Here is a 176,754-nt window from a genome sequence, read left to right as displayed (position 1 = left end):
AGCGGGTCATCGGGGAGATCAACCGCACCGACCCCGATGTGATCTTCCTGGCCGAGGCGTTCACCCGCCCGGCGATGATGCACACCCTGGCCCAGATCGGCTTCCAGCAGTCCTACACCTACTTCACCTGGCGCAACTCCAAAGAGGAGCTGACCGAGTACCTGACGGAGCTGTCGGGTGAGGCCGCCTCCTACATGCGGCCCAACTTCTTCCCCAACACCCCCGACATCCTGCACGCCTACCTCCAGCACGGCGGCCGTCCCGCCTTCGAGGTCCGGGCCGTGCTCGCCGCGACGCTGTCACCGTCCTGGGGCATCTACTCCGGCTACGAACTGTGCGAGAACACCCCGCTGCGCGAGGGCAGCGAGGAGTACCTCGACTCGGAGAAGTACCAGCTCACGCGCCGCGACTGGGCCGCCGCCGAACGCGAGGGCCGCACCATCGCCCCGCTGCTCACCCGCCTCAACACCGTCCGGCGGGAGAACCCCGCCCTCCAGCAGCTGCGCGACCTCCACTTCCACCACGCCGACCAGGAGGCGGTGATCGCCTACTCGAAGCGGAAGGGTTCGAACACGGTTCTGGTGGTCGCCAACCTCGACCCCCACCACACCCAGGAGGCCACGGTCTCGTTGGACATGCCGCAACTCGGCCTGGACCGGCACGAGTCGGTGCCGGTGCGCGACGAGCTCACCGGCGAGACCTACCACTGGGGCAGGGCCAACTATGTGCGCCTCGACCCGGGCCACCGGCCCGCGCACGTCTTCACGGTCCTGCGACCGTCCACCCCGGAGATCGGAGGGTCACCCACAACATGATCGTCAACGAACCCGTTCCGGACACCTTCGAGGACACTCCTGCCAGGGACCGTGACCCGGAGTGGTTCAAGCGCGCCGTCTTCTACGAGGTGCTCGTCCGCTCCTTCCAGGACAGCAACGGCGACGGCGTCGGCGACCTCAAGGGCCTGACCGCGAAGCTGGACTACCTCCAGTGGCTCGGCGTGGACTGCCTGTGGCTGCCGCCGTTCTTCAAGTCCCCCCTGCGCGACGGCGGCTACGACGTCTCCGACTACACGGCCGTGCTGCCGGAGTTCGGCGACCTCGCGGACTTCGTGGAGTTCGTCGACGCCGCCCACCAGCGCGGCATGCGCGTGATCATCGACTTCGTCATGAACCACACCAGCGACCAGCACCCCTGGTTCCAGGAGTCGCGCAAGGACCCCGACGGGCCCTATGGCGACTACTACGTGTGGGCGGACGACGACAAGCAGTTCCAGGACGCGCGGATCATCTTCGTCGACACCGAGGCCTCCAACTGGACCTACGACCCGGTGCGCAAGCAGTACTACTGGCACCGGTTCTTCTCCCACCAGCCGGACCTCAACTACGAGAACCCGGCCGTGCAGGAGGAGATGATCTCCGCCCTGAAGTTCTGGCTGGACCTGGGCATCGACGGGTTCCGGCTGGACGCGGTGCCGTACCTGTACCAGCAGGAGGGCACGAACTGCGAGAACCTGCCGGAGACGCACGACTTCCTGAAGCGGGTGCGCAAGGAGATCGACGCGCAGTACCCGGACACGGTGCTGCTGGCGGAGGCCAACCAGTGGCCCGAGGACGTCGTCGACTACTTCGGCGACTACCCGAGCGGCGGCGACGAGTGCCACATGGCGTTCCACTTCCCGGTCATGCCACGCATCTTCATGGCGGTACGGCGGGAATCGCGCTACCCGGTCTCCGAGATCCTGGCCAAGACCCCGGCGATCCCGTCGAACTGCCAGTGGGGCATCTTCCTGCGCAACCACGACGAGCTGACGCTCGAGATGGTCACGGACGAAGAGCGCGACTACATGTGGGCCGAGTACGCCAAGGATCCCCGCATGCGCGCCAACATCGGCATCCGCCGCAGGCTCGCTCCCCTGCTGGACAACGACCGCAACCAGATCGAGCTGTTCACGGCCCTGCTGCTGTCGCTGCCGGGTTCGCCGATCCTGTACTACGGCGACGAGATCGGCATGGGCGACAACATCTGGCTCGGTGACCGGGACGCGGTGCGCACGCCGATGCAGTGGACACCCGACCGCAACGCGGGGTTCTCCTCGTGCGACCCGGGACGGCTGTTCCTGCCCACGATCATGGACCCGGTCTACGGCTACCAGGTCACGAGCGTCGAGGCGTCGATGGCCTCGCCGTCCTCGCTGCTGCACTGGACCCGCCGCATGATCGAGATCCGCAAGCAGAACCCGGCCTTCGGGCTCGGCTCGTACACCGAGCTGCCGTCGACGAACCCGGCGGTGCTGGCGTTCCTGCGCGAGGCCCCCGTTTCTGGGGACGGAGGGGACGACCTGGTGCTGTGCGTGAACAACTTCTCGCGGTTCGCGCAGCCCACGGAGCTGGATCTGAGCGCCTTCGAGGGGCGGCACCCGGTGGAGCTGTTCGGCGGGGTGCGCTTCCCCGCCATCGGCGAGCTGCCGTACCTGCTGACCCTCGGGGGCCACGGGTTCTACTGGTTCAGGCTCCGCAGGGAGACCATGTGAGGCCTGAGAGGGCCTGTTGAGGCCTGACCCGCGGGGCGGGCCTCAAACCCCGGCGGCGGGGCGTTTCCTCCGCCCCGCCCGGGGCACGCATCAGTAACACCCCGCCCACCCGCGTGAGCCGGAGGGGCGCCGTCCGGGGCCGGCCGCAGGCACCCGGAGGCGCACCATGAATGGGTGAAAGGACGCGACGCCATGTCGGAAGCCGTCACACGCACCGTCACCACCCCGCCCGGCCTCCTCGCCTCCCTCGACCCGTTGCTGCGGGAGTGGCTGCCGCGGCAGCGGTGGTTCGCGGGCAAGGGGCGGCCGGTCACCGGGTTCACGCTGGTCGAGGCCACCGAGCTGCTCCCGGCCACATCCAAGCTGGGCCTGTACCACCTGCTCGTCCGCGCCCATCAGCCCGCCGTGCCGTCCCACGGTGCGCCCGGCCACCCCGGTGACTGCTACCAGCTGCTGATAGGCGTGCGCGAGGCGCTGCCGCCTCGGCTGGCGCCCGCGCTCATCGGACACGTGCCGACGGGGCCGCTGGCCGGCCGGACGGTCTACGACGCCCTGCACGACACCAGGCCGTCCGAGCTGCTCCTGGAGGCGCTGCGCACCCGGGCCCGGGTCGGCAGGCTCCGCTTCGAACGGGACCCCGGCCAGGACATCCGCTCCGGTCTCGTGCCGCGCGTGGTGACCGCCGAGCAGTCCAACTCGTCGATCGTCTATGGAGATACGTTCATCCTGAAGCTGCTTCGCCGGATCGTGCCCGGGGTCAACCCCGATCTGGAACTGCCGCTCGCGCTGGCCCGCGAGGGCTGCCCCCGGGTGCCCGCTCCGGCGGCCTGGCTGGTCGCGGACATCTCCCCCACGGCGGACCCGGTCGTCCCGTCGGGTTCGGCGGACCCGGCGGGCCAGCCGTACGTCCTCGGGGTGCTGCAGCCGTTCCTGCAGGGCGCCTCCGACGGCTGGGAGCTGGCGCTGCGCGAGCTGGCCAAAGGCGAGGACTTCGGCGCCGCTGCGCGGGCACTGGGGCGGGCCACCGCCGAGGTGCACACCGCGCTGGCCCGGGCGTTGCCGACCGTCACGCTCGGTCACATGCAGCTCCAGCGCATGGTCGACGGCATGATCGAGCGGCTGGACGCGGCCGTCCAGGCGGTGGCCGCACTGCGGCCGTACGCCGACGGGCTGCGCTCCGCGTTCACGGCGCTGGGCGATCTGGCCGCCGAGGGCCGCACCTGGACCGCGCAGCGGGTGCACGGCGATCTGCATCTCGGGCAGTGCCTGCGTTCGCCGTCCGGCGAGTGGCGGCTGATCGACTTCGAAGGCGAGCCGGCCCGGCCGCTGGCCGAGCGGCGCATGCCGCAGCCGGCCGTGCGGGACGTCGCCGGCATGCTGCGGTCCTTCGACTACGCGGCGCGTTCGGTCGATCCGCCCCAGCCGGACTGGGCCGAAACCTGCCGCTCGGCGTACTGCGCCGGCTACGCGGAGGCATCCGGCCGCGATCCGCGCACCGACCCGGTGCTGCTGCGCGCCTACGAGACCGACAAGGCGATCTACGAGGTGGTGTACGAGGCCCGGCACCGCCCCGACTGGCTGCCTGTGCCGCTGGCCGCCATAGACCGGCTCGCCTCGACCGGCCACCTGACCTGACCGACCACCCCTCGCCCTGGAGGCTCCGCCCGTGACCCCCCGCCCTGAGTCCAGCGGTTCGCGCCCCAAGGGGACCGCCGGGGAGAAGATCCCCGAGCAGCCTACGGCCGCCCAGCAGAAGAGCGCCACGAAGAAGACGGCGGTGCCCAGACAGGCAGCGGCGAAGAAGGCGGCCCCCGCGAAGGCGACCGCCAAGAAGGCCGCCGCCGCGAAGACCACCGTCGGCAAGACGGTGGCCAAGAAGGCGGCGACGAAGAAGGCCGCGGCCGAGAAGACGGCGGTCGAGCAGCCCGCGGCAGGTACGGCGACGGCGAAGAAGACCGCCGGGAAGAAGTCGGCCGCCAAGAAGTCGGCCGCGAAGAAGGCCACGACGGTCAGGGCGACGGCGGCCAAGACCACTGCCGTGAAGGCCGCGGCCTCGAAGTCCACGGCCGCGGAAACCGTCGCCGGCAAGGCGGCGGCCGCGAAGGCGCCCGCGGCGAGGACCACCGCGAAGAAGGCCCCGGCCAAGAAGGCCGGCACCACCGAACGCGCCGCCGCCACGAGAACGGCCGCCGAGGCCGTCGCGAAGAAGGCCACCCCCGCCAAGGTCTCCGCCAAGAAGGCCACCGCCAAGAAGACCGCCCCCGCCACGAGCACGGTCGCCAAGAGCCCCGCGAAGAAGACCACCGCCGGCAAGGCGCCCGCGGGCGAGGCCGTCGCGAAGAAGAGCGCGGTCAAGAAGGCCCCGGCCCGAAAAGCCCCTGCTCGGAAGGGTCCCGCCGGGCAGGCCCCGGCCGGGGACGCCGGTTCCGCCCAGGTCGTTCAGCCGGAGATGGAGGTCGCCGTCTCGCCCGCCGTCGACGCGGTGGACCGGGAGCGGCTGCTCGCCGGCACGCACCACGCCCCGCACTCCGTGCTCGGCGCGCACCCCGTGCCCGGCGGCATCGCCTTCCGGGCGTTCCGTCCGTACGCCCTGTCGGTGGCCGTCGTCTCCGGGGAACTGCGGGCCGAGCTGCACAACGACGGGGAGGGGTTCTTCTCGGGGCTGCTGCCGCTGAGGGAGGTTCCGGCCTACCGGCTGGTCGTGGAGTACGAGGGGACGGTCCTGGAGACCGAGGACGCGTACCGCTTCCTGCCCACGCTGGGCGACCTCGACCTGCACCTGATCGGCGAGGGCCGGCACGAGGAGCTGTGGACGGCGCTGGGCGCCCACCCGACGACCCACGAGGGCGTGACCGGCACCCGGTTCGCGGTGTGGGCGCCGAACGCGCGCGGTGTGCGCGTGACCGGCACCTTCAACTTCTGGGACGGCACCGGGCACGTCATGCGGTCGCTGGGCTCGTCCGGGGTGTGGGAGCTGTTCCTGCCGGACGTCGGCGAGGGCGAGCTGTACAAGTTCGAGATCACGCGCCCCGACGGCTCGAAGACGCAGCGCGCCGACCCGCTGGCCCGCCGCACGGAGGTGCCGCCCGCGACCTCGTCGGTCATCACCTCCTCGGAGTACGAGTGGGGCGACGCCGAGTGGCTGGCCCGGCGCGCCGAGGCCCCGGCGCACGAGGCGCCGTTCTCGGTCTACGAGATCCACCTGCCGTCCTGGCGGCCCGGGTTGACGTACCGCCAACTCGCCGAGCAGCTCCCGGGATACGTGAAGAACCTGGGCTTCACGCACGTCGAGCTGATGCCGGTCGCGGAGCATCCGTTCGGCGGCTCCTGGGGCTATCAGGTGACCGGCTTCTACGCGCCGACGGCCCGGCTGGGCACGCCGGACGACTTCCGGTACCTGGTCGACTCGCTGCACCGGGCCGGCATCGGCGTCCTCATGGACTGGGTGCCCGCGCACTTCCCGCGCGACGACTGGGCGCTGGCCGAGTTCGACGGCAGGCCCCTGTACGAGCACGAGGATCCGCTGCGGGCCGCACACCCCGACTGGGGCACGCTGGAGTTCGACTTCGGCCGCAACGAGGTGCGCAACTTCCTCGTGGCCAACGCCGTGTACTGGTGCGAGGAGTTCCACATCGACGGGCTGCGCGTGGACGCCGTCGCCTCGATGCTCTACCTGGACTACTCGCGTGAGCCGGGCCAGTGGACGCCCAACGAGCACGGCGGGCGGGAGAACCTGGACGCGGTGGCGTTCCTCCAGGAGATGAACGCCACGGTCTACCGCAGGGTGCCCGGCGTGGTCACCGTCGCCGAGGAGTCCACCGCCTGGGACGGTGTCACCCGCGCCACCCACCACAAGGGCCCGAGCGGCTTCGGCGGGCTGGGTTTCGGGCTGAAGTGGAACATGGGCTGGATGCACGACTCGTTGCAGTACATGAGTCACGAGCCGGTGCACCGCAAGTACCACCACGGCGAGATGACCTTCTCGATGGTGTACGCGTACAGCGAGAACTACGTGCTGCCGATCTCCCACGACGAGGTCGTGCACGGCAAGCGGTCCCTGGTGTCGAAGATGCCGGGCGACTGGTGGCAGCAGCGCGCCGGGGTGCGGTCCTACCTCGGCTTCATGTGGGCTCATCCCGGCAAGCAACTGCTCTTCATGGGGCAGGAGTTCGCGCAGGGAGCCGAGTGGTCGGAGGCGCACGGACCGGACTGGTGGCTGCTGGACCCGGGGTACGGGGCGGAGCCCGACCACCGGGGTGTGCGGGACCTGGTCCGCGACCTGAACACCGTCTACCGGGCGACCCCGGCGCTGTGGCGGCTGGACACGGACCCGGCCGGTTTCGAGTGGATCGTCGGGGACGCCGCCGACGACAACGTCCTCGCGTTCCTGCGACTGGATCCGGAAGGCGCCCCGGTGCTGGCCGTGTCCAACTTCGCGCCGGTCACCCGCCAGGACTACCGCCTGGGCGTTCCCGACAACGTCCCCGCCTGGCACGAGGCGCTCAACACCGACGCGGCCCGCTACGGCGGCAGCGACGTCATCAACCCCGATCCGGTCAAGCCCGAACCCCAGTCCTGGCACGGCCGCCCGGCCAGTATCCGCCTGACCCTGCCGCCCCTGGCGACGGTGTGGCTGCGGCCGGCTTAGGAGGCCGGCCGGCGACAGCCGCAGCCTGTGACACGGCTGTGGCCGGAGGAGTGGCCTCCGCCATAGCCCGCACGGTGGGATGCTGGTGGGGTGGCGGCATGGATGCCGCCGCGCTCACCTCGCAGGTCCCGCCGTGCTGATGGGTCCACTCTCGGCGGCCTGTGCCGTCGGCGCGCTCATCGCGGGGCTGGGGGTCGTCGCCATGGCGTTTCCCGGGCGGCCCGAGCCGTGGCCGAACCACCTGATGCGCCGCGCGGGGGCGACGGCCGCGTGGGCGGCGGCGGCCGTGTACTCGCTGGGCCTCTTCGGCGTGCTGGCGTCGCAGCACGCGTTCGGTGACGGGGCGGACTCGATCCCGGCCCCGGCCTGCCGCGACGGCTTCGGCGAGGCCACGCGAGAGGGGCTGAACCATCACCGGTCCTCGTACCTGCCGCTGCGCTTCGACTGCGTCCGCGACGACGGCTCCGTCTACTCCAGCGACTCCGACTACGGCTGGATGAACGCGACGAGCGCCGTACTCGCCCTGGCCGCCGCCCTGCTCTTCATCGGCGCGGGCTACGCGACCGAGCTGCGCGCCCGAAAGGCCGCGGCGGCGTCATGACGCTGCTCCCGGTGTTCGCCGGGCTCGTGGTCGGGTGGTCGCACCACGGGGCTGCCGGCGCATCCGCTGCCGCCGTTGCGGGGGAGAACGACCCATCCCGTTCCCGCCGCCCTGCGGCGTCGAGGTCGCTCCTGCGGCAGGCAGGCCCCGTACCCGGGCCGGGGTACGGGGCCGCTTCGCTACGCGAAGGCGTTCGCCAGGGGCTTCGGCAGGTCGCCGGTGTGGAGCACGCCCAGCCGCTGGGTGGCCCGGGTCAGCGCCACGTACAGATCGCTGGTGCCGTACCGGCCGGGTTCGACCACGAGGACGGAGTCGAACTCCAGGCCCTTGGCCTGGCGCGGGTCGAGCAGGACCACCGTCTGGGTGAGGTCGGGTTCGGCGCCCGCCGTCACACCGTCCAGCCGGGCCGCCAGGGAGCGGTGGAGGTCGCGCGGCGCGATCACCGCGAGCCTGCCTTCGGCCGGGGTGAGCTCCCCGACCGCCTTGGCGACCGCGCCCGGAAGGTCGTCGGTGGCGCGCGCCCAGGGCAGTACGCCCGTGGAGCGGACCGAGCTGGGCGGCTCGAACTCCGGGTGCTCGGCGCGCACCACGGCCGCCGCGACGTCCATGATCTCGGCCGGGGTGCGGTAGTTGACGCCCAGCCGGGTGTGCTCCCAGCGGTCCTCGACGTACGGGGAGAGGATGCCCGACCAGGAGCCGACGCCGGCCGCCTCCGCCGTCTGGGCCGGGTCGCCGACCAGGGTCATCGAGCGGGTCGGGCTGCGCCGCATCAGCAGCCGCCACGCCATCGGCGACAGTTCCTGCGCCTCGTCGACGATGATGTGCCCGAACGCCCAGGTGCGGTCGGCGGCGGCGCGTTCGGCGGCGCTGCGGTGGTCGTCCTCCTCGTGCCGCTCGGCGAACCGCTCGGCGTCGATGATGTCGTGCGCGGACAGCACCTCGGAGCCCTCGGGGTCGCCCTCCTCCTTGTCCTCGAACTCGTAGGTCCGGGACGCGTAGGACACCTCCAGCACGCCCTGCGCGTAGGCGATCTGCTCCTGCCGCTCGCGTGCGGCGCGCTCCCGGGCCAGCCGGTCGTCGTCGCCGAGGAGTTCGGCGGCCTCGTCGAGCAGCGGCACGTCCGCGACCGTCCAGCGCCGGGTCACCGGGCGGCGTACGGCCTCGGCGTCCTCGGCGGACAGGAACTCCTCGGGCGCGGCGAGGAAGTCGGCGACGAGCCGCTGCGGGGTGAGCACCGGCCACAGCTGGTCGATCGCGGACCAGACGTCGGGGTTCTCGGCGAGGTCGTCGCGGATCTGGGTGATGTCGCTGGGGTCGAGCAGGCTGGACCCGTCGAAGGGGTCGGTGCCGATCCGCTCGGCGTACAGGTCGGTCAGGGCGTTGAGGATGTGGCCCTCGAAGTGCTCGCGGGCGGCGTTGTGCGGCAGCTTGGCGGCGCGGGTGCGCTCGCGGGCGACGCCGACCAGACCGTCGTCGAGCATGAGGACCTCGCGGTCGTGCTCGATGGCGATCACCGGGTCGGGCAGCGCCTGCCGGCCGCGGACGACCTCGGCGAGGACGTCGGCCATGTCGGCCCGGCCCTTCACCGCCGCGGCCTCGGGCGTGTCGGTCGCGCTCGCCTTCACCCCGGGGAACAGCTCGCCCACGGTCGCGAGGAGCACACCGGTCTCGCCGAGGGAGGGCAGCACCTCTCCGATGTAGCCGAGGAACGCCGGGTTGGGCCCGACGATCAGCACGGCGCGTTTGGCGAGCAGTTCCCGGTGCTCGTACAGCAGGTAGGCGGCGCGGTGCAGGGCGACCGCCGTCTTGCCGGTGCCCGGGCCGCCCTCCACGACCATGACGCCGCGGTGCGGGGCGCGGATGATGCGGTCCTGGTCGGCCTGGATGGTCTGCACGATGTCGCTCATGCGGCCGGTGCGCGCGGAGTTGAGGGCGGCGAGCAGCACGGCGTCGCCCGTCGGGTCCTCGTGGCCGGTGCGGGTCGCGTCGCCGAGGTCGAGGATCTCGTCGTGCAGATGGGTGACCCGGCGGCCGTCGGTGGCGATGTGCCGCCGGCGCCTGAGGCCCATCGGGGTGTGGCCGGTGGCCAGGTAGAAGGGGCGGGCCACGTCGGCACGCCAGTCGATGAGGACGGGCGTGCGCTCCGCGTCGTCGGCGCGCAGGCCGATGCGGCCGATGCGATGGGTGACGCCCGAGGTGAGGTCGATCCGGCCGAAGCACAGGGAGCCGTCCACCGCGTTCAGCGCGGCGAGCAGCCCGGAGCGCTCGGCCACGAGGATGTCCCGCTCGAGTCTGGCCTGCATGGGGGTGTTGCCCTGCGCGAGCGCGTCCGTGACGGAGGTCTCGGCGTCGCCGCGCAGCGCGTCCACGCGCGCGTACAACCCGTCGATGAATTCCTGTTCCTGTCGCAATTCATCGTCCGGAAATTCGGTGTTTGACAATTCCGCTCCCGCCCGGATATACTGTGCTCACTGAACTTCACTGTGACTTCTAAGGACTTCAATCCGCTTGAAGTCACGAACGAACAAATATACGCAGGAAAATCCCCCGAACGCAATTGCTCGGGGGATTTTCCTGTATCCGGCGCCGTCGACCAGGTCTGCCCCACCCCGCGCCAGGCCGCGATCGCCCGCCGCGTTTGGGCGCACCCGCCGCTGTGTGATGACCTCGACGGTCGAGGTGTACGAGTCGAGGACTCCCCCGCCCTCGTGCGCGAGGAGGCCGTCGACCCGGCCACCGTCACCGTCGACCTCGAACTCCCCTGACTCGGCAGCCACGGCGGACCTGCAGCCCACCACGTGACGGGGCATGGGCCGCCGTGTCCACGAAGCCCGCCTGCCCCGAGGCGAACGGCGGGACTTCGTGGACACGATGGGCACGCTGGGCACGCTGGGCACGGCCTAGCGTGCCCCGGCGGACTCCAGTTCCTTGTTCTCCTCCGCAGGCTCCTCCAGCGTCTTCTCCTTGCCCGGCAGGAGCAGCGCCACCACCACCGTGCCGATGCCCAGGATCACGGCCCCGATCAGGCTGGTGTGGGCGACCGCGTCGGAGAACGAGGATCCGACCGCGTCGGCCATCTGCCGGGCGCCGCCGCCGAGTTGCTCGGCCTGGGCGCGGAGCCGCTCGGCCTGCTGGGGGTCGCCGGTGTGCGCGGCCTGCTCGGCGAGCTGCCGGGCCTTGTCGCCGATGCCCTGGGCGACGGCGTACCCGGCCCCGACGGAGTCCTGGGCGGTGGACAGGGAGGAGGCGGGGAGCTTGCTGCCGGCCGTGGCGTCCGAGAGGTGGCCGGAGTACGACGTCGCCAGCAGCGAGCCCAGGATGGCGATGCCCAGCGAACCGCCGAGCTCCAGCGACGTGTCGTTCACCGCGCCGCCGACGCCCAGCTCCGACTCCGGGAACGCCCCCATGATCGCGTCCGTGCAGGGCGAGAGCGCGAGTCCGATCGAGAGGCCGAGGACGACCAGGGGCGCGACGAAGTCGCCGTACGACGAACCGGAGTCGACCTGGGTGAGCAGCGCCAGGGCCGCCGTGCCGCCGACCATGCCGGCCGTGACGGTCCACTTCATACCGACGCGGGGCGTGAGGAAGCCGGTGAGGGCCGCCCCGACGAACACCGCGCCCGCCAGCGGCAGCATGCGCAGGCCCGTGTCCAGGGCGTCGTAGCCGAGGACGAACTGGAGGTGCTGCGTCAGGTAGTAGAAGGCGCCGAAGACCGCCAGGAAGAACAGGGCGACGGCGAGGTTGGAGCCGGCGAAGCCGCGGTTCGTGAAGCGGCGGACGTCGAGCAGCGGACGCGGGTGGCGCAGCTCCCAGAGGACGAACGCGACGAGCGCGGCTCCGGCGACGACCGCCGCCGTGACGGCCTTGACGCCCCACCCGAAGTGCGGCCCCTCGATGATCATGTAGACCAGTGCGGCGATCCACACCACCGACAGCAGTCCGCCGCCGTAGTCGATGCGCCCGCGGTCCGCGGCCTTGGACGGCGGTACGAGGACGAAGGCGCCGAGGATGGCGAGGATCGCGATGGGGACGTTGATGAGGAACGTCGAGGACCAGCCGTGGTCCGCCAGCAGCGCGCCGGCGACGAGCGGTCCGGCCGCGATGGCGAGGCCGGCCGTGGCGGTCCACAGGGTGATGGCCTTGGCCCGTTCGGCACGCGGGAAGGTCGAGGCGAGCAGGGACAGCGTGGCGGGCATGATCATCGCGGCGCCGGCGCCCATCACGGCCCGGGCGGCGATGACCGTCGTGGAGCTGTCGGCGAGGTACCCGAAGACGGAGCCGCCCGCGAACACGACCAGCCCGAGGACGAGCGCGCCCCGGCGGCTGTACTTGTCGCCTATCGCGCCGAGCAGCAGCATCAGCGCGGCGTAGGGGACGGTGTAGCCGTCGATCACCCACTGCAGGTCGGCGCTGTTCAGGCCGAGGTCCGCGGTCATGTCGGGCGCGGCGACGGTGAGGGCGGTGTTGGCCATCACGATGATCAGCAGGCTGAGGCAGAGCACGAGGAGCGCCCACCAGCGGCGTGCGTAGGGGCGGTCCATCCTCTCGGTCGGTTCGTTCATGACGAGTCGCATGGCAGGGGTTGCCTTCCCGGCTTGAGTTGCACATGGCTGTGCATTTACACAACGATGTGCAATCTACGCCGTTGCACATCACTGTGCAACTCGATCCGGGAGGGGCACAATGACGTCCATGACCACGGGTACCAGCCGCGCCGACGCCAACCGCCGCCGCATCCTCGACGTCGCCCTCGCCGAGCTGCTGCGCGACCCCGACGCGTCCATGGACCAGATCGCACGGGCCGCGGGCGTCGTACGGCGGACGGTGTACGGGCACTTCCCGAGCCGCGAGGCGCTGATCAGCACGCTCGTCGACGAGGCCGTGGAGGCGCTGTCGGCCGCGCACGCGGCGGGCCGCGAGAACGTACGGGACCCGGCGGAGGCGGTCGCACGCTCGGTGCTGTCGGTATGGGCGATCGCCGACCGCTACCGGCTGCTGGTCGCGCTCGCCCAGCGCACCGTCACCATGCAGGGCATCCGGGAGCGGCTCGCCCCGGTCCGCCAGGAGAGCATCGGGCTGCTGCAGCGCGGTCTGGACGAGGACGTCTTCAGCTCACCGCTGCCGGCTCCGGCCCTGGCGTACGTGCACGAGCAGATGCTCTTCGCGGTGATGGAGGCGGTGAACGACGGCCTGCTGGCAGCGCAAGAGGCGGGCCGCTGCGCCGCGGTCACCGTACTGACCGCGGCGGGCGTGCCCGCCTCGAAGGCCACCGAGCTGGTGGCGAAGCTGAACGCTTGATCCGTCTGTGCGCTGTGAACCGGGCGGCTGAGCGACGGGGGGACACCCAGCCGCCCGGATTCCATGGGGAGCGGCGCGGCCTCAGGCCTTCGCCAGCTCCTTCTCGCCGCCATGCTCGGGAACCTCGACGTGGTCCTCGGACGGGCCGTCGTGGCCGTCGTGACCGTCGTCCAGCAGGGTCTTCTCGTCGAAGGGCAGCTGACCGGCGAGGACCTGGTTCACGCGGTCCTTGTCGATCTCCTTGGTCCACGTGCCGATCAGCACCGTGGCGACGGCGTTGCCCGCGAAGTTGGTCAGGGCACGGGCCTCGCTCATGAAGCGGTCGATACCGACGATGAGGCCGATGCCGTCCACCAGGGCCGGCTTGTGCGACTGCAGGCCACCGGCCAGGGTCGCGAGGCCGGCGCCGGTGACACCGGCGGCACCCTTGGAGGCGACCAGCAGGAAGAGCAGCAGCGGGATCTGCTCACCGATCGACATCGGCGTGCCCATGGCGTCGGCGATGAACAGCGAGGCCATGGTCATGTAGATCATGGTGCCGTCGAGGTTGAAGGAGTAGCCGGTCGGGACGGTGATGCCGACCACCGGCTTGCTGACGCCCAGGTGCTCCATCTTCGCGATGAGCCGCGGCAGCGCGGACTCGGACGAGGACGTGGACAGGATCAGCAGGAACTCCCGGCCCAGGTACTTGAACAGCGTGAAGATGTTCAGGCCGGAGATGGCGCGCAGCAGGGCGCCCAGCACGATGAAGACGAAGAGGAAACAGGTCACGTAGAAGCCGAGCATCAGCACGGCGAGGCTCTTGAGCGCTTCCAGGCCCGCGGAGCCGGTGACGGCGGCGATGGCGCCGAAGGCACCGATCGGGGCGGCCCACATGACCATCGCGAGGATGCGGAAGACGAGCCGCTGGATGTGCTCGATGCCGCGCAGGATCGGCTGGCCGGCCGAACCCATGCCCTGCAGGGCGAAGCCCGCGAGGAGCGCGATCAGCAGGGTCTGGAGCACCGACTCGTTGGTGAAGGCCGACACGATCGTGGTCGGGATGATGCCGAGCAGGAACTCCGTGGTGTTCTTCGCCTCGGCGTCGATCTGCGCGTGACCGGCGTCCTTGACCGCGTCGGTCACCGCTAGGCCGGTGCCCGGCTCCAGGATGTTGCCGACGACCAGGCCGATGCCCAGCGCGACCAGCGACATCACCATGAAGTAACTCAGGGCGATACCGCCCACGGCACCGACCTTGGCGGCCTTCCGTACCGAGCCGATGCCCAGCACGATCGTGCAGAAGATGATCGGCGAGATCATCATCTTGATCAGGGCCACGAACCCCGTGCCGATCGGCTTCAGCCCTTGCGCGAATTCCGGTGCGGCCAGACCCACCGCGATACCGGCGGCGACCGCGATGATCACCGCGATGTAGAGGTAGTGCGTGCGGTCCCGCTTGGGTTTGCGTGCGGCAGGTGCCGTATCGGCTGCGCTGGTCACGGCGGCCCTCCTTGACGACGTCGTCGGCATCACCGGCGTGCGGCTCACGTCCGGAAAAGACTCCGGGAGGCCCGGGAAACGCGGAGCGGGGCTCCCGGAGATGCGTTATGGGGAATGCCGTGACTATGTCCTGCTCTGTGAGCGCGGTCACCCTTCCGTTCATTTAGTTCACAATCAGCCACGGTGCAGACTGACGGCATGCGCCTCACCGTCCCCGGACCCCGCAGCCTGGCTGGCCAGCTCTTCGCCATGCAGGCCGTCCTGATAGCGGTCGTCGTGGCCGGATACGCGCTGTTCACCTACGTCAGCGACCGCAGCCAGGCCGAGGAGGCCGCGGCGCGCCAGGCCAGGGCGGTGGCGCGCTCGGTGGCCGATTCCCCGTCCGTGCTGGCCGCGGCCCGCGCCGACGACCCGACCGCCGAGCTCCAGCCGTACGCGCTGAAGGTGATGCGGGACACCGAGGTCGACTTCATCACGATCATGGATCCCCGGGGCATCCGCTGGACGCACCCCGACCCCCGGCAGATCGGCCAGACCTTCCAGGGGCACACCGAGCGGGCCCTGAAGGGCCAGACCTTCACCGAGACCTACACCGGCACGCTCGGCCCGTCCGTCCGCGCCGTCACCCCGATCCAGGACGGCAGCAGGGTGGTCGGGCTGGTCAGCGCGGGGATCCGGGTCGAGCAGATCACCCAGCGGGTCCAGGACCAGCTGACGGCCCTGCTCGGCGTCGCGGCCGGCGCGCTGGTGCTGGGTGCGGTCGGCACGTACATCGTCAACGCCCGGCTGCGCCGCCACACCCACGGCATGAACGCGACCGAGCTCAGCCGGATGCACGACTACCATCAGGCCGCCCTGCACGCCGTGCGCGAGGGGCTGCTGATGCTGGACGGGCAGTACCGTGTGGCGCTGATCAACGACGGGGGCCGGGAGTTGCTCGGCGTGGCCGGGGACGTGGTGGGCAGGTCGGTGGCGGAGCTGGGGCTGCCGGCCCCGCTGACGGGTGCCCTGCTCGCCTCGGAGCCCCGGGTCGACGAGGTGCATCTGACGGCGTCCCGGGTCCTGGTGATCAACACCTCGCCGGTGTCGGGCGGTGAGCGGCGCGGTACGGTCGTCACCCTGCGCGATGTCACCGAACTCCAATCGCTGATGGGCGAGTTGGACTCCGAGCGGGGTTTCACACAGGCTCTGCGCTCACAGGCGCACGAGGCGGCGAACCGGCTGCACACGGTCGTCTCGCTGATCGAGCTGGGCCGGGCGGAGGAAGCGGTGGAGTTCGCGACGGCCGAGCTGGAGCTGGCGCAGGCGCTGACCGACCAGGTCGTGGCGGCGGTGAGCGAGCCGGTGCTGGCGGCGCTGCTGCTGGGCAAGACGGCCCAGGCCAACGAGCGGGGCGTGGAGCTGATGGTGTCGGAGGACAGCAGCCTGGACGACGGCCTGCTGCCCGAGACCCTGCCGGCGCGGGACCTGGTGACCATCCTCGGCAACCTGATCGACAACGCCGTGGACGCGGCGCAGGGCAGCGCCCGGGCGCGGGTGACGGTGACCGCGTACACCAGGAACTCCGGCGACGCCCCGGAGCTGGTGCTACGGGTGTCGGACACGGGCCCGGGCGTGGACCCCGAGCACGCCGAGGCGGTCTTCCAGCGCGGCTTCTCGACGAAACCGGCCGGCCCGGGCGGCCGCGGTCTCGGGCTGGCGCTGGTCCGGCAGGCGGCCCAGCGGCACGAGGGCTCCCTGACGGTGACGGAGGCCGACGGGGGCGGGGCGGAGTTCGAGGTACGGCTGCCGTTGCGGGAGCCGGAATCGGTGGCCGGGGGCGTGCCCTCCGGGGCCCCGGCGGCCAGAGCCGCTGGAGGCGACGCATGACGAGCAGCGAGAAGGACATCCGCGTCCTGGTCGTGGAGGACGATCCGGTCGCCGCCGACGCGCACGTCCTGTACGTCGGGCGGGTACCGGGATTCGTGGCCGTGGGCAAGGCGCACACGGGCGCGGAGGCCCGCCGGGCCCTGGAACGCACCCCGGTGGACCTCCTCCTGCTCGACCTGCACCTGCCGGACGTGCACGGCCTGCAACTGGCCCGGTCCCTCAGGACGGCCGGCCATCACGCGGACGTCATAGCGGTGACGTCGGCCCGCGACCTGGCCGTCGTACGCGAGGGCGTCTCGCTCGGGGTCGTGCAGTACGTCCTGAAGCCGTTCACCTTCGCGACCCTGCGCGACCGCCTCGTGCGCTACGCCGAGTTCCACGCGGCGGTCGGCGAGGCGAGCGGCCAGGACGAGGTGGACCGGGCGCTCGCGGCCCTGCGCGCACCGGGCCCGGCCGCGCTGCCCAAGGGCCTGAGCGCACCGACGCTGGAGCGGGTGACGGTCGCCCTGCGCGACAGCGCGGAGGGCCTCACGGCCGCCGGCGTCGCGGAATCCGTGGGCATCTCCCGTATCACGGCCCGGCGTTACCTGGAGCATCTGGTCGACGCGGGCCGCGCGGCACGCCGCCCGCAGTACGGCACCGTGGGGCGCCCGGAGTTGCAGTACCGCTGGGTCACGGGCCAGTGACGGTTCATCAGCCGCCGATCAGACCCCCGCACACGCATTGATAGCCCGCCGCCCCGGAGGAGGCTTCGCCCTGGGAGGCGCGGTCAAGGGCTGAACCCCACGATCACCGAGGCCAGGTGGGCCCGCAGCCCGGCGGAACGGGGTGCCGCTGCTGCCCGTCCGCCAGCAGCGCCGCCACCGGCACGTCGAGGTGCTGCCCCAGCAGGTCCAGCTGCGCCGACTCGACGCCGTCACCGTGTGCACCGTGGTCCGCAGGTCCAACGTCTGCGCACCCCGCCCGCCCGCGTCCCGCTTGCCGAACCGCTCCCCGAAACGCCGGCCCGGAACGACTCAACCCCCTCCAGCCTCCGCACCCGCGTCGGCTCGATCAGCAGCATCACCCGGCGCTCGCCGGGCAGCAGCCACGGGTACCGGTCCTCACCGAGGTACTTCCGCGCCAGCCGGTCCATCGCCCGCTCCGCGACCTCCCTCTCCACGAACCGCACGCCTTCCCCCGGATCTCAACGCGGTCGTACGGGTGCGCGGGGTCGTGGTGCGACAGCGAAACGTACGGATTGCGCCGCAGGTTCTCCTCCTTCACCCGCCCCATCGAGGTGTCGACCATGACGTACTCCCCTTCGATGTCCGCCCACATGGGCGACACCTGGGGTGCCCCGTCCACCCCCACCGTCGCGAGATGCCAGAAGTTCGGCGCGAGGAGACGCTCGCGAATATGCCCGTTGAGCTTGCCGTACACGTGAGTCACTGCCTTTCCGGGCCCGTGATCATCGGCCCCGGCGCCATCCTCGCCCCGCCCGCGCCGCCGTCGGCAGACGATCTTCAGCCCCGGTCGAACCCGCCGGTAGCCGTAGGTTCGTACAATCCGTGATCCTGGCCGAACAGACCGTAGTCAGCCCACTCCCGCAGTCCTAGCTTGTGGGCCGTGCGCCGACCTTCAGCCCGACCGAGCCAGCCCCCGCCCCCTCCTCCACCCCGGTCCGCCCCCACGGCCCCGCCCTTCAACGCCCCCGCCGCCCGCAGGCTGCGCGCGGCCCTCGGCATGGCCCCCGAGCACGTCGCCTACGGCATGCGCGTCTCGTACGGGCACCCCCACGTCACCCCGGACCACGTGGTCGCATGGGAACGCGGAGCAGCCGCCCCGACCAACTCCGAACTCACCGCGCTCGCGGGTGTGCTCTGGTGCTCGCCCGCCGAACTCATCGGCAGGCCGCGCACCCTGCGCGAACACCGCATCGCCCGCTGCCTCGCCCCGGAGGACGTGGCCCGCGCCGTGGGGCACGACGTGCTCGCGTATCTGCGCATGGAGGAGACCGACTCCTGGCGCGGCACGGACCGCCAGTCCGCCGCCCTGGCCGATCTGCTCGGGCTCGGCCTGCCCGACTTCGTCACGGTCACGGGCCGCGACGGCAGACTCGGCGATCTGCTGCGCAGCGCCGCCACCACCCGCTGGCAGGCCTACGTCCGCCCCGTGGCCAAACTCGTGCCCCTGGACCGGCGGTTCCTGGAGGACGCCCTGCAGGGCCTGCACGAGGACTACCAGGGGCACATGGCTGCCACCCTGAGCTGGGGCGGTGGCAGCGGTGACGCGGGCGGCGCCGGCCGGGACTTCCTCGACCGGATCGTGGAGCACTTCTGGACGAAACTCCAGGACGACACCGACCTGGAGGCCGGCTAGAGGTCCGACCCCCGCAAGCCTCTGGAAGTCCCTAGAAGACCGACTCGGCCTCGTCCATACGGTCCTTCGGCACCGTCTTCAGCTCGGTCACGGCCTCCGCGAGGGGGACCATCACGATGTCCGTCCCGCGCAGGGCGGTCATCCTGCCGAACTGCTCCTGGTGCGCCGCCTCCACCGCGTGCCAGCCGAACCGCGTGGCGAGCACCCGGTCGTAGGCGGTCGGGACACCACCGCGCTGGACATGGCCGAGGATGACCGGCTTGGCCTCCTTGCCGAGGCGCCGCTCCAGCTCGTGGGCGAGGGCGGTGCCGATGCCCTGGAAGCGCTCGTGGCCGAACTTGTCTATGGCGCCCTTGACATAGTCCATGGAGCCGTCGGCGGGGTGGGCGCCCTCGGCGACGCAGACCACCGCGAACTTCTTGCCGCGGGAGAACCGCTCCTCGACCATCTTCACGAGGTCGGCCGGGTCGAACGGCCGCTCCGGCAGGCAGATGCCGTGCGCGCCGGCCGCCATGCCGGACTCCAGGGCGATCCAGCCGGCGTGCCGGCCCATGACCTCCACGACCATCACCCGCTGGTGGGACTCGGCGGTGGTCTTCAGCCGGTCCATCGCCTCGGTGGCGACGCCCACGGCGGTGTCGAAGCCGAAGGTGCGGTCCGTGGAGGAGATGTCGTTGTCGATCGTCTTCGGGACACCCACGACGGGCAGGCCGGCGTCGCTCAGCATGCGCGCGGCCGTCAGCGTGCCCTCGCCGCCGATCGGGATCAGCGCGTCGATGCCGAACTCGTGGATCATGTCGGAGGCGTTCTCGCAGGCCTCGCGCAGCCGGTCGCGCTCCAGCCGGGACGAGCCGAGGATGGTGCCGCCGCGGGCCAGGATGCCGCTGACGGACTCCAGGTCGAGGTTGCGGAAGCGGCCGTCCAGCAGGCCCGCGTAGCCGTCCTCGAAGCCGATGACCTCGTCGCCGTAGTTGTCGACCGCCCGGTGCACGACCGACCGGATCACGGCGTTCAGGCCGGGGCAGTCGCCGCCTGCGGTGAGAACTCCGATACGCATCGTGCTGTGTCTCCTGCTCGCTGTTGACACCGGTGAGCCAATGCCGATTGTTTCACGCTCCACAGCCCGCCGTGGAACCCCTGGCCTGACGGGCGCCTTATCTAGCGACAGAGGTATTGTCAAGAGGGTTCTGCTCACCTCGGCGGGCGATTTTTGTGCCCCTGACTGGAAAGCAGTGGGGGTGAGGCCTGCCCCCCGATCGAGACGAAACGGAGAGCGCGCGTGACCCGCAGCGTGTACGTGACCGGCATCGACCGCGGCGACGGACGCCAGGTCGTCGAACTGGGGGTCATGGAGCTCCTCACCCGGCAGGTCGACCGGGTCGGTGTGTTCCGTCCCCTGGTCCACGACGGACCCGACCGCCTCTTCGAGCTGCTGCGTGCCCGCTACCGGCTCACCCAGGACCCGGCGACCGTCTACGGCATGGACTACCACGAGGCGTCCGCCCTCCAGGCCGAGGCCGGCACCGACGAGCTGGCGTCCACCCTCGTCGACCGCTTCCACCTGGTCGCGCGGGACTACGACGTCGTCCTGGTCCTCGGCACCGACTACGCCGACACGCAGCTGCCGGACGAGCTGTCGCTCAACGCCCGGCTGGCGAACGAGTTCGGCGCGTCCGTGATCCCGGTCGTCGGCGGCCGCAAGCAGACCGTGGAGGCCGTGCTCGCCGAGACGCGCAACGCCTACCGCGCCTACGACACCCTGGGCTGCGACGTCCTGGCCATGGTCGCCAACCGGGTGGCCCGCGACGACCGCGACGAGATCGCCGGCCAGCTCGACTCCCGGCTGCCCGTGCCCTGTTACGTCCTGCCCGACGAGCCCGCGCTGTCCGCGCCGACCGTCTCGCAGATCGGCCACGCCCTCGGCGCCAAGGTGGTGCTGGGCGACGACTCCGGGCTCGCCCGGGACGTGCTCGGCTTCGTCTTCGGCGGCGCCATGCTGCCGAACTTCCTGGGCGCCCTGACCCCGGGCTGCCTCGTGGTCACCCCGGGCGACCGCGCCGACCTGGTCGTCGGCTCGCTCGCCGCGCACAGCGCCGGCACCCCGCCGATAGCGGGTGTGCTGCTCACCCTGGACGAGGTGCCCGGCGACCACATCCTCACCCTCGCCGACCGCCTCGCCCCCGGCACCCCGGTGCTGTCGGTGGCCGGCACCAGCTTCCCCACCGCCGAGCAGCTGTTCTCCCTGGAGGGCAAGCTGAACGCGGCCACCCCGCGCAAGGCCGAGCGGGCCCTCGGCCTGTTCGAGCGCTACGCCGACACCGTCGACCTCGCGCGCCGCGTCTCCGCGCCGAGCAGCGACCGCGTCACGCCGATGATGTTCGAGCACAAGCTGCTGGAGCAGGCCCGCTCCGACCTGCGCCGGGTCGTCCTGCCCGAGGGCACGGAGGAGCGGGTGCTGCACGCGGCCGAGGTGCTGCTGCGCCGGGGCGTGTGCGAACTGACGCTGCTCGGCCCGGTCGACCTGATCCGCAAGAAGGCCGCCGATCTCGGCGTCGACCTCGGCGAGTCCCAGCTGATCGACCCGGCCGCCTCCGAACTGCGCGACGGCTTCGCCGAGAAGTACGCGGACCTGCGCGCCCACCGGGGCGTCACCGTGGAGCTGGCGTACGACGTCGTCTCCGATGTGAACTACTTCGGCACGCTGATGGTCCAGGAGGGCCTCGCCGACGGCATGGTGTCGGGCTCGGTGCACTCCACGGCCGCGACCATCCGCCCGGCGTTCGAGATCATCAAGACCAAGCCGGACGCCGACATCGTCTCGTCCGTCTTCTTCATGTGCCTGGCCGACAAGGTCCTCGTCTACGGCGACTGCGCGGTCAACCCGGACCCGAACGCCGAGCAGCTCGCCGACATCGCCATCCAGTCGGCGACCACGGCCGAGCAGTTCGGCGTGGAGCCGCGGATCGCGATGCTGTCGTACTCCACCGGCACCTCCGGTTCCGGCGCCGACGTCGACAAGGTCCGCGAGGCCACCGAGCTGGTGCGCGCGCGCCGGCCCGACCTCAAGATCGAGGGCCCGATCCAGTACGACGCCGCGGTGGAGCCGTCGGTCGCGGCGACCAAGCTGCCCGGCTCCGAGGTCGCCGGGCAGGCGAGCGTGCTGATCTTCCCCGACCTGAACACCGGCAACAACACCTACAAGGCCGTGCAGCGCTCGGCCGGCGCGATCGCGGTCGGTCCCGTGCTGCAGGGTCTGCGCAAGCCGGTCAACGACCTGTCCCGGGGCGCCCTGGTCTCCGACATCGTGAACACCGTCGCGATCACCGCGATCCAGGCCCAGATGCCCGCCCCGTACCCGAGCGAGAAGGCGACCGCCCAGTGAGCCCCACCCGTGTCCTCGTCCTCAACTCCGGCTCCTCGTCGGTGAAGTACCAGCTGCTCGACATGCGCGACAGCAGCCGGCTCGCGGTGGGCCTGGTCGAGCGCATCGGGGAGCAGACGTCCCGGCTGAAGCACACCCCGGCCGGCGGCGAGAGCCGGGAGCGAAGCGGGGCGATCGCCGACCACGACGCCGCCCTGAAGGCCGTCGCCGAGGAGCTCGCCAGGGACGGCCTGGGACTGGACTCGCCCGAACTGGCCGCGCTCGGGCACCGGGTGGTGCACGGCGGGAAGTTCTTCACCGAGCCGACCGTCATCGACGACGCCGTGCTCGCCGAGATCGAGCGGCTCATCCCGGTGGCCCCGCTGCACAACCCGGCCAACCTCACCGGCATCCGCACCGCCCAGGCGCTGCGCCCGGACCTGCCGCAGGTCGCCGTCTTCGACACGGCGTTCCACACGACGATGCCGGAGTCGGCCGCCCGCTACGCGATCGACGTCAAGACCGCCGACGAGCACCGCATCCGGCGCTACGGCTTCCACGGCACCTCGCACGCCTATGTCTCCCGGGCCACCGCCGAGCTGCTGGGCAAGGACCCGTCCGAGACGAACGTGATCGTGCTGCACCTGGGCAACGGGGCGTCCGCGTCGGCCGTGCGGGGCGGCCGCTGCGTGGACACCTCCATGGGGCTGACGCCTTTGGAGGGGCTCGTGATGGGTACGCGCTCGGGAGACATGGACCCGGCCGTCATCTTCCATTTGATGCGTGTTGGTGGAATGTCCGCCGACGAGATCGACACTCTTCTCAACAAGAAGAGCGGTCTGATCGGTCTGTGCGGTGACAACGACATGAGGGAGATCCGCCGCCGTGTCGAAGAGGGCGACGAGCAGGCGGAGCTGGCGTTCGACATCTACATTCACCGGCTGAAGAAGTACATCGGCGCCTATTACGCCGTACTCGGGCGGGTGGACGCGGTCGCCTTCACGGCCGGTGTCGGCGAGAACGCGGCTCCCGTGCGGGCGGCCGCCCTGGCGGGGCTGGAGGAGCTGGGCCTGACGGTGGACGGCGAGCGCAACGCCGTACGCGGCGAGGAGGCGCGGCTGATCTCGCCCGAGGGCGCCCGGGTCGCGGTGGCGGTGGTACCCACTGACGAGGAATTGGAGATCGCGACACAGACCTACGCGCTGGTAATTGGTCCGGGGAATCACACCTGAGCGGCATCCCGCCCTTTTGTATTTTCCGCCAGACGGAATATTCCGTTGCGAAACAAACCGATAGGATCGCCCCCATGCGCCGTTCGAAAATCGTCTGTACTCTCGGCCCTGCGGTCGACTCCCACGATCAGCTTGTCGCGTTGATCGAAGCCGGCATGAACGTGGCCCGCTTCAACTTCAGCCACGGCAGCCACGCCGAGCACCAGGGCCGGTACGACCGGGTCCGTGCCGCCGCCAAGGAGACCGGCCGGGCCATCGGTGTCCTCGCCGACCTCCAGGGCCCGAAGATCCGTCTGGAGACCTTCGCCGAGGGTCCCGTCGAGCTGGTGCGCGGTGACGAGTTCACCATCACCACCGAAGACGTCCCGGGCGACAAGGCGATCTGCGGGACGACCTACAAGGGTCTGCCCGGTGATGTCACCAAGGGCGACCAGGTCCTCATCAACGACGGCAACGTCGAGCTGAAGGTCACCGAGGTCGAGGGCCCCAGGGTCAAGACGATCGTCATCGAGGGCGGCGTCATCTCCGACCACAAGGGCATCAACCTGCCCGGCGCGGCCGTCAACGTGCCCGCCCTGTCCGAGAAGGACATCGAGGACCTCCGCTTCGCCCTCCGGATGGGCTGCGACCTGGTCGCGCTGTCCTTCGTCCGGGACGCCAAGGACGTCCAGGACGTGCACCGCATCATGGACGAGGAGGGCCGCCGCGTCCCCGTCATCGCCAAGGTGGAGAAGCCGCAGGCGGTGCAGAACATGGAGGACGTCGTGATGGCGTTCGACGGTGTGATGGTCGCCCGCGGTGACCTGGCCGTCGAGTACCCGCTCGAGAAGGTCCCCATGGTGCAGAAGCGCCTGATCGAGCTGTGCCGGCGCAACGCCAAGCCGGTGATCGTGGCGACCCAGATGATGGAGTCGATGATCACCAACTCCCGTCCGACCCGCGCCGAGGCCTCCGACGTGGCCAACGCGATCCTGGACGGCGCCGACGCGGTCATGCTGTCCGCCGAGTCGAGCGTGGGGGCGTACCCGATCGAGACCGTGAAGACGATGTCGAAGATCGTCGCCGCGGCCGAGCAGGAGCTGATGTCCAAGGGCCTGCAGCCGCTGGTTCCGGGCAAGAAGCCGCGCACGCAGGGCGGTTCGGTGGCCCGGGCCGCGTGCGAGATCGCCGACTTCCTCGGCGGCCGGGGCCTGGTGGCCTTCACGCAGTCCGGCGACACCGCCCGCCGTCTCTCGCGCTACCGCGCGGTGCAGCCGATCATCGCCTTCACCACCGACGAGGGCACCCGCAACCAGATGGCGCTGAGCTGGGGCGTGGAGCCGTACGTGGTGCCGTTCGTGAACAGCACCGACGAGATGGTCGACCTGGTCGAGCAGGAACTGGTGAAGCTGAACCGCTTCAACGACGGCGACATCGTGGTCATCACCGCCGGTTCGCCCCCCGGCGTGCCCGGCACCACCAACATGGTGCGGGTCCACCACCTGGGCGAGGCCAAGGGCTGATCCGTCAGGGGCCGTGAAGGCCCCTGAAAGGCACCGAGGGCGCCTCCTGGATTCCCAGGGGGGCGCCCTCGGTGTGTGCGGCTCCCGAACGGGCTCTGAGGGGCGCTCAGCCGGTGACGAAGTTGTGCAGCCCCGGCACGTGCAGGGTTCCGCCGAACTGGCCGGCCTGCTGGACCCTCACGTTGGTGAAGTAGATCAGCGGGATGTTCAGCGGCGGCGGGTGCTCCGGGTCGAACGTGATCGGTATCAGCCCGAGCAGGTTGCCGGAGATGCTCTCCGTGTACATCACGGTGTCGCCGTCGCGGATCGTGGACGTCGAGCCCTTGGCCGCCTGCACGTGGTAGGTCTTGCCGGACTGCTTGTCCTGGACGGTCTGGTGCAGGTCGCCGATGTCGGTGCCGCCGGATATGACGTACTTCAGCACCTTCTTGACGGTGCCGTTGGCGGTCCGCACCTCGACGACGCCCTTATAGTCAGCGCCCTTCAGCGTCAGCGAGCTGGCGTTGAGGAACCACGGGTCGTCCGGCAGCGGCACCTTGTTGTCGACGCCGCCCTCGGCGTCGGTGGCGGCCGGGCAGTCGTCGGCGTCCGTGGTGGCGCTCGGGGAGGGGCTGGGCGAGGCGGTGGCCTCCTTCGCCTTCTCCGTCGCGTCCTCGGCCGCCTTCTCGACGGCCTTGGTGGTGTCCTCCACCGTCTTGCCGGTGTCCTTCACCGTGTCGGACGCCTTGTCGGTGGTGTCCTTGACGGTGTCCTCGACCGTGCCGGTGGCCTTCTCGGCCGTGTCCTGCGTACCGGAGGCGTCCTCGGCCGGCTTCTCGGTGCTCTGCGACGCCGAGGCGGACGGGGTCGGGCTGGGGCTCGCCGCGTCCTTGCTCCCGCCGTCGAAGATGCCGCCGATCGCGTCGCCGATGTCCTCCAGGATGTTGCCGTCGCTCTCGGACGGCGAGGGGGACGGGGTAGCGGCCGCGTCGTCGCCGCCGGTGGCGGGCGCGCTCGTGGACGGGGTCGGCTTCGGCTCGGCCTCGTCATCGGAACCTGAATCCGACGAAGAGGAACCGCCGTTGTTCGCCTCCGTGCCACCCGAGGGGGACGGCTTCGGGGCGGTGTCGCCCTGGTCGTCCTTCTCGTCGGTCGCGCCGTCGCTCGCCGAGGGGGACGGCGTGGGCGAGGCGGATGCGTCTCCCTTGGCGTCCTTGTCGGAGTCCTCCAGGGCCGCGACACAGTCCTTGTACTCGTCGGCCGTCAGGCTCTTGGAGGTCGGCGCCGCCGGGGTGTCGCTGTCGGCTATGGCGAGCGTCGACGTGAAGCCCATGCCCATGAGCACCGCCGTCGGCATCGCGGCCATGGCTATCGCCTTGCCGGCCGGCCTGTTGAACCTGGTGAACAGCGGCTTCTTGGGTGCCGCGTGGCGCGGCCCGGTTCTCACACGGGACGCCTCCACATCAGCCCCGTGGGTCACCTCGTCAGCCGGCACTGTGCCTCCCGTTCGCCCCGTTGGCCGGGTTCGTTCCTGACAGATCGTTCGGCTCGTCCACCCCGTCCACGGGCCGCAGCACCGCGGTGTCGTGGTCCGTGGCCTCGGGAGCCCCGCCCGTGCCGGTGCTGGCCATCGCGGCGGACTGTTCCGCGTGACGTGCGCCCGGCGCCCAGGCCACGGCCATCGCCCCGCCCACGAGGGCGAAGAGGAAACCGATGAGGAAGCCGCCGAGGTTGGACACGGGAATGGACACCAGTGCCAGCAGGATCGCCGCGACTCCCGCGAAGACGCGGACATGCTTCTGGAACCAGAGGCTCACGCCCAGTACGACGAGCAGCACGCCGATGATCAGGGACCCGGCACCCGCGGTGGTCGCCATCGCCAGCGTCAGGTGACCGAGCTGGAGGTTCGCGTACGGGAAGTAGGCGATGGGCAGTCCACTGATGAGGACGAACAGCCCGGCCCAGAACGGCCGCTCACCCCGCCAGGCGCGGAACTGCTGCCTCCGGACGGTGAACTGGCCGGTGGCGGCAGGAGTCTCGGCGCTCATGGAAAAACAGCTCCCTGGTACAGCGTTGCTGTGGTGGTGATGTGGGCCCCGCGTGATGGCGCGGCCGGAAGGTGGACGGGCGGGGGCGCCACCGGCTCCCCCGCCCGTCATCGAGTGCTTAGTAGCACTCCTTGACACCCGTCGACAGCGACATCTTCAGGCCGCTGAGCTTGAAGGTTCCGGCGGTGGTCGCCCACGCCGTCTGCTTCACGTCGGTCAGGGTCGCCCTGTCGGCCTGCTGGGCGAAGCCGTACGGGTTCGCCGTCTCGCCCTTCCTCATGGCCGGACCCTTGTTGGCGTCCTTGGCGGCCACACCGATGTCGATGTTCTCGAACGTCGCGTCGGCGCTGAGGTCGGCGACGTCGATGTAGAGGTTCTGGGCCTCCACCGGCTTCGCACCCTGACCCGCACGCAGGATCAGGCTGACGTTTCCGAGCACCGGAATGTTCGGGGTGACGACCGACTGGCACAGGTTCTTGATCGTCGCCTGCTTGAACGACGAGACGGCGACCGGGTGAACGGCCTTCTTGCCGTCCATCGTGTATCCCTCGTCGAGGGCGCCGTACTGCGAGAAGCCCTCACCGACGAGCTGGTCGGTCGTGACCTTGAACGACTGACCCGAGACACTGAACGACGCGGCGAGAGCGCCCTGCGCGAGGGCGACACCTATCGCAGCCGTGGCGGCGACGCTGGGCACCATCACCACAGCGAACCGCTTCCATCTGGTCCCGCCACGCACCTGGGACTCCATATTTCCTCCTTCTCGGACGTACATCTCCTGCCCTGACTCGCCCCGATTGGCGGCTCAGCCGGGCAGGGATGGGAGAAGTGCTACGTCCTCGGGAAGGAGAGCGCCTGCACTCGGCGGCGCAACTGCGCCCGAATCACCGGCGATCACCCCCGAGCGACAACCACTGGTCGCGCCTGACACGCATCACGCACAACCCTGCTGGACAGGCTTCGCCGGAAGGGCGAAGACCCCCCTGTCCAAGAGCCGGCGCCACTGCCGCCGGCTCTGCTCGGTGGGGACCCAGGTTGTCCCGCGACCCAACCGGCTGCCGGGGTACGGGAATGGACCGAGCGTGGCCGATCGTGGTGCATTCTCGCCGCCCGCACAAGGGGGTTCGTTACTCGCTAGTAACGGCCGGATAACCGAACAACGACCCATCGGTCTCGGTCGGCCACACAGGGTGCTGTCGAGAGGCGGCACAAAGCTGTTGATCGATGGACAGAATCCGACAGATCAACGCCGACGGCTTACTCGCAGTAACAGCGGCCGCGATTACCAAGTTTTGGTAAAGCGCGGCCGCAGTGACCCCCTGAGGGCGAACTTTTCACGCGAGCACCACAAGCCCGCGCGTTTAATGACTGGTCAGAACAGGGCGCGTGCCAGGGCCCTGCGCGCCGCGATCACGCGGGGATCGTCGGGCCCGACGACCTCGAACAGCTCCACCAGCCGCATCCGCACGGTGTCCCGGTCGTCACCCACCGTGCGCCGCACGGTCTCGATGAGCCGGCCGAAGGCGTCCTCCACATGGCCGCCCACCAGATCCAGGTCGGCGGCGGCGATCTGCGCCTGCACGTCGGCCGGCTTGTCGGCCGCGTCCCGGCGCACCTGCTGCGGGTCGACGCCCTGCACCCGCTGGAGCAACTCGGCCTGCGCGAGACCCAGTTTGGCCTCCTCGTTACCCGGGTCGTCGTTCAGGACGTTCTTGTACGCCTGGACGGCACCGGACAGGTCGCCCGAGTCCAGCGCCTGCACGGCGGCCTCGAGGAGCCCGTCGTGCGGACCGGCCGGCCGCTCGGCTGCCGCCGCCGGGGCGCCGCCCGGCACGGCCTCGGGATCGACGGTGAGACCGGTCAGACCGAAGCGCTGCTCGCCGACCTGCACCAGCTGGTCCAGGGTCTGGCGGATCTGCGCCTCGCCCGCCGCCCCCTGGAAGAGCGGCAGCGCCTGCCCCGCGACGACCGCGAACACCGCGGGGATTCCCTGGATGCCGAACTGCTGCATCAGCATCTGGTTGGCGTCGACATCGACCTTGGCGAGCAGGAAACGGCCGTTGTACTCGACGGCCAGCCGCTCCAGGACCGGGCTGAGCTGCTTGCAGGGCTCACACCACTCGGCCCAGAAGTCGATGACGACGGGCACTTCGGCGGAACGCTGCAGGACGTCCCTCTCGAACCCCGCCTCGTCGACGTCGATGACGAGATCGGCCGGGGAGATCGCCCCCGCCCCGCCCTCCCGGGCTGCTTGCGCGCGCGCCTGCTCCGCCTTCGCCTTGGCCTCCTGGGCCGCCTTCACCGCGGCGAGGTCGACGACTCCGCTCATGGACATGTTCCGTGGCTGCATGCGCCTATCCTCCCCCGTTCTGCGCGCGCGTGTGAAAAACGGTGTGAAAGCCGGGCCGGTCCGTGCCCTTCGGCGCCGGGTCCCCACCCCACGCCGGGTGTGTCAAGGCCCGTGTACGTCCATCACGGGCTTTCGCTACGAGTCGTAGCGTAATGCCCCGCCGGGGCGCCGGGACACCACCCCCCGGTGATCTCCCTCACGGCCGCACAGGAACCGCCGGTTTATGGTCATCAGATGCAGAGCCGCAGCCCAGCCAGCCGCACCGGGCGCCCGCGCAGCGCCACGGCGGACGCCGCGATCCTGGCCGCGACGCGTGAGGCTCTCGTGGAACTGGGCTGGTCCAAGCTCACCCTGGGAGACGTCGCGACGCGGGCCGGGGTTGCGAAAACGACGCTGTACCGCCGCTGGGCGGGCAAGAACGAACTGGTCGTCGACGCCGTCGCGGAACTCTTCGACGCGCTGGAACTCCCCGACCGCGGCTCCCTGGCCGCCGACATCGAGGGTGTGGTCCTGCAGTTCGCCACGATCCTGGCTCTCCCGGAGGCGAAGAGCGGCCTGATGGCGGTGGTGGCGGAAGCCACCCGCGACGACGCCCTGCGGGAGCGCATCCGGGCATCGGTCGTCGACCGCCAGAAGCGCCTGGTCCTGGAGGGCCGCGCGCGGGCCCAGGCCCGGGGTGAACTGCCCGCGGAGCCGGACCCCGGCTCGTCCGCCCGCACGGTGGACCTGATCTTCGACATGGTGGCGGGTGCGGTGGTCCACCGCACCCTGGTGAGCGCGGAACCGGCGGACGAGGAATGGGTCCGCGGCTTCACCAGGGTGCTGCTGCACGGGTTGAGCGATTAGGGCCCGCCGGATGGACCGGGCCGCGGGTCAGAAGCCTGCCGGCTCCGTGTAGACCCCCCACTCGTCCCGCAGCACGTTGCAGATCTCGCCGAGTGTGGCCTCCGCCCGTACCGCGTCCAGCATCGGCTCGATCATGTTGGCGCCGCTGCGGGCGGCGGCCAGCATGGCGTCGAGCGCGGTGCGCACCGCGGCGTCGTCACGGGCCGCCTTGCGCCCGCCCAGCGTCCGGACCTGCTCGCGCTCCACCTCGTGGCTGACCCGCAGGATCTCCAGGTCCCCGGTGACCGACCCGTCGTGACAGTTCACGCCGACGACCCGCTTGTCGCCCTTCTCGAGGGCCCGCTGGTACCGGAACGCCGACTCGGCGATCTCCCCGGTGAACCAGCCGTCCTCGATCCCGCGCAGGATCCCGGAGGTGATCGGGCCGATGGGGTGCTGCCCGTCGGGGTGCGCCCGCAGCCCGCGCTCCTTGATCTGCTCGAAGATCTTCTCCGCGTCCGCCTCGATCCGGTCGGTCAGCTGCTCGATGTACCAGGAACCGCCCAGCGGGTCGGCCACGTTGGCGACGCCGGTCTCCTCCATCAGCACCTGCTGGGTGCGCAGCGCGATCTCCGCCGCCTGCTCGCTCGGCAGGGCGAGGGTCTCGTCGAGGGCGTTGGTGTGCAGCGAGTTCGTCCCGCCGAGCACGGCCGCCAGCGCCTCCACGGCCGTCCGTACGACGTTGTTGTACGGCTGCTGCGCGGTGAGGGAGACCCCCGCGGTCTGCGTGTGGAAGCGGAGCCACTGGGCCTTCTCGGACTTCGCGCCGTAGACGTCGCGCATCCAGCGGGCCCAGATGCGCCGGGCCGCGCGGAATTTGGCGATCTCCTCGAAGAAGTCGACGTGCGCGTCGAAGAAGAAGGACAGGCCGGGGGCGAAGACGTCCACGTCCAGCCCGCGCGACAGTCCCAGCTCGACGTACCCGAAGCCGTCCGCCAGCGTGTAGGCCAGCTCCTGCGCGGCCGTCGCCCCGGCCTCGCGGATGTGGTAGCCGGAGACGGACAGCGGCTTGTACGCGGGGATGCCGGCCGCGCAGTGCTCCATGAGGTCGCCGATGAGCCGCAGGTGCGGCTCGGGCTGGAAGAGCCACTCCTTCTGGGCGATGTACTCCTTGAAGATGTCCGTCTGGAGCGTGCCGTTGAGGACGGACGGGTCGACGCCCTGCCGTTCGGCGGCGACCAGGTACATGCAGAAGACGGGGACGGCCGGGCCGCTGATGGTCATCGACGTCGTGACGTCGCCCAGCGGGATGTCCTTGAACAGGACCTCCATGTCGGCCGCCGAGTCGATGGCGACGCCGCAGTGCCCGACCTCGCCGAGCGAGCGCGGGTCGTCGGAGTCGCGGCCCATGAGCGTCGGCATGTCGAAGGCGACGGAGAGCCCGCCTCCGCCGTTGCCGAGGATCGTCTTGTAGCGCTCGTTGGTCTGCTCGGCGTTGCCGAATCCGGCGAACTGCCGGATGGTCCACGTCCGCCCTCGGTAGCCGGTCGCGTACAGGCCCCGGGTGAAGGGGTATTCCCCGGGCCAGCCGATCCGGTCGAACCCGTCGTAGGTGTCACCGGGCCGCGGCCCGTACACCGGCTCCACGGGGTCGCCGGAGAGCGTGGTGAAGTCGGCCTCGCGCTTGCGTGCGGCGTCGTACCGGGCCTGCCAGCGGCGGCGGCCCTCCTCGATGGCGTCAGCGTCCATACCGTCGAATTTACTTGGACGTCCTAGTAAATGTCGATGGCTGACGGGAGTGACCTGGCGAACGGGTGAGAACGACCGCCGCACGCACGCGTGCGGCGGCCCCGGAACGCGCCCAGGCCGCTCCTAGGCCTTGACGGGCGCGGGCGCGTCCTCGGCGAGCTTGCCCTCCAGCTCATGGCTGATCCTGCGCTCCACGAAGAACGCGGCCGTGGGGATCGTGCCGGCCAGCAGCACCCACAGCTGCTTCTTGACCGGCCACTTCGCCTTGGAGCCGAGGTCGAAGGCGAAAATCAGGTACACGACGTACAACCAGCCGTGCGCGATGCTGACCACCTGCGTGAAGTCAGCCGCGCCGCCCAGATCGAGGACGTACTTGCCGATCATGCCGAGGGTCAGCGCGACGAGCAGCACACCGGTGACGTAGGCCATGACCCGGTAGCGGGTCAGCACGCTCTTCTTCATGCCGTCGAGCGTAACGACCCGTTCCGGGGGATCTCGCCCCGGGTCACTCCTCCTCGAAGTCACCCGCCCAGACGCGCAGCGGCCGCAGCATCGCGAAGATCTCCGCGCACTCCTCGGCGTCGTACGTCCCGAGCCCGAAGTCCATCGCCATCAGGTCGCGGGTGGCCGACTCGACGACCTCGCGGCCCTTGTCGGTGATGCTGGCGAGGGTGCCGCGGCCGTCGTTCGGGTTGGGCCGCTTGGCGACCAGACCCGACTTCACCAGCCGGTCCACGGTGTTCGTCACGGACGTGGGGTGCACCATGAGCCGCTCACCGATCTTGGACATCGGCAGCTCGCCGGACTTGGAGAAGGTGAGCAGCACCAGCGCCTCGTAGCGCGCGAACGTCAGCCCGTACGGCCTGACCACCGCGTCGACCTCGCCCAGCAGGATCTGCTGGGCGCGCATGATCGAGGTGATCGCGGCCATGGACGGCACGTTTCCCCAGCGCTGCTTCCAGCGTTCGTCGGCGCGCGCGATCGGATCGAAGGAGAGACTGAGCGGCTTCGGCACGAACCCGACCTTACCGGCCGGTCACATGGCGGTCAGCCTTGTCTCGCCCTTCGGGCGGGCCACCACGGGGGCGCCGCGTCGGGGCCGCTCCCGTCAGCTACTCGGCGAGGTGCCGCTCCACCGTCTCCACCTTGGACGTGAGGCCGTCCGTCACGCCGGGGCGGATGTCCGCCTTGAGGACGAGGGAGACCCGGGGAGCCCGGCGCTCGACCGCGGCGACCGCGCGCCGGACGACGTCCATGACCTCGTCCCACTCTCCTTCGACGGACGTGAACATCGCGTCGGTGCGGTTCGGCAACCCCGACTCGCGCACCACCCGCACGGCGTCGGCGACGTACTCCCCCACGTCCTCACCGACGCCGAGCGGCGTCACGGAAAAGGCGACGATCACGCGCCCACCACGCCTTCCTTGCGGGCACGGGACGCGATGACCGCGTCCTCGGCCTCACGCCGCAGCATGCGCTCGGCGAAGAACCCACCGGCCGGCAGCACCGAGAGGACGAAGTACAGCGCGGCGGTCTTCAGCGACCACTTCGCCCGGTTCCACGCGTCGGCCCAGAAGATGACGTACAGGACGAAGAGCGCACCGTGCACCGCGCCCATCACCGGCACGGCGTTGAAGTCCGTGGTCCGCTTCAGCACCGAGCAGACCAGCAGGAGGAGGAAGGAGATCGCCTCGGGGGCCGAGACCAGGCGGAGGCGGCGGATGGCGGTGGCGGTCTTGAGGTCCACGGGTCACCTTCGGTGGGAGAGGAACAGTTTGTGAACACGCGCACAAGCGTCCCGCCCATTGTGGCAAACCGCCTCGGCACCCGGCCCCCAGGGGTGCGGTCAGGGGCGTTCTCCACCCACGGGCCCTGTCCCAGGGGCCCGGCCTGCGGCTACCTTCCAGTCGTGGCGATGTTCCGACTTCAGAGCAGCAAGGTGCTCGCCGTCGACATGACCGGGGATGCCGTGAAGGCGAAGAACGGCTCGATGGTCGCGTACGACGGTGAGATGGCCTTCAAGAAGCTCAGCGGCGGCGGCGAGGGCATCCGGGGCATGGTGACCCGGCGGCTGACCGGTGAGCAGATGACGTTGATGGAGGTGAAGGGGCGCGGGACCTGCTGGTTCGCGGACCGCGCCTCCGAGATCAACCTGGTCAGCATCCAGGGCGACAAGCTGTACGTCGAGTCGAGCAACCTGCTCGCGACCGACGGCGGACTGCGCACGGGCACGGAGTTCACGGGCCTGCGCGGCGCCTCGCAGGGCAACGGGCTGTTCACGACGACCGTCGAGGGCCACGGCCAGGCGGCGATCATGTCGGACGGCCCGGCGGTGGTGCTGCGGGTGAGCGCGCAGTACCCGCTGACCGTCGACCCGGGGGCGTACGTGGCGCACCAGGGGAGTCTGCGGCAGTCCTTCCAGTCCGGCGTGACGTTCCGCACGCTGCTCGGGGAGGGCGGCGGCGAGGCCTTCCAGATGCGGTTCGAGGGGGACGGGCTGGTGTACGTGCAGCCGAGCGAGCGGAACACGATCGCGGGAGACGTGTGAGATGGCCTTCCGGGAGATCAACGGGAAGATGGTCGAGGCGACGGTCGCGCCGGGGCAGCGGCTGTTCAGTCAGCGCGGCGCGATGCTCGCGTACAAGGGCGAGGTGTCGTTCACGCCCAACATGGCGGGCGGCCAGGGCGGGGTCATGTCGATGGTCGGCCGCCGGGTGGCGAACGAGGACACGCCGCTGATGTCCGTCGAGGGCAGCGGCACGGTCCTCTTCGGGCACGGTGGGCACCACATCCAGGTGATCCGGCTGACCGGCGACACGCTGTACGTGGAGGCGGACCGCCTCCTGGCCTTCGAGGGCACACTCCAGCAGGGCACGGTGTTCCTGGGCGCGCAGGGCGGCGTCATGGGCATGGTGCGGGGCCAGGTCAGCGGCCAGGGGCTGTTCACGACGACGCTGCAGGGCCACGGGGCCGTCGCGGTCATGGCGCACGGCGGCGTCATCGAGATCCCGATCAGCCCGCAGCGGCCGGTCCATGTGGACCCGCAGGCCTACGTCGCCCACCACGGCGACGTCCGCAACAAGCTGTCCACGGCGCTCGGCTGGCGGGACATGGTGGGCCGCGGCTCGGGCGAGGCCTTCCAGCTGGAGCTCAGCGGAAGCGGTGCGGTGTACGTCCAGGCGTCGGAGGAGAAGCTGTGAGCACCTACGGAACCCCGGGCGCCGGCCCCGTGGTCCTCGACCCGGCGACGCTGCCGGCGGACGACAACGTCAACGCGTACACCTTCTGTGTGGAGCTCAGGGGGAGCCAGTGGTTCCTGCAGAAGGGGAAGATGATCGCCTACTACGGGTCGATCGATTTCAACGGCGTCGGACACGGCCGGCTGGACCGTCTCGTCCGCACGTCGTTCCATTCGCCACTGCACGCGAGTGACTGGGTCGTGGCGGAGGGCTCGGGCAAGATGCTCCTCGCCGACCGGGCCTTCGACGTCAATTCGTACGACCTCGAGGACGGCAACCTGACCATTCGCTCCGGCAATCTGCTTGCTTTTCAGCCAACTCTGTCACTGAAGCAATCAATCGTGCCGGGTTTTCTGACGCTCATCGGAACCGGAAAGTTCGTGGCCGCGTCGAACGGACCGGTGGTGTTCATGGAACCCCCGATCAGGGTCGACCCCCAGGCCCTGGTCGGCTGGGCCGACTGCCCCTCTCCGTGCCACCACTACGACCACGGGTACATGACCGGCGTCATGGGCGGTCTACGTGCGCTGACGGGCCTGGGCGGGGCCTCCGGCGAGGAGCACCAGTTCGAGTTCGTGGGCGCCGGGACGGTGCTGCTCCAGTCGTCCGAGACCCTGATGGCCGAGCAGGCCACGGGGACCGTTCCGCACCAGGCCGGCGTGCCCGGCGGCGGGGCGCACAGCCCCCAGACGGGACAGTCCGGCGTACCGCGCCTTCCCGGACAGCTGGGAGACCTCCAGCGTCGCTTCGGGCTGTGAGCGGTAGTCTGCGGAGTGTGACATCGAACGTCTGCGCACTGCTGTTCGCCAGGCGGGCGCGGTCACACGCCACCCCTCACTAGTTCGCCTTTCAACATTTTAGGTAGACTTCATTCATGGAGACCGAGACGGCCACCCGCTGGCTGACCGATGCGGAGCAGTGCGCTTGGCGCACCCACCTGGAGGTCAACAGGCTGTTGACGTACCAGCTCGAGAAGGACCTGCAGCCGTTCGGCCTGACAATGAACGACTACGAGATCCTGGTGAATCTCTCCGAGTCCGAGGGCCAGAGGATGCGGATGAGCGACCTCGCTTCCGCCACCCTCCAGTCCAAGAGCCGCCTCTCACACCAGATCACGCGCATGGAGAACGCGAACCTGGTCCGACGGGAGAACTGCGAGTCGGACCGCCGGGGGCTCTACGCGGTCCTGACCGACCACGGGATGACGACGATGCAGAAGGTCGCGCCCCACCATGTGGCATCCGTGCGCAGGCACTTCATCGACCTGCTGTCCCCCGAGGCCCTGACCGAGCTCGACAAGGCCCTCAAGCCCATCGCGGAGCACCTGCGCGGCCAGCGCGGGCGCCCGTAACCGCAGCGCCCTACCGCGGTCCCCACCGGACGAGCGGCAGGCGGAGTTCGAACAGGGCTCCGCCTGCGGGCCCCCGTCCGGCCGTGAGCGTGCCGCCGTGCCGGACGGCCACGTCGCGGGCGATGGCGAGCCCCAACCCGGCTCCGCCGTCGTCGCGGCTGCGGGCCGCGTCCAGCCGGACGAACCGTTCGAAGATCCGCTCCCGGTCGTCCTCGGGCACCCCGTCACCGTCGTCGGCCACCCCGACCACGGCCCGGTCGCCCTCGCGCCGCACGTTCACGGTCACGGCCGACCGGGCGTGCCTCTGGGCGTTGTCGAGCAGATTGGCGAGCACCCTCCCCAACTGCCCCCGCGACCCGGCCACCTCCACCGGCTCCGCGTCCACGGTCACACCCGTCCGCCCCTCGGCCGCCTCCCGGGCCAGCCCGGCGAGGTCGACCCGCGCGTCGCCCAGCCGCTCCCCCGCGTCCAGCCGAGCGAGCAGCAGCAGGTCGGCGGCCAGCCGCTGAAGCCGGACGGTGTCCTCCAGGGCCCCGGCCAGATCCAGCAGCTCGGGATGCGCGGCGGCCACCTCCAGCTGCGTCCGCAGCGAGGCGATGGGGCTGCGCAGCTCATGGGAGGCGTCGGCGACGAACCGCCGCTGCCGCTCCACGGACGTCTCCAGCGCCGCGAGCGTCTCGTTGGTGGTGCTGGCGAGCCGGGCGATCTCGTCGTGCGTGTCCGGCTCCGGAACGCGCCGCGCGAGGTCCTCGGACTGGGTGATCGCGGCCATCTCGCGCCGGATCCCCTCCACGGGCCGCAGGGCCCGCCGGGTGACCAGCCAGGTCACGGCGGCGACGACACCGAGCAGCAGCGGGAACCCGATCAGCATCACCGTCAGCGCGGTCCGTACGGCCCCGTGTTCGGCGGCCAGCGGGGAACCGGCATAGACCTTGAGGTGTCCCCGGTGGTGGGTCTCCACCTCGACGGCGGCGAACCGGTAGTCCTCCGCGTCCCCGTCGATGGTCGCCGACCCGTTGCTGAAGACGCTCTCCCCCGAGATCTCACCGGCTTCGAGGGGCTCGCCCGCGTCGTCGGAGTCGTCATCGTCATCCCCGGTGGGCTTCACCGCCGGCCGCGGCTTCACCTGCCCGCTGCCGGTCCCGCTGATCTTCTCCAGATCCTCACTGGCCGCGACCAGCCGCCCGTGCTCGTCCAGGACCTGCACGGGCCCGTCGTCGCCGTCCAGCCCCGAGAGCTTGTCGTACGGCGTCCCGGCGGCGAGCTCGGAGGCGACCGTGCGCGCGGAGCGCTCCGCCTGGGTACCGGCCTCGCCGATCAGGTTGGACCGCAGCGACAGCAGCACGGCGGCCCCGGCGGCGACGAGCGCCACCGCGACGACCAGCGTCGCCCCCAGCGTGGCCCGCGCCCGCACGGACCCGAACAGCCGCCTCACGGCGACGTCTCCAGCCGGTAGCCGGCCCCGCGCACGGTCCGGATCAGTCCCGCCCGCAGCTTCCGCCGCAGCGTACTGACGTACACCTCGACGATGTTCGGATCGCCCTCGTACGCGAAGTCCCAGACGTGCTCCAGGATCTCGGACTTGGACACCACCTCGCCGGCCCTCCGCACGAGGTGCTCCAGCACGGAGAACTCCTTGGCGGTGAGGGTGATCTCCTCCTCGCCCAGGAACACCCGCCGGGCCGCGGTGTCCACCTTCAGCTCCCCGTGCACATGCACGGGCGAGGCCCCCGCGCCCTGCCCGCGCCGCCGCAGCAGCGCCTTGACCCGGGCGACGAGCACGACGTACGAGAACGGCTTGGTCAGATAGTCGTCCGCACCGGTGTCGAGCCCCTCGGCCTCGTCGTACTCGCCGTCCTTGGCGGTCAGCATCAGGATCGGCACCTCGTGCCCGGCGGCGCGCAGGGCCGCGCAGACCCGGTAGCCGTTGAGGCCGGGCAGCATGATGTCGAGGATGACCAGGTCGTACGCGCCCTCCGAGGCCTGGTACAGCCCCTCCCGTCCGTCGTGGACGACGTCCACGGCGTACCCCTCGGCCGTCAGGCCCCTGGCGAGCGACAGGGCCAGCCGCTTCTCGTCCTCCACGATCAACAGGCGCATGGGTAAAGAGTGGCAAAGGCAACCTGAAGATCCCTTCAGGGGGCTTCAGGTTCCTCTCAGCCTCCGTCGGCCAGAGTCGAAGACGCCGAAAACGAAACGACTCGGGAGGAATCCGCATGAAGCGCAACATCGTGATCGCCGCTGTGACCGCCGCCGCGCTGATCGGAGGCGGGACGGCCACGGCACTCGCGACCACGGGAGACGACCAGGGCTCGGCGCGGCAGGCGGCCACCACCCAGCTGTCGAACGACGACGTCCGGGACGACGACGGCGAGCGGGACGACGACGCCGAGAAGACGCTGTCGGCGGACGTGACGGCGCCCGAGGCGATCGCCTCCGCGCTGAAGCACACGTCGGGCACGGTGGTCTCCGCCGAGCTGGACGACGAGGACGACGGCGGCAAGGTCGTCTGGACGGTCGACGTCCTGTCGGGCGACAACACCTGGCACAGCGTGAGCGTCGACCCGGCCAACGGCAAGGTCCTCGGCTCGCACACCGACGACGAGGACGGCACGGCGCAGGTGCGGGCGGCGCTGAAGGGCTCGTCGGTGACGGCCGAGGAGGCGGCGAAGGCTGCCGCCGGCAAGGGCGTGGTGACGTCCGTGGACCTCGACGACGACGGCAAGAACAAGTCCTGGGAGGCCGAGACCCGCAAGTCCGGCGGCGCCGAGCAGGACTGGAAGATCGACCTCACCTCGGGCAAGGTCACGGCGGACCGCGCCGACGCGCGGGACGACGACGCGGACGACGCCGACGACCAGGACTGATCAGCAGCTGCCCCTCTTCCCGGCCCCGGCGTCCCGACACGGACGCCGGGGCCGGGTGGGTCCGCGACCCGGCGTCTTGGGGTGCCGCTGGGGCCGGGTGGGTCCGCGACCCGGCGTCTTGGAGTGCCGCTGCGTCGGTGCTGGGAGGGACGGGTGGGTCCGCAGCCCGGCGTAGCGGGGTGCCGCTGAGGCCGGGTGGGTCCGCGACCCGGCGTCTTGGAGTGCCGCTGCGTCGGTGCTGGGAGGGACGGGTGGGTCCGCGACCCGGCGTCGAGTGGTGCCGCTGAGGCCGGGTGGGTCCGCGCCCGGGCGTCGAGTGGTGCCGCTGCGTCGGTGCTGAGGCCGGGTGGGTCCGCAGCCCGGCGTAGCGGGGTGCCGCTGAGCGCTCCCGCACCCGCGTACGGCGAGAAGGGGCCGTGTCGGGGGGTGTCCGCCCGCAGCGGTTGGCGCGTCAACGGAGAGTCAGTCGGTGTGGCACCCCATCGCGCCGTTCCGAGGACGGACACCCCCCGGCGCGGCCCCGACCCACACCCCACGCGAACGCGAAGCGCACGCGCACCCCCACCCACCGCCAGGCGAGGAGGCCGAAGCCCTCTCAGCCCTCCGTCAACCCGGCCACCAGCTCGTCAGCCGCCCGATAGGGGTCCAGTTCGCCCGCGATGATCCGCTCCGCCAGCGCCCCGAGGCGCCGGTCCCCGTGCAGGTCCCCGATCCGCTCCCGCAGCGCCGTCACCGCGATCGTCTCGACCTCCCGCGACGCCCGGGACAGGCGCCGCTCCGCGAGCACACCCCGCTCCTCCATCCAGGCCCGGTGCTTCTCCAGCGCCTCGACGACCTCGTCGACACCCTCGCCCCGCGCGGCGACCGTCTTCACGATCGGCGGACGCCAGTCACCCGGCCCCCGGGACTCCCCCAGCCCCAGCATGTGGTTCAGCTCGCGAGCCGTCGCGTCCGCCCCGTCCCGGTCCGCCTTGTTCACGACGTACACGTCACCGATCTCCAGGATCCCGGCCTTGGCCGCCTGGATCCCGTCCCCCATCCCCGGCGCGAGCAGCACCACGGACGTGTCCGCCTGCGAGGCGATCTCCACCTCCGACTGCCCCACGCCCACCGTCTCGACCAGGATCACGTCACAGCCGGCGGCATCCAGGACCCGGATGGCCTGCGGGGCAGCCCACGCCAGCCCGCCCAGATGCCCGCGCGTGGCCATCGACCTGATGTACACGCCCGGGTCGGACGCGTGGTCCGACATCCGCACCCGGTCCCCGAGCAGCGCACCGCCGGAGAACGGGGACGACGGGTCGACGGCGAGCACGCCGACCCGCTTGTCCTGCTTGCGGTACGCGGAGACCAGCGCCGAGGTCGACGTCGACTTGCCGACCCCGGGCGACCCGGTCAGTCCCACCACGTACGCCCCGCCCGTCAGCGGCGCCAGCGCCGCCATGACCTCCCGCAGCTGCGGGGACGCCCCCTCCACCAGGGAGATCAGCCGGGCCACGGCCCGCGGCCGGCCTTCCCTGGCCTGGGCCACCAGGGTGGAGACGTCCTGCATCACAGCTCCGTTCAGATAAGGGACGTACCGAGAAGGGACGTACCGGGACTCAGGCCTTGGGCACGCGCACGATCAGCGCGTCGCCCTGCCCACCACCACCGCACAGCGCGGCCGCACCCACGCCACCGCCACGCCGCTTCAGCTCCAGCGCGAGATGCAGCACGAGACGCGCACCGGACATCCCGATCGGGTGACCCAGGGCAATCGCACCACCGTTGACATTCACCTTTTCGGTGGACACCCCGAGGTCCTTCATGGACTGCACGGCCACGGCGGCGAACGCCTCGTTGATCTCGATGAGGTCGAGGTCCGAGACCTCCAGGCCCTCCTTCTTCAGCGCGTGCAGGATCGCGTTGGACGGCTGCGACTGCAGCGAGTTGTCCGGCCCGGCCACGTTCCCGTGCGAGCCGATCTCGGCGATCCACTCCAGGCCGAGCTCCTGCGCCTTGGCCTTGCTCATCACGACGACGGCGGCGGCACCGTCGGAGATCTGCGAGGCGGAACCGGCCGTGATCGTGCCGTCCTTGGCGAACGCCGGACGCAGCTTGCCCAGGGACTCCGCGGTCGTGTCACCGCGGATCCCCTCGTCCTTGCTGAACAGCACCGGGTCGCCCTTGCGCTGCGGGATCTCGACGGGCGTGATCTCGGCCTCGAACAGGCCGTTCTTCTGTGCCGCCGCGGCCCGCTGGTGCGACAGCGCGGCGATCTCGTCCTGCTCGGGCCGCGCGATGCCCAGGCGGGTGTTGTGCTTCTCCGTGGACTCGCCCATGGCGACGCCGTCGAAGGAGTCGGTCAGACCGTCGTACGCCATGGCGTCGATCATCTCGACGGCGCCGTACTTGTAGCCCTCACGGGACTTCGGCAGCAGGTGCGGCGCGTTGGTCATGGACTCCTGGCCACCGGCGACGACCACGTCGAACTCACCCGCACGGATGAGCTGGTCGGCGAGCGCGATGGCGTCGAGGCCCGACAGACACACCTTGTTGATGGTCAGCGCCGGCACGTTCATCGGGATGCCGGCCTTGACCGCGGCCTGGCGGGCCGGGATCTGCCCCGCCCCGGCCTGGAGCACCTGGCCCATGATCACGTACTGCACCTGGTCGCCGCCGATCCCCGCACGGTCGAGCGCGGCCTTGATCGCGAAGCCGCCGAGGTCGGCTCCGGAGAAGGACTTGAGTGAACCGAGCAACCGGCCCATGGGCGTACGCGCGCCCGCGACGATCACCGAGCTGTTCGCTTCGGAAGTTCCAGAAGACATGAGCTGCGATCCCCTTACCGGCTGCACAGCCGAGGAGTGAACGAGGGTTTACTTCGAATGTACTGAGTGGCACTCCGTGCCGTCATCGGGCCGTCGGTGTGATCGCGCGCACGTTGCGTAACCACCTCGGGGGCGCTGCACTGAATCCATGCTGACGCGAATCGACCACATCGGAATCGCCTGTTTCGACCTCGACAAGACCGTCGAGTTCTACCGTGCCACCTACGGCTTCGAGGTGTTCCACTCCGAGGTCAACGAGGAGCAGGGCGTGCGCGAGGCCATGCTCAAGATCAACGAAACGTCCGACGGCGGCGCCTCGTACCTGCAGCTCCTGGAACCGACCCGGGAGGACTCCACCGTCGCGAAGTGGCTGGCCAAGAACGGTGAGGGCGTCCACCACATCGCTTTCGGTACGGCAGATGTCGACGGTGACGCCGAGGAGATCAAGGGCAAGGGCGTACGCGTGCTGTACGAAGAGCCGCGAGTCGGTTCCATGGGGTCACGGATCACCTTCCTGCACCCCAAGGACTGTCATGGCGTACTGACAGAACTGGTCACTTCGGCGCCTGTTGAGTCACCTGAGCACTGACTCTCGTACATAGGGGCCGGTAGGGTTGGGGGCGGTCGCCGCTCAGTCCAGGGTGACCGCGGTCCCGCCGTGCGACGGCAGGACCACCGGGGTCCGGGTTTCGGGGGACGAGCGTCGGGGCAGCAGCCTCTGCTCCGCCGATGATCTGACACCATTCCCCGGGGGCCCCGTTCGGCGGATGGACGGAGCTCGTTCGGAAAGAGTTGCGACCAGGGGACGGATGGGACCGCGCAGTGCGGGGCTACGAGAGCCAGGAGCGAGAGCCGGCGGCTGACGTCGACCACCTCTCTCGGTTCGAAGCCGAGATGAAGCGGCTGAAGACCGAACGGGAAAAGGCGATCCAGCACGCCGAGGACCTCGGCTACCAGGTCGAGGTGCTGCGCGCCAAGTTGCACGAGGCGCGGCGCACCATCATGTCCCGGCCCTCCTTCGAGGGGGGCGACATCGGCTGGCAGGCCGAGCAGTTGCTGCGCAATGCGCAGATGCAGGCCGACCAGATCCGCGCGGACGCCGACCGGGAGCTGAGCGAGGCCCGGGCCCAGACTCAGCGGATCCTCCAGGAGCACGCCGAGCAGGCGGCCCGGCTCCAGGCCGAGCTGCACCAGGAGGCGGTGACCCGCCGCCAGCAGCTGGACCAGGAGCTGTCCGAGCGCCGCCAGACGGTCGAGTCGCACGTCAACGAGAACGTGGCGTGGGCCGAGCAGCTGCGGGCCCGCACCGAGCAGCAGGCTCGCCGGCTGCTCGAGGAGTCCCGGGCCGAGGCCGAGCAGGCCATGTCCACCGCCCGCGCGGAGGCCGAACGGCTCGCGACGGAGGCCAGGCAGCGGCTGACGAGCGCGGCCGAGGAGGCCCGGGCGGAGGCCGAGCAGATCCTGCGCCGTGCCCGCACGGACGCCGAGCGCCTGCTCAACGCCGCCTCCACGCAGGCCCAGGAGGCCACCGACCACGCAGAGCAGCTGCGGGCGTCGACCGTCACCGAGTCGGAGTCCGCGCGCCGCGAGGCCCAGGAGCTGAGCAAGGCCGCCGAGCAGCGGATGGCCGAGGCCGAGGAGGCGCTGCGCAAGGCGCAGGCCGAGTCGGAGAAGCTGGTCGGGCAGGCCGAGGAGGCCGCCGCCAAGGCCCTGGCGAGCGCGGAGTCCGCGAACGAGACGCGGACGCGCACCGCCAAGGAGCAGGTCGCCCGGCTGGTCGAGGAGGCCTCCAAGGAGGCCGAGAACACCAAGTCCGAGGCCGAGCAGATCGTCGCGGACGCCAGGGCCGAGGCCGAGAAGATCGTCGCGGAGGCCTCCGAGAGGGCCCGCACGCTCACCGCCGAGGAGACCGCGACCCAGCTGTCCAAGGCGGCCAGGACCGCCGAGGAGGTCCTCGACAAGGCGTCGGAGGACGCCAAGAAGACCACCAGGGCCGCGGCCGAGGAGGCCGAGCGGATCCGCTCGGAGGCCGAGGCCGAGGCGGACCGGCTGCGGGCCGAGGCGCACGACATCGCCGAGCAGCTCAAGGGCGCGGCGAAGGACGACACCAAGGAGTACCGCGCCAAGACGGTCGAGCTGCAGGAGGAGGCCCGCCGGCTGCGCGGCGAGGCCGAGCAGCTGCGGGCGGACGCGGTCGACGAGGGCGAGAAGATCCGCGCCGAGGCCCGCAAGGAGGCCGTGGCGCAGATCGAGGAGGCGGCGAAGTCCGCCGAGGAGCTGCTCGCCAAGGCCAAGGCGGACGCGGACGAGCTGCGTACGACGGCCCAGGCGGACAGCGAGAAGGTCCGCACCGAGGCCATCGAGCGGGCGACGACCCTGCGCCGGCAGGCCGAGGAGACCCTTCAGCGCACCCGGCAGGAGGCCGAGCGGCACCGCGAGGAGGTCGTCGAGCAGGCCGAGGCGCTCAAGGAGGACGCCGAGCGCGCGGCGCGGGAACTGCACGAGGAGACCGAGCGGGTCATAGAGGCCCGTCGGGCGGAGGCCGCCGAGGAGCTGACGCGGCTCCAGCGGGAGGCCGAGGAGCGGCTGACGGCCGCCGAGCAGGCGCTGTCGGACGCCCGTGAGGAGGCCGCGCGGCTCCGTCGCGAGGCCGCCGAGGAGAACGAGCGGCTGCGCGCCGAGGCCGCGGAGCGGATCCGTACGCTCCAGCAGCAGGCCGAGGCGGAGGCCGAGCGACTGCGCGACGAGGCCGCGTCGGACGCGTCCGCGTCGCGCGCCGAGGGCGAGGCCGTCGCCGTACGGCTGCGCTCGGAGGCGGCGAACGAGGCCGAGCGGCTGAAGTCGGAGGCGCAGGAGAGCGCCGACCGGATGCGCGCGGAGGCGCAGGCCGCTGCCGAGCGGCTCGCCACGGAGGCCTCGGAGACGCTGGCCGCCGCCCAGGAGGAGGCCAACCGGCGCCGCCGCGAGGCCGAGGAACTCCTCGGCAGCGCCCGGCAGGAGGCCGACCAGGAGCGCGAGCGGGCCCGCGAGCAGAGCGAGGAGCTGCTGGCCTCGGCGCGCAAGCGCGTGGAGGACGCGCAGACCGAGGCCGTACGGCTGGTCGAGGAGGCCGACCGGCGCGCCACGGAGATGGTGTCGGCGGCCGAGCAGCACGCCCAGCAGGTCCGGGACTCCGTCGCGGGGCTGCACGAGCAGGCCCAGGAGGAGATCTCCGGCCTGCGCAGCGCCGCCGAGCACGCGGCGGACCGTACGCGCCGGGAGGCCCAGGAGGAGGCGGACCGGGTCCGCTCCGACGCCTACGCCGAGCGGGAGCGGGCGAGCGAGGACGCGGGCCGGCTGCGGCGCGAGGCGCACGAGGAGACCGAGGCGGCCAAGGCGCTCGCCGAGCGGACGATGTCCGAGGCGATCTCGGAGGCGGAGCGGATCCGCACGGACGTCGCCGAGCACGCCCAGCGGGTGCGCACGGAGGCGTCGGACGCGATCGCCGAGGCCGAGCAGGCCGCCTCGCGCACCCGGGCGGACGCCCGGGAGGACGCCAACCGCATCCGGTCGGACGCGGCGACGCAGGCGGACACCCTCATCACCGAGGCACGCAACGAGGCGGAGCGGCTCACGACGGAGACGGTCCAGGAGACCGACCGGCTGCGCATGGACACGGTCGCCGAGGCCGAGCGGGTCCGTACGGAGGCAATCTCCGAGGCCGAGCGGGTCCGCTCCGAGGCGGCCACGGAGGCCGAGCGGGTGCGCGCGGAGTCGGTCGCCAAGGCCGAGCAGCTGGTCGGGGAGGCCACGGGCGAGGCGGAGCGACTGCGGGCCGAGGCCGCCGAGACGGTCGGTTCGGCGCAGCAGCACGCGGAGCGGGTCCGCACCGAGGCCGCGCGCGTCAAGACCGACGCGGAGGCGGAGGCGGAGCGGCTCGTCAGCACCGCGCGCGAGGAGGCCGACCGCACGCTGGACGAGGCCCGCAAGGACGCCAACAAGCGGCGCTCCGAGGCGGCCGAGCAGGTCGACAAGCTCATCACGGAGACCACGGCCGAGGCGGACAAGCTGCTGACCGAGGCGCAGCAGCAGGCGCACAAGACCACCGCGGAGGCCGAGTCGCAGGCCGACACGATGGTCGGCGCGGCCCGCACCGAGGCCGACCGGCTGGTGTCCGAGGCGACGGTCGAGGGCAACTCCCTGGTGGAAAAGGCCCGTACGGACGCCGACGAGCTGCTGGTCGGCGCGCGCCGGGACGCCACGCAGATAAGGGAGCGTGCCGAGGAGCTGCGCGACCGCATCACCTCGGAGATCGAGGAGCTGCACGAGCGGGCCCGCCGGGAGTCGGCCGAGACGATGAAGTCGGCGGGCGACCGCTGCGACGCGCTCGTCAAGGCGGCCGAGGAGCAGCTGGCCAAGGCGCAGGCGAAGGCCAAGGAGATCGTCTCGGAGGCCAACTCCGAGGCGGGCAAGGTCCGTATCGCCGCGGTGAAGAAGGCGGAGGGGCTGCTCAAGGAAGCCGAGCAGAAGAAGTCCACGCTGGTCCGGGAGGCCGAGGAGCTCAAGGCCGAGGCGATCCGCGAGGCCAAGCGCACGGTCGAGGAGGGCAAGCGCGAGTTGGAGGTCCTGGTCCGTCGCCGCGAGGACATCAACGCCGAGATCTCCCGTGTCCAGGACGTCCTGGAGGCGTTGGAGTCCTTCGAGGCCCCCTCCGCGGGCAAGGACAACGGAGTCAAGGCCGGCGCGACGGTCGGCGCACCCCGTTCGGGTGGCAAGAGCTCGGAAAGCTAGCGAAACGGGGCGAATCCGGTGTGTGCTGGGGTCTTTGGCCAAGTCTTTGGCAAGCAGTCCCGGGGACAGCCACTCAAAAGGGGTGTCATTTTCCAGATCAAACGCGCATCCGCTCGATGACACACCGTTTCGGCCCCTAGGATTCCCCTATCACCTCACCGGTCTCATTCGACAGGAACCCCATGAGCGACACTTCCCCCTACGGCTTCGAGCTTGTGCGGCGTGGGTACGACCGCGCTCAGGTGGACGAACGTATCTCCAAGCTCGTCTCCGACCGTGACAGCGCTCTCGCCCGCATCACCGCTCTGGAAAAGCGCATCGAGGAGCTCCACCTCGAGACGCAGAACGCCCAGGCCCAGATCACCGACGCCGAGCCGTCGTACGCGGGTCTCGGCGCGCGCGTGGAGAAGATCCTCCGCCTCGCCGAGGAAGAGGCGAAGGACCTGCGCGAGGAGGCCCGGCGCGCGGCCGAGCAGCACCGCGAGCTCGCCGAGTCGGCGGCCCAGCAGGTGCGCAACGACGCCGAGTCGTACTCGGCGGAGCGCAAGGCGAAGGCCGAGGACGAGGGCCTGCGGATCGTCGAGAAGGCCAAGAGTGACGCCTCCCAGCTGCGTACCGAGGCGCAGAAGGACGCGCAGTCCAAGCGCGAGGAGGCGGACGCCCTCTTCGAGGAGACCCGCGCGAAGGCCGCGCAGGCCGCCGCCGACTTCGAGACGAACCTCGCCAAGCGCCGCGAGCAGTCCGAGCGCGACCTGGCCTCCCGTCAGGCCAAGGCCGAGAAGCGTCTGGCCGAGATCGAGCACCGCGCCGAGCAGCTGCGCCTGGAGGCCGAGAAGCTGCGCACGGACGCCGAGCGCCGCGCCCGTCAGACGGTGGAGACGGCCCAGCGCCAGGCCGAGGACATCGTGGCCGACGCCAACGCCAAGGCCGACCGCATCCGTTCGGAATCCGAGCGGGAGCTCGCGGCTCTCACCAACCGCCGCGACAGCATCAACGCCCAGCTGACGAACGTCCGCGAGATGCTCGCGACGCTCACGGGCGCCGCGGTGGCCGCCGCCGGCACGCCGGCCGAGGACGAGCCCATCTCCCGTGGGGTCCCGGCCCAGCAGTCCAGGTAACACCGGGGCATACGGAGTCTGAACCTCCGCAAAGCCCTCTGCCGCTCGGGTGGCAGAGGGCTTTGCCACGCTCTAGCGTGGCGGCATGATTGAGCTCGAGGGGCTGACGAAGCGGTACGGCGAGAAGGTGGCGGTCAACAACCTGTCCTTCACCGTCAGACCGGGCATCGTCACCGGCTTCCTCGGGCCGAACGGCGCGGGCAAGTCGACGACCATGCGGATGATCCTCGGTCTCGACCATCCGACCGCCGGTGACGTCCGTATCGACGGCAAGCACTACACGCAGCTCAAGGACCCGCTGACGTACATCGGGGCCCTGCTGGAGGCCAAGGCCTGGCACGGCGGGCGCACCGCCTACAACCACCTGCTGTGCCTCGCCCAGAGCAACGGCATTCCGCGCGGCCGGGTGGGGGACGTACTGGAGACGGTCGGTCTCACCGCCGTCGCGAAGAAGAAGACCAAGGGCTTCTCGATGGGCATGGGGCAGCGGCTCGGCATCGCGGCCGCGCTGCTCGGCGATCCGCGGATCCTGATGTTCGACGAGCCGGTCAACGGCCTCGACCCCGAGGGCATCCACTGGATCCGCACCCTGATGAAGTCGCTCGCCTCGCAGGGCCGGACCGTGTTCGTCTCCTCCCACCTGATGAGCGAGATGGCCCTGACGGCCGACCACCTCGTCGTCATCGGGCAGGGGCGGCTCCTCGCGGACACCTCCATGGCGGATTTCATCGACCGCAACTCACGTTCGTACGTCCGGGTCCGAAGCCCGCAGCGGGAGCGGCTGCTCGATGTGCTGCACCAGGCCGGGATCGTGGCCGTGGAGAGCGGCGACGGGGTGCTGGAGGTGGACGGCGGCAAGGCCGAGCAGATCGGTGAGCTGGCCGCGCAACACCGGATCACGCTGCACGAGCTGAGTCCGCAACAGGCCTCGCTGGAGGAGGCGTTCATGCGGCTGACGGCGGAGTCGGTGGAGTACCACGCACACAGCGGGACGAGCGCGACGAGCCCCGAGCCACCGCGGCAGCAGTGGGGCGACGGCTGGAAGAGGGGCTGAGGCATGGCGGTGACACAGGTCGTACGGTCGGAGTGGACCAAGATCCGGTCGGTGGCGTCCACGATGTGGACGCTCTCGCTGGTGGTGGTCGTGACGGTCGCTCTCGGCATGCTGATCTCGGCGCTGTCGAAGAGCGAGTTCGATTCGATGAACGCGCAGGACCGGGCAGAGTTCGACCCGACGTTCATCAGCTTCGCGGGGATGAGTCTCGGTCAGCTCGCGATGATCGTCTTCGGTGTGCTGGTCGTGTCGAACGAGTACAGCACCGGCATGATCCGCACCTCGCTGGCCGCGGTGCCGCAGCGCGGCTCCTTCCTCTTCAGCAAGATCGCGGTCGCCACTGGGCTGGCCCTGCTGGTCGGTCTCGTCACCAGCTTCGCCGCCTTCTTCCTGGGGCAGGCGATGCTGGGCTCGCACCGGGCGGAGATCGGCGACCCGGGGGTGCTGCGGGCCGTGCTCGGCGGGGGCCTCTACATGGCGCTGATCGCGATGTTCTCCATGGGCGTCGCCGCGATGCTGCGCTCGCCGATGCTGTCGCTGGGCATCCTGATGCCGTTCTTCTTCCTGATCTCCAACATCCTGGGCAACGTCGACGCGACGAAGAAGGTCGGCCGGTTTCTTCCCGACCAGGCCGGCAGCAAGATCATGCAGGTGGTCACGCCGATCGACGACGACACCCCGTACGGACCGTGGGGCGGCCTCGGGATCATGGGGCTGTGGGTGCTGGCCGCGCTGATCGGCGGCTATGTGCTGCTGAAGAAGCGCGACGCCTAGGAGGACCACGGACGCGCGACGCCCAGGGGGACCACGGACGCGGCCGACCTTTTACGTCCTCTTGGAAGGAACCGTCAGCGCCTCGATATCCTCCTAACCCTTACGGGGGCGTGTGCCCCGCTGTCCTGAACCTTGCGATGGGTGCGGAGCATGATCGAAGCAGTCGGCCTGACGAAGCGCTACGGCGACAAGACCGCTGTGTACAACCTTTCCTTCCAGGTGCGGCCCGGAGCCGTAACCGGCTTCCTCGGGCCGAACGGCTCGGGCAAGTCGACGACGATGCGCATGATCCTCGGCCTGGACAATCCGACGTCCGGGCAGGTGACGATCGGGGGCTATCCGTACCGCAGGCTGCCCAACGCCGCCCGCCAGGTCGGCGCCCTGCTGGACGCCAAGGCGGTGCACGGCGGCCGCTCGGCCCGCAACCACCTGCTGTCCCTCGCCCAGCTGTCGGGCATCCCGGCCCGGCGGGTGGACGAGGTGCTCGGGGTCGTCGGTCTGCAGGAGGTGGCCAGGAAGCGGTCCAAGGGCTTCTCCCTCGGCATGGGGCAGCGGCTCGGCATCGCCGCGGCGCTGCTCGGCGACCCGCAGGTGCTGCTGTTCGACGAGCCGGTCAACGGCCTCGACCCCGAGGGCATCCTCTGGGTCCGCAACCTGATGAAGGCGCTGGCGGCGGAGGGCCGCACGGTCTTCGTCTCCTCCCACCTGATGAGCGAGATGGCGCTGACCGCCGACCACCTCATCGTCATCGGGCGCGGTCAGCTGCTCTCCGACATGAGCGTGACCGACTTCATCTCGGCGAACTCCGCGGACTTCGCGCGCGTGCGCACGCCCGACACCGAGCCACAGCAGCGCGAGAAGCTGTCGGCCGCGCTCACCGAGTCGGGCGGGCACGTGCTGCCCGAGCAGGACGGCGGGCTGCGCGTGACGGGGCTGCCCCTGCCACGCATCAGCGACATCGCGCACGACCACGGCGTACGGCTCTGGGAGCTGTCGCCGCACCAGGCCTCCCTGGAGGAGGCGTACATGCGGATGACACAGGGCGCCGTCGACTACCGCTCGACGATCGACCAGAAGGAAGGCCTCCAGCAGCCGCTGCCGCCCGGCGCGCAGCCGCCGATGCCGGTGCCCGGACAGGGCCAGCCGGGCTGGTACGCCCCGCCGCCGCCCCAGCAGGACGGCGGGCCGTACCAGACTGTGCCGCAGGGGGCACCCGGCGGCGCTCCGGGCCAGGCTCCGGCGGGCCCGCACGGCGCCCCGGGGGCCCACGGCGCGCCCGGCGCTCCCAGTGCCACTCCGAGCGCCCCTGGCGCCCCCGGCGCGGGAACGCCCAACCCGTACGCCCAGCCCGCGCCCCAAGCGCCGCAGGGCGCCGCCCAGCCCGCGCCACAGCCCTCCGCCGGCCAGGCCGCTCCGGCGCCCGCCGCGCCCGCGCCGCAGGCGCCCGCGGCCCCCGCCGCACAGCCCACCGCCCCGACCTCCGACCTGACCAAGCCCGAGGACGCCCGATGAGCAGCCCCCAGCCCCAGATGCCGCAGGCCGCGCCCGCCTGGCAGGCGGCTCCCGGTTCCGCCCCGCACCCCGGCGGCCCCGGCTACACCTCGCCGATCCCGATCGTGCGCACGCACCTCGGGAACGCCATCGCCTCCGAGTGGACGAAGATCAGGTCGGTGCGCTCCACGATGTGGACGCTCGGGGTGTTCGTCCTGCTCGTCGTCGGCATCGGTCTGCTGACCGGCATCGTGGTGTCGAGCTCCTCCTCGGACCTGTCCGGCGAGAACGCGCTGTCCCTCGGCTTCTTCGGTCTGCTGCTCGGCAGCATGTGCATCATCACGCTCGGCGTGCTGACCACGGCCTCGGAGTACGGCACGGGCATGATCCGCACCACGATGGTCGCGTGCCCGAGCCGCGGACGCGTGCTGGCGGCGAAGGCAGTCGTGTTCTTCCTGGTCGCGTTCGTGGTGACGCTGGTGGCCGCCTCCCTCGTCGCGTTCCTGCACGTGGCCATGCTCGAGGGCAACGGCGCCAAGGAACCCTCGGGCGGCGAGTGGTTGAAGAGCACGGTCGGCATCTCGCTCTACATCGCGCTGCTCGGCCTGCTCTCGCTCCTCATCGGCTCGATCATCCGGCACTCGGCCGGCGCCATCACCATCATGATCGGCGCCGTGCTGGCCCCGCTGGTGATCGCGCTGTTCATGTTCTCGGAGTCGCTGCAGGGCGTGCGCGACGCCCTGTTCGAGTACTCGATCCCGAGCCAGCTGAGCGTCTTCTACGCCAACTCCCTCAACACGGCGAGCCAGTCCGGTCCGTCCGGCTGGGACCCGCTGTGGATCATCCTCGGCGCCACGGCCGTCGCGTTCGCCGGCGCCTTCGCGCTGCAGGAGAAGCGGGACGTCTGAGTCCGGTCAGAACTTCGGCGCGTTACGGGACCGCTGCACCCCCGGGGTGCGGCGGTCCCGCGCGTTCCAGCAGGCCTTGTGCCAGTGTCTGCGGTCGTCGACGCCCGTGTGCTCGGCCCAGGCCACCACGTGCGGCACCCCGTCCGGGATCAGTTGGTCGCAGCCGGGGCAGCGGTACGACTTTCCCTGAGCGCTCGCGCCGGCCACGTGCCGCACGCTCCAGTTCTCACCCTGCCAGTTCTCCGAGGACTGCCAGCCGCCGTAGCGGCCGGGACGGTCGTCCTCGACGCTCCGGCCGGACTCAGCGGCGCCCTTGGGTCGGTTGCGACGCGGGGACACGGGACACCTCTCGGGGCTATACAGGAAGCACGGGCCGCGTCCAGCCTACGCGGCGCGCACAGGGGTTCTGGGCTCACGACGGTTGACTGCGCACAGGCGTGTAGGGACGAGTGTCCGTGTTGTGGCGCGTGCGGACCCCTGGGCGGGAACGCGAGTTCTTCTGTCGAATGTGTGACCTTCTGCCCGTGGTGGTCGTTGGGACGTGCTGAGGGATCGGCGGGTCAGCGCTGGGCAGGGGTGAGGGGATTGAGTGGGCGGCGGGAGGTTGGGACGCCGTTCGTGGTGCCCGGCCCTTGCGGGGTTGCGGTCCGGGACCGGCTCAAGCACCTGACTGCCGAGGACGAGAATGTGCTGCGTCTGGTCGGTGACCATCTGGGCGGGCTGGCTTGCCTGGACCTGAAGATGCGGTGCGCGGCCGGGCTGGAGCATGACACTGAGCAGTGGGCCGAACGTAAGCGGGCTCTGACACAGGCGTCCTCTTCGCGGTGGGCCGGGTCGGTCACGAAGGCCACCCACGATCAGTGGGCGCTGGCCCGACGCAGCCAGCCGGCACACATCCAGAGCCTTCAGGCGGGGGTGCGCACGATCGCGCGCCGGCTGTCCCTCCCAGTCGGTGAGGCGGGCAGCAAGCGGGCTCCCGGCGGCTACCGCAGCAAGCGGGAGTGGTTCGCCGAGACGCGCCGCCTGCACGTGTTCACCGACCGGCTCCAGGCGGCCCGGGCGGACTGGGCGGCCGGGCGCGTGCATGTGGTGCGCGGCGGGAAGCGGCTGCACCTCGCGATCGCGATCGAAGACCTCGACTTCACCGCCGAGACCACCCGCGAGAAGCACGGCTGCCGCACCAAGTTCCGCAACCTCATCTCCGGCGTGCCCACCTCCAGGCTGCGAGCCCGGCTGATGTCGATGTCGGCCGATCTCGGCATCACCGTCATCGCCGTCGACCCTGCCTACACCTCCAAGTGGGGCGCCCAGTACTGGCAGAAGCCTCTTACCACCCACAACCGCACGACCACTGGCCACGACGCGGCAGCCGTGGCGATCGGCAGGCGCGCCCTGGGACACCCGATCCGGCTGGGGCACCTCACAGGCCCTTAAGGGGTCCTTTCACTATGAGCGTCCGATCAGGGCGCGTGGTCTGGTGCCGTGCGTCGCAAGGCGCCGGGAAGCCCTCGTAGCGGAGCTACTAGGGCTTTTCGGCAACGCGGCGAGGTGCGGTGCCAGACCACGCGACCCGGACGGGCATAGTGAAAGGACCCCTAAGAACGGTACGCGTACGGAACCAATCGCCATATGTCCCTCGCGGGCGCGGCGGGCTCACCCCGGATGCTCTCCCCCGGGCTCCTGGCGGAACGCCTCATTCTGCAGACAATCCGCAAAATGCTCCGCCCGGCCGTGTCCTCGGCACGTGTCGGACGGTTATGCGCTGTGGGGGAGCTCCGTGTCGGAGCCAAGGAAGCAGGAAAGCAATGCGCGTTGGAAGTTTCGTGTTGGCGGCCCAGTTCCCCGGTCAGGGCGAGGGAGAGGCGCTGCACCGCGCGGTCCGCTCGGCCGAGGTGGCCGAGGAGGCCGGGCTCGACACGGTCTGGCTGGCCGAGCACCACTTCGTGCCGTACGGCACGTGCCCGTCGGCCATCACCCTGGCCGCCCTCATGCTGGGCCGCACCCGCCGCATCCGGGTCGGCACGGCGGTCAGTGTGCTGCCCACCGTCCATCCCGTGGCCCTCGGCGAGCAGACCGCGCTGCTGCACCACACGAGCGGCGGCCGTTTCACGCTCGGCGTCGGGCGCGGCGGCCCCTGGGTCGACCTGGAGGTGTTCGGCGCGGGTCTGGAGGCGTACGAGAAGGGGTTCCCGGAGTCCCTGGAGCTTCTGGTGCGGTGGCTGCGCGAGTCGTCCGTGGCGGCCGACGGGGAGCGCTTCCGTTTCCGTGAAGTCCCGGTGGTGCCGCGGCCGTCGGAGGCCCTGACGGATGCCGCGGGGCCCGAGGTCGTCGTGGCCTGCACCTCGCCCGCGAGCGTGCGGCTCGCCGCCGAGCGGGGCCTGCCGATGCTGCTCGGGATGCACGTGGGGGACGAGGAGAAGGCCGAGATGGTCGCGCTGTGGCGGCAGCACGCGCGGGCCAGCGGCCGGTCGCCGGAGGAGATCCTGGGCGCGTCCCATGTCTCGGCCGGCGTCTGCCAGATCGCGGACCGGCGTGTCGACGCGGCGGAGACGCTGATGAAGGCGATGCCGGGCTGGTTGAAGCAGGGCCTGGAGGCGCATGTCACGGTCGACGGGCGCACGCGCCGGATGCGCGACCCGCTGGCGTACACCGAACTGCTCTGCGGGCTGCACCCGGTGGGCACTCCACGGCTGTGCGCGGACCGGCTGGCGGCGACCAGCGAGCGGACGGGCATCTCCCGCTTCGCGCTGCTCGTCGAGGGCTCAGGGGACCTGGCGGCGACCGAGGAGAACGTGCGGCGGCTGGGCGCCGAGGTACTCCCCCAACTCGTCTGAGAGCGTCGTGGATTCCTGGGGCTTGCCGCTCCGGTACAGAACTGCACCTCCCGCGTACGGAGCGGCAAGCAGTGGCGCCGCGTCAGCAGTCCCTGAACTCGGGTGACTGGTTCAGCACCTGACTGCGGACCGAGGTGAAGCGGTCCAGCTTCTCGTCGACCGAGGAGTCAAGCGGGAACACGGCCACCCGGTGGCAGTTCTGGAAGGCCAGGCGCACACCGAAGTGCCGTTGCAGCGCGCCGCGTATCGCGTCACTCGCAAGCGCACGCAGCAGCTGACCGCGTGCCTGCTCGTCCGGCGGGGGCGTCTGGTTGTCGGCGAACGCGCCGCCGTCCACCTTCAGCTGGGCCACCAGTGAGCTGATCATCTCCCACGCGTAAGGCAGGGAGGTCCGGACGCAGTCGACGAATTCCGCTTCGTCGACCTCGCCTCGCTCGGCCTGTTCGAGTAGGGCCGGTGAGACGTCGAGCGACATGAGTTCTCCTCTCGCACCCCCGGCGAGCAGGGGTTGCCGGACAGATAAGGGGGTTCGCGATACCGAACACGCTGCGTACACGCACCGCGACCTCCCGTTCATACGGTAAGCAGCGTACGGTGACCGCACCAGGAAAGTGCGCAGATGAGACACTCCCGCTGAGCACACCATGCACACAATCGGCCATTACCGAACACGTGTTTTCCAGGGCGAATCGCGTGGACAGGTGCCCGTCGAGTAGCGTTGCCGACCATGCGTCTCGTCATTGCCCGCTGCTCCGTGGACTACGCCGGGCGGCTCACCGCCCACCTTCCCTCGGCCCCGCGCCTGATCCTGGTGAAGGCGGACGGCAGCGTCTCGATCCACGCCGACGACCGGGCCTACAAGCCTCTGAACTGGATGTCGCCGCCCTGCACGTTGAAGGAGGGCACCGGCGAGGAGGAGGGCGTCTGGACCGTCGTCAACAAGGCGGGCGAGAAGCTCATCATCACGATGGAGGAAGTCCTCCACGACTCCTCGCACGAATTGGGCGTCGATCCCGGCCTGATCAAGGACGGCGTGGAAGCGCACCTCCAGGAGCTGCTCGCCGACCGCATCGAGACACTCGGCGACGGCTACACGCTGATCCGCCGCGAGTACCCGACGGCCATCGGGCCGGTCGACATCCTGTGCCGGGACGCCGACGGCGCGACCGTCGCGGTGGAGATCAAGCGGCGCGGTGAGATCGACGGCGTGGAGCAGCTCACGCGCTATCTGGAGCTGCTGAACCGCGATCCCCATCTCGCCCCGGTGCGCGGTGTCTTCGCGGCCCAGGAGATCAAGCCCCAGGCCCGCGTCCTCGCGACCGACCGCGGCATCGGCTGCCAGGTCCTCGACTACGACGCGCTGCGGGGCATCGAGGACGACAAACTGCGGCTGTTCTGACTTCCCTACGACGAACAGGGCCGGGTCCGCGGAACGGACCCGGCCCTGTTGGTGTGCACGGGTGTCAGATCACCGTCTCCGGGCCGCTCGGCGTGCCGGTGCTACTCTGCGGCGCGCTCGCCGAGGTGCTCGTGGAAGCGCTGGGCGCCGGGCCGCTGGCCGAGTCGGAGGTGGACGGGCTGGTCGTCGGCGGCTCCGAGGTGGGCGGCTCGGAGGTCGGCGGCTGCGAGGTCGGCGGCTGGGACGTCGGCGGCTGCGACGTCGGCGGCTTGGAGGTCGGCGGCTTCGACGTCGCCGGCGGCTTGGACGTGGGCGGCTTCGAGGACGTCGGCGGCTTCGACGGCGAGGCCGAATCTGTCGGGTCCTGCGAACCGCTCGGCGAGTCCGTCGGCGTCGGGTCGTCCGACGTGCCGAGTGTGCCGTCGGGGCCCGGGTCCGTCGGGCGCGGGGCCGGCTCGCCGTTGTCACCGTCGTCGTTCGCCGGCCGGTCGGCGCCGAGGCTGCCGTCGTTGATGTCCTGGCTGGCCGAAGGGTTGACGCCGACCTGGTCGGACGGCGGGTTCGCGTCGTTGTCGGAGGTCGCGCCGAGCGTCACCACCGTGCCCAGGACGGCCACGAGCAGGGCACCGGCGCCGGCGGCCACGAGGTTGCGCCGGGCGAGGCCCTTGAGGCCGCCGCGGGCCCCCCGCGAGGGCGCGGGCGAGCTGCGGTGGGTGACCAGGGTCGGGGAGGGCGGCTTCTGGAGTGTCGGGAACGCCGCCGGAACACCGCCGGGCGGGGACGCCGACTCCTCGTCACGGGTGTCGGGCACCTCCTCCCCCGCGGTCGGCCCGAGCCCGATGGGTGTGCCCGAGCGGTCGGCGACCAGGGCGAGGGCGCGGCGGCCGGCGACGGTGCCGCGCTTGTCGGCTAGGGCGCCGCGCAGGCCGATGGAGGCCTCCAGCTCGGCACGGGCCCGGTCGAGCCGGCCCTCGCACAGGGCGAGGACGCCGAGCTCGTGGTGGAAGTAGGCCTCTTCGCCGACGTCCCCGGCGAGCCGTGCGGCCTCGGCGCCGGAGCGCAGGGCGCGCTCCCAGGCGCTCCAGTGCAGTCCGGCGGCGAACGCGGGGGCGGCGGTGCGGGCCAGGTGCACGGCCGCGCTCTCCTCGCCCTCGGCGGGCGGCCGGGTGGCGGGTCCGAGGAGGGCCAGGGCGGCGAGGACGGCGTCGGCCTCGGCGCACACCCGCTCGGGGGTGACCGAGGGGTGCCCGGCCCACCAGGAGTAGTGCTGGGCGGCGCTGCGGGCGCCCGCCTCGGCCTCGTCGGCGTATCCGGCGGCCTCCAGCTGGGCCGGGACGCCGGCCGCGAGGCGGTAGCGGGAGCCGACCGGGGAGACCAGGCCGCAGGCGGCCAGTTCACCGAGTGCGGCGTCCGCGTGGGTGTCGCCGACCAGGGCCGGCAGATGCGCCTGGTGCGGGACCTCGCCGCCGAGGGCGACGGCGAACCGCAGGGTGGCGCGGGCGGAGGCGCTCAGCCGGGAGGCGAGCAGCGGCGCGGGCGCGGCGGCCTCGCCGAGCGCGGGCAGCGGCACGTCGTCGCCGAGGTCGTAGGCCTCGGCGGGGTCGGCCGGGGGCGCGTCCGCGAAGACGCCGAACGCGTCGACGGCGCCGGTGCCGGTGCGCAGCCGGTCGCGCTGCCGGAGCAGGGCACCGGCCTGGACGAAGCGGAGCGGCAGGCCCTCGGACTCGAACCAGAGGTCGCCCGCCCAGTTGGACTCGTCCTCGGTGAGGGTCCGGCCGACGGCGTGTTCCAGCAGGTCGAGGCCGGCGGCGCGCTCCAGTCCGCCGAGGAGGACCTCCTCGACGCCGGCGCCGGCGGAGGGGGCGGGCACGTCCGGGGTGGCGCCGAGCAGGAAGGCGCACTCGGGGGTGGCCTCCAGCAGCTCGTCGAGCGCGGCGCCGCCGAACTCCAGGTCGTCGAGGACGACGACCGCGCCGATCTCCCGCACATGGGTGAGCAGCTCGTCCCGGTCCGGGCGGTGCAGGGGTGCGCTGTACACCGCGTGGAACAGGTCGTACAGCAGGTCGCCGGAGGTGCGTCCGAAGCCGTTGAGGCGGACGACGCCGTCGGGGGCGAGGTCGGAGCAGTCCTCGGCGACCAGGTCGAGCAGACGGGTGCGGCCGGAGCCGGGCGCGCCGGTGAGGCGGGTGGAGCGGCCGCGCGCGAGCAGGCGCACCAGGCGCTCGCGTTCGTCCTGGCGGGCCAGCAGCGGCAGGGCCGGCAGCCCGGGGCCGGGCGGAACGGGCGGGCGGGCCGCGCGCTCGGCCTCAGCACGTTCGGCCGCGGTGAGCTTGACGGGCCGGGCGGGCCGTTCGGTGGGCGGGCAGGCCTCTATCTCGCTGCCGTCGACGGGGTTGACGGTCAGCAGGAAGTCGCCGGAGACGAGCTGCACGGTGCGGGCGAGCGCCGGCGCGTGCTGCGCGAAGTCGGGTGTGAGGGATTCCCTGGGAGGGCGCTGGCGCGGCGCAGGGCCGTCACCGTCGTGGCCGTACTCCTCGGGTCCCTGGTTGTCAGGATCCATAGGTCAAGCCCCCCAAAAGCGTGTGTGTGCTTGGAAAAGCCCCTCCCGGCCTTGCTGCACACCGCGCTGTCGCTTCTGGTCCGGTCCCGCTCGAAGGGTGTCAAGGCAGCGGGCAGCCGAACCCTAAACCTTCGCACAGTATCTACGACAGTCCGGGGTACCGCGCCGTCCGTAACGTCACGGTCTCGTGAGGATTGTGCGCGTCGCACGATTCGACGACGTGCGTCCGGGTCTCCCCGGTCGCCCGGCTCACACCCGCGGGGGGCGTCACACGCGGGGAAGGGTCTCCACCCCGATGCCGCCCTCGATCGCCAGGATCCGGTGCAGGCGGGTGGCCACCAGCAGGCGTTGCATCTGCGGGGGTACTCCGCGCAGCACCAGGCGCCGGCCGCAGCGGCCGGCCCGCCGGTGGGCTCCCATGATCACGCCCAGTCCGGTGGCGTCCCAGGAGTCCAGTTCGGACAGGTCCAGCACCAGGTCTCCGACTCCGTCGTCGACGGCCGAGTGCAGGACCGTACGGGCGTCCGCCGCGCTCCGGACGTCGAGGCGGCCCCCGACGACCAGCTCGGCGTGGTCGCCCCTGATGTACATATGCGCTCCCCGTGCGTGCGAATCGTGCTCCGCGTTCTGATGTGGGTGATGCAACCTCTGACTGTGTGGAGGTGTCAGAGGTTGCATCCTGTGAGCGAACCGATACCGAATTCACCCTGGCGTGTGATGGGCCCGGGGCATGTGCGGTTTCAGTGCTTGTAGAAGCCCTGCCCGCTCTTGCGTCCGATGTCACCGGCGTCAACCATCCGGCGCATCGACTCGGGGGCCGCGAACTTCTCGTCCTGGGACTCGGTGTAGATGTTGTTCGTGGCGTGCAGCAGGATGTCGACGCCCGTCAGGTCCGCCGTCGCCAGCGGGCCCATGGCGTGACCGAAGCCCAGCTTGCAGGCGAGGTCGATGTCCTCGGCGCTCGCCACGCCCGACTCCTGCAGCTTCGCGGCCTCGACGACCAGGGCGCAGATGAGGCGGGTCGTCACGAAGCCGGCGACGTCGCGGTTGACGACGATGCAGGTCTTGCCGACCGACTCGGCGAACTCCCGGGCCGTGGCGAGGGTTTCGTCGCTGGTCTTGTAACCGCGGACGAGTTCGCACAGCTGCATCATCGGCACCGGCGAGAAGAAATGCGTGCCGACGACCCGCTCCGGGCGCTCCGTCGCCGCCGCGATCTTGGTGATCGGGATGGCGGAGGTGTTGGAGGCGAGGACCGCGTCGTCCTTCACGATCTTGTCGAGCGCGCGGAAGATCTCGTGCTTGACCTCGAGCTTCTCGAAGACGGCCTCGACGACGACGTCCGCGTCGGCCGCGGCGTCCAGGTCGGTGGTCGCGGTGATGCGGGCCAGGGCGGCGTCGGCGTCGTGCGCCTCCAGCTTGCCCTTGGCGACGAACTTGTCGTACGACGCCTTGATGCCGTCGGTGCCCCGCGTCAGTGCCTCGTCGGTGACGTCCCGCAGGACCACCTCCCAGCCCGCCTGTGCGGAGACCTGGGCGATGCCGGATCCCATGAGGCCGGCTCCGATGACGGCGAGCTTCCGTGCCACTGTGCGACTCCCCTGACGCGCTGCTTATGTCTGCTTCTCGGGCGGACACTAGCGCTCGTGAGGCGGCGTGCGCCTGACTTAGTAATGCGTTTCACGTCTCATGGAGTGAGACTCGTGTCACGTCCCACATGACGGACTTGGCGATCCTCCCATCGGCCGAAGCCGAGAGGATTCCGACCTCAGCGGTCGGAGCGCTAATTCCTTGCGGTTTTGCGCTGGTTGGCGCTTCACAGACCGGCTGGCGCCGAGGTCTCCACGCCCTGTGACCCGTATGCCCGCGGGCCAGTACGTTCTTCGCGCCGACCGTGTCGGCGTGCTCTCGGTGACCGTAGGAGGTGCAGACGAACTTGGCTTGGCTCTCGCGGTTGTCCGGATGCACATATCCACCGGCAGGGCAGGTTGTTGAACTGAGAGCAGGGTTCACAGTGCGTACCGCAGTGCCTGTATGACGGGCGCGGTTGCGGACTGCCAGTTCGAAGGAGTGCCAGCCCTTGTCGAGGATCGCGCGATTCAGTCCTGCCTTCTGCCCGACATGCGATCCCGGCTCGGCTGAGGTCCCTCTGGCGGTAGCGGTCATGCCGGCTGCGTTGAGGTCCTCGAGAACGATGAGGCCATTGCCGTCTACGACGTGGCGGGCCGTCTGCGCGTGGAAGTCCCGGCGGCGGTCGCGGACCCTTCGCAACATGACCCGTATCCTCTCCCGACACGCTTTTCGGCGGTTCGATCCCTTCTTGGTGCGGGCGTGCTGTTGCTGCAGCCTTCCGGTATCGCTGGGCCTCGCCAGGGGTGATGAAACTCCTGCCGAAGAACCGGCCGTCGCTGGTCGCGGCCAGCACCGACACTCCGCGGTCAATACCCACTCGCCCCCTCCAGGACACGGGTGCGAATCAGGTGCGCTTGTGCGAGACAAAAGGTGAGGGCGTGCGTCCATGACACGAACGTCTAGATTGGCCACATGGTCAATCTGACGCGCATCTACACGAGGACCGGCGACCAGGGCACCACCGCCCTCGGCGACATGAGCCGGGTCGCCAAGACCGACCTGCGGATCTCCGCGTACGCCGACGCCAACGAGGCGAACGCGGCGATCGGCACGGCCATCGCGCTGGGCGGCCTGGACGAGGAGATCGTCACGGTCCTCACCCGCGTCCAGAACGACCTCTTCGACGTGGGCGCGGACCTGTCGACGCCGGTGGTGGAGAACCCGGAGTTCCCGCCCCTGCGGGTCGAGCAGTTCTACATCGACAAGCTGGAGGCGGACTGCGACCGCTTCAACGAGCAGCTGGAGAAGCTCCGCTCCTTCATCCTCCCCGGCGGCACCCCCGGCGCGGCCCTGCTCCACCAGGCCTGCACGGTCGTACGCCGGGCCGAACGCTCGACGTGGGCGGCGCTGGAGGTGCACGCCGAGGTGATGAACCCCCTGACGGCGACCTACCTCAACCGCCTGTCCGACCTCCTGTTCATCCTCGCGAGGACGGCGAACAAGGAGGTCGGGGACGTGCTGTGGGTGCCGGGCGGGGAGCGGTAGAAGCGCCCGAGAAGGGGCGCGGGGCTGATTCGATATGCGGCTCCGCCGCGTGGGCGCGACCAGCCACCACGGGCCCGCGGTCGAGATACCGGCCCTAACTCTGCGCCCTCTGCTTCTCCACCGTCACACCGGTCTTCCCGGTCTTCCCGGTCTTCCCGGTCTTCCCGGTCTTCCCGGCGGGAGCCTTCCGCGGCCAGATCGCATAGCTCAGCGCGATCAGGCCGTGGATCCCGGCCGTGCGCCAGGCCACATAGCGCCAGCTTTCCAGGGAGGTCACGCGGCTCGGGTCGTCCACGTACAAGATCGCGAGCTGGAGGAGCACGGTCGCGACGGCGGCGCCCACCAGCGTGCCCAGCCAGACCTTGCCCTCGTGGCGCGCCCGGGCCATGCCGTAGCGCGGGGGCTTCGGCGGGGGCGGGGCGCCGCCCAGCCGGTGGGCCGCGTGGCCGTCGAGCCACTTCACGGTGCGGTGGCCGTGTCCGACGGTGTAGCCGATGTACAGCGCGGCCAGGCCGTGCGCCCAGTTCGGCTCGGCGCCGTTCTTCAGGTCCAGCGCGGTGGCGACCAGCAGGACGACCTCCAGCAGCGGCTCGCACAACAGCAGCACCAGGCCGGTGCGCGGCATCTTCAGCAGATAGCGGGTGGCCAGCCCGGCGGCCAGCAGCACCCAGAAGCCGATCTCGCAGGCGGCGATCAAGGCGACGATCACGGTTCGCTCCTCTCGGTCACCCCTCCAGGCTCCCGGTCGGCGCGGCCCGGATCGTCGTCGCCACAGACGAACCCGCGGTACATCGAAAGATGCAGTCGGGGACCCTACGCGGGGATCACGCGATGCGGGTGGCGGCCGTGTTGGATGGTGACATGGCCGTACGACTCCCCCGCCCACGCCGTTTCGACGTGTACATCGCCCTGGGCAGTCTGCTCGGCGGGCTGCTGCTGTGGGCGCTCGGTCTGGCCACCCGCCCGCACACCGAGGTGTACGTGCTGCTGCCCGGCCGCTGGCCGGTGCTGCTGCCGCTGTTCGTCATGGCCGGCTGCGAGCTGCTGCGGCGAAGCGCCCCGCGCACCGCCCTGCTGATCGGCACCGCCGCGATCGTCCTGGACGTCCTCACCCAGGGCAACCTGGTCACGATCCTGATGTACACGGACCTGATGTACGCGGCCGTCCTGTACGGCCCGCCCGTCTCGGCGCACCGCATCCCGCGGATCACCGGGCTGCTCACCGTGGCCGGAGCCGTCGTGCCGTTCGCGGTCTGGCGCGAGCCCGAGGCGCTGCTGATCGGCGTGGTCACCGGCCTGGTCGCCTTCGGTCCCGCATCGACAGGACTGATCGTGCGCAACCACCGCGAGGCCGCCGACGCGGCCCGGCTGCGCGCCGAACAGACCGCGCTGCTCGCCGAGATGGACCGCACCCAGGCCGTCACCGCCGAACGGGCCCGGATGGCGCGCGAGCTGCACGACATGGTCGCCAACCACCTGTCCGCGATCGCCATCCATTCCACCGCCGCCCTCTCCCTGGAGGATCCGAAGACCTCCCAGGAGGCGCTGGTGGTCATCCGTGAGAACAGCGTGGCGGGGCTCGCGGAGATGCGGCGGCTGATCGGGATCCTCCGGGACGACAGCGGCGACACCGAGCCCGTGGCCGCACCCACCCTCGACGGACTGGGCGCGCTGGTCGACAACGCGCGCACCAACGGCCTGGACGTGATCCTCGAAGCCGGACAGGGCAAGGTTCCGGCGCCGGTCGAGCTCGCTGCCTACCGCATCGTCCAGGAGTCCCTGACGAACGCCCTCAAGCACGCCGGCCCCGGCCGCGTCGCGGTGTGCCTCGGCCGCCGCGACGGCGTGCTGACCGTCCGGATCACCAGTCCCTACGGCAACCGGGACGGGCCGAGCGCCCCCGGCTCGGGGGCCGGTCTCGTCGGCATGCGGGAGCGCGCCGCGCTGCTCGACGGCACCTTCGAGGCGGGCCTCGAGGACTCGCCCGACGGCAAGATCTGGGCCGTACGCGCCACCCTCCCCGTGCACGACACCGTCGAAGGAGACACCGCATGAGCTCGCCCGTCCGGGTCCTCGTCGCCGAGGACCAGTCCGCCGTCCGCGCCGGCCTGGTCCTGATCCTGGGCAGCGCGCCCGACATCGAGGTGGTCGGCGAGGCCGCGGACGGCGAGCAGGCGGTGGAGCTGGCCCGGGAGCTGCGGCCGGACCTGGTGCTGATGGACGTTCAGATGCCGCGCCTGGACGGGGTGTCGGCGACCCGCCAGGTCGTCGCGCAGCGCCTTGCCGACGTGCTGGTGCTGACCACCTTCGACCTCGACGAGTACGTCTTCGGGGCGCTGCGGGCGGGCGCGTCGGGCTTCCTGCTGAAGAACACCGAGGCGAGGGAGCTGCTGGAGGCGGTGCGGACGGTCGCGCGCGGGGAGGGGCTGATCGCCCCGGCGGTCACGCGGCGGCTGATCGCGGAGTTCGCCGCGAAGCCGGCCCGCGAGCCGGCGGCTGATCCGGCTGTGCTGGACCGGCTCACCCGGCGCGAACGCGAGGTGCTGGCCTGCCTGGGCGAGGGCCTGTCCAACGCGGGCATCGCGGAGCGGCTGGACATGGCCGAGGCGACGGTGAAGACGCATGTCAGCCGGTTGCTGGGGAAGCTGGAGCTGCGCAGTCGCGTGCAAGCGGCGGTGCTGGCTCAGGAGTTGGGGATCTGAACCGATCCCAGGGCGTGGTGGTCCAGACCTATTGACCGATGGTCCAGACCTTTCTATTCTCACCGCACCATGTGTGGCGTGAGGCTCAGTCACGCCCCCCACAACTCCATCAAGGAGGCGCAGCATGCGCTTCAGACACAGAGCCGCGGCAGGGTTCGCGACCCTGTTGCTCCCGCTGGCGGGCCTCGTCGGCCTGGCGAGCCCGGCCCAGGCCGCGACGTCCGCCACCGCTTCCTACGCCAAGACCCAGGACTGGGGCTCCGGCTTCGAGGGCAAGTGGACGGTGAAGAACACCGGCACCACGGCCCTCAGTTCCTGGACCGTCGAGTGGGACTTCCCCTCCGGTACCTCCGTCACCTCCGCCTGGGACGCCGACGTCACCTCCTCCGGCACCCACTGGACCGCGAAGAACAAGTCCTGGAACGGCACTCTCGCCCCCGGCGCCTCCATCTCCTTCGGCTTCAACGGCAGCGGCACCGGCTCCCCCGCGAACTGCAAGCTCAACGGCGGCAGTTGTGACGGCGGCACCACGGAACCCGGCGACAGCGCACCGAGCGCCCCGGGCACCCCGACCGCCTCGGACATCACCAACACCTCGGTGAAGCTGTCCTGGTCCGCCGCCACCGACGACAAGGGCGTCAAGAACTACGACGTCCTGCGCGACGGCACCAAGGTCGCCACAGTGACGGGCACCTCGTACACCAACACCGGCCTCACCGCCGGCACCGACTACTCCTACTCCGTCCAGGCCCGTGACACCGCCGACCAGACCGGCCCGGTCAGCGGCGCCGTCCGGGTCCGCACCACCGGCGGCACCACCGAGCCGCCCACCGGCGACAAGGTCAAGCTCGGCTACTTCACCGAGTGGGGCGTCTACGGCCGCAACTACCACGTCAAGAACCTGGTGACCTCCGGCACGGCGTCGAAGATCACCCACATCAACTACGCCTTCGGCAACGTCAAGAACGGGCAGTGCACCGTCGACGACACCTACGCCGCCTACGACAAGGCCTACACGGCCGACCAGTCCGTCAGCGGCACCGCGGACACCTGGGACCAGCCGCTGCGCGGCAACTTCAACCAGCTGCGCCAGCTGAAGGCCAAGTACCCGCACATCAAGGTGCTGTACTCCTTCGGCGGCTGGACCTACTCCGGCGGCTTCGGCCAGGCCGCTGCCAACGCCGCCGCGTTCGCCAAGTCCTGCAAGGCCGTCGTGGAGGACCCGCGCTGGGCCGACGTCTTCGACGGCATCGACATCGACTGGGAGTACCCGAACGCCTGCGGTCTGAGCTGCGACACCTCCGGCCCCGCCGCCTTCAAGAACCTGATGTCGGCACTGCGCACCGAGTTCGGCCCGAACTACCTGGTCACCGCGGCCATCACCGCCGACGGCTCCTCCGGCGGCAAGATCGACGCGGCCGACTACGGCGGCGCCGCCCAGCACCTCGACTGGTACAACGTGATGACGTACGACTACTTCGGCGCCTTCGACAAGGACGGCCCGACCGCCCCGCACTCCCCCCTCACGGCCTACCCCGGGATCCCGCAGGAGGGCTTCAACTCGGCCGACGCGATCGCCAAGCTGAAGGCGAAGGGCGTCCCCGCGAAGAAGCTGCTGCTCGGTATCGGCTTCTACGGCCGCGGCTGGACCGGCGTCACCCAGTCCGCCCCGGGCGGATCGGCGACCGGCGCGGCGCCGGGCACGTACGAGGCGGGCATCGAGGACTACAAGGTCCTGAAGAACTCCTGCCCGGCCACCGGCACCATCGCCGGCACGGCGTACGCGCACTGCGGCAGCAACTGGTGGTCGTACGACACTCCGTCGACCACGGCCGGAAAGATGAGCTGGGCCAAGAACCAGGGTCTGGGCGGCGCGTTCTTCTGGGAGTTCAGCGGAGACACCGCGAACGGAGAGCTGGCGAACGCCATCGACAGCGGCCTGAAGTAGGCCGGATCAAAGGAAGGTTCGAAGGGTCGTAGACCCTAGGCCACATTGACGCGCTGACCGGGCGGGGCTGCCTCAAGCCACGCGAGGAACCCGGTCAGCGCGTCTTCGCTCATCGCGAGCTCGAGACGCGTGCCCCGGTGCAGACAGGCCAGGATCACATGGTCGGAGAGCAGCGCCAGCTCCTCCTCGCCCTCCGGGACGCGGCGGCCGGCGACCTCGATCGCGGAACGCTCCAGGACGCGGCGCGGGCGCGGCGAGTACGAGAAGACGCGATACCACTCGACCCGGTCGCCGTTGTAGCGGGCCACCCCGTACGCCCAGCCCTTGCCGTTGGTGTCACCCTCGGCAGGGGCGTCCCAGCGCAGGCTGGCGTCGAACGTGCCGCCCGATCGCTGGATCAGCCTGCGGCGCAGGCCGAAGACGAACAGGGCCACCACCACGAGGGCCACCACGATTCCGCACACAGCCAGAGCGAGGACCATCGACACCGACCTCCTCGTCTCCTAGGTAACGGAACGTAAAAATCACCCACATCCGCCTCAGCCGCGACTGGGTCCGGATCTCTCCGGTACCCAGCCGCGGCTGAGTGACGTCATCACACGGCGGGCGGGATCAGCGCGCCGCCGTGGCAGCCCGCAGACGGACGTCCGCGCGGCGCTGGGCGTCCGCGTCGTCCTCCGCCTTCGCGCGCTCGAGCTCCTGCTCCGCGCGCTGGACATCGATCTCGTCCGACAGCTCGGCGACCTCCGCCAGGAGCGAGAGCTTGTCGTCCGCGAACGAGATGAATCCGCCGTGCACAGCGGCGACGACCGTCCCGCCCTCGCTCGTACGGATGGTCACCGGGCCCGACTCCAGCACACCGAGCAGCGGCTGGTGACCGGGCATGACGCCGATGTCGCCGGACGTGGTGCGCGCGACGACCAAGGTGGCCTGGCCGGACCAGACCTCACGGTCGGCCGCGACCAACGCGACGTGCAGCTCAGCAGCCAAGGGTGGCTCCTCGGGTCACCACCCGGCGGGAGTGCCGGGTGTTGGTTACAAGTCTAGTAGGCGTGACAGAGGGGGCGGGACGAACCCCGCCCCCTCCGACGAGCACGGGGCTCAGGAGACGCCGAGCTCCTTGGCGTTGTTCTTCAGGTCCTCGAGACCACCGCACATGAAGAACGCCTGCTCCGGGAAGTGGTCGTACTCGCCGTCGCAGATCGCGTTGAACGCGGCGATCGACTCGTCCAGCGGCACGTCCGAACCGTCCACACCCGTGAACTGCTTGGCGGCGTGCGTGTTCTGGGACAGGAAGCGCTCCACGCGACGGGCACGGTGGACGACGAGCTTGTCCTCCTCGCCGAGCTCGTCGATACCGAGGATCGCGATGATGTCCTGCAGGTCCTTGTACTTCTGCAGGATGTTCTTCACGCGCATCGCGGCGTTGTAGTGCTCCGCCGAGATGTACCGCGGGTCGAGGATGCGGGACGTCGAGTCCAGCGGGTCCACGGCCGGGTAGATGCCCTTCTCGGAGATCGGACGGGAGAGAACCGTCGTCGCGTCGAGGTGGGCGAAGGTGGTGGCCGGGGCCGGGTCGGTCAGGTCGTCCGCGGGGACGTAGATCGCCTGCATCGAGGTGATCGAGTGACCACGGGTCGAGGTGATGCGCTCCTGGAGGGTGCCCATCTCGTCGGCCAGGTTCGGCTGGTAGCCCACTGCGGAGGGCATACGGCCGAGCAGGGTCGACACCTCGGAACCGGCCTGGGTGAAGCGGAAGATGTTGTCGATGAAGAACAGCACGTCCTGCTTCTGGACGTCACGGAAGTACTCCGCCATCGTCAGGCCGGCCAGGGCCACGCGCAGACGGGTGCCCGGGGGCTCGTCCATCTGGCCGAAGACCAGGGCGGTCTTGTCCAGAACGCCGGACTCTTCCATCTCCGCGATGAGGTCGTTGCCCTCGCGGGTGCGCTCACCGACGCCCGCGAAGACGGAGACGCCCTCGTGGAGGTTGGCGACACGCATGATCATTTCCTGGATCAGCACGGTCTTGCCGACACCGGCACCACCGAACAGACCGATCTTGCCGCCCTTGACGTACGGGGTGAGCAGGTCGACGACCTTCAGACCCGTCTCGAACATCTCGGTCTTCGACTCAAGCTGGTCGAACGCGGGGGCCTTGCGGTGGATGGACCAGCGCTCGCCCTCGTGGACCTCGTCGCTGTTCAGCACCTCACCGAGGGTGTTGAACACCTTGCCCTTGGTGAAGTCGCCGACGGGGACGGTGATGCCCGCGCCGGTGTCGGTCACCGGGGCCTGGCGGACCAGACCGTCGGTGGGCTGCATGGAGATGGCGCGGACCAGGCCGTCACCCAGGTGCTGGGCGACCTCCAGGGTCAGCGTCTTCTTCTCGCCCGCGAGCGCCGGGTCGGCGACCTCGACGTGCAGGGCGTTGTAGATCTCGGGCATCGCGTCGACGGGGAACTCCACGTCGACGACCGGGCCGATGACCCGCGCGACGCGGCCCGTCGCCGTGGCCGTCTCAACAGTGGTGGTCATTTATCGGTCACTCCCCGCGGTCGCGTCGGCCAGGGCACTGGCGCCACCGACGATCTCGCTGATTTCCTGGGTGATTTCGGCCTGGCGGGCCTGGTTGGCAAGCCGGGTGAGCGTCTCGATGAGCTCTCCGGCGTTGTCGGTGGCCGACTTCATCGCGCGCCGCGTGGCGGCGTGCTTGGAGGCGGCCGACTGGAGCAGCGCGTTGTAGATGCGGCTCTCGACGTAGCGCGGCAGCAGGGCGTCGAGGACGTCCTCCGCCGAGGGCTCGAAGTCGAACAGCGGGAGGATCTCGCCCTTGGCGGGCTTCGCCTCCTCGGCGACCTCGTTGAGGCTGAGCGGCAGCAGCCGGGCCTCGATCGCCGTCTGCGTCATCATCGACACGAACTCGGTGTAGACGATGTGGAGCTCGTCCACGCCGCCCTCGGCCGTCTCCGTCTCGATCGCCTCGATCAGCGGGGCCGCGACCTTCTTGGCGTCCGCGTACGACGGCTCGTCGGTGAAGCCCGTGAACGACTCCGCGATCTTGCGCTCGCGGAAGTTGTAGTGGGCGACACCTCGGCGGCCGACGATGTAGCTGACGACCTCCTTGCCCTCGGCCTCCAGCTTCGCCGTGAGCCTCTCCGCGGCCTTGATGGCGTTGGAGTTGAAGGCGCCGGCCAGCCCGCGGTCGCTCGTGAGGAGCAGGACCGCGGCGCGGGTCGGGTTCTCCGGCTCAGTCGTGAGCGGGTGCTTGGTGTTGGATCCGCCGGCGACCGCCGTGACCGCCCGGGTGAGCTCGGTCGCGTACGGGGTGGAGGCCGCCACCTTGCGCTGCGCCTTGACGACGCGCGAGGCGGCGATCATCTCCATCGCCTTGGTGATCTTCTTGGTCGCGGTGACGGATCGGATGCGACGCTTGTAGACCCGGAGCTGGGCTCCCATGAGTCAGGTCCCTTCCGTCGTCACTTACCGGCAGCCGGGGTGTCCTCGCCGAGCAGCTTGCCGTCGGCGGTCTCGAACTGCTTCTTGAACTCCACGATGGCGTCGGCGACAGCCTGGAGCGTGTCGTCGGACATCTTGCCGCCCTCGCGGATGGAGGTCATCAGGCCCTGCTCCTTGCGGTGCAGGTACTCCAGCAGCTCCTTTTCGAAGCGCCGGATGTCGACGACGGGGACGTCGTCCATCTTGCCGGTGGTGCCGGCCCAGACGGAGACGACCTGGTCCTCGGTGGCCATCGGCTGGTACTGCGCCTGCTTCAGCAGCTCGACCATGCGCTGACCGCGCTCCAGCTGCGCCTTGGACGCGGCGTCCAGGTCGGAACCGAAGGCGGCGAACGCCTCCAGCTCACGGAACTGGGCGAGGTCCACGCGCAGACGGCCGGAGACCTGCTTCATCGCCTTGTGCTGGGCGGAACCACCGACGCGGGAGACGGAGATACCGACGTTCAGCGCGGGGCGCTGACCGGCGTTGAACAGGTCCGACTCCAGGAAGCACTGGCCGTCGGTGATGGAGATGACGTTGGTCGGGATGAAGGCCGAGACGTCGTTGGCCTTGGTCTCGACGATCGGCAGACCGGTCATCGAGCCGGCACCCATCTCGTCGGAGAGCTTGGCGCAGCGCTCCAGCAGACGGGAGTGCAGGTAGAAGACGTCACCCGGGTAGGCCTCACGGCCCGGCGGGCGGCGCAGCAGCAGCGACACGGCGCGGTAGGCGTCGGCCTGCTTCGACAGGTCGTCGAAGATGATCAGGACGTGCTTGCCCTGGTACATCCAGTGCTGGCCGATGGCCGAACCGGTGTACGGCGCCAGGTACTTGAAGCCGGCCGGGTCGGACGCCGGGGCGGCGACGATGGTCGTGTACTCCAGCGCGCCGGCCTCCTCCAGAGCGCCGCGCACGCCGGCGATCGTGGAGCCCTTCTGGCCGATGGCGACGTAGATGCAGCGGACCTGCTTGTTCGGGTCGCCCGTGCGCCAGTTGTCGCGCTGGTTGATGATGGTGTCGACGGCCAGGGCGGTCTTGCCGGTCTGGCGGTCACCGATGATCAGCTGACGCTGGCCACGGCCGATCGGGGTCATCGCGTCGACGGCCTTGTAGCCCGTCTCCATCGGCTCGTGCACCGACTTGCGGACCATGACGCCCGGGGCCTGCAGCTCCAGGGCGCGACGGTCTTCGGTCTCGATCTCGCCGAGGCCGTCGATCGGGTTGCCGAGGGGGTCCACCACGCGGCCGAGGTAGCCCTCGCCCACCGCGACGGAGAGAACCTCACCGGTACGGGAGACCGGCTGACCCTCCTCGATGCCGCTGAACTCGCCGAGGACGACGCAGCCGATCTCGCGCTCCTCGAGGTTGAGGGCGAGACCGAGGCTGCCGTCCTCGAACTTCAGCAGCTCGTTGGCCATGACCGAGGGCAGACCCTCGACCTTCGCGATACCGTCGCCGGCGAAGGTGACCGTACCGACCTCCTCGCGCGAGGCCGCGTCCGGCTTGTACGCCTGGACGAAGTTCTCCAGCGCGTCCCGGATCTCCTCCGGCCGGATCGTGAGCTCCGCCATCTGGGTTCCCTGCTCTCCTTGTTGGGCCCGAAGTTTCACTTTGGGGGTCTGGGGGCGACCCCCAGGATTCTTCTGCACGGCCCAACGAGGGCCGTCGTAAGTACGTACTGCCTATTGAGTTGCTGCTCAGCCGGCGAGCCGGCGGCCGGCGTCCTCGATGCGGTCCGCGAGGGAGCCGTTGATGACCTCGTCACCGACCTGCACCCGGATACCGCCGAGGACCTCGGGGTCCACGTCCAGGTTGAGGTGCATCCGGCGGCCGTAGAGCTTCGCGAGGGCGTCGCCCAGACGCTGCTTCTGCGGGTCGCTCAGCGGTACCGCCGAGGTCACGATGGCGACCATGCGGTCCCGGCGCTCGGCGGCGAGCTTGGACAGGGACTCCAGTCCCGTCTCCAGGCTACGTCCCCGCGGCGCGGTCACAAGGCGTGTGACCAGACGCTCGGTGGCCGACTGCGCCCGGCCGCCGAGCAGGCTGCGCAGCAGCTCGCCCTTGGCCGAGGTGGTGGCCTTGCGGTCGGTCAGCGCGGCACGCAGCTCGGTGCTGCCGGAGACGATCCGGCCGAACCGGAACAGCTCGTCCTCGACGTCGTCGAGCTTGCCGGCCTGCTGCGCGGCGGTGAGGTCGGCGGTGTCGGCCAGCACCTCCAGCGCGTCCACCAGGTCGCGGGACTGCGACCAGCGGGAGCGCACCATGCCGGCCACCAGGTCGGCGGCGGGGCCGCTGACCTGGGTGCCGAGCAGACGCTGGGCCAGCTCGGCCTTCGCCTCCGCGGCCTGCGCCGGGTCGGTGAGGACCCGACGCAGCGACACCTCGCGGTCGAGCAGCGCGGTGACGGCGGCCAGCTCGTCGGCGAGCGAAGCCGCGTTCACGGACGTCGAGTCCGTCAGCGCGTCCAGACGCTCACGTGCGGCTGCCAGGGCCTCGCGGCTCGCTCCGTTCATCGCCCGGCCTCGGCCTTCTCCTCGAGCTCGTCGAGGAACCGGTCGATCACGCGGCTCTGACGGGCGTGGTCCTCGAGGGACTCCCCGACGAGCTTGCCGGCCAGGTCGGTGGCGAGCTTGCCGACGTCCTGGCGCAGCGCGGAAGCGGCGGCCTTGCGGTCGGCCTCGATCTGGGAGTGGCCGGCGGCGACGATCTCCTCGCGCTGACGCTGGCCCTCGGCCCGCATCTCGGCGATGAGCGTGGCACCCTGCTCCTGCGCCTCCTGGCGCAGGCGCGCGGCCTCGTGCCGGGCCTCGGCGAGCTGTGCCTTGTACTGCTCAAGGACGCTCTGGGCCTCGACCTTCATGGTCTCGGCCTCTTCGATACCGCCTTCGATCGCCGCGCGGCGCTCCTCCAGAACCTTGTTGATGTTCGGAAGCAGCTTCTTCCAGAAGAAGAAGAACACGATGGCGAAGGCGATGGTGCCGATGAGCAGCTCGGGGCCCGGAGGGATAAGCGGGTTCTGCTTCTCCTCGGCCGCCAGCTGCACCAGGTTGGCGATCACATCAGTGCCTTCCGTTGAAAGGTTTCGATCGTCCCGAACGTCTCTTAGTAGACGAACGGCATGACGATGCCGATGAGGGCGAGCGCCTCACAGAACGCGAAACCGAGGATCTGGTTGGCACGGATCAGACCGGCCGCCTCGGGCTGGCGGGCCAGGGCCTGGGTGCCGTTGCCGAAGATGATGCCGACGCCGACGCCGGGGCCGATGGCGGCAAGGCCGTAACCGATGGAGCCGAGGTTGCCTTCGACGGCGGCGAGGGTCTCAAGGGCAGCCATGCTGAATCTTCCTTCTCTTTCAGGACCGATGGGGGTTGGCCACCGGACGTTCTGGGGGCTGAGAGTGGTGGGGGCTCAGTGATGCTCGGCGAGAGCGCCCTGGACGTACGTGCAGGCGAGGAGTACGAAGACGTACGCCTGGACGGCCTGCACGAAAAGCTCGAAGACGATCATGACCGTGGCCATGACGAAGGAGACACCGGCCGCCGGGATCATCCAGCTGTTCAGCAGGTACCAGGACGCGACGGTGAACATGACCAGCATCAGGTGGCCGGCGAACATGTTGGCGAACAGTCGCACCGCGTGCGTGAACGGGCGGACGAGCAGGTTCGAGAAGAACTCGATGACCATCACGAGCGGCAGCACCGGGCCGAGCGACTTGTCGTAGCCGGTGACGTTCTTGAAGAACCCGACGAAGCCGTGGCGCTTGAAGGTCAGTCCGACCCACGTCACGTACACCACCGCGGCCAGGACGGCCGGGTAGGCGATGATCGACGACACCGGGAACTGCGCGAGCGGGATCACGGACCAGATGTTCATGATCCAGATGAAGAAGAACAGCGAGACCATCAGGGGGACGTACTTCTCGCCCTCCTTCTTGCCGAGGGTCTCGTAGACGATGCCGCGGCGGACGAAGTCGTAACCGGCCTCGCCGACCATCTGCAGCTTGCCCGGCACCACCTTGGCCTTGCCGAAGGCCGCCCAGAAGAAGCCGATGACAACGATGGTGGTGATGATGGCGAGCAGCATCACCTTGTTGAACTCGTACCCCCCGACGGTGCCAATCGGCTTGAAGAGGAACGAGTGCAGGCCCGGAGCCGGAAAACCACACCCGTTGTCGGACATGATCCGACAGCTCCAGTCAAAGGCGAGCTGGGTCTGGTCAGCACTCACCACGGGCTCCTTCGGCGTGACGCATGGGTACGGCAACCTCGTTGTGTCGGCGCGGCACGGAGCCGCGGTTCGGCACGGGACTGGTGTTACGGATGTGGGGGCGGCTGGGGGGCATCTCGCCTCGCGATGGAGCAGGCGTCAGCTCAGATGCCCGCGCCCGCGATGCCGCAGTTGGCACCGGACGATAGCAGGAGATCTCATGCCTCTTTATCCCGGCCCTATCCCTCACGATGAGTGCCCCGACTTTTCGGGCTTCTCGCCCTTCGTCGAATCGGGCTCAACGTAAAGGATCTTGGCCTTCATGTGGGCACGCGTCTGTGCGGCGATCCAGGCGAGGGTGCCGACAACGAGCGTGATGGCAAAGGCCTTGGGGTTGAACAGCGTCGTGTTCTTGAACGCGGCGACGAAGATGAACAGCAGCAGAATCTGCGCCGCGTAGAGCATGAGGCCCATCGCCTGGAACAGGTGCGGAAGCGATTTGGCAGTGCGCTGCAAGACATAGAGGCCGATCCCCATGAAGAGGATCACAATGAGTGTCGCGACGACCGCCCCGATCGCTCCCTTGCCACCGGCGACCACACCACTGACGACGGCGGCAACAGCACCGACGGCGGCCGTGGGCACGGCAGCCTGGGCCAGGATCCGGGCGTCATTGGACGGCATGGCGGCAACTCCGCTTTCGCAGGGGGCAGGGGTGTCGTCATGGACGAGCGTAGTCCCGGGCTGAGTGGAGACCTCACACCAATGGACCGTCGCACTGCGGTCCTTCGGCTCTATCCGGGGGGTTCTCGTGAACCGTATCACAAACTATTTGATGCAGTCTTTACCTGGAGGTGTGCGGACTGTCACACATGAGAGTGAACCTGCGCGTCTGAGCGCAAACAGCGCCGACATGTCTGGTATTGGGTGCTTCGCACACCCATAGCAACCCCACGACTTGGCAATGCTCTAGTCAGATTCTTACCTTGTCCCCGCCTTGCGCCGGTCGGCCAGACGCGAACGGGGTCCGAGGGCGGTCGCCCCGTTGACGCCGACGACCCCGGACACCACGGGCGTGCGGTTCTCGGCCCCGGCCGCGGCGGGCTGGTCCGCCGTCGACGCCGGGGTGGAGGCCTCGGGTGAGAGGGCCGCGACCGCGCCGCCGCGGCGCCGGTAGCGCGGCGGCACGAAGCGCTCCATCCAGCGCGGGGCGCGCGGCGTGAAGCGCGGCAGCAGAAGCAGGAGCAGCCCGATCGCGCTCAGGAACACCACACCCAGCACGATCCACATGGACGCCGAGTTGACCGAGTAGGCGAGCGCGCCGAAGGCGATCAGCGCCGACCAGAAGTACATGATCAGCACCGCGCGGCTGTGCGAGTGGCCGATCTCCAGCAACCGGTGGTGCAGGTGGCCGCGGTCGGCGGCGAACGGGGACTGGCCGCGCCAGGTCCGGCGCACGATCGCCAGGATCAGGTCGGCGGCCGGCACCGCGATGATCGTCAGCGGCAGCAGCAGCGGGATGTAGACGGGAACCGTCTGGTGCACGGCCTCCTTCTCGGACCCCACGTACAGGTTGAGCGCGTCCGGGTCGACCTGACCCGTGACGGAGATCGCGCCGGCGGCCAGGACCAGCCCGATCAGCATCGAGCCCGAGTCGCCCATGAAGATCCGCGCCGGGTGCATGTTGTGTGGCAGGAAGCCCAGGCACATGCCCATCAGGATCGCCGAGAAGAGGGTGGCCGGGGCGGCGGCCTCGATGCCGTACGAGTACCAGATGCGGTAGGCGTAGAGGAAGAACGCCGTGGCCGCGATGCAGACCATGCCCGCCGCGAGGCCGTCCAGGCCGTCGACGAAGTTGACCGCGTTGATGGTGATGACGACCAGCGCGACCGTGAGCAGGGTGCCCTGCCACTGGGTGAGCGCGACCGAGCCGACGCCCGGGATGGGCAGCCACAGGATCGTCAGACCCTGCACGACCATCACGCCCGCGGCGATCATCTGGCCGCCCAGCTTGATCAGGGCGTCGATCTCGAACTTGTCGTCCAGCACCCCGATCAGCCAGATCAGGGCCGCTCCGGACAGCAGCGCCCGGGGTTCGTTCGACGTCTCGAAGACCTGGTTGAGGTTGGTCAGGTGGTCGGCGACCAGCAGGCCCGCGCACAGGCCGAAGAACATCGCGATACCGCCGAGGCGCGGAGTGGGCTCCCGGTGCACGTCACGTGCCCGGATCTCCGGCATCGCTCCGGCCACGATCGCGAACTTCCGTACCGGCGCTGTCAGCAGATACGTCACCGCGGCCGTGATGCAGAGCGTCAGGAGGTATTCACGCACGGGCTTCCCCACAGGTCTCGCTGGCCATCTCAGCCCCACACCCTAGCGATGCGCGCATATGAGTGAGGACTTCCGGGTAGCGACGATGGTTGCACGAGTGGCTGTGCACCCTGACGCGCTTACCCCGACTCAAGCGGGATACGGCGGAAATCCACCGGCCAGCTCCCGCACATCTTCACGGGCTCTCGAGGTCTCTGTCACGCCCCGCAGCACCCCGGTGAGGAGCTCGGCGATGCGGACCATCTCCGCCTCGCCCATGCCCTGTGTGGTGATCGCGGCCGTGCCGAGCCTGAGTCCCCGGGCATCGCCGTGCGGCAGCGCACAACAGTCCATGACCAGGCCCGCCGCGGCCAGACGGCCCCGGGCTGTGCGTCCGTCGACGCCGAGCGGCGCCGGGTCGGCGGTGATCAGATGGGTGTCCGTGCCGCCCGTGGTGACGACCATGCCCGCCGCGGCCAGCCGGGCCGCCAGCACCCGCGCATTCGCCACCACCTGATGGGCGTACGCGGCGAACGCCGGTGTCGCCGCCTCCCCGAACGCGACCGCCTTGGCGGCGATGGTGTGCATCTGCGCACCACCCTGTGTGAAAGGAAACACGGCCCGGTCGACCCGCTCGGCCAGCTCCGCGCGGCACAGGATCATGCCGCCGCGCGGGCCCCGCAGCACCTTGTGGGTGGTCCCGCAGACGATGTCCGCGTACGGCACCGGATTCGGGGCCGCTCCCCCGGCGACGAGGCCGAGGGGGTGCGCGGCGTCCGCGATGAGGTACGCGCCCACCTCGTCGGCGACCTCGCGGAAGAACGCGTAGTCGATGTGCCGGGGGTAGGCGATCGAGCCGCACACGATCGCCTTGGGCCGGCGCGTGCGGGCCAGCGTGCGCACCTGCTCGTGGTCGATGAACCCGGACTCGGCCTCCACACCGTATCCGACGAAGTCGAACCAGCGGCCGGAGAAGTTGGCGGGCGAGCCGTGCGTGAGGTGGCCGCCGTAGGGCAGGCCGAGGGCGAGGACGGTGTCGCCGGGGCGGAGCAGGGCGGCGTAGGCGGCGAGCACCGCCGAAGAGCCCGAGTGGGACTGGACGTTGGCGTGGTCGGCGCCGAACAGGGCCGTGGCCCGGTCGACCGCGATGCGCTCGGCGACGTCGGCGAGCTCGCAGCCGCCGTGGTGCCGTGCCCCCGGGTAGCCCTCGGCGTACTTGTTGGCGAGGGGGGACCCGAGCGCGGCCAGTACGGCCGGGGACGTGAAGTTCTCGGCGGCGATCAGCTGAAGCGTCGTCGACTGCCGCTCCCGCTCCCCGAGCAGGATGTCGGCGAGCTCTGGGTCCTGGCGGCGCAGGACGTCGGCCTCGATGGCAGGGGTGACCGTCATGGTGGGCTCCGGGCGTCGACGGTGACACGTACGACCAATGTAGGCCCGGGGCCTCAGGAGCGCTCGGCTGTTACGTCTTTGCGGGGACGCCCGTGAGGGCAGTGACGACCGGATCGAGTGCCTGGTGTATCTCGTCCCCGATGGAACGGAAGAACGTCAGGGGCGCGCCGTAGGGGTCGTAGACCTCGTCCGCCTCGGCGGTGGGCGCGAGCAGCCACCCGCGTAGAGCGGCCGCGGCACGGACCAGCGCACGCGCGCGGAAGACCACGCCCTCCTCCAGGGGTGGCAGGGTCGCCGGGTCGATGGCCTTGACCAGGCGGGTGAACTCCTTCAGCGTGAAGGTGCGCAGGCCCGCCGAGTGCCCCATGGAAATGACCTGCGCCCGGTGGTCCCGGGTGGCGGTCAGCACCAGGTCGGCGCGGATCACGTGCTCGTCGAGGAGCTCGCGCCCGGTGAAGCCGGAGGCGTCCGCGCCGAAGTCGGCCAGGACGGTCTCGGCGTGGGATTCCATGGGCGCGCCCTCGTGGCCCCAGGTGCCGGCGCTCTCCACGATCAGCCCGCCGCCCAGGATCCCGAGCCGCTCCCGCACGGCATGGCGGGTCAGCCGCTCGGTGATGGGCGAGCGGCACACGTTGCCGGTGCTGACGTGGAGGATGCGGAAGCTGTCGCGCGGAAGTCCCACGAAGGTCGTCGTGATCTCCGCCGCGCTTTCCCCGTTGCCTATGCCACGCCCCGATCCAGGGGCCGTCAATTCGCCACCTCGAGGTCGGGTACGACCTTTCGCAGCTCGTCCGCCGAGATGGCACCCGCGCGCAGCAGCAGCGGCACCTCACGGGTCACGTCGACGATCGACGACGGCACGATGCCGGGGGTCGGGCCCCCGTCGAGGTAGACGGAGACGGAGTCGCCGAGCATCTCCTGCGCGGCGTCGCAGTCCTCCGGCGCCGGGTGGCCGGTCAGGTTGGCGGAGGAGACGGCCATGGGACCGACCTCGGTGAGCAGCTCGATGGCGACCGGGTGCAGCGGCATGCGCACGGCGACCGTGCCACGGGTGTCCCCGAGGTCCCACTGGAGGGACGGCTGGTGGCGGGCGACGAGCGTCAGCGCACCCGGCCAGAAGGCGTCGACCAGCTCCCAGGCCAGCTCGGAGAAGTCCGTGACCAGGCCGTGCAGCGTGTTCGGGGAGCCGATGAGGACGGGGGTGGGCATGTTGCGGCCCCGGCCCTTGGCGTCCAGCAGGTCGGCGACCGCCTCCGAGGAGAACGCGTCGGCGCCGATGCCGTACACCGTGTCCGTCGGCAGCACCACGAGCTCGCCACGGCGGACGGCGGACGCTGCCTCGCGCAGACCGGTCACACGGTCGGTCGCGTCGTTGGTGTCGTATCGCCGTGCCATCTTTAACTGGCCTCCTCGTACACGTGCTGCTGGGATGGAGTCCGCGAAGAGCGCGGGGTGCCCGGTGTGCTCACGGCAGCGCCTTGCGGGCCGTGGCGAAGCGCGGGCGGTTGTTGAGGTCCGGGTGGTCGGCCGCGTCGGCCCAGCCCCGCTCCTCGGTGAAGATCCACGGCACCTGGCCGCCCTGGGTGTCCGCGTGCTCGACGACGACCACACCGCCCGGGCGCAGCAGCCGGTGTGCGGTGCGTTCCAGGCCGCGGATGAGGTCCAGGCCGTCCTCGCCGGAGAAGAGGGCCATGTCGGGGTCGTAGTCCCGCGCCTCGGGGGCGACGTACTCCCACTCCGTGAGCGGGATGTACGGCGGGTTGGTGATGACCAGGTCGACCTGGCCGTCCAGGTCGGGGAAGGCGGTGAGGGCGTTGCCCTGCCGCAGGTCGACCCTGGACCCCTCGACGTTCTTGCGGGTCCATCGCAGGGCGTCCTCGGACAGTTCCACGGCGTGCACGCGCGAGCGCGGCACCTCCTGGGCGAGGGCCAGCGCGATGGCGCCGGAGCCGGTGCACAGGTCGACGATGCACGGCTCGACGACGTCCATGGCCCGTACGGCGTCTATGGCCCAGCCGACCACGGACTCCGTCTCGGGCCGGGGCACGAACACGCCGGGCCCGACCTGGAGTTCCAGGTAGCGGAAGTAGGCGCGCCCGGTGATGTGCTGGAGCGGTTCGCGGGCCTCGCGGCGGGCGATGACCTCCCAGTAGCGGGCGTCGAAGTCGGAGTCCTTGACGGAGTGCAGCTCGCCGCGCTTGACGCCGTGCACGAACGCGGCGAGCTCCTCCGCGTCGGTACGCGGCGAGGGCACGCCGGCGTCGGCGAGCCGCTGGGTGGCCTGGGCCACCTCCGCGAGCAGCAGGTTCACGCAAGTCCTCCGTATTACTCGTACGTGATCACTCGTACGTGCTCGTGCCTGCCCTACGCGGCCGCCAGCTTCGCCGCGGAGTCCGCGTCGACGCAGGCCTGGATCACCGCGTCGAGGTCGCCGTCCAGGACCTGGTCCAGGTTGTACGCCTTGAAGCCGACGCGGTGGTCCGAGAGGCGGTTCTCCGGGAAGTTGTACGTGCGGATCTTCTCGGAGCGGTCGACGGTGCGGACCTGGCTGCGGCGGGCGTCGGCGGCCTCCCGCTCCGCTTCCTCCTGCGCCGCTGCGAGCAGCCTGGAGCGCAGGATACGCAGTGCCTGCTCCTTGTTCTGCAGCTGGCTCTTCTCGTTCTGGCAGGAGGCGACGACTCCGGTGGGAAGGTGCGTGATGCGCACGGCGGAGTCGGTGGTGTTGACGGACTGTCCGCCGGGCCCGGAGGACCGGTAGACGTCGATGCGGAGGTCGTTCGGGTTGATCTCGACGTCGACCTCCTCGGCCTCGGGCGTGACGAGCACACCGGCCGCGGAGGTGTGGATACGGCCCTGGGACTCCGTCGCGGGCACGCGCTGCACGCGGTGCACGCCGCCCTCGTACTTCAGCCGCGCCCAGACGCCCTGGCCGGGCTCGGTGGCCCCCTGGCCGCCCTTGGTCTTCACGGCGACCTGAACGTCCTTGTAGCCGCCCAGCTCGGACTCGGTGGCGTCGATGATCTCGGTCTTCCAGCCGACGCGCTCGGCGTAGCGCAGGTACATGCGCAGCAGGTCGCCGGCGAACAGCGCCGACTCGTCGCCGCCCGCGCCCGCCTTGATCTCGAGGATGACGTCCTTGTCGTCGCTGGGGTCGCGCGGGACGAGCAGCAGGCGCAGCTTCTCCGTGAGCTCCTCGCGCGCCTTCTCCAGCTCCTTGACCTCGGCGGCGAAGTCGGGGTCGTCGGCGGCCAGTTCGCGCGCGGTCCCGATGTCGTCGCCCGTCTGCGTCCAGGAGCGGTAGGTGGCGACGATGGGGGTGAGCTCGGCGTAACGCTTGTTCAGCTTGCGCGCGTTGGCCTGGTCGGCGTGGACCGACGGGTCGGCGAGCTTCTTTTCCAGGTCGGCGTGCTCGGCGACGAGTTCCTCGACGGCCTCGAACATCTTGGGCTCCTGTGTACGGACGGGGGTGAAGGGCGGGCGACCAAAAACGCCGGTCCCGGCGCGCCCGGTGAGGGGCGCGGCCGTGGACCGGCGCTAGGGCCTGCCCGGCGGATCAGGTCGGTGGAAAGCCGCCGTACCTGTCAGTGCCGGTGAGCGGGGCCTGGTGCGTGCAGCTGCAAGACGGAGGAAGGAGCCGACGCGGAGCGTCGGCGACTGACGACAACGCCGCAGATGTGCGTGCCAGGCCCCGCGTCTCCGACAGGATCCGCCGGGCAGGCCCTAGGAGGCTCGCTACTTCTTGGAGCCGGCGGCCTTGCCGAAGCGGGCCTCGAAGCGGGCCACACGGCCACCGGTGTCGAGGATCTTCTGCTTGCCCGTGTAGAACGGGTGGCACTCGGAGCAGACATCGGCGCGGATGGTGCCGGACTCGATGGTGCTGCGGGTGGTGAACGACGCGCCACAGGTGCAGCTGACCTGCGTCTCGACGTACTCGGGGTGGATGTCGCGCTTCAAGGTGTCTCCTAGGTTCGGGAGGGCGCCGGGTCGCTGACGCGGGGTGCGCGAGCGTGAACCGGAGCCGACGTACCAGTCTGCCAGGACTGGGGCCTACTCCCAAAACCGGGGGTTGTTGTGATCTATTCCCCGCGGGCCGGCCGCGCCCCTCACGGGGCGGTCACGACCCCCTTGGCCTCACCCGTCGCCGATCCCGACGTCGCCGACTTCGGGATCGGCCTGTCGTTCTCCAGGGCCTTCCAGATCTGGTCGGCCTTCTTCTTCTGGAGGAGGACGCGGTTGGGGTCGGCCGGGTCGTAGGCCACCGGCATCGTGATCATGTGCATGTTGGACGGGCTGATGCCCTTGAGTCCGTTCGCGAAGGACGCGAGCTTGTTGACCGAGCCGAGGTCGGAGTCGGCCGTCACCGTCTTGGTCGCGGTCTCCGCGAGGTCGAGCAGCTTCTTCGGGTTCGAGAAGACGCCGACGTCCTTGATCTGGTTGACCAGGGCCTTGATGAAGGCCTGCTGGAGCTGGATGCGGCCCAGGTCGGAGCCGTCGCCGACGCCGTGTCTGGTGCGGACCAGGCCGAGGGCCTGCTTGCCGTCGAGCGTGTGGGTGCCGGCCTTCAGCTTCAGGTGGCTGTCGGGGTCGTCGATGCTCTTGGTCGTGGTGATCTCGACGCCGCCGAGGTCGTCGATGAGCTTCTGGAAGCCCGCGAAGTCGACCTCGAGGTAGTGGTCCATGCGCAGGTCGGTGATCGACTCGACGGTCTTCACGGCGCAGGCGGCCCCGCCGGTGGAGTACGCGGAGTTGAACATCGCGTTCTGCGCGGCGGGGTGCTCGTTGCCCTGGGTGTCCGTGCAGGCGGGCCGGTCGATGAGGGTGTCGCGCGGGATGGAGACCACGCTGGCCTTCTGGTGGCCCTTGTAGATGTGCACGATCATCGCCGTGTCGGAGCGGGCGCTGCCGTCGTCGGTGCCGCCGCCGAGCTTCTTGTTGCTGCCGGCGCGGGTGTCCGAGCCGAGGACGAGGATGTTCTCCGAGCCGTTGTCGGCCTTCTTGGGCCGGTCCGTGCCGAGGGCCTGGTCGATGTCGACGCTCTTGAGGTTGCCGTTGAGCTTGAAGTACAGGTACCCGGCGCCGGCGCCGCCCACCACGACGATGCCCGCGGCGGTCCAGGCCGTGATCATCAAGCCCTTGCGTCGCCGCTGGGGCTTGCGGCGCTTGCCCTTGCCGCGGTGACGTGCTCCGTCGGTGCCGGTATCGCCCGGTATACCCGGACCCGGTGTGCTCTCGGCAGACATGTACTCCTCAGCTCTTCTACGGTCGGCTACCCCCTGCGGTCAGTGCCAGGCGTGGTCGGAGAAGACCCTTCCTCGCACCATCGTCGCCCCACCTGGTCTGACGGGGAAACCCGGGAAAGGGTTGCACGACGGACTGTGCCCACCGCGTGCGGCGGTGGGCACAGTGCGTGGTCGTCACAGCGGGGTGAGCCTCGCTCACCTGCGGTTTCAGCCGAAGATGTCGTACTGCTTGAAATCGGTGCCTACGGACTTCCTTGTGGCAAAGATCTCGCTCGTCCCCTTGCCGGTGCCCGCGTACAGGTAGAGCGTGCCGCCGGGGGTGCGGGCCAGGAAGTCGGCCCTGCCGTCGCCGGTGACGTCACCGGGCGCGTCGAAGGCGTTGTAGCCGTCCCACGTGCGCACCTTGACCCGGGCCGAGAAGGCGCCCGAGCCGGCCTTGCCGGTGCCCTTGTAGAGGTAGAGGTGGCTGCCCGACGTGCTGCGGGCGATCAGGTCGGTCTTGCCGTCCCCGTTGAAGTCGCCCTTGCCGCGCACGGAGTTGTACTGGTTCCAGCCGGAGCCGACCTTCACGCGGGACGCGAAGGTGCCGTTGCCCCTGCCCGGGTAGATCCACAGGACGCCCGCGGAGTCGACCGAGAGCAGGTCGGGCAGGTAGTCGCCGGTGACGTCACCGGGGGTGACGATCCGGGTGCGGGTCTTCCAGTTGTCGGCGATCTGCTTGGTGGTGCCCGTACGGCCGGATGCCCAGAAGACGTCGCCGTCACCGCTGCGCCGGTAGACGAGGTCCTGGTAGCCGTCGCGGTCGAGGTCCGTCTGCAGGACGACGTTCACGCCGTTCCAGTTGCCCCAGGACTGGCGGGCGGCGAACGACGTGCCCGTGGAGTCCTTGGAGTAGCCGGTCTTGGTGGAGGCGTTGCGCACCCACAGGTCGGCCTTGCTGTCGCCGCTGAGGTTGGCGTCGTCGACGCGCGGGTAGGCGGCGCCGACGTACGTGCTGACCTTGCTGAAGACGCTGTAGGCGCCCTTGGCGACGCAGTCGGTGACGCCCCAGGACACGACGCCGACGATCCGGTTGTTGACGACCAGGGGGCCGCCGGAGTCGCCGTTGCACGCGGAGACGGTGCCGGCGTCGCTGCCGGTCGCCGGCTTGCCCGCGCAGACCATGTGGCCCTTGACGAAGTCCCTGCCGTACGCGCCGGAGCAGGTCGTGTCGGACTGCATGGGCAGCATGGCGGTCTTCAGCGTCTCGGAGATGTCGTCGCTGGTGGAGCTGGTGCGGCCCCAGCCGTAGACCTTGGCGCTGACCCCGGCCTTGTACGACGCGGTGTCACCGGACGTCGCCATCCGGATCGGCGTGGCCTTGACCGCTGTGTCGAGCGTCAGTACCGCGATGTCGTTGTCGATGGTCGTCGGGTTGTACGACGAGTGGTTCCACTGCCGCCACACCGCCGTCGCGGTACCGCCGTGCAGGTCGGTGCCGTGGTCCGAGGGCAGCTGGGTGGCACCGGTGACGACGGCGCCGTTGGCCTTCCAGTTGTAGCCCTTGACGCAGTGCGCGGCGGTGAGGATCTTCGTCGGCGTCACCACGGCGCCGCCGCAGAAGAAGCCGATGTCGTCGCCGGTGCCGGCGGTGCCCCGGTCGTCGTAGTAGTGGAGCTGCGCCATCCACGGGACCGTGCTGATGGTGGTCTCGTTGCCGCCGATGACCTTCGGGTCGATGCTGCCGGCGACGGTGCCCGCGGTGAGCGCGGTCTTGCTCGTCTTGCCGGCGACGTCGTCACCGGCCATGGCGCCCGCGACGCGCTTCTCCAGCTCGGCGGACGACGGCGAGTCGGCGGCGGGCCTGACCTTCGGTTCCGGCAGCGCGGGAGCCGCACCGGCGGAGGTCGTCAGCAGCGCGCCGGCCATGGCGGCGGCGACACCGGCCGCGGCGACGGGCAGTGCCATGCGTATCCGGCGTCTGTGCCGACCGCCCCCGGGCATGGGTGTACCCACGAATGTCCCCCCTCGGGATCACAAGTTCGAAGAGAGCGTGATCCTACCCGCACAGGAACACCACAGAGGGCCGCCCCCGGTTCGGGGAACGGCCCTCTTGTGCAGTCCGCACCGGGTCGACTGCGGTCCTTACTGGGTCGACCTGCCTCAGTCGCCGTTGCCCGGCGTCGGGGTGGTCTTCTGGATCTGCATCAGGAACTCGGCGTTCGACTTCGTCTGCTTCATCTTGTCGAGAAGCAGCTCCACCGCCTGCTGCTGGTCGAGCGCGTGCAGCACCCGGCGCAGCTTCCAGACGATCCCGAGCTCATCGGGGGCGAGCAGGATCTCTTCCTTACGGGTACCGGACGCGTCGACGTCCACCGCCGGGAAGATGCGCTTGTCGGCGAGCTTGCGGTCGAGCTTCAGCTCGGCGTTGCCGGTGCCCTTGAACTCCTCGAAGATCACCTCGTCCATGCGGGACCCGGTGTCCACCAGGGCGGTGGCGAGGATCGTCAGCGAGCCGCCGTCCTCGATGTTGCGGGCCGCACCGAAGAAGCGCTTCGGCGGGTAGAGCGCCGTCGAGTCGACACCACCGGACAGGATGCGGCCGGAGGCCGGGGCGGCGAGGTTGTACGCGCGGCCCAGACGGGTGATCGAGTCGAGCAGGACGACCACGTCGTGGCCCAGCTCCACCAGGCGCTTGGCGCGCTCGATGGCCAGCTCGGCGACGGTGGTGTGGTCCTCGGCCGGGCGGTCGAAGGTCGAGGAGATGACCTCGCCCTTCACCGACCGCTGCATGTCGGTGACCTCTTCCGGACGCTCGTCGACGAGGACGACCATCAGGTGGCACTCGGGGTTGTTGTGGGTGATCGCGTTGGCGATCGCCTGCATGATCATGGTCTTGCCGGTCTTCGGCGGGGCCACGATCAGACCACGCTGGCCCTTGCCGATCGGCGCGACGAGGTCGATGATGCGGGTGGTGAGGACGCCCGGGTCCGTCTCCAGACGGAGCCGGTCCTGCGGGTACAGGGGCGTCAGCTTGTTGAACTCCGGCCGCCCGCGGCCCGATTCGGGCGCCATGCCGTTGACGGAGTCGAGCCGTACCAGCGCGTTGAACTTCTCGCGCCGCTCGCCGTCCTTGGGCTGACGCACGGCACCGGTGACGTGGTCGCCCTTGCGCAGGCCGTTCTTGCGGACCTGGGCGAGGGAGACGTACACGTCGTTCGGGCCGGGCAGGTAGCCCGACGTGCGGATGAACGCGTAGTTGTCGAGGATGTCCAGGATGCCCGCGACGGGGATCAGGACGTCGTCCTCGTTGATCTGCGGCTCGGAGGCGATGTCGTCGCGGCCGCGACGGCCCCGGCGGTCGCGGTAGCGCCCGCGACGGCCACGACGCCCGCCCTCGAAGTCGTCGTCGTCCTGCTGCTGACCACGGTCCTGACGGCCGCCGCCGCCCTGGCCCTGCTGCTGGCCGCGCTGGCCGCCGCCCTGCTGGTCGTCACCCTTGCCACCGCGGCGGTCGCGGTCCCGGCCACCTCGGTCACCACGGTCACCGCGGTCACCACGGTCACCGCGGTCACCGCGGTCACGGCGGTCGCGACGACGGCCCTCGCCGCCGTCACCGGCGTCGGACTTGGCGTCGTTGCCCTGGGACTGCTGCTGCGACTGCACGGGCGTCTCGGCCTTGGTGTCGTTCTTCGCCTCGGCGACGATGGTCTCCGCGGCAGCGGAAGCCGGGGCTCCGGCTTCGGCGGTGGCCCGGCGACGACGGCGCTCGGGCGCCTCGTCCCCCCCGTCGCGGGAGGGGTCGCCGGCCGGCTGGCCGGGGATCTCGATCTGCTGCTGGGCCACGGCCTTGTCGGCCTTGTCCGCGGGGGCCTGGGAGGCCTCCTTCGCGTCCGCCTGCTTGTCCGCCTTCTCGGCGTTGTCGCCCGTACGGGTCCGCGAGGTGGCGCGGCGCTTGGGCTTGGTCTCGGCGGGCGCGTCGGCCTTCGCGGCCGGAGCGGCGCCGCCGGACGCCTGTGCCTCCTTGATGACCTCGATCAGCTGGCTCTTGCGCATACGCGCGGTGCCCCTGATGCCGAGGCCGGATGCGACCTGCTGCAGTTCGGCCAGCACCATGCCCTCGAGGCCGGTACCGCGGCGCCGCCGGGAGCCGGCACCGGTGGCAGGCGCGGAGGCGTCCGTGGCGGGCGCGGCAGCGGTCTCCTCGACACGTGCGCCCATCAGATCGGTGGTGTCGCTCACGAAGGGTCCTTCCCTGGAGCGGACGTCGGCCTGTCTGGCTCGGCGACCGGTTGTGCTGTCCGACTTCGGTCCGTGTGGTGTGAACCGTGCCGGGGCGGTGGTCCGCCTAAACGGCGGAGGAATCTGGTGATGGCGCTTCCTTGAGCCGTGGCACCCAGTGTCAGTGTCACGCGGCGTGGTCGCACCGGTTCCGGAGCATGCCCTGCGCCCCGCTCAGTGCCCTTGTACGGCGTACGGTCCGACGTACAGAACACAGTGCGGCTTGGGGGGCTCCCGGAAGAATGTCTGTCCCGGACGGGGACACAAGGCACCTCGCCATGGTGGGGTCGGGTGCAGACTTGAGGTTAACACTACCGGATCCAACAAACATTCCCCCTCTCGAAATCCGGCAACCGCGTCGTTTCAGATGTCACCGGAGGCGGCGAGCGGCAGCACGCTCGCGCCCTGCTGATCGAGGCGCAGCCGGTTCGCGGCCCATTCCGCGCCCGCCAGGGCCTCGACCTTGTCCGCGGTCTCCGCGTCGGCCAGGGCCATCACCGTGGGCCCGGCCCCGGAGATCACCGCGGGGATGCCGTCGCCCCGCAGCCGTTCCACCAGTGCCGCGCTCTCGGGCATGGCCGGTGCGCGGTACTCCTGGTGCAGACGGTCCTCGGTGGCGGGCAGCAGCAGTTCGGGGCGGCGTGTCATGGCTTCGACGAGCAGGGCGGCCCGGCCCGCGTTGGTGGCTGCGTCGACGTGCGGAACGGTGCGCGGGAGCAGGCCGCGCGCCGTCTCGGTCAGGACCGGCTTCCCGGGGACGAAAACCACCGAAACGATGGAATCGGCGGGGTCCATCCTGATCGCGCGGGCGGCGCCGGCCTCCATCCAGGACAGCGTGAACCCGCCGAGCAGGCATGCCGCGACGTTGTCGGGGTGGCCCTCGATCTCGGTGGCGAGCTCCAGCAGCGCCGTGTCGTCGAGCTTGGCGTCGGCTCCTATGGTGACGGCGCGGGCGGCGACGATCCCGGCGCAGATGGCGGCCGAGGAGGAGCCGAGGCCCCGGCCGTGCGGAATGCGGTTGGCGCAGACGATTTCCAGACCGCGCGGCTGTCCGCCCAGCAGGTCGAAGGCGGTGCGCAGGGAACGTACGAGAAGGTGTTGCTCGTCGCGCGGGAGCGTCTCGCTTCCCTCACCCGCGATGTCGATGTGCAGCCCGGAGTCGGCCACCCGGACGACCACGTCGTCGTACAAGCCCAGCGCGAGGCCGAGGGCGTCGAAGCCCGGGCCGAGGTTGGCGCTGGTGGCGGGGACGCGCACCCGGACGGCGGCGGCGCGGAACGCTGGACCGGCCATCGCTCGATGACTCTCCTTGAGCTGCGGTGATTGTCGAATGACGTTCAGGGGACATTCGATGGCGTACGAGAACCCAGCGGGCCGCTGCCGGCCGCGATGGCCGGCCGCTGTCCCGGCCGCGGAGACGGCGCGGCACCGCGCTCCGTGCGGAGGCATATGCGGCGGGCGGGTTCAGTACAGCCTATCGAAGGAAGGTTCTGTGGCGACATAGGGCGCACAGGAGGCGCACGATGCGTGTCGTAAGCCCCCTGTGCACCCCCCGTGGGGAACGCCCCAGGGCAAGCGCCGTCTCGCGCCGGACCGTGTCCGGCGGTGCACCGGCGCTCGGTGCGTCGCCGCAGGTCAGGCCAGGCCGAGGCGCTCCGCGGCGGCGGCCGCGTCGACGGGCACGGTGACCGGCTGCGGGGCACCGGCGACGGCCCAGTCGGGGTCCTTCAGCCCGTTGCCGGTGACGGTGCACACGATCCGCTGCCCCGGGTCGACCTTGCCCTGCTCGGCGGCCTTCAGCAGACCGGCGACGGACGCGGCGGACGCCGGCTCGACGAAGACGCCCTCCTGCGACGCCAACAGCCGGTAGGCGCGCAGGATCTCACGGTCCGTCACCTCGTCGATGGAGCCACCCGACTCGTCCCGCGCGGCGAGCGCGTACTGCCAGGAGGCCGGGTTGCCGATGCGGATGGCCGTGGCGATGGTCGAGGGGTCCTTGACGACCTCGCCGCGCACGATCGGGGCGCTGCCGGAGGCCTGGAAGCCCCACATCCGCGGCTTGCGGGTCGCCACGCCGTCGGCGGCGTACTCCGTGTAGCCCTTCCAATAGGCCGTGATGTTGCCCGCGTTGCCGACCGGCAGGACGTGGATGTCGGGCGCGTCGCCGAGCATGTCCACGATCTCGAAGGCCGCCGTCTTCTGACCCTCGATACGTACCGGGTTGACCGAATTGACCAGCGACACGGGGTAGTTGTCACTCAGGCCGCGCGCGAGGGTGAGGCAGTCGTCGAAGTTGCCGTCGACCTGGAGGATCTTCGCGCCGTGCACGAGGGCCTGGCCCATCTTGCCGAGCGCGATCTTGCCCTGCGGCACGAGCACGGCGCACACCATCCCGGCCCGCACGGCGTACGCGGCGGCGGAGGCCGACGTGTTGCCGGTGGAGGCGCAGATGACGGCCTTCGCGCCCTCCTCCTTGGCCCGGGTGATGGCCATGGTCATGCCGCGGTCCTTGAAGGACCCGGTCGGGTTCGCGCCCTCCACCTTGAGGTGGACCTCGCAGCCCGTGCGCTCGGAGAGCACCTGCGCGGGCACGAGGGGCGTACCGCCCTCGCGGAGCGTCACGACCGGCGTGCTGTCGGAGACGGGCAGCCGGTCCCGGTACTCCTCGATGATTCCGCGCCACTGGTGGGTCATTGCTGGTTACTCTCCTTCAACCCGCATGATGCTGGCGACACCACGCACGGTGTCGAGCTTGCGCAACGCCTCGACGGTCCCGGTGAGGGCCGCGTCGGACGCACGGTGCGTGACGACGACGAGGGAGGCCTCGCCGTCCTTCCCCGACTGGCGAACCGTATCGATCGAGACTCCGTGCTCGGCGAAGACGGTCGCGACCTGGGCGAGAACACCCGGTTTGTCGGCCACGTCGAGGCTGATGTGGTACCGCGTGACGACATCGCCCATCGGGGACACCGGCAGCGCGGCGTAGGCGGAATCGCCTGGTCCGGTGGCGCCGCCGATCCGGTTGCGGCAGACGGCGACGAGGTCGCCGAGCACGGCGGAGGCGGTGGGGGAACCGCCCGCTCCGGGGCCGTAGAACATGAGCTGCCCGGCGGCGTCGGACTCGACGAACACGGCGTTGTAGGCGCCGCGGACGGAGGCCAGCGGGTGGCTCAGCGGGATCATGGCCGGGTGCACGCGCGCGGTGACGGACGCCCCGTCCTCGGCCCGCTCACAGATGGCGAGCAGTTTGATGGTGCAGCCCATCTCCTTCGCGGAGGCGAAGTCGGCCGCGGTCACCTCGGTCATGCCCTCGCGGTAGACGTCGTCGAGGCGCACGCGCGTGTGGAAGGCGATGCCGGCGAGGATCGCGGCCTTGGCGGCGGCGTCGAAGCCCTCGACGTCGGCGGTCGGGTCGGCCTCCGCGTACCCCAGGGCGGTGGCCTCGTCGAGGGCCTCCTGGTAGCCGGCGCCGGTGGAGTCCATCTTGTCGAGGATGAAGTTCGTCGTGCCGTTGACGATGCCCATCACCCGGTTGATCTTGTCGCCGGCGAGGGACTCGCGCAGCGGCCGCAGCAGCGGGATGGCACCGGCGACGGCGGCCTCGTAGTAGAGGTCCTTGCCGTGCTGCTCGGCGACGGCGTGCAGGGCCGCCCCGTCCTGGGCGAGCAGTGCCTTGTTGGCGGAGACGACGGAGGCGCCGTGCTCGAAGGCGGTGGTGATGAGGCTGCGCGCGGGCTCGATACCGCCGATGACCTCGACCACCACGTCGATGTCGCCGCGTTTGACGAGGGCGGTGGCGTCGGTGGTGACGAGGCCGGGGGCGATGCCCTCGCGCACCCGGTCGGGGCGGCGTACGGCCACCCCCGCGAGCTCCACCGGGGCCCCGATCCGGGCCGTGAGGTCGTCGGCGTGCGTCGTCATGATGCGCGCCACCTCTGAGCCGACCACTCCACAGCCCAGCAGCGCCACCTTCAGCGGACGCGTACGCATCATCCGACCTCGTTTCCTCTTTACCGTCTACGGTGGAACCAGTCTCACTCACCGGACGGGAGTTTCTGCCCCCGGTCCGGATCGTGAGACGTCTATTTCATTTTCGCGGGGGCGGCAGACAGGAGATCTTCCGCCACCCGCTTGCTTCGGCTTTCGGCCTTCTGCCGTTCAGCCGACGTCGAGACGCAGCAGGTCCTCCTCCGTCTCGCGGCGGACGATCACCCGCGCCTCACCGCCGTCGACGGCGACGACCGGCGGGCGGAGCACGTGGTTGTAGTTGCTGGCCATCGACCGGCAGTACGCGCCGGTGGCCGGTACGGCGATGAGGTCACCCGGTGCCAGGTCGGACGGCAGGAAGGCGTCCTTGACCACGATGTCCCCGCTCTCGCAGTGCTTGCCGACGACACGGGCGAGCATGGGCGCGGCGTCTGAGGTGCGCGAGACCAGCGCGACGCTGTATTCCGCGTCGTACAGCGCGGTGCGGATGTTGTCCGACATGCCGCCGTCGACCGAGACGTACGTCCGCAGCCCGTCGAGGGGCTTGATGGTGCCGACCTCGTAGAGCGTGAAGGCGGTCGGGCCTACGATGGCGCGCCCCGGCTCGACGGAGATGCGCGGCGTGCGCAGCTTGGCGGCCTCGCACTCCCGCGTGACGATCTCGGTGAGCGCCTTGGCGATCTCGTGCGGCTCGCGGGGGTCGTCGTCGCTGGTGTACGCGATGCCGAGCCCGCCGCCGAGGTCGATCTCGGGCAGCTCGACACCGTGCTCGTCGCGGATGTCCTTCAGCAGCCCGACCACCCGGTGGGCGGCGACCTCGAAGCCGGACATGTCGAAGATCTGCGACCCGATGTGGCTGTGGATGCCGACCAGCTCGAGCCCGTCGAGCTGCAGCGCCCGGCGTACGGCCTCGGCGGCCTGCCCGCCGGCCAGCGGGATGCCGAACTTCTGGTCCTCGTGGGCCGTGGCGATGAACTCGTGGGTGTGGGCCTCGACGCCGACGGTGATGCGGATGAGGACCTTCTGCCGCGTGCCGAGGCTCTGCGCGATGTGGGCGACGCGGACGATCTCCTGGAAGGAGTCGAGGACGATGTGCCCGACTCCGGCCTCGACGGCCCGGGTGATCTCGTCGACCGACTTGTTGTTGCCGTGGAAGGCGATGCGGTCGGCGGGCATGCCGGCGGAGAGGGCGGTGGCCAGCTCGCCGCCCGAGCAGACGTCGACGTTCAGCCCCTCCTCGTCCAGCCAGCGCACCACGGCGCGGGAGAGGAACGCCTTGCCGGCGTAGAACACGTCGGCTTCGGCCCCGAAGGCGGTACGCCAGGCACGCGCGCGGGCCCGGAAGTCCGCCTCATCCAGGACGTAGGCGGGGGTGCCGTACTCCTCGGCGAGCCGGGTGACGGGGATGCCGCCGACGGTCACGACTCCGTGCTCGTCACGCGTCACCGTCCGGGCCCACACCTTGGGGTCCAGCGCGTTGAGGTCGGCGGGCGGGGCGGAGTAGTGGCCCTCGGGGAGGACATCGGCGTGACGGGGCCCGGCGGGGTGGGCGGAACGGCTCATGATCTGTTCGTGTCTCTCAGAGGTGGTCGGGAGCGTCGATGCCGAGCAGGGACAGGCCGCCGGCCAGCACCGTCCCGGCGGCTTCGGCGAGCGCGAGCCGGGCACGGTGGGCGGCCGAGGGTTTCTCCTCACCGAGGGGCAGCACGGCGGGGAGCAGGGGCATCGCGGCATCGGCGACGGCGATGAGGTGCCGGGCCAGGCGGTCGGGGGTGTGATGCGTGGCCGTGGCGGCGAGGACGCGGGGGTGGTCGCCGATCAGGGCGGTCAGCGCGTCGGCTTCGCTCACGGGACCGGGCTCGGGGTGGAAGCCGAGGTCGGCGGCGTTGCGCAGGAGGGCCCGGGTACGGGCGTGGGCGTACCGGACGCGGAAGAGGGGGTTGCCCTCCCGCTGGACGAGGTGGTCGCCGGGGATCCGGGGCCGGTCGTGGGCGGCGGGGTGCAGCAGCGCCCAGCGGGCGGCGTCCCGGCCGAGGGGCAGGGGGTCGGCGGGAGCGGGGACGGGGGCGATACGGACGTAGGTGTCGGCGATGCGCGGCCCCCGGGGGGTGACGTCCGCCCCGAGCACGGACGCCCACTCCGGGGCGGGCCGCCCCTCGCACTCCGTCCGGACGATGTGCCCCTGGCTGCGCACCACCCGGCTCACGGCGTCCGCGACCACGACGGCACGCACCTCTGCCGGGCACGAGATCCCGACGGCGGTCCCGCTGAAGCCGGTCGTCGCGTGCCCGTAGCGCGACCCGCGTCGCAGGACCTCCTCGACGAGGTCGGCGGAGGCGGTGCCGCGCAGGCTGAAGTTGAGGAAGCCGGGCCCGGTGACGACGACATCGGCGAACCGCTGCTCGTCGAGGAGCCGGGCACGCAGGATCTCGGCGACACGCTGCGGCGGCTGCCCGGCCGCGGCGGCCAGCTGGAGGGCGACGTTCGTGGCGTAGTCGCCACACCCGCCCGGCCCCGGCGGAGTGACCACGGCCCGCTCAGGAACGGTCACGCTCAGCTCTCCCTCGTCGACAGCGCGGCGCACGGCGTGCAGCACGGTGCGGGAGAGCTCGACGGGGGTCACGGGACAAGCGTATGGGAGGAAGGGGGTGGGTATGCGAGCCGGTTTCCGTACGGTCCGGGATGTGGACGGGGGTGGCTTGCCCGGGGATATGGTCGCGGTCGGCGTCGTGGCACGTGTTGGGGGCGGGCTGGGCCGGGAAGCGGACGGGGGGTGGCTTGCCCGGGGTACGGTCGTGGCCCGCGACGCCTGTTGAGGGCGGGCTGGTCCGGGAAGCGGAAAGGGCGACCGCCGAGGGCGCGCTGCTGCAAGGGACCGGTACACGGGTCACTCCCCCGTGACTACGGCCACGGCTCACTCCCCCGTGACTACGGCCACGGCCACGGACGGGCTACGGGCTACGGGCTACGGGCTACGGGCTACGGGCTACGGGCTACGGGCTACGGGCTACGGGCTACGGGCTACGGGCTACGGGCTACGGCAGACTACGGCTACGGCACGGCGGGTTGATCCACTTCCTTCACCGGGGCGGCATCACCACCGGCGTCGGGGCTGCCACCGCGCTCCCGGCCCCCGCCTCGCGCCCGCTCGACCAACTGGCCCACCATCCGCACCAGTTCGGCTGGCTCGAAGGGCTTGGAGAGGAAGGCGTCGACGCCCACTTCGAGCCCGGCCTCGATCTCGGGATGACCGCAGGCGCTGACGATGGCCAGGGGCATGTCGCGGGTACGGGGATCGGCCCGCAGCCGGGCGGCGGTATTGAGCCCGTCCAGCCGCGGCATGACGACGTCGAGGGTCACCACATCGGGCCGCACCTGATGAACGACATCAAGACACTCGGCACCATCGGCCGCGGTCACGACCTCCAGCCCCTCCAGCTCGAGGTTGACCCTGATCAACTGCCGGATGACCTTGTTGTCGTCCACAACAAGCACCCGGCCCGACACGCCTGGCACAACTCGAGAGTAGGTCGACCCCGGCCATCGCGTCCCGGTTTTCCCCACTTCCACCCCGCACGAACGACTCACATCCCCGCCCCCGACAGCAGAAACCCGTTCATGACCACACCGAGGGAGCTGGTAGTGTTCTACCCGTCGCCGCGAGCAACGCGACGAACACGCCCCCGTAGCTCAGGGGATAGAGCAACGGCCTCCGGAGCCGTGTGCGCAGGTTCGAATCCTGCCGGGGGCACCTTGCATAAGGTGCCCAAAGACCCCGCCATCAGCGCTTTAGCTGGGACGGGGTCTTCGTGTGTGTGCAAGTGGGTGCGGCCCGGAGCGGCTGTATGTCAGGGGCCGTGGACTATTCGTGGACTGGCGGCCGACGACAACGTCCAGGTCAGCGGGCATTTCCTCACGTCATGGTCCGAGCTTCCACGAGCGACCGCTGCACGTCACCCACCAGGCCCCGGAGACGCCCGGGCTGCACGCCCTCATGTTCCATCCACGCGTCGAGGCGAGGACGCAGGTGCCGCGCCATGCCCAGCCCGTGGCGACGCAGCACCGAGCGATTGATCGAGGTCTCTGCCTGCACCTCTCTTCGGAGATCATCGGTCCAGCCCTGCGCCCGGTCGTCCTCTCCCAGAGGAGCCTTGAGAGTGGCCACCGCTTCATCGAGCACAGCGAGCAGGTCCATGGGCCCTCCGAACTCCACAACGCAGACGCACAGCAACAGGGAACAGGCCAGAACGCCGAAGGCCCCACCCGCTCATTAAGGGGTCCTTTCACTATGAGCGTCCGATCAGGGCGCGTGGTCTGGTGCCGTGCGTCGCAAGGCGCCGGGAAGCCCTCGTAGCGGAGCTACTAGGGCTTTTCGGCAACGCGGCGAGGTGCGGTGCCAGACCGCGCGACCCGGACGGGCATAGTGAAAGGACCCCTAAGCAGGTGGGAGCACAGTACCTTCGGCCGAGCTCAGTCAGTTCTCTATTTCCTCCTGGTCATCGCCCTCCCCGAGGAGCTCCGCGATCCGGCGGTTGGCCACGTCCTGGCGCCCGTCGAGGCACTTCGCGTACCGGCTCAACAGCACTTCGACACTGTTGCCCGCGCGTTCCGCCACCTCGGTGGGGTCGACGCCGGCGTTGAGCCACGAGGAGAGCGCGGCGTGCCTCAGGTCGTACGGTCGAGCGGCCAGCGGCGAGGCCACCTGTTCCGGCGTGAGCGCCAGGTGCCGGGCCTCGTCCCAGACGCGCCAGTACGTAGTGGAGGCGACCACTCCCCCGCGTTCGTTGGCGAACAGCCGCCCGTCCTTGGCGGTGCCGAACTCCTCGATGTGGGCGAGGAGCATGCGGACGAGGCGAGGTGGGATCGGGACGATGCGGGTTTCATTCGTGGGGCGATTCTTGAGGCCGCGGTCGTCGTGAACCTCCCCGGTCCCGGTCCAGCGCTTCCCGACGGTCGGGCGGGTCTTCTCCAGGATCAGCGAACCCCACCCGGTCTCCGGCAGCGTGCAGTCCGGACGACGCAGCGCCACAGCTTCCGCCGGCCGAAGCCCACCGAAGTACATGCAGGCGAAGAGCGCGACCAGGCGCCGCCCACGGGCTCTGCGGTAGCCGCCGACGTAAGAGACTGCGGCCAGGAGTTCGCGTGCCTGCCGAGGGTTCACCACGACCCGGCGGTCGACTTCCTTGGTCACCTTCGGAGGCTTCCACTTCACGAGCGTGACCGGGTTCTCCGGAAGCTCCCCCAGTTCGACCGCGTAGGCAAGGGCGTTGAAGAGGACCGCGCGCTTGCGCCGTACCGTCTCTGCGGCCGCTGGAGTGCCCGACAGCTTGAGCTTGAGCGAGTCGAGGACGCGGCGGATATCTGCCGGATTCTTGATCGTCGCCAATGGCAGCGAAGCCTTGGCCACCCAGCGAAGAGCGTTCGCGATGTCGACCGGCGGAGCTTCCTCGTCCGAGGCTTGGACGACGAAAGCCCAGCCCCGCAGCGCACGGCGCAAGACGTCGTCAGCAGGCCGCCCAGGCCGATCACCCAGCAGTTGAGTCGTGACGAGCGTCATCGTCTCGTTCAAGCTGTCGCGGGAGTTCGGAGCCGCGTGCGGCCACTTCATGGCGACGTACGCCCGTGCGAAGTCGTACCAGGTACGGGACGCTTTGACGGGTGCCATCGAGTCCGGCAGGCCGGTTTCCGTGTCGAATGCCTCGCCCTTCTGCGCAGCCCGAAGAAGCTTGGCGCGGAAGTTGTCGGCGAGTGCCTTCGTCCGGAACGTCTCGGAGAACGGCGGGGCATCGCCGACCTTCCATCGCACGTCGTACGACGGCGTCCTGTACGGCCGCTTGCGGATGCCCCACACCCTGACGTCATGCGACTTCACGCCGCCTCCGCGAGCCCGTGGAGCCAGGCGTTGAAGTCGCTGCGCCAGACGCGGAGCTCACCGTTCGGAAGCTTGATCGCTTCCGGAGCCTGACCCAGCTCGCGCCAGCGGTAGAAGGTTCGGCGGGACACTCCGCCGAGCTCGGCGAGGATCTGCGGGACAGTCATCAGTTCGTCCCGTCGGCGGTCCATGTCGGTTCTCCTTCCGTTCCGGGGGCGGGTTCAAGGGATGCGGCAAGCCAGGCTTCGGCGTCGGACAAGCCGGTTCCGGCGAAGACCCAGTGCGCGAGGACGAGCGTGGTTTCTCCGTCCTGGGGAGCGGCCGTGGCGGTTTGGGCGCGGCGCCATTCGGCGCGGGCGTTGCGGAGGGCGCCGAGGGTGGTGGAGTAGCGGCGGGACTTGGTGGAGAAGTGGCCGCGGAAGCCGAGCGTGTGGGCCCAGGCGCGTAAGCGGAGGTGTTCGAGGTCCTTGCGGGCGCCGAGGGTCCAGGCGGTGCGGATCATGCGGCGGGCGTGGTCGGTGATCCGGGCCTGTGCCAGTTCGGCGAGGAAGCGGATCGGCCGGTCCAGGGTGCCGGTCGCTGTCTCGGCTCCTTTGGTGGCGTACTTGGCGATGTACGCGGCTACGGCCCGTTCGGTGAGCTCCTGGCCGCCGTCGAAGTCGGCGGAGCGGATGGTGCGTACGTCGAGTTGGTGGCCGAAGGTGAAGGTGTGGGCGCGGCCGTCGACGTTGGGCCCGTTGACGTGGGTGGCGGTGGCGGCGGCATGGATGGCGTCGGTCAGCAGCTCGGCGGAGGCCCAGGCGGGAGGGGCCGTGTCGCCGCCCTCCGGGCCGTCGAGGCGGATGACTGCGTGGAAGTGGACGGCGCCCCGCTTCTGGTACTCGGCGACCTTGGCGAAGGAGACGCGTGCGTGATGCCGGAATGCTCGTTGGGTGAGTCCGGCGCGCTTGGCGATCTCACGGCGCAGGTAGATCGAGAAGCGCCGCCAGAGGGCTCCGGCGTGTGCGTTCCAGAGCACGGCCGCCTCGTAGTCGTATGCGTCCGGGTCGACGGGCGTGCCGAGGGCCGGGTCTGTGTCGTCGTGCCGGGTACCGCAGCGGCAGGGCCGCCCGCTGGAGGGGCGGTTGTGGACGGGGCCGAAGCTCGGTGCGGTGAGGGTGGCGAAGACGCGTGGGTGTGTGCCGACCTGTTCGGCGGTGCCTTTGCCGCCACGGAGTCCGGCGGTGATCAGGTGGAAGGTGTCTCGGCGGTAGACCTCCGCGCAGGCCGCGCAGCGGGTGGCACGGCGGTTGTTGCAGCGGACGAGGAGACTTCCGGCGGGCAGGTAGGACGAGTCGAGGTGGTGGAGGACGCGCCCGATCTCTCCGGTCGTCCGGTCGACCGCGTACTCCGTGCGGTGGCCGTCGAGGCGCACGGGGTTCGTGCACCCACCCAGGCCGGAGAGTTGGCGGGCCAACTCGGGCATGGTGCCGAGGGAGGCCAGCATGGAGAGTTCCGCCAGCGGGGGCGGAGTCTGCCGGGTGATGATGGGTCTTCCTTTCGGCTGTTTCGGCGGTTGGGAGGGACGGCCCCGGGGCGGCGGGATGCTTGGCGGCGTTTGCCGCCCCGGCGGCCGGTCAGCGCGTGTTAGCGCCGGTGATGAGGGAGCGCAGGACCACGGCAGCGATGGCCACGGACACCGCCGAGACGGCGACCGCCGCCAGGAGCGCGGTGAGGACGACGCCGACGACGACCACGGCGGCGACCGCACCGGCGCCGACCCCCACGAACGGGGCGACCGAGCGGCCGGCGGAGGGAGCCGGGGCGTGGTCCTGCGGGATGTGGGTGGTGATGCTCGGGACGTGCGGGGTGTCGGGCAGTTTGGGGCGGAACATCGCGGGACTCCTTGTCGGTCGGGGTGTCATTCGTGGGTGCCGTTGACGACGTCGACCCCGGAGCGGGTGCCGGACTCGATGGCCGGGGCGAGGATGGTGTGCGAGAGCCAGAAGCCGAACAGTGCGATCACGACGGCGACCCAGAGGCGGACACCGAGGAACTTGATCGCGGCCCAGGCGATGACACCCAGGACGAAGACGAGCGGCAGCGAGACGGTCACGGGAACTCCTCAGCGGACGCGGCAGCGGTGAGTGCGCGCGGCCAGCTCGGCGGCGGCGCGGCTGTCGTAGTCAGTGGCGAAGCCGCACCGCGGAGCCGTGCAGGCGGCGGTGTGCTTCTCACGGCCCCGGCCGTCGTAGTAGGTGCCGACCTGGACGGGGCCGATGCGGACGACGCGGCGGAAACGGCGGTTGGCGGACATCAGGGGATCTCCTTGTCGGTCTCGCCGGTGAAGTCGGTGACGTGGTCGGCCAGCCAGCGCAAGATCTCGTCGCCCTCGTAGGTGTCGGCGGCGAGGATCACCGGTTCGGCGATCAGCACGGCTTCGGTGAGGCGGTTCTGTCGGGTCAGCTCGGCGGCGCGCTTGAGCGCGCGGAGCGTGGACGGGCGCAAGGGGGAAAGTCCTCCGGGTCAGGTGAGTTGGGTGGTGATGGCTTCGGCGAGCGGCATGGGCACACCGAGCCGGGCGCGAAGGGTCGAGGTGTCGATGTCGGTCCCGGTCCGGGCGCGGTGTTCGTCGGCGACCTTGCGGGCCAGGGTGACGAGCGCGGGCGGTACCGGCGACGGAGGCGGCGGCGCCGACTCCGGTGCGGAGGGTGGCAGTTCGGGGGTAGCCGTGGGCGGCACGATGTCTGTGGCGGTCGTTTCCGGCGCCTGTGACGTCGAAGGTGGTTCCGGTGCCGTCGCCGGGTCTGTGCCTGGATGCGCTGCTCCGTGAGCGAGCAGCGTGCCGCCGAGGAAGGCGACCGCGGGCCATCCGGCGACGAGGATGCGGAGCCAGGCCGGTACGTCCTCCAGGTCGAGCAGACCGGCGGTGGCGACGTTGGCGCCGAGGGACGCTGTCAGCGCGACGACGAACCAGCACCACCCGGCCGTCTTCGACTCACCGGAGCGCAGACGCCGCCAGGCCGCGACCAACAGCAGGTCGACAGAGACCGGATAGGCCCAGGCCTTCCAGCCGTCCTGTCCGGCAGCGAGCGCCAGGTCATGCAGGTGAGCGAAGGACAGCGCGGCGGCGATCACCGCTTGAACGAGCACGGCGTCCACACGGACGGGCAGGGCGCGCACGGCCACTCCTTCCAGTTCCGGGCATGGGTGGGGTAGGGACTTGGCGCGGGACGGCCGCGCCGACCGTGGGAGCGGGTTGGCTACTCGGTGATCGGCTGAGGAGTGGCCAGGGGGCCGGACCCCTTCACCGGCATGGGCGGGACGTGGGGCCGGAACGGCGCGAGCGCCGGAACGTCCGGGGCGAGGTGCGCAGTCTCGCGGCAGGTGGCCGCAGCGTCGGCGAGGGACAGGTGAGGGGTGCGGATGCGGGACCAGCCGCCGGACGTGTCGCCGACGACGGCGAGGCCGGGCAACTCGGCGGCGATGGCGCAGGAGGCCAGGACAGCCTCAGGGGCGATGTCACCGAGCGCCATCTTCGCGGACGCTTCGTCGTTCACCCGATGGCAGACCCGGCCGGTGAGCTGTGCCCGGAGCATGGTCGCTCCCTTGCCCAATTCGGCCCCGAAGCGCTGCCCGCAGACCTCCAGGTAGATGCCGGCCGCGCGGCCGAGCTGGGCGAGCCGGATGAGCTGGGTGACCATCTCGTCCCGCCGCTCCTCCTCCTTCCTCGTGGCGACGAGGAAGAGTTCTGCCACTTCGTCGACGAACAGCACGATGGGAGCCGGGCGTTCGTCCTCCGGCAGGCCCCAGACGTCCGAGGTGATCAGCTCATCCGGGGTGCCAGGTGCGATGCCCTGCCGCGCTTTGATCAGGTCGTATCGGTCCTCCATTTCCTTGACAAGCACGGGCAGCATCTCGGCCGCCTGCTCTGGATCGGTCGCCAGCGCCGAGAGCCGGGGAGCGAACGGCGCCAGCTCCACCCCGCGCTTGCAGTCGATCCCGACCAGGACCACCGGCTGAGCGGCCAGCCCGGCAAGCAGGTTCCGCAGGAACATGGACTTGCCGGACAACGTGGCGCCGAGCACGAGTTCGTGGGGTACGGCCCGGTAGTCCCGTACGAAGGCGGTTGCGTCCTCCCGCAGAGCCACTGGCACGCGGAGCGGACCGGCGTCGGTCCGACGGGGCATCCGCACCTTCCGCAGGACGTCGAAGCCGACGAGCCGCAGTTCCACGACACCGGGCTTGACATCCCGCACGTACACGGCGTGAACACCCCAGGCGTGCCGGAGCCGTTCGGCCGAGGCCGCTACGTCCGCCGGTTCCTGGCCCGGAGCCAGCCGCAGCCGGAGCCGCAGACCGGTCGAGGTGGGCCGGACCATGCCCCGGCGAGGAGGCACCGGCCGGACCTCACGGCGAGTCGTGGCCTTGACGGCCATGGCCCGCCACCGGGGCGGCTCAACCGTCAGGCCGCACGCGTCCATGGTGGAGGTGTACGAGGCCAGGAGCCGGGCCACCGAGACGGGCAGCCCGACAGTGGACCAGTAGGCCGCCGGATGGGCCTGCCGGGCGTAGGCCGCGCCGCCTATCGCAGCGAGCGACCCGCCCAGCTCGGCCCACGTCACCAGGTCGGTCACGACGATCAGCCCGCCTGCTCCATCGGGAAGGCGCCAGGAGTAACGGCGGTCGCCCGGTAGGCGATGCCGTGCCGCTGCTGCCCGTTGAACACGCTCTCCCACGGCCGGGCGATGAGCCCCGGCAGAGATACCGGGGCCCCGACGGTCAGGCCATCCGTCACGCCGCTCTCGGGGACGGTGACCTTGATCAGCGACGACTCACCCTCGTCGACGTAGACGACGCCGACCGTCATCAGCGCCTCACCACTCACGGCGTCCTTGGCGATCTCACCGGTCTGCCGGTCGCGCACCTTCGGCGCCGGCGCTTCGGTGAGCAGGATCGTGGCGGCCGAGGCGTCAATACGGATCACACGCACAGAGATTTCTCCTTCTCGATCAACCAACTCGCCACCTGACAAGTTGACTTAGCAAGCTCGAAGCTACGGATGCCAGGTTGACTTGTCAAGTGACATCGCGGTGGTCAGCGAGCGGCCTTGGAGCCCCCAGCGCACCATGGAGTCAGCAGCAAGGGAGGGCGTGACATGAGCAAGAAGCACCGCGCTCCAGAACCGCAATCATGGGGCCCTCGCACTCCACAAGGGGCAGCACCGCCGCCGGGCACCTGGCCGGAACCGCCCCAAGACTCACCCTCAACTCAGCCTCCAGGGCAGGGCAGTGCGGCACCCCCGCCGAGGAAGCGACACCGTGTCTTCCTGTGGGTCTTCCTCGCAGTGCAGCTCTTGTTCCTGGCCTGGGTCATAGCGGGCGCCACTGGCGCCAGCGGCACGCCCGAAGAATGCCGCGGCCTGACGGGGGACGACCTAGACCTGTGCAACGACGCGAACGACGTCGGTACCACGATCGGGGTGGGCTTGCTGATCGGGCTCTGGTGGCCGCGGACTTCATCCTGGCCCTGACATACGTGATCTACCGGCTTGCCAGCCGCCAGCCTCGGAGCTGAGGCCCGTTCACCCGTCAGCCGAGGCGGTAAGTGCCTTCAAGTTCCTGTCGGTCAGCAGGAAGCAGCACGTCAGAAACCTGCAACGCCTGCCCTGACGCGTCGCACGCGATGACCAGGACGCTCAGCACGGGTACGCCGTCCGGCAGGCCCAAGAGGCCAGCTTCACCCGCCTCAGGGAGCCGAGCTGAGACCCGTTCCGTGACATGGTCGAACCGGATCTTCTTCCTCGCCTCCAGGTGCTCGCGCACACTGCCAGTGAGGACTTCCGCGCTCGCCAGCTCAGTGTCCTCTACCAAGCCGGCGGGGAAGTACGACGAGACGAGCTCAACCGCTTCGCCTTCCTCCTCAACGAGGAAGCGACGCATGAGAACTTTGGCGTTCTTCGGCAAGCCGAGCGCTGAGGCAACTCGCACCGGGACAACGACTTCAGCGACTTCCACGAGGCGTCCCGAGGTCTGGGACTCGTCGCGCTGCAGAGCCTCTCGCCCCCGCCTGTCCTTCTGCTCGACCACTTCCGGCCGGTCCCGGACGATCGTGCCGTACCCCTGGCGGGACTCCAGCCAGCCATCACGCTTCAGCAGTTCCAGCGCCCGCACGACGGTGGGGCGGGACATCCCGAAGGACTGCACCAGCTGGTTCTCACTGGGCACCCGAGTGCCAGGCGGGTACGTGCCGTCCTCGATGCGACGCTGGATCGTCTGTGCGAGGCGCACGTACTTCGGTGGCTCCACTTCATACGCCATGAACGCCGCCTGTCGGGATTGGCCAAGTCAACTGGTCAACCAGACTAGCGAATCTTCGATTGTCAAAGTAGAAGCGGAGCGAACTCTTACCTTCCGGGCCAGGCATCGGCCACCACGAAGGAGACGACGGTTCCGCCGAAGCGGCTCGGTGCGGCGTGCCACGACTCGGCCAGCGAATCAACCAGGAGCAGTCCGCGCCCGTGGGAGTCGCTGGCGTCGGGATGCCTCAGCCGCACGTTCGCCGGAAAGCCGGGGTTGTGCACGTCGACCCGGAGCGAGGTCCCCTCACGGAACCACTCGACCCGTACGAGCCAGGGGTCGTCCGACCGGCCGTAAGCGATGGCGTTGGTCACCAGCTCCGAGATCATCAGCGCACAGTCGTCGACGGAGCAGGCCGGGTTGTACGGGGCGATGAACTTACGGAACCAGCGCCGAGCCCGCGGCACAGACTCAGCGACAGGGTGCAAGGTCATCGCACCGAGACGCGGCGAGTCGTCAGACGGGTAGCGGTCGATCATGTAGGCCATCAGGTGCTCACTTCCTGCCGCTACCGTCGCAGTCGAGGCAGCGCCGCTTCGATGTGGCACGGGTGCGATCGGCGGCGGTGGCAAGCGCCAGGGTCGTTCGTGATCCGACACGCTTCCAGCCGCGTCCCCGGCAACCCCGGCAAGGTAAGTGCGTGCCCTGATCCGGCCGCTGACTCGTCACACCGCGCCTCCTCCCAGTGAAGTGGCCTTAGCCACTTTCTGGATAGTGGCATTAGCCACTTGGCTGACGCAAGCGATTCGCTGCAACTGGCCCCCTCAGGTGAGGGGGTAGCCCTGCTCGAACGCCCAGCGATGCGGCGGGTAGGTGGCTTCAGCGAACTCCAGCGGCCGGTCCTGGAGGTCGAAGACGACGTGGTGCACGATCAGCACGGCGGAGCCGGCAGCAAGTTGAAGGTCCTCGGCCTCTTCCTCAGTCGCCGCACGCGCACACATGCGATCTTCCGCGTAACTCCCCTGCCGTCCGGTCAGGTTCTCGACATACAGCAGCGTCCCCTCTTGGATCCGCTCCGGCTCCAGAAGCTTCGGCGCACGCTGACCGACATCCGGAGCGAACCACGAGGTGGAGAGCGTGATCGGCCCGTCCTGGTTGTTGGTCACCCGCCGCCGGTGCACCGCCCGGCGATCCTTGACCAGGCCCAGCGCTTCAGCCACATGGTCCGGCGCCTCCAGCCAACCGGCAGAGGTGATCACGGCGTACTCGCCCGGCGTGTAGATCTTCCCGGTCTGCCGAGCGCGCCCGTACAACTCACGAGCCCGCCGGTTGACTTCGAGGCTCCGCACGTACGTGCCCGACCCCTGACGCTTCTCGACAAGCCTTTGATGACTCAGCGCCTCCAACGACCGCGCGGCCGTGGGCCGGGAGACCTTCCAGTCCGCCGCCAACTGCCGTTCGGACGGCACCTCGTCACCCGGTCGCAGGTCACCCCGAAGAATCTGATCACGGATGTAGTGCGCGATCTGGAGATACTTCGGCTGAGCCTCCTCGATCTGCGGCATCAGTCCTCCTCACCCAAGGCGAGCCCCAGGCGAGTAGTCGGGCACCCCGCTACCGAGCTGAGGCCTGCTTCTCGATAAAAGTGGCTATGGCCTCTAGCCACTATAGGGTGAGTGGTCAACCCCCTACCCCGTAGGCTGATCCGCATGACGCGGTTGATCGTCGCAGCAGGAGGAGGGGGCGACGCAGTCGCCGCCGCAATGATTCACGCCGCCCTCTACGGCGACGAGGACCAGGCGGTGATCCTCACGTACGCATGGGACCGCCTCTTGGTCGACCCAGTACCGGGCCCCCGAGGACCAGACAACTTCTCCGGTCTCCTGCCCCTCACCCCAGCAGTCCGGGCAGTGCCGGCCGAGGCCCGTCCGATCGCTCCGGCGGGTTCGACTCTCCCCCGACTTGCAGCAGAGCTCCCGCACACGCTCGCGCTGATCGATCCCCGCCACGGGGTCGAGGGCATCACCCGCCAACTCGAAGAGCTGGTCGACCAATTGTCACCAGAGTCGATCGACCTCCTGGACGTTGGTGGCGACATCCTCGCCCGCGGCGACGAGCCAACGCTGAAGAGCCCACTCGCCGACGCCGTCACACTCGCCGCGTGCTGCCAGGTGAACGCTCCCGTCCGCCTGTTGGTGGCGGGCCCCGCCCTCGATGGCGAACTCCCTCTCGACGAACTGCGCGGCATGCTCGGTCCGCTAATCCACACCCTCACAGCGAAGGACGTCGAACCGATCAGCTCGGTCCTGGAGTGGCATCCCTCCGAGGCAACCGGGATGCTGGCGGCGACAGCCCGAGGCGTACGCGGCACCTGCGAAATGCGAGACGCCGGCCTCCCGGTCCCTCTCACCGACGAAGGCCCGACAGTCCATGAGGTCGACCTGGACGAAGCACTGACCCGCAACCAGTTGGCCCGAGCCATCCTGACGACCGCCGCCTTGGACGAGGTCGAGGCACACAGCCGCGAAATCTGCGGCTACTCGGAGATCGACTACGAGCGCAACAAGGCCGCGTGGCTCAAGGACCAGCTACCGGCGCAGCTCGATCCAGCGGCCGCACTGTCTCAGCTCGACCAGTTCGAAGCCGAAGCCCGGGGCCGCGGGGTTACCCACACGACGTTCCGCCGTATCACTGAGGCCCTAAGCCTCAACGGCTCCTTGCGCGAGGACCTGCGCCAACTGCTCATTCACAGCCGACCAGAGCAGTACGACGCGCCCCTGTGGCGCATCACAGCCACTACTGAGTAACAACCTTCTTCACGGGTTCAAGGCGGCTCGCTCCGCTCACCGCGCGCGGCCCGGCCCCCGGCCGGGCCTGCGCTCCTGTCTCCGCCCCGCTCCAGCCCGGCCGGCGCCCGTGCCGCGCTCATGGCAATCCGCCGCCTGCAGCCAGAGGGAGGTTGCGGCCGCTGACCGCGCAGGCAGCAAAATCTAACGGACAGTAACGCTTGAAACCTCTTCAACGTCAATGCTGGAAATAGCCCCAGCCGAATGACTGCTTTGCACCCAGGCTCGACATCCTACCAAGAGCGGGATTTCCTTCACATCTCCATCACCTGTCGACTCAGTATCCACTTCGACATCAATATCGACGAGACTGAGAATCGCATCATCGACCTGGTAGGACTTGATCTTCTTGACGTCCTTGACCTCAGCATCAAGAGAGAATCCTGCACTGCCATAGAATTCTTCAGAAATTCTGTGCGGCAGACCAGTTTCGAACAAGGCTTCAAGAAACATGTTCTTCACTGCGGAAACGCTACCAATCGAGGGAGTGTTCTGCGATTTACTTGAGAGCTTGTCTAGCAGAGAATCGAGATTCCTGTGATAGATGACCTCAACGCCTCGCGCTTTGCAGTCTTCTAGCAGGTCGGGATGCAGCAAGTTCGCATTAGCCGTGTCCGCGAAGTCAGCTCTATTGTCCGAGACAAAGTGGACAGGCGCTCCATTAGCTACAGCTACTTCCAGAGCGCTCAGCCAGATTGCACTGTCTCTGGCCCCTTTACCGTCCCGGGCCGGGCGCCTCCTAGCAGCTTCACGCTTCAGTGCTGCAACTGCTTGAACCCCGCCCAGCGGAATTACCTCGAAGGCGGCTTCTAGTTCATCTCTCCAGGATGAAGCAATTTCCGACAAATCAGGAATATAGATGGGCTCCAACTCCATCAATTTAGAAGCCTGATTAAAGGCCTCCTGTAGCTTCTGAATCGCCTCCGCCACTAGGCTCTTCCTGATGTTGACGGATTCCTCTAGCACAACCTCAGAAATACACACCCGTAGGTCATTATGAGAAGCGACCTTAAGAACCGCCGACATTAAGACGTTCCGGATCGAGCCCTGCCGAGGGAGAACGTTAGTGTCCAGAAAAATCAATGCCCTCACCGCGATTCAGGGAGTCGACTGACGATTTCCGAGGCCAATCCTTCAAAAAGAGACAAAGTATCGCGAGCGCGGGTGAACTGTGACCCTCGCGCTTCAGTACCGCTCAATTCAAAAACGGCGCTTTGGGATTTCTGGGCCATAGGGATCAAGCTAGACAGGTTTCGTACCTCTCCGATCTGCGCATTCTGCGTAGGAATCGGCACTCCAGCCCTCTTCAGCGGCTCGACCACGCCATTCTGATACTCCTGAGGAATTCGATCAATCCATTGCTTATAGGCCGCAGCAGGCACCTGTCGATAAGTGGTAAATTGCTGACTAATATACCCGAGGGGAGAGGGTTCACCTGTCGGCAACTCGAAGTCGAATTCCAACTCTCGACGCTGCGCCGAGCCCCTAGCAGCGCGCCATTCTTCCACCCACAGTGACGTGCTCTTCCCAACGCTAGGAAGGGCAGTGATTGAAAATAGATCGGGAGCCATAGGAATGACGAAACCATCGGAAGCCAGCAGAGCCGTCCGATTCAGCGCCCCAACATTTGGACCGAGATCAGCCAAGACGTAATCTGCAGATACCTGCGCGCCTAGAGTCACGGCAATTCGATGGATCGTCGTGCTTACTCGAAATCCGCCTGCATTTCCCGCGAGAGCCTCCGTCCAACCTTGTGGGCAAATCTCCTCGAACTCACTCAGCCGAATGTCACCTGGAAGGATCCACGCATTGTCACGAATCTTCTGAGGATCAACTGTACGAAGCTCACCAGACCGATCTACTACGGGCTTCAAGCAACTCCAAATTGTCTTACCATCATTCCAGGCTGCCAGGATAAGCTCAGGATCAAGAGCCGCTGCGGTCAAATTTGCCTGAGCGTCAAGGTCCAGAAATAGAACCCTCTTCCCCTCCTGTGCAAGGGCGATACCAATATTGTAGACGAGAGTCGTCTTCCCGACGCCGCCCTTGTGATTAAAGAACGAGATGATCTCCATTTAGCGATTCACCGACTTTCTTGATTCTCCGGCAATTATGAGCTATTTCCGGTAGCGCGGCTGCACCCTTCGGAACAAACCTCAAGGTGATCCTCGTGCACCCAACGGGGGTTTCGCAACCGTTTCGGCAAGGTTGGGAAGTGTTCAAGTGTCTTCCCCAACCCCTCTTAAGATGGACCGCGCTGTCTCATGTATCCCGTACTCAACGGAGCGCATAGAAGAACTGGCGCGCGTGCTGTCGTTGAAGCCGGCTAGGCAGCGCACGGCGACTGGTCGCGGAGAAACCGTTCGGGAAGGAAAGGCCCAGGTCTCTCGTGACGCGGGCCGGCCACCGCGTCTGCTCTGACCGACGACAAACCGGTAACGTGGCCGAGGCCGGTGGGAGTACAGCGAAACACACGCGCGCCTGGTCGGCCGAGGCACCCGCCGTCGTGGCTGACTTTCGTCGGCTGGGGTCCGTGCCACTGCCGTGCCAGATGCAGCGGTCAGCCACGGTCAACGAGAGTATCTAACAGTCCAGTTGCTGAGCATCTCACCAGGCATCGAAGCCGCAGGTCACCGGCTCGACGTACCAGCCTCTCTCCTAAGGCGGTGCTCGTAGCCTTTGGTCCGTTGCTGTACAGCAACGAGGTCGATCAGCGCCGGCCGACCACGGCCACGGCTGGACGCCTGACCAGCCCGGCAGACCTCAGTGACCGTCACGCCCGTAGCGCCGGAGAGGGGGTGCTTCGTGGCTGGGGCGGTCGGCTCCACGGCTTTAGGCAGCCGCTGAGGCGCGAGCCTCGAAGATCATGGCCCCAACGTGGTGCTCCACCGGGGCAGGTCCACAGACTGCCCGACGCGGCGGAAGCTTACGGGGCCATGATCACTCACGCCAAAGCAGCTCCATCGAAGCCGTTCCACCGCCCTTGGAGGCCCGTCCAAACTGTGTTATGGGAGCACGCGAAGCTGATCATCAATCGGCACAGTCGATGGAGGAAGAGTCGTGATGAGAAGCTCGTCAGCGGCACGCTTCCCTACCTTGCCGGCTGCCGAGTACCGCGTGCTCACCAGCCTCTTAGTGATTCGCCAGCATCGCACTCCAAGATTCACCCGGTCAGATTCCGATGGGTTCATGCGATCACGCGCATACAGCCATGGGCTTTCTGTAAGCGACGGGTGGTTGTCGTAGCTCAGTAGCCACCGGAACTGTGCTCTATTTCTGAGGTAATGAGCGAGGCTGAGATGCAGAAAATCGGCACTATTTCCTGTCCCCTCGTCCAATTGACCACCGTACCCACCTCTCGGATCGAAAGAAGTCCGGTACAGCAACGACGACTTATCGACGTACGGCGGATCAAGGTAGGCGATCACCCGCGACGGAAGCAGCTGAGGATATCGCTCCGGTACATCATCTAGCGTACGCCTCCAGTCTTTCCGCCAAACATCGACAAGGCGTCCGACATCGTACAGATGACCAACGTACCTGATACGTTCAGTGAGAGCATCCGGATTCCACCGGCATCCGATAGGATATTTGCTCTCCTGCGCGCGACCTCCGATAGGCCCAGCTTTTCCGTGCAGGATTCCAGAGAAAGTGGTTCGATTGAGGAAAAGGCATTGCATCGCCGCCGCTAGGCGACGGTCACGCGGCGCCAAGTCGGCCGGCGGACTCCAATTCCTCCAGTAGTCCCATCGCTCGACAGCCGTAGAGCCCCCGCGCCGCACGAAGCGATTCCACTCGTCATGCATGCGGTCAACCAGCCGCTCTGTGTCCTCGGCTGCAACTTGCCAAAAGGCGGTGACGAGCGGATCAGCGTCGGCGAGCAAGATCCGGTCGACAGTGCCGTCACCGATCATGCGCAGCGAAGCCGAGGCCCCTCCAGCAAAGGGTTCCACGAGCAGATTGATCTCAGGCACCTCACGCGACTGCTTGGCGGACGTGATCACCCGCGTGATCACAGGAGCAAGTGCTGACTTAGCGCCTGGGTACCGGAGAGGAGATTGGTAGCGCCCCCGCGCAAGGTCGTGAGCCACTGTGGCCAAGCCCGCGGAAATCGCCTTTTCATGACCATTGATCGCGTCGCCCGTACCCAAGAGCGCAGCAGTTCGTGCCAGTTCATCGGTTGGAGTGGCCACGATCGGCTCTGTCAGGGTGGTCATGCTCGTATTCTGCCTGATACAGCTGAGACTTGGTACATGCAACCTACTTCTTGAAGTAGGTCGGTGGCTGCACCGCCTGCATGTCGAGCTTGAGACCCGGAATGTTCTGCTGAGCCATCATAGTCAGTACAGAACGACCGACCCCAAGCGGGAGCGCTGCCGCAGAGTGCGCCAACGCCACCGGAATCACCGCATGTTGGTACATACGGGTCCGCAACGAGTCGAGCACCTCGCAGATCAGACGGATCGTCGGGAACGCGCTCCATCCCTCGACATCGCTGCTGCCGTCATAAGGACTCAGACCAGCTGCCGCCGGCACCGTGATCACCAAAGGATCACCTGCCTGGGTGCGGTAGATAAATCTCCGCCCGTAGAACTCATCCACGCCGTAGTGGTTATTTGCTGAACGGCCCGAAATCCGATTGATATAGTCGTTGGTCAGACGCATCACGTGGCCGACAGGGATCCACTCGCAGATCTGCTCTGCATGTTCTACGAATGCCCCGCTCTTCTCGATTCCGACCATTAGCGGAGCAACTAGATCCTGAGCTGCACACCAACTGGCGAGATCTCCAAGATGTTCCACGAAGCGGCGCTTGAGCGGTGCCAGCGGGCCATGCAATGCGAGGGGCCCATCAGTGACAAAGAGCGTATGCCGCAGCACCTCAGGAGCTGAGTCGGCAAAGAAGTTCAGATAGCACAACGTCATCAGCCGCTCAGCCACGCTCATCACGCGGCCCATGGGCGTGAAATTCGAGCCTTCGACATTGTACTCTTCGTGCGTACGAAGGGCGTCAGCGAGGTACAGAACCCCACCACACGCCGGGCAGTTTCCCCCACTGGCAGCTACGGTGAGCTGCACCCCGTTCGTTGCGGATGCGCCGCAGTTGGGGCACACGCGAAGTGGGATTCGATCCGCACGGGCCGCTCGTGTTCCGTATAGGGCGAGCAGACCGTCCGCCAGAGTCATCGTAGTACTGGAGTCAAACCGCGAGCTCATGAGGAAGGCGTTGAGCTCACTTCTCCATGTATCAACTCCAGTCATCCCAGGCCGAACAAGTTGCGACCCTGGTAGTGCGACGTCGAAAGCGTACTCTGTCTGTGATTTCCGAACAGCCCGTGGATCGATGTAGCGTTCAATAGCCAGGGCTCGAAAAGCGTCGAGCTGTACCATTGAACCGGCTACCCTCAGATAGCCGACTTTCACCGTCGGGTGGTCACGCGTGGCCTCAACCTCAGTGTCTGATCCATCTACGGTGATCGAAAAATCGATGTCTCCCGGGTCACCCACACGAGGTAGATCCCCCAGAGGAATGCACAGACTTTCGATCTCGTCTTTGCTGTTAGGCCTAGAACTCGTTATCTGCCACCGCTGCAGAGCGGCCTTTACCGCTTCATTTCGAACGGTGTCTACATGACCGAGACGAGAAGCCTTCTCCCCAGAGTAGGGCATGACTCACCCGTCACTTTCTGCCGAGGAGATAGAGCCAAGGCCGGCAGCCTTGCGAGCCTCGTTAACCATCGAATGGTCAAACTTGGCGATCTGTGCGGGGACGATATACTTACCTGAGTAGGCTTTCATGCGGACAAAGCCTACGTCTTCCGCCCGGATGATACTCGGGGCCCACACCTTGAAGTCGTAGTAGTGGGAGAGCTCGCGAGTTTCGTGATCCGAGTTCAAATGCGCAACTAGCCAATTAGATGTGTTGGACAAGATGCGCTTATCGACAGACGTGACCTCTTGAGTGGCGTAAATCAGCCCCATTTTATACTTAGCCGCTTCCTTCGAGAGCCGCACCCAAGGATCATCGGCCACGTCCCGCCCACCACGCTCGAACAGGTTGTGTGCTTCCTCTACAACGATCTGCATTTCCAGCGGATCTGCATCCTCCCGGAATCGTTCTCCCGCCTTGTTGAGCAGGTGCGTGACAATCCTTTCCGACATGACCTTGGCGACAAGTTCGTTGCCACTTGACAGATCAACGATCGACAGCCGGCCTGCGACCATATCCTGCCAAAGCAGCTCCGCTACATCGCCAGTCGACTCCGGCCCATGAAATGGCCGGATCGTCCTGATGGCCGACGTGACACCCGTGTATTCATAGACCCCGAAGATGTCAGGGAATCGCGAGTTTTCGTCATGCCACTTCGGGAAGTCGGCAGATCGCTTACCCACCCAGTTAGCAAGAGAGAGGGCGCCGGCAGGCGAGTTGATTGTGTACTTTCCTCGACCCGCCGACGTAATCGCGGTCGGGTGTTCTTTCAGGAAAGCATCCGCCTTGTCATCAGGCAAAGCGATCTTAAGCGGCGTGAAACGAGTAGCCGTGAAGCCACATTTGGCAAGTAGCCCGTAAAAAGCTACTAGCGACCAGCCCCAACGGTTATGGGCACTGAAATCTTGACGGTCTGGTTCAGTCAGGTCCGCCGAGCGGAAGCTCTTAGCGTAGTTTGTATTTACCTGGGCGGTTGCATCGCTTACGAGGCTCCATGCAGCCTCCAGGACCTCGCGATCATAGAAGTTGAGCCGGAGAGTCTTCTCACGTGAATCAGTTGCGTCCGGCTCGACCTTGTAGATCCTTACGGTGCTGTCATCATCGCCCAACAGACGCAGTCCTGTCCCGTCCTGCCGGTTGACGTTTGCATACTCGCCTTGCGGGTCGAAGATGAGTTGCCCAATTGAACGCTCATGCTCCGAGGCGTATCGATGAACTGCCGTCACAAGAGTCTTGATGGTGTTGGACTTACCGGTCCTGGTCATACCGAACACGGCAGTCTTGCGTCCGACGAAGTCCGAAACATCGATGCGAACGTCTGCCTGGTCAGTACCGGCAATCAGCGCCTTGCGCCGCGTTGCAGCGAATCGCACCTTCCCGATGGCAAGCGAGTCGCGTTCATCTGCGGCAGCCGGGTATGAAGCAAGCCACGACAGAACATCTGTCGAGGGCAAGAACACCTGATACCGAGCAGAGACGACGACATTATCGATGTCGGCGCCGTACTCAACCCGCGCGTCCCGTGCGTCGGTTTCGGTGTAGAAGGTGCCCAGAACTTCGCAGTCGAAAGCCGACTGCTGGAGCTCGTTCCTGGTCAGAACGTCTGTCACGTCATCAAAGTCAACCCCCGACGCGCCGGCATCGCGCACAACAGCGAGTCGAGTCTGGATGAGCTCAGACTCGTTCGGGAGCGGCGCGGTCCCTCGCACGCGGAGCAAAATGATCTCTTGATCTTCGAGGATGAACCCTGCCTCTGTGCTGTCCCCAGCTACGGCAAGCAGAAAGCCACCTCGAGGGACGCCGCCAGCCTCATGCTTCTTGAAGTCGTCCGTGAGGACGATGGCCGAGTCGTAGTCGAGCCGGAAAATCCCGCCCACCGGCTTGCAGCCCTGGTTGATCAGCGCCGTGAGAGGCTTCCTGAGCTCCGTCGAGTTCTGAACCTTCGCCGCGATCCCTGTCACGCGGTCCCTCCCTGATCCCCCCGCGCACGAGCGCGATGCTATGTCCGACATCCCCGGCAAGCGCTACAGATCGCACTGCTGGCCAGTGCAAGCAGTTTCGGTCTCGGTGACTATGTATGTGGCAACTTCAGTCCAACTGGCCGAAATTGATCGTTTGGCTTGGAGTGCACCTCCGTCCCTCACCCATCCCCAGTTCGCCTGGCTCGGTGAAGACGCCGGCGTGAGAGGCATTGCAGCCACTGCCGTCCGCTGCTCAGTCAGCGCGGCTGGCAACCTCGTGGACCACTTGTGGACTAGCTCCGGCGCACGTCCCGATGCCAAGCCAGTGACCAGCACGTTCGCTCTGTACAGACAGGGCCTCCGGAGCCGTGTGCGCAGGTTCGAATCCTGCCGGGGGCACTCGCCGAGTCACTTGCGAAGTCTCGTAGCTGGCCAGGGCGGATGCCGACATGAAGAGGGCGGGAGTCAGTTCTACTGACTCCCGCCCTCTTGCTTGCGTTCCTGGTATAGGCGGCGCCCCCACCCCTCACCTGCTCGTCGGGCTCTCGAACGGGACGAAGACATCGCCCTTTCGCATCACGCACAGCGCCCAGATGATGAAGCCCGAGATGGGGTCACGGTTCAAGGAACGGCGACAGACCAGACCGGATAGTAGGGCAGGGAAAGGAAGTTCGAGAGGATGACGAGGCCCGCGATGCCGACGCCCAGGGCGCGGGCCCAGGTCGATGCCATGAGCAGGCCGAAGCTGACGATGAAGGCGAGTACGCCCAGGGCCAGGTGGCTCCAGCCCCAGGCGGTGAGGTTGAACTCAAAGACGTAGTTCCGTGTCGAGACGAGGATGTCGTCGTCTGCGATCTCCGCGATGCCGCGCATGATGTCGAGAATGCCGCCGATCATGAGCATGATGGGCGCGAAATCGGTCACGCCGGTGGCCCCTTCCCGCAGGGGCGTACGGGCGCTTCCCGGGTGCGTGGTGGTCATGCCGGTCTCCTCGTTGCCATCGTTCCCATCGCTTTCCATCTCGTCCGGTGAGGATGGCCGCTCGCCGGGCCCTGCCGTTCTCGGCATGCCCACGGCAAGACGCGGTGGGCTTCACCCGGGACGGGTGAAGCGGGAGAGTGGAGAAAATGCCACTTTCGCCCCATGCGCACCATTGTTCTACCGTAGAGAGAAACGACGCTGCTCACCCCCTCAGCGATCATCGAGGTGACGGTCATGACGGAGACCACTCAGCGCAAGAACACAGCGGGCAGGCAGGACGGGGCGACATCGCAGGGCGGGAAGGGTGCTCCCGGCACCCGTGGGAACACCACCATCGCGGACACGGTCGTCGCGAAGATCGCGGGCATGGCGGCCCGGGAGATTCCCGAGGTGTACACCCTCGGCGGAGGAATGACCAGGGCCTTCGGGGCTGTGCGTCAGCGGGTGCCGGGCGGGGGCAGCGGGGTCACCCAGGGGGTGAAGGTCGAGGTCGGCGAACGCCAGGCCGCGGTCGATCTCGACGTGGTCGTCGAGTACGGCGCCGCCATCGCCGACACCGCCGCGGACATCCGGACCAACGTCATCAACGCGGTGGAGCGGATGACCGGCCTGGAGGTCGTGGAAGTCAACATCGCCGTTGGCGACGTCCATCTCCCGGACGAGGAGGAGGACGAGTCCGAGCAGCAGGAGGGCAGGCGGGTGGCCTGACCCGAGGGCTACTTGCTTCAGCTGGTCTCAGCCCTGAGGCTGCGGGCAGCGTGCGGTGTGTCCTCCGTCCTCCCCCTGGGGTGGGCGGAGGACACCTCGACGAGTGCCGGCGCCTCCCGCGGTCCAGCCGGTCCGTGGCAGTGCCGGGCTTCCCAACCCACCGTGTCAGGCCGAGCGACCCACCGTGTCAGGCCGAGCGCTTGCGCGACGTCGGCTTCTTCGCCGGCGTCTTCTTCGCGGTGCTCTTCGACGCCGTCTTCTTGGCAGTCCCCTGACCCTGACCCGACTTCGACGTCGACTTCTTCGCCGCCGTCGTCTTCTTGGCCGCCGTCTTCTTCGCCGTGGACGTCGACTTCTTGCCGCCGGTCTGCTTGGGGGCCGCCCGGGCCGTCTTGCGCTGCGGGAGCGACTTGACCTCGGCGTGCGCGGCGTCCTCGCCCCGGGACTCGCGGGCTGCGCGGACGCTGCTCTCCAGGGCCGCCATCAGGTCCAGGACCTTGCCGCCCGTGGCCGGTTCCGGGGACTGGGGCAGGGCCTCGCCGGCGGCCTTCGCGGCGATGACCTCCTCCACGGCCTCGCGGTACTCGTCGTGCAGATCCTCCAGCTCGACCTCGCCCAGGGTGTCCATCAGCGCGTCCGCCAGGTCCAGTTCCTGGTCGCGGACGGTCACGTCGGTGTCGGGGGCCAGGCCCTCGGGGGCCCGGACCTCGTCCGGCCACAGCAGGCCGTGCATGGCGATGGCCTCGCCGACGACCCTGAGCATGCCCAGGCGTTCCCTGCCGCGCAGGGCGAACTTGGCGATCGCCACCTTGTTGCTGCGCTTCAGCGCCTCGCGCAGCAGGGTGTACGGCTTCGCCGCGGGGGCGCCGCTCGCCTGAAGGTAGTACGCGGCGTCCATCTGGAGCGGGTCGATCCGGTCGGCCGGGACGAAGGCGACGATCTCGATCGTCTTGGCGGTCGGGATCGGCAGGCTCGACAGGTCCTCCTCGGTGATCGGGATGATCGTGCCGTCCGCGTCCTCGTAGCCCTTGCCGATCTCCCCCTGGGTGACCTCCCGGTCCTCCAGTTCGCAGAACTTGCGGTAACGGATGCGGCCGCCGTCCTCGGTGTGGATCTGGCGGAAGGAGATCGAGTGGCTCTCGGTGGCATTCACCAGCTTGATCGGAATGCTGACCAGGCCGAACGAGATGGCGCCGTTCCATATGGATCTCACGTGCAGCACCCTTCCGGTCACGCTCGGGAGTGTTCGTCACGGTTTGCGTGTGATTCTTATCGTATGGCGCCTATCACAGTGGTGGAGGGGAGACGGCTCGCTCTCAGCAATCTGGAGAAGGTGCTGTATCCCGCCACCGGCTTCACCAAGGGCGAGGTGCTGCACTACTACGCGACCGTCGCCGAGGTCCTGTTGCCCCATCTGCGTGATCGGGCGGTGTCCTTCCTGCGGTATCCGGACGGGCCGGAGGGGCAGGTGTTCTTCACGAAGAACGTGCCGCCGGGTACGCCCGACTGGGTCACCACCGCCGAGGTGCCACGGGTCGAGGGGCCCTCACGGATGGTCCTGGTGCAGGATCTGCCGAGCCTGATGTGGTCGGCGAACCTCGTGACCGAGTTCCACACCCACCAGTGGCTCGTCGACACTCCGGACGAGGCCGACCGGATCGTGTTCGACCTCGATCCCGGGGCGCCGGCGAACATCGTGCAGTGCTGCGAGGTCGCGCTGTGGTTGCGGGAGCGGCTCGCGCGCGACGGCCTCGAGACCTACGCCAAGACCTCCGGCTCGAAGGGGCTGCATCTGCTCGCCGCCGTGCGCGGGGCGTCCTCGGAGCGGGTCTCCGAGTACGCCAAGGCACTCGCCGTCGAAGCCGAGAAGGCCCTGCCCCGGCTCGCGCTCCACCGGATGACCAGGAGCCTGCGTCCGGGGAAGGTCTTCGTCGACTGGAGCCAGAACGCCGCCCGCAAGACGACGGCAGCCCCGTACACCCTCCGGGCCCGCCCGGAACCGACCGTATCGGCCCCGGTGACCTGGGACGAGATCGAGGAGTGCCGCGCACCCGGCCGGCTGGACTTCCAAGCCGTCGACATCGCCCCGAGGATCGACGACTACGGCGACCTGCTCGCTCCGCTACTGGACACGGAGGCGGCCGGACCGCTGCCGTAGCCCGACCGCATCCCTAGCCCGACCGCTTCCCCAGCCCGACCGCATCCCTAGCCCGACCGCATCCTCAACCCGACCGCATCCCTAGCCCGACCGCTTCCCCAGCCCGACCGCATCCCTAGCCCGACCGCATCCTCAACCCGACCGCTTCCCTAGCCCGACCGCTTCCCCAGCCCGACCGCTTCCCTAGCCCGACAGCCGGCGGTTTCGCGACGGGCGTCGCAGGATGCGCGTGCCGTGTCCCGCCCGGCCGACCCCTGCAGTCAGGTGCCGTGTCCCGCCCGGCAATCCTCACCCAGCCATCCCGCCCAGCCATCCCCGGCCCGCACCCCTCACACCCGCGCCCATGTGCTCCGGTCGCGGGCCATCGCGTGCAGCGCCTCCACGTCCGCCGGTTTCAGGACGCCGCCCCGCTGGGACAGGCCCTCCACCTCCGTGGCCGTCAGGACCTGGACCTGTCTGGGGGCCGTGGGGATCGAAACCGCCGCCGGGTCCACCAGGGCGAGGACCGGGCGGACCTCCGCGGTCAGGGCGTAGGAGGCGCGGTCGGCGTCGGAGCGGACACGGCGCAGGAGGGGGTACGGGTCGCGGCGGCCGAGGGCGATCACGGGGTCGGTGATGCGGACGCGCTGCCTGCGGGCGTGGAGGGTGTGCACGGCGTAAAGGCCGCCGGGGCCGATCAGCAGGTGGTGGATGCGGTCGCCGCCGGGGAGCGGCACGGAGTGCAGGGCGTGCCAGCCCGCGCCGTCGAGGCGGTCCAGGGCGTCGCCGACCGTCTGCTCGGCCGCCAGGGCCCGGCGGCGCGGGTCGGGGCGGATCCGGTGCGTGGGGCCGGGGTCGCGGTCGAGGGCGACGAGGAGGGCCTCGCCGGGGCGGTTGGGGGCCAGGTCGTCGTCGGGGTGGAGGGCGAGGCGGGACAGTTCGCCGGGGGTCGGCACCGGGGGCGGCCCCACCGTCACGGGGCCGGTGAGGAAGGGCCCGAGCGCCCGCAGGACGTCGTCCTCGCGGTCCTGGCCGAGCAGGTTCACGCGGGCCGCCTCACGGTCGTACCAGGCGATGTTCCTGCCGTCCGGGAGGCAGACGTAGAGCCGCTCCCGGCCGTGCCGCCAGGTCGGTATGACGCGCAGTCCGTTCATGCACCATCACCCCAGTCCATGGGAACAGGCGGGGTGCTGCGGGGGCAAGAACCCGGCTACCTTTGAGAGGAGTTGGGCCTGCCCTTGGACCCTCGGGCGGCCATGGTGGGGAGGCGCCGTTGCGTACCCGCAGTAAACCCGACGTACCCGCTCCGGAGAGTCCGTGGAGCGAGGTCGTCCCCGGGCTCTGGATGGGCGGTCACGAGTACACGGGGGCCTTGGGGCACCTGGAGTTCGCCGTCGTGCGGAACGAGTTCGATCTCGTGCAGACGCTGCTGCGGCTGCCGGGGCACGGGCCCGATCCGGGCGTCCGGCACCAAGTGTGGCCGATCCCCGACGGGCCGCTGGACGGGACGCAGCTCGCCGGGGTGATCCGGCTGGCCGAGGCCGCGTGCGAGGCGCTGGGCGAGGGCCGCAGGGTCCTGGTCCGCTGTTACCACGGGTACAACCGCTCCGGTCTCGTCGTCGCGCACGCGCTGATGCGCCAGGGCCGCTCCGCCGAGGAGGCGATCCGGCTGATCCGGGCGCGCCGCTCACCCTGGGCGCTGCACAACGACCTGTTCGTCGACTACCTGCGGGCCGGGCTGGTCACGGCACGGCTGCTCGAGGAGCTCGCCGAGTAGCGCGGCACAGGTACGGCTGTGCACGTACGGCCGCCCTCTCGCGCAAATGGGACTTCCCTGCGAATAAGGTGTACGCGGCCGACAGGTGCACGCCGCCGACGGCCGCGTGCACCGTGTGCCCGCGTGTGATCACCATGAAACGCCAGGAGTGCAGTGCCCCTCAGCCGCCCCCGACAGGCCGCCCGTCGCCTCGTCGCCGTCGCCCTCCTGCTGGCCGCCGCCGCGGGCTGCAGGAACGCCGGCGGGCTGGAGGGCGCGGGGTCGACCTCGACGGCCGAGGCTCCGGCCCGGCTCTGGCCGGAGCTGACACCCGCCTCCAGCCCGGCCTTCGAGATCGGCGAGGTGAACACCGAGGTGATCAAGGGGGTGAAAGTCCCCGGCGACGACATCCGCCGGGTGAACCCGGTCGCCATCGTCCGGGCCGAGATCGCCCGGAACCCGGGTGACTACGACGGCGCCAAGGCCCCCTACCGCGACACGAAGCGCGAGATGGCCGACTGCGCGAAGGGCCCGGGGCACGGGAAGTGCCCGGTGCTGACGCCGTACTACCGGGATCTGACCGGCGACGGGCACGACGACCTGACGCTGGGCTTCCCGCTGCTGCCCGGGAAGACGACCGCGGTCCGCGTGTACACCGTCGAGAAGCACCGGCTGGTGCAGGTGATGGGGTGGGAGGACGCGCTGAGCGGGGTCGAGCTGGCCGGGCGTTCCCTGGTGATCCGCTCGCCGTCGGAGGTCGCGGGCTACGAGTACCGCCTGCAGTGGACCTGGGACCGGGACCAGCGGGCCATGCTCCTCACCCATGACGAGATGCTGCGCACCGGCCCGCGCCGGCACGCCCGGCACCCGTCGGCCTCCTCCCCATCCCCGACCGGAACCCCGTCCGTCTCCCCCTCGGCGAGTGGCGGATGAGACCGGTCCTCCCCCAGTGGTCCGGGACGCTGGCCGTGAAGGCAGCCGTCTTCATCGCGGTGATGTGCTGCGCGCTGGCGGCCCTGCTCGGCGTCCTGGTGCATGTGCAGGTGACGAACCAGACCGTCGACCAGGCCCGTGACCAGGCGTTGCAGCGGCTGACGCAGGCGACGGAGCGGTACGAGGCCGGGGACACCCTGTGGCGGGGCGCCGGGGTGGACCCGCCGGAGCTGCCGCGGGAGCTGCGGGACCTGGCGGTGGCCGGCGACCGCGGCACGATGGTCGCCGACCGCGCTGGAGGCCCCACCATGTGGGCGGCGGGTCCGGTCGACGGCCAGCGGGCACTTGCCGTCGCGGTCGACTACTCCCAGCAGGCCCGCACGATCGAGGGTCTCGACCGGGCGATCCTGTGGTCGTCGGGCCTGGCGATCGGGGCGACGCTGCTGGTCGGCGCGTTCGCGGTGACGCGGGTGACGCGGCGGCTGCACACCACGGCGCTGGTGGCCCGGCGGATCAGCGCGGGCGATCTCGACGCGCGCGTGAACGACCCCCGCACGGGCCCGCGCACCAGGGCCGGCCCGCCGGACGAGGTGGCCGCGGTCGCCGCCGCCCTGGACTCCATGGCAGCCTCGCTCCAGGGCAAGCTGCTCGCCGAGCAGCGGTTCACGGCGGATGTCGCGCATGAGCTGCGCACGCCGCTGACCGGGCTGCACGCGGCGGCCGAACTGCTTCCACCGGGCCGTCCGACGGAGCTGGTCCGGGACCGGGTGGCGGCGCTGCGCACCCTCACCGAGGACCTGCTGGAGATCTCCCGGCTGGACACCGGCCGGGAGCGGGTGGAGCTGGACACCGAGCAACTCGGGCCGCTGGCCGAGCGGGCGGTGCGGGCGGCGGGGAGCGACACGGAGGTCAGGGTCGTACGGGACGTGTCCGTGGAGACGGACCGGCGGCGGCTGGAGCGGGTGCTGGGCAATCTCGTGGCGAACGCGCACAAGCACGGACGGGCGCCGGTGGTACTGACCGTGGACGGCCCGGTGGTGACCGTTCGCGACCACGGGGACGGGTTCCCGGAGTACCTCGTCGCGCACGGGCCGCAGCGGTTCCGGACGGAGGGCGGTACGCGCGGACACGGGCTGGGGCTGACCATCGCGCGGGGGCAGGCCGAGGTGCTGGGGGCACGGCTGGAGTTCGCGAACGCGCCGGACGGCGGGGCGGTGGCCACGCTGGAACTCGCGGCGCAGTGAGCGCCCGGGCCGCGTCCTCCTATGGCCCAGCGTGAAGGGCGGCACCCTCTGGGCGCTCCTAATGTGGCGATTAGTCAGCTTCGGCATCTTGGCCCCGCATGGAGGTAACCCCCATGTCCCTGCGCACCCGTCTCTCCATAGCCACCGTCGCCGGGCTCCTCGCCGCGGCGGCCACCATCACGCCCGCCGCCGCCGCGCACGACGACTGGGACTCGAGCGGTGGGAACGGCACCAGCCGCCAGGACCCGAACGGCGGGAACGGCGGGAACGGCGGGAACGGCGGGAACGGCGGCAACGGCGGGAACAGCGGCAACGGCAACCAAGGCCAGAACGGCTGGAACGCCGGCTCCGGCGGCAACGGCGGCGGCAACGGCAACCAGGACCCGAACAGCTGGAACGGCGGCAACAACAGCCCCAACGACTCGGGCCTCTACCGCGGCGTCGTCACGGCGAACACCCTGGCGCTGCGCAGCGCCCCCCACCGCGGTTCGCAGATCATCCGGTACGCCCACCGGGGCGACGAGGTCAGGATCTTCTGCAAGACGGGCGGCGAGACCGTACAGGGCAATCCGCTCTGGTACCTGCTGACGGACGGCACCTGGGCCTGGGGCGCGGCCCGGTACATCGACAACATCGGCCCCGCCCCACGCTGGTGCTGACACTCCGCCACTCAAAGGCACACAAGACAGTTGCTTTGGGTAGGTTCCGGACATGAGCAAGGCCGGAATCACCGTGGCGACGGCGGACCCGCCCGCGCCCGCCGTCCGCCGCCTCCCCCGGCGCCGGGGCATCGAACTCGCCCTCATCGTGCTGGCCGTCCTGCTGTCGGTGTACGGCTACTGCGCCGTGGGCCTCGCCCGGCACGGAGCACTGCCGCCCGGCGCCGCCGGCTACGGCGCCGGACTCGGTGTCCTGGCGCTGCTGGCCCATCTGGCGGTACGCCTGCGGGCCCCGTACGCCGACCCCCTGCTCCTGCCCATCGGGGTGCTGCTGAACGGGCTGGGGCTGGTGCTGATCTACCGGCTCGACCTGGAGACCCCGGGCGACCGGGCGGCACCGGCCCAGTTGGTGTGGTCGACGCTGGGCGTGGCGCTGTTCATCCTGGTCGTCCTGCTGCTGCGCGATCACCGAATTCTCCAGCGCTACACGTACGTCTGCGTGGTCGCGGCGCTGATCCTGCTCACGCTGCCGATCCTGTTCCCGGCGGTGAACGGGGCCCGCATCTGGATCCGGATCGCCGGGTTCTCCATCCAGCCGGGCGAGTTCGCGAAGGTGCTGCTGGCGGTGTTCTTCGCCGCGTACCTGGCGGCGAACCGCAACGCCCTCGCGTACACCGGCCGCCGCATCTGGAAGCTCCAGTTCCCCACCGGTCGGGTCCTCGGGCCGATCGTCGCCGTCTGGCTGGTGAGCGTCGGCGTGCTGGTCCTGGAGCGCGACCTCGGCACGTCGCTGCTGTTCTTCGGCCTGTTCGTGGTCCTCCTCTACGTCGCCACCGGCCGCACCGGCTGGATCGCGGTCGGCCTGCTGCTGGCCGCGCTGGGCGCGGTCGCCGTCGGCCGGCTGGAGCCGCACGTGCACAGCAGGATCGAGACCTGGCTGCACCCTTTCGCCTCCATCGAAGCGGGCGAGGGCGCGAACCAGCTCGCCCAGTCGCTGTTCGCGTTCGCGGAGGGCGGCATGCTCGGCACGGGTCTCGGGCTCGGCCACTCCGTCCTCATCGGCTTCGCCGTGAAGTCGGACTTCATCCTGGCCACCGCGGGCGAGGAACTCGGCCTGGCCGGCATCGCCGCCGTCTTCCTCCTCTACGGCCTGCTGGTGGAGCGCGGCTTTCGGGCGGGCCTCGCGCAGCGCGAGCCCTTCGGCCGGCTGCTCGCGGTCGGCCTGGCCTCGCTGGTGGCGCTCCAGGTGTTCGTGATCGCGGGCGGGGTGACCGGGCTGATCCCGCTGACCGGCATGGCGATGCCGTTCCTCGCGCAGGGCGGCTCGTCGGTGGTCGCCAACTGGGCGATCGTGGCGCTGCTGGTGCGCGTGAGCGACTCGGCCCGGCGCAGTTACGACGGGCAGGACGCCCGGTGACCCGGCACATCCGGCACGCCGGGTACTTCTGCGCCCTGCTGCTGGTGGCGCTGCTGCTGAACGCCGCCCGGGTCCAGGTCGTCCAGGCCCCGTCGTACGACCGGAACCCGGGCAACCGGCGCCCCGACATCACCCGCTACGAGCAGCCCCGCGGGGACATCCTGGTCGGCGGGCGGCCCGTCACCGGCTCCCGGGACACCCGCGAGCACCTGCGCTATGAACGGACCTACACGGACGGCCCGATGTACGCCCCGGTCACCGGCTTCGCCTCCCAGCTGTACGGGACGACGCTCCTGGAGAACAGCGAGGACGGCGTGCTGTCGGGCGCGGATCCGATGCTCGCGCCGTTCCCGCTGTGGAACGACTTCACGCGGGCGCGCAACGCCGGCGGAGACGTCGTCACGACGCTCCACCCCGCCGCCCAGGAGGCCGCGTACGAGGGACTCGCGGGCCACAAGGGGGCGGTGGCGGCGCTGGAGCCGTCGACCGGCCGCATCCTGGCCCTGGTGTCCGCCCCGTCCTACGACCCCCAGCCGCTGTCGGGCAACGGCTCGGCGGCGGCCCGGGCCTGGTCGCGGCTCACCGCCGACAAGGACCGCCCGATGCTCAACCGGGCGGTGCGGCAGACGTATCCACCGGGCTCGACCTTCAAGGTCGTCACGGCGGCCGCCGCGCTGGACGCCGGTGTGGTCACCGACCTCGAGGCGCCGACCGACACCCCCGACCCCTATCGCCTGCCGGGGACGCGCACCCGCCTGACGAACGCGTCGAAGGGCTGCGCGAACGCCTCCGTCCGGGAGGCCTTCACCTTCTCCTGCAACACGGTGTTCGCCAAGCTCGGTGTGGAGGTGGGTGCGGCGGACATGACGGCCACGGCGCACGCCCTCGGCTTCGACAACGGAGAGCTGAGGATCCCCTTCCCGGTGGCCCGGTCCACCTTCGACACCAGCCTGGACCAGGCGCAGCTGGCCCTGTCGTCGATCGGCCAGTACAACACCCGCGCCACACCGCTGCAGATGGCGATGGTCGCGGCGGCGGTGGCCAACGGCGGCCAGGTGCGGGACCCCTACCTGGTGGCGCGCACGACCCGGCCGGGCGGCAGCACCCTGGCGACGGCCGGCTCGCGGGCCGTGCGCCAGGCGATGTACCCGTCCACGGCCGTCCGGCTGCGGGCGATGATGCGGGACGTGGTCGAGAACGGCACCGGCAGCAACGCCGCCATCCGCGGCGCCATGGTCGGTGGCAAGACGGGCACCGCCCAGCACGGCCTCGGCAACTCCGGTACGCCGTACGCCTGGTTCGTCTCCTGGGCACAGGGCGATCGCGACCTGGCTCCGCGGGTGGCCGTCGCGGTCGTCGTGGAGGACGCGGAGACGAACCGCAGGCACATCAGCGGGGGCGGTGACGCGGCGCCGATCGCCCGGGCGGTGATGGAGGCGGTGCTGAAGTCCCCTGAGCAGCCGTCCGGTTGACGCGATCGGGCATGACCGCCCGCTTGCTGAGACGGGCCTACCGGGACCGGGGACGCCCGACCTACCGTTCGGTTCATGACTGAGCCCGCGTACGAACTCGCCCAGGTCAACCTCGGCCGTCTCAAGGCCCCTCTGGAATCCCCGCAGTTGAAGGGCTTCGTCGACAACCTCGACCCGGTGAACGCGGACGCGGACGGGGCCGACGGTTTCGTCTGGCGCCTCCAGGGCGAGGGCGGCGACGGCGCCACGGACGTGCCCGTCTTCGGCGACTCCTGGCTGATCATCAACATGTCGGTGTGGCGCGACACGAACGCCCTGACCGCGTACATGTACCAGGGGCGGCACCGGGAGATGCTCGCCCGCCGCCGTGAGTGGTTCGAACGCGTCCAGGAGGCCATGGTCGCCCTCTGGTGGGTCCCGGCCGGACACCGCCCCACGGTCGCCGAGGCGGAGTCCCGCGTGCTGCATCTGCGCACGCACGGCCCGACACCGTACGCCTTCACCCTGCGGACCTCGTTCCCGCCCCAGGGGGCGACACCGTTGCTCGGCGAGGTGCCACAGGGCCTGGGCTGCGCACTCTGACGGCCTCTCAGCCAGCCGCCCGACCTGCGTCGATCGCCCCCGTCACCTCCGCCACCCGCGCCTGCTCCTCCGCCGCGAAGCGCTCGGCGTCGAGCTTCTCGGCGATCTCCTCGTCCTCGGACATCAGCAGGTCGAGGCCGGCGTCACCCATCTCCAGGACACCCATGTCGACATAGGCCTGCTGGAGGCGCTTGCCCCACAGGCCGATGTCCTTGACGCAGGGGACGACGCGGCTGAACAGCAGCTTGCGGAACAGGGTGAGGAACTCGGACTGCTCGCTGTACGCCTCCGCCTCGGCCTTCGGGATGCCGAAGTTCTCCAGCACCTCCACGCCCCGCAGCCGGTCGCGCATGAGGTAACAGCCCTCGATGACGAACTCCTCGCGCTCGCGGAGCTCGGCGTCGGTGAGCTGCTTGTAGTAGTCCCTGAGCGCCATCCGCCCGAAGGCCACGTGCCGGGCCTCGTCCTGCATGACGTACGCGAGGATCTGCTTGGGCAGGGGCTTGTCCGTCGTGTCCCTGATCATGCCGAAGGCGGCGAGCGCGAGGCCCTCGATCAGCACCTGCATGCCCAGGTACGGCATGTCCCAGCGGGCGTCGCGCAGCGTGTCGTCCAGCAGGGACTGGAGGTTGTCGTTGATCGGGTAGAGCATCCCGATCTTCTCGTGCAGGAAACGGCCGTAGATCTCGGCGTGCCGGGCCTCGTCCATGGTCTGGGTCGCCGAGTAGAACTTCGCGTCCAGATCGGGGACGGACTCGACGATCCGCGCGGCACAGATCATCGCGCCCTGCTCGCCGTGCAGGAACTGACTGAACTGCCAGGAGGCGTAGTGCTTGCGCAGCTCGCCCTTGTCCTTCTCCGTCAGCTTCGCCCAGTGCCTGGTCCCGTAGAGGGACATCGCCTCGTCCGGGGTGCCGAGCGGATCGTACGGATCCACCTCCAGCTCCCAGTCGATCCGCTTCTGACCGTCCCACTGCTTGTCCTTGCCCTTCTGATAGAGGGCCAGGAGGCGGTCGCGTCCGTCGTCGTACTCCCAGGTGAAACGGGCCGCGCCGCTCGTCGGCACCTGTCGTAGGGGCTCTTCCGGTTCCATCGCGTACAGGTCGAAGGTCGGCATGCCCGCAGGCTCACACGAGGTAGACACCGGGTCAACAAGTAGCGCGCGGGGGATTGACGAGCTTGCTGACAGGTAGTCTCATAAGAGGAACAGTGACGTGTGCACAACGAGGTGGGCAGCCATGACGACCCTGACGGAAGCCGACGCGCTCGACGGCCTGCGCGATGCCCTCGGCCTGCTCAAGGACCGGGAGCAGGTGGCCCAACGGCTGCTCGACTCCTCTGCCAAGCACTCCTTCGATCCGGACAAGGAGCTGGACTGGGACGCGCCCTTCGAGGAGGGCAAGTGGTTCTGGCCCCCGGAGCTGGTGTCGCTCTACGACACCCCGCTCTGGAAGCGCATGGGCGAGGAACAGCGCATCCTGCTCTCCCAGCACGAGGCCGCGGCCCTGGCCTCCCTGGGCATCTGGTTCGAGATCATCCTGATGCAGCTGCTGGTCCGGCACATCTACGACAAGGCGGCGACGAGCGCCCATGTGCGCTACGCGCTCACGGAGATCGAGGACGAGTGCCGCCATTCCAGGATGTTCGCCCGCCTGATCTCCCACGGCGACACGCCCTGGTACCCGGTCAGCCGAGCGCACCAGCACCTGGGCCGCCTGTTCAAGACCATATCCACGACCCCTGGTTCCTTCACGGCCACGCTGCTGGGCGAGGAGGTCCTCGACTGGATGCAGCGCCTGACGTTCCCCGACGAGCGTGTCCAGACCCTGGTCCGCGGTGTCACCCGTATCCACGTCGTGGAGGAGGCACGCCACGTCCGCTACGCCCGTGAGGAACTCCGCCGCCAGATGGTGACGGCCCCCAAGTGGTCCCAGGAGTTCACCCGCGTCACCTCCGGCGAGTTCGCCCGCGTCTTCTCGGTGGCCTTCGTGAACCCGGACGTCTACCCCAACGTGGGCCTGGACAAGCGGGAGGCGCTCGCCCAGGTCCGCGCGAGCGGCCACCGCCGCGAGGTCATGCAGAACGGCTCGAAGCGACTGACCGACTTCCTCGACGACATCGGCGTGCTCCGAGGCGTCGGACGCCGTCTGTGGAAGTCGTCCGGGCTGCTGGCGTAGAGGCCCCGGCTCCGTCATGTCCATGCAGGGTGACCACTGTCCTTCACGACGCAGTCACCCTCCGTGGCCCTGAAGGAGATCAGCACCGCATGTCCCCCCACACCACCCGCCTCGTTCTTCGCCAAAGCCCCGGCCGACCCGAGCGTCTGCGCCCTGCGGATGGCCGACGGCGGCGTCCTCGCCCTGTTTCCGGCCGCCCACAAGCAGGAATCCCTGCTCAAGGAGGCCTACCGCTCCAACGTGTCCCTCGTGCCCGGCAAGGAGCAGTCCGCGTTCGGCGCCACCAGGGCCCCCTGATCACCGACATGTCCGAGGGCCAGGGCATGGCCGAACGGACCCCGAAGGCCACGCGGATCACAGCCGTCGACTTCCGGCACGTGGACGCGCGTTGGGCGCTCCCGCACCCGCGTACGGCGAGAAGGGGCCGTGTCGGGGAGGGTGTCCGCCCGCAGCGGTTGGCGCGTCAACGGACAGTGAGTCGGTGTGGCACCCCATCGCGCCGTTCCAAGGACGGACACCCCCCCGGCGCGGCCCCGACCCACACCCCACGCGAAGGCGAAAAGCACGCGCACCCCCACCCGGAGGTCAGGTGGCGCAAACGCGCGCCCTCACCACCCCCCGCCCCCGCCACCGCTACGCAGCCCCCCGGCCCCCCGATTACGCTGCGAGGCATGACACCAGCCGCCCCCACCCCCGCCTACCGGCGACTCAGCGTCGAGGAACGCCGCAGTCAGCTGCTCACCTCCGCGCTGAACCTCTTCGCCCACCGCGCCCCGGAGGAGGTGTCCCTCGACGACGTGGCGGAGGCGGCCGGAGTCTCGCGCCCCCTGGTGTACCGGTACTTCCCGGGCGGCAAGCAACAGCTCTACGAGGCCGCCCTGCGCTCCGCCGCCGACGAGCTCCAGCACTGCTTCGACGAACCCCGCGAGGGCCCCCTCCTCCCCCGCCTGTCCCGCGCCCTCGACCGCTACCTCACCTTCGTCGACGAGCACGACACCGGCTTCAGCGCCCTCCTCCAGGGCGGCAGCGTCGTGGAGACGTCGCGCACCACCGCCATCGTCGACGGAGTCCGCCGCGTCGCCGCCGAGCACATCCTCAGCCACCTGGGCGTCACCGGCCCCGGCCCGCGCCTGCGCATGACGGTCCGCATGTGGATCACCGCCGTGGAGGCGTCGTCGCTCATCTGGCTCGACGAGGACAAGCAGCCGCCCGCCGAGGAACTCCGCGACTGGCTCGTCGAGCAGTTCGTGGCGATGCTGACGGTGACAGCCCGCCGCGACCCGCAGACCGACGCCCTGGTCCTGGCGCTCGCCGAGGATGTCTGACACTGATCCCGTGAAGAGCGAAGAGACCCCCTTCGAGGGCGGCCCCATGGACGGCAGGGTCCTGCCCGTCCTCCTCGGCATCACCGGCCACCCGCCCAAGACGTACCGCATCCCCGTCCCGGACCCCGACGGCGGACCGGACACCGTGCTCGTCTACCGCCGCGTCCCCCGGGGCCCGGGCAAGGCCGGCCTGACCAACCGCTGGAAGTACGAGTACGCTCCGGAGGGCGTCCCGCCCCGCCGGCTCAACTGGCCGTGGTCGAAGCCAGACGCCACGCCGCCCGGCAAGCCGGACGACGCCGACGGGTGACCCCGTTGCGCCGAACCGCGCACACCCACCGCGCGCACCGCACGCACACGCCTGATCCTCACGTTGTCCGGCGGCACCACGCCGCCCCCGCAACGGAGGTGATGGCATGTCAGGAAGGCTTCTGCGTCTGGTCTGCATCGCGGCGACGGCGGCCGGAACCGTCCTGGCACCAGTCCCGGCCAGGGCAGTCCCCGAGCCGGACACGGCACAGCACGACATGGAGGAGCGCGACACAGAAGAGCACGGCATCGCCGCACTCCTGACCGATCTTCAGAAGTTGTACAGGAAGACCGAAGAGGCCACGGAGGCCTACAACGGCACCGAGGAGAAGCTCATGGAGCAGCGGGCCGAGACCGACCGCCTGGACCGCGCCCTCGCCCGCGCCCGGCTCTCCCTGCACGACAGCCGGGGCGCGGCCGGCCGGCTGGCCCGGCAGCAGTACCAGAGCAGCAGCGACATCTCCCCGTACGTACGTCTGCTCCTGGCCCGCGACCCGCAGCACGCGATCGAGCAGGGCCATGTGATCGGCCGGCTCGCCCAGGAACGGGCCGACACCATCGGCCGGCTGGCCGGCAACGAACGCAAGGCCCGCGAACTGGCCCGCAAGGCCCGCACGGCCCTCGACCGGCAGCTCGCCCTCACCGAGCGGCGCAAGAAGGAACGGGACGAGGTCCGCGCCCGCCTCCACGATGTCGAGGAACTGCTCGCCTCCCTGAGCAGCCAGCAGCTCACCGACCTGGCCGAGTTCGAGGAGAAGGGCATCGCGAAGGCGCAGAAGGAGTTCATGGCGTCGGGCGCACTGGGCGACGAAGTCAACGAGGACGACGCCGACGGGGCCGAAGTCGACGAGGACGTCAAGGACGAAGACACCGAGGACAACGGCAAGAACAAGGGCGACCGCGAAAGCCCCACCCCCTCCGCCGAGGGCCGCCGCGCCGTGCTCTACGCCGTGCGGCAGCTCGGCAAGCCGTACGAGTGGGGCGCCGAGGGCCCGAGGACGTACGACAGCTCGGGCCTGACCTCTCAGGCCTGGGCCGAGGCCGGGACGCCCCTCCCCCGGACCAGCGAGGAGCAGTGGAAGCGGCTGGAGCGGATCCCCCTGGACGAGCTGCGCCCGGGCGACCTGGTCGTGTACTTCCCGAAGGCCACGCACGTCGCGCTGTACCTCGGGGACGGCATGGTCGTCCAGGCTCCCCGGCCGGGCGCGAAGGTGAAGGTGTCACCGATCGCGGCCAACCCGGTCCTCGGTGCCGTACGACCGGACCCGGGCGGGGAGCCCCTGCGGCGTTACGAGCCGCCGAAGCTCCCCGAGGGCGCCACGAAGGGGTCGGACGAGGGCTACGAAGGAGGGGGCTACGCGGCGCCCGCTCCGGACACCTCGGCCAGGTAGGCCCCGGTCTTGTCCGGGTCGTAGAAGAAGTTCTCGAAGTCGGACGGGTCGTTGAAGCCGTTGGCGAAGCGGTCGGCGACCGGCTGGAGCTCACCGGCGGCGCCGATGAGGTTCAGGATGTGCTCCGGCGGCGGCGCGAGCATCGCGTTGGTCCACTTGGTGACGTGCTGGGCGGTGTTCCAGTAGCGGTCGAAGGTCGCCCGCATCCACTCCTCGTCGAACGGCTTGTCGCCGTGCTCGGTGATCGAGGAGAGGTAGGCGGCGGCGCACTTGGACGCCGAGTTGGAGCCCTGCCCGGTGATCGGGTCGTTCGCGACGACGACGTCCGCCACGCCCAGCACGAGCCCGCCGCCGGGGAGGCGGCCGATCGGGTTGCGGACGGTGGGTGCGTAGCGCCCGGCCAGCGTGCCGCCGGCGTCGGTCAGTTCGACCTTGGTGGCCCGCGCGTACTCCCAGGGGACGTACCGCTCCATGAGTTCCAGGGTCAGGGAGAGGTGCTCCGCGGGGTCCTTGACGCCGTTGAAGGCGTCGAGCGGGCCGCCGGGTATGCCCTCCCAGAACAGGATGTCGGCGCGGCCGGAGGTGGTCAGGGTCGGCATGACGAACAGCTCCCCGACACCCGGCACCAGGTTGCAGCGGACCGCTTCGGTGCCGGGGTGCTCGGGGCGCGGGCCCAGGCCGTGGACGTACGCCACGGCCAGCGCGCGCTGCGGCTCGCTGTACGGGGAGCGCTCGGCGTCGCGGCCGAACATCTGGACCAGCTCGCCCTTGCCGGCCGCGACGAGCACCAGGTCGTAGGTGCGGGAGAAGTAGTCGAGGTCGCCGACGGCCGCGCCGTGGATGACGAGCTGCCCGCCGCGCTGGGCGAACGTCTCCATCCAGCCGGCCATCTTCACGCGCTGGTCGACGGACTGCGCGTAACCGTCGAGCCGGCCCAGCCAGTCGATGGCGCGGGCGGAGGGGCCTTCGGCCCAGGAGCCGGGGGCGGCGACCGAGACGCCGAGTCCTTCGATCTTCGGGGCCTGGGACTCCCAGAAGTTCAGCTGGAGATCGCGCTCGTGCTGCAGGGCCGTGTGGAACATGCACTGCGTCGACATGACCCGGCCGGTGCGGATCTCGTCCGCCGTCCGGTTGGACATCAGGGTGACCTCGTAGCCCTGTGACTGGAGGCCGAGGGCGATCTGGAGCCCGGACTGACCGGCTCCGACGACGAGTATCTTCCGCATGCGGGCTGTCCTCTACTCGGGGGTTTCGTCGAGCGCGTGGCCCACGAGGGCCAGGAGGGTCTCGATCACGGAGATCCGGCGACGCGCGTCCATGATCATGACAGGTATGTGTTGCGGGATGGTCAAGGCCTCCCGCACGTCCTCCGGCTCGAACAGCTCGCTGCCCTCGAAGTGGTTGACGGCGACCACGTACGGCAGTCCGGAGCTCTCGAAGTAGTCCAGGACGGGGAAGCAGTCCTTCAGACGGCGGGTGTCGGCGAGGACGACGGCGCCGATCGCGCCGCGCACGATGTCGTCCCACATGAACCAGAACCGCTGCTGGCCGGGCGTGCCGAAGAGGTAGAGCACCAGGTCGTCGTCGAGCGTGATGCGCCCGAAGTCCATGGCGACCGTGGTGGTGGTCTTGCCCGGCGTGGCGGTGAGATCGTCGGTCGCCTCGCTCGCCTCGGTCATCAGCGCCTCGGTCTGCAGGGGCGTGATCTCCGAAACGGAGGTGACCAGCGTGGTCTTGCCCACGCCGAAGCCGCCCGCCACCACGATCTTCGTGGCTATGGGGGCCCGGGTGCGGTCCGTCTCCCAGGCGTGCATGCCGTCGTCCGGCTGGACGAACGGGGAGGAACCAGAGACGCCGCGAGCGGCGTCAGAGACGACGGAGTCCACTCAGCACCCTTTCCAGCAGAGCCCGGTCCGGGCGGCCCGTGCCATGGCCGGTGCCCGTTCCGTACACACGGATTTTTCCCTGGTCCGCGAGATCGCTCAGGAGCACGCGGACCACGCCGAGCGGCATTTTCAGCAGCGCGGCGATCTCGGCCACCGTACGCATCCGGCGGCACAGTTCGACGATGGCCCTCAGCTCCGGCATGACGCGGGTGGAGAGGTGGCCGTTCGTCAGTTCCTTGCGCTCCTCCGGGGCGTCGAGCGCGGCCGTGCTCGCCACGAACGTCTCCACGAGGAGGACGTGGCCGAAGCGGGTGCGGCCGCCGGTGAGCGAATAGGGGCGGACCCGGGCGGGTTTGCGGTCGCCGCCGCGGACCGGGAGGTGATGCTTCGGCGTGCTGCTCATCGGGCACTCCCCGTCGTCTGGGAATCCTCCAGGGACTTACGGAGCTCGCTGCGGAGTTCCGGCGTCAGGACGTGACCGGCGCGGCCGACGAACAGGGCCATGTGGTACGCCACCACGCTCATGTCGCAGTCCGCGGAGCCGTGGACGCCGAGCAGCGAACCGTCGCTGATCGACATCACGAACAGGCTGCCCTCGTCCATGGCGATCATGGTGTGCCGGACCCCGCCGAAGTCCATCAGCTTGGCGGCGCCGACGGTGAGACTGCCGATGCCGGAGACGATGGTGGCCAGGTCGGCGGCCGAGCCGCGCGGGCCGGTCTTCCGGGTCCCGCGGGCCTGAAGGGCCTCCCTCGCTTGCTTGTTACGGTCGTCGTCGGAAGAGAGCAGGAGCAGTCCGTCGGACGAGACGACCGCGACCGAGAGGATGCCGGGGACCTCCTCGACGAGGTTGGTCAGCAGCCAGTGCAGGTTGCGGGCCTCACTGCTCAGTCCGATCAGTCCGAAGGTACTGGGAGCGGTCAACTGCTTGCCTCCTCGACTGTTCCCCCCGTGGATTCTTCGGATCCAGCTGGTCGTGCTGTGCCGGTGGCCGGCCGCTGGTGCGAGGCCGTCCCGTCGGCGATCTCCGCCTCCACGTCGCGGTAGCCGGCCTGGGCGCCCTGGCGGAATCCGCCGAGTCGGCGGCGCAGGGCGTCGGCGTCGACGGAGCCGCTGCGCTGGCGCGGAGCGGCGGTCGGTGCGGTGATCTTCGGAGTGCGCTTGGGGAGGCCCTTGTCGGTGACCCGGTCCTCCTCCTCGTCGGGCGCCCGCTCGTGCTCGCGGCGGTCCCGCTCGCCCGCGTCCGGGGCGCCCGTACGGGTCATGTCTCCGGCCACGGCCGACCCGTGCGGCCCGGCCTCGGAGCCCGCGGCGTCGGACCCGGCCGGGTCCGGTCCCTCCGGCTGCGCCGGAATCCACAGCTCCATGGTGGTTTCCGCGGGGGATTCCAACGGGGCGGCGTGCGTGGCGTGGCCGGCGGGGCCATGCGGGTCGGCGGGCGCGGCCGGACCGGCGGGCATCGCCGATTCGGCGTCAGCGGGCCCGACCGAGTCGGCGTGCGTCGCCGGGGCAGCGAAGGCGCCCGTGCCGGCGGGGGCATGCGGGTCGGCGGGCGCGGCCGGACCGGCGGGCATCGCCGATTCGGCGTCAGCGGGCCCGACCGAGTCGGCGTGCGTCGCCGGGGCAGCGAAGGCGCCCGTGCCGGCGGGGGCATGCGGGTCGGCGGGCGCGGCCGGACCGGCGGGCATCGCCGATTCGGCGTCAGCGGGCGTCGCCGAGTCGGCGTCTTTGAGCGGGTCGGCAGACGGCGCCGGGTCGGCCGGCGCAGGCTGTCCGGCGGGCGCGGCCGGTTGGTCGGCGGGCGCTGCCCCCGGGCCGGAGGGCGTTCCGGGATCGGACTCGGTGGTGTCCGCCGCCTCACCCTGCCGTACCGCCACCGCCTTCTCCGCCAGGGCCACCAGCGGGTCGTCGCCGGTCGCGCGGCCGGGCAGGACGTTGGAGTTGGCCTCGGCGTCGGCGCCCGGGAAGGAGTGAGAGTGGGCCGTGCCGGCGAGGGGGCCGGAGGCCGGGACGGCGGCGGGCGGGGCGGCGGCGAACAGCGGGCGCGGCAGGACGACGACCGCCGCGACACCGCCCTGCTTCTGCTCGCGCAGCTGGACGCGCACACCGTGGCGGTGGGCGAGCCGGGCGACGACGTACAGGCCGAGGCCGAGACCGTCCTCGCCCTCCTGGTCGTAGGGCGCCTCCGGGTCGAAGTCGGCCAGGCGGGAGTTGAGGCGCTCCAGCCGGTCCTCGGTCATGCCGATGCCCTCGTCCTGGACGGAGAGCATGACCTCGCCGTTCTCCAGCAGCCAGCCGGAGATCTCGACGGGCAGGTCGGGTGGGGAGAACGAGGTGGCGTTCTCCATGAGTTCGGCCAGCAGGTGGGAGAGGTCGTCCGCGGCGAACCCGGCGATGTGCGCGTGCGGCGGCAGCGCGGCGATCCGGACCCGCTCGTACCGCTCGATCTCGCTGACCGCGGCACGGACGACGTCCACCAGCGGCACCGGCCCGGCGGCGTGCTGGACGTGCTCGGTCCCGGCGAGGACCAGCAGGTTCTCGCTGTGCCGGCGCATGACCGTCGCGAAGTGGTCGAGCTTGAACAGCGTGGCGAGCCGGTCCGGGTCCTGCTCGCGCTCCTCCAGGTTCTCGATGACGGCGAGCTGCCGCTCGACGAGACCCAGGGTGCGCAGGGCGAGGTTGACGAACGTCCCGCCGATGGCCGTGCGCAGCCGCTCCAGCTGGGCGGCGGACTCGGCGAGTTCACCGCGCAGTTCCTCGCGCGCGTCGGCCATCTTCTGGCGCTGGCCGACCAGGTGCTTGCGGTCGGACTCCAGCGTGGTGATCCGCTCGGTGAGGGCGGCGGCGTGCGCGTGCAGGGCGTTGACGGAGCGGACGGCCTGGGCGAACTCGTCGTTGCGGCCGGTGAACTTCACCGGCTCCTCGGCCGCCGGGTCCTCGGCCTCGGCGAGGCGCTTGGACCCCAGGCGCAGGACCGCGAGCGGGCGGGTGAGGCTGCGGGCCATGCCCGTGGCGACGCCGACGGCGAGCAGCATGAGGGCGCCGAGGACGGCGATGCGGATCTCCAGCGCGGTGACGTCGTCGTCGCGCAGCGCCTCGAGGTCTTTGGTGCGCCGGTCGTAGAGGGCCGACTCCACGCCGCGCATCAGGTCGACGCGGGCGGAGAGCGCCGCGTCCAGCTTCTTGGGGCTGGCGGTGAGATCGCTGCGGGAGAGCGTCGGCTGGTCGGTCAGGGTGGCGAGGTACTTGTCGGCGGAGTTGACCTCGGTGCCGGTGACCGTGGAGTCGAAGGAGGCGCGGGCCGGCTTGGGCGCGGTGCCGCGGAAGTCGGCGAGCGCCGCGTCGGAGCGCAGCCGGGCCTGCTGGGCGGCGGCGCTGAGGGCGTCGCGCTGCCGGGTGTCGGCGTCCGAGGAGGTGGAGGTCTCGGTCGGCAGGCCGGTGACGGGGTCGATGACCGTCCCGGTGCTGCGCGGCACGCTGAGCGCGGCGAGCAGCAGCCCGCGGGCCGCGGCGGCCTGCTGGACGGCCGAGTCCAGCTCGGCCAGGGCGTATCCGCCCTCGCCCGCGCGCGGCGGCGTCTGCTGCGCCAGCTGCTCGGCGACGCCGTGGAGTTCGGTGATGGCGGTGGAGTACGCCTGGTGCGCTTCGAGGGCGCTGCTCTTGCCGGTGAGCGCCGCCCGGCGCACGGCCGCTATGCCGTCGAGGTCCGAGCGGAGCGAGGCGGGCGTGTCGGTGTCGGCCCTCAGTTCCTCCACCTGCCGGTCCACGCGGGCGCTGCGCTGCTCGGAGGGCGCCTTGGACTTGGGGCGCCCGGCCGCGATGTAGGAGGTGACGTCGTCACGCTCGTCTGCGAGGGAGTGCGCGAGGGTGAGGGCGTCCTGCGTCTGCTCCGCGAGCGTCACCAGTTCCTGGGAGTCGTGGAGTTGCCCGGAGGCCGCGAGGACGGACGGCGTGCCCGCACCGGCGATGGCCGCGGCGACCACGGCCACGGCCACGATCAGCCGGTTCCGCACGTGTGTGGGGCGGCCCTTGCCGGCGGACGGCGTCGGCTCGGCGCCCTGAACGGGGGCCTTCTGCTTGCCTGTGCGACGAGGCCGCGTCTTCTGCACCGGTGCTCGCATTCCTGACTCGTGAACCCTTGGGCCCGGGTGACGCTCCGTCAATTGGCGCGTACTCCCGGTACACTTCCCGACCCTCCCAGCGCCGGTGGTCAGCGCACGCGCATCACCTGACCCGCCACCCGAAGGAGTGAACCCCGGACAGGAGTTGAGGGGCAAGTTCCGCAAGTCCTGCCAGCGGCCTTGCGCGGCACGCCGGTTGGACGACGGCGACGGCCGGTGGCAGTATTCGCCACCGCACCTTCCCGGAACAAATCATTCCATCCCAAACCTGGCGCCTGACCTGCACGGCTGCGCCGGTTCGGCCACCATTGCCGGTCTTTTGCGGACGTTGTGAAGGGGTCGTGCAGACTGGCCGGATGCGTACTGAACTCGCCTCGGAGCCGGGAGACGCCGACCAGCCCAACGAGGACTTCGCCAGTGTCGGACTACCGGCCTCGGGACAGGGCGGTTCGGTCGTCGTCCTGGACGGGGTCACGCCACCGAAGACCGGGACGGGCTGTCTGCATTCCGTCCCCTGGTTCACGGCGCGCCTCGGTGGAGCACTGACCGAACTGACCGTTTCACTCCCGGATGTTCCCCTGGTCGACGCCTTGTCCCGTGCCATCGCGCGTACCTCCGAGGCGCACGCCGCAACCTGTGACCTTTCTCACCCTCGAACGCCCCAGGCCACGGTGGTCGCGGCCCGCTGGAATCCGGACACGGTGGAGTACCTGGTCCTGTCGGACTCGGCTCTTCTGCTGGAGTCCCCGGACGGCGTGGTGACCCCCGTCCTCGACGACCGGCTGACCCTGCTCCCCCGCTCGGCGCTGGCGACGGACGCGCAGGTGGACGCCACGCTCCGGAACATGGAGGGCGGCTTCTTCACGGCGGCGGCAGATCCCTCGGTGGCGGCCCGGGCGGTGACCGGGACGGTGCCCCGCGGTCAGGTCCGCGCCCTGGCCGCGCTGACGGACGGCGCGACCCGCTGGGTCGAGCGGTTCGAGGAGGGCGACTGGACGGACTGCTTCCATCTGATCCGCAAGGAGGGCCCCCAGGCACTGGTGGACCGCGTCCGGACGCTGGAGAGGTCGGACGCCGCGGTGACCTTCCTGGGCCGCAGCAAGCGTCACGACGACGCGACGGCCGTGTTCGCCGAGTTCTAGGGCCAACGCCGTTCAACTGAACGGCCGAGTTCTAGGGCCAACGCCGTTCAACTGAACGGCGTTGTTCCAGGGCCTGATCCGAACGACAGGCCCTGGGCCCTCCTGGACGCTCGCCCGGCCTACTTCTCCATGCCGCGGTTGAGCTGGTTCAGCAGCCGGGCCAGTTCCGTGACCTCGCGGGAGTCCCAGTCGGCCAGGCGGCCGGCGTAGCGGGCGCGGCGGGCCTCCCGGACCCGGCGGACGCGGTCGTGCCCCTCCTGGGTGAGGGCGACGAGCCAGGCGCGTCCGTCGGCGGGGTCGGGCTCGCGCCCGACCAGCCCGAGTTCCTCCAGGGCGCGCAGCTGGCGGGACATCGTTGCCTTGCCGACCCCGATGTAGGCGGCGAGCTCGGTGGCCCGCTGCTTCCCGCACTCGTCCAGCCGGACGAGCAGGCCGTACGCGGACGACTCCAGGTCGGGGTGGACCTCTCGGGCCATCTCGCCCTGGCTGGCCCGGGCACGCCGCAGCAGCACGGTCAGCTCGCGTTCCAGCGCCAGGAAGGCAGGCTGGTCCACACCGCTTGCGACCAGACCGGCGTCCCGGTCTCCGTCGTCGTTGCCGCCCTCGTGCACGTCAGCCCCTGCCTCGGTCATCGCCCGGTCGTGAGAGTCCCGGTACCTGGATTTTCCGCCACCTGCCGTATTCAGCGCAGTTCGGCAAGTATTCCGCAGGTCAGGGCATCCGTGTCCACAGGGCCACCACACGGTGAAGGCCCGGGCCTCCCTCACGGGAACCCGGGCCTTCCCTGCCCGGTCACGTCCTCCCCCGGTGCCTAAGGCCTGGGACGTGCCCCCATCGCCGCGACCGGAACCTCCGGCGCCGCCCCGTTGGCCGCGGGCGCGAGCGCCAGCTCCAGGACCTGGCGGACGTCGGTGACGGCGTGGACGTCGAGCTTGTCCAGCACCTCCGCCGGGACGTCGTCCAGGTCGGGCTCGTTGCGCTTGGGGATGATCACCGTGGTGACACCGGCCCGGTGCGCGGCGAGCAGCTTCTGCTTCACACCGCCGATCGGAAGGACCCGCCCGGTGAGCGAGACCTCGCCGGTCATCGCCACGTCGGTGCGGACGAGCCGGCCGGAGAGCAGGGACGCGAGGGCGGTGGTCATCGTGATGCCGGCGCTCGGGCCGTCCTTGGGGACCGCGCCCGCCGGGAAGTGGATGTGCACGCCCCGGTCCTTGAGGTCGCCCACCGGCAGCTCCAGCTCGGCGCCGCGGGAGCGCAGGAAGCTCAGCGCGATCTGCGCGGACTCCTTCATCACGTCGCCCAGCTGACCGGTCAGGGTCAGACCGGCCGCGCCCGTCTCCGGGTCGGCCAGCGACGCCTCGACGAACAGCACGTCACCGCCGGCCCCGGTCACCGCGAGCCCGGTCGCCACGCCCGGCACGGACGTCCGCCGCTCGGCCGGGTCCTGGGCGGACTCGGGCACGTGGTGCGGTCGGCCGATCAGGTCGCGCAAATCCTCCTCCCGGATGGTGAACGGCAGCTTCCGCTCGCCCAGTTCGTGCTGGGCGGCGACCTTGCGCAGCAGTCGTGCGACGGACCGCTCCAGGGTGCGCACGCCCGCCTCGCGCGTGTACTCACCGGCGAGCTTGCGCAGCGCGCTCTCGTCGACGGTCACCTCGTCCTTGTCGAGTCCGGCCCGCTCCAGCTGGCGCGGGAGCAGGTGGTCACGGGCGATGACGACCTTCTCGTCCTCGGTGTAGCCGTCCAGGCGGACGATCTCCATCCGGTCGGCCAGCGCCTCCGGGATCGCCTCCAGCACATTGGCGGTCGCGAGGAAGACGACGTCCGACAGGTCCAGCTCGACTTCCAGGTAGTGGTCCCGGAAGGTGTGGTTCTGCGCGGGGTCGAGGACTTCGAGGAGGGCGGCGGCCGGGTCGCCCCGGAAGTCCGAGCCCACCTTGTCGATCTCGTCGAGCAGCACGACCGGGTTCATCGACCCGGCCTCCTTGATGGCCCGGACGACCCGGCCCGGCAGGGCGCCGACGTACGTGCGCCGGTGGCCGCGGATCTCGGCCTCGTCGCGGACGCCGCCGAGGGCGACGCGCACGAACTTGCGGCCCATGGCGTGGGCGACGGACTCGCCGAGGCTGGTCTTGCCGACGCCGGGCGGCCCGACGAGCGCGAGCACGGCACCGCCCCCTCGTCGCCCACCACCACCCTCAGCCGAGGCGCTTCGCGCCGTCCCTCGGCCGAGCCGCCCGCCGACCACGCCGAGGCCCCGGTCGTCACGCCGCTTGCGCACCGCCAGGTACTCGGTGATCCGCTCCTTCACGTCCTCCAGACCGGAGTGCTCGGCGTCCAGGACCGCCTTGGCGCCCCGGATGTCGTACGCGTCCTCGGTGCGCTCGTTCCACGGCATCTCCAGGACCGTGTCGAGCCAGGTGCGGATCCAGGAGCCCTCCGGGGACTGGTCGGAGGACCGCTCCAGCTTGTCGACCTCCTTGAGCGCGGCCTCGCGGACCTTCTCGGGCAGGTCGGCGGCCTCCACGCGGGAGCGGTAGTCGTCGGAATCCTCGCCCTCCTGCTCGCCGCCCAGCTCGCGCAACTCCTTGCGGACGGCTTCCAGCTGACGCCGCAGCAGGAACTCGCGCTGCTGCTTGTCGACGCCCTCCTGGACGTCCTTGGCGATGGACTCGGCCACGTCCTGCTCGGCGAGGTGGTCGCGCAGCTGCTGGGTGGCGAGCTTCAGCCGGGCCACCGGGTCGGCGGTCTCCAGCAGTTCGACCTTCTGGTCGGTGGTCAGGAACGGCGAGTATCCGGAGTTGTCGGCGAGCGCCGAGACGTCGTCGATGGCCTGCACCCGGTCGACGACCTGCCAGGCGCCGCGCTTGCGCAGCCAGGCGGTGGCAAGGGCCTTGTACTCCTTGACCAGTTCGGCGAGATGACCGGGATAGGTGTCTCCCCTGTTCGAACGAAGCTGAGAACTCGGGGAAGGCTCCGGCACGGTCTCGTCGACGCGGGTCCCCTCGACCCAGAGGGCGGCGCCGGGACCGGTGGTCCCCGCGCCGATGCGCACCCGGCTCCGGCCGCGGATCAGGGCGCCCGGGTCGCCGTCGGCCAGCCGGCCGACCTGCTCGACGGTGCCGAGGACACCGGTGTTCGCGTAGGTCCCGTCGATGCGTGGCACCAGGAGTACCCGGGGCTTTCCGGGTGTTGTCCGGGCAGCGGCCTGAGCGGCCTCCACCGCGGCACGGACCTCGGAATCGCTCAGGTCCAGCGGGACCACCATGCCGGGCAGCACGACCTCGCCGTCAAGCGGCAGCACGGGCAGGGTGAGCGGTGTGGACGTCGAAGCCATGATCTCCCCTTCGGCAGTCAAGTTGAGCTATGCCGACTCAATGCTTGAGCGGGTCCGGATGTTCCCCACCCGCTGTTCGCTGTCAGCGATCACTCATGACAACGGGAGCGGGAGGACGCGTAAGCTCCGGAATGTAAGAGCCACTAAGGCATATCAGCCGTTACAGGGGGCGGGCGTGGACGAGACCGTGCAGGCATGGGTGAACGGGTGGGTCGTGTCTCGCGGGGCAGCTCCTCCCCTGGCCGAGCCGTGGGGCTGGACCATCGACATGGGGACGTACGGGCACGTCACGCGACATGTGTTCGGCGCGACGGACGGGGGTCTCGACGAGACGACCGTCCGCAAGGTGGCCGGGGCGGTGACCGGGCAGGGCGTGTGGCTGAAGGCGTTCCGGGATCCGTCGGTGGTCGCCGGCTGGCTGGACGACGGCTGGTGGATCGACCCCGAGCCCGGCTTCCTCATGAGGGTCCCGCTGGCGCCGGACGTCACTCCGGCCGCTCCCGAGGGCTACCGGCTGCGCGAGTGGTCGCGCGGCGGGGTGACCCGCGTGATGGTGGCCGCGCCGGACGGATCCCTGGCGGCACGCGGCCAGATCGCCCCGACGGGCGGGACCGCCGTCGTCGACCAGGTCGAGACGGCCCCCGGCCATCGCCGCAAGGGTCTGGGCAGCGTCGTCGTGCGGACGCTGCAGAACGCCGCCGTCCGCCAGGGGGCGCGGACCGGCGTCCTGGCCGGCACTCCCGCGGGGCGAGGGCTCTACGAGACTCTCGGCTGGGAGGTCGTGGCCCTGCTGACCAGCGCGAAGCACGGCCCGCCGGCCTCCCCGCGGACCTGAGGGGCCCGGCGGTCAGACCCCGGCCGGGCGAGGGCGGGCCGCATACGAGCGCCGGACCACCGGCCAGGTCGCGAGGCCGATGCCCAGGGCGATGAGGTGCCCCCAGTTCGTCATCGGGTCGGCGAAGGCGAGCAGATCCTGGAGCAGCATCCATCCGAATCCGGCCAGCAGGGGCAGGCGCAGCCACAGCGGCAGCAGACCGGCCAGGGCGCCGATGCCGGCGGCGACACCGAAGCTGACGCCGTAGTCGAGGCGGTGCAGGGAACTGTCGGGAAGGTGCCCGGCCAGCACCGCGAGCCCCACGGGCACCTCGGTCGCGAGGGTGGCGAGGACATGTCCGAGCAGGAAGACCCCGGCGGTGCGCAGGCCTCCGATCCGCCGTTCCAGCGCGGTCAGCACGAGCACGAAGGCGATGGCGAACGGCGAGGTCACCCCGCCCGCGACCCACAGCGCGCTGCCGATCAGCACCAGCTCCGGCGTGCGCACCAGGTGCGCCATGTCCGTACTGGAGCCCTGGAGCAGGGCGTGCACCAGGGCCGGGTCCGCGTGCGCGACGATCAGCGAGGTGAGGCAGAGGAGCGTCGCGTAGCCGAAGGTGAACGGCGTGCCCGTGGGGGTGGGAAGCAGCAGCCAGGGGCGGAGCGCCCGGGAACGGGGCACTGCCGCCGGAGCGGGCTCCCCTCCTACCCCGACCGCCGTCCCCTGCGGGCCCCGCTGGCGCGGCATCCCGTCGAGCAGCCCCGACACGCCGGGGAAGGGCGCGCCCGGCGGCGTGGGTGTGGCCGGCTCGCGGGGCGGCACGGTGCGTTCCAAAACGGGCACTCCTTCCCTCATGTCCCAGCCTTCGCTCCCGACACCGCGCTGTCTGTGACCTGCGCCACACGGAAGCCGATTCACAGCAACCCGAAAGCCCCGTCCTGCGTCCCCCCTCGGGCCCTCGGCGAACTGACGGGCGCCACTTCTTCCCCTCCTGCCAGGATGCCCCCATGCCTAGCTCGTACGACATTCCCGAGGTCCTGGACCGTCGCGAGGGCCCGCACGGTGAGGTGGTGCTGCGGCGGCACGGCGACCGGCTGGAGATCATCGCCAACGGCTGTTTCCTGATGGACACCTCCGACGGCCGCTCAGAGCGTTTGCTGGTCGACGCCGCGCTGGACGCCCTGGCCGGCCGGGACCACCCCCACGTCCTGATCGGCGGACTCGGCGTCGGCTTCTCCCTCGCGCACGCCGCGGCGGACCCGCGCTGGGGACGGATCACGGTGGTGGAACGCGAGCACGCGATCGTCGAATGGCATCGCGACGGCCCGCTCTCCGCGCTCTCCGCGCAGGCTCTGGCGGACCCCCGCGCGGAAATCGTCGAGGCCGATCTCGTCGCACACGTCAATGAGACATCCGACACGTACGACGCCCTGTGCCTCGACATCGACAACGGACCCGACTGGACCGTCACGGAGGGCAACGGAAATCTCTACCGGGAAGCCGGACTGGCAAGCTGTGCACGGGTGTTGAGACCTGGTGGAGTTCTCGCCGTCTGGTCCGCACAACCGTCACCGGAATTCGAAGAAACCTTGCGGAATGCCGGGTTCCAGCGGGTGCGTACCGAAGAGATCCCGGTTGCCCGGGGCGTTCCGGACGTCGTACACCTCGGCATCCGCCCTGGATAGCAAAGGCGTGCTGACTCCCCGTACGCTGCTCCTCTGACGCCGATCATTCAAGCGTCAATCGCAACCATGCGCAGGCATAGCCAGTCAGAAGGAATCACCCCACTGATTCCGGGAAAGCACACCCCAGGGGCGGGCGATGGAGCAGACACAGACCTCCCACAACGGTTCGGCGACGGCTACTCCGGGCGCACAGCGCCGGGTCCTGGTGGTCGAGGACGACGCGACGATCGTGGACGCCATCGCGACCCGCCTGCGGGCCGAGGGATTCCTCGTGCAAACGGCGGGTGACGGTCCTGCCGCGGTCGACACGGCCGAGGCGTGGCAGCCCGACCTGCTGATCCTCGACATCATGCTGCCCGGCTTCGACGGCCTGGAGGTCTGCCGGCGCGTGCAGGCCGCCCGCCCGGTGCCGGTGATGATGCTCACCGCGCGCGACGACGAGACCGACATGCTGGTCGGGCTCGGCGTCGGTGCCGACGACTACATGACCAAGCCCTTCTCGATGCGGGAGCTGGCGGCGCGCGTGCACGTCCTGCTGCGCCGGGTGGAGCGGGCCGCCATCGCGGCGGCCACCCCCCGTTCCGGCATCCTGCGCCTCGGCGAGCTGGAGATCGACCACGCGCAGCGCCGGGTCCGGGTGCGCAGCGAGGACGTTCACCTGACGCCCACCGAGTTCGACCTCCTGGTGTGCCTGGCGAACACCCCGCGTGCGGTGCTCTCCCGTGAGCAGCTGCTCGCCGAGGTCTGGGACTGGGCGGACGCCTCCGGCACCCGCACGGTCGACAGCCACATCAAGGCGCTCCGCCGGAAGATCGGCGCCGAGCGGATCCGCACGGTGCACGGCGTCGGTTACGCCCTGGAGACCCCGACGCCATGAGCGGTGGGCCGGCCGGACGGAGAATCCCCGGGGAGCCGGATCCCTGGGGCGGGGTGAGCCCGTTCTCGATCAAGACCAAGCTGGGCGCGCTCGTCGTCATCTCGGTGCTGATCACCACTGGCCTGTCGGTGATCGCGGTGCACACCAAGACGGAGCTGCGCTTCATCACGGTCTTCTCGATGATCGCCACCCTTCTCATTACGCAGTTCGTGGCCCATTCACTCACCGCACCGCTGGACGAGATGACCGCGGTGGCCCGCTCCATCTCCCAGGGCGACTACACCCGCCGTACGCGGGAGAACCGCCGTGACGAGCTGGGCGACCTGGCCGTGACGATCAACGCCATGGCCGACGAGCTGGAGGCCCAGGACAGCCAGCGCAAGGAACTCGTGGCGAATGTCTCGCACGAGCTGCGCACGCCCATCGCGGGCCTGCGCGCGGTGCTGGAGAACATCGTCGACGGCGTCACACAGGCCGACCCTGAGACCATGCGCACGGCGCTGAAGCAGACCGAGCGCCTCGGGCGGCTGGTGGAGACGCTGCTGGACCTGTCCCGCCTGGACAACGGCGTCGTACCGCTGAAACAGCAGCGGTTCGAGGTGTGGCCGTATCTGTCCGGCGTGCTGAAGGAGGCCAACATGGTCGCCTCCGTGCGCGCGGGCATCGCGACCGGCTCGGGCAGTCACACCCGTACCGACGTCCATCTGCACCTCGACGTCCATCCGCCGGAGTTGACCGCGCACGCCGACCCGGAGCGCATCCACCAGGTCGTCGCCAATCTCATCGACAACGCGGTCAAGCACAGCCCCCCGCACGGCCGGGTGACGGTCAAGGCGCGGCGCGGCGCCCTGCCGGAGTCGCTGGAGCTGGAGGTCCTGGACGAGGGACCCGGCATTCCGAAGTCCGAGTGGCACCGCGTCTTCGAGCGGTTCAACCGCGGCAGCGCCAAGCGGCCGCAGGGGCCGGGCAGCGACGGGGGTACGGGACTCGGCCTGGCGATCGCCCGCTGGGCGGTGGACCTGCACGGGGGCCGCATCGGAGTGGCCGAATCCGAGCGGGGTTGCCGGATTCTTGTCACTCTTCCGGGACTGTCATCTCTGCCAAGTTGACGTAAAGTTCGAAGCGGAGCCACAAGATCCACGGGCGTCCGCACTGACGGACACGTGTGATCAGGCACAGGCCCGCGCCATCGGCGCCCGGGGCCCTGCCCCGCTCATCCCTCCTGAAGCGGAACCACGCTTGTTTCCCGCCATTTCAAGCCCCGAAACACAGTTCAAGATGTGACTTGCACGACGTTGCACCGGCCCGACCTGACCTTCCCCGTCCAGGGGGCGTAGCCTTGATTCCCGCTGTCCATCATCTTGTGAAGCGGAAGAGGGCGGTTGCCGCCGTGTCGCCACAGTCCCCCAGTAACTCGAGCATCTCGACCGACACCGACCAAGCGGGGAAGAACCCTGCCGCGTCGTTCGGTGCCAACGAGTGGCTCGTCGACGAGATCTATCAGCAGTACCTCCAGGACCCGAATTCGGTAGACCGAGCCTGGTGGGACTTCTTCGCCGACTACAAGCCAGGGGCGGCCGCCGCCTCGGCTCCGGCGGGTACCGCGGCCGCGGGGGCCGCGGGGACCACCACCGCTCAGGCGGCCGCTCAGGCCGCTCCCGCCCAGGCCCCCGCCCCGGCGGCCGACAAGCCCGCCGCCGCGCCGGCTCCCGCCCCGGCTCCGGCCCAGGCGAAGCCCGCCGCACAGGCACCGGCCCAGGCCCCCGCTCCGGCGCAGGCCGCCCCGGCCGCGAAGCCCGCCGCCAAGCCCGCCGCCAAGCCGGCCGCCGCGAAGAAGGCCGAGCCCGCCGGTGAGGCCCCCTCGGGCCCCGAGCAGGTCGTCCTGCGCGGCCCCGCCGCCGCGGTCGCGAAGAACATGAACGCCTCCCTGGAGGTGCCCACGGCCACGTCCGTGCGCGCGGTCCCGGTGAAGCTGCTCTTCGACAACCGCATCGTCATCAACAACCACCTGAAGCGCGCCCGGGGCGGGAAGATCTCCTTCACGCACCTGATCGGCTACGCCATGGTGCAGGCCATCAAGGCCATGCCGTCGATGAACCACTCCTTCGCTGAGAAGGACGGCAAGCCGACCCTGGTCAAGCCGGAGCACGTCAACTTCGGCCTCGCGATCGACCTGGTCAAGCCCAACGGCGACCGCCAGCTCGTGGTCGCGGGCATCAAGAAGGCCGAGACGCTGAACTTCTTCGAGTTCTGGCAGGCCTACGAGGACATCGTCCGCCGCGCCCGCGACGGCAAGCTGGGCATGGACGACTTCACCGGTGTGACGGTCTCCCTGACCAACCCCGGCGGCCTCGGCACCGTGCACTCCGTGCCGCGCCTGATGCCCGGCCAGTCGGTGATCATGGGCGTCGGTTCCATGGACTACCCGGCCGAGTTCCAGGGCACCTCCCAGGACACGCTGAACAAGCTCGGCATCTCGAAGGTCATGACCCTCACGTCGACCTACGACCACCGGGTCATCCAGGGCGCCGCCTCCGGCGAGTTCCTGCGGATCGTCGCGAACCTCCTCCTCGGTGAGAACGGCTTCTACGACGACGTCTTCGAGGCGCTGCGCATCCCCTACGAGCCGGTCCGCTGGCTCAAGGACATCGACGCGTCGCACGACGACGACGTCACGAAGGCCGCCCGCGTCTTCGAGCTGATCCACTCCTACCGGGTCCGCGGCCACGTCATGGCCGACACCGACCCGCTGGAGTACCAGCAGCGCAAGCACCCCGACCTGGACATCACCGAGCACGGCCTCACGCTCTGGGACCTGGAGCGCGAGTTCGCCGTCGGCGGCTTCGCCGGCAAGTCGATGATGAAGCTGCGCGACATCCTCGGCGTCCTGCGCGACTCGTACTGCCGCACCACCGGCATCGAGTTCATGCACATCCAGGACCCGAAGCAGCGCAAGTGGATCCAGGACCGCGTGGAGCGCCCGCACACCAAGCCGGAGCGCGAGGAGCAGCTGCGCATCCTGCGCCGGCTGAACGCGGCGGAAGCCTTCGAGACCTTCCTGCAGACGAAGTACGTCGGCCAGAAGCGCTTCTCCCTGGAGGGCGGCGAGTCCGTCATCCCGCTGCTGGACGCGGTGCTGGACTCGGCCGCCGAGTCCCGCCTGGACGAGGTCGTCATCGGCATGGCCCACCGCGGCCGCCTGAACGTCCTCGCCAACATCGTCGGCAAGTCGTACGCGCAGATCTTCCGCGAGTTCGAGGGCAACCTCGACCCGAAGTCGATGCACGGCTCCGGCGACGTGAAGTACCACCTGGGCGCCGAGGGCACCTTCACCGGTCTCGACGGCGAGCAGATCGCGGTCTCCCTGGTCGCGAACCCCTCGCACCTGGAGGCGGTGGACCCGGTCCTGGAGGGCGTCTCGCGCGCCAAGCAGGACATCATCAACAAGGGCGGCACGGACTTCACCGTCCTGCCGGTGGCGATCCACGGCGACGCGGCCTTCGCGGGCCAGGGCGTGGTGGCCGAGACCCTGAACATGTCGCAGCTGCGCGGCTACCGCACCGGCGGCACGGTCCACATCGTCATCAACAACCAGGTCGGCTTCACCGCGGCCCCCGAATCCTCGCGTTCCTCCATGTACGCGACGGACGTGGCCCGCATGATCGAGGCCCCGATCTTCCATGTGAACGGCGACGACCCGGAGGCCGTGGTCCGTGTGGCCCGTCTGGCCTTCGAGTTCCGCCAGGCGTTCAACAAGGACGTGGTGATCGACCTCATCTGCTACCGCCGCCGCGGTCACAACGAGTCGGACAACCCGGCCTTCACCCAGCCGCTGATGTACGACCTGATCGACAAGAAGCGCTCGGTGCGCAAGCTCTACACCGAGTCCCTCATCGGTCGCGGCGACATCACCCTGGAAGAGGCCGAGCAGGCGCTGCAGGACTACCAGGGCCAGCTGGAGAAGGTCTTCACGGAGGTCCGTGAGGCCACGTCCCAGCCGGGCGCGGTCGAGTCCACGGACCCGCAGGCCGAGTTCCCGGTCGCCGTGAACACCGCGGTGACCACGGAGGTCGTCAAGCGGATCGCCGAGTCCCAGGTCAACATCCCCGACCACATCACCGTCCACCCGCGTCTGCTGCCGCAGCTGCAGCGCCGGGCGTCGATGGTCGAGGACGGCACCATCGACTGGGGCATGGGCGAGACCCTCGCGGTCGGCTCCCTCCTGCTGGAGGGCGTCCCGGTCCGCCTGGCCGGCCAGGACTCGCAGCGCGGTACGTTCGGCCAGCGCCACGCGGTCATCATCGACCGCAGCACCGGCGAGGAGTACACGCCGCTGCAGTACCTCTCCGAGGACCAGGCGCGGCTCAACGTCTACAACTCCCTCCTCTCCGAGTACGCGGCGATGGGCTTCGAGTACGGCTACTCGCTGGCCCGCCCCGAGGCGCTCGTGATGTGGGAGGCGCAGTTCGGCGACTTCGTCAACGGCGCGCAGACGGTCGTGGACGAGTTCATCTCGTCGGCCGAGCAGAAGTGGGCGCAGACCTCCGGTGTCGTCCTGCTCCTGCCGCACGGCTACGAGGGCCAGGGCCCGGACCACTCCTCGGCCCGCCCGGAGCGCTTCCTCCAGATGTGCGCGCAGAACAACATGACGGTCGCCATGCCGACGTCGCCGTCGAACTACTTCCACCTCCTGCGGTGGCAGGTGCACAACCCGCACCACAAGCCGCTGGTGGTCTTCACGCCGAAGTCGATGCTGCGCCTGAAGGCCGCGGCGGCCAAGGCGGAGGAGTTCACGACGGGCCAGTTCCAGCCGGTCATCGGCGACACGACGGTGGACGCGGCCGCGGTCAAGAAGGTCGTCTTCTGCGCCGGCAAGGTCTACTACGACCTCGAGGCGGAGCGTCAGAAGCGCGGCGTGACGGACACGGCGATCATCCGCATCGAGCGCCTGTACCCGCTGCCGGGTACCGAGCTCCAGGCGGAGATCAAGAAGTACCCGAACGCCGAGAAGTACCTGTGGGCCCAGGAGGAGCCGGCGAACCAGGGTGCCTGGCCGTTCATCGCGCTCAACCTGATCGACCACCTGGACCTGGCGGTCGGCGCGGACGTCCCGCACGGCGAGCGACTGCGGCGCATCTCCCGCCCGCACGGTTCGTCCCCGGCGGTGGGTTCCGCGAAGCGGCACCAGGCGGAGCAGGAGCAGCTGGTGCGTGAGGTGTTCGAGGCGTAAGTCGCCCTCGCGCGTCCTGTACGGCCGGGCCGCATCCCCACTATCGGGGGTGCGGCCCGGCCGTTTGCGCGCACTTATCCTTGGGGGCATGTACTTCACGGACCGTGGCATCGAGGAACTGGAGAAGCGGCGCGGCGAGGAGGAAGTCACCTTCGAGTGGCTCGCCGAACAGCTGCGGACGTTCGTCGATCTCAATCCCGACTTCGAGGTACCGGTGGAGCGGCTGGCCACGTGGCTGGCGCGGTTGGACGACGAGGACGATGAGTAGGGGTCGCGTCGGCGTCGGTTGCCCCGCGCGGCGACGAGCCGACGACGCGGTGTCGCCGGTCGTCCCAACGGCGACGTATAGGCGCCGCGGTGCCGTCGACCGTCCCACACGGCGAGGAGTAGAGGACGCGGCCCCGCCCGCCGCCCCACAAGGCGACAAGCACAGGACACGGCCCCGCCCGGCCGCCCCACAAGGCGACGAGCAGGGGACGCGTCGCCGCCCGCCGTCCCCCGCGCCGGACGGTGTCAGTCGCGGGGGTGCGTGAGGGCGTAGGTCAGCCCCAGTGCGCCGTGCGCGAGGAGCAGGGCTCCGGCCGTGGCCCAGCCGCCACCCCGCCGCCGCAGGCCCTGTACCAGGAGCGGCAGGCCCGCCGCCACCTGTGCCAAGGCCAGGGCGCGGGCCCTGGGGCCGCCCGTCCAGGGCATCCAGGGGCCGAGTCGGCTGTGGTCCTCGGTGTCGCGTTCGGCGACCGCCCCGCGCCAGCCCGGCCACTCGACGGGCAGGCTGTCCGGCCGTCCGGCGGCGGCCTCCAGGAGGCGGTCGGCGGGTTCGCCCGGGGCGAGTTCGGCGGGCAGGGCGACACCCACGCCCGTGAGGACCGCGAGCAGGCCGCGCAGGCGGGCGCGTGCGTCGGCCGCCGAGTCGGGTGTGGACAGCCGGTCGAGAGCCTGCACCTCCAGGACGGGGTCGAGGCCCAGGCGGGCGGCGAACGCGCGCATCGCCTCGTCCTCCCCCACCGGGACGCCGCTCGCGAGCCACACGAATCCGACCGGGCGGCGGAAGCCGGACGCGAAGATGAATCCCGCGTGGTCGGGGTCCCACCACAGGGCGAGGACAGGCCAGGGCGCGCCGACGGCGAGGGCCGTGGTCCAGCCCGTGACCACCCGGTCGACGGGCTCGGCGCCGTCCCGCCAGGGCCTGCCCTCAGGGACGAGAACGCTCCATTCGTCGCCCGCGCGCGTGAGCCGCATCGGTTCGCGCAACAGGTGGGCGACGGGGGCGACGGATGCGGGCGCCGCCCGGCACAGCAGCAGCGCCCCAGACGCGGGACCGGTGCGGTCAGCTTCCGTCGGCATGCTCACACGCTAGGGCGAATCACCTGATTCTGAGTACTTTTATCCGCCTACTCACCCCCAGAACGGGTGTCTTGACTTTCCCGGACCGCGATATATCGTGAATACGAGAGGACGCGATATGGCGCGTCGAAGCGGGGAGGTCTGCACCATGTCCGAGTGGTCCGTCACGGAACCGAGCAAGCTCACCTTCGACGAGCCCGTGAGCGATCTGCACGTACGCCTCGTCAACGGAACGGTGAACGTGGTGGGCACCGACGAAGGTTCCGCCCGCCTGGAGATCTCCGAGATCGAGGGGCCACCCCTGGTGGTGACCCAGCAGGACGGCGTCCTGACGGTGGCCTACGAGGACCTGCCCTGGAAGGGCTTCCTCAAGTGGCTGGACCACAAGGGCTGGCGCCGCAGCGCGGTGGTCTCCCTGACCGTCCCGGCCGGCACCCGCGTGGAGGTGGGCGTGGTCGGCGCGGCCGCCGTGGTCTCCGGGATCCAGGGCCCGGCGGTGGTGAAGGGCGTCACCGGCGACACGACGCTCGTGGGCCTCTCCGGCCCGGTCCGCGCCGACACGGTCTCCGGCAGCCTGGAGGCCCAGGACGTGACCGGCGACCTGCGGTTCAACTCGGTCTCCGGCGACCTCACGGTGGTCGAGGGCTCCGGGCCGTCCGTGCGGGCGGATTCGGTCAGCGGCTCGATGATCGTCGACCTCGACCCGAACGGCCCGACGGACGTCCGGCTGACCAGCGTCTCGGGTGAGATCGCGATCCGGCTGCCGTACCCGGCGGACGCGGAGGTCGAGGCCAACACGGCGAGCGGCTCCGTCTCCAACGCCTTCGACGGCCTGCGGGTGCACGGCCAGTGGGGTGCCCACAAGATCACGGGCCGCCTCGGCGCGGGCACCGGCAAACTGCGGGCCACCACCGTCTCCGGCTCGATCGCCCTGCTGCGCCGCCCGACCCGAGAGGACGACCCCGATGAGCGAGAGGACGTCCCGCCCGCCGCCGGCGGCGCGTCGGCAGCCCCGGGGAGCGACCCCCAGGGCGGCTCGGGAGACAATTCCGTCTCCGGCCCGGGCGATGACCCCACCACCACCTCGGCCGACGGCACGACCGACAAGAAGGTGCTCTGACATGCCCCCCGTCTTCGCCCACGGCCGCCTCCGCCTCTACCTGCTGAAGCTGCTGGACGAGGCCCCCCGCCACGGCTACGAGGTGATCCGCCTCCTCGAGGAGCGCTTCCAGGGGCTGTACGCACCATCGGCGGGCACGGTCTACCCGCGCCTGGCCAAGCTGGAGGCCGAGGGCCTGGTCACCCACACCACCGAGGGCGGCCGCAAGGTCTACTCGATCACGGACGCGGGCCGCGCCGAGCTGGCCGACCGCAGCGGCGAGCTGGCCGACCTGGAGCTGGAGATCCGGGAGTCGGTCGCGGAACTGGCCGCGGAGATCCAGGCCGACGTGCGTGGAGCAGCCGGCGACCTGCGCCGCGAGATGCGCGCCGCGGCGACCGAGGCCCGCCGGGGCACCGGCACCAGGGCCGACGGCACGACAGGCACCCCGTACGGCGACTTCTCGCAGTACGGCGACAAGGAGGCCTGGCGCATCGCCAAGGAGGAGATGCGCCGCGCCCGGCAGGAGTGGAAGGAGCAGGCCCGGCGCGCCAAGGACGAGAGCCGTCGCGCCCGCGAGGACGCCCAGCGTGCCCGCCGCCAGGCGAAAGAGGCCCAGGAGCAGGCCCGGGTCCAGGCCCAGGAGCAGGTGCAGCGCATCACCCGCCGCGTCCAGGAGCAGGTGCAGGACCACTTCGCCCGCGGCGACTGGCCGACGGGCCTGCGCGAGGGCTTGACCGAACTGGTCAAGGAGGTGGGCGAGTTCGGCAAGGACTACGGCAAGGACTTCGGCAAGGACCTCGGCTTCGACTGGACCGGCACCGGCAGGCCCGCCCCCGAGCCGGCACCCTCAGAGCCCCCGGAGGGCTTCCCAGCCGCCTACGAACCGGCCTGGGCGCACGAGGACGCCGCAGACTCCACCGGCGACCCGGCCCGCGACCTGGACCGTCTGCTCGACCGCTTCCGGGACGACATCCGTGACGCGGCCCGCGACCACGGCGTCACCCCCGACCAGCTGCGCGACGCCCGCCGCCACCTGTCGACGGCGGCGGCCCAGATAGGAGCACTGCTGCGCACGCAGAAGAAGTAGACGCCCACAGGGGCCTCGGCCCTGCCCTTCACCCGGCCTTGGCCTCGCCACCACTGCCGTACAGCACCCGCACCAGGGACTCGTGCGTCACCCCGTGGTCGGCGAGGACCTCGGCCGGCACACCGGGGCACAGGGTCAGGGCCAGCAGGATGTGCTCGTCCCCGATGTGACGGTCCCGCTGGGCGAGGGCGACCCTCAGGGAGCGCTCCAGCACGTCCTTGGCCCCCCCGGCCGAAGGAGGTGCGCCCCGACCACCACCGCTTGTCCTTCCGGTCACCGGCCAGGGCGCCGACCCCGTGTGCCTCCTCCACGCGGGCGACGATCTCCTCCACGTCGATCCCCAGCCCGGCGAGCGCATCGGTCTCGGCCTGCGTCAGCCCGGCCCGCCGCCGCGCCTCACGCAGCGCCTCGCGCACGGACTCCCGTCCCTCACCGAGCCCGAGAGCGGCGAGCGCGAAGGACCCACGACTGCCCTCCCTGTCCAGCAGAGCCCGCAGCAGGTGCTCAGGCTCCACGCACCCCCCGCCTCCACCGCCCCCCTCCACATGCGCGTAAGCGCTCTTCACCACACCCCGGGCGTCTTTGGTGAACCGCTCGAGCATCAATGCCTCCCGTACTTCTTGTGCACGGCCTGCCTGCTCACACCGAGTTCGGTGGCGATCTCCTGCCACGACCAGCCCTGATTGCGCGCATTGCGCACTTGTACGGCTTCCAACTGCTCCAGCAGCCGACGCAGCGCGGCGACGGCCCGTAGGCCGACCCGTGGGTCACGGTCACCCGCACGCTCGGCCAGATCGGTCGCTTCGGTCATACCGTCAACCTACGTTGACACATGGCCCGCGTCAACCACAGTTGACACACGAAAACGGCCGGCCCACCCCGGACCGACCGTCAGCGCACCTCGAGCAAGCTCAGGGATTCGTCAGCACGACCTTCCCGAACTGCTCACCCGAAGCCAGCCGTTCGAAGCCCTCTCGCGCCCGGTCCATCGGCATGACCTCGTCGATGACGGGCCGCACCCCGGTGGTGGCACAGAACGCGAGCAGGTCCTCCAGCTCGTCCTTGGTGCCCATCGTGGACCCGACGACCTTGAGCTCCAGGAAGAAGATCCGGGTCAGCTCCGCGTGGGAGGGCCGGTCGCCACTGGTGGCACCGGAGATGACCAGCGTGCCGCCCGGCTTGAGCGACTTCACGGAATGGGACCAGGTGGCGGCCCCGACGGTCTCGATCACGGCGTCGACCCGCTGCGGCAGCCGCGCCCCGGACTCCAGGGCCTCGACGGCCCCGAGCTCCAGGGCACGCTTCCGCTTGGCCTCGTCCCGGCTGGTGGCGAAGACCCGGAGCCCCGCGGCCTTTCCCAGCACGATGGCCGCCGTGGCGACACCACCACCGGCACCCTGCACCAGCACGGAGTCCCCGGGCCGTACCCCCGCGTTGGTGAACAGCATCCGGTACGCGGTCAGCCACGCCGTGGGCAGACAAGCCGCTTCCGCGAAGGAGAGTTCCTTGGGCTTGGGCAGGATGTTCCAGGTCGGCACGGCGACGCGCTCGGCGAAGGTGCCCTGGTAGCGCTCGGTGAGGATGGACCGGGGTTCCTTCGGGCCGACCCCGTGCCCGCTCTGTCCGATCACGGAGTGCAGGACGACTTCGTTGCCGTCCTCGTCGACGCCGGCGGCGTCACAGCCGAGGATCATCGGCAGCTTGTCCTCTGCGAGGCCCACGCCCCGCAGGGACCAGAGGTCGTGGTGGTTGAGGGAGGCGGCCTTGACCGTGACGGTACTCCAGCCGGGACGGGCCTCGGGAGCGGGACGCTCTCCCAACTCCAGGCCGGACAGCGGCTGGTCGCGGTCGATTCGGACGGCGTAGACAGCGAACATGACCTTGACGATAGGTTCCCCGAGGAACCGAAGGAACCATCCACCCCTGTGAGACACGCCCTCTTGCCAGGTGGGCGCCGGTGTTGCTGAGGCCCGCCTGAGCCGCACGCCTGCGACGTTGGGCGGGACGCTCCCGCACCCGCGTACGGCGAGAAGGGGCCGTGTCGGGGGGTGTCCGCCCGCAGCGGTTGGCGCGTCAACGCCAGTCAGTCGGTATCGAGGTCCATCGCGCCGTTCCGAGGACGGACACCCCCCGGCGCGGCCCCGACCCCCACCCAGCGGTCAGGCGAAGACGCGCACCCCCACAGCCCGCAGCATGCAGACGCACCACCCGAACAGCCCCACCCGAACGCAAAAATGTGGCCCCGCCGGATCCGGCGGGGCCACATCACACCAATGCCGGCACCGACGTCAGCGCCGCGCCACACCCTCGGCCCGAGCAGCCGCCGCCACCGCGGCCGTGACCGCCGGCGCGACCCGCTCGTCGAACGGCGACGGAATGACGTAGTCGGCGGCGAGATCGTCCCCGACCACGGCGGCCAGCGCCTCCGCGGCGGCCAGCTTCATCCCCTCGGTGATCCGGGAGGCCCGCACCTGCAGCGCCCCCGCGAAGATCCCGGGGAACGCCAGCACGTTGTTGATCTGGTTCGGGAAGTCCGACCGCCCGGTCGCGACGACCGCCGCGTACTTGTGCGCGACCTCGGGATGCACCTCGGGGTTCGGGTTCGCCATGGCGAAGACGAACGCGCCCTTGGCCATCGTCGCCACCGCGGACTCCGCGACCGTGCCACCGGAGACGCCGATGAACACATCGGCCCCCTCCAGCGCCGCTTCCAGCGACCCGGTGATCCCGGCCTTGTTCGTGAACCCGGCCAGCTCCTGCTTCACCGCAGTGAGGTCGTCCCGGTCCGCCGACACGACACCCTTGCGGTCGGCCACCGCGACATCCCCGATCCCGGCCTCGACCAGCATCTTGGCGATGGCGACACCCGCCGCACCGGCGCCGGAGATGACGGCCCGCAGCTCCCCCAGCGCCCGCCCGCTCAGCCGCGCGGCGTTCCGCAGGGCGGCTAGCGTCACCACGGCCGTTCCGTGCTGGTCGTCATGGAAGACCGGGATGTCCAGCCGCTCCTGGAGCCTGCGCTCGACCTCGAAGCACCGGGGCGCCGAGATGTCCTCCAGGTTGACGCCGCCGAACGACGGCGCGAGCCGCACCACGGTCTCGACGATCTCGTCGACGTCCGTGCAGGCCAGGGCGATCGGAACCGCGTCCACGCCACCGAACTGCTTGAAAAGAATCGCCTTGCCCTCCATCACCGGGAGGGAGGCCTCGGGCCCGATGTCACCAAGGCCCAGCACGGCCGTACCGTCCGTCACGACGGCCACGACCGACGACTTCCACGTGTAATCGTGCACGAGCTCCGGCTGCTCCGCGATCGCGCTGCACACCTTCGCGACGCCGGGCGTGTACGCCAGGGACAGGTCGTCCTTGTCACGGACCGGCACGGTGGCCTGCACAGCCATCTTGCCGCCGCGGTGCAGCGCGAACGCCGGGTCGAAGGAGTCGAGGGGCTCCGCACCGCCCTCGTGCTCCGTATCGCCGGTCTTGCTCTCGCTGCGAGGATTGACGATCTCCGCTGCCACTTCGTTTTACCCCTTAAATCTTCATTGTTTTGAGGGTGGCCACTCCTGGTGAGGGGTGGGCGGGCACCGCGCAGGCCCATGTCGTGCTTGTACGTGTATACGTACGGGCGCGTGCGCGACGGGCGCGCCGCACACGCGCCCTGAGCCCCGGATGAGGGGTGTAAAGACCCTTCTTACCGGACGGACGGCATCGGGGACGAGTCCATAACGCGAAGGTCACATGACGCCGCCCTGACGCTTCGTCCAAAATCGGGACAAGACCTGGACAAACGAGCCACAACCACTCAAGCATCGGCGAAGCCTGCGGCCCCCGTATGGAAATCCCGGGATTTACCGAAGATCTTCCTGCCGGAAGCGGTGATTCCTGTAGAAGGTCCGGCCGTGATGTACCGGAGTGGTGCGGTTCGGGGGTCGCCCGTTATCCGATTTTGACATGGCTGGCCCCCAGAATCGCGCAGTCCGAATGGCAAGATGCCGTAATCACACGAGGTCGCGACACTCGAAGAGGTGTGCTCTCGTCGACCCACGGCACTGCCGAACCCTTCGGCATGCCGCGGCCGTGCCGAACCCATCGGCGACGGCCCGCCCCATCGGCAACTCCACCCATCCGCCGGAGGAACCCACCATGACCGCAAGCACCACCCGTCGTACGACCGCCGCGCACTCCCGGCTAGCAGCGGTCGGTGCGATCGCGGTCGCAGGCGCACTGATGCTCACCGGATGCGGTGACCAGACCAAGGACACCGGCTCCAGCGACACCGCGGCCTCGGCCCCGCTCGCCGACAAGCTGCCGCAGGCGATCCGGGACAAGGGTGTCATCAAGGTCGGCTCCGACATCGCCTACGCCCCGGTCGAGTTCAAGGACGGCTCCGGCAAGGTCGTCGGCATCGACCCGGACCTCGCCGCCGCCATGGGCAAGCAGCTCGGGGTCGACTTCCAGTTCGAGAACGGCACGTTCGACACGCTGATCACGGGTCTGCGCTCCAAGCGGTACGACATCGCCATGTCCGCGATGACCGACACCAAGGACCGCCAGGAGGGCATCGACTCCGACACCGGCAAGAAGGTCGGCGAGGGCGTCGACTTCGTGGACTACTTCACCGCCGGTGTGTCGATCTACACCAAGAAGGGCGACGACCAGGGCATCAAGACCTGGCAGGACCTGTGCGGCAAGAAGATCGTGCTGCAGCGCGGCACGGTCTCCGAGGACCTCGCCAAGGCCGAGTCGAAGAAGTGCCCGGCCGGCAAGAAGATCGCCATCGAGGCCTTCGACAACGACCAGCAGGCCCAGACCCGTCTGCGCGCGGGCGGCGCCGACGCCGGCTCGTCCGACTTCCCGGTCGCCGCGTACGCGGTGAAGACCTCCGGCGGCGGCAAGGACTTCCAGCTGGTCGGCGAGCAGGTCGAGGCCGCCCCGTACGGCATCGCGGTCGCCAAGAACCAGACGGAGCTGCGGGACGCGCTGAAGGCCGCGCTCGACGCCATCATCGAGAACGGCGAGTACGAGAAGATCATGAAGAAGTGGGGCGTCACGGACGGCTCCATCGACGCGGCCACCATCAACGGCGGCAAGTGACCGCAGCGCAGCGGCACTGAAAGGCAACACCCGTGACTGTTGACATCGACAAGACGCCGGCCGACACGCCCCCGGCCGGACCGGAGGCCATCAAGGCCATCCCGGTCCGGCACTACGGGCGGTACGTGTCCGCCGTCGTCGCCATCGCCCTGCTGGGCGGGGTCGTCTACGCGTTCTCCCAGGGCAAGATCAACTGGGGTGCGATCCCGGACTACTTCTTCGACGACCGCATCCTGGACGGCGTCGGCAAGACGCTCCTGCTGACCGTGCTGTCCATGGTGATCGGCATCGTGGGCGGCGTCATGCTCGCCGTGATGCGCCTGTCGAAGAACCCGGTGACCTCGTCGATCGCGTGGTTCTACATCTGGTTCTTCCGCGGCACCCCGGTCCTGGTGCAGCTGATCGTCTGGTTCAACCTGGGCCTGGTCTTCGAGTACATCAACCTCGGGCCGTTCTACAAGGACGAGTGGTCGGACTTCATGACCCCGTTCCTGACGGCGCTGCTGGGCCTCGGCCTCAACGAGGCCGCGTACATGGCGGAGATCTGCCGGGCCGGTCTGCTCTCGGTCGACGAGGGCCAGACCGAGGCGTCGCACGCGCTGGGCATGAGCCACTCCAAGACGCTGCGCCGGATCGTCATCCCGCAGGCGATGCGCGTGATCGTGCCGCCGACGGGCAACGAGGTCATCAACATGCTGAAGACGACCTCGCTGGTCTCGGTCGTCCAGTATCCCGAGTTGCTGCGCGCGGCCCAGGACATCGGCCAGACCTCCGGTGCCCCGGCCGAGATGCTGTTCCTGGCGGCGGCCTGGTACCTGCTGATGACGTCGGTCTTCAGCGTCGGCCAGTACTACCTGGAGCGGTACTACGCCCGTGGTTCGAGCCGGTCGCTGCCGGCCACGCCGTTCCAGAAGATCAGGGCGAACGTGCTCTCCCTGTCCAGCCGCTCCAAGCCGACGGGAGGCAAGGCATGACCGCCATGGTCAAGGCCGAGGGCGTTCACAAGTCCTTCGGTCCCGTAGAGGTCCTCAAGGGGATCGACCTGGAGGTGAAGTCCGGCGAGGTGTTCTGCCTCATCGGCCCCTCCGGCTCCGGCAAGTCGACCTTCCTCAGGTGCATCAACCACCTGGAGAAGATCAACGCCGGCCGTCTGTACGTCGACGGCGATCTGGTCGGCTACCGGCAGAAGGGCGACAAGCTCTACGAGCTGAAGGACAGCGAGGTCGCGGTCAAGCGCCGGGACATCGGCATGGTCTTCCAGCGCTTCAACCTGTTCCCGCACATGACGTCCGTGGAGAACGTCATGGAGGCGCCGGTCCAGGTCAAGGGTGTGAGCAGGGGCAAGGCCCGCGAGCGCGCCCTGGAACTGCTGGACCGGGTGGGCCTGGCCGACAAGGCGGGCAACTACCCCTCCCAGCTCTCCGGTGGTCAGCAGCAGCGCGTCGCCATCGCCCGGGCGCTCGCCATGGACCCGAAGCTGATGCTGTTCGACGAGCCGACCTCGGCGCTGGACCCGGAGCTGGTGGGTGACGTCCTGGACGTCATGCGCGACCTGGCCGAGTCCGGCATGACGATGATCGTCGTCACCCACGAGATGGGCTTCGCCCGCGAGGTGGGCGACAGCCTGGTCTTCATGGACGGCGGTGTGGTGGTCGAATCCGGTCACCCGCGCGAGGTGCTGACGAACCCGCAGCACGAGCGGACGAAGTCGTTCCTGTCCAAGGTGCTCTGACGGTACGCACGGCGAGGGGGCGGTACGGGATCTCCGTACCGCCCCCTTCGTGCGCGCTGCATCACGGCCGGCAGCAGGGTGTCCGAGGGCGAGCACCACACGGGCCTGGCCTCGCCGAACCCCTTCTCGCGCAGCAGGCGCGCGTGCCACTGGACCGAGGGCATGTCGCCGTCGGCGTGCTCGCCGTAGATCTCGTAGCGCCGGGCGGTTGGCCCGGCGAGAACCGGGTCCTTCGCCGCGAGCTGCCACCACTCCGCCCAGTCGAGGATGCCGTCCCGCTTGGCCTGATCCATGCGGGTGTGCCGCTGCGCCGGCTCCGCCGCGTTGATCCGGGGCGTCGTCTCGTCGATCATGTGGTCCGCGTTCATGAAGACACCGCCGTCGCGGACGAGTCCCGCGACCTGGCCGTAGAGGTCCGCGAGGGGTTCCCGGTGCAGCCAGTGCAGGGCCGTCGCGGTCAGGACGGCGTCGTACGCGTCGTACGGCAGCTTCGCCGGCCAGTCGGGGTCCTTGAGGTCGGCGGTGTCCAGACGGACCCGGTCGTCGCCCGCGAAGGTGCCCTCGGCGACGGCGAGGAGCGCCGTGTCGAGGTCGACGCCGGTGCTGGTGGCGTCCGGGAAGCGGGCGAGCAGCCGGACGGTGATGCTGCCCGTGCCGCAGGCGAGGTCGAGGACGCGCGGGGCGGTGCCCACGAGGGCCTCGACCTCCAGCATAGCCCGAAAGGCATGAGGGGACCCCCACCGAGCATGATCCGGAACCGCTTCTCGCGGTCGGGCAGGTACCTCCTGCCGCCGGTCCCAGCTCTCCTGCCAGGCATGCCAGTCGGCGGTGGCCGTCGTGATGTCGGCGTCCGTCATCGAACCCCTCCCTCGTAATAGCCTGGAACCACCACCAGCTGTTACAAGTGCACGCCCCCGACGACAAAGCCCCTCCGTAAGGACTACAAGTGGAACTGGCCTATTACTCGGACTATGCCGTGCGCCTCGTCAACACCGAGGAACCGGCCCGGGGCACGGACGCCCTGACGTCGGTCGAGGCCGTCCGCGATCTGTTCGGGCCCAGCCAGTCGGCGGCCCGCCGCGCCACCGACGCGGACGTGACCCGCTTCCGCGCGGTCCGGGCCCGGCTGCGCGCCGTCTTCGAGGCCGCCGACTCGGGCGACGAGAGGCTCGCCGTCGACCTGCTGAACTCGCTGCTGCTGGAGTTCCCGGTGAGCCCGCAGATCTCGGGGCACGACTTCCGTGACGACGACGGCCGCCCCCTGTGGCACATGCACCTGGCGGACCACCCGTCGAACGCCACCGCGGGCTACGCGGCGATCGCGGCGATGGGTCTGGCGTTCCACCTGACCGAGCACGGCGCGGACCGCCTCGGTCTGTGCGAGGCCGCGCCCTGCCGCAACGCCTACCTCGACACCTCCACCAACCGCTCCCGGCGCTACTGCTCCGACCGCTGCGCGACCCGGGCCAACGTGGCCGCCTACCGCGCCCGCAAACGCCTGGAGGCCGCCCGGCCCGACCTGCCCGAGAAGACGGGCCTGGCCGCCGACAGCGCCCAGCCGAGCAGCGCCCAGGGCGAGAGCCGGTCCGGCCTGCGCGGCCGGTAGCGGAACCGGACCCGCCCCAGCACCAGGTCGTCGGGCACGACGCCGTAGTCGGTGCTGTCTCCGCCGGCATACGCGTTGTCCCCCAGCACCCACCAGCCGCTCTCGCGCCGCTGGGCGACCCGCTTGACGACCAGCAGGTCCTGCTGGAAGGGGTGCCGCAGCACGACGACGTCCCCGGGCCGGATCCGGGCGCCGTAATGCACCAGGAGCCGGTCCCCGTGGTGCAGCGTGGGCACCATGGACGGCCCGGTCACCTCGGCCACCCCGAAGGGCGGGGCCGGCCTCCCCCGCTCGGACTCCTGCGACAGCTCCGGCATCACCCGGCACCTCCCCGGTTCTTCCTCCACCAGTCTCAGTCTCACCCCGGACTTTTGTCCTAAGCCCATGGGGGCACCCGCGAAAAGCCATCCCTCACGGAGTAATGTCCCCTGTGAGAAGACGATCACGAGGAAGGAATGCTCCATGCTTTCCCGCCTGTTTGCCCCCAAGGTCAAGGTCAGTGCCCACTGCGACCTTCCCTGCGGTGTGTACGACCCCGCCCAGGCCCGCATCGAGGCGGAGTCGGTGAAGGCCGTGCAGGAGAAGATGGCCGCCAACGACGACCCGCACTTCCAGGCGCGCGCCACCGTCATCAAGGAGCAGCGCGCCGAGCTCGCGAAGCACCACGTCTCGGTGCTCTGGAGCGACTACTTCAAGCCCCCGCACTTCGAGAAGTACCCGGAGCTGCACCAGCTGGTCAACGACGCCCTGAAGGCCCTCTCGGCCGCCAAGGGTTCGACCGACCCGGCGACCGGTCAGAAGGCGCTGGACTACATCGCCCAGATCGACAAGATCTTCTGGGAGACCAAGAAGGCTTGATCTATGGATAGGCCGTCTGACCTGCGGTTACGCAGGTCGCATCGCCTACCTGTCCGCACCCGGTCCGCAGGCCGCCGAGCACGGCGTCCATGACGGTCCGGGTGCGGTCTTCTTCGCCCGGCCACAGGTGGGCGTAGATCCGCAGCGTGATGACAGCGGACGCGTGGCCGAGGACCAGCTGGACCTGCTTGACGCTCGCTCCGCCGGCGATGAGGGCGGAGGCGTAGAAGTGGCGCAGGTCGTGGGTCACCATGTGCGGCAGCTCGACTGGCTTGCGGCCCTCGCGGTCGGCCGTCGCGTTCTCCGCTGCCTGGAGGGTCCTGCGGGCGCAGTTCCACTCCGTCTTCCAGCGGCGGTAGTTGAGCGGCTCTCCCTCCTCCATCGTGAACAGCCACTCCTTGGAGGGGCGTGCGGCGAGGTGCGTGAGGAGGGCGTCTGTGACCACCTCACCGACTGGGACGGTACGCCGGGACTTGGCGGTCTTCGGCGGGCCGATCTTCCCGGACTGGAGGCGCTGCCGCTCGACGCGGATGGCGCCGGCCTTGAAGTCGATGTCCGACACCTTCAGGCCGAGCAACTCGCCTATTCGCAAGCCTGATCCGGCGAGCGTGACGATCGCTGCGCGAATGTACGGCGGCATAACACGGGCCATGGCCTCGACCTGGGCGACCGTGGGCGGGGCGACCTCCTCGTCCGGCACGGGCGGGAGGGTGATCCGGCGGCACGGGCTGACCGCGATGACCTTGTCCTCGACGGCTGCGGTCATGAGGCGTACGAGGACGTCGTAGACGTTGCGCACGCTACCGGGGCCGAGTAGCTCGGACAGGCTCTTGAAGAGCACCTGGAGGTCGTTGCGGCGTATCGCCGCCATGGCGCGGGAGCCGAGCGCCGGGACGAGGTGCAGCCGCAGCGCGTTGTCGGTGATGCGCTCGCCCGCCTCGCTGGCGATGAGTGACTCCTCCCACTTCTTCGCGTACGTCTCGAACGTGGTCCGTCCGGCGCGGGGATCGACGTACTGACCCGTGACGATGCTGGTAGTGACCTCGTCGAGCCAGCGCTGGGCGTCAAGCTTGCGGTCGAAGTGGCGGGCGTGCTCCTTGCCGTCGAGGTCGCGGTAGCGGGCCCGCCATTTGCCGTTGGGGCGCTTTTGGATGTTGGCCAAGTGGCTTCTCCCTTGGGTTGGTTATCGGTAGTAGCCGCCGCCCTCGATGTACTCGGTGAGGGTGCGGGCGTCGCGCTCCTCGCCCATGAGGCGAAGGCACTGTTCGTGGATGGCCCGAGAGCTGTCGGGGTGGTCCTGGATGTGCTCGGCGATGCCGACGACGGCGTGGTGTAGGCGGTCTTCGGCATCGCGGGTCTCGTAGTACGCCTCGACGGCTTCCTGGACGAGCCGTCTGCTGTCGAGGTCCAAGCCCTCCAGGGGCGGGGACATCAGCTCTTCGAGGGGCAGTTCGAAGACGCGGGCGAAAGCGAGCGCCTCGTCGACGTTGATGCGGCGGCGTGGGGTGCCGTTCTCGATGCGCCAGACGGCGGTCTGGTTCATCTTGACGCCGGCCTTGGACACCCGGTCTGCCAGCTCGATCGTGCTCCACCCTCTGACCTCGCGCTCCAGCGCCACCCGCGCGGCGATGTTGCCCTCGCTGTAGAGCAGCGGCACCTCACCGCCGTCAGCCTTGTCGCCTGTCATCGGACCTCCATCATGACCATCACTATCCCAATTGAAACATACCCTTGCCGATTTGGTTAACCGGCGATCGTCGAGTACAACCTATGCAGACCGGATTGCTGCCTAGTCGATTGGGAATGCATGCGATATCTGACCACCGCCGAGGTCGCCGAGCGCTACCGGACAGCGGAGAGCACCGTCCGCTACTGGCGCCAGATCGAGAAGGGCCCGCGCGGCATCAAGATCGGCAAGCGGGTGCTGTACCCCGAGGCCGAGCTGCTGCGCTACGAGCGGGCCCTGAGCGAGGGCCGAGACGAGTGGGGTCTGGCCTCCTGAGCCGCCGGAGGCCCGGGACACGGAAACGGCCCTCGGCGCGCCAACGCCGAAGGCCGGAGAGTCCCCCGCACACCGCCCATCCCTGAACGAACAAGCCGACGAGGGGCTGGACCTTGCCCGTCCTGCCCCTCGTCTGAGAGGAACGTCTATGGAGGACTCTACGTCCCCCACCAACCCGAACACGGTCCCCAAGGTCAACTGGCCCGAGGTCGCGGTCCCCGGCCAAGGCGTCCCCGGACGCCGCGGGGACGAGCATTCTGCTGATGCGGTATCAGGGGACCGTCCCCTCGACGCATCCCGTCCCCTGTCGGCGCGAACCACGGTCCCCATATCCACTTCCGTTGGAGATGTGCAGGTCAGTGGCATCGGCACGCCAACGGGGACCGGTCCCCAAGACTCTGGAGTTGCACCAGGGGACCGCAGTGGGGACCGGGACACCGGCCGTCACCTGTCGCCGGGGACCGACGTCCCCGGGGAGCCGACCGACCAACAGGAGATCGCAGCCACCGATGGCGGGACACGCGCCGGCGGCCATGAAGGCGCCGGTGCTCAGGTAGCCGCTGACGGGGTCGCGCTGCTGGACGAGTTGCGGGCAGCGATCGGCAAGTACGTGGTACTGCCCAACGAGGAGGCGCTGACCGCTGTCACTTTGTGGGTGGCGGCCACGCACATCCAGACGGCTCTGCAGCATGCTCCGCGTCTGGCGGTGGTGAGCCCGACGAAGGGGTGCGGCAAGTCCCGGGTTCTGGACGTGCTCCACGAGACCGTGTACCAGCCGATGATGACGGTGAACACCTCCCCGGCGGTCATCTTCCGGGTCATCGGCAAGAACCCTCCCACCCTGCTGGTGGACGAGGCAGACACCATCTTCGGCCCCAAGGCGAGCGGTGACAGTGAGATCCTGCGCGGCCTGCTGAATGCCGGGCACCAGCGCAACCGGCCCGCGTGGCGGATCTCCGGTCCGGATCACAAACCGACCCCGTTCCCCACCTTCGCCATGGCTGCCATTGCGGGTATCGGCGACCTGCCGGACACGGTCATGGATCGGGCGGTCGTTCTGCGGATGCAGAAGCGTAAGCCGGGCGAGAAGGTCACCCCGTTCCGCTCCCGGTATTCGGTGCCGGAACTCAACGCGCTGCGTGACCGGCTGACCGCCTGGCTGGGTCCCCTGCGCGGGCAGGCTGCCCGAATGGTGCCGCAGATGCCGGTGGAAGACCGGGCGGCGGACACCTGGGAGCCGCTGGTCATCATCGCCGACCTGGCAGGCGGCCAATGGCCCGCCCAGGCTCGTGCCGCCTGCTTGGCCATGACCCGCCACGAGGCGGCCCAGGACGAGCAGAGCAGCCTGAAGACGCGGCTCCTGCGCGACATCCACCGCATCTTCGCGCAGGCGGACAACCCCGAGGCCCTGGCCACTCAGGATCTGGTCGCCTCGCTGCTCCAGGACGCTGAGGCCCCGTGGGCGGAGTACGGCACCAAAGGGCTGAACGCGTACCACCTGAGCAACCTGCTGCGGGACTTCAACATCAGCCCGGCCAACTACCGGTTCGACAAGGGCAGGCAGGCCAAGGCGTACATGCGCAACCGGTTCCTGGACGCCTGGGCCCGCAACTGCCCTGACCTCGTCGAGGCGGCACCCGAGTCCGAACGCGGCGCCGCCCCCGCCCACATGCCGCAGGGCAGGCCGCCCGCCGCCCCGGCGGGGACGCTGCCTGTCGGCCCGCCCGGTGGCCCCGCCGGACCGAAGCGCGCTCTCTGATCCCACCGGGGTCCGTATAACTCCGTCGCATCCGTCCCCGCGCAGGTCAGCGCGGGGACGGACTCTCTCGCCGGGACGGAGTTCTCCGTACCTGCCCGCGTCTCCGTACCTGTGTTGACCAGGCATGCGACGGATGCGACGGACGTGACACAGCCCGATCCCCCCTCTCCTTCGGAGCACCACCATGCACACCGAGAACGACACGAACTCCTCTTCGTCCCGCCGCTGGGGTTGGTTCAGCCGGAACCGACGAACAGCAGCAAGCTGGAGCGAACGAGCCCCTAAAGAGGCTTCGTCCGCGCTTGCCCCCGCCTCTGGGGTGGCGGAGGGAGAGGGGGCCGGGCGCCAGCGGGCGCCCGAGCCTGAGGAGGGGGTGAACGACCCCCGCACCGCGTCTCCCGCCGACAACGCCGAGCAGCCCGTCACCGACTCCAACACCCCACTCGCCGAGCCGTCTGCCCGTCAACCGCCCGCCGCCGTTGAGCAGCCCTCGTGGCGTGAGCCCGACGCCCCCACACTGCCTGCACGAATGAACCGCAAGCGCACCACCGAGAAACGCGACCAGGAGAAGAAGATCCGCTTCACGCCGACCGCAGTCCGCCTCATCGACGCCGAGGCCAAGCGGCGCCACCAGAAGTTCGCAGGCTTTGTCGGCGACGCCGCCCTCGCCGTCGCGCTCGGCAAGGCGGGCATGGTCGGCAGCCCAGAGGACGACCCCATCCGCCCGCTTGTGGAAGCCATCGAAGCGCACACCAAGGCGCTGAACCGGATCGGCACCAACCTCAACCAGGTCACGACAGCCATCCACTCCGGCGCGATACCCGAGCGCGCCGAGGCCGTCCTCGACCGCATCGAGCAGGCCGCCCAGGCCAGTTACGCACTCATGGACCGGCTCCTGGCGGAAGGAGCCGGTCATGGTGCCTGACGTCTCCACCGGCTCCAGCACCCTCGGCCTGATCAACTACCTCTTCGGAAAGGGGCGGCGCGACGAGCACACCGACCCCCACATCGTGGCCGCCTGGGACATGGCCGGCGCCCCCGACCCCGGCCGCGACCCCGAGGTCACCTACACCCAGCTCGCCCGGCGCCTGGACCACCACGTCGACCTCCGCACCCGGGAGCTCGGCGGAAAGCAGCCGCCGCAGCATGTGTGGCACTGCCCAGTGCGCACCGCGCCCGGCGACCGCTACCTCACCGACGCCGAGTGGGCCGAAGTCGCCCGTCGCGTCGTCGCCGCAACGGGCATCGCCCCCGAGGGCGACGAGAAGGCGTGCCGGTGGATCGCGGTCCGGCACGCCGACGACCACATCCACATCATGGCCACCACCGTCCGAGCCGACGGCCGCCGCCCTCGTACGAACCGGGACGGCTGGCGGGCACAGCTGGAATGCCGGAAGATCGAGGCCGAGTTCGGGCTGCGCCGCCTGAAGTCCGGTGACCTCACCGCCCCGCGTACCCCGACCGGCGCCGAGCGGGCAAAGGCGGAACGCCAGGGCCGGGAGGAGACCGCGCGGGAGTGGCTGCGCGAGCAGGCGTACGCGGTCGCCGCCGCCGTACGCAGCATCGACGAGTACTTCACCGTGCTGCGCTCCCTCGGCATCCAGGTCAGGCCGCGCATCGGCCCCGAGACCGGCGAGGTGACCGGCTACAGCCTGGCCGCGCCCGGCGACACGGCCAACGGTGAGCCGGTCTGGTACGGCGGCTCAAAGCTCGCCCCCGACCTGTCCTGCAACCGTCTGCGCGAACGCCTCCCGACCCAGGAGCTGGTCGACCGCCCTCAACCGGTGGCGGACCCGGCCGAGCCGTGGCACCGCACCGAAACCGCCATCCGTCACGCGCACGCCGTCCTCGACTCAGGTGGCGATGTTGTGGCCCAGGGCCACCTGGACGCCTTCGGCGACACCCTCCACAACCTGGCCCTCGCCAGCCATGGCCCGCATCGGGCCGAACTACAAGCAGCGGCAAAGGTGTTCAACCGCGCCCGCCGTTCGGCGATCCGGGCCGACCATCAAGCCGCCACCGCTCTGCGGGAAGCGGCCAAGGAACTCGCCTACGCCACACACGATCCGGGCGGACTCGCCATCGCCCTGATCTTCGCCGCGCTCCACCTGTCGCGGGCAGCTGCCAAGTGGCACGAACAACGCGGCCACGAGCAGCAGGCCGCCGCAGCTGAGCAAGCCTTCCGTCACCTACAGGCCGGTTACCAGGAAGCCGCCGCGCCGGTCCTGGCGGATCTCACCCGACGCGCGCCACGCTCCGCCACGATCAGCCGCTTCGAGCAGGATCTACGCACAGCCCTCCCCGGTCAGGCCGACCGCATCCTCGCCGATCCCGCCTGGCCAGCCCTGACCACAACCCTCGCCCGCGCCGAGACCGCCGGCCACAACCCCCGACGTCTCTTGGCCGAAGTCGCCGCCGTGCGAGAACTCGAGACTGCCGAACGCCCCGCCGAGGTCCTCAACTGGCGCATCACTGTCCAGCCGAACAGGCGAGCACAGGCAGCACGCAAGCGAAGCAGCACACCGGGAGCGTCCTCTCGGCCCCTGGCGCTCCAGCCCTCGGCCACGACGCCGGCCTCCAGGCCCGAGGAACGTGGACGACATCGATAGATCAAGCAGCTGGCTCTCGGACGGTGTTGCCGTCCTGCTCTGTGATCACTTCAGGCTGCTTCGGCTCCAGGAGCAGAAGCGGATTCGCTGGCTGGCACGACGGACAAGCGGCCAACCCATTCCATGACTTCAGCCAGGTGCTCGGCCAACAACCCAATGTGGGGATCAGGCTGGACCAAGAAAGTCGCCATGCCCCGCGCCGTGCGCTCTGCTGCCCAGGCATGGTCAAGGGCGGTGAAGTCATCGTCGACCCAAGCAACAGGCGTGTCGCCCAGCCAGACATCGACATGGTCTCGTTTCCAGAGATAGCCGTTGGGGTGGCTGGTGGTGATCTGCGGACGCGGGAGGTCGACGTATGGCAGGGACGGGAGGCCGAGGAGCGGCCCGATCAGTGTGGTGGCGTCCTGGCGCCAGCTGGTGCACCAGACCGGGGTGACCAGGCCGGTCCGTATGACGTCCAGGAGCAAGGGGCCATGGCTCGGGCTGAGCCATACGGTGACCGGATCGTCGGCGCTACGGCCGGTGGGAACGACATCGTGGCGGTCATGGGTGGCCGGACTGGTCCCATCGGCGTCCGGGAAGGGGATGAGGACGCCGTCGACGTCGAGGAGCAGATAGGGCGGGCGCATCGGTTTCTCCCAAGAGACGGCCGAGTGGGGGTCAGAGCTTGCGCGCGGTGATCAGCAACGTGGTGGGCCAGAGGCCGCGACGGGCGTCGTGGAACTCCTGGGCCGAGGCGAGCCAGAGGCCGGCGCGGTCGAGGTGCTTCTCCCAGCGGTCGGCATCGAAGTCCCAGCGGGCGATGGGTAGGCGGGTGCGGTCAGGGAGAGTGACGTAGTCCCGGCGGGGTCGGTCGTCGGCGGTGGGTCGCAAGCCGCCGCGCTTGGGGTGGGGGACGGAGAAGGCGAGGGTGCGCCCGGGTTTGAGGTGCTGGGCGATGGCCGGGAGCAGAAGCTCGGGGGCTACCAAGCCGATGGCCCCGAACACGGAGTAGATGGCGTCGAACTGCTCGTCGGAGGCTTGCAGGTAGTGCAGGGCATGGCCGGCGACGAAGGTCAGATTGTTCAGCCGCCCGTAGTGCGACCGGGCTCGGCGGACCTGCAGGCCGACTAGATCGACGCCGGTGACCTGGGCTCCGTAGCGGGTGGCAAGGTGGGCGGCGTTGTGACCGGGGCCGCAGCCGAGTTCCAGCAGCCGCTTGCGGCGCAGATCCGAGCCGAGAATCTCGGCTCCGGGCCCGCTGCCCGGCCGAGTCGTCCATTCCATCCGTGCGGGTACCGACAGCGGCTCGGCGGGGCTGGCCGTAGTGCGCTGGAGGGCGTGGACGTACCACGGGGAAGCCTGGGCGAGCACGTCAGACCTCCAGAAGGTGGAGGACGTCGGTGAGGTGGCGGCGTACGGCCTTGATGTAGGCGGGGTCGGTGGCCGAGTCGTTGATCCAGCGGATGGACTGTTCCATGAACCACTCGACGGCCCACATGCGGTGCCAGCCCAGCGCCCAGTTCTCAGCGGTGAGTCCGCCGCGCCGAGTGAGGGCGTCGGGGGTGCCGCCGGCGGTGACGTACTGCTCCAGGAAGACCCGCAGACGTACGGGATCGGGAGTGTCCAGGGTGCCGTGCCAGCTGGCCAGGTCGAGCAGGCCGGGGCCGGTAAAGGCGCGGGCGAAGTCCAGCAGCCGCCAGCCGTGTTGGCCAATGTAGAGGCTGGTGGGGTGGAACTCGGAGTGCACCCAGCCGAACGGCGCCACCGTCGTACCGGCCGACCGGGCCTTGGCGGCCTGAGCGATCCGGTCGAGTGCGTCCTCGATGTCGTCCGTGTCTTGCCAGCGCTCGGCCTTGCGGAGCAGGGCGAGGTGCTCCAGGGCCCGGTTCGGCAGCGTGCGGAGGCGGACCTGGTCGAGGACGGGCAAGGCAGCAGCCGTCCGGGTGCCGTGCAGGACCACGGCCGCAGCGGTGCCGTCGAGGTCGTCGGCGTCGCGGACGGCGGGGCCCAGGTCTTCCATGAGCATGCCCAGCCAGCCGTCCAGGACGGCGGAGGCGTTAACCTGCGGGACGGGGACACCGAGCGTATGTGCCAGCCGGAGGGCCTGGTCCTCACTGTCGAAGGGCCGCTTCGCGTACTTGAAGATCACGGTGCTGGCGTCGGGGAAGGTCAGGCGCTCGACACTGGACATGGACCACACGCGCACCTCCTCGCGCACGGCGGTGGTCCGTCCGGCCATGGTGAGCAGGTTGTCGAGGAGTTCGGCGCTGGGGTTCGCGGTCACGTGGGGGCTCCAGAGAGGTTGAAGGCGTCCGGGGCGGGTTAGAGGTGCCGGCCCGCCCCGGAGCCTGGCGTGCGGTGCGGTGCTACGCGGCAGGGCTCACGCGACGGGCGTAGACCTGCTCGATCCAACCGGCCTTGAAGGCCGCGAGGTCGTCGCGGAAGGCGGTCATCGACGCACCGTAGGGCGCGACGACGCCGCCGGACTGGTCCGGCACGGACTGGCAGCCGTGCACGAGTCGGCCCCCGAGGGCCGCGTGGGCCTTGATGGACTCGATACGGCGGTGCTCGTTGAACCAGCCGCCGTGGTAGACCTCGTCGAGCGTCCCACCCATCTCGTCGTCCAGGTCGAAGACGACGGAGGTGGCGGCGGGGAAGAACCAGCACGGGCCGACGTTGGAGATGTGCCCGTCCAGCTCCACCTTGTTGAGCGCCATCAGCGTGGCTGCCTCGCGCAGCATCCGCAGGTGCTCGGCGGTGATCTGCGGCAGGCCGAGGCTGGCGAGATGCTCGTCGCGGAAGAGGTAGGCGTACACCTCGTAGGCGGTGGACAGGACTCGGGCGGCGTCCGAGGTAGAGGCGGCGTGGGCCTTGATGAAGTCCAGCGCGAGCTGCTCGACCGCGCTCTCGGTGGTCTCCTGCACCTCCAGGAGCTGGGACTTGACCAGTTCCCAATCGGCGACGAGCCAGGTGTTGGACTCGAAGCGGAAGAAGTACTCGGCCGGGTCGATGGTGATGCGCTGGCCGTCGACCTGGATGCCGGGCAAACGGCTCCAGCGCTCGTCGAACGTCTCAGGCAGTACGACCGTGATGGCGGCCTTGGTGTCGATGGTGGTCACCGTGTCTCCGTCTCTGATCGGCCGGGTTCGGGCACAGGAATGCCCGAACCCGGTGTAGGCGTACGGAACTTCGGGGGCCGCCCGGCCGATTGGGGAGCCTGGTCACGGTGTCGGACCGAGGCCGGGCGGCTGATGATTAGTGAACCCTCCGTCACGCACAGTGGGTACGGTGAGAGGCAGTTGAAGCGGTATACGCGGTTTACAGCTCCGGAGCGGAGGCGATCGTGGCAGCGCCGAGAGGCCCCAACTCCCGCCTGCGTGATGTCATCGAGGCGATCGGCTGCACGTACGAGGCACTGGCAAAGGACATCCGGCGCATCGCGGCCGAGAACGGCGAGATCCTCCAGACCAACAAGTCGGCCGTCTCCCACTGGGTGAACGGCACACGCCTGCCGACCGGACGGACCGGCCAGTACCTCGCTGAGGCACTGTCCCGCCGGACAGGCCGCAACGTCACTCTGGTCGAGATTGGCCTTCGAGCACCCGAAACCACGGTGGCGCAGGAGCCCGATCCTGTTCTGGCCGCCACCGATCTGGGCCGTGCCGACGTCGAACGCCGCCGTTTCCTTGCCGTGGCTGCCTTCACCACGGCCGGCGTGGCCATGCCGCTCTTCTACGACCACGAGGCCACCGCCCGCATGCTGCGGGCCCGCACCGGCAGCTCGCTGGTCGGCATGGAGGACGTGGAGGTCGTACGGCAGATCACCGCAGCCTTCAGTGCGGCTGACGAACGCCTCGGTGGCGGCCATGGCCTGACCACGGTCACGGCCTACCTCGCCGACACGGCGGCTCCCATGCTCCGCGGCCGATTCCCGAATGAAGCTCTACGGCAAGCGGCCTTCGGTGCCGTCGCCGAACTCGCGTACCTCGCCGGGTGGAAGCACCACGACCTCGGCCAAGAAGGCGCCGCCCAGCGCTACTACCAGGTCGGCTACCAGCTCGCCTGCGAAGCCGACCCACGCGGCCACGCCTCCTGGATGATGCGTGCCCTCGCCCACCAGGCACTGAGCCTCAAACAGCCCCACCACTGCGTCGACCTCGTCGAAGGCGCCCTGACCCGCGGCCTGGGCCACGTCGACGGCCAGACCGAGGCGCTACTGCACATCACCCACGCCCGCGCCTACGCCGCGGTCGGCGCGAAGCCCGCAGCGGCCCGCGCTCTGCTCGCCGCCGAAGACGCCCTCCTGCGCGACGACGGGCCCCAGCCCAGCTACTCCCGCGTCAGCGGCCCGGCCGCCGGCACCGTCGCCAGCCACACCGCCCGCACACTGACCGACCTCGCCGACCACGTGGGCACCGAACAACAGCACCGCGATGCCCTGGTGCGCTGGGACCCCGAGAAGTACAAGCGCGTCCACGCCCTCACACACGCCGATCTCGGCGACAGCCTCGCTGCCCAGGCCCGAGCCGACGAAGCCGTCGCCGCCTGGTCACAGGCCCTGACCTTGATGGAGGGCATGACGTCCGACCGCACCCGCAAAGCGATCACCTCGCTCCGCTCCACCCTCTCCATCTACCAGCGCCGCAAAGTGCCCGGAGCCGCCGAACTCGCCCGCCGCGCACGCGAAGCACTGGCCTAAGCTGCCACCAACCGGCCGACGAAGGGACACACGCCGTGGCTCAGCGGACAACCGACGACCAGCCCAAAGCCTTGCCGCCCGCCCTCGAATCCATGACCCTGCTGGTCGCCGCCGTCATCGTCCACGACAAGGCCACCAACCGCGTCGTCCTCCTCCAACGCAGCCAGAACGCCAAGTTCGCCCAGGGCATGTGGGACCTCCCCGTCGGCAAGAGCGAACCTGGCGAACCCATCACCGAGACGGCGGTGCGGGAGCTGTACGAGGAGACGGGCCTGACCGTGAAGCCCGAGTTCTTGAAGGTCGCCCACATCATCCATGGCGCCTGGGGCGTGGAAGCCCCCAATGGCTTCCTCACCGTCGTCTTCGCCGCCCACGAATGGACCGGCGAGCCCGTGAATCGCGAACCGCGCAAGCACGCCCAGGTCCGCTGGGTTGACGCCGACGCTATCCCAGAGGAATTCGTGGACACTACCGCCAGCGCGCTCCGCAGCTATCTTGCCAACGGCCCGGAAGTCTCCCTCGATGGCTGGCGGTAGAGACGCCGACGCCTTCCAAGCGGCCGTTTTCAACACTACCGCTATTGAGGCAAGCACAGCGTATACAGTGGGCCGGTAATCGAGCATCCAGAAATCTTTAGTTCGAATCTACAACTGGCCGTACGCCAGCTAGAGTCTCCAACCTCTCAACGATACTGCGCCATTCGTCGATTATCACGGCGGGGGCATCAACCATACTCGATCGACCGTGCAGGATATCCGATGCTCGGCCGTAAACATGCCTGACCAGGCGCACCAACCCTGCCGCTTCCGCAAATTCCTCTGGGGGCACCAGGCCGATAACGATGGAGAGCCGACCTGGTACGTTATTGATGAACAGAAGCGGATTTTCCGGCTGACAAACTCTATGGTAAGCCTCGATAGTGGCCAGCTCGATACGGAGCCTCAACTCAAACACTTCAATGCGGCGTCGAGACGCGGTGTCGAGCTTCACGAGAAGTCCCAAGAAGTGATCACTGCGCAAGCCTCCCGCGCCTTTTCGATCTCCAGGGTCAGGTTCGCCTTCGCGTCATCAGATCCGTGAACCGCCTTGTTCCAGCCACGCAGGTAATGCCCACAGATCTTACTGAACTCATCGATCGGGTTTCTACCACTATGCGTCTGATTTATAAGCTCTTCCGCAAAAGCAACCCTCTTGGGGGTATTGTCAACTGCGTCAATAGATGAAACATTGCGTGCCACATCCTGCCTCTGCGCTAGCGAGTAGCGGACAACGCAAGAATGCAGAGCATGATCGACCGCCTGCCGACAAAGCCCCCTAACAACCTGCGCTTCGGTCAGATAGGTCGTAGGTGACGGTCGCGGAGCCCAAGTGACGATATTTCGCGCATCATCGAGCAGGACCCTCCACATCTCATCCGTTGATTCGATGCTGATTTCCCCCTTCTCGACGTCGCGGCTGACTCGCCAGGCTTGACCGTTAGCTGCCCGAGCAAGGAGGTGCTGCTTCAGCCGTTCATCATGGGTAAAAACGATAACCCGCCTCTCGAAACTGAGATCGACCAATACTGCGGCCAGACGATCAACTCGGATCTCATCAAATGCATGAACAGGGTCGTCCAGGATCAGAAATGAGAAAGGTCCCGACTCGGCAGTAGAGAGCAACGGGGCGAGCAGGAAGGCGTTTCTCTGCCCGGCACTCAGCATGGACAGCTGCAATTCCTGACCACTCGAATTGCTCACACTCACGTCGGCTCTGGTTGTAGTCAGATGAATCCCATCCAGATAGATGCCAACGTCCTCAAGCAACTGCCTGACTCGCTTATCGGCCTTTTCCTTAAAGTGTTCCGTGCGTTCTTTTCGCAGCTTGTCAGCGAGAGTACTGGAACACTTCTTGGTCTCTTGCCACAGGGCGCTCTGCCTGGCCTTTTCCTGCTCCGTGCGCCAGATATGCAAAAAGTTCTCAAGAGCCCCTCTACGCTCCCGAAGCCACTTCCGCGTGACCTCGCTCGCTTCGACTGCCGCGGCGCTTGCCCCATCCCAGTCGGCAGTGCTGATGGAGTTCCTAAGGGCCAGGAACCCCTCACGCACCTCCGGCGCAGGCCGGCTTCCGTAAGAACTCATCACGGCGCGAAGGCGCTCTGCAACCTTCGCTGCAGCCGTCGATGCAATCCTGTAGCCATTTTCAGTCGAGCTAATCAGCGCGAGAACTTCCGCTACGCAATTCACTACGACAGACGCGTCTCTGAGGTCACTCAACGCATCGCGCGCCTCTTCGTGAATCGGCGACAGCACGGCATGTCGCTCTACGTTCTCCTGCAGGGTTTCTACCCAGTTATCGACTATCGAATTGCAAACTGG

General features: G+C 69.7%; 158 protein-coding genes, 1 tRNA gene and 8 pseudogenes (1 of these 167 only partly in view). 69 read left to right on the top strand and 98 right to left on the bottom strand.

Translation table 11 applies throughout. The annotated features are described in order from the left end of the window. The 5 genes and pseudogenes from HDC93_RS25940 to HDC93_RS25920 form a co-directional block, all read left to right on the top strand. Positions 1-815 (top strand): annotated as a pseudogene (locus tag HDC93_RS25940) (alpha-1,4-glucan--maltose-1-phosphate maltosyltransferase); the annotation flags it as partial. After that, on the top strand, positions 812-2,530 hold the full coding sequence (gene treS, locus HDC93_RS25935) for a maltose alpha-D-glucosyltransferase (protein ID WP_185013229.1): 1,719 nt from the start codon (positions 812-814) through the stop codon (positions 2,528-2,530). The pseudogene HDC93_RS25940 and the gene treS, both read left to right, overlap by 4 nt. A 192-nt stretch (positions 2,531-2,722) precedes the next feature. Next, positions 2,723-4,165: a maltokinase N-terminal cap-like domain-containing protein gene (locus HDC93_RS25930; protein WP_185013228.1), complete on the top strand. Its 1,443-nt coding sequence runs from the start codon at positions 2,723-2,725 to the stop codon at positions 4,163-4,165. Positions 4,166-4,196: 31 nt separating this feature from the next. After that, positions 4,197-7,178, top strand: coding sequence for a 1,4-alpha-glucan branching enzyme (glgB, locus tag HDC93_RS25925; RefSeq protein WP_185013227.1), 2,982 nt, complete (start codon positions 4,197-4,199; stop codon positions 7,176-7,178). 139 nt (positions 7,179-7,317) lie between these two features. Next, complete coding sequence (locus tag HDC93_RS25920; protein WP_185013226.1) at positions 7,318-7,779, top strand: hypothetical protein; 462 nt, start codon at positions 7,318-7,320, stop codon at positions 7,777-7,779. A gap of 179 nt (positions 7,780-7,958) precedes the next feature. On the opposite strand, the gene HDC93_RS25915 is transcribed toward HDC93_RS25920, so the two are convergent. After that, the gene (locus HDC93_RS25915; RefSeq protein ID WP_185013225.1) at positions 7,959-10,190 is read right to left on the bottom strand and encodes an AAA family ATPase; all 2,232 of its coding nucleotides are present in this window, start codon (positions 10,188-10,190) and stop codon (positions 7,959-7,961) included. Between the two features lie 177 nt (positions 10,191-10,367). Here HDC93_RS25915 and HDC93_RS25910 point away from each other — a divergent pair. Beyond that, positions 10,368-10,541, top strand: a pseudogene (locus HDC93_RS25910) (reductase); the annotation flags it as partial. A gap of 138 nt (positions 10,542-10,679) precedes the next feature. On the opposite strand, the gene HDC93_RS25905 reads toward HDC93_RS25910, so the two are convergent. Further along, entirely contained in the window at positions 10,680-12,353 is a 1,674-nt protein-coding gene (locus HDC93_RS25905) for a DHA2 family efflux MFS transporter permease subunit (protein ID WP_185013224.1), read from the bottom strand. Between the two features lie 109 nt (positions 12,354-12,462). On the opposite strand from HDC93_RS25905, the gene HDC93_RS25900 reads away from it, so the two are divergent. After that, positions 12,463-13,077 (top strand): TetR/AcrR family transcriptional regulator, encoded by a 615-nt coding sequence (locus tag HDC93_RS25900; RefSeq protein WP_185013223.1) that lies wholly within the window; start codon positions 12,463-12,465, stop codon positions 13,075-13,077. 81 nt (positions 13,078-13,158) lie between these two features. On the opposite strand, the gene HDC93_RS25895 is transcribed toward HDC93_RS25900, so the two are convergent. Continuing rightward, positions 13,159-14,559, bottom strand: coding sequence for a cation:dicarboxylate symporter family transporter (locus tag HDC93_RS25895; protein ID WP_185013222.1), 1,401 nt, complete (start codon positions 14,557-14,559; stop codon positions 13,159-13,161). A 198-nt stretch (positions 14,560-14,757) separates the two neighbouring features. Between HDC93_RS25895 and HDC93_RS25890 the strand changes: the two genes are divergently transcribed. After that, positions 14,758-16,428, top strand: coding sequence for a sensor histidine kinase (locus tag HDC93_RS25890; protein WP_185013221.1), 1,671 nt, complete (start codon positions 14,758-14,760; stop codon positions 16,426-16,428). Then, positions 16,425-17,114, top strand: a complete 690-nt coding sequence (locus HDC93_RS25885) for a response regulator (protein WP_185013220.1) — start codon at positions 16,425-16,427, stop codon at positions 17,112-17,114. Before HDC93_RS25890 ends, HDC93_RS25885 begins: the two co-directional genes overlap by 4 nt. A gap of 136 nt (positions 17,115-17,250) precedes the next feature. On the opposite strand, the pseudogene gudD reads toward HDC93_RS25885, so the two are convergent. Both gudD and HDC93_RS25875 read right to left on the bottom strand, forming a co-directional pair. Next, positions 17,251-17,423 (bottom strand): annotated as a pseudogene (gene gudD, locus HDC93_RS38725) (glucarate dehydratase); the annotation flags it as partial. Beyond that, positions 17,420-17,859: pseudogene (locus HDC93_RS25875) on the bottom strand (PPOX class F420-dependent oxidoreductase); the annotation flags it as partial. The pseudogenes gudD and HDC93_RS25875, both read right to left, overlap by 4 nt. Positions 17,860-18,027: 168 nt before the next feature. Between HDC93_RS25875 and HDC93_RS25870 the strand changes: the two are divergent. Beyond that, entirely contained in the window at positions 18,028-18,789 is a 762-nt protein-coding gene (locus HDC93_RS25870; RefSeq protein ID WP_221517136.1) for an XRE family transcriptional regulator, read from the top strand. Between the two features lie 31 nt (positions 18,790-18,820). Here the strand turns inward: HDC93_RS25870 and HDC93_RS25865 are convergent, their stop codons facing one another. Then, positions 18,821-19,846, bottom strand: coding sequence for an ATP-dependent 6-phosphofructokinase (locus HDC93_RS25865; protein ID WP_185013218.1), 1,026 nt, complete (start codon positions 19,844-19,846; stop codon positions 18,821-18,823). A gap of 222 nt (positions 19,847-20,068) precedes the next feature. Here HDC93_RS25865 and pta point away from each other — a divergent pair, with 222 nt between their 5' ends. The 3 genes from pta (at position 20,069) to pyk (ending at position 24,884) form a co-directional block, all read left to right on the top strand. Continuing rightward, positions 20,069-22,171, top strand: coding sequence for a phosphate acetyltransferase (gene pta, locus HDC93_RS25860; RefSeq protein ID WP_185013217.1), 2,103 nt, complete (start codon positions 20,069-20,071; stop codon positions 22,169-22,171). Further along, positions 22,168-23,382 (top strand): acetate kinase, encoded by a 1,215-nt coding sequence (locus HDC93_RS25855; RefSeq protein ID WP_185013216.1) that lies wholly within the window; start codon positions 22,168-22,170, stop codon positions 23,380-23,382. The genes pta and HDC93_RS25855 overlap by 4 nt, the downstream gene beginning before the upstream one ends. A gap of 74 nt (positions 23,383-23,456) precedes the next feature. Beyond that, complete coding sequence (gene pyk, locus HDC93_RS25850; RefSeq protein ID WP_185013215.1) at positions 23,457-24,884, top strand: pyruvate kinase; 1,428 nt, start codon at positions 23,457-23,459, stop codon at positions 24,882-24,884. 106 nt (positions 24,885-24,990) lie between these two features. On the opposite strand, the gene HDC93_RS25845 is transcribed toward pyk, so the two are convergent. The 4 genes from HDC93_RS25845 to HDC93_RS25830 all read right to left on the bottom strand — a co-directional run bounded on the left by HDC93_RS25845 (position 24,991) and on the right by HDC93_RS25830 (position 29,261). Next, on the bottom strand, positions 24,991-26,358 hold the full coding sequence (locus tag HDC93_RS25845) for a hypothetical protein (protein WP_185013214.1): 1,368 nt from the start codon (positions 26,356-26,358) through the stop codon (positions 24,991-24,993). Beyond that, entirely contained in the window at positions 26,348-26,911 is a 564-nt protein-coding gene (locus tag HDC93_RS25840) for a DUF6114 domain-containing protein (protein WP_185013213.1), read from the bottom strand. The genes HDC93_RS25845 and HDC93_RS25840 overlap by 11 nt, the downstream gene beginning before the upstream one ends. Positions 26,912-27,029: 118 nt before the next feature. Continuing rightward, positions 27,030-27,662 carry a DUF6230 family protein gene (locus HDC93_RS25835; protein ID WP_185013212.1) on the bottom strand — a complete coding sequence of 211 codons (633 nt, stop codon included), beginning with the start codon at positions 27,660-27,662 and terminating at the stop codon, positions 27,030-27,032. 621 nt (positions 27,663-28,283) lie between these two features. Beyond that, complete coding sequence (locus tag HDC93_RS25830; protein WP_185013211.1) at positions 28,284-29,261, bottom strand: tetratricopeptide repeat protein; 978 nt, start codon at positions 29,259-29,261, stop codon at positions 28,284-28,286. A 234-nt stretch (positions 29,262-29,495) separates the two neighbouring features. Between HDC93_RS25830 and HDC93_RS25825 the strand changes: the two genes are divergently transcribed. Beyond that, positions 29,496-30,107: a TetR/AcrR family transcriptional regulator gene (locus HDC93_RS25825; protein ID WP_185013210.1), complete on the top strand. Its 612-nt coding sequence runs from the start codon at positions 29,496-29,498 to the stop codon at positions 30,105-30,107. A 27-nt stretch (positions 30,108-30,134) separates the two neighbouring features. Here the strand turns inward: HDC93_RS25825 and HDC93_RS25820 are convergent, their stop codons facing one another. From HDC93_RS25820 to HDC93_RS25800, 5 genes are all read right to left on the bottom strand, one after another. Then, the gene (locus HDC93_RS25820) at positions 30,135-31,835 is read right to left on the bottom strand and encodes a methylmalonyl-CoA mutase (protein WP_185013209.1); all 1,701 of its coding nucleotides are present in this window, start codon (positions 31,833-31,835) and stop codon (positions 30,135-30,137) included. Between the two features lie 123 nt (positions 31,836-31,958). Continuing rightward, positions 31,959-32,297: a DUF3817 domain-containing protein gene (locus tag HDC93_RS25815; protein WP_053670546.1), complete on the bottom strand. Its 339-nt coding sequence runs from the start codon at positions 32,295-32,297 to the stop codon at positions 31,959-31,961. 43 nt (positions 32,298-32,340) lie between these two features. Continuing rightward, on the bottom strand, positions 32,341-32,850 hold the full coding sequence (locus HDC93_RS25810; protein ID WP_185013208.1) for a MarR family winged helix-turn-helix transcriptional regulator: 510 nt from the start codon (positions 32,848-32,850) through the stop codon (positions 32,341-32,343). A gap of 97 nt (positions 32,851-32,947) precedes the next feature. Then, positions 32,948-33,241: an MTH1187 family thiamine-binding protein gene (locus HDC93_RS25805; RefSeq protein WP_030854324.1), complete on the bottom strand. Its 294-nt coding sequence runs from the start codon at positions 33,239-33,241 to the stop codon at positions 32,948-32,950. After that, entirely contained in the window at positions 33,238-33,582 is a 345-nt protein-coding gene (locus HDC93_RS25800; protein ID WP_185013207.1) for a DUF3817 domain-containing protein, read from the bottom strand. The genes HDC93_RS25805 and HDC93_RS25800 overlap by 4 nt, the downstream gene beginning before the upstream one ends. A gap of 168 nt (positions 33,583-33,750) precedes the next feature. Here HDC93_RS25800 and HDC93_RS25795 point away from each other — a divergent pair, with 168 nt between their 5' ends. The 4 genes from HDC93_RS25795 to HDC93_RS25780 all read left to right on the top strand — a co-directional run bounded on the left by HDC93_RS25795 (position 33,751) and on the right by HDC93_RS25780 (position 36,425). Next, positions 33,751-34,383 (top strand): AIM24 family protein, encoded by a 633-nt coding sequence (locus HDC93_RS25795; RefSeq protein WP_185013238.1) that lies wholly within the window; start codon positions 33,751-33,753, stop codon positions 34,381-34,383. A gap of 1 nt (position 34,384) precedes the next feature. Continuing rightward, entirely contained in the window at positions 34,385-35,035 is a 651-nt protein-coding gene (locus HDC93_RS25790; RefSeq protein ID WP_185013206.1) for an AIM24 family protein, read from the top strand. Further along, the gene (locus tag HDC93_RS25785) at positions 35,032-35,832 is read left to right on the top strand and encodes an AIM24 family protein (RefSeq protein WP_185013205.1); all 801 of its coding nucleotides are present in this window, start codon (positions 35,032-35,034) and stop codon (positions 35,830-35,832) included. The genes HDC93_RS25790 and HDC93_RS25785 overlap by 4 nt, the downstream gene beginning before the upstream one ends. A gap of 116 nt (positions 35,833-35,948) precedes the next feature. Continuing rightward, positions 35,949-36,425: a MarR family winged helix-turn-helix transcriptional regulator gene (locus tag HDC93_RS25780; RefSeq protein WP_030854309.1), complete on the top strand. Its 477-nt coding sequence runs from the start codon at positions 35,949-35,951 to the stop codon at positions 36,423-36,425. A 10-nt stretch (positions 36,426-36,435) separates the two neighbouring features. Here HDC93_RS25780 and HDC93_RS25775 read toward each other — a convergent pair whose 3' ends face one another. Continuing rightward, on the bottom strand, positions 36,436-37,860 hold the full coding sequence (locus HDC93_RS25775; RefSeq protein WP_185013204.1) for a cell wall metabolism sensor histidine kinase WalK: 1,425 nt from the start codon (positions 37,858-37,860) through the stop codon (positions 36,436-36,438). Beyond that, a complete protein-coding gene (locus HDC93_RS25770; protein ID WP_185013203.1) occupies positions 37,857-38,525 on the bottom strand; it encodes a response regulator transcription factor in 669 nt (222 codons plus the stop codon). The genes HDC93_RS25775 and HDC93_RS25770 overlap by 4 nt, the downstream gene beginning before the upstream one ends. Positions 38,526-38,641: 116 nt before the next feature. Between HDC93_RS25770 and HDC93_RS25765 the strand changes: the two genes are divergently transcribed. Then, positions 38,642-39,292, top strand: a complete 651-nt coding sequence (locus HDC93_RS25765; protein ID WP_185013202.1) for a PepSY domain-containing protein — start codon at positions 38,642-38,644, stop codon at positions 39,290-39,292. 595 nt (positions 39,293-39,887) lie between these two features. Here HDC93_RS25765 and meaB read toward each other — a convergent pair. Together meaB and HDC93_RS25755 are read right to left on the bottom strand one after the other, a co-directional pair. Then, positions 39,888-40,844 (bottom strand): methylmalonyl Co-A mutase-associated GTPase MeaB, encoded by a 957-nt coding sequence (gene meaB, locus HDC93_RS25760; protein ID WP_185013201.1) that lies wholly within the window; start codon positions 40,842-40,844, stop codon positions 39,888-39,890. Between the two features lie 49 nt (positions 40,845-40,893). Next, positions 40,894-42,102: an acetyl-CoA C-acetyltransferase gene (locus tag HDC93_RS25755; protein WP_185013200.1), complete on the bottom strand. Its 1,209-nt coding sequence runs from the start codon at positions 42,100-42,102 to the stop codon at positions 40,894-40,896. A gap of 148 nt (positions 42,103-42,250) precedes the next feature. Between HDC93_RS25755 and mce the strand changes: the two genes are divergently transcribed. The 7 genes from mce (at position 42,251) to HDC93_RS25720 (ending at position 52,217) form a co-directional block, all read left to right on the top strand. Further along, on the top strand, positions 42,251-42,691 hold the full coding sequence (gene mce, locus HDC93_RS25750) for a methylmalonyl-CoA epimerase (RefSeq protein WP_031107947.1): 441 nt from the start codon (positions 42,251-42,253) through the stop codon (positions 42,689-42,691). Positions 42,692-42,924: 233 nt separating this feature from the next. Next, positions 42,925-46,872 (top strand): polarized growth protein Scy, encoded by a 3,948-nt coding sequence (gene scy / locus HDC93_RS25745; RefSeq protein WP_185013199.1) that lies wholly within the window; start codon positions 42,925-42,927, stop codon positions 46,870-46,872. A gap of 182 nt (positions 46,873-47,054) precedes the next feature. After that, entirely contained in the window at positions 47,055-47,990 is a 936-nt protein-coding gene (locus HDC93_RS25740; RefSeq protein WP_185013198.1) for a cellulose-binding protein, read from the top strand. A gap of 85 nt (positions 47,991-48,075) precedes the next feature. Beyond that, positions 48,076-49,044, top strand: a complete 969-nt coding sequence (locus HDC93_RS25735) for an ABC transporter ATP-binding protein (protein WP_185013197.1) — start codon at positions 48,076-48,078, stop codon at positions 49,042-49,044. Positions 49,045-49,047: 3 nt separating this feature from the next. After that, entirely contained in the window at positions 49,048-49,818 is a 771-nt protein-coding gene (locus HDC93_RS25730) for an ABC transporter permease (RefSeq protein ID WP_185013196.1), read from the top strand. Positions 49,819-49,968: 150 nt separating this feature from the next. Next, a complete protein-coding gene (locus tag HDC93_RS25725; protein ID WP_185013195.1) occupies positions 49,969-51,330 on the top strand; it encodes an ABC transporter ATP-binding protein in 1,362 nt (453 codons plus the stop codon). Next, positions 51,327-52,217, top strand: a complete 891-nt coding sequence (locus HDC93_RS25720) for an ABC transporter permease subunit (RefSeq protein ID WP_185013194.1) — start codon at positions 51,327-51,329, stop codon at positions 52,215-52,217. The genes HDC93_RS25725 and HDC93_RS25720 overlap by 4 nt, the downstream gene beginning before the upstream one ends. Positions 52,218-52,223: 6 nt before the next feature. On the opposite strand, the gene HDC93_RS25715 is transcribed toward HDC93_RS25720, so the two are convergent. Next, a complete protein-coding gene (locus tag HDC93_RS25715) occupies positions 52,224-52,556 on the bottom strand; it encodes an ATP/GTP-binding protein (protein ID WP_185013193.1) in 333 nt (110 codons plus the stop codon). A 246-nt stretch (positions 52,557-52,802) separates the two neighbouring features. On the opposite strand from HDC93_RS25715, the pseudogene HDC93_RS25710 reads away from it, so the two are divergent. Together HDC93_RS25710 and HDC93_RS25705 are read left to right on the top strand one after the other, a co-directional pair. Continuing rightward, positions 52,803-53,627 (top strand): annotated as a pseudogene (locus tag HDC93_RS25710) (hypothetical protein); the annotation flags it as partial. A 395-nt stretch (positions 53,628-54,022) separates the two neighbouring features. Then, entirely contained in the window at positions 54,023-55,051 is a 1,029-nt protein-coding gene (locus tag HDC93_RS25705) for an LLM class flavin-dependent oxidoreductase (protein WP_185013192.1), read from the top strand. Between the two features lie 82 nt (positions 55,052-55,133). Here HDC93_RS25705 and HDC93_RS25700 read toward each other — a convergent pair whose 3' ends face one another. After that, positions 55,134-55,526, bottom strand: a complete 393-nt coding sequence (locus HDC93_RS25700) for an SCO5389 family protein (protein ID WP_003993005.1) — start codon at positions 55,524-55,526, stop codon at positions 55,134-55,136. A 252-nt stretch (positions 55,527-55,778) separates the two neighbouring features. Between HDC93_RS25700 and nucS the strand changes: the two genes are divergently transcribed. After that, a complete protein-coding gene (gene nucS, locus HDC93_RS25695) occupies positions 55,779-56,450 on the top strand; it encodes an endonuclease NucS (protein ID WP_185013191.1) in 672 nt (223 codons plus the stop codon). A gap of 64 nt (positions 56,451-56,514) precedes the next feature. Here the strand turns inward: nucS and HDC93_RS25690 are convergent, their stop codons facing one another. From HDC93_RS25690 to HDC93_RS39760, 4 genes are all read right to left on the bottom strand, one after another. Then, complete coding sequence (locus HDC93_RS25690; RefSeq protein ID WP_185013190.1) at positions 56,515-59,010, bottom strand: ATP-binding protein; 2,496 nt, start codon at positions 59,008-59,010, stop codon at positions 56,515-56,517. A 267-nt stretch (positions 59,011-59,277) separates the two neighbouring features. Continuing rightward, the gene (locus tag HDC93_RS25685; protein WP_030246483.1) at positions 59,278-59,601 is read right to left on the bottom strand and encodes an STAS domain-containing protein; all 324 of its coding nucleotides are present in this window, start codon (positions 59,599-59,601) and stop codon (positions 59,278-59,280) included. A 149-nt stretch (positions 59,602-59,750) separates the two neighbouring features. Beyond that, the gene (locus HDC93_RS25680) at positions 59,751-60,599 is read right to left on the bottom strand and encodes a 3-hydroxyacyl-CoA dehydrogenase family protein (RefSeq protein ID WP_184908649.1); all 849 of its coding nucleotides are present in this window, start codon (positions 60,597-60,599) and stop codon (positions 59,751-59,753) included. Positions 60,600-60,690: 91 nt separating this feature from the next. Further along, the gene (locus HDC93_RS39760; protein ID WP_398986426.1) at positions 60,691-61,530 is read right to left on the bottom strand and encodes an RNA-guided endonuclease InsQ/TnpB family protein; all 840 of its coding nucleotides are present in this window, start codon (positions 61,528-61,530) and stop codon (positions 60,691-60,693) included. 24 nt (positions 61,531-61,554) lie between these two features. Here HDC93_RS39760 and HDC93_RS25670 point away from each other — a divergent pair, with 24 nt between their 5' ends. After that, positions 61,555-62,127, top strand: coding sequence for a cob(I)yrinic acid a,c-diamide adenosyltransferase (locus HDC93_RS25670; RefSeq protein WP_185013188.1), 573 nt, complete (start codon positions 61,555-61,557; stop codon positions 62,125-62,127). Positions 62,128-62,221: 94 nt separating this feature from the next. Here HDC93_RS25670 and HDC93_RS25665 read toward each other — a convergent pair whose 3' ends face one another. Further along, positions 62,222-62,836, bottom strand: a complete 615-nt coding sequence (locus HDC93_RS25665; protein ID WP_311774619.1) for a hypothetical protein — start codon at positions 62,834-62,836, stop codon at positions 62,222-62,224. A 152-nt stretch (positions 62,837-62,988) separates the two neighbouring features. Between HDC93_RS25665 and HDC93_RS25660 the strand changes: the two genes are divergently transcribed. The 3 genes from HDC93_RS25660 (at position 62,989) to HDC93_RS25650 (ending at position 66,777) form a co-directional block, all read left to right on the top strand. Then, positions 62,989-64,182, top strand: a complete 1,194-nt coding sequence (locus HDC93_RS25660) for a sensor histidine kinase (RefSeq protein WP_260419756.1) — start codon at positions 62,989-62,991, stop codon at positions 64,180-64,182. Next, entirely contained in the window at positions 64,179-64,829 is a 651-nt protein-coding gene (locus tag HDC93_RS25655) for a response regulator transcription factor (RefSeq protein ID WP_185013186.1), read from the top strand. Before HDC93_RS25660 ends, HDC93_RS25655 begins: the two co-directional genes overlap by 4 nt. Before the next feature lie 124 nt (positions 64,830-64,953). Then, positions 64,954-66,777, top strand: coding sequence for a glycoside hydrolase family 18 chitinase (locus HDC93_RS25650; RefSeq protein ID WP_185013185.1), 1,824 nt, complete (start codon positions 64,954-64,956; stop codon positions 66,775-66,777). Positions 66,778-66,812: 35 nt separating this feature from the next. On the opposite strand, the gene HDC93_RS25645 is transcribed toward HDC93_RS25650, so the two are convergent. The 26 genes from HDC93_RS25645 to HDC93_RS25520 form a co-directional block, all read right to left on the bottom strand. Next, positions 66,813-67,259, bottom strand: coding sequence for a DUF2550 domain-containing protein (locus HDC93_RS25645; RefSeq protein WP_185013184.1), 447 nt, complete (start codon positions 67,257-67,259; stop codon positions 66,813-66,815). 130 nt (positions 67,260-67,389) lie between these two features. Next, positions 67,390-67,767 (bottom strand): F0F1 ATP synthase subunit epsilon, encoded by a 378-nt coding sequence (locus HDC93_RS25640; protein WP_031104205.1) that lies wholly within the window; start codon positions 67,765-67,767, stop codon positions 67,390-67,392. 111 nt (positions 67,768-67,878) lie between these two features. After that, positions 67,879-69,315 (bottom strand): F0F1 ATP synthase subunit beta, encoded by a 1,437-nt coding sequence (gene atpD, locus HDC93_RS25635; RefSeq protein WP_107455436.1) that lies wholly within the window; start codon positions 69,313-69,315, stop codon positions 67,879-67,881. After that, complete coding sequence (locus HDC93_RS25630) at positions 69,316-70,236, bottom strand: F0F1 ATP synthase subunit gamma (protein WP_185013183.1); 921 nt, start codon at positions 70,234-70,236, stop codon at positions 69,316-69,318. 20 nt (positions 70,237-70,256) lie between these two features. Beyond that, positions 70,257-71,846 carry a F0F1 ATP synthase subunit alpha gene (gene atpA / locus HDC93_RS25625; RefSeq protein WP_030854219.1) on the bottom strand — a complete coding sequence of 530 codons (1,590 nt, stop codon included), beginning with the start codon at positions 71,844-71,846 and terminating at the stop codon, positions 70,257-70,259. A 126-nt stretch (positions 71,847-71,972) separates the two neighbouring features. Beyond that, positions 71,973-72,788, bottom strand: a complete 816-nt coding sequence (locus HDC93_RS25620) for a F0F1 ATP synthase subunit delta (RefSeq protein WP_185013182.1) — start codon at positions 72,786-72,788, stop codon at positions 71,973-71,975. After that, a complete protein-coding gene (locus HDC93_RS25615) occupies positions 72,785-73,333 on the bottom strand; it encodes a F0F1 ATP synthase subunit B (protein WP_097220595.1) in 549 nt (182 codons plus the stop codon). The genes HDC93_RS25620 and HDC93_RS25615 overlap by 4 nt, the downstream gene beginning before the upstream one ends. Before the next feature lie 44 nt (positions 73,334-73,377). Then, a complete protein-coding gene (gene atpE / locus HDC93_RS25610) occupies positions 73,378-73,608 on the bottom strand; it encodes an ATP synthase F0 subunit C (RefSeq protein ID WP_030049631.1) in 231 nt (76 codons plus the stop codon). Between the two features lie 75 nt (positions 73,609-73,683). Then, entirely contained in the window at positions 73,684-74,454 is a 771-nt protein-coding gene (gene atpB, locus HDC93_RS25605; protein ID WP_185013237.1) for a F0F1 ATP synthase subunit A, read from the bottom strand. Between the two features lie 273 nt (positions 74,455-74,727). After that, entirely contained in the window at positions 74,728-75,165 is a 438-nt protein-coding gene (locus tag HDC93_RS25600; RefSeq protein WP_185013181.1) for a hypothetical protein, read from the bottom strand. A 297-nt stretch (positions 75,166-75,462) separates the two neighbouring features. Continuing rightward, positions 75,463-76,812 (bottom strand): MraY family glycosyltransferase, encoded by a 1,350-nt coding sequence (locus HDC93_RS25595; protein WP_185013180.1) that lies wholly within the window; start codon positions 76,810-76,812, stop codon positions 75,463-75,465. Positions 76,813-76,941: 129 nt separating this feature from the next. Continuing rightward, a complete protein-coding gene (gene glyA, locus HDC93_RS25590) occupies positions 76,942-78,180 on the bottom strand; it encodes a serine hydroxymethyltransferase (protein ID WP_185013179.1) in 1,239 nt (412 codons plus the stop codon). Positions 78,181-78,250: 70 nt separating this feature from the next. Next, positions 78,251-78,931: a protein-tyrosine-phosphatase gene (locus HDC93_RS25585; RefSeq protein ID WP_097220581.1), complete on the bottom strand. Its 681-nt coding sequence runs from the start codon at positions 78,929-78,931 to the stop codon at positions 78,251-78,253. Next, positions 78,928-79,575, bottom strand: coding sequence for an L-threonylcarbamoyladenylate synthase (locus tag HDC93_RS25580; RefSeq protein ID WP_030854964.1), 648 nt, complete (start codon positions 79,573-79,575; stop codon positions 78,928-78,930). The genes HDC93_RS25585 and HDC93_RS25580 overlap by 4 nt, the downstream gene beginning before the upstream one ends. Positions 79,576-79,645: 70 nt before the next feature. Then, the gene (gene prmC / locus HDC93_RS25575; protein WP_031104190.1) at positions 79,646-80,491 is read right to left on the bottom strand and encodes a peptide chain release factor N(5)-glutamine methyltransferase; all 846 of its coding nucleotides are present in this window, start codon (positions 80,489-80,491) and stop codon (positions 79,646-79,648) included. 53 nt (positions 80,492-80,544) lie between these two features. After that, positions 80,545-81,621, bottom strand: coding sequence for a peptide chain release factor 1 (prfA, locus tag HDC93_RS25570; protein WP_185013178.1), 1,077 nt, complete (start codon positions 81,619-81,621; stop codon positions 80,545-80,547). Positions 81,622-81,912: 291 nt separating this feature from the next. Continuing rightward, a complete protein-coding gene (gene rpmE / locus HDC93_RS25565) occupies positions 81,913-82,134 on the bottom strand; it encodes a 50S ribosomal protein L31 (protein ID WP_003992975.1) in 222 nt (73 codons plus the stop codon). Positions 82,135-82,283: 149 nt separating this feature from the next. Beyond that, a complete protein-coding gene (locus HDC93_RS25560) occupies positions 82,284-83,420 on the bottom strand; it encodes an LCP family protein (protein WP_185013177.1) in 1,137 nt (378 codons plus the stop codon). A gap of 207 nt (positions 83,421-83,627) precedes the next feature. Beyond that, positions 83,628-85,367, bottom strand: a complete 1,740-nt coding sequence (locus HDC93_RS25555) for a trypsin-like serine protease (RefSeq protein WP_260419755.1) — start codon at positions 85,365-85,367, stop codon at positions 83,628-83,630. A gap of 195 nt (positions 85,368-85,562) precedes the next feature. After that, entirely contained in the window at positions 85,563-87,641 is a 2,079-nt protein-coding gene (gene rho / locus HDC93_RS25550) for a transcription termination factor Rho (RefSeq protein WP_185013176.1), read from the bottom strand. A gap of 402 nt (positions 87,642-88,043) precedes the next feature. Further along, complete coding sequence (gene thrB, locus HDC93_RS25545; RefSeq protein WP_185013175.1) at positions 88,044-88,973, bottom strand: homoserine kinase; 930 nt, start codon at positions 88,971-88,973, stop codon at positions 88,044-88,046. A gap of 342 nt (positions 88,974-89,315) precedes the next feature. Then, entirely contained in the window at positions 89,316-90,374 is a 1,059-nt protein-coding gene (gene thrC / locus HDC93_RS25540) for a threonine synthase (protein ID WP_185013174.1), read from the bottom strand. Between the two features lie 6 nt (positions 90,375-90,380). Next, positions 90,381-91,673: a homoserine dehydrogenase gene (locus tag HDC93_RS25535; RefSeq protein ID WP_185013173.1), complete on the bottom strand. Its 1,293-nt coding sequence runs from the start codon at positions 91,671-91,673 to the stop codon at positions 90,381-90,383. A gap of 165 nt (positions 91,674-91,838) precedes the next feature. Beyond that, positions 91,839-93,230, bottom strand: coding sequence for a diaminopimelate decarboxylase (lysA, locus tag HDC93_RS25530; protein ID WP_185013172.1), 1,392 nt, complete (start codon positions 93,228-93,230; stop codon positions 91,839-91,841). 16 nt (positions 93,231-93,246) lie between these two features. Further along, positions 93,247-94,290, bottom strand: coding sequence for an ArgS-related anticodon-binding protein NrtL (gene nrtL / locus HDC93_RS25525; RefSeq protein WP_185013171.1), 1,044 nt, complete (start codon positions 94,288-94,290; stop codon positions 93,247-93,249). A 428-nt stretch (positions 94,291-94,718) separates the two neighbouring features. Then, positions 94,719-95,231 (bottom strand): PleD family two-component system response regulator, encoded by a 513-nt coding sequence (locus tag HDC93_RS25520; RefSeq protein WP_185013170.1) that lies wholly within the window; start codon positions 95,229-95,231, stop codon positions 94,719-94,721. 115 nt (positions 95,232-95,346) lie between these two features. Between HDC93_RS25520 and HDC93_RS25515 the strand changes: the two genes are divergently transcribed. Next, a tRNA-Arg gene (locus HDC93_RS25515) sits at positions 95,347-95,418 on the top strand. Between the two features lie 162 nt (positions 95,419-95,580). Here the strand turns inward: HDC93_RS25515 and HDC93_RS25510 are convergent. From HDC93_RS25510 to HDC93_RS25445, 14 genes are all read right to left on the bottom strand, one after another. Next, positions 95,581-95,862 carry a hypothetical protein gene (locus HDC93_RS25510; protein ID WP_185013169.1) on the bottom strand — a complete coding sequence of 94 codons (282 nt, stop codon included), beginning with the start codon at positions 95,860-95,862 and terminating at the stop codon, positions 95,581-95,583. Positions 95,863-96,141: 279 nt separating this feature from the next. After that, a complete protein-coding gene (locus HDC93_RS25505) occupies positions 96,142-97,539 on the bottom strand; it encodes a tyrosine-type recombinase/integrase (protein WP_185013168.1) in 1,398 nt (465 codons plus the stop codon). Continuing rightward, positions 97,536-97,730, bottom strand: coding sequence for an AlpA family transcriptional regulator (locus HDC93_RS25500; RefSeq protein WP_185013167.1), 195 nt, complete (start codon positions 97,728-97,730; stop codon positions 97,536-97,538). The genes HDC93_RS25505 and HDC93_RS25500 overlap by 4 nt, the downstream gene beginning before the upstream one ends. Continuing rightward, positions 97,706-99,025, bottom strand: a complete 1,320-nt coding sequence (locus tag HDC93_RS25495) for a replication initiator (protein WP_185013166.1) — start codon at positions 99,023-99,025, stop codon at positions 97,706-97,708. The genes HDC93_RS25500 and HDC93_RS25495 overlap by 25 nt, the downstream gene beginning before the upstream one ends. A gap of 130 nt (positions 99,026-99,155) precedes the next feature. After that, complete coding sequence (locus HDC93_RS25490; RefSeq protein WP_185013165.1) at positions 99,156-99,413, bottom strand: SpdD protein; 258 nt, start codon at positions 99,411-99,413, stop codon at positions 99,156-99,158. A gap of 26 nt (positions 99,414-99,439) precedes the next feature. Continuing rightward, the gene (locus HDC93_RS25485; protein ID WP_185013164.1) at positions 99,440-99,634 is read right to left on the bottom strand and encodes a hypothetical protein; all 195 of its coding nucleotides are present in this window, start codon (positions 99,632-99,634) and stop codon (positions 99,440-99,442) included. 9 nt (positions 99,635-99,643) lie between these two features. After that, positions 99,644-99,835 (bottom strand): mobile element transfer protein, encoded by a 192-nt coding sequence (locus HDC93_RS25480; protein ID WP_086606144.1) that lies wholly within the window; start codon positions 99,833-99,835, stop codon positions 99,644-99,646. Beyond that, entirely contained in the window at positions 99,835-100,026 is a 192-nt protein-coding gene (locus HDC93_RS25475; protein ID WP_185013163.1) for a hypothetical protein, read from the bottom strand. The genes HDC93_RS25480 and HDC93_RS25475 overlap by 1 nt, the downstream gene beginning before the upstream one ends. 18 nt (positions 100,027-100,044) lie before the next feature. Next, complete coding sequence (locus tag HDC93_RS25470; RefSeq protein ID WP_185013162.1) at positions 100,045-100,701, bottom strand: DUF2637 domain-containing protein; 657 nt, start codon at positions 100,699-100,701, stop codon at positions 100,045-100,047. An 80-nt stretch (positions 100,702-100,781) separates the two neighbouring features. After that, entirely contained in the window at positions 100,782-102,155 is a 1,374-nt protein-coding gene (locus HDC93_RS25465) for an FtsK/SpoIIIE domain-containing protein (protein ID WP_185013161.1), read from the bottom strand. 5 nt (positions 102,156-102,160) lie between these two features. Then, complete coding sequence (locus tag HDC93_RS25460; protein ID WP_185013160.1) at positions 102,161-102,511, bottom strand: hypothetical protein; 351 nt, start codon at positions 102,509-102,511, stop codon at positions 102,161-102,163. A gap of 598 nt (positions 102,512-103,109) precedes the next feature. Next, entirely contained in the window at positions 103,110-103,838 is a 729-nt protein-coding gene (locus tag HDC93_RS25455; RefSeq protein ID WP_185013159.1) for a GntR family transcriptional regulator, read from the bottom strand. 86 nt (positions 103,839-103,924) lie between these two features. Next, entirely contained in the window at positions 103,925-104,365 is a 441-nt protein-coding gene (locus HDC93_RS25450; RefSeq protein WP_185013158.1) for an ATP-binding protein, read from the bottom strand. A 276-nt stretch (positions 104,366-104,641) separates the two neighbouring features. Beyond that, on the bottom strand, positions 104,642-105,382 hold the full coding sequence (locus HDC93_RS25445) for a GntR family transcriptional regulator (protein ID WP_185013157.1): 741 nt from the start codon (positions 105,380-105,382) through the stop codon (positions 104,642-104,644). A gap of 144 nt (positions 105,383-105,526) precedes the next feature. Here HDC93_RS25445 and HDC93_RS25440 point away from each other — a divergent pair, with 144 nt between their 5' ends. Then, the gene (locus tag HDC93_RS25440; protein ID WP_185013156.1) at positions 105,527-106,624 is read left to right on the top strand and encodes a DUF1152 domain-containing protein; all 1,098 of its coding nucleotides are present in this window, start codon (positions 105,527-105,529) and stop codon (positions 106,622-106,624) included. 183 nt (positions 106,625-106,807) lie between these two features. Here HDC93_RS25440 and HDC93_RS25435 read toward each other — a convergent pair whose 3' ends face one another. The 6 genes from HDC93_RS25435 to HDC93_RS25410 all read right to left on the bottom strand — a co-directional run bounded on the left by HDC93_RS25435 (position 106,808) and on the right by HDC93_RS25410 (position 115,315). After that, positions 106,808-107,755 carry a PIN domain-containing protein gene (locus tag HDC93_RS25435; RefSeq protein WP_185013155.1) on the bottom strand — a complete coding sequence of 316 codons (948 nt, stop codon included), beginning with the start codon at positions 107,753-107,755 and terminating at the stop codon, positions 106,808-106,810. Then, positions 107,752-108,738, bottom strand: a complete 987-nt coding sequence (locus tag HDC93_RS25430) for a ParA family protein (protein WP_185013154.1) — start codon at positions 108,736-108,738, stop codon at positions 107,752-107,754. The genes HDC93_RS25435 and HDC93_RS25430 overlap by 4 nt, the downstream gene beginning before the upstream one ends. A gap of 930 nt (positions 108,739-109,668) precedes the next feature. After that, the gene (locus tag HDC93_RS25425) at positions 109,669-110,880 is read right to left on the bottom strand and encodes a DNA adenine methylase (protein ID WP_185013153.1); all 1,212 of its coding nucleotides are present in this window, start codon (positions 110,878-110,880) and stop codon (positions 109,669-109,671) included. Positions 110,881-110,923: 43 nt separating this feature from the next. After that, positions 110,924-111,850, bottom strand: a complete 927-nt coding sequence (locus tag HDC93_RS25420) for a hypothetical protein (RefSeq protein WP_185013152.1) — start codon at positions 111,848-111,850, stop codon at positions 110,924-110,926. A 486-nt stretch (positions 111,851-112,336) separates the two neighbouring features. Continuing rightward, the gene (locus tag HDC93_RS25415) at positions 112,337-114,334 is read right to left on the bottom strand and encodes an ATP-binding protein (RefSeq protein WP_185013151.1); all 1,998 of its coding nucleotides are present in this window, start codon (positions 114,332-114,334) and stop codon (positions 112,337-112,339) included. A gap of 621 nt (positions 114,335-114,955) precedes the next feature. Continuing rightward, positions 114,956-115,315 (bottom strand): hypothetical protein, encoded by a 360-nt coding sequence (locus HDC93_RS25410; RefSeq protein ID WP_311774618.1) that lies wholly within the window; start codon positions 115,313-115,315, stop codon positions 114,956-114,958. A gap of 234 nt (positions 115,316-115,549) precedes the next feature. On the opposite strand from HDC93_RS25410, the gene HDC93_RS25405 reads away from it, so the two are divergent. Next, the gene (locus HDC93_RS25405; RefSeq protein ID WP_185013150.1) at positions 115,550-116,023 is read left to right on the top strand and encodes an Asp23/Gls24 family envelope stress response protein; all 474 of its coding nucleotides are present in this window, start codon (positions 115,550-115,552) and stop codon (positions 116,021-116,023) included. Between the two features lie 187 nt (positions 116,024-116,210). Here the strand turns inward: HDC93_RS25405 and HDC93_RS25400 are convergent, their stop codons facing one another. Beyond that, positions 116,211-117,245, bottom strand: coding sequence for a Ku protein (locus HDC93_RS25400; protein WP_185013235.1), 1,035 nt, complete (start codon positions 117,243-117,245; stop codon positions 116,211-116,213). 54 nt (positions 117,246-117,299) lie between these two features. On the opposite strand from HDC93_RS25400, the gene ligD reads away from it, so the two are divergent. Then, the gene (gene ligD / locus HDC93_RS25395; protein WP_185013149.1) at positions 117,300-118,181 is read left to right on the top strand and encodes a non-homologous end-joining DNA ligase; all 882 of its coding nucleotides are present in this window, start codon (positions 117,300-117,302) and stop codon (positions 118,179-118,181) included. Between the two features lie 329 nt (positions 118,182-118,510). Here ligD and HDC93_RS25390 read toward each other — a convergent pair whose 3' ends face one another. After that, complete coding sequence (locus HDC93_RS25390) at positions 118,511-119,314, bottom strand: nuclease-related domain-containing protein (protein ID WP_185013148.1); 804 nt, start codon at positions 119,312-119,314, stop codon at positions 118,511-118,513. Positions 119,315-119,433: 119 nt separating this feature from the next. Between HDC93_RS25390 and HDC93_RS25385 the strand changes: the two genes are divergently transcribed. From HDC93_RS25385 to HDC93_RS25355, 7 genes are all read left to right on the top strand, one after another. After that, positions 119,434-119,937, top strand: a complete 504-nt coding sequence (locus HDC93_RS25385; protein ID WP_185013147.1) for a dual specificity protein phosphatase family protein — start codon at positions 119,434-119,436, stop codon at positions 119,935-119,937. A gap of 153 nt (positions 119,938-120,090) precedes the next feature. Continuing rightward, entirely contained in the window at positions 120,091-120,849 is a 759-nt protein-coding gene (locus HDC93_RS25380) for a hypothetical protein (protein WP_185013146.1), read from the top strand. Further along, positions 120,846-122,093, top strand: a complete 1,248-nt coding sequence (locus HDC93_RS25375; RefSeq protein ID WP_185013145.1) for an ATP-binding protein — start codon at positions 120,846-120,848, stop codon at positions 122,091-122,093. Before HDC93_RS25380 ends, HDC93_RS25375 begins: the two co-directional genes overlap by 4 nt. Positions 122,094-122,206: 113 nt before the next feature. Then, a complete protein-coding gene (locus HDC93_RS25370) occupies positions 122,207-122,752 on the top strand; it encodes an SH3 domain-containing protein (RefSeq protein ID WP_185013144.1) in 546 nt (181 codons plus the stop codon). Between the two features lie 52 nt (positions 122,753-122,804). Then, a complete protein-coding gene (locus tag HDC93_RS25365; RefSeq protein WP_185013143.1) occupies positions 122,805-124,169 on the top strand; it encodes an FtsW/RodA/SpoVE family cell cycle protein in 1,365 nt (454 codons plus the stop codon). Then, a complete protein-coding gene (locus HDC93_RS25360) occupies positions 124,166-125,641 on the top strand; it encodes a penicillin-binding transpeptidase domain-containing protein (protein ID WP_185013142.1) in 1,476 nt (491 codons plus the stop codon). Before HDC93_RS25365 ends, HDC93_RS25360 begins: the two co-directional genes overlap by 4 nt. A gap of 75 nt (positions 125,642-125,716) precedes the next feature. Then, positions 125,717-126,223: a DUF3291 domain-containing protein gene (locus HDC93_RS25355; protein ID WP_185013141.1), complete on the top strand. Its 507-nt coding sequence runs from the start codon at positions 125,717-125,719 to the stop codon at positions 126,221-126,223. Between the two features lie 7 nt (positions 126,224-126,230). Here the strand turns inward: HDC93_RS25355 and HDC93_RS25350 are convergent, their stop codons facing one another. Next, complete coding sequence (locus HDC93_RS25350; protein WP_185013140.1) at positions 126,231-127,340, bottom strand: ferritin-like domain-containing protein; 1,110 nt, start codon at positions 127,338-127,340, stop codon at positions 126,231-126,233. Between the two features lie 121 nt (positions 127,341-127,461). On the opposite strand from HDC93_RS25350, the gene HDC93_RS25345 reads away from it, so the two are divergent. From HDC93_RS25345 to HDC93_RS25325, 5 genes are all read left to right on the top strand, one after another. After that, complete coding sequence (locus HDC93_RS25345) at positions 127,462-128,400, top strand: diiron oxygenase (RefSeq protein ID WP_185013139.1); 939 nt, start codon at positions 127,462-127,464, stop codon at positions 128,398-128,400. Positions 128,401-128,463: 63 nt separating this feature from the next. Next, positions 128,464-128,697, top strand: coding sequence for a hypothetical protein (locus HDC93_RS25340; protein ID WP_185013138.1), 234 nt, complete (start codon positions 128,464-128,466; stop codon positions 128,695-128,697). A gap of 374 nt (positions 128,698-129,071) precedes the next feature. Beyond that, positions 129,072-129,725, top strand: coding sequence for a TetR/AcrR family transcriptional regulator (locus HDC93_RS25335; protein WP_185013137.1), 654 nt, complete (start codon positions 129,072-129,074; stop codon positions 129,723-129,725). 10 nt (positions 129,726-129,735) lie between these two features. Further along, positions 129,736-130,035, top strand: coding sequence for a hypothetical protein (locus HDC93_RS25330; protein ID WP_185013136.1), 300 nt, complete (start codon positions 129,736-129,738; stop codon positions 130,033-130,035). A gap of 106 nt (positions 130,036-130,141) precedes the next feature. Further along, positions 130,142-131,425, top strand: a complete 1,284-nt coding sequence (locus HDC93_RS25325) for an NlpC/P60 family protein (protein ID WP_185013135.1) — start codon at positions 130,142-130,144, stop codon at positions 131,423-131,425. Here HDC93_RS25325 and HDC93_RS25320 read toward each other — a convergent pair. From HDC93_RS25320 to HDC93_RS25300, 5 genes are read right to left on the bottom strand one after another with little or no spacing between them, the layout of a single operon-like run. After that, entirely contained in the window at positions 131,389-132,651 is a 1,263-nt protein-coding gene (locus HDC93_RS25320) for a styrene monooxygenase/indole monooxygenase family protein (RefSeq protein ID WP_185013134.1), read from the bottom strand. The two genes, HDC93_RS25325 and HDC93_RS25320, sit on opposite strands and share 37 nt — an antisense overlap. A gap of 12 nt (positions 132,652-132,663) precedes the next feature. Beyond that, entirely contained in the window at positions 132,664-133,311 is a 648-nt protein-coding gene (locus tag HDC93_RS25315; protein WP_185013133.1) for an ATP/GTP-binding protein, read from the bottom strand. Beyond that, positions 133,292-133,714, bottom strand: a complete 423-nt coding sequence (locus tag HDC93_RS25310) for a DUF742 domain-containing protein (protein WP_031110388.1) — start codon at positions 133,712-133,714, stop codon at positions 133,292-133,294. The genes HDC93_RS25315 and HDC93_RS25310 overlap by 20 nt, the downstream gene beginning before the upstream one ends. After that, the gene (locus HDC93_RS25305; protein ID WP_185013132.1) at positions 133,711-134,235 is read right to left on the bottom strand and encodes a roadblock/LC7 domain-containing protein; all 525 of its coding nucleotides are present in this window, start codon (positions 134,233-134,235) and stop codon (positions 133,711-133,713) included. Before HDC93_RS25305 ends, HDC93_RS25310 begins: the two co-directional genes overlap by 4 nt. Further along, a complete protein-coding gene (locus HDC93_RS25300; protein WP_185013131.1) occupies positions 134,232-137,420 on the bottom strand; it encodes a nitrate- and nitrite sensing domain-containing protein in 3,189 nt (1,062 codons plus the stop codon). Before HDC93_RS25300 ends, HDC93_RS25305 begins: the two co-directional genes overlap by 4 nt. Positions 137,421-137,788: 368 nt before the next feature. Between HDC93_RS25300 and HDC93_RS25295 the strand changes: the two genes are divergently transcribed. Beyond that, positions 137,789-138,574 (top strand): protein phosphatase 2C domain-containing protein, encoded by a 786-nt coding sequence (locus HDC93_RS25295; protein ID WP_185013130.1) that lies wholly within the window; start codon positions 137,789-137,791, stop codon positions 138,572-138,574. Positions 138,575-138,693: 119 nt separating this feature from the next. Here the strand turns inward: HDC93_RS25295 and HDC93_RS25290 are convergent, their stop codons facing one another. Both HDC93_RS25290 and lon read right to left on the bottom strand, forming a co-directional pair. Continuing rightward, entirely contained in the window at positions 138,694-139,185 is a 492-nt protein-coding gene (locus HDC93_RS25290; RefSeq protein WP_185013234.1) for a MarR family winged helix-turn-helix transcriptional regulator, read from the bottom strand. 200 nt (positions 139,186-139,385) lie between these two features. Then, the gene (lon, locus tag HDC93_RS25285) at positions 139,386-141,914 is read right to left on the bottom strand and encodes an endopeptidase La (RefSeq protein WP_185013129.1); all 2,529 of its coding nucleotides are present in this window, start codon (positions 141,912-141,914) and stop codon (positions 139,386-139,388) included. A gap of 175 nt (positions 141,915-142,089) precedes the next feature. On the opposite strand from lon, the gene HDC93_RS25280 reads away from it, so the two are divergent. After that, positions 142,090-142,749, top strand: a complete 660-nt coding sequence (locus HDC93_RS25280) for a GNAT family N-acetyltransferase (RefSeq protein WP_185013128.1) — start codon at positions 142,090-142,092, stop codon at positions 142,747-142,749. A gap of 12 nt (positions 142,750-142,761) precedes the next feature. On the opposite strand, the gene HDC93_RS25275 is transcribed toward HDC93_RS25280, so the two are convergent. Next, positions 142,762-143,562, bottom strand: coding sequence for a rhomboid-like protein (locus tag HDC93_RS25275; RefSeq protein WP_185013127.1), 801 nt, complete (start codon positions 143,560-143,562; stop codon positions 142,762-142,764). A gap of 173 nt (positions 143,563-143,735) precedes the next feature. On the opposite strand from HDC93_RS25275, the gene HDC93_RS25270 reads away from it, so the two are divergent. From HDC93_RS25270 to HDC93_RS25250, 5 genes are all read left to right on the top strand, one after another. After that, complete coding sequence (locus tag HDC93_RS25270; RefSeq protein WP_185013126.1) at positions 143,736-144,413, top strand: spermidine synthase; 678 nt, start codon at positions 143,736-143,738, stop codon at positions 144,411-144,413. Positions 144,414-144,549: 136 nt separating this feature from the next. Continuing rightward, the gene (locus tag HDC93_RS25265; RefSeq protein ID WP_030851757.1) at positions 144,550-145,290 is read left to right on the top strand and encodes a response regulator transcription factor; all 741 of its coding nucleotides are present in this window, start codon (positions 144,550-144,552) and stop codon (positions 145,288-145,290) included. Further along, entirely contained in the window at positions 145,287-146,399 is a 1,113-nt protein-coding gene (locus tag HDC93_RS25260; protein ID WP_185013125.1) for a HAMP domain-containing sensor histidine kinase, read from the top strand. Before HDC93_RS25265 ends, HDC93_RS25260 begins: the two co-directional genes overlap by 4 nt. A gap of 281 nt (positions 146,400-146,680) precedes the next feature. Then, the gene (locus HDC93_RS25255; protein WP_185013124.1) at positions 146,681-150,520 is read left to right on the top strand and encodes a multifunctional oxoglutarate decarboxylase/oxoglutarate dehydrogenase thiamine pyrophosphate-binding subunit/dihydrolipoyllysine-residue succinyltransferase subunit; all 3,840 of its coding nucleotides are present in this window, start codon (positions 146,681-146,683) and stop codon (positions 150,518-150,520) included. 88 nt (positions 150,521-150,608) lie between these two features. Continuing rightward, positions 150,609-150,788, top strand: a complete 180-nt coding sequence (locus tag HDC93_RS25250) for a DUF6104 family protein (RefSeq protein WP_003992906.1) — start codon at positions 150,609-150,611, stop codon at positions 150,786-150,788. Between the two features lie 245 nt (positions 150,789-151,033). On the opposite strand, the gene HDC93_RS25245 is transcribed toward HDC93_RS25250, so the two are convergent. Continuing rightward, entirely contained in the window at positions 151,034-151,864 is an 831-nt protein-coding gene (locus HDC93_RS25245; protein ID WP_185013123.1) for a hypothetical protein, read from the bottom strand. Between the two features lie 148 nt (positions 151,865-152,012). Between HDC93_RS25245 and HDC93_RS25240 the strand changes: the two genes are divergently transcribed. Together HDC93_RS25240 and HDC93_RS25235 are read left to right on the top strand one after the other, a co-directional pair. Further along, positions 152,013-152,984, top strand: coding sequence for a DUF4097 family beta strand repeat-containing protein (locus HDC93_RS25240; protein ID WP_185013122.1), 972 nt, complete (start codon positions 152,013-152,015; stop codon positions 152,982-152,984). A gap of 1 nt (position 152,985) precedes the next feature. Further along, entirely contained in the window at positions 152,986-154,053 is a 1,068-nt protein-coding gene (locus HDC93_RS25235; RefSeq protein WP_185013121.1) for a PadR family transcriptional regulator, read from the top strand. A gap of 28 nt (positions 154,054-154,081) precedes the next feature. On the opposite strand, the pseudogene HDC93_RS25230 reads toward HDC93_RS25235, so the two are convergent. The 4 genes and pseudogenes from HDC93_RS25230 to HDC93_RS25215 all read right to left on the bottom strand — a co-directional run bounded on the left by HDC93_RS25230 (position 154,082) and on the right by HDC93_RS25215 (position 157,574). Next, positions 154,082-154,655 (bottom strand): annotated as a pseudogene (locus HDC93_RS25230) (Clp protease N-terminal domain-containing protein). Next, a complete protein-coding gene (locus HDC93_RS25225) occupies positions 154,655-154,864 on the bottom strand; it encodes an HTH domain-containing protein (protein ID WP_003992902.1) in 210 nt (69 codons plus the stop codon). Before HDC93_RS25225 ends, HDC93_RS25230 begins: the two are co-directional and overlap by 1 nt. Positions 154,865-154,964: 100 nt before the next feature. After that, complete coding sequence (locus HDC93_RS25220) at positions 154,965-155,930, bottom strand: zinc-binding dehydrogenase (protein ID WP_185013120.1); 966 nt, start codon at positions 155,928-155,930, stop codon at positions 154,965-154,967. A gap of 411 nt (positions 155,931-156,341) precedes the next feature. Further along, complete coding sequence (locus HDC93_RS25215; protein ID WP_185013119.1) at positions 156,342-157,574, bottom strand: NADP-dependent malic enzyme; 1,233 nt, start codon at positions 157,572-157,574, stop codon at positions 156,342-156,344. A gap of 625 nt (positions 157,575-158,199) precedes the next feature. Between HDC93_RS25215 and HDC93_RS25210 the strand changes: the two genes are divergently transcribed. From HDC93_RS25210 to HDC93_RS25200, 3 genes are read left to right on the top strand one after another with little or no spacing between them, the layout of a single operon-like run. Next, the gene (locus HDC93_RS25210; protein ID WP_185013118.1) at positions 158,200-159,150 is read left to right on the top strand and encodes an ABC transporter substrate-binding protein; all 951 of its coding nucleotides are present in this window, start codon (positions 158,200-158,202) and stop codon (positions 159,148-159,150) included. 32 nt (positions 159,151-159,182) lie between these two features. Beyond that, a complete protein-coding gene (locus HDC93_RS25205) occupies positions 159,183-160,124 on the top strand; it encodes an amino acid ABC transporter permease (RefSeq protein ID WP_185013117.1) in 942 nt (313 codons plus the stop codon). Next, a complete protein-coding gene (locus tag HDC93_RS25200; RefSeq protein ID WP_031103312.1) occupies positions 160,121-160,882 on the top strand; it encodes an amino acid ABC transporter ATP-binding protein in 762 nt (253 codons plus the stop codon). The genes HDC93_RS25205 and HDC93_RS25200 overlap by 4 nt, the downstream gene beginning before the upstream one ends. Before the next feature lie 62 nt (positions 160,883-160,944). Here HDC93_RS25200 and HDC93_RS25195 read toward each other — a convergent pair. Beyond that, positions 160,945-161,739 (bottom strand): annotated as a pseudogene (locus HDC93_RS25195) (class I SAM-dependent methyltransferase); the annotation flags it as partial. 89 nt (positions 161,740-161,828) lie between these two features. Between HDC93_RS25195 and HDC93_RS25190 the strand changes: the two are divergent. Further along, entirely contained in the window at positions 161,829-162,488 is a 660-nt protein-coding gene (locus HDC93_RS25190; protein WP_311774617.1) for a CGNR zinc finger domain-containing protein, read from the top strand. 65 nt (positions 162,489-162,553) lie between these two features. Here the strand turns inward: HDC93_RS25190 and sodX are convergent. Next, a pseudogene (sodX, locus tag HDC93_RS39755) lies at positions 162,554-162,727 on the bottom strand (nickel-type superoxide dismutase maturation protease); the annotation flags it as partial. A gap of 223 nt (positions 162,728-162,950) precedes the next feature. Between sodX and sodN the strand changes: the two are divergent. After that, the gene (sodN, locus tag HDC93_RS25180; RefSeq protein ID WP_007491258.1) at positions 162,951-163,346 is read left to right on the top strand and encodes a superoxide dismutase, Ni; all 396 of its coding nucleotides are present in this window, start codon (positions 162,951-162,953) and stop codon (positions 163,344-163,346) included. Between the two features lies 1 nt (position 163,347). On the opposite strand, the gene HDC93_RS25175 is transcribed toward sodN, so the two are convergent. Then, complete coding sequence (locus tag HDC93_RS25175) at positions 163,348-164,508, bottom strand: site-specific integrase (RefSeq protein WP_185013114.1); 1,161 nt, start codon at positions 164,506-164,508, stop codon at positions 163,348-163,350. Between the two features lie 21 nt (positions 164,509-164,529). Beyond that, on the bottom strand, positions 164,530-165,033 hold the full coding sequence (locus tag HDC93_RS25170) for a helix-turn-helix domain-containing protein (protein WP_185013113.1): 504 nt from the start codon (positions 165,031-165,033) through the stop codon (positions 164,530-164,532). A 120-nt stretch (positions 165,034-165,153) separates the two neighbouring features. Here HDC93_RS25170 and HDC93_RS25165 point away from each other — a divergent pair, with 120 nt between their 5' ends. The 4 genes from HDC93_RS25165 to HDC93_RS25150 all read left to right on the top strand — a co-directional run bounded on the left by HDC93_RS25165 (position 165,154) and on the right by HDC93_RS25150 (position 169,716). Continuing rightward, complete coding sequence (locus HDC93_RS25165) at positions 165,154-165,348, top strand: AlpA family transcriptional regulator (protein ID WP_141585174.1); 195 nt, start codon at positions 165,154-165,156, stop codon at positions 165,346-165,348. A gap of 586 nt (positions 165,349-165,934) precedes the next feature. Continuing rightward, positions 165,935-167,107, top strand: a complete 1,173-nt coding sequence (locus HDC93_RS25160) for a DUF3631 domain-containing protein (protein WP_185013112.1) — start codon at positions 165,935-165,937, stop codon at positions 167,105-167,107. Positions 167,108-167,426: 319 nt separating this feature from the next. Then, positions 167,427-168,032: a hypothetical protein gene (locus HDC93_RS25155; RefSeq protein ID WP_185013233.1), complete on the top strand. Its 606-nt coding sequence runs from the start codon at positions 167,427-167,429 to the stop codon at positions 168,030-168,032. Further along, positions 168,022-169,716, top strand: coding sequence for a relaxase/mobilization nuclease domain-containing protein (locus tag HDC93_RS25150; protein WP_185013111.1), 1,695 nt, complete (start codon positions 168,022-168,024; stop codon positions 169,714-169,716). The genes HDC93_RS25155 and HDC93_RS25150 overlap by 11 nt, the downstream gene beginning before the upstream one ends. A gap of 50 nt (positions 169,717-169,766) precedes the next feature. On the opposite strand, the gene HDC93_RS25145 is transcribed toward HDC93_RS25150, so the two are convergent. The 4 genes from HDC93_RS25145 to HDC93_RS25130 all read right to left on the bottom strand — a co-directional run bounded on the left by HDC93_RS25145 (position 169,767) and on the right by HDC93_RS25130 (position 172,817). Next, a complete protein-coding gene (locus HDC93_RS25145; protein ID WP_185013110.1) occupies positions 169,767-170,345 on the bottom strand; it encodes an HAD domain-containing protein in 579 nt (192 codons plus the stop codon). A gap of 31 nt (positions 170,346-170,376) precedes the next feature. Next, positions 170,377-171,069: a class I SAM-dependent methyltransferase gene (locus HDC93_RS25140; RefSeq protein ID WP_185013109.1), complete on the bottom strand. Its 693-nt coding sequence runs from the start codon at positions 171,067-171,069 to the stop codon at positions 170,377-170,379. 1 nt (position 171,070) lies between these two features. Further along, entirely contained in the window at positions 171,071-171,982 is a 912-nt protein-coding gene (locus tag HDC93_RS25135; protein ID WP_185013108.1) for a phosphotransferase, read from the bottom strand. An 82-nt stretch (positions 171,983-172,064) separates the two neighbouring features. Further along, a complete protein-coding gene (locus HDC93_RS25130) occupies positions 172,065-172,817 on the bottom strand; it encodes a hypothetical protein (RefSeq protein ID WP_185013107.1) in 753 nt (250 codons plus the stop codon). Positions 172,818-173,041: 224 nt separating this feature from the next. On the opposite strand from HDC93_RS25130, the gene HDC93_RS25125 reads away from it, so the two are divergent. Together HDC93_RS25125 and HDC93_RS25120 are read left to right on the top strand one after the other, a co-directional pair. Further along, complete coding sequence (locus HDC93_RS25125) at positions 173,042-174,397, top strand: tetratricopeptide repeat protein (RefSeq protein ID WP_185013106.1); 1,356 nt, start codon at positions 173,042-173,044, stop codon at positions 174,395-174,397. A 35-nt stretch (positions 174,398-174,432) separates the two neighbouring features. Further along, positions 174,433-174,933 (top strand): NUDIX domain-containing protein, encoded by a 501-nt coding sequence (locus HDC93_RS25120; RefSeq protein ID WP_185013105.1) that lies wholly within the window; start codon positions 174,433-174,435, stop codon positions 174,931-174,933. 97 nt (positions 174,934-175,030) lie between these two features. Here HDC93_RS25120 and HDC93_RS25115 read toward each other — a convergent pair whose 3' ends face one another. Further along, positions 175,031-175,387 (bottom strand): hypothetical protein, encoded by a 357-nt coding sequence (locus HDC93_RS25115; RefSeq protein WP_185013104.1) that lies wholly within the window; start codon positions 175,385-175,387, stop codon positions 175,031-175,033. Continuing rightward, positions 175,384-176,754, bottom strand: the 3' portion of a protein-coding gene (locus tag HDC93_RS25110) for an AAA family ATPase (protein WP_185013103.1). The gene runs 1,149 nt beyond the window's last position; only the last 1,371 of its 2,520 coding nucleotides appear in the window; its start codon lies beyond the right edge, outside the window; it ends in the stop codon at positions 175,384-175,386. The genes HDC93_RS25115 and HDC93_RS25110 overlap by 4 nt, the downstream gene beginning before the upstream one ends.

Source organism: Streptomyces sp. AK010 (assembly GCF_014207295.1).
GTDB lineage: Bacteria > Actinomycetota > Actinomycetes > Streptomycetales > Streptomycetaceae > Streptomyces > Streptomyces massasporeus.
The sequence above is the reverse complement of the archived record's forward strand: the minus strand, read 5'-3'. Positions and strand labels throughout refer to the sequence as shown.

Bases quoted from the DNA above. Each gene is read 5' to 3' on its own strand.
- treS (WP_185013229.1), top strand. From the start codon at position 812: ATGATCGTCAACGAACCCGTTCCGGACACCTTCGAGGACACTCCTGCC.
- HDC93_RS25930 (WP_185013228.1), top strand. From the start codon at position 2,723: ATGTCGGAAGCCGTCACACGCACCGTCACCACCCCGCCCGGCCTCCTC.
- HDC93_RS25920 (WP_185013226.1), top strand. From the start codon at position 7,318: ATGGGTCCACTCTCGGCGGCCTGTGCCGTCGGCGCGCTCATCGCGGGG.
- HDC93_RS25905 (WP_185013224.1), bottom strand. From the start codon at position 12,353: ATGCGACTCGTCATGAACGAACCGACCGAGAGGATGGACCGCCCCTAC.
- HDC93_RS25900 (WP_185013223.1), top strand. From the start codon at position 12,463: ATGACGTCCATGACCACGGGTACCAGCCGCGCCGACGCCAACCGCCGC.
- HDC93_RS25890 (WP_185013221.1), top strand. From the start codon at position 14,758: ATGCGCCTCACCGTCCCCGGACCCCGCAGCCTGGCTGGCCAGCTCTTC.
- HDC93_RS25885 (WP_185013220.1), top strand. From the start codon at position 16,425: ATGACGAGCAGCGAGAAGGACATCCGCGTCCTGGTCGTGGAGGACGAT.
- HDC93_RS25865 (WP_185013218.1), bottom strand. From the start codon at position 19,846: ATGCGTATCGGAGTTCTCACCGCAGGCGGCGACTGCCCCGGCCTGAAC.
- pyk (WP_185013215.1), top strand. From the start codon at position 23,457: ATGCGCCGTTCGAAAATCGTCTGTACTCTCGGCCCTGCGGTCGACTCC.
- HDC93_RS25840 (WP_185013213.1), bottom strand. From the start codon at position 26,911: ATGAGCGCCGAGACTCCTGCCGCCACCGGCCAGTTCACCGTCCGGAGG.
- HDC93_RS25835 (WP_185013212.1), bottom strand. From the start codon at position 27,662: ATGGAGTCCCAGGTGCGTGGCGGGACCAGATGGAAGCGGTTCGCTGTG.
- HDC93_RS25830 (WP_185013211.1), bottom strand. From the start codon at position 29,261: ATGCAGCCACGGAACATGTCCATGAGCGGAGTCGTCGACCTCGCCGCG.
- HDC93_RS25825 (WP_185013210.1), top strand. From the start codon at position 29,496: ATGCAGAGCCGCAGCCCAGCCAGCCGCACCGGGCGCCCGCGCAGCGCC.
- HDC93_RS25820 (WP_185013209.1), bottom strand. From the start codon at position 31,835: ATGGACGCTGACGCCATCGAGGAGGGCCGCCGCCGCTGGCAGGCCCGG.
- HDC93_RS25815 (WP_053670546.1), bottom strand. From the start codon at position 32,297: ATGAAGAAGAGCGTGCTGACCCGCTACCGGGTCATGGCCTACGTCACC.
- HDC93_RS25795 (WP_185013238.1), top strand. From the start codon at position 33,751: ATGTTCCGACTTCAGAGCAGCAAGGTGCTCGCCGTCGACATGACCGGG.
- HDC93_RS25790 (WP_185013206.1), top strand. From the start codon at position 34,385: ATGGCCTTCCGGGAGATCAACGGGAAGATGGTCGAGGCGACGGTCGCG.
- HDC93_RS25780 (WP_030854309.1), top strand. From the start codon at position 35,949: ATGGAGACCGAGACGGCCACCCGCTGGCTGACCGATGCGGAGCAGTGC.
- HDC93_RS25770 (WP_185013203.1), bottom strand. From the start codon at position 38,525: ATGCGCCTGTTGATCGTGGAGGACGAGAAGCGGCTGGCCCTGTCGCTC.
- HDC93_RS25765 (WP_185013202.1), top strand. From the start codon at position 38,642: ATGAAGCGCAACATCGTGATCGCCGCTGTGACCGCCGCCGCGCTGATC.
- meaB (WP_185013201.1), bottom strand. From the start codon at position 40,844: ATGCAGGACGTCTCCACCCTGGTGGCCCAGGCCAGGGAAGGCCGGCCG.
- HDC93_RS25755 (WP_185013200.1), bottom strand. From the start codon at position 42,102: ATGTCTTCTGGAACTTCCGAAGCGAACAGCTCGGTGATCGTCGCGGGC.
- mce (WP_031107947.1), top strand. From the start codon at position 42,251: ATGCTGACGCGAATCGACCACATCGGAATCGCCTGTTTCGACCTCGAC.
- HDC93_RS25740 (WP_185013198.1), top strand. From the start codon at position 47,055: ATGAGCGACACTTCCCCCTACGGCTTCGAGCTTGTGCGGCGTGGGTAC.
- HDC93_RS25735 (WP_185013197.1), top strand. From the start codon at position 48,076: ATGATTGAGCTCGAGGGGCTGACGAAGCGGTACGGCGAGAAGGTGGCG.
- HDC93_RS25730 (WP_185013196.1), top strand. From the start codon at position 49,048: ATGGCGGTGACACAGGTCGTACGGTCGGAGTGGACCAAGATCCGGTCG.
- HDC93_RS25725 (WP_185013195.1), top strand. From the start codon at position 49,969: ATGATCGAAGCAGTCGGCCTGACGAAGCGCTACGGCGACAAGACCGCT.
- HDC93_RS25720 (WP_185013194.1), top strand. From the start codon at position 51,327: ATGAGCAGCCCCCAGCCCCAGATGCCGCAGGCCGCGCCCGCCTGGCAG.
- HDC93_RS25705 (WP_185013192.1), top strand. From the start codon at position 54,023: ATGCGCGTTGGAAGTTTCGTGTTGGCGGCCCAGTTCCCCGGTCAGGGC.
- HDC93_RS25700 (WP_003993005.1), bottom strand. From the start codon at position 55,526: ATGTCGCTCGACGTCTCACCGGCCCTACTCGAACAGGCCGAGCGAGGC.
- nucS (WP_185013191.1), top strand. From the start codon at position 55,779: ATGCGTCTCGTCATTGCCCGCTGCTCCGTGGACTACGCCGGGCGGCTC.
- HDC93_RS25690 (WP_185013190.1), bottom strand. From the start codon at position 59,010: ATGGATCCTGACAACCAGGGACCCGAGGAGTACGGCCACGACGGTGAC.
- HDC93_RS25685 (WP_030246483.1), bottom strand. From the start codon at position 59,601: ATGTACATCAGGGGCGACCACGCCGAGCTGGTCGTCGGGGGCCGCCTC.
- HDC93_RS39760 (WP_398986426.1), bottom strand. From the start codon at position 61,530: ATGGACGCACGCCCTCACCTTTTGTCTCGCACAAGCGCACCTGATTCG.
- HDC93_RS25670 (WP_185013188.1), top strand. From the start codon at position 61,555: ATGGTCAATCTGACGCGCATCTACACGAGGACCGGCGACCAGGGCACC.
- HDC93_RS25660 (WP_260419756.1), top strand. From the start codon at position 62,989: ATGGCCGTACGACTCCCCCGCCCACGCCGTTTCGACGTGTACATCGCC.
- HDC93_RS25655 (WP_185013186.1), top strand. From the start codon at position 64,179: ATGAGCTCGCCCGTCCGGGTCCTCGTCGCCGAGGACCAGTCCGCCGTC.
- HDC93_RS25650 (WP_185013185.1), top strand. From the start codon at position 64,954: ATGCGCTTCAGACACAGAGCCGCGGCAGGGTTCGCGACCCTGTTGCTC.
- HDC93_RS25645 (WP_185013184.1), bottom strand. From the start codon at position 67,259: ATGGTCCTCGCTCTGGCTGTGTGCGGAATCGTGGTGGCCCTCGTGGTG.
- atpD (WP_107455436.1), bottom strand. From the start codon at position 69,315: ATGACCACCACTGTTGAGACGGCCACGGCGACGGGCCGCGTCGCGCGG.
- HDC93_RS25630 (WP_185013183.1), bottom strand. From the start codon at position 70,236: ATGGGAGCCCAGCTCCGGGTCTACAAGCGTCGCATCCGATCCGTCACC.
- atpA (WP_030854219.1), bottom strand. From the start codon at position 71,846: ATGGCGGAGCTCACGATCCGGCCGGAGGAGATCCGGGACGCGCTGGAG.
- HDC93_RS25620 (WP_185013182.1), bottom strand. From the start codon at position 72,788: ATGAACGGAGCGAGCCGCGAGGCCCTGGCAGCCGCACGTGAGCGTCTG.
- atpE (WP_030049631.1), bottom strand. From the start codon at position 73,608: ATGGCTGCCCTTGAGACCCTCGCCGCCGTCGAAGGCAACCTCGGCTCC.
- atpB (WP_185013237.1), bottom strand. From the start codon at position 74,454: ATGTCCGACAACGGGTGTGGTTTTCCGGCTCCGGGCCTGCACTCGTTC.
- HDC93_RS25600 (WP_185013181.1), bottom strand. From the start codon at position 75,165: ATGCCGTCCAATGACGCCCGGATCCTGGCCCAGGCTGCCGTGCCCACG.
- glyA (WP_185013179.1), bottom strand. From the start codon at position 78,180: ATGACGGTCACCCCTGCCATCGAGGCCGACGTCCTGCGCCGCCAGGAC.
- HDC93_RS25580 (WP_030854964.1), bottom strand. From the start codon at position 79,575: ATGGCACGGCGATACGACACCAACGACGCGACCGACCGTGTGACCGGT.
- prfA (WP_185013178.1), bottom strand. From the start codon at position 81,621: ATGTTCGAGGCCGTCGAGGAACTCGTCGCCGAGCACGCCGACCTGGAA.
- HDC93_RS25560 (WP_185013177.1), bottom strand. From the start codon at position 83,420: ATGTCTGCCGAGAGCACACCGGGTCCGGGTATACCGGGCGATACCGGC.
- HDC93_RS25555 (WP_260419755.1), bottom strand. From the start codon at position 85,367: ATGGCACTGCCCGTCGCCGCGGCCGGTGTCGCCGCCGCCATGGCCGGC.
- thrB (WP_185013175.1), bottom strand. From the start codon at position 88,973: ATGGCCGGTCCAGCGTTCCGCGCCGCCGCCGTCCGGGTGCGCGTCCCC.
- thrC (WP_185013174.1), bottom strand. From the start codon at position 90,374: ATGACCCACCAGTGGCGCGGAATCATCGAGGAGTACCGGGACCGGCTG.
- HDC93_RS25535 (WP_185013173.1), bottom strand. From the start codon at position 91,673: ATGATGCGTACGCGTCCGCTGAAGGTGGCGCTGCTGGGCTGTGGAGTG.
- lysA (WP_185013172.1), bottom strand. From the start codon at position 93,230: ATGAGCCGTTCCGCCCACCCCGCCGGGCCCCGTCACGCCGATGTCCTC.
- HDC93_RS25510 (WP_185013169.1), bottom strand. From the start codon at position 95,862: ATGGACCTGCTCGCTGTGCTCGATGAAGCGGTGGCCACTCTCAAGGCT.
- HDC93_RS25500 (WP_185013167.1), bottom strand. From the start codon at position 97,730: ATGGACCGCCGACGGGACGAACTGATGACTGTCCCGCAGATCCTCGCC.
- HDC93_RS25495 (WP_185013166.1), bottom strand. From the start codon at position 99,025: ATGCTGGCCTCCCTCGGCACCATGCCCGAGTTGGCCCGCCAACTCTCC.
- HDC93_RS25490 (WP_185013165.1), bottom strand. From the start codon at position 99,413: ATGTTCCGCCCCAAACTGCCCGACACCCCGCACGTCCCGAGCATCACC.
- HDC93_RS25480 (WP_086606144.1), bottom strand. From the start codon at position 99,835: ATGTCCGCCAACCGCCGTTTCCGCCGCGTCGTCCGCATCGGCCCCGTC.
- HDC93_RS25455 (WP_185013159.1), bottom strand. From the start codon at position 103,838: ATGGCGTATGAAGTGGAGCCACCGAAGTACGTGCGCCTCGCACAGACG.
- HDC93_RS25450 (WP_185013158.1), bottom strand. From the start codon at position 104,365: ATGGCCTACATGATCGACCGCTACCCGTCTGACGACTCGCCGCGTCTC.
- HDC93_RS25445 (WP_185013157.1), bottom strand. From the start codon at position 105,382: ATGCCGCAGATCGAGGAGGCTCAGCCGAAGTATCTCCAGATCGCGCAC.
- HDC93_RS25440 (WP_185013156.1), top strand. From the start codon at position 105,527: ATGACGCGGTTGATCGTCGCAGCAGGAGGAGGGGGCGACGCAGTCGCC.
- HDC93_RS25430 (WP_185013154.1), bottom strand. From the start codon at position 108,738: ATGGAGATCATCTCGTTCTTTAATCACAAGGGCGGCGTCGGGAAGACG.
- HDC93_RS25425 (WP_185013153.1), bottom strand. From the start codon at position 110,880: ATGACCACCCTGACAGAGCCGATCGTGGCCACTCCAACCGATGAACTG.
- HDC93_RS25420 (WP_185013152.1), bottom strand. From the start codon at position 111,850: ATGACTCTGGCGGACGGTCTGCTCGCCCTATACGGAACACGAGCGGCC.
- HDC93_RS25410 (WP_311774618.1), bottom strand. From the start codon at position 115,315: ATGACCACCACGCACCCGGGAAGCGCCCGTACGCCCCTGCGGGAAGGG.
- HDC93_RS25405 (WP_185013150.1), top strand. From the start codon at position 115,550: ATGACGGAGACCACTCAGCGCAAGAACACAGCGGGCAGGCAGGACGGG.
- ligD (WP_185013149.1), top strand. From the start codon at position 117,300: ATGGCGCCTATCACAGTGGTGGAGGGGAGACGGCTCGCTCTCAGCAAT.
- HDC93_RS25390 (WP_185013148.1), bottom strand. From the start codon at position 119,314: ATGAACGGACTGCGCGTCATACCGACCTGGCGGCACGGCCGGGAGCGG.
- HDC93_RS25375 (WP_185013145.1), top strand. From the start codon at position 120,846: ATGAGACCGGTCCTCCCCCAGTGGTCCGGGACGCTGGCCGTGAAGGCA.
- HDC93_RS25370 (WP_185013144.1), top strand. From the start codon at position 122,207: ATGTCCCTGCGCACCCGTCTCTCCATAGCCACCGTCGCCGGGCTCCTC.
- HDC93_RS25365 (WP_185013143.1), top strand. From the start codon at position 122,805: ATGAGCAAGGCCGGAATCACCGTGGCGACGGCGGACCCGCCCGCGCCC.
- HDC93_RS25355 (WP_185013141.1), top strand. From the start codon at position 125,717: ATGACTGAGCCCGCGTACGAACTCGCCCAGGTCAACCTCGGCCGTCTC.
- HDC93_RS25350 (WP_185013140.1), bottom strand. From the start codon at position 127,340: ATGCCGACCTTCGACCTGTACGCGATGGAACCGGAAGAGCCCCTACGA.
- HDC93_RS25345 (WP_185013139.1), top strand. From the start codon at position 127,462: ATGACGACCCTGACGGAAGCCGACGCGCTCGACGGCCTGCGCGATGCC.
- HDC93_RS25335 (WP_185013137.1), top strand. From the start codon at position 129,072: ATGACACCAGCCGCCCCCACCCCCGCCTACCGGCGACTCAGCGTCGAG.
- HDC93_RS25325 (WP_185013135.1), top strand. From the start codon at position 130,142: ATGTCAGGAAGGCTTCTGCGTCTGGTCTGCATCGCGGCGACGGCGGCC.
- HDC93_RS25320 (WP_185013134.1), bottom strand. From the start codon at position 132,651: ATGCGGAAGATACTCGTCGTCGGAGCCGGTCAGTCCGGGCTCCAGATC.
- HDC93_RS25310 (WP_031110388.1), bottom strand. From the start codon at position 133,714: ATGAGCAGCACGCCGAAGCATCACCTCCCGGTCCGCGGCGGCGACCGC.
- HDC93_RS25295 (WP_185013130.1), top strand. From the start codon at position 137,789: ATGCGTACTGAACTCGCCTCGGAGCCGGGAGACGCCGACCAGCCCAAC.
- lon (WP_185013129.1), bottom strand. From the start codon at position 141,914: ATGGCTTCGACGTCCACACCGCTCACCCTGCCCGTGCTGCCGCTTGAC.
- HDC93_RS25270 (WP_185013126.1), top strand. From the start codon at position 143,736: ATGCCTAGCTCGTACGACATTCCCGAGGTCCTGGACCGTCGCGAGGGC.
- HDC93_RS25265 (WP_030851757.1), top strand. From the start codon at position 144,550: ATGGAGCAGACACAGACCTCCCACAACGGTTCGGCGACGGCTACTCCG.
- HDC93_RS25260 (WP_185013125.1), top strand. From the start codon at position 145,287: ATGAGCGGTGGGCCGGCCGGACGGAGAATCCCCGGGGAGCCGGATCCC.
- HDC93_RS25250 (WP_003992906.1), top strand. From the start codon at position 150,609: ATGTACTTCACGGACCGTGGCATCGAGGAACTGGAGAAGCGGCGCGGC.
- HDC93_RS25245 (WP_185013123.1), bottom strand. From the start codon at position 151,864: ATGCCGACGGAAGCTGACCGCACCGGTCCCGCGTCTGGGGCGCTGCTG.
- HDC93_RS25240 (WP_185013122.1), top strand. From the start codon at position 152,013: ATGTCCGAGTGGTCCGTCACGGAACCGAGCAAGCTCACCTTCGACGAG.
- HDC93_RS25235 (WP_185013121.1), top strand. From the start codon at position 152,986: ATGCCCCCCGTCTTCGCCCACGGCCGCCTCCGCCTCTACCTGCTGAAG.
- HDC93_RS25225 (WP_003992902.1), bottom strand. From the start codon at position 154,864: ATGACCGAAGCGACCGATCTGGCCGAGCGTGCGGGTGACCGTGACCCA.
- HDC93_RS25220 (WP_185013120.1), bottom strand. From the start codon at position 155,930: ATGTTCGCTGTCTACGCCGTCCGAATCGACCGCGACCAGCCGCTGTCC.
- HDC93_RS25210 (WP_185013118.1), top strand. From the start codon at position 158,200: ATGACCGCAAGCACCACCCGTCGTACGACCGCCGCGCACTCCCGGCTA.
- HDC93_RS25200 (WP_031103312.1), top strand. From the start codon at position 160,121: ATGACCGCCATGGTCAAGGCCGAGGGCGTTCACAAGTCCTTCGGTCCC.
- sodN (WP_007491258.1), top strand. From the start codon at position 162,951: ATGCTTTCCCGCCTGTTTGCCCCCAAGGTCAAGGTCAGTGCCCACTGC.
- HDC93_RS25170 (WP_185013113.1), bottom strand. From the start codon at position 165,033: ATGACAGGCGACAAGGCTGACGGCGGTGAGGTGCCGCTGCTCTACAGC.
- HDC93_RS25165 (WP_141585174.1), top strand. From the start codon at position 165,154: ATGCGATATCTGACCACCGCCGAGGTCGCCGAGCGCTACCGGACAGCG.
- HDC93_RS25150 (WP_185013111.1), top strand. From the start codon at position 168,022: ATGGTGCCTGACGTCTCCACCGGCTCCAGCACCCTCGGCCTGATCAAC.
- HDC93_RS25145 (WP_185013110.1), bottom strand. From the start codon at position 170,345: ATGCGCCCGCCCTATCTGCTCCTCGACGTCGACGGCGTCCTCATCCCC.